The organism is Cryobacterium sp. AP23 (genome assembly GCF_054075385.1).
In genome coordinates this window covers 3395063-3624142 of sequence record NZ_CM133415.1, presented here as the reverse complement: position 1 = coordinate 3624142, position 229080 = coordinate 3395063, and the positions used below count along the sequence as shown (strand labels likewise).

The window sequence follows — 229080 nt, the reverse complement described above, 5'->3', positions numbered from 1 at the left end:
CGGCGCCGCCGCCGGCCGGCGACACCCGCACGATGCCGTAGACGAGCGGCGCGAGGAGGGTGTAGCCCATCGCCCACCACAGCGGGAAGGAGACGGCGGCGCAGGAGGTCGCGACGGTGCACAGGTACCAGAGCCAGGGCTTGCCGTCGAGCACGCTATCGGGCGAGATCAGCATCATCGGCCATGCGACCAGGGCCACCAGGTACACGCCCGCGAACAGGCCACTGGTGATACGGATGAAGGCCTTGACCACGGTGGCGAGGATCGCCACCGCCAGCACGGAGAAGATCAGGGCGGTGAGCGCGATGCCGAGCCCCGGCCGGAGCCGGTCCAGCTGGTCGAGCATCGCCGGGTAGGTCTGCAGGGCGAAGATCAGTCCGACGCCGCCGACGGCGCGGGACACCACGCGTTCGATCTGCGCCTGGCTGATCGGCTTGCGCGGCTGCTTGGACTCGTTGAGCAGGTCGGCCCCGAGCTGCTCCGGCCCCACCGTTTCCGGTGCGAGCCGGAACGAGCGGACCGACTCCGCGGGCCTAGCCGCGGCCATCTCCGCCGTCCGGGTCGAGCCCGGGCAGGATGCCGTCTTCGACGGCCCGACGCAGCAGGTCCACCTTGGTGGGGGCCGGGCGGCCGACCTCGACGTACTTCACGCGGATGCGGTCGAGGTATTCCCTGGCGGTGGAGTGCGCGATGCCGAGCTGCATGGCGACCATCTTCAACGGCAGGCCGGAGGCGTAGAGGTGCAGCACGTCACGTTCCCGCCGGCCCAGCTGGGCCTTGGCGAAGTCCCGGTCGGCATCGATGGCGGTGGCCCACTCCAGGTTGTTGAGCACGTCGCCGCGGGCGACGGAGGCGACGGCGGCCATCACGGTCGTGGTCGGCGACGACTTGGGGATGACGCCGGCCGCGCCGGCGGCGAGGGCCTCGCGCACCAGGGCGACCCGGTCGGCGATGCTGTGCACGAGCACCGAGGCGCCGGTGCTCCGGGCGAGGTGCACGTTGTCGGTGACGAGGGACCCGTCGCCGAGCGACAGGTCGAGCACGATGACGTCGACGGGACGGGCGGCGATGCCCTCCACGAGTTCCCGCACGGTGGCGGCGGCGAAGATCACGTCGAAGCCGGCGTTCTCGCAGGCGGCCTTGATGCCCAGGCGCACCGACTCATGGTCGTCGGCGATTCCCACCCGGACAGGGTGGTCGAGCGCTGTCGGTGCTGGAACTTGCTCAGTCACGGTTGTGCTCTTTCATTAGGGTCGGCTAACTAAACAATAGCTACCTGGTGAGGAGCGCGACGGCCTCAACGTGGTGGGTGTTGGGGAAAAGGTCGAACGCACGCAGGCTGGCCAGCCGGTATCCGTGCCCGGCGAACAGGGCCACATCGCGGGCGAGGGCGACCGGGTCGCAGGCGACGTAGACGACCTGGGCGGGTGAGAGCACGGCCAGCTTGTCGACGACGTCGGCGCCAGCGCCGGCGCGCGGCGGGTCGAGGACCACTGTCGCGGCCTGCTGCCGGGTGCGCTCCATTGCGGTGGCGTCGCGGGTGATGCCGGCGAGGAACCGGTCGACCCGGTCGGTGTGGGCGCTGGCGCCGACCCACTCGGCCAGGTTCTCGGTGGCGTTGCCGGTGGCCTGGGCGTCGCTCTCCACCGACGTGATGCGCACCCCGGGGCCGAACTTGGCGCCGACGGCGGCGGCGAGCAGGCCCACCCCGCCGTAGAGGTCGAGGTTGGCGGCCTTGGGGTCGAACAGGTCGGGGTCGATGGCGTCCTGCACGGCCGCGAACAGGGTCTCGGCGGCGCGGGCGTGCACCTGCCAGAACCCGGCGGCGTCGAGCCGGAACTCCCGGTCGCCGACCAGCTCGGTGATCGGCTTCGGCGCGGTGCGGCGCCGGCGGCCCTTGTCATCCTGCTCGGCGACGAGGATCTGCACCGGGCCGACGCTGGGCGCGATGACATCGACGGATGCCGCGCCGGCGAACAGCCGGTCCAGTGGGGCCGCCATCTCCAGGGCGTGTACCGCCAGGGGCAGGTCGTCGACCGGGATCACCCGGTGCGAGCGGGCCGCGTACGGGCCGACGATGCCGCTCTCGGTGACGTGCAGGCGCACCCGGGTGCGCCAGCCGGTGCCGTCCATGGCGTCGCCGGGGGACGCATCCGCCGCTACCGGGACCGGCTCGACGGTGACGTCGGTGTCGACGCCGGCCATGCGGTGCAGGGCGTCGGCGAGCACCTGGCGCTTGAGTTCACGCTGGTGGCCCAGTTCGATGTGGCCGAACTCGGCGCCGCCGGCGCGGTCGGCCGGGTCGCGTTCGATGGCCGCGGCAGCCCAGATGTGCGGCTGGCGCTCCGGCGCGGCCTCGAGCACCTCGACGGTCTCGGCACGCCAGAAGCTCTTCTTGTTCGCGTCGGTGAGCCGGACACGCACCCGCTCACCCGGGAGAGTGTCGCTGACGAAGACCACACGGCCCTCGTGCCGGGCCACGAAGATGCCGCCGTGGGCTACGTTGGTGACGTCGAGCTCGAGCTCAGTGCCGATCTCGCCTTCGGGAATGCTCGAACTCGCCTGACGATTAGTGTTGGTGCCCATCCATTGAGCATCCCACATCTGCCTGCCGCCTGAAGGGTTCCATGCGCCTCCACCTCGCCTCCACCTCCCCCGCGCGGCTGTCGTTGCTGCGCGCGGCGGGCATCGAACCGGTCACGATCTCCCCCGACGTCGACGAGGATGCCGTCGCCGCGGCCGAGGCCGCGCGCCTCGGCGCCCCGCTCACGCCGCACCACGTTGTGGAACTGCTGGCCCGGGCGAAGGCCGAGGCCGTGGCCGTGAACGGCGCCGCCCTCGGCATCGACGGCCTGATCCTCGGCGGCGACTCGGTGTTCGTGCTCGACGGCGTGATCTACGGCAAGCCGCACACCCCGGAGCGCGCCCGCGAACGCTGGCAGCAGCAGCGCGGACGCACCGGGACGCTGTACTCCGGCCACTGGCTGATCGACCACACGATCGGCGGCACCGGCCGGGCCGTCGGCGCCGTGGCCGAAGCCTCGGTCAGCTTCGCCGACGACATCCCCGATGCCGAGCTGGACGCGTACATCCAGACCGGTGAACCGTTGTTCGTCGCCGGCGCCTTCACCATCGACAGCCTCGGCGCGCCGTACATCACCCGCATCGAGGGGGACCCGTCCACCGTCGTGGGCCTGTCGCTGCCCACCCTGCGCCGATTGGTCTCCCGGCTGGGCTATGACTGGCCGAGCCTGTGGAATCGGGGTATTTCGGCCCTACCGGAGTGACCGTCGTTGCGGGGCCTTTGTAGCCCGTCGCAGCATTCCAACAAAGGTTTTTGTGGGAAAGAACCAAAAATGCGGCGGTCCTGACCAATAGGCTCAGTACCTATGTCGCGTATAACGAAGGTCCTCATCGCCAACCGGGGCGAGATCGCCGTCAGAGTGATCAGAGCAGCGAAGGACAGCGGCATCCTCTCGGTCGCGGTGTACGCCGACCAGGACCGCGACGCCCTGCACGCCCGCCTCGCCGACGAGGCCTACGGGCTGGACGGCACCACGAGTGCCGAGACCTACCTCGTGATCGAGAAGATCCTCTCCATCGCCCGCCGCTCCGGCGCCGACGCCGTGCACCCCGGCTACGGCTTCCTGGCCGAGAACGCCGCGTTCGCGCAGGCCGTGATCGACGCCGGGCTGATCTGGATCGGCCCGTCGCCCACCGCAATCGAGCAGCTCGGCGACAAGGTGTCGGCCAGGCACATCGCCGAGAAGGTGCACGCGCCCATGGCGCCCGGCACGCTCAACCCGGTCGACAACGCCGACGAGGTGCTCGCGTTCGTCGACGAGCACGGCCTGCCCGTGGCCATCAAGGCGGCGTTCGGCGGCGGCGGGCGCGGCCTCAAGGTGGCCCGCACCCGCGAAGAGGTCCCCGAACTGTTCGATTCCGCTGTGCGCGAGGCCGTCACGGCGTTCGGCCGCGGCGAGTGCTTCGTGGAGAAGTACCTGGACAAGCCCCGGCATGTCGAAACCCAGTGCCTGGCGGATGCGCACGGCAACGTCGTCGTGGTCTCCACCCGGGACTGCTCCCTGCAGCGCCGCCACCAGAAGCTGGTCGAGGAGGCGCCCGCGCCGTTCCTCACCGAGGCGCAGACCACCGAGCTGTACCGGGCGTCCAAGGCCATCCTCAAGGAGGTCGGCTACGTCGGCGCCGGCACCTGCGAGTTCCTGATCGGCCAGGACGGCACCGTCTCCTTCCTCGAGGTGAACACCCGCCTGCAGGTGGAGCACCCGGTCTCCGAAGAGGTCACCGGCATCGACCTGGTGCGCGAGCAGTTCCGGCTCGCCGAGGGCGGCATCCTCGACTACGACGACCCCATCGCCGTCGGCCACTCCTTCGAGTTCCGCATCAACGGTGAAGACGCCGGCCGCGGCTTCATGCCCGCGCCCGGCCCGGTGCACGTGTTCCGGCCCGCCGGCGGTGTCGGCGTGCGCGTGGACAGCGGCGTGCAGTCCGGCGACGTGATCTCCGGCTCGTTCGACTCCCTCCTGGCCAAGCTCATCGTCACGGGCGCCACCCGCGAGCAGGCGCTAGAGCGTGCCCGCCGGGCCCTGGACGAGTTCGAGGTCGCCGGCCTGCCCACCGTGCTGCCGTTCCACCGCGCGATCGTGCGCGACCCGGCCTTCGCGCCCGCGGCCGGCGAACCGTTCTCGATCTACACCCGCTGGATCGAAACCGAGTTCGACAACACAATCGCCGCCTGGAGCGGCACCGTCGAGGACCGCCCCCGCACGGACGAGCGCCACAGCGTCGTCGTCGAGGTGGACGGCCGCCGCATCGAGGTCAGCCTGCCGACCAAGCTGCTCCCGGGCGCCGCATCCGAGAAGACCGGCGGGCCGGCCCCGCGCCGCCGCACGTCGACGCACGCCGTGAGCAGCGCCACCGGTGACGCCGTCAAGGCGCCCATGCAGGCCACCATCGTGAAGATCCTCGTCGCCGAGGGCGACACCGTCGTCAAGGGCGATCTGCTGCTCGTGCTCGAAGCCATGAAGATGGAGCAGCCGCTCACCGCGCACAAGGATGGCGTGATCGGCTCGATCGGCGCCGACGTCGGGGCCACGGTCTCCTCCGGCCACCTCCTGATGACGGTCGGCTAGCGGCTCCGGCCCATCCGCCCGCACCCGCACGCAGCACCCCGCACGCAACTGTTCCCCGTGCGGACAATTGGTCCCGGTACGCCGGGTGCAATTGTCCGCACGGGGAACAGTTAGTTGCGGGTGCGGATGCGGCGCTGGGTCAGTAGTGCACCTTGTGCATGGCGCGGGCGGCATCCGTGATGGAACCGGTCAGCGACGGGTACACCGTGAACGCCTCGGCGACCTCGTCGACACTGAGGCCGTGCTCCACCGCGAGGGTGAGCGGGAAGATCAGCTCGCTGGCCTTGGGACCCACGATGACGGCGCCGATGACGGTGCCGGTGCCGCGGGAGGCGATGAGCTTGACGAAGCCGTCCTTGATGCCCATCATCTTGGCGCGCGGGTTGGCCTCGAGCGGCATCTTGTAGACCTCGCCGCGGCGCACGCCCTCTTCGATCTCCTTCTGGGTCCAGCCGACGGTGGCGATCTCCGGCTGGGTGAAGATGTTCGCGGCCACGTTGCGGATCTCGATCGGGTTCACGGCGTCGCCCATGGCGTGGTAGACCGCGGTGCGGCCCATCATGGATGCGACGGAGGCCAGCGGCATTTCCGTGGTGCAGTCGCCCGCGGCGTAGATGTTGGGGATGGAGGTGCGCGCCACCCGGTTCACCCGGATGTGGCCGGACGGGTCCAGCTGCACGCCCGCCTCGGCAAGGCCCACGCCGACGGTGTTCGGCACGGCGCCCACGGCGATCAGGCAGTGGCTGCCCTCGACGGTGCGGCCGTCGGTGAGGGTGACGAGCACGCCGGTGTCGGTGCGCTCGGCGGAGGCGGCGCGGGACTTGTTCAGCACCACCATGCCGTTGCGCTTGAAGACGTTCTCGATCACCGCGGCGGCGTCGACGTCCTCGCCGGGCAGCACCTGGTCGCGGCTGGACACCAGCGTGACCTCGGCGCCGAGCGCCCGGTAGGCGGAGGCGAACTCGGCGCCGGTGACGCCGGAACCGACGACGATGAGGTGCTTGGGCACCGACTTGAGGTTGTACAGCTGCGTCCAGGTGAGGATCCGCTCGCCGTCGGGCATCATCGTGGGCATGGTGCGGGGGCTCGCGCCCACCGACAGCACGATGGTGTCGGCCTCGATCCGGTCGAAGTCGGTGCCGGAGCCGTCGTCGCCGGTGGAGACGATCACGGCGTCCCGGCCGTCGAGCCGGCCGTGGCCGCTCTGCAGCTTGACGCCGGCCTTCACCAGGGTCTCGCGCATGTCCCGGGACTGTTCCCTGGCCAGGGCGAGCAGGCGCTTGTTCACGGCGGCGAGGTTGATCGCCACCTCGGGGTGCAGCGGCTTGCCCTTGGCGTCGCGCACGAAGAACTGCACACCCAGGTCGGTGGCCTCACGGATCGAGTTCGACGCCTCAGCGGTCGCGATCAGGGACTTCGACGGCACGACGTCGGTCAGCACCGCGGCGCCGCCCACCCCGACACGTTCGATCAGGGTCACCTCGGCGCCCTGCTGGGCGCCGGCGAGAGCCGCTTCGTATCCGCCGGGGCCGCCGCCGATGATGGCGATGCGTTGTTTTCGTTCGAACTCGTAAGGCATTCACTTATTCTGTCGCTCCGCCCCCGCACCGCCAAACCGCCCTCGTTCGGGGCTGTCGGCGGGATGCGCGGTCCCGGCATCCGCCGACGCCCCGGGAAATAGCCCGGGCAATTAGAGTAGGAGGATGCTCACGACCGAGATCAATCCTCTTGACGCGCCGGAAACCAACCCTTTCGACGTGGCCAGGACCGCCGCCCAGGACATCGCCGACGCCACCGGCGTCGCCCACCACGACATCGCCCTGACCCTGGGGAGCGGGTGGGGCAAGGCCGCCGACCTGATCGGCGAGACCACCCACACGATCCCCGCGCAGGAGATCACCGGGTTCAGCAAGCCGGCCCTCGCCGGCCACGGCGGCATGCTGCGTTCGGTGCTGCTGCCCAGCGGCAAGCGCGCCCTTGTCATCGGCGCCCGCACCCACTACTACGAGGGCCACGGCGTGCGCCGGGTCGTGCACAGCGTGCGCACCGCCGCCGCCACCGGGGCGACGACCATGATCCTCACCAACGGTGCCGGCGGCATCCGAGAGACCTGGACGCCCGGCACCCCGGTGCTGATCAGCGACCACATCAACCTCACCGCCGACTCGCCGCTCGAGGGCGCGACCTTCATCGACCTCACCGACCTGTACTCCCAGCGCCTGCGCGACCTGGCCCGCGGCATCGACGGCAGCCTGGACGAAGGCGTCTACTGCCAGTTCCGCGGCCCGCACTACGAGACGCCGGCCGAGGTGCAGATGGCCAAGGCCATCGGCGGCCACATCGTGGGCATGTCCACGGCGCTGGAGGCCATCGCGGCCCGCCAGGCCGGCATGGAGGTGCTCGGCATGTCGCTGATCACCAACCTCGCCGCCGGCATCCAGAAGACCCCGCTCAGCCACGGTGAGGTGCTCGAGGCCGGCCAGCAGGCCGAAGCCACCATCAGCGCCCTCCTCGCCAAGATTGTGGCCGCACTGTGAGCCTGGGCGACGGAACCCCGGTCGACCCCGGCACCCCGGCGGATGCGCCGCGTGCGCGCGGCGCGCACGCCGCGGAACCGGACAGCGCACCTGGCACGGAGGCCGCTGCCACCTCCCCCGGTGACGAGCGGGAGCCGAAGACGGCCGTGTTCGACACCATCGACACCGCAGACGACGAGATTCCCGCCGCCACCGCGGTGATTGACACCATCGACACCGACGACGACGAGTTTTCCGCGGCCACGGCGGTGCTGGACACCACCGCGACCGACCCGGTGAATGCGCTGCTCGTGACCGCCACCGCCTGGCTCGCCCAGGACCCGGACCCGGAGACCCGCGCAGAACTGCGCCTGCTGATCCAGCAGGCCCAGGACCGCGACCCGGCCGCCGTTGCCGACCTGCACTCCCGCTTCGACGAGCGCCTCGCCTTCGGCACCGCCGGCCTTCGCGGCGCCATCGCCGCCGGCTCGAACCGGATGAACCGGGTCCTCGTCGGCCAGGCCGCCGCCGGGCTGGCCGCGTTCCTGCTCTCAGACGCCGCAGCCAGCCGACCCGGCAGCATCCCCTCGGTCGTGATCGGTTACGACGGCCGCCGCAACTCGCACGTGTTCGCCACCGACACCGCGTCGATCATGGCCGGCGCCGGCGTGCGCGCCGTGCTCCTCCCCCGCCTGCTGCCCACCCCGGTGCTGGCCTTCGCGGTACGCCACCTGGGCGTCAGCGCCGGTGTGATGGTCACCGCGTCGCACAACCCGCCCAACGACAACGGGTACAAGGTGTACCTCGGTGACGACGACGAAGGTTCGCAGATCGTCTCCCCCGACGACGTCGCCATCGCCGCCGAGATCCAGCGGGTCGCCGACACCCTCCTGGTCACCGAGCTGCCGCGCGCCGCCTATGAGACCGCCCCGGAGTCCGTCGTGCAGGCCTACGTGGATGCGACCGCCGCCGTCGGTGGCGCGCCGCGCGCCCAGGTCAACACGGTCTACACGGCGCTGCACGGTGTGGGCTGGGACACCACCCGCCGCGTGCTCGACGCCGCCGGGTTCGCCCTGCCGACCCTCGTCGACGCACAGATCGCCCCCGATTCGGCTTTCCCCACCGTCGCGTTCCCGAACCCCGAGGAACCCGGCGCGATGGACCTCGCCTACGAGACCGCGCGCGAGGTGGACGCCGAGCTGATCATCGCGAACGACCCGGATGCCGACCGGCTCGCCATCGCCATCCCCGACGCCACCGAGGCATCCGGCTACCGTCGCCTCAGCGGCAACGAGGTCGGCGCCATCCTCGGCTGGCGCGCCGCGGAACTGGCGGCCAATGCGCCCGGCGACGGCGGCCCGGACGGTACTCTCGCCTGCTCCATCGTGTCCACGCCGGCACTCAAGGCCGTCGCCGACGCGTACGGGTTGAACTTCGCCGACACCCTGACCGGGTTCAAGTGGGTCTCCCGCGCCCCCGGCCTGATCTTCGGTTTCGAGGAGGCCCTGGGCTACCTCGTCAACCCGGGCACCGTGCGCGACAAGGACGGCATCTCCGCCGCCGTCGCGCTACTGTCCCTGGCGAGCGAGCTCAAGGCCGACGGGTCCACGATCGCCGCGCACCTGGACGCGTTCGCGGAGAAGTTCGGCTTCTTCGCATCCAGCCAGATCTCGGTGCGGGTCACCGACCTCACCGAGATCGACCGGGTGATGAGCCGCCTGCGGGAGAGCCCGCCGGCGATGATCGGCAGCATCCGCGTCGACCACATCGACGACCTCTCCGCCGGCTTCAACGGCCTGCCGCCGAGCGACGTGCTGCGGATCGTGCTCGCCGACGACTCCCGGGTGATGGTGCGGCCCAGCGGCACCGAACCCAAGCTCAAGGTGTACCTGGACACGCACAGCACCGTGGGCACCCTCGCCGACCGAAGGGAGGCCGCGACCGCTGCCCTCGCCGACCTCGACCGGGGCATGCGCGCGCTGATCGGCTGATCGATGGTGCGGCGGATGCCCGGGCCGGGCATCCGCTGACGTCGTCTAGCCGAGCGCGATCTCGAGCTTGGCGGTGAGTTCGTCGAGGTCGAAGAAGTTGTCGATCACAATGACGTCGGCGTTGGTCTTACCGATCGACGGCACCAGCTCCGACGAGGTCAGGATGACCTGTGCGTCGGCGGCGGCCAGTTTCACGCTCGCGATGTCGGCCGCGGTGACATCGGCTTCGATGTCCAGGCGTTCGAGGGCGCGTTCGGCGTTGACCTTGAGGATCGCGGACGTTCCGATGCCCACTCCACACAGTGCGACGATCTTCATTTTGTTTCCTCCGTGCTGGCGTCTTCGCCGGTTGGTGCCGCAATGCCCAGGAGTGAGCGGACGGTTGCTGCGTCCGGTGCCGCTGCCAGCGCCGGAATGATGCTCGAATCATTGAACACGTTGGCGAGCTCGGCCACGAAGTGCACGTGCTCGTCACCGGTCGTGACCGCCAGGCCAAGGACCACGTTGACTGGGTCGTTGTGCGGGTGCCCGAATGGCACCGGTTCGGCCAGGGTGACCACGCTCAGGCCCTCGGTGAGCACGTCGGGGCCGGGCCGGGCGTGCGCAAGGGCCAGCCCGGGCGCGATCACGACGTAGGCGCCGAATTCCTCGATCACGGCGACCATGCGCTCGGTGTAGCCGGGAGCGGTGGAGCCCGACCTCTCCAACGCCGCACCCGCGGCGCCGATGGCGGCCCGCCAGTCCGGGACGTGTACGCCGACATCGATGGCGGCGAGGGGAAGCGGGGGAAGCGACATGGCTGCTTTCGGGTTGGGGTGGGTGGCCTAGGCGTCGGCGAAACCGGCGACGATGGCGTCGGCGAGTTCTTCGCGCTCTTCCAGCGGCAGGAAGGCACTGGACGCCGCGTTCAGCTGCAGCGCCTCGAGGTCGTCGAGGTCGTAGCCGAACGCATCCGTCAACAGGGCCAGCTCGCGGCTGAGCGAGGTGCCGCTCATCAGCCGGTTGTCGGTGTTGACGGTGACGCGGAAGCCGAGCTGGTAGAGCAGGTCGAACGGGTGGTCGAGGATGTCGTCGCCCCAGGCGGCGATGGCGCCGGTCTGCAGGTTCGACGACGGGCTGAGCTCGAGCGGGATCTCCCGGTCGCGCACCCACTGGGCGAGCGGGCCGAGGGTGACGTAGGTGTTGTCCTGGTCTTCGCGGCCGATTTCGATGTCCTCGGCCAGGCGCACGCCGTGTCCGAGGCGCAGCGCGCGGCCGTCTTTCAGGGCCCCGCGGATGCTGTCCAGGCCGTCGGCCTCGCCGGCGTGCACGGTGACGGGGAAGAGGTTCTCGGCCAGGTAGTCGAAGGCCACGCGGTGCTTGCCCGCGGGGAAGCCCTCCTCCGGGCCGGCGATGTCGAAGCCGACGACGCCGAGGTCGCGGTGCCGTACGGCGAGTTCGGCGATCTCGAGGGACCGGTCGGCGTGCCGCATCGCAGTGATCAGCTGGCCGACCTTGATGCTGATGCCGGCCTGGGCGACCCGGTCGATGCCCGCCTCGATACCCTCCTGCACGGCGTCGACGGCCTGGTCGAGGCTGAGGCCGGCGCTGGTGTGCTGCTCGGGGGCCCAGCGCACCTCGGCGTAGATGACGCCGTCGAGGGCGAGGTCCTCGACGAATTCGCGGGCGACGCGCACGAGGGCGTCGTGGGTCTGCATGACGGCGACGGTGATCTCGAAGGTCTTGATGTAATCGACGAGCGAACCGGAGGTGGCCTGGCTGACGAACCAGTCGGCCAGGTCGGGCTCGGTCGACACGGGCAGGTCCAGCCCGATCGCCTCGGCCAGCTCGATGATCGTGGCCGGCCGCAGGCCGCCGTCGAGGTGGTCGTGCAGGGACACCTTGGGCAGGGTGTTGATGCTGACGCCGCTGCCGGGCATCAGGTATTCCTCAGAGCTCGTATTCACTCACCCAATCTATCGCGCCCACGCTGCGCGCACCCGATGCCCCCGCATCCGCCCTCGCTCCCATGCCGACCGCATCCATCTGAGTTGCCACTTTGCGCCCCCTCAGCGCCACCCAATGGGCGCCAACTGGCAACTCGTCGCTGCACCTCCCGGTGAGTTGCCACTTCGCGCCCCCTCAGAGTCCCGGTATGGGCGTCAACTGGCAACTCACTGCGGGCGTGCGCGGTGGATAACTGTGACGCGCCGAAGCGAAAGCTGGCACGGTACCGGTATGCGCAAGCGATCAGAGCTTCCCCGAAGCCTCGACCTTGACGGTTTCACCGTGGCCGATGCCCGGGCCGCGGGCGTCAGTCCGAAGCGCACGCGTGCCCAGGATCTCGAGATACCGTTTCGCGGCGTGCGGGCGTCAGGCGGCACCGATCGCGAGATCAGCGCGCTAGCGCGGGCCTACGCCGCCCGGATGCCAGCCGGCCAGTTCTTCAGCCACACTACGGCCGCGCAACTGCTTGGGATTCCTCTGCCGCAACGTGCAACGCGGGACACTGCTCTGCATATCAGCGCCGTGGCACCTGACCGAGCGCCACGGATGAACGGCGTCATCGGCCATACCGCGACCGTGCGACCCGAGCTGTGGATCAGCGACGGGCTCGCCATATCCTCACCCGTCACAACCTGGTGCGACCTCGCGATCACCCTTGGCCTGGACGACCTCATCGCCGCTGGTGACTATCTGCTCGGCTCGCTTCGTCCGCCCGCGACGCTGATGGACCTCACGAGTGCCGTCACCGAGCGGTTCGGGAATCGCGGAACACAACGGCTGAGGCAGGCCTTGCTGTGGGTGCGCCCCCGGGTGGAGTCACGGCAGGAAACTCGGCTGCGGCTACTGATCATTCGTGCGGGTTTCCCCGAGCCCGAGACCAACGTGTACCTCCCCCTGCGGCCGGGGCGCAAGAGAGTGCGCGGCGACCTGGTCTACGAAAAGTATCGCGTGCTGCTCGAGTACGACGGCGAGCAGCATCGAACCGACGACGCCCAGTACGCGCGCGACCTGGAACGCCTGGACGACGTGATGGCAGACGGTTGGCGAGTCATCCGCGTGCTGAAGGACACCCCGACGTCGGAAATACTTGCCCGTTTGGACGATGCGCTGCGCTCTCGCGGCTGGCAACCCGATTACATCGTGAACCGACTTGCCACTTGACGCCCTCTCGAGACGCACGGAGGGGCACGAACTGGCAACTCACCGCGGGTCGGTCAGATGAGATGCCAGTTGAGGCCCCCTCGCGGTGGGCGAAGGGGCCTCAAGTGGCAAGTCAGCGGCGCTGCTCCGGGAGCGGGCGGGCTGCCGGGCTGGAGCGGGCGGGCGGGCTAGTTGGTGATGCGCTCGGCGATCAGTGGGCCGCCGTCGAGGATGGGGTCGCCGGGGTCGCCGATGCGCCAGGCGCCCTCGACGGCCTCGAGAGCCCGCGCGAAGCGCTCGGGCTCGTCGGCGCTCAGGGTGAACAGGGGCTCGCCGCGGCGGACGGTGTCGCCGGGCTTGGCGTGCAGGTCGATGCCCGCGGCGTGCTGCACCGGGTCCTGCTTGCGGGCGCGGCCCGCGCCCAGGCGCCAGGCACCGATGCCGAACGGCAGCGCCTGCTGCTCGACGAGCACACCGTCGCGGTCGGCGAGCACGGTGTGGGTCTCCTTCGCCACGGGCATCGCTGCAGTCGCGTCGCCGCCCTGCGCGCGAATGACGGCATTCCACTTGTCCATGGCGCGGCCGTCCTTCAGGGCCGCCTCCACGTCCACGTCGGGCTGGCCGGCCAGGGCGAGCATCTCCCGGGCGAGGGCAACGGTGAGCTCCACCACGTCGGCGGGGCCGCCGCCGGCGAGCACCTCGAGCGACTCGCGCACCTCGTTGGCATTGCCGATGGCCAGGCCGAGCGGCACGTTCATGTTGGTGAGCAGGGCGGATGTGGCCACCCCGGCGTCCTCACCGAGCGCGACCATGGTGCGGGCCAGTTCACGGGAGCGTTCGATGTCCTTCAGGAACGCGCCGGAGCCGAACTTGACGTCGAGCACGAGCGCGCTGGTGCCCTCGGCGATCTTCTTCGACATGATCGACGACGCGATCAGCGGGATCGCCTCGACGGTGCCGGTGATGTCGCGGAGGGCGTAGAGCTTGCCGTCGGCCGGGGCCAGGCCGCTGCCGGCGGCGCAGATGACGCCGCCGACATCCTGCAGCTGGGCGAACATCTCCTCGTTGCTGAGGTTCGCACGCCAGCCCGGGATGGACTCGAGCTTGTCCAAGGTGCCGCCGGTGTGGCCGAGGCCACGGCCGGAGAGCTGCGGCACGGCGGCGCCGAAGACCGCGACGAGGGGCATCAGCGGCAGGGTGATCTTGTCGCCGACACCGCCGGTGGAGTGCTTATCGGTGGTGCGCTTGCCGAGCCCGTCAAAGCTCATCCGCTCGCCCGAGTTGATCATCGCCATGGTCAGGTCGCGGATCTCCCGGCGGGTCATGCCGTTGAGGAAGATCGCCATGGTCATGGCGGCCATCTGCTCGTCGCCGACGTAACCGCGGGTGTACGCGTCGATCAGCCAGTCGATCTGCGGCGTGGACAGCTCGCTCTTGTCCCGCTTGGCGTGGATCAGGTCGACGGCGTCGAATGCTTCAATGGTGCGGCCGGTGGTGCTCATTTAGGAATCTTCCCGATAGGCGGCGAGCTGCCGGGGCCCGAAGGCGTCCGGCAGGACCTCGTCGATGGTGCGCACGCCGGAGACGGTCTCCAACAGCATGCCTGGTGCTGAGTGTTCGTAGAGCAGTTGGCGACAGCGGCCGCACGGCATCAGCGTGTTGCCGTTGCCGTCGACGCAGGAGAACGCCACGAGCTGGCCGCCACCGGTGAGGTGCAGCACCGACACCAGCGCGCACTCGGCGCAGAGGGTGAGCCCGTAGGAGGCGTTCTCCACGTTGCAGCCGCTGATCACCCGGCCGTCGGTGACCAGGGCGGCCGCCCCGACGGGGAACTTCGAGTACGGCACGTAGGCGTGCGTCATCGCTTCGGCCGCCGCGGTGCGCAGCTGGCCCCAGTCGATGTCGCCGGAAGTGGGGGTCACGGTCGAGTCGGTCACTGTGTTCTCCGTCACGATTTTATGTAGGGCTTGCCGGATGCCGCCGGGCCCCGCGACTGGCCCACCAGGCCTGCCACGGCGAAGATGGTGACCAGGTAGGGCAGCATCAGCATGAACTCGCTGGGCACCGGCGAACCGATGATGCTCAGCACGTTCTGCAGGTTGCTGGCGAAGCCGAACAGCAACGCCGCCAGCGTCGCCCGGATCGGGTCCCACCGGCCGAAGATCACCGCGGCGAGGGCGATGAACCCGGCGCCTGCGGTCATCTCCTTACCGAACGCTCCCACCGACCCGAGGGTGAAGTACGCCCCGCCGAGGCCGGCGACGGCGCCGGCGAGCGACACGTTCCAGAACCGGGTGCCGGTGACGTTGATGCCCACGGTGTCCGCGGCCTGCGGGTGCTCCCCCACGGCGCGGAGGCGCAGCCCCCACTTGGTGTGGAAGATGCCGAAGTACACGGCGGCCACGGCGATGTACATGATGTACACGATCAGGGTCTGGCGGAAGAACACCGCCCCGATGATCGGGATCTCGCTGAGCAGCGGGATGTTGATGCGCTCGAACTTGGGCGGCTGGTTGAGCAGCGCCGCGTTCGGCGCGAGCACCTGCGAGAACAGGAACCCGGTGAGGCCGGTGACGAGCACGTTGAGCACCACACCGACGATGACCTGGTCGACGAAGTACTTGATCGAGAACGCCGCGAGCACGAACGAGACCAGCACGCCGGCCACCATTGCGGCGACCAGGCCCAGCAGCGGCTGCTGGGTGACCGACGCGACGATCGCGGAGGTGAACGCGCCGGCCAGCAGCTGGCCCTCGATGGCGACGTTGACCACGCCGACCCGTTCGGAGATGACCCCGCCGAGCGCACCGAAGATCAACGGCACGGCCAGGCTCAGCGAGCCGAACAGCAGGCCGGGCACCGGGATGCGTTCGCCGGCGGATGCCCAGGCCAGGAACCCGACCAGGAGCAGGAACGCGAACACCGCGATCAGCCAGAGCGGAACCTTGCGGTAGGTCTGCACCATCCAGGCGCTCACCGCGGTGATGGCGGCCAGCAGCACGCTGATCACGACGCCGGTGGCGCGGGTGGGCAGCAGCACGTCGGGCAGCTGCAGCAGGTCGCTGGAGGTGGACAGGGCCATGGTGCTGGTGCCGGAGCGGCCGAACACCACCAGCAGCAGGAAGCCGAGCACGGTGAAGACGCCGAGCACGATCGGCACCTTCCAGCTCTTGATCACGGTCGTCGCCGGGCCCTCGTTGGGCTCGTGCGGCTGCGTGGGCTGGTTCACGGGAGCGATGGTGCTCATTTCGCCGCCACCTCCTGGGTCACGTTCGGTACCGGTTTGCGGCGGGGGGCCCCGGGGGCCGGGAGCCGGAAGATCGCGCGCACCAGCGGCGGCGCGGCGATGAAGAGCACGATCAGGGACTGCACGACGAGGACGATGTCGATGGGCACACCCTCCGCGGCCTGCATCGAGAAGCTGCCGGCCTTGAACGCGCCGAACAGGATCCCGGCGGCGAACACGCCCCACGGCTTGGACCGGCCTAGCAGCGCGACGGTGATGGCGTCGAAGCCGATGCCGGAGTCGATGCCGGCGCCGAAGCCGCTGGTGGTGGTGCCGAGCACCTGGTTGATGCCGGCCAGGCCGACGAGCCCGCCGGAGAAGAGCATCGCGTAGACGTACATCCGCTGCACGCTGATGCCGGCGACCCTGGCGGCGTTCGGGTTCTCGCCGACGGCGCGGAACTTGAAGCCCAGGTTGGAGCGGCCGAGCAGCCACCAGGTGAAGATCGTGGCCGCGATGACGAGCAGGAACCCGAAGTGCAGGTTGTAGTTCGGGCCGAGCAGGTCGAAGAAGACCGCGGTGTCCTTCGTGGCGGGGCTCTTCGGGTTGTTCGACCCGGGGGTCTTCAGGAACCCGTCGCGCAGCAGGAAGCTGACCAGGTAGAACGCGACGTAGTTGAGCATGATCGTGGTGATCACCTCGTGCGCGCCGGTACGGGCCTTGAGCAGGCCGACCAGGCCGCCCCAGAGGGCGCCGCCGATCACGCCGGCGACGAGCGCGGCGACCATGTGGATGCCGGCCGGCAGCTCGACCGCGAAGGCGACCCAGCCGCCGAGGGTGGCGGCGATGAGCATCTGCCCGCGGCCGCCGATGTTGAACAGGCCCACCCGGAAGCCGAGCGCGACACCGAGGCCGGCCGCGATCAGCGGGGTGGCGTAGGTGAGGGTCTCGGTGAGCGGCCTGATGCCGTCGGCGAAGCTGGGCCGGCGGAAGTTGTACACCGACCCCTGGAACAGGGCGGAGTAGGCGCCGGCGACGGCATCCCAGACGGCGGCGAGCATGTCTCCGGGCCGGGAGAAGAAGTACCCGGCGGTCTCCTGCACGGTTTCGTTGGTGAAGGCGATCATCACCGCGCCGACGAGCAGGGCGAGGACCACCGCGAGCACGGAGATGATCGCGTTGCCGGTGGTGATCTCGCGGAAGATCCCATGCCACCGGGACGGCTCGGTCGGCGGTGTCGGCGACGTGGGCGTGGTGGGCTGAGCGGCGCTCATGCTGCGGCTCCTTCTGCGGGGGTTTCGCCCGCCATCATCAGACCCAGAACGGATCGGGGGGTGTCGCCGGGCACGATGCCCACGATGCGTCCGCGGTACATCACCATGATCCGGTCGGCGAGGGCGGCGACCTCGTCGAGTTCGGTGGAGATCACGATCACCGGGGTGCCGGCATCCCGGGTGGCGACGATTTGTTCGTGCACGAACTCGATCGAGCCGACGTCCAGGCCGCGGGTGGGCTGCGCCGCGACGAACAACCGCAGGTCACGGCTGAGTTCGCGGGCGAGCACGACCTTCTGCTGGTTGCCGCCGGAGAGCCGGCCGACGGGGGTTTCGATCCCCTGCGAGCGCACGTCGAATTCCTTCACCTTGGTGCGGGCGAAGTCGGCGAGGTAGCTCAGCTGCAGGTTGAACCGTTTGACGAACGGGAGCTTGTTGGAGCGGTCGAGCATGAGGTTCTCGGCGATGGTGAACCCGGCGACGAGGCCGTCCCGGTTGCGATCCTCGGGGATGAACCCGACACCGGCGTCGAGCACCTGCCGCACGGAGTGGCCGCGGAGGGACTGCCCGTCCAGGGTGATCTCGCCGAGCACCCGGGGCTGCAGGCCCATCAGCGCCTCGGTGAGTTCGGTCTGGCCGTTGCCCTGCACGCCGGCGATGGCGAGGATCTCGCCCGCCTTGACGTCGAAGCTGACGTCGTTGACGAGGACCTGGCCGCGGGGGTCGACGACGGTGAGGTTCGTCACGACGAGCGCAGCGGCGCCGGGCGTGGCCGGGGCCTTGTCCACGGTGAGGTCGACGGCGCGACCAACCATCAGGGTCGCCAGCTCGGCGTTGTTCGCGGTCGGCGACGCCTCGCCGACGACCTTGCCGAGCCGGATGACAGTGATGCGGTCGGCGACCTCGCGCACTTCGCGGAGTTTGTGGGTGATGAAGACGATGGAGGTGCCGCTGGCCTTGAGCTGACGCATGATGGCCATCAGCTCGTCGGTTTCCTGCGGGGTGAGCACGGCGGTCGGTTCATCGAAGACGAGCACCTTCGCGTCGCGGGAGAGCGCCTTGATGATCTCCACCCGCTGCTGCACACCCACGGGCAGGTTCTCGACCAGGGCGTCGGGGTCGACGTCGAACCCGAACCGCTCGGAGATCTCCTTCACCCGCACGCGGGCGGCGGCGAGGTCGAGGCGACCGCCGGCCTTGGTTTCCTCGTGGCCGAGCATCACGTTCTCGGCGACGGTGAACACCGGGATGAGCATGAAGTGCTGGTGCACCATGCCGATGCCGGCGGCCATCGCGTCACCGGGGCCGGCGAAGTGCTGCGGCACACCGTCGAGCAGGATGTCGCCCTCCTCGGCCCGGTAGAGGCCGTAGAGCACGTTCATCAACGTTGATTTCCCGGCTCCGTTCTCGCCGAGCAGGGCGTGGATCTCGCCCGGCTCCACGGTGAGGTTGATGTCGTCATTGGCAACAAGGGCACCGAATCTCTTCGTAATGCCGCGAAGTTCGAGCTTCATAGTCTTCGATTCTATTGAGGTGCGCTCCGGCGGGGGCCGGGGACGGGCATCCGGCGGAACAGACCACGCAACGAAACGGGGAGGCCAGCGTGATGCTGACCTCCCCGGTGCCCTGACGGGCGGTCGTTCTAAACGGTAATGCCGGTTGAACTGGGTGTTACTTCGGCGTCGCTTCGCTCGTCACGACGATGTCGCCGCTGATGATCTGCTCCTTGAGCGCGTCGAGCTCGGTGACCAGGGCCGGGTCGACCTTGGACTCCCAGTCGTGCAGCGGCGCCAGGCCGACACCCTCGTTCTCCAGGGTGCCCACGTACGGGTCGGAGGAGAAGTCGTCAGCAGCAGCGTCGGTGATGATCTGGTCGGTGGCGTCGGTCATCGACTTCATGACCGAGGTGAGGTACAGCGCGCTGAACTCGGGCGTGGTCTCGAACAGGTCGCTGTCGACACCGACGATGGCGACGTCCTTGCCGGACTCGTTGATGGCCTGCGCGGTGCCCTGGAAGAGCGGTCCGGCAACCGGGAGGATGATGTCGGCGCCGGCGTCGATCAGGCCCTGGCTGAGGGTCTTGCCCTGGTTGATGTCGTCGAAGCCACCGGCGAACAGGCCCTCCTGGGATTCCTTGTTCCAGCCGCTGAGCTGGACGTCGGCGCCCTTTTCGGTGTTGTAGTACGCGATGCCGTCGGCGAAACCGTCCATGAAGATGGTGACGGACGGGTACTGCATGCCACCGAAGGTGCCGACGGTGCCGGTCTTGGTGGTGCCTGCGGCGAGGTAGCCGGCCAGGAAGGCGGCCTGCGCGGTGTCGTAGAGGACCGGCTTGACGTTGTCGAGCGTCAGCGGGCTGAAGTCATCGTTGGAGAGCGCGGAGTCGATGATCGCGAACTTGGTGTCGGGGTTGGCCTGCGCGGCGTCGCGGGTGGCGTTGGCCAGGGCGAAACCGACGGTCAGGATGAAGTCGCAGCCCTGGTCGACCATGCTGGTCACGTTGCCGGCGTACTGGTCCTCGGAGGTGGACTCGGCCTGCTTGAATTCGACACCGAGCTCGTCGGAGGCGTTGGAGATGCCCTCGAAGCTGGACTGGTTGAAGGACTTGTCGTCGAAGCCACCGAAGTCGGAGACGATGCAGGGCAGGAAGTCCGCAGCCGCGGCATCGCCGGCGCCATCTTCGGTGGGGGCCGGCGCACACGCCGCGAGCAGAGCGAGAACGCCGAGAGAGGCAAGGCCGCCGAGCGTTGCCTTGCGGGTCGTGATTGTCAAGATTGACCTCCAGATGAGGCCCGGCGTGGGATCGCGCGGGCTGCTATATGGCTTACACGTTACCCAGAAGACCCCTGCTCAGATGAGCAAAGCGACACTGTAGCCAAATGGTTATCAAGCCGCGACATTTCGGAAATCCGGCCGACACAAATGGTCATCTAACCGGGTCATTCCTGAGGAAGTCTCGCGCCGGGACCCCGGCAGGGGTTACAGGACGTCGGAGCTGCCGGACAGCCGCAGCGCGTCGACGACGGCCTTGACCTTCTGGGCGTTCGCGCTGGTGGTCACCAGCAGCGCATCCGGGGTGTCGACCACGACGATGTCCTCGACGCCGATCAGCGCGATCATGCGCTTGGTGTGGCTGACGACGATGCCGCTGGACGAGTCGGCGAGCACCCGGGCGCCCTCGCCGAGGATCGCCAGGTCGCGCTTCCGCCCGTTGGCGTGGATCTTGGCGATGGACGCGAAGTCTCCGACGTCATCCCAGTCGAACTGGCCGGGGATGACGGCGAGCTTGCCCTTGGCCGCGGCAGGCTCGGCCACCGAGTAGTCGATGGCGATCTTCTTGAGCTTGGGCCAGACCTGGTCGACGACGGCTCCCCGGTTCGGGGTGTCCCAGGCCTCGGCGAGTTCGAGGAGACCTGCGAGCAGTTCGGGCTCCGAGGCACCGATCTCCTCGAGCAGCCGGTCGGCGCGGGCGATGAACATGCCGGCGTTCCAGAGGTACTGGCCGCTGGAGAGGTACCGCTTGGCGGTGGCGATGCTGGGCTTCTCCACGAAGGAGTTGACCGACTGGGCGCTCGGGGCGCCGTCGATGTTGAGGTCCCCGCCGGTCTTGATGTAGCCGAACCCGATCGCCGGTTCGGTGGGCTGGATGCCGATGGTGACGATGAGTCCGGTGTCGGCGGCCGCGACGGCCTCGACGACGGCCTGGCGGAAGGCGGCGGGCCCCTTGATCACGTGGTCGGCGGCGAAGGAGCCGATGATCACACCGGGCTCGCGGCGCTCGAGGATCGCGGCGGCGAGGCCGATCGCGGCCGAGGAGTCGCGCGGTTCGCTCTCGAGCACCACGTTCAGGTCGGCCAGCTCGGGCAGCTGCTCCTCCACGGCGGCGCGGTGCGCGCGGCCGGTGACGACCATGATGCGCTGGTCGCCGCAGAGCGGTGCGAGGCGGTCCCAGGTGGCGCGCAGCAGGGTCTGGCCGCTGCCGGTGAGGTCGTGCAGGAACTTGGGCGCGTCCGCGCGGGACAGCGGCCAGAGCCTAGAGCCGATCCCGCCGGCGGGGATCACACTGTAGAAGCGGGAGAGGGCATCACTGGAGTGGGACATTGCGCCAGACTACCGGTCCGGGGGCCCTGTTCATGAAGGGTTCACCGGGCTGTTTCCCGCGCTGCCTACTCTGGCGCCATGAGGGTTGCCGTCGTCAGCGAAAGCTTCCTCCCCACCATCAGTGGGGTCACCACGAGTGTCTGCAAGGTGCTCGACGAGCTGCGCCGCCAGGGGCACGACGCCCTGGTGATCGCCCCGTCCGGCGCCCCGGCCCGGTACGCCGGGTTTCCGGTGCACACCGTACCGGCGCTGTCCTACCGGCAATTCCCGGTGGGGCTGCCCAATCCGCGGGTGCTCGGGCTGCTCGCCGAGTTCCAGCCGGACGTGCTGCACGCGGCGTCGCCGTTCCTCCTCGGCGCCCAGGGCATCGCGGCCGCCCGGCGCCTCGGCGTGCCGAGCGTGGCGGTGTTCCAGACGGATGTGGCCGGCTACGCCCAGCGCAACCGCCTCGGCCAGGCCAGCCGGCTGGCCTGGCGGTTCGTGAAGTGGGTGCACGACGGCGCCGACCTCACCCTGGTGCCCTCCACAAGCTCGATGAGCGACCTCCGCCGCATCGGCGTGCAGCGGCTGGACCGCTGGACCCGGGGTGTGGACCTGGACGGCTACCACCCGAACAACCGGCGCGATCCGCGGGCCGTGGCGCTCCACGACCGGCTCGCCCCGAACGGCGAGGTGGTGATCGGCTACGTGGGCCGGATCGCCCCCGAGAAGCAGGTGGAGCGGTTCCGGGCGCTGCGCGGCGTCGCCGGCATCAGCATCGCCCTGGTCGGCGACGGACCGTCCACTCCCCTGGTCGCCCGGGCGTTGGCCGGCCTGCCGGTCACCTGGCTCGGCCGGCTGGCCGGCGCCGACCTCGCGGCGGCGTACGCCAGCTTCGACGTGTTCCTGCACGCCGGCACGGAGGAGACCTTCGGGCAGACCCTGCAGGAGGCGCACGCCGCCGGGTTGCCCGTGGTGGCGCCGCGCGCCGGCGGCCCGATCGACCTGGTCGAGCACGGCGTCACCGGGTTCCTCTTCACCCCCGACGACGACCGCGACCTGCGCCGGCACGTGGCCGCGCTCGTGGCCGATGCGCCACTCCGGCACCGGATGGGTGAGGCCGGCCGGCGCGCGGTGCTCGGCCGCAGCTGGGAGAACGTGTGCGCCACCCTCTTCGACTACTACCAACTGGTCATCGACGAGGGGCTCTCCCGCCGGGCCGAGACCCTCGTCCCGTTCGCGCAGCGACGGTGACGGCATCCGCTTACCGGGCATCCGGGCCTTAAGCCTCTGGCTTCCCACCCGTCATCAGGTGGTAAGGCAGCCCTAACCGGCTTATGTCGTCGTCGAGACATACAATAGACGAACGTGTTTGTTCAACGATGACGCCTCGTTCAGCAGGGGTCGCGACTCAGCCAGGGAGGGTTGGTCATGCCAAAATCGGCAGGGACCCTGACAGCTCAGCGGAGGACGACGTCACGTCGCCCGGCCGGAACGCTCTACCGTGGCCGCGAGGGCATGTGGTCCTGGGTGCTGCACCGCATCACCGGGGTCGCGATCTTCTTCTTCCTCCTGGTGCACATCCTCGACACCGCGCTCGTGCGGGTGAGCCCCGAGGCGTACAACGCGGTGATCAGCCAGTACCAGACGCCCATCATGGGCCTCGGTGAGGTTGCACTGGTCGGCGCCATCGTGTTCCACGCCTTCAACGGCCTGCGCATCATCGCGATCGACTTCTGGAACGCCAAGCACCAGCGAGTGCTGTTCTATGTCGTCATCGGCCTCTGGGTCGTCACGATGCTCGGATTCGTGCCCCGGCACCTGATCAACGTCTTCAGCCACTAGGAGGGCCGGATCATGACCTCGACACTCGCCGCCCCCCGCAGCCCCTACTCCCGCGCCCCGCGTAAGAACGGTGTGAACTGGGAGAAGTGGGGCTGGATCTACATGCGCGTCTCCGGCATCGTGCTGGTGGTGCTCATCTTCGGCCACCTGTTCGTGAACCTGATGGTGGGCGAGGGCGTCTCCGCCCTCAACTTCGCGTTCGTCTCCGGCAAGCTGGCCAACCCGTTCTGGCAGTGGTGGGATGTGGCGATGCTCTGGCTCGCCCTGATCCACGGCGGCAACGGCATGCGCACCCTCGTGAACGACTACGCCACGACGCGCGTCGCCCGCGGCATCCTCAAATCGGCGATCCTCGCCGCGGTGGTCATCCTGATCGTGCTCGGCACGCTCGTGGTGTTCACCTTCGACGCCTGCCCGGCCGGCCAGCCCGCCGACCTTCTGCCCACTTTCTGCCAGGCCCTTTAGGCCCTTCGAGGAGCTGCAAAAACTTTCATGACGGATGCACCAGTGACCAATCCCGCTTCCACCATCGTCGACGGGGTGCACTACCACCAGTTCGACATCGTGATCATCGGAGCGGGAGGGGCGGGCATGCGCGCCGCCATCGAGGCCGGCCCGAACGCATCCACCGCCGTGATCTCCAAGCTCTACCCCACCCGCTCGCACACCGGTGCGGCGCAGGGCGGCATGGCCGCCGCCCTCGCGAACGTGGAGGAAGACAACTGGGAGTGGCACACCTTCGACACCGTCAAGGGCGGCGACTACCTCGTCGACCAGGACGCGGCCGAAATCCTCGCCAAGGAAGCCATCGACGCGGTCATCGACCTCGAGAACATGGGCCTGCCGTTCAACCGCACCCCCGAGGGCAAGATCGACCAGCGCCGCTTCGGCGGCCACACCCGCGACCACGGCAAGAGCCCGGTGCGCCGGGCCTGCTACGCCGCCGACCGCACCGGCCACATGATCCTGCAGACGCTGTACCAGAACTGCGTCAAGCGCGGCATCAACTTCTTCAACGAGTTCTACGTGCTCGACCTGATCATGACGAACGTCGACGGCGTCGACCAGCCCTCCGGCGTGGTCGCCTACGACCTCGCCTCGGGTGAGCTGCACGTCTTCTCCGGCAAGGCGTTCATCTTCGCCACCGGCGGGTTCGGCAAGATCTACAAGACGACCTCCAACGCGCACACCCTCACCGGTGACGGCGTCGGCATCATCTGGCGGAAGGGCCTGCCGCTGGAGGACATGGAGTTCTTCCAGTTCCACCCGACCGGCCTCGCCGGCCTCGGCATCCTCCTCACCGAGGGCGCCCGCGGTGAGGGCGCGATCCTCCGGAACGCCTCCGGCGAACGCTTCATGGAGCGTTACGCGCCCACCATCAAGGACCTCGCCCCGCGTGACATCGTGGCCCGCTGCATGGTCAAGGAGGTCGCGGAAGGCCGTGGCGCCGGCCCCAACAAGGACTACGTCTACCTGGACTGCACCCACCTGGGCGCCGAGGTACTCGAGACCAAGCTGCCCGACATCACCGAGTTCGCCCGCACCTACCTCGGCGTCGACCCGGTCACCGAACCGGTGCCCGTGATGCCGACCGCGCACTACGCGATGGGCGGCATCCCCACCAACGTCAAGGCGGAGGTGCTGCGCGACAACACCACCGTCGTGCCCGGCCTCTACGCCGCCGGCGAATGCGCCTGCGTCTCGGTGCACGGCTCCAACCGGCTCGGCACCAACTCGCTGCTGGACATCAACGTGTTCGGCAAGCGCGCCGGCAACAACGCCGTCGAGTACGTCAAGACCGCCGAGTTCGTACCGCTGCCGGAGGACCCGGCCAAGTTCGTGCGCGAACTGCTCGCCACCATCCGCACCTCCACCGGCACCGAGCGCATCGCCGTGCTCCGCCGTGAGCTGCAGGAGGTCATGGACGCCAAGGCCCAGGTGTTCCGCACCGACGAGTCGCTGCGCGAGGTGACGGAGACCATCCACACCCTGCGCGAGCGCTACAAGAACATCGGCGTGCAGGACAAGGGCCGCCGGTTCAACACCGACCTGCTCGAGGCCGTTGAGCTGGGCTTCCTGCTCGACCTGGCCGAGGTGGTCGTGTACTCCGCCCGCAACCGCAAGGAAAGCCGCGGCGGTCACATGCGCGACGACTTCCCGCTCCGCGACGACGTGAACTACCTGCAGCACACCATGGCCTACCTGTCGGGCGACGCCCTGTCGGCGGATGCCGCCGACCACATTTCGCTCGACTGGAAGCCCGTGACCATTACGCGCTACCAGCCGATGGAGAGGAAGTACTAGTGAGCACCCCCACCCTCGAGAGCCCCCCGGCCGTTCCCGAAGAGATCCAGTCGTTCACGGTCACCCTCTCGGTGCGCCGGTTCAACCCGGAGACCGACGAAGACCCGCACTGGGAGAACTACGACGTTCAGATGTACGCGACGGACCGCATCCTGGACGCCCTGCACAAGATCAAGTGGGAGCAGGACGGCAGCTTGAGCTTCCGCCGCTCCTGCGCGCACGGCATCTGCGGGTCGGATGCGATGCGCATCAACGGCCGGAACCGGCTGGCCTGCAAGACCCTGATCAAGGACCTCGACATCACCAAGCCGGTGACGGTGGAGGCCATCAAGGGCCTGCCGCTGGAGAAGGACCTGATCGTGGACATGGAGCCGTTCTTCGCGTCCTTCCGCGAGGTGCAGCCGTTCCTGATGGCGCAGAACACGCCCAAGGACGGCAAGGAGCGCATCCAGACCGTCGCCCAGCGTGAGCGCTTCGATGACACCACCAAGTGCATCCTCTGCGCCGCGTGCACGTCGAGCTGCCCGGTCTTCTGGACCGACGGGCAGTACTTCGGCCCGGCCGCGATCGTGAACGCGCACCGGTTCATCTTCGACTCCCGCGACGAGAACGCCGCCGTGCGCCTCGACATCCTCAACGACAAGGAAGGCGTGTGGCGCTGCCGCACGACCTTCAACTGCACCGAGGCGTGCCCCCGTGGCATCCAGGTGACCCAGGCCATCGCCGAGGTCAAGCAGGCCATCATGCGTGGCAAGCCGTAACCCTTACGGACTCCTAACGAACGGCGGCCTCCGGGCCGCCGTTCGTCGTTAACCGCCCTGGGCGGCCGTGCGCGCTGGCTAGGCTGGGCGGATGAAGATCGGCGAGCTCGTCAAGCGTGTCATGGAGTCCCGGCCGGTGCGGGTGTACACCCATTTCGGCCAGAGCCGCGGGCCGGTGCTCGCCGCGGGCATGGCCTACCAGGCGATCTTCGCGATCTTCGCCGCACTTTGGCTGGTGTTCTCGGTCGCCGGGATCTGGCTGGCGAGCAATCCTGCCCTGATGGACCAGCTGTTCGTGATCATCAACCAGTCCGTTCCCGGGCTGATTGAAAAGGGTGGGGTGGTCGACCCGGCCACCCTCGGCAACACCGGCGCCCTCACCTGGGCCAGCGCGATCGCGCTGGTGGGCTTGCTCGCCACCACGCTCGGCTGGTTGAACACCACCTCCCAGGCGGTGCGCGGCATCTTCGGGATGGGTCAGGAGACCACCTTCTTCGTGCTGGTGAAACTGCGCGAGCTCGGCCTCGGCCTGCTCTTCGGGCTGGCCCTGGTGCTCTCCGCGGTCATCTCCATCGTGAGCACCGAACTGTTGCGCGGGTTCCTCGGCCTGTTCGGGCAGGGCGCCGACTCGTTCTGGTTCATCGCGTCGAGCCAGGCCGTCGGACTGCTCATCGTGCTGCTCATCGACACCATCACCCTGGCCGCCCTGTTCCGGGTGCTCTCTCACGTGCGGATTCCGTTCCGCCGCCTGCTCGTCGGCTCGCTGCTGGGAGCGGTGGCCCTCGGCGTGCTCAAGGTTCTCGGCGCCGCCCTGCTCGGCGGCGCGGCGAAGAACCCGCTGCTGGCCGGCTTCGCGGTGATCATCGGTCTGCTGATCTGGTTCAACCTCACCTCCACGGTCACCCTGATCTCGGCATCCTGGATCGCTGTCGGCATGCTGGATGCCGGCATCCCGCCGTCCAGCCTGAGCGCGGACGACGCGAAGAAGCTGGAAGAGGAGAAGGAGGCCGAGGCGCTGCGCCTGGCCGCCACGGTGGAACTGCGGCAGGCCCGGCTGGCGCGGGACGGCGCAACCTGGTTGCAACGCCCCGGCAGCAACCGGCGACTGCGGAAGGCCCAGCAGCGGGCCGAGAAGTACGGCGTCAAAGACCCCGCCGACCGCTGACGCCCCGGCCGGCGTCGGCGGCACTCGGTAGAATCGGCCCATGCCGTCTTCTCCCGCATCAGAGACCACCCAGCCGCTTCGCATCGCCAGCATCAACACCAACGGCATCCGGGCGGCGTTCCGCAAGGGCATGGGCGACTGGCTCGCCACCCGCGACGTCGACATCCTCGCGGTCCAGGAGGTGCGCGCGTCGACCGAGGACATCGAGGGACTGCTCGGCCCGGACTGGAACATCCTGCACGACGCCGCCTCCGCCAAGGGCCGCGCCGGAGTGGCCATCGCCAGCCGGAAGAGCGCCTCGATCCACCGGGTCGAGCTGGGCCACCCCGACTTTGACAGCGCCGGCCGCTGGCTCGAAGCCGACTACGAGGTCAACGGCACCATCGTCACCGTGGTGAGCACCTACGTGCACTCCGGCGAGGTGGACACCCCCAAGCAGGTCGAGAAGTTCACCTTCCTCGACTCCATGCTCACCCGCCTTCCCGAGCTCGCCGCGCACAGCGACCGGGTCGTCGTGCTCGGCGACCTCAACGTGGGGCACCGCAAGTTCGACATCAAGAACTGGAAGGGCAACGTGAAGCGGGCCGGCTTCCTGCCCGAGGAACGCGCCTACTTCGACCGGATCGTCGGCGCCGAGGGCGACGCCGACTACAACAACGGCGCGGGCCTGGGCTGGGTCGACATCGGCCGCAAGGCCGCCGGCGAAGTGGACGGACCGTTCACCTGGTGGTCCTGGCGCGGCCAGGCGTTCGACAACGACACCGGGTGGCGCATCGACTACCAGCTCGCGACGCCCGCACTGGCGGCATCCGTCGTCAACTACACAGTCGACCGGGCGGATGCCTACGACCAGCGCTGGAGCGATCACGCTCCCGTGGTCGTCGACTACGCCATCTGACCCTCCCTCCCGCCTTGCGCGGCTTTGCTTTCGACGAAAAGACTTCTCTGATGACCAAGACCCGCCTCTACTCCGGCATGCAGCCCTCCGCCGACTCCCTGCAGATCGGCAACTACATCGGTGCGCTGCTGAACTGGAAGAAACTGCAGCAGACCCACGACGCGTTCTTCTCGATCGTGGACCTGCACGCCATCACCGTGGCGCAGGACCCGGCGAAGCTGCGCGAGAACACCCGCGCCACCGCCGCGCAGTACATCGCCGCGGGCATCGACCCGGCCGAGTCGACCCTGTACGTGCAGTCGCACGTGGCCGCGCACGCGCAGCTGGCCTGGGCGCTGAACACCCTCACCGGTTTCGGTGAGGCCAGCCGGATGACCCAGTTCAAGGACAAGTCGCAGAAGCAGGGCGCGGACGCCACCACGGTGGGCCTGTTCGCCTACCCGGTGCTGATGGCGGCGGACATCCTGCTGTTCCAGACCGAGATCGTGCCGGTCGGCGAGGACCAGCGCCAGCACGTCGAGCTCACCCGCGACCTGGCCGCCCGGTTCAACTCGCGCTTCGGCGACACCTTCACGGTGCCGGAGGCGTCGATCATCCGCGACACCGCGAAGATCTACGACCTGCAGAACCCCACCTCGAAGATGTCGAAGTCGGCCGAGTCGCACGCCGGGGTGATCTGGATGCTCGACGAGCCGAAGGTGACCGCGAAGAAGATCATGCGCGCCGTCACCGACGCCGAGGGCGGCGTTGTCTTCGACAGGGAGAACAAGCCCGGCGTGGCCAACCTGCTCACCATTTACTCGGTGATGGCGGAGCGGTCGATCCAGTCGCTCGAGGACGAGTACGCCGGCAAGGGGTACGGCGACTTCAAGAAGGGCCTGGCCGAGGTGGTCACCGAGACCTTCGGCGCGATCCGGGGGCGAACGCTCGAACTGCTCGACGACCCGGCCGAGCTGGACCGGATCCTCGCCGGCAACGCCGACCGGGCCGCCGCGGTGGCCGACGTCACCCTGGCCAGCGCGTTCGAGCGCATGGGCTTCCTGGCGCGCCGCTAGCTGACCGATACACCGGTGGAGGGCACTGATGCGACCCGTTGAGTTGTCGTCGCCACGGCTGCGCCTCGACCAGCCGAGCCCGGAGGACGCCGGCCTGGTCTTCGAGTACTGCCAGGATCCGGTCTTCGAGGGGTACCTGGCCGCGCTGCCCTGGCCGTACCGGATGGACGATGCGACCGGTTTCATCTCCGGTCACGTGCCGGCCGGCTGGGCGGCCGACACCGAGTACACCTGGGCGGTGCGGGCGGCGTCCGCGCCGGAGCTCCTCGGGGTGATCAGCCTCAGCCCGCCGCCCCGCCGCGCGACGGGCACCGGCCCCCGCACCGGCTCGATCGGCTTCTGGCTCGGCGCCCCGCACCGTGGGCAGGGCCTGATGGTGGAGGCGCAACGACTGGTACTGGACTGGGCGTTCACGACCGACCTGCTGGACGCCGTGCACTGGGAGTGCGTGGCCGGCAACCTCGGCTCGGCCCGCGCCGCCCGCAAGGCCGGATTCAGCTTCACCGCCCAGGCGCCCTCCCGACCGGCCTACCGGGACGGGTCGCATCCGCTGTCGTGGCACGGCATCCTGCACGCCACCGACGACCGCTCACCGCGCCCGGGCTGGCCGGCCGAGGTGATGGCCGCGTGAGGGCCGCCGACGACGCCTGCGCGCTCCTGTGGCCGCTGGGGCTGCTGTGACGGATGAGGCGGGTGTGACGCCGCCGGCCCTGGTGCTGTTCGACCTCGACGACACCCTGTTCGCGCACCGGGAGGCCGTGGCCGCCGGCATCCTCGGCCACGTCGCCGCGCAGGGCGGCCGGGGCGCGGCCGCCGACCCGCACTCCGTGGTGCGGCTGTGGAACGCGCTCGAGGAGCAGCACTACCACGCCTACCTCGCCGGGGACCTCGACTTCGCCGGCCAGCGCAGCGCCCGGGCCCGGGACTTCGCCGCCGCGCACGGGGTGGACCTCACCGAGGCGGAGGCGACCGCCTGGTTCAACGACTACTTCGTGCACTACCGGGCGCACTGGCAGTTGCACGACGACGCCCTGCCGTGCCTGGACGAGTTGGCGCGGCGCATCCCCGGCGTCCGATTCGGCCTGATCACCAACGGCGAGCTGGCCTACCAGAGCGTGAAGCTGGCCGACACGGGCCTGGACGCCCGGATGGAGCATGTGGTGACCTCGGCCGAATTCGGCCTGAGCAAGCCCCGGCCGGAGATCTTCCGGCACGCCTGCGCCCTGTTCGGCGCCGACCCGCACCGGTCGGTCTACGTGGGCGACCGGCTGCGCACGGACGCGATCGGCGCCGCCGCCGCGGGACTGACCGGGGTCTGGCTGGACCGCGTCGGCACCGCAGGCCCCACTCCCCCGGAGGCCGACCGGGCCGAGGCCCGCGCCCTGGGCGTCATCCGCCTCACCGCCCTCACCGCCCTGCCCGCCGCCCTCACCCCGGGTGGGGCGGCATAACTCCTGCAATTTTCGGCGGGCACCGCCGGCAGCCCCGGAATTCCGGGGCACCCGGCATCCGTCGCCGGATTCTGCAGGAGTTATGCAGCGTGGCCACGACTGGACGGTGGTGGGGGTGAGCTGTCAGCGGTGAGCGGTGAGGTCAGCTGAGCGGGCGGCCGGCGCGACTGATGTCGACCAGGCGGCGGATGGCCGCGATCACGGTGTCCGGCTCGAACATGATGTGCTGGTAGAGCACGCGCAGCGATAGGTAGCCGCGCTCCGCCAGTCGGAGGTCGCGGGTGCGGTCCCGGACGTGCTGGTCCCATTCCTTGTGGAAGCCCTGGCTGTCGGCTTCGACCACAACGCAGTCCTCGACGAGCAGGTCGACCCGGCCGACACCGTCGATCGACACCTGAATCTCACAGCGCAGCCCGGCGTCGAGGATCAGCTGCCGGATCACGGTCTCCTGGCCGGCCTCGGACCTGGCGTTGATTTGCGGGCGGAGGAACTGGTGAGCGACGGGCACGCTGGCAAAGATTGCGTCGAGATCCCGAGGCCGGATCCGCCTCTCGTGCAACGCGAGGTCCAGGGCGGCGAGGGCGAAACGTGGTTCCTGGCAGCGGATGATCTGCACCAAGGCGTCTTTGACGCCCACGCAGAACTCGTTGCCGTCGGCTGCATCGATGAGCGGCCACCAGTGCAACTGCACACCGTCACGCGGGAGTTCGGCGAGCGGCCGGAACCGAGTGTGCGGGCTGCGGAGGCGTGAGGCTTCCCGGTCCAGGTGCAGGTGGGTGTGGCTGTGGTCGAACGCGAACAGCCCCAGCTCGGCGGCCGCCGACACGCACGCCAACCGGCCGCCCACCCGGACCGCTTCCAGGGTGTGCTGGTCGAGGCTGGGCCGGGCGTAGTGATCGCGTCGCACCCGGATGATGTCCTGTCGCCGAACCGCCTCCGTGATCTCGGTGCCACTGAGACCGCCGCGGCGCAGATCGACGCGGTGGATGATGCGGCGGGAGCCGAACAGGAACGCGAGGTACACGGGGGTGGCCATAGCGGAACGGTGCCGCACCCGGGCATCCGCTGCCGAGGTCACCGCCCAACTGTGCACAACCCCCGAGCCGCATCCGCTGTGCACAACTCCCCAAAAGGTGCCGCCCCGGGCATAACTCCTGCAAAACACCGCAGGCCGGATGCACAGCCCCGGAATTCCGGGGCCGGCATCCGGCCGGCAGAAAAATAGCAGGAGTTATGCTCCCACACCCCTAGTCGGGGCTAGAGGACGTCTTCGTCGACCCAGTCGAGGGTCTTGGTGACGGCCTTCTTCCAGTTGCGGAGCAGGCGGGCCCGCTCGGCTTCCTCCATGTCGGGCTCCCAGCGGGCGTCTTCCTGCCAGTTGGCACGCAGCTCGCCCAGGCCGCTCCAGAAGCCCACGGCCAGGCCGGCCGCGTAGGCGGCGCCGAGCGCGGTGGTCTCGGCGACGACCGGGCGCACCACGGGCACGCCGAGGATGTCGGCCTGGAACTGCAGCAGCAGGTTGTTGCCGATGGCGCCGCCGTCGACCTTGAGCTCGGTCAGCGGAACACCGGAATCGGCGTTGACCGCGTCGATGACCTCACGGGTCTGGAACGCAATGGCTTCCAGTGCCGCCCGGGCGATGTGGCCCTTGTTCACGAACCGGGTGAGCCCGACGAGCGCGCCACGGGCATCCGAGCGCCAGTACGGGGCGAACAGGCCGCTGAACGCCGGCACGAAGTAGGCGCCGCCGTTGTCGTCGACCGTTGCGGCGAGGGTCTCGATCTCGCTGGCCGAGTTGATCAGGCCGAGGTTGTCGCGCAGCCACTGGATGAGCGACCCGGTGACAGCGATGGACCCCTCGAGGGCGTAGTGCGGTTCGGCGTCGCCGAGCTTGTAGCCCAGCGTGGTGAGCAGGCCGTTCTTGGAGTGGATGATCTCGGTGCCGGTGTTGAAGATCAGGAAGTTACCGGTGCCGTACGTGTTCTTGGCCTCGCCCTGGTCGAACGCGGCCTGGCCGAACGTGGCGGCCTGCTGGTCACCGAGGATGCCGGCGATCGGCACCTCGCGCAGCAGGCTGTGCTCGTTGACGGTGCCGTAGACCTCGCTGGAGGAGCGGATCTCGGGCATCATCGACCGCGGCACCCCGAAGATGCCGAGGATCTCGTCGTCCCACTCGAGGGTCTCGAGGTTCATGAACAGGGTGCGGCTGGCGTTGGTGACGTCGGTGGCGTGAACGCCGCCCTCGAGGCCGCCGGTGAGGTTCCACAGCACCCAGGTGTCGGTGGTGCCGAACATCAGGTCGCCGGCCTCGGCCTTTTCGCGGGCTCCGTCGACGTTCTCCAGGATCCAGGCGATCTTGGTGCCGGAGAAGTACGTGGCCAGGGGCAGGCCGACGACGGGCTTGAACCGGTCGCCGCCGCCATCCGCCGCGAGCCGGTCGACGATCGACTGGGTGCGGGTGTCCTGCCAGACGATGGCGTTGTACACCGGCAGGCCGGTGGTGCGGTCCCAGACCACAGCGGTCTCACGCTGGTTGGTGATGCCGACGGCCTCGATGTCGTGCCGGGTGAGGTTGGCCTTGGACAGGGCCTGGCCGATGACCTGGCGGGTGTTGCCCCAGATCTCCATCGGGTCGTGCTCGACCCAGCCGGCACGGGGGAAGATCTGCTCGTGCTCGAGCTGGCCGGTCGAGACGATCGACCCTGAGTGGTCGAAGATGATGGCCCTGGTGCTGGTGGTGCCCTGGTCGATGGCGAAGATGTACTTGTCACTCATGTCGGAACTCCTGTGTTGGGACGTGGTTGTTGAGGATGAGGGATGGAACGGGTGGAACGGGGGGATCAGGTGAGGATGGGCAGCAGCACCAGCGAGGCCCAGCCGGCGAGCACTCCGCCGATGACCGGACCGGCGACGGGAACCCAGGAGTACGACCAGTCCGACCCGCGCTTGCCCTTGATCGGCAGCAGGGCGTGGGCGATGCGCGGACCGAGGTCACGGGCCGGGTTGATGGCGTACCCGGTTGGCCCGCCGAGCGAGGTGCCGATCACGATCACCAGCAGCGCCACCGGCAGGGCGCCGAGGGCGGCGAGGCCGCCGTTCTCACCCTGGCGGCCGCCGCCGAACGCGATCACCACGAACACCAGCACGAAGGTGCCGATGATCTCGGTGACCAGGTTCCAGCCGTACGAGCGGATGGCCGGACCGGTGGAGAACACGCCGAGCTTGTTGGCCGGCTCCGGCTCCTGGTCGAAGTGCTGCTTGTACGCCAGCCAGACCACGACGGCGCCGATGATGGCACCGATCATCTGGGCGAGGATGTACACGAGCACCGAGACCACGTTCACCGGCACGCCCGAGCCGAACTCGGTGGCTCCGGAGGCCACGAGGCCCAGCGTCACCGCCGGGTTCAGGTGCGCGCCGGAGTTGTAGGAGACGATCACACCGGCGAAGACCGCGAGGCCCCAACCGATCGTGACCATGAGGAACCCGGCGCCGAAGCCCTTGTTCTTCGTGAGGGCGACGTTGGCGACGACGCCACAGCCGAGGAGCACCAGGAGGGCAGTGCCCACCAGCTCCGAGAGGAATACAACACCGAGATTGTCCACATTGACCTTTCGAGTTTTTCGGCGCGCGCGGGAGATTCCGCGCGCACCGTCGTGCGTCGTGCAGCAGTGGGGAGCGGAGAAACCTCCGCCCCCTCACGAAAAAGGAGAAACCCTAGAGCGACGGGACCGTGGTCGTGACGTCCAGGTCGACGCCGTGCACCTCACGCAGCTCCGCGGTGGCCTGCGCCACCTCGTCGGCGCTGCGGGCGGCATCCCAGCCGAGCACGGGTGCGAGCACACCGGCCAGCTCTTCGAGCAGGGCCAGGCTGAGCCCGCCGACGAAGGCGAGGCTGGTGCGGCGCAGCAGCAGGTCGATCAGGTGGGTGACCGACTCCTCGCGGGCGAGGTACTCGATCTCCCGGCGGGTGTAGAGCGCGTTGTGCGAAAGCTGCGCATCCGGGGCCTCGGTGAGGAAATCGATGATCGCTCCGGCGCGGGTGCCGTACCGGCTGAGCAGCGCCTGGGCGCGTGGGCGGCCGACCTCGTCGCCGTGCGCGGCGAGCCAGACCGTGTGCTGGGCGGGCGTGGCCGGGAAGCCCTTGCCGCCACCGATGGCGAGCCCGACGGTGGACACCGTGCGCGGTAGGCCGAGCAGGGTGAGGATGTCGCCGCTGAGGTGTTCGGCGAGGGCGCGGAAGGTGGTCCACTTGCCGCCGACCAGGCTGAGCAGGGTGCCGGGCCGCTCTCCCAGCGGGCTGGACTCGATGCGGTAGTCGCGGGAGACGAAACCGGGCGCCTCGTCGTCGTGGCGGGGCAGCGGGCGCACACCGGCGAACCGGAAGACGATGTGCGAGCGGTCCACCGTGATGTCGGGGAAGACGTGCTTGACCAGGTCGAAGAAGTAGTCGATCTCGTCTTCGGTGGTGCGGATCGGCTGGGTCATGTCGTGCTCGAGGTCGGTGGTGCCGATGAGCACCCGGCCGGCCAGCGGGTAGATCAGCACGATGCGGCCGTCGTTGTTCTCGAAGAAGATCTCGCCGCCGCCGGTGGCCGCGAGCAGCTCCGGGTGGTCCAGCACGATGTGCGAGCCCTTGGTGCCGCCCATGTAGGTGCTGGCCTGGCCGAGCGCCGAGTTGGTCAGGTCGGTCCACGGGCCGGAGGTGTTCACGACCACGTCGGCGGTGAAGCTGAATTCCTCGCCGGTGATGGTGTTGCGCAGGCGCACGCCGTCGGCATCCATGCCCACCGCTTCGACGTAGTTGGCGGCGCGGGCGTGCGGGCCGGTGTCGAGGCCGTCACGCAGCACGTCAAGGGCGAGGCGCTCCGGGTCGTGCATGGACGCGTCGTAGTAGGTGGCGGTGTACTTGAGGCCGGGGTTCAGCCGCGGCAGGCGCTCGAGCGACTTCTTGCGGCCGTGGAACTCGTGCTTGGGCACCGAACCGCCGTCGCGGGAGAAGGAGTCGTAGAGCACCAGCCCGACCTTGATCAGCAGCGCGCCGCGCTCCTGCGCCTTGCCCTGCTTGTGGGTGAGGAAGCGCAACGGGGCGGCGAGCACGCCGGACAGGGCGGAGAACATCGGCACGGTGGTCGGCAGCGGCTTGACGTAGTGCGGCGCAATCTTCAGCAGGCCGTTCCGCTCGGTGACGGACTCCTTGACGAGCCGGAACTCGCCGTTCTCCAGGTAGCGGATGCCGCCGTGGATCATATGCGACGACGCCGACGAGGCGCCGGAGACGTAGTCGCCCCGGTCGACGATGGTGACGTCGACGCCCTGCAGCGCCAGGTCGCGGAAGGTGGCGATGCCGTTGATGCCGGCGCCGATGATGAGGACCTTGGCGTTCGGGCGCTCGGCGAGGGCGGCGCGGGCGGTGTCTGCGGGCGAGGAGAGGGGTATGGACTGCACTGTTCACTGCCTTTGTTCGTCATTCGGCCGCTCTGGCGACCGGGTGGTGCTCGGCCGAATTCGTCTGGCTGACCCCGCCGGGTTTGCGCGGCGGCCCTCCGTATGGATTAATCAAGCTTGAGTAGATCAAACACATACGGTCAAGCCGAGTGAACAAACGTGCAAGGAGGGGCTGTGAGCCTCGTCGACGAGTCAGCGCAGTCCGACCGGGTGCGGGACGCCCTCACCGCAGCGCACCTGTATTACATGCAGGACCTGACGATGGATGCCATCGCCCACGAGCTGCACACCTCCCGCTCTTCCGTGTCCCGCCTGCTCAGTCACGCCCGGGCGACCGGTCTCGTCGACATCCAGATCCGCTCTCCCCTGGACGCGCCCAGCCGGCTGGAACTGCTGATTCAGGAGCGGTTCCAGATCACCGCGCACGTCGTTCCGGTGCCCGATCACGCCACGGATGTCGACAGATTGGAGCGGGTGGCCCTCTCGGTTGCACGAATTCTCGGACAGTTCTTCGACTCGAACATGGTGATGGGCATCGCCTGGGGGTCCACGATGAACGCGATCAGCCGCCACGTCACACCGAAGCAGACCCACGGGTCGCAGATCATCCAGCTCAACGGCGCCGGCAACATGCGCACCACCGGCCTCAGCTACGCCAGCGAGATCCTCGGCCGGTTCGGATACGCGTTCGGCGCCCACGTGCACCAGTTCCCGGTGCCGGCGTTCTTCGACAGCCCCGCCACCAAGCAGGCGCTCTGGCGGGAGCGCAGCGTGAGCCGGCTGCTCGAGATGCAGGCCCGGATGGATGTGGCCCTGTTCGGCCTGGGTTCGCCGTTCTCCGAGGTGCCCAGCCATGTCTACGCGGGCGGCTACCTCGAGGAAGCCGAGTACGCCTCGCTCAGCCGCTCCGGCGTGGTGGGCGACGTGGCCACGATCTTCTTCCGGGCGGACGGTTCCACCGACGGGATCCCGCTGAACGCCCGCGGAACCGGCCCGGATTTCGACGTGCTCCGCAAGACTCCGCGCCGACTCTGCGTGGTCTCGGGCACGGCCAAACTGCCGAGCCTCCGTGGGGCGCTTAAGGCCAACCTGATCACGGATTTGTTCGTCGACGAGAGCACCGCCCGGGCGCTGGTCGCCTCCGCCTGACGCATGGGCGGCGGCCGGGCGGCATCCGTTCGGCGTCGCCGGGTTACGCCGGGAATACGCCGCGCGGGCATGCGTTGAGCTATAACTGAAGATAAGAAACGTGCTCCGGGGTCGGTGAGAATCCGAACCGGCGGTGAAAGTCCGCGAGCTGCGACCCGAAGTCTGGGTTGCGGTTGAGCTGGTGAAATTCCAGCACCGACGGTTAAAGTCCGGATGGGAGGCGCACGATTCGACGGTCACTTGTGGACCGTCGACGGCTTTCGCGCACGCGAAAACCCCCTCCCGGAGAGCGTCACAACGACGGGACAGGGAATGCACCAGCAGCACCGGCTTGAGGACGCAATGCGCCGAGCCCTGCAGCTGGCCGGCAACGGACCGGCCGAGGGCGTCAACCCGCGGGTCGGGTGCGTGATCCTGAGCCCGGCCGGCGAGGTCATCGCCGAGGGCTGGCACCGCGGCGCCGGCACCTGCCACGCCGAAGTGGATGCCCTGGCCCACCTCGACCCGGACGCCGCCCGCGGCGCCACCGCCGTCGTCACCCTCGAACCCTGCAACCACACCGGCCGCACCGGCCCGTGCGCGCTCGCCCTCATCGACGCCGGCATCGGCCGGGTGGTCTATGCCGTCACCGACCCGGGACCGGGCTCCTCCGGCGGCGCCGACCGTCTCCGGGCGGCCGGCATCGACGTCACCGGCGGCCTGCTCGCCGACGAGGTCGAGGCCTTCCTGGCCGACTGGCTGGTCGCCGCCCGGCTGGGCCGCCCGTTCGTGACCGTGAAGTGGGCGTCCAGCCTGGACGGCCGCGCCGCCGCCGCGGACGGCTCGAGCCGCTGGATCACCGGCCCGGCCGCCCGCCAGGACGTGCACGAGCGCCGCGCCCGCGCCGACGCGATCCTGGTGGGCACCGGCACCGTCCTGGCCGACGACCCCGCGCTCACCGCGCGCGCCGCCGACGGCACCCTGCTGCCGCATCAGCCGCAACCCGTCGTGGTCGGGCACCGCCCGGTGCCGGCCGACGCTGCCGTGCACCGGCATCCGTTGCCCCCCTGGCTGATCGCCGAGCACGACGTCGCCGCACTGCTGGGCACCCTGCACACGCGGGGTGTGCGGCGGGTGTTCGTGGAGGGCGGCCCCACCCTGGCCAGCGCGTTCGTGCGCGCCGGCCTGGTCGACGAGTACCTCGTCTACCTGGCCCCCACCCTCCTCGGCGGCGACCGGCTCGCCCTGGGCGACATCGGCGTCGACGGCATCGACGCGCAGCGCCGGCTGCAGATTGCAGAGCTCGTGCGGCTCGGCGACGACCTCCTGCTCGTCGCCCGGCCGGCCGAAACCGGCGAGACCGGCCGGCCGCACCAGACCACCCTGACCGACACCACCACCGGGCCGTCCCGGCCGACGAGAACTGAGAAGGACCCGCATGTTCACCGGAATCATTGAGGAGCTCGGCACCGTCGAGCGCATCGAACGCACGGCGGATGCCGCCCGTCTCACCATCCGCGGCCCGCTCGTGGTCGACGGCGCCGGGCACGGCGACTCGATCTCGGTCAACGGGGTCTGCCTGACCGTGGTCGAGCAGACGCCCGAGACCTTCACCGCCGACGTCATGGCGCAGACCCTGAACATGTCCACGCTGGAGGGCGCCACCGCGGGCTCGCCGGTGAACCTGGAACGGGCCGCCCTGGTGGGCGGCCGGCTCGGCGGCCACATCGTGCAGGGCCACATCGACGGCACCGGCACCGTGCTCGACGTGCGGCCCGGCGAGGCCTGGCGGGTGGTGCGGTTCAGCCTCAGCGAGGCCCTCGCCCCGCTCGTTGTCGACAAAGGCTCCATCGCCATCGACGGGGTCTCCCTCACGGTGAGCAGCATCTCCCCCGCCGACCTGGCCGAGCAGTGGTTCGAGGTGTCGCTGATCCCCGAGACCCTCGCCGCCACCACTCTGGGCGCGCTTGCCGTGGGCGACCGGGTGAACCTGGAGACCGACATCCTCGCCCGTCACGTCGAACGGATGCTCGCTCTCGCGGCGAGCGCCGCGTCCCGCGCGGCCGGCACCGGCGCATCCGCCGACCCGAACATCACCCCCGAACCAACCGAACCATCCGCAGTTCTAAGGAGCACCCCATGAGCCTCGCCGACATTCCCACCGCACTGGCGGCACTCCGGCTCGGCAAGCCCGTCATCGTCGCCGACGATGAGGGCCGCGAGAACGAGGGCGACGTGATCATCTCCGCCCAGCTGGCCACCCAGGAGTGGATCGCGTGGACGGTGCGCAACTCCTCCGGGTTCATCTGCGCGCCGATGACCAACGACATCGCCGACACCCTGGACCTGCCGGTGATGGTGCTCAACAACGAGGACCCGCGCGGCACCGCGTACACGGTCACCGTGGACGCCGCCGACCGGCTCAGCACCGGCATCTCCGCCGCCGACCGGGCGCACACCCTGCGGGTGCTCGCCGAACCCAGCTCCACCCCGGCCAGCCTCAACCGGCCCGGCCACGTGCTGCCCTTGCGCGCCGTGGACGGCGGCGTGCGCGAACGCGACGGCCACACCGAGGCCGCGGTCGACCTGATGAAACTGGCCGGGCTCATCCCCGTGGCCGGCATCGCCGAGATCGTCGCCGACGACGGCGAGATGATGCGCCTGCCCGGCCTGCTCGTGCTCGGCGAGCGCGAAGGCGTGCCGGTGATCACCATCGCCGACCTGATCGAATACCTGCAGGAGTTCCACGGCGGGGAGGTGCTCGCCTCGGTCAGCCCGATCCGGGAGACCCCCCGGGTGGACTTCGAGGTGGAGACCACCGTACCCACCGAGCACGGCTCCTTCCAGATCCGCGCCTACCGCGACCGGATGACCGGCGCCGACCACGTCGCGATCGTCTCCGGCACCCCCGCCGCCGGCGCCCTCGTGCGGGTGCACTCCGAGTGCCTCACCGGCGAGGCGTTCGGCTCGCTCAAGTGCGAGTGCGGCCCCCAGCTGCAGGCGGCCCTGGACACCATCGAACGCGAGGGCGGCGTGGTGGTGTACCTCCGCGGCCAGGAGGGCCGCGGCATCGGCCTGATCAACAAGCTGCGCGCCTACAAGCTGCAGGAGGACGGCCTGGACACCCTGGACGCGAACCTCGCGCTGGGTTTGCCCGCCGACTCCCGCGACTACGGTGCGGCCACCGCCATCCTCGACGAACTCGGCCTCACCTCGGTGCGGCTGCTCACCAACAACCCGGAGAAGGTTCGCCAGCTCGAGGCGTACGGCGTGACGGTCACCGAACGGGTGCCGCTGGTCGTGGGCGTGGGCAGCCACAACGAGGACTACCTGGCGGCCAAGCGCGACCGCATGGGCCATGAAATCTCAGCACACCAGATCGTGAAAGGACTCGCACTATGAGTGGAGCAGGCTCGCCCGCAATCGACGTCGACGGCACCGGACTGGAGGTGGTGATCATCGCCGGCCAGTGGCACGACGTGATCACCGACGGGCTCATCGCCGGGGCCACCCGGGTGCTCGAGGCCTCGGGGGCGACGTTCTCGCTGGTGCGCGTTCCCGGCAGCTTCGAGCTGCCGGTGGCGAGCAAGGTGGCACTGGAGAGCGGCGCGGACGCGGTGGTGGCGCTCGGCGTGATCATCCGTGGCGGCACACCGCACTTCGAGTACGTGTCCGCGGCGGCGACGGATGGCCTCACCCGGGTGGCGCTGGACACGGGCAAGCCCGTCGGTTTCGGCGTGCTCACCCTCGACGACGAGCAGCAGGGCCTGGACCGGTCCGGCCTGCCCGGCTCGAAGGAGGACAAGGGCGAGGAGGCCGCGACGGCGGCCCTGGCCACGGCCATCGTGCTGCGGAAGCTGCGCGACCGCTAGCCGCCGTCCCGCGCCCTCGGGGGGAGGGGGGCATAACTCCTGCAATTCGTCCGGCTGACCTCAAACGGATGCCGGAATCACGCGGAAGTGGCCGCGCACCGACGAATTCTGCAGGAGTTATGCCGTGGCTCGAGCGGTGGGACTAGGCGAGGAGGGCGGTCACCCGTTCGAGCAGGTCGTTCGCCCGGAACGGCTTGATCAGGTAACCGTCCGCGCCGGTCTTCATGGCCAGGGCGATGTCGCTGTCCTGCGACTTCGCGGTGAGCAGCAGGATGCGCGGCTGCGTCATGTCGGTGTCGGCGCGGATCTGCGCACACACCTCGATGCCGGTGAGCTTGGGCATCATCCAGTCCAGCACCATCAGCTCGGGCAGCGTGGCGCGGGCGGCGGCGAGGCCCTCTTCGCCGTCCGCGGCTTCGGACACCTCGTGCCCGGCCCGGCGCAGCTTGTGCGCGATCAACGCTCTAACGTCTTCGTCGTCCTCGACGATCAATATCCGTGGCATCCGTCTGGTCCCCTGGTTCCCCATGCGCTTTTCGTGCCTGTCACCTGAATTAGGCACACGACACGCTAGGTTGACACTATCCAACCGCGCCGCGGCCGGAACGCACGGGGGAGAAACCACGCCGGTGAACAGCATCGTCGCGTTCCTCTGGACCGCTCCCCTCCGCTGGCGCCTCACGGCGATCGCCGTGCTGCTGGTGCTCGTGTATGCCCTGGGGCTGGCCGCACTCATGGCCCCGGCCACCGGTGCCGGCGTGGCAGCCTGGTGGCCCGCCGCCGCCGCCGCCGTGCTCGCGCTGTGCGTGGCTAAAGGCAGGGAACGCCTGCTGGTCACCGTGCTGGTGGGGCTGGTCTGCGTAGCGGCGAATGTCAGCGGCGGGCGCACCCTGCCCGTCGCGCTCGGCTTCGGCCTGGCCAACGCGCTCGAGGCGTGGGTGGTCACCCGCATCTTCGCACCCCGCGACGCGCCCGCGCGGTTCGACACCGTGCGTGACGTCCTGCGCTTCACCATCGCGGTGCTCTGCGGCGCCCTTGTGCTCGGAGTGCTCGCCAGCCTCACGGTGGTCGTCTTCAGCGGCGGGCACTTCGGTGAGGTGCTGCTCAGGGTGATCCCCTCCCACGCCTTCGCCATCTTTGTGCTTGCGCCGCTGGCCCTGGTGCGGCGCGGTCGGGTTAATCCCGAGCGGCGAATCGAGATGTTCATCCAGATGGGCGTCATGATGCTGGTGCTCGGGGTGGCCTACGCCCCCGGACAAACGCTGCCGCTGTCCTTTCTGATCCTGCCGTTGCTCACCTGGGCGGCGTTCCGCTTCGGCATCCGCGTCGTCAGCTGGGAGTTGTGCGGCACGGCCCTGGTCGCGTCGGCCTTCACCTCGCTCGGCGTCGGCTACTTCACCGGAGGCCAGGACCCCACCACCAACAGCGGGCCCCTGGTGCAGATCTTCCTGCTCACCTACGCCGCGTCGGTGCTGCTGCTCGCCGCGGAGCTCGCCCAGCGCGACGACCTGCTCGAGCGGGAGCGGCAGGTGGTGCATGCGCTGCGTGACCTGAACCGGCAGAAGGACGACTTCGTCTCCTCGGTCAGCCACGAACTGCGCACCCCCATCACCAGCATCCTCGGCTACGCGGAGGAGTTGGAGGACACAAAGCTGGACGCCGACCAGGTGCGGTTCACCCGGGTGATCGTGCGCAACTCGCACCGACTGGCGCAGTTGGTGGAGAACCTGCTCGACCTGTCCCGGATGAGCACCCAGACCGACACCCAGACCGGCGCGCTCGTCGACCTGCGCGCACTGGTGACCGAGTGTGTCGAGGAGCTGGAACCGCTCGCGCACACCGCCGGCGTGGCCCTCACAGCCGAGTTCGGCGACGGCTCTCTCGAGGTGCACAGCTCCGCCGACGACCTGCGCCGGATGCTGACCAACCTGGTCTCCAACGCCGTCAAGTTCACCCCTGCCGACGGGCAGGTGTGGGTGGGCTGCTCCGGCGACGCCGACGGCGGCGGGGTGCTGCTCACGGTCAGCGACAACGGAATCGGCATCCCGCCGGGCGAGATCGAGCGGGTCTTCGACCGGTTCTACCGCTCCGCCAGCGCCGAATCCCTCCCCGGCACCGGCCTCGGCCTCCCCCTCACCAAGGGCCTGGTCCACCGGCTCGGCGGCAGCATCGACCTGCAGTCCGACGGACACAGCGGCACCCACGCCACCGTCACCCTGCCCCGGCTGATGCCCCTACCCGGGGAACCGGCGCTTCCGGCCGATTCGCCGGGCAGCAGAGCGCGAATGTAGGCTAAATCAGGCTGTCACAAGCGGCCGACCTCTTCTGTTGAGCGTTTCCCGCCCGCCCCGGACGACTGACCGCCGTCTGCGCGCCGCGACTCACCCCGCCATTCACCTCTATTCGAGAGCGCCTTTCCCCATGTCAGCATCCACCGCGGCGGCCACATCCGCTGCCCCCGCGCCCACGAACCCGCGCAGTCGCGTCATCCTGGCCAGCCTCATCGGCACCACGATCGAGTTCTACGACTTCTACGTCTACGCCACCGCGGCCGTCCTGGTCTTCCCGCACCTGTTCTTCCCGACCGGCAACGAGACCGCCGCACTGCTCGCCTCCTTCGCGGTGTTCGGCGCCGCCATGGTCGCCCGCCCGCTCGGCGCCCTGTTCTTCGGTCACTTCGGCGACAAGAAGGGCCGCAAGGCCACCCTCGTCGGCGCGCTGCTGACCATGGGCATCGCCACGTTCCTGATCGGGCTGCTGCCCACCTACGCGATGGTCGGCTGGCTCGCCCCGATCATGCTGGTCATCCTGCGCCTCGCCCAGGGCTTCGCGCTCGGCGGCGAGTGGAGCGGCGCGGCCCTGGTCGCCACCGAGAACGCCCCCAAGGGCAAGCGCGCCTGGTACGGCACCTTCCCGCAGGTGGGCGCCCCGCTCGGCTTCATCATCGCCAACGGCCTGTTCCTGCTCATCGCGGTGCTGCTGCCCTCCGACGACCCGACCCGGCCGTCCGACGCGTTCCTCGAGTGGGCCTGGCGGGTGCCGTTCCTGTTCAGCGCCGTCATGGTCATCGTCGGCCTCTGGGTGCGCCTGCGTCTGGTGGAGAGCGACGCGTTCACCAAGATCGTCACCACCAAGAAGGTCGCCAAGCTGCCGCTCGCCGCGGTGTTCAAGACCAACTGGCGTGAACTCATCCTGGGCACGTTCATCATGCTCGCCACCTACGTGCTGTTCTACCTGATGACCACCTTCAGCCTCAGTTACGGCCGCGCCGCGACGGATGCGCCGGTCGCGGGCCTCGGTTACAGCTACACGACGTTCGTGCTGATGATGATCGGCGGGGTGGTGTTCTTCGGAATCTTCACCCTCGCATCCGGCCCCTGGGCCGACAAGTTCGGCCGCCGCCGCACCCTGCTCTGGGTGACCGCGGGCATCGTCGTGTTCGGCTTCCTCTTCGTGCCGCTGCTCGGCGCCGGGTTCCTCGGCGTGATGATCTTCCTCATCCTCGGTTTCACCCTGATGGGCATGACCTTCGGCCCGATGGGCGCGCTGCTGCCCGAGCTGTTCCCCACCCAGGTGCGCTACACCGGCTCCGCGTTCGCGTACAACATGAGCTCGATCCTCGGCGCGGCCGTGGCCCCGTTCATCGCCGTGTGGCTGTGGACCCTCGGCGAGGGCAGCCCGTTCTGGGTGGGCATCTACCTCTCGGTGATGGGCCTGATCACCCTGGTCGCGCTGTACCTGAGCCGCGAGACCCGCGACCTCGACCTCGAGCGCTGACCCCGCACCATCCGCCTCGATGCGCCACGAACGTGCGCCGCGACCCCGGTCGCGGCGCACGTTTTTGCGTCGCGGATCGGGTGTCAATTTGGGTTGACATGCGCGGGGCGTGTCAATTACGGTTGACACATGTTGGATGACACTGGACGCACCGCGATCGGCGACGCCGGTTCGCGCGACCCGATCGACGCGCTGCGGGCGATCAAGGCCCAGCGGCACGAACTCGACCGCGCCGAAGCCATCGCCGTGCGGCGGGCCCGCAACGCGAACGCTTCCTGGCAGCTGATCGCGCTCGCACTGGAGGTCTCCCGCCAGGCCGTGCACAAGAAATACGGCGGCAGCCGGCACAAGGACTGACTCACCTGCCCGCCCGGCGCACGCGGTACACGCGGATGCCCGTGAGCGGCGGTTAAACTCGGGTGGTGAGTACGACTACCTCCGGGTCAAAAACCTCCTCTTCCGCCACCGGCTCCCCCGCGCCCAAGCCCCGTTCCCGGATGGGCCGCCGCGGTGCACCCGTCGAGGGCCCGCGGGCGTCGTTCAAGCAACTGCTGCCCTACCTGTCCGAGCACAAGGCCGTGCTCAGCGTGGTCATCGTGCTCAGCGTGCTCGGCGCCGCGGCCAGCCTGGCCCAGCCGTTGCTGGTCAGCCAGGTGATCACCCTCGTCGAGGCCGGCGACCCGCTCGACAACATCGTCACCGCCCTCGTGGCCCTCGTGGTGATCTCCGCCCTGATCAGCGGTTATCAGCACTACCTACTGCAGCGCACCGGTGAGGGCGTGGTGCTCTCCAGCCGCAAGCGCCTGATCGGGCGGATGCTGAACCTGCCGATCAGCCAGTTCGACGCCCGCCGCACGGGCGACCTGGTCTCCCGGGTGAGCTCGGACACCACCCTGCTGCGCGCCGTACTCACCCAGGGCGCCGTGGAGGCCATCGGCGGGTCGCTGACCTTCATCGGCGCGATCATCGCGATGCTCATCATCGACCCGGTGCTGCTCGGCCTGACCGTGCTCGTGATCGCCGTGTCGGTGGTCACCGTGGTGCTGTTGTCCCAGCGCATCCGCACGGCCAGCCTGGCTGCGCAGACCAAGGTCGGCGACCTGGCCGCGAGCGTGGAACGGGCCATCAGCGCCGTGCGCACGGTGCGCGCCGCGAACGCCACCGCCCGCGAGATCGCCGTCGTGGAGAAGGACGCCGAGGGCGCCTGGCAGATGGGCATCAAGGTCGCCAAGGTCTCCGCCCTCGTCGTGCCCATCGCCGGCATCGCCCTGCAGGTGTCACTGCTCGTGGTGCTCGGCGTCGGCGGCTTCCGCGTGGCCGCCGGCAGCATCACCGTCGCCGACCTGGTCGCGTTCATCCTGTTCCTGTTCATGATGATCATGCCGCTGGGCCAGTTCTTCGGCGCTATCACCTCGATCAACTCCGCGCTCGGCGCGCTCGGCCGCATCCAGGAGATCATCGACCTGCCCAGCGAGGACCAGTTCGACCGCGAGATCGCCCCTCTGGCGATGGTGGTGGGTGCCGCGAACGCCAAGGTCAACCCGCAGGCGCCCGCGATCTCGTTCGAGGACGTGCGTTTCCACTACGCGCCCACCGCGCTGGCGACGACGGATGCCGCGACCGGCGAGCAGCTGGACGCCCCGGCCGCCGCCGCCCCGGCCGCCCCCACCCCCGTGCTGCGCGGGGTGTCGTTCGGCGCCCCGCGGGGCCTGCGCACCGCACTGGTCGGCCCGTCCGGGGCCGGCAAGAGCACCATCCTCGCCCTGATCGAGCGCTTCTACGACGCCGACTCCGGCGTGGTGCGGCTCGGCGGCCTCGACATCCGCAGCCTGGACCGCGAAGAACTCCGCGGCCAGATCGGCTACGTGGAGCAGGACGCTCCCGTGCTGGCCGGCTCGCTGCGCGACAACCTCACCCTGGCCAGCCCCGATGCCACCGACGAGGAGTGCGTGGCCGTGTTGCACGCGGTGAACCTCGGTGAGGTGCTCCACCGCGACCCGGCCGGCCTGGGCGCGGCGGTCGGCGAGGACGGCGTCAAGCTCTCCGGCGGCGAACGCCAGCGCCTCGCGATCGCCCGGGCGCTGCTCGCGGCGCCGCCGATCCTGCTGCTGGACGAGTCCACCTCGAGCCTGGACGGCATGAACGAGCAGCTGATGCGCGAGGCGATCGACGCGGTCGCGGTGGACCGCACCCTGATCGTGATCGCGCACCGCCTGTCGACAGTGGTCGACTCCGACCAGATCGTGGTGCTCGACCACGGTGAGGTCGTCGGCACCGGCACGCACTCCGAACTCGTCGTCTCGACGCCGCTGTACCGCGACCTGGCCAAGCACCAGCTGCTGGTCTAACCCGCACGAGGTGCCGCAAAATGCCCCTTCCCGGCTCGGGAAGGGCATTTTTCGGCAAGTCGGCGAGGTCGCGTCGTTCGACTTGCCGCAATGTGCCCCATCAAGCGTGGCGAAGGGGCATTTTTCGGCAAGTCGGCGAGCGGTCAGGCCGCGTCAGGGGCGGACGAAGCGCAGGGTGACGATCTCGAAGGGGCGCAGGGTCAGGGTGAGGGCGTGCGACTCCACCGGCAGGGGCGCCCCGGCGGCGAGCTCGACGCGGGGATCGGCCAGGGGGCGCTCGAGCAGGTCGGTTTCGACCACATCCGTCGCCTCGAAGTGACGGATGAGCCGGGCCGTGGACCGGTTGCCGTGCGCCTCGTAGAGCCGCACGATCAGGTCGCCGCTCCGGTCTTCGGCCAGTTTCACCGCCTCCACCACCACGGCCGGGTTGTCCACCCGCAGCAGCGGCTCGATCACCGCATCGGCCACCCCGGTCACGGCGCGCACCGGCAGGTTGAGTCGGTAGCCCTCGGCCACGGCCTCCGGGATGCCCGCCGCCACCCGCACGGACACCCGCAGTTCGTGCCGGCCCTGGTCGGCGGCGGGGTCGGGGAACACGGCCGCGCGCAGCAGCGACAGCCGCACCGTCGTCGCGGACCGGCCGGCGCCGTCCGGGGACCGGCCGATGTCGTGCCCGTAGGTGGAGTCGTTGCCCACCGCGACCCCGTAGCCGGGTTCGCCCACGTGCACCCAGCGGTGCGCCACGGTCTCGAACCGGGCCGCATCCCAGGAGGTGTTGGTGTGCGTGGCCCGGAAGACGTGGCCGAACTGGATCTCGGACGCGGCCCGGTCGGCGTTCACATCGAGCGGGAACGCCAGCTTGAGCAGCTTCTGCCGTTCGTGCCAGTCCAGGTCGAAGGCCAGGTCCACCGCCGGCGACCCCGCCGACAGGGTGATGACCTCGACCACCCGGGACGCCCCGAAGGACCGGGTGACCCGCACGTCGACCCGCTCCGGCGTCTCGAGGACCACCTCGACCGACTCGGCCGCGACCAGGTCGACGGTGTTGCGTTTGTAGTGCTCGTCGATGTCCCAGGCGTCCCACTGGGTGGGGGTGTCGCGGTGCAGTTGCAGCAGGTTGCCGCGGGAGCCCACCGGCACCAGTTCGCGGTGCCGGACCACGTCCCGGACCGAGCTGAACAGCCCGTCATCATCGATGGTGACGGCCACGAGTCCGTTGTCGAGCACCAGGCCCGCCGCGGTGCGGGTCACCGTGACGCTCGCCGCGGGCGCGGCCGGGTCGGGGTGGGCGGCGTCGGCGCCGGCCAGTGCGGTCACGCCGTCGAGGGCGTACGGGCCGGCATTGAGCAGCACGGTGGCGTCGCCGGGTCGGCAGAGTCGCCGCACCGTGGACTCGATCAGCGAGGTCAAGGTGCCGGCCACGGCGGCGTAGTTACGTTCGGCCTCCTGGTGCACCCAGGCGATGGAGGAGCCGGGCAGGATGTCGTGGAATTGCTGCAGCAGCACCGTATGCCAGGTGCGCTCCAGCAGGGCGTACGGGTACTCGGCGCCGGTGCGCACCGTGGCCGTGGTCGCCCACAGTTCCGCCTCCCGCAGCAACTGCTCGCTGCGGCGGTTGCCCCGTTTGGTGCGCGCCTGCGAGGTGTAGGTGCCGCGGTGGAACTCGAGGTACAGCTCGCCGGACCACACCGGCGGGTCGGGGTACTCGGCCTCCGCCGCCTCGAAGAACCGGCGGGGGGTGGACAGCTCGACGGTCGGCGAGCCCTCCAGCGACGCGGTGCGGCGGGCGGCGGCGATCATCTCCTCGGTCGGACCGCCGCCGCCGTCGCCGAAGCCGAACGGCACCAGCGAGGTGTTCGCAGCGCCCTTCTCGGCATACTGCCGCTCGGCCCGTGCCAGCTCCTCCCCCGACAGCTCGGCGTTGTACGTGTCCACCGGCGGGAAGTGGGTGAAGATCCTGGTGCCGTCGATGCCCTCCCAGCGAAAGGTGTGGTGCGGCATCAGGTTGGTCTCGTTCCAGGAGGTCTTCTGGGTGAGGAACCACTTGGACCCGGCCATGGCGACGATCTGCGGCAGCGCCGCGGAGTAGCCGAACGAGTCCGGCAGCCACACCTCCAACGGTTCGATACCGAACTCGGTCATGAAGAACCGCTTGCCGGCGACGAACTGCCGCACCAGCGCCTCACCGCCGGGCATATTGGTGTCCGACTCCACCCACATCCCGCCGACCGGCACGAACGCGCCGGCCGCGACCTGCGCCTTCACTCGGGCGAACAGTTCGGGGTAGAACTCCTTCAGCCAGGCGTACTGCTGGGCGGATGATGCGGCGAAGGCGAAGTCCGGGTTCGCCTCGATCAGGGCCAGCACGTTCGAGAAGGTGCGGGCGACCTTGCGCACGGTTTCCCGCACCGGCCAGAGCCAGGCGCTGTCGATGTGCGCGTGCCCCACCGCGTGCAGCCGGTGCGCGCTCGCGTTCGCGGGTTGCGCGAGCACCGCGGCGACCGCCGCCCGGCCGGCCGCGGCGGTGCCCGCCACATCATCGGGGTCCACGGTGTCGATGCACCGCTCCAGCGCCCGCAGGATGTCCGCCCGCCGGGCCGTTCCCGCCGGAAGCTCCCGCATCAGGCCGGTCAGCGTCCAGAAGTCCTGAACCAGCTGCCAGACCGTTTCGTCCCGGAGGGCGAGGTCGACCTGCCGGAGCGTGTACAGCGGTTTCTGGCCCGCGGTGGCCGGGTCGCCCTTGTCGGTGGCGACGAAGGTGAACCCGGATGTGACATCCGGGTTGGCGGCCGCCTCGAGGTAGAGGTCGACCGGCCGGCCGGGCGCGGTCGGCAGTGGCACCGAACGGTTGTGGGGCGAGATGGCCTTGAGGATCACCCCGTCGGGGGCGTAGACCAGACCCTCGGCCTGGAATCCCGGGGTCGCCCTGCTGAAGCCGAGATCGACCAGCAACTCGAGGCGCACCGTGTCGTCGATCACCCAGTCCGCCGGCACCGTTCCGGTGACGTGCAACCAGGTCGTGCCCCACGGGCGGCCCCACCTGCGACCAGTGCCGAAGGGAGTGAAGTCTTGGCCGACCGCGTCGGCGAACGGCACCGGCTCCCCCGGCGCATCCCAGGATTCGATGGTGAGCGGCGCGGTCGCCCGGTTGATCGCTGGCCGGAGCCGTTCACGGACGAACCGGCTGATCCGCAGCTCGACGAGTGCGCTGTCATCATGCATTGCTTACCGGCTCTCTCACCCTTGATCGCGCCTGGACGACAGCATCCTATTCCGACCGTGCGAGGGCCTCCCCGCCGGACGCCATCGCTGCAAAAAAGGAGACCGTAAGGTTTCTAGGACCCTTGCGGCCATCGGGTCCTAGAAAACTCACTATCTCCTAATTTGCGGATGCCGCCCCGGCCGGCGGCGCCGGGGCGCGGGAGCTAGTCGGCGAGGTGGTAGCGCAGGCTCGCAAGCTCGGACTGGAGCGCCGGCGGCACCCGGGAGCCGAACTTGGCGAAGAACTCCTCGGTGAGGTCGCACTCGGCCAGCCAGGAGGCCGGGTCGATGCTGAACAGCTGCTCGAGGGCCTCGTCGCTCACGTCGAGACCGGCCACGTTGAGCGCGCCGGCCACCGGCATCCGCCCGATCGGGGTGTCGACGGCGGCGACCGAGCCCTCGACCCGGCGGATGATCCACTCGAGCACGCGGGCGTTCTCACCGAAGCCGGGCCAGAGGAAGCTGCCGTCCTCGCCCTTGCGGAACCAGTTGACCTGGAAGATCGCGGGCGCCTTGGTGCCCAGGCCCTTGCCGACGCGGAGCCAGTGCGCCCAGTAGTCGGCCATGTTGTAGCCGCAGAACGGCAGCATCGCGAACGGGTCGCGGCGCAGCTCCCCGACGGTGCCCTCGGCGGCGGCGGTCTTTTCCGAGGAGATGGTGGCGCCCATGAACACGCCGTGCTTCCAGCTGCGGGCCTCGGCGACCAGCGGCACGTTGGTGGCGCGGCGGCCGCCGAACATGATTGCGTCGATCGGCACCCCGCCGACGTCTTCCCAGCTGTCGGCGATGGACGGGCACTGCGCTGCCGGCACGGTGAACCGGGAGTTCGGGTGCGCGGCGGGCCGGCCACTGTCGGGGGTCCAGGAGTTGCCCTCCCAGTCGGTGAGGTGGGCGGGCGGCGTCTCGGTGAGCCCCTCCCACCACACGTCGCCGTCGTCGCGCAGGGCGACGTTGGTGAAGATGGTGTTACCCCACACCGTCTGCACCGCGGTGGGGTTGGTGGTCTCGCCGGTGCCGGGGGCCACGCCGAAGAACCCAGCCTCGGGGTTGATCGCCCAGAGCCGGCCGTCGTCGCCGGGCCGCAGCCAGGCGATGTCGTCGCCGATGGTCTCCACCTTCCAGCCGGGGATGGTGGGCTGCAGCATCGACAGGTTGGTCTTGCCGCAGGCGGAGGGGAACGCGGCGGCCACGTGGTGGGTGCCGCCCTCGGGCGAGGTGACTTTGATCAGCAGCATGTGCTCGGCGAGCCAGCCCTCGTCGCGGGCCATCACCGAGGCGATCCGCAGCGCGAACGACTTCTTCGACAGCAGCGCGTTGCCGCCGTAACCGGAGCCGAACGACCACACCTCACGGTCCTCGGGGAACTGCACGATGTACTTGGTGTCGTTGCTGGGCCAGGTGATGTCGGCGCGGCGCGAGCCGTGCGCATCCACAAGCGGGAACCCCACGCTGTGCACGGTGCGCACCCACGGGGTACCCGCCTCGATCAGGCGCTGAACGGCCGCACCCATCCGGGTCATGATGCCCAGGTGCAGCACCACGTACGCCGAATCGGTGAGCTCGACGCCGAGCTGTGAAATCGGGCCGCCGAGGGGTCCCATCGAGAACGGCACGACGTACATCGTGCGGCCGCGCATGCTGCCGGCGAAGACACCGTTCAGCTCGGCGCGCATCGCTGTCGGCTCGGCCCAGTTGTTGGTGGGGCCGGCGTCGTCGCGGTGGGTGGAGCAGATGAACGTGCGGTCCTCGACCCGGGCGACGTCGGTGGGGCTGGTGCGCGCCAGGAAGCTGTTCGGGCGCCATTCCGGATTGAGCCGGATCAGCTTGCCCTCGGCAACCAGCTGCTTGGAGAGCACGTCAGCCTCCTGCGCGCTGCCGGTGCACCACACGATGGCGTCGGGCTCGGTGAGGCGGGCAGTCTCCTCGACCCAGGCCTGCAGGGCGGGGTCGGTGCTGCCGGTCGGGGCGCCGAACCCGGCGGGGACCGTCGTCTCGATCGAGCGTGCGGCATGGGTGCGGATGTGGCTGCGAACGGGGTGCGTGACGGTCATTGTCTGCCTTCCTCGGGATGCTAATTTCGTCCTGTGCATTAAGAATGCGCCGCAATAGCCGCTCTAAACGGGAAAACCATCGTTAAGAAACGCGGTTCTTTACGTATGCTTAAGGAATGCCAACGCCGGCCTCAGACCTGGTCACCCTCGGTCACCGCATCCGTCACTTTCGCAGCGAGCGCGCGCTCACGCTCGACCAGCTCGGCGAGCAGGTGGGCCTGGCTGCCAGCCAGCTCTCGCTGATTGAGAACGGGCGGCGGGAACCCAAGCTCTCCACCCTGCAGCAGCTGGCGCAGGCGCTGGGTGTGCCGCTGGCCGACCTGCTCAGCGGCGAAGCCCCCAACACCCGGGCCGCCCTGGAGATCGAGCTGGCCCGGGCGCAGAAGAATCCGTTGTACGGCGCGCTCGGCCTGCCCCAGGTGAAGGTGACCAAGGGCATGCCGCTGCCGGCGATCGAGTCGCTCGTGGGCCTGCACCGGGAGCTGGCCCGCCGCGCCAGCGAGGCCATCGCCACCCCGGAGGAGGCCCGCCGGGCCAACACCGAGCTGCGTGAGCGGATGCGGGAGCGCGGCAACTACATGCCCGACATCGAGAAACTTGCCGAGGAACGCGTCCGGGCGTCCGGGCACGTCTCCGGCGCGCTCACCCACCGGGAGGTGAGCGTGATGGCCGAACAGCTCGGCTTCACCCTGATCTATGTGAACGACCTGCCGAACTCAACCCGGTCGGTGACCGACCTGGTCAACCACCGCATCTACCTGCCGCCGGCGTCGATCCCTGGCGGGCACGGGCTGCGGTCGATGGCGCTGCAGGCGATGGGCCACCGGCTGCTCGGCCACGAGCGTCCCGCCAGCTACGCCGAATTCCTCTGGCAGCGGCTGGAGATCAACTACTTCGCCGCCTGCTGCCTGATGCCGCTGGATGCGACGCGCACCTTCCTGCAGACCGCCAAGCGGGAACGGGTGCTCTCGGTGGAAGACCTGCGCGACGCGTTCGGGGTCACCCACGAGGCGGCGGCGCTGCGACTGACGAACCTGGCCACCGAGCACCTCGACATGACCGTGCACTTCCTGCGGGTCTCCGGCGACGGCGCCCTGCAGAAGGGCTACGAGAACGACGGCCTGCCGTTGCCGGCCGACGTCACCGGGTCAATCGAGGGCCAGCTGGTCTGCAAGCAGTGGAGCGCCCGCAGCGCGTTCACGCACACCAACCGCACCACCGAGTTCTACCAGTACACCGACACCCCGGCCGGCACGTTCTGGTGCGCCACCCAGACCGGCACCACAACGGATGAGGAGTTCTCGATCAGCGTCGGCGCCCCGTTCGCGCAGGCGAAGTGGTTCCGCGGCCGGGAGACCACGCAACGCGCGGTTTCCCGCTGCCCGGACGAGTCCTGCTGCCGCCGGCCCTCCGGCGCGGTCGCCGCCCGGTGGAACGGCCAGGCCTGGCCGAGCGCCCGGCTGCACGCGCACGTGCTCTCCCCGTTGCCCTCCGGCACGTTCCCGGGCGTGGACGACACCGAGGTCTACGAATTCCTCGAGGCGCACGCCGACCAGTGACGGCACGCATGCTTGCCGTCGATTGAGGTTGTACTCAAACACTGCCTCAAAAATGAACCCGCTAGTCGCCAGGCCATCCAGCGGCCGGACAACCTTTTCGCACTCCGATGTCAAGCCCTATATCCGCGTCCGGGTGACGCGTATTGTGACGAAAAACGAGACGAGGTGGAGCGATGACGGCGAATTCATTTCAAGCAGCGTCCGATGCCCTGTCCGAGGGAGGTGGGCGGATCGATGATTTGGCCCATCCGTTCGTGAGCTTTCTCCCGATCTCCGGAGCCTCCATTTCAACCTTCGGCTCCCTTCTCGGTGCCGAGACCGTCTCCGCCACCGATTCCCGGGCCGAACGGGTCGACGAGACCCAATTCGACCTCGGTGAGGGGCCATGCTGGGATGCCCTGACGACGAGGGCGCCCGTGATCGAACCCGATTTCGCCAACACCGCGTCTTGGCCGGCCTTCACTGCGGCGATGCGCAACGAAGAGATTGGGGCGATCTTCGCCTTCCCGCTCATGTTCGGACCCCTCGAAATCGGTGCCATCGACCTGTACTCCACCACTCCGGGCTCCCTCACCGTCACGCAGCAGAGGCAGTCCCTGGTCCTGTCCGCAATCGTCAGCCGGATCCTGCTTCGGAACGCCGTCGGCACCGACGCTCCCCGTGAGACGACGACGTTCTCGCGCCGCCTGATCCATCAGGCGACGGGCATGGTCCTTGCTCAGGCGGGCACGACCGCGGATGACGCGTACCTGATCATTCAGGCCAGGGCCTTTGCCGACAACCGTCCGATGCGGGAAATCGCCGAGGACATCATCGAACGCCGGATCCGTTTCGGCAACCTCCCGGAAACCGACGAGGAGTCACCGTGATCGAGACGACCCGTACCGAACAGCTCTTCGACGCGTTCACGACACTCGCCGATACCCTCGTCGCCGGCTACGACGTCCTCGAGCTCCTGCAGTCGCTGGTGGAGTACTGCCATGACCTCCTCGACGTCGACTCCGCGGGCATCCTGCTCGCGAGTGGCACCAGCGAGCTCGAAGTCGTTGCGTCCACGAGCGAGGCGAACACCCTGGTGGAGATCATGCAACTCGACGCCGACGCTGGGCCGTGCCTGGAGTCGTTCCGGACTCGCGCGGTGGTGTCCGTGCCCGACATCGATGTCGGCTCGGAGCGTTGGCCGGATTTCTGCGAGACGGCCAGGGCCCAGGGCATCCACTCCGTGTACGCCATCCCGTTGCGCCTGCGGGAAACGACCATCGGAACGCTGAATCTGATGCGCAACGAACGCGGCGAGCTCGAGCACCACGACATCCGCGCCGCGCAGGCACTTGCTGATGTCGCGACGATCGGGATCCTGCAGGAACGCGTCATCCACGACTCGTCGACCATCCGCGATCAGCTGCAACAAGCTCTCTCCAGCCGGATCGTCATCGAGCAGGCCAAGGGAGTCATCTCTGAGACGCAGAAGTTGTCGATGGACGCAGCCTTCGAGCGCATCCGCGGGCACGCCAGGGCCCAGCAGATGTCGTTGACCGTGGTAGCCAGACAGGTTGTGGCCGGGGAGATCCGCCTGTAGCAGGCGGCCTCTCCCCGACGCGACGGGTCAGGGGACGATGTGCCCCGCGGCGCGGAACAGCTCGTACCATTCGGCCCGGCTGAGCACCACGTCTGACCCGAGCGCGGCGGCGGCGACCCGGTCGGGACTGGTGGTGCCGAGCACGACCTGCATCTGGGCGGGGTGCCGGGTGATCCAGGCCGTGGCGATGGCGATGGCGGGCACGCTGTACTGCGTGGCGAGCCGGTCGATGACGGCGTTGAGTTCGGGGTACTCGGCCGAGCCGAGGAACACGCCAGTGAAGAAGCCGGCCTGGAAGGGCGACCAGGCCTGGATGGTGATGTCGTGCAGGCGGCAGTAGTCCACGATCCCGCCCCCGTCGAGGGTGATCGACTGCTGCTCGGCGAGCATGTTCGCCGACACCCCCTGGGCGATGATTGGCGAGTGCGTGATCGAGAGCTGCAACTGGTTGGCAACGATCGGCTGGCGCACGTACTTCTGCAGCAGGTCGATCTGTCGGGGAGTGTGGTTCGAGACTCCGAAGGCGCGCACCTTGCCGCTGGCCTCCAGCTCGTCGAAGGCGCGCGCGACCTCTTCGGGCTCGACCAGCGCATCCGGGCGGTGCAACAGCAGGATGTCGATGCGGTCGGTCTCAAGCGCGGCGAGGGAGCCCTCGACCGATTCCAGGATGTGCTCGTAGGAGAAGTCGAAATAGCCGTCCCGGATGCCGGTCTTGGTCTGGATGGTGATCTCGTCCCGCTGGGACGGGGTCAGCTGCATCGCTTCGGCGAACCGGCGCTCACAGCCGTGCCGGTCGTTGCCGTAGATGTCGGCGTGATCGATGAAGTCGATGCCGGAGTCGCGGGCGGTGCGCACGAGTTCGCGGACCTCGTCATCGGTCTTGTCGGCGATCCGCATCAGCCCGAGCAGGACGTTCGGGGCGACGATCTCGGTTCCGGGCATGGTGAAGGTCTTCACGGAGGTCCTTTCAGCGGGACGTTCGGGGGCCCGCGAGCGGGCCGGTCGCAAGTTCGCGACGACGCGACTACTCTGCCGCGCTCATTTCACCGTACGGATGCGCGCTGCAGAAGTACAACTCCGATCGATGATGCGATTCAGAAGCGCCGGCGCTCAATCCCCCCCCCGACCCGAACCGTCCTCCCGAAGCACAACTCCTGCAATTCTCGGCCCCGTCGGAACCCGCCCCCGGGATTCCGGGCATCTGACCGGGTCGGGGCGAATTCTGCAGGAGTTATGCAGCCGTCCTGGGGTTATTTGCGGGAGCCGGGATCGTCGTCGCCGATGTGCCCGGGCGCGTTCGCGGCCAGGACCCGCTGCACGAAGGCGGAGTACTCCTCCATGTAGTGCCGCAGGAACTCGCGAGTGCCATCGTTCGTGACCTCGCCGTCGGGCGTGAACACGTCGGCGCTGAACTGGATGTACGCCTCCGGCGAGTTCAGCTGCGGCGCGTCGAGGAAGCTCAGCACGCTGCGCATGGAGGACTGCATCACGGCCGTGCCGATGCCGCCCGGCGAGGCGCCGATGATGCCGGTGGGCTTCCGGGCGAACGAGTTCGTGCCCCACGGCCGCGACCCCCAGTCGATGGCGTTCTTCAGTGCACCGGGAATCGACCGGTTGTATTCCGGCGAGATGAACAGCAGGCCGTCGGATGACTCGATCAGCGACTTCAGCATCCGCCCGGTCGGCGGGAATTCGGCGTCGTAGTCCGAGCTGTACAGGGGCAGATCCTTGATCGGGATTTCCTTGAATTCGAGCTCCGGCGGGGCGAGTTTGATGAGCGCCGTGGACAGGGTGCGGTTGATGGAGTCCCTGGCGAGGCTTCCGACCAGGTAGCCGATCTTGTATGCGGCCATGGGTTTCTTCCTTTCCGGCTTGCAACGAAACGATCAGTGCGAGGCGCTCCCCCAGATCGCGTGAACAGGGTCCGCCCATATCGGTCTAGCACCGCATGCCTGTGCTCGCCTGAACGTTCCACATGCCAGACCCACTACTCCGCGTCGCCTCGGAACCCGGCCACGGCGGCTGCATAGACGGCGGCGCTGGGCTTGGGCGTGCGCTCGAAGGTCTCACGGTCCACCGAGAGCAGTCCGAGTTTGGGGCCGTAACCGAAGATCCACTCGAAGTTGTCCATCAGCGTCCAGTGCGTGTAGCCGAGCACCGGCGTGCCCGCGGCGATCTCCTCGGCCAGCAGGTCGAGGGCGGCGGGAATGAACGCGGCTCGGTTCGTGTCGTCGTCGGTCTGCATGCCGTGTTCGGTGACGAACACCGGCACGCCGGAGACTTCGTGCGCGTAGCGAACCGCGCCCGCGAGCGACCCGGGCGCAATCACCGACCCCATGTCGTTTCGCGGCCCCTCCGGCAGGAACTCTCCGTCGGGTCCGTGCAGGGTGCGCTCGTAGTTCTGCACCCCGATGAAGTCGTCGTCCCGAGCCACCCGGAGCCAGTGGTCATAGACCGCGGCCCGCCGGGCGTCCCGGCTCTCCTCGCCACCGGCGACGGCCACTTCGTCACTGATCGCAATCGACACCCCCACCGGCACATCGGCGCGGCGCGCCTTGATCGCTGCCTTCGCCGCGCGGTGCGCGACCGTGAAGGCCTCCTGGAACTCCTGCTGGGCGTCGGCGGGCAGCACGTTCGACGCGAAATAGCGCTCGGTGCCGGCCGCGCGGGCTGCGGCGGCCAGCATCTCGATCTTCAGCTGTTCGGCCTGCGGAGGCAGCTTGCCGCCGGCCTGCAGCAGCTGTTCGAGGTTGGGTTCGTTGAGCGTCACGACGGCCGCGATGCGATCGCCGAAACGCTCCATCACCCGATCGCTCTGTTCGGCGAAAAGCGTGGCCGCGTCATCCGCGAGCCAGGAGCCCGCTGCGGAGAACCAGCTCGGCGCGGCGAAGTGATTCAGCGTGACGATGGGCGCGAGCCCGCGTTGGAGGCATCCGTCGACCACCCGTTCGTAGTGGTCGAGGGCATCGACCGCCACCTGACCGCGCACTGGCTCGATGCGCGCCCACTCGACCGAGAAACGCAGGGCGTTAAGGCCCATGCCCGCGACGATGTCGAGATCGTCCGGCCACTTCTCGTAGCCCTGGCAGCCGGGCCCGCTGCGTTCCTGGAACAAGGTGGGCACCGTGTTCTCCAGAAACCAGATGTCGCTGTGGATGTTGGCACCTTCGTTCTGGTGCCCGGCCTGCGCCACGCCCCAGAGGAAGTCTGCGGGAAACTGAGATGTCATGTGGAAACTCTCTTTCTGTCGTCGGACCGTTGTCCGCTGAAGGTGCCGGGCGTAGGCCGTCATTCGGACGGCCCGCACCCCTACCGTGCGCCGCGCACGAAGAGGATCGAGAGGCCGCCGACGATCGCGGCGACCGCGCCGGTGATGAAGAGGGCCGCGAAGTTCTGCCCGCCCGAGGTGCCCACGCCGATGGCCAGTAGGAATGGGGCCGCCGCCGAGACAAAGGACACCGGCAGGTTGTCGGCGATCTTGAAGATCGCGAGGTCCTTCGCCGGGTTGTCCGGGTCGGGCACCACGCTCGTGGCCAGCGCCAGCTCCACGGCGAAGTAGACGCCCTGACCGAGGGCCACCACACCGGCGGCGGCCAGGTACCAGCCGAAACTCGGCGCCATCGAGGCCAAGACGAGGCCGACACCGAGGATGACCGCGGCCGCGACAATGAAGGGCTTCCGCACGTCGAGGCGATCGCTGAGCCGGCCGATGGCGGGGGCGACAGCGAGGGAGATTCCGGTATTCACCACGACGGTGAGCAGGATCGCGCCGCCCAGCTCGGCCGGCGCCAGGCCGACGCTCTGCAGCAGGTAGATCGCCTGGAAGCCGTTGAGTGCGGCGACGCCGGAGAACACGAGCATCCGGCTGGTGAAGACCCAGGCGAAGCTGGGGAACTTGAGCGGGTTGACCCAGAAGACACTGAGTAGTTCGCCGAGGCTGCGGCGGGCACGACGCTGTTCGAACTGGGGATCACGCAGCACGACGGCCAGCAGGAGAACCGCGATCACCGCGATGGCGGTGGGGATCCCGATCAGCGGCACCAGGTCCGCGCCGAACGGCAGGGCGATCACCGTACCCAGCAGGGCGCCCATCGGCGTGCCGAGACTCACGAACGCCGAGGCCGGCCCGCGCTTGTTGGCGGGGATCTGATCGGCGAGGAGGGCCGTCGCCGTCACGACCGTGGCGATGAACCCGAGGTTGATCACGGCGTGCGCGAGAACGAAGAGCGGCACCGAGGTCGCTGTCACGAGCAGGAATCCGCCGACGATGAAGAAGACGGCGGCGGCAACCAGGAACGGTCGGCGGCGACCGAATCGTGACCGCGAGCGGTCACTCATCGAGCCCAAGACCGGCAGCGCCACGAGCGTGATCAGCCCGACGATGCCGCTCGAGATCGAAATTATCGTGGCGGCACCGTCGGCGTTGAGCTCGGTCGCCTTCAGGGTGAGGGTCAGTAACACGGCCGACATCTGCGCCGCACCGGCACCGATCGTTGCGAACACCAAAAAGAAGACGAATCCGCGGCTTTGATGCATCTGCGCTCGCAGCAACGCTGTCGGGGTGAGCTCGGTCAGGGTTGCGGTCGAACCGGCCGTGCTCGAGATGCTGGTATCCCGCAGATTCGCGGATTGGGGTGGGAGGGTCATAGGGGCTTCCTTGCCTAATGGTCCGCTCTGATGCGGCTGCTCTACGTCGAACTGCTGTCGTCGTGTATCCGAGGACGAGGAGAAGCTAACACAAAAATATGAAGGGTGCCATATTTTCATAGGAAGCTGATAACGTGTGCAGCATGGCCGGTCCGCGAGGGGAGTACAGCAAGAGCGTCGAGCGGCGGGCGGAGATTCTCGAAGCCGCGTTCGTCACCTTTGCTAAGAGCGGCTACACGGCGAGCTCCGTCAACGAGATCGCCCGATCCGTAGGGATGACGCAGACCGGTGTCGTGCACCACTTCGCCGGGAAACTGGCACTGCTGCAGGCCGTTCTCGAGCAACGCGACACCCGGGCTGAGCTTTCACTGGACGGGCGGACCGGCCGGGATTTCCTCGCGAGCCTGGTCGAGATTTCCCGCGCCCAGGAATCGCTGCGCGGTGTCGTCCAGCTCTACACGATCCTGTCCGCCGAGGCGACCGACCCCGGCCATCCGGCGCACGGCTACTTCGTCGACCGTTTTGAGCGCATTGCAGCCGCCGTCACCTTGGCCTTCGAGGAGGTGGGCGCAGCCAACGGGTTGCGGGACGGAGTCAACCCGCGCACGGCGGCTCTGCTCACCCTCGCCACGACCGAGGGACTCGAACTTCTCTGGCTCAACGGACTTGACGTCGATATGGCCGAGGACATCCGCCGCCACATCAACAGCCTGCTCATCGACCCGATCTAATCTGCGCGGCCCGAGTCTCGGATCTCAGGCGCCGACGAGCACGGGCTTCTCCCGCTCGATGGTCGGTTCCGCATCGAGCGCGCGGCCCTCGGTGTCGATGTTCGGGATGATGTGGTCCAGCCACTTCGGCAGCCACCACGCCGACTCACCGAGCAGGCTGAGCATCGCGGGCATGAGCACGAGTCGCACAATGAACGCATCCGCCATCACCCCGACCATCAGCCCGAACGCGATGGAGGCGCCGATCGCGAAGGTGCCGGTGGCGAACCCACCGAAGACGACGGTCATGATGGTCGCCGCGGCGACGAGCACCGGGCCAGACCGGGCGAAACCCTCCCGGATTGCCTGCTTGGGCGCCATGCCCTTGTCGTGCATCTCCTTGATGCGGGAGACCAGGAACACCTGGTAGTCCATGGCGAGCCCGAACAGCACGCCCACCAGCAGCAGCGGGAGCAGGCTGAGCATCGGGTCGCCCTGCGGGGCCGCGATGAAGGGATCGAGCCAGCCCCATTGGAAGACCGCGGTGCTCGCACCGAACGACGCGGCGACCGACAGAAGGTAGCCGAGGGTGGCGATGAGCGGGATGAGCAGCGAGCGGAACATCACGATCAGCAGCAGCATGGAGATCACGACGATGACGATGATGTACTTGATCAGGGCGCTCATCAGTGCGGCGTCCTGATCGATGCCGATGGCCGTCTCACCGGTCACCTCGAGGTGCACCCCGGTCACGGCGTCGGCGTCGTCCCGGATCGAGTGCACGAGATCCTTCGTCGTCTCGTCGATGGGGCTCTCCGCGGGGATCAGGATGATCCGGGCCATGGTGCCGTCGGCAGAGATCTCGGCCGGCACGACCTGCTGTGCTCCGTCGAGTGCGGCGAGGTCGGCTTCGAGTCCGGCCGTTTTCGTGGCGATGTCCTCGCCCTCGGCCAGGACGATGAGGGGGCTCTGGATGCCACCGAACTGATCGACGATGAGGGTATAGGCGGCGCGTTCGGTCGAGCTCGGGTCGGCGCCACCGGGCACATTGAATGCGGTCTTCATGCTGAAGAACGGCAGCGCGACAATGATGAGGACGACGACTCCGGCGATGACGGAGATGACTGGACGGTTGACGACGAAGCTGCCCCAGCCGCGCATGAGCCCGCGTTTCTGCACGGCGCCTTCCTGCCACAGGATTCCGTTGGCGAGGTCCGTCCGCTGCTTCTTCGACAGCGCCCTGGCGCCCAGGGTGCGCATGATGGCGGGTAACAGGGTCAGGGCCAGGAGCACCGACACGGCGACCGCGGCGGCGGCGGCCATCCCCATCTCGGTGACGAAGCTCAGGTTGGCGACCAGCAGGGCCACCAGGGCCACGATCACGGTGAGACCGGCGAAGACGACGGCCGTGCCGGCGGTGCCGGTGGCCCGGGCGACGGCGTCCTCGACGCTTTTTCCGCCGCGCAGTTCGATCCGGAAGCGGGACAGGATGAACAGGGTGTAGTCGATGCCCACGGCCAGGCCAAGCATCGCCGCCAGGATGATGGCGTTCTCGCCGATCGGGAAGAACGCCCCGTAGGCGAGGACCCCGACCAGGCTGACTCCGACGCCGAAGACGGCGATGAGCAGGTTGACCCCCGCCGCGAGCATCGAACCGAAGGTGAGGATCAGCACGAGAAAGGCGATGACCACACCGACGCCCTCGCCGAGGCCGGGCGCCGGGGCGCCCAGCGGAACGAGGTTGCCGCCCAGCTCGACGCCGAGGTCAGTCGCCGCGTCGGACTGCAGGTCGAGGGCGGCGGCGTGGAACGTCACCTGGTCATCGGCCGAGAGGTCGCCGTAGGTCAGGGTCGCCACGGCGATGCTCTGGTCCGCTGACACGTAGGGCCGGGCGGGGTCGAAGGGATCGGTCACCGATTCGACACCGGGAAGCGCCGCGGCGTCGCTCAGGACATCCGCGATCTCCTCCGCGACGGCGGGGTCGGAGACGGCGCCGGCGCTGGGCTGGAAGACCAGCTGGAGGGCGCTGCCCGCTGACTCGGCGGTGGGGAACTTGTCATTCATCCGCTCGAGGGCCTGGGAAGCCGGCGAGTCCGGGATGGAGACGGTCGCCTCTTCCGTCGACCCGTTGTTGGAGCCAACCACCAGTGCGCCGATGAGCGCGGCGAAGATCAGGAGCCAGGCCCCGATCACGACCAGTCGGTGCCGGGCACTGAACCGACCGACCTGTGCAAGAAACGCGGACATGTACTACTCCTCAGATGTGCGGCAGAAAACCTACTTTGTGAGTGTGGCTGCCGCGCCATGAGCGAGAATCGTTCAGCTGGATCGGCTGTTCTACGTCATTTGCAGTAGACGGCGGGGGGCCTCTGCGCGCCTCGCACCGACCTTCACCGCCGCGCCCGGTAAATTTGTCGCCATGATTCAGATTGAACGCGACGACCCCACCCGGGCGGATGTGCGGCTGCTGCTGGACGAGCACCTCGCCGACATGTTCGCCACCTCACCCGCCGAGAGCGTGCACGCCCTGGACCATTCGGCGTTGTCCGCGCCCGAGATCACGTTCTGGACAGCCCGCGAGGACGGCACTCTGCTGGGCTGTGGCGCGCTGAAGCAGTTGACCACAACCCAGGGCGAGATCAAGTCGATGCGCACCACTCCGGCCGCCCGGGGCCGGGGTATCGCCGCGCTCGTCCTCGCCCGGATCCTGAAGGAGGCCAGGCAGCGGCGCTTTGAGGACCTCTACCTGGAAACGGGAGCCGAGGAATTCTTCGCGCCGGCCCGGCGGCTCTACGCGCGGCACGGCTTCGTCGACTGCCCGCCCTTCGCCGACTACAGGCTGGATCCGCACAGCGTCTTCATGACGCTCGCTCTCAACGCGGACGCACGGGCATAACTCCTGCAATTTTCGCTCAGGCTGGGCTGCGCCCGCGAGATTCAGCCATCCGACATCATGACAACGAGAAATTGCAGGAGTTATGCCACGGAGGGCCACTTTAAGGTGGGGACTGAAGCGCTTCAAAGCCCAGCATAGGATGGCTGTAGGCCACGGCCGGTTCACGGCGTAAGCAATTCGTAAGGGGCAGCCCATGAGTCCTCGGCAGCACACTGACCCGCGGGTCGACAAGACCGGCGCACCGAGCATGAGCGACGTGGCCGCGCTGGCCGGTGTGGCCCTCGGCACGGTGTCGAACGCGCTCAACCACCCGCAGAAGGTGGCCGAGGCCACGCTGGTGCGCATCCAGGCCGCCATCGACGACCTGGGCTTCGTGCGCAACGACCAGGCCCGTTCCCTGGCTCGGGGCCGCAGTTCCACCATGGGCCTCATCGTCACCGACATCGGCAACTCCTTCTTCGTCGACATCGCCCGCGGTGCCGAGGTCGGCGCCCAGGCCGACGGCATGTCCTTGCTCCTCGCCAACAGCGACAACGACGCGGCGAAGGAGCAGACCTACCTGGACCTGTTCGAGCAGTCGCGATTCGCGGGCATCCTGCTTGCCCCGTTCGAGGCGTCGACCGACGGCCTCGAACGCATCAAGGAGCGCGGGCAGCCGGTGCTGTTGCTCAACGTGGCGACCCCGGCCGAGAAGGGCTGCTCGGTCATCGTCGACAATGAGTACGGCGGCTATATCGCGGCCCGCCACCTGATCGACCTGGGCCGGACCCGGCTCGCGTTCGTGGGCGGGCCGGACCGGCTCGCGCCGCTGCTCGCCCGCCGGCTCGGGGTGGAACGGGCGATCTCCGAGTCCAACGGCGCGGTGGCACTGGAAGAGATCATCGTCGGCGCCGTCAACGCGCCGGAAGGCCGCACTGTCGCTGAGGCGCTCATCCAGCGCGACCCGGCCGACCGGCCCGACGGCATCGTCGCGGCATCGGACCTGCTCGCCCTGGGCATGATCCAGACCTTTCAGAACATCGTCCGGGTGCCGGAAGAGATCGCCATCATCGGCTACGACAACAACAACGCGGTGTGGGACAGCCTGATCCCCATCTCCACCATCGGGCAGCCCGGTTTCGACATGGGTGCCCGTGGAGCAGAACTCCTCGCCGACGCCATCAAGAATCCGGCCACGCATCAGCACCAGGTGGTGACCCTGCTCCCGCACCTGCTGGCGCGGGCGAGTTCGGTGGGCCACCTCGACGTGGCCGCCCCCTCACCCGCCCGCTGACCGCACGTTCCTCAGCCGACGGCCGGCACGGCGTCCCGCTCCTCGGGGTTGTGATGGTTGATCCGCGCGGTGCGTGCCGGATCGTCCTGTGGGGGCCGCACCACGGCGGTGAATCGGTGCCGCCCGGCCCCGACCGAGTGCGGGCTCGACTCGCCCGGCACCAGCACGCGGGCAGTGACCCCGGCCGGCACAACGACGTCGAGGGTGAAGTCGGTGCCCGCCCGGGTCCAGGAGCTGGACGCCACACCGAACGGAGTCAGCAATTCGGCGGCGGCGTGGGTGAGTCCCCCACCCGGCCGCGGCGCGATCGTCAGCTCGCGGTAGCCCGGTGCCGCCGGCGCGAGTCCGGCGACCACCCGGTGCAGGTAGTCGGCCACGGCGCCCAATGAGTAGTGGTTGAACGACGTCATCTCGCCGGGGTTGATGCTGCCGTCGGGCAGCATGCTGTCCCAGCGTTCCCAAATAGTGGTCGCCCCCATCGTCACCGGGTACAGCCAGGACGGGAATGCGGTCTGCAAGACGAGGTGATACGCGGTGTCGAACGCGTCGACCCTGGCCAGGGCGTCGCAGATGATTGGCGTGCCAACGAAGCCGGTGCGGATGGTGTAGCCGCCCTGTTCGACCAGGTGCACCAATCGTGCGCCGGCGGCCTGAACCTGCTCCCCGGTCTCGAGCAGGTCGAACACTATCGCCAGCGACAACGCCGTTTCGGTGTCGCTCACCACCCGCCCGGATGGCGTCACAAACTCCCGGCGGAAGGCCTCCACCGCGCGCTGGGCGACGACGAGGTAGCGCGCTTCGTCGTCGACACGGCCGAGCACTCCGGCCGTGTTCGCGAGGAGCCGGGCGGAGTGGGCGTGATAGGCCGTGGCGACCAGGTACTGGTCGGTGTGCGATTCGTCCGGGCGGTCCGGCGGCGCGGCCGGGTCCAGCCAGTCGCCCAGCTGGAAACCGGTGTTCCACAGTCCGGTGTGTCCGGTGAGGGCGTCGACCTGGTCGACCCACGAGCACATGCTCTCGTACTGGTCGGCGAGGATCTGGGCATCTCCGGTGCGCTGGTAGAGCACCCACGGCAGCACCACGGCAACGTCGCCCCACGCTGCGGCCGGGTCCGGCGGGAAGCCGCACTCGATCCAGGGCACGAAGTTCGGCACCGAGCCGCGGTCCTTCTGCTCGGCGGCCACGTCGCGCAGCCACGAGATCAGAGTTCCGGTGGACTGGTAGAGGAACGCGGCGGTCGGCCCGAACACCTGGATGTCGCCGGTCCAGCCCAGCCGTTCGTCGCGCTGGGGGCAGTCGGTGGGCAGGTCGACGAAGTTGTCGCGCATGCTCCAGACGACGTTCTCGTGCAGCCGGTTGAGCATCGGATCCGAACTCTCAAATCGGCCGGTGCGCACCATGTCGCTGTGCACAACGAGGGCCACGACGTCGGCCGGGTCGAACTCCCCCGGCCAGTCCTCCAGCTCGGCGTAGCGGAACCCGTGCAGGGTGAAGCGCGGCGTCCACACCTCGGGTTGCCCGGTGCCGGCCAGCACGAACCTGTCCACGGAAGGGGCGCCCCGCAACGGGCGGATCGACAGTTCGTCGTTCTCGAGCACCTCGGCGTGGTGCAGCAGCACGGTGTGTCCGGCCGGGCCGGTCGGCGCGATGCGCAGCTTGCCGGAGATGTTCTGGCCGAAGTCCAGGCGGATACGCCGGCCGCGGCGTTCAACCGCCACCGGGGTGAGCGTCTCGGTCACCCGAATCGGCGGGCCGGTCGGGGCGACGAGGTCGGCGGAGAACCGCTGCCGGGGCAGGGTGGCCGGCGCATGCCACGTGTCGGCGTCGAAGCCGGCGGTGGCCCAGCCGGGCTGCTCGAGTCCGGCATCGTGCGTTTCTCCCTCATACAGTCCGGCGCTGGTGATCGCGCTGGACGCCCACCGCCAGGCATCGTCGAGGTCGACGTGCCGCACGCTGCCGTCCCTGAGGGTCAGTTCCAGCTGCAGCAACAGCGACACGTCATCGCCGTAGTTGTTCCAGATGCCGCCGTTGAAACCGAGCTTGCCACGCCACCAGCCGTCGCCGAGCCACGCGCCGATCACGTTCGATCCGGCCGTGAGCAGGTTCGTCACGTCCAGGGTCTGGTACCGCAGGCGATGCTGGTAGCTCGTCCAGCCGGGCGCGAGCAGTTGGTCGCCGGCCGCTGTGCCGTTCACGAGCAGGTCGTGCACGCCGTGCGCGGTGGAGTACACCCGGGCCCGCAGCACATTCTCTCGGTCGGGTAGCTCGAACTGCGCCCGGAGCAGGAATGCCGCCCGCGGCCCCGTCGCATCCGCCCCGGTCGACGGGGACACGAAGGGCACCCGCCAGTCGTCGGCGTGCAGCAGGCCGGCCTCGATGGCTAGGGGTGCCGACCAGTCGCCGGGGCCGGCGGCTCCGGTCCAGATCCGCACGCGCACCCGCACGCGTTCCCGTGAGCGGAGGGGGGCCGTGGGCCAGGGCACCAGTGTGCTGGCGCTGCTGGCGATCCGACCGGTCAGGACGGTTGTGTCGGTTCCGCCTGGCTCCCGAACGATCTCGATTTCGTAGGCATCCTGCTCGGCGACGAAGTCGGTGGAGGGGTCGGTGGCACGGCGCCAGGAGAGGCGGGGGGCCGCTTCGCCGATGCCGAGCGCGATGGTGTGGTGTTCGGCCCAGGGGGCGGTGAGCTGCGTCATCTCAGCCCTTGACCGCGCCGGCCGTGAGGCCCTTCATGACGCGCTGGTTGAGGAAGACATAGAGCACCAGGATGCCGACGACGTTGATGCAGATCGCGGCGAAGGTGGGCCCGAACTCGACCACACCGAACTGGCCGGTGAAGCTGAGCAGCCCCACCTGGATGGTTTGCACGCTGCTGCCACTGGTGAAGGTCAGCGCGATCAGCAGGTCGTTCCAAATGAAGAAGAACTGCACGAGCGCGACGGTGAAGATGGCGTTCCGCACCATCGGGAAGCCGATGGAGAGGAACGAGCGGTAGATGCTCGCCCCGTCGATCGCGGCGGCCTCGAAGATCTCCTTGGGTACGGCACGGAAGTAGGTGGCCATCATGAACACCGTCAGCGGTAGCCCGGTGGCCGTGTAGGTGATGATCAGCGGCCACAGGGTGCCGGTGAGGCCGGCCTGGAAGTAGGCGGAGAACAGCGGAAGCAGGATCATCTGCCCTGGCACCATGATGCCGGCAAGGAACAGGAGCAGTACGGTGCCGCGGCCCTTCCACACCATCACCTCGAGGGCGAAGCCGGCGGCCACACCGAAGACGATGATCATGGCCAGGGCGGGGAAGGTGGCCAGGGCGCTGTTCAGGATGAAAGAGCCGACGTTGCCGCCGACCCAGGCCTGCACGTAGTTGTCGAAGTTGAGGAAATTCTCCGGCAACGCCCAACTCGGGTTGTTGAGGAATTCGCTTTGGGTCTTCAGCGACCCGAGCAACAGCCAGATCAGTGGGTAGACGGTGACAACCAAAAGCAGCCCGATGACGAGGACCGCCGGGACCTTCCTCAGGCGGCGGCGCAGGCGGCGGCGCGACGAGGAGTGCTCTGGCTCGATGATCGGGGGACGGGGTGCCGCGGTGGCGGTGGACAGGGACATGGGATTCCTAGCCTTTGGTGAGGTCGCGACGAGAGGACCGGAAGATGAAGACCGTGACGAGCAGGCAGATCATCGTGAGGAGCAGGGCGATCGTGCTCCCGTAGCCGTAATCCCCATAGCTGAACGCCGTGCGGAACATGTAGAGGGTGAGCGGTGTCGTGGTACTGCCGGGACCGCCGTTGGTGAGGGCGAGCACCGAATCGAACACCTTGAGGGTGCCGTTGATGCTGAAGATCACCGAGGAGAGCAGAACGGGTAGCGACAGCGGCAGGATGATGCCCTTGATCAGGGTCCAGCCGCTGGCTCCGTCGAGGCGGGCGGATTCGAGGATGTCCTCGGGGATGTCGAGGAGGCCCGCATAGAGCAGGATCGCGTAGAAGCCCATCGAGCGCCAGATGTCCATGATCACGATCACGAGGAACGCGGTGCCGGCGCTGCCGAACCAGTCCACGGACGGGGCGCCGAAGAAGTTGAGCACCTCGTTGACCAGTCCGTTCTGGGGTGCGACCTCGAACATCTTCTGGAAGAGCAGCGACACCGCAACGGTGGGGAGGACAACGGGGAAGAAAACCAACGTGCGGATGAGGGAGGAAGCCTTCTTGAGCCAGAAGACGTAGATCAGCGCCAGGCCGTAGCCCACCAGAATCTGCCCGACGGTGAGGATGACCGCGTATTTCAGGGTGAAGACCAGCGCCTCGGCCACCTTGGGGTCGCTGAACAGCCGGGTGAAGTTGTCAAGACCGCTAAACGTGAAGCCGGTGATCACGCTGCCGGAGAACAGGGTGTACCCCATGGACCAGAGGACGGGCACGAGCATGATGGCCGAGTAGATCAGCAGGGCCGGGCCGATAAAGACCAGCACCGCCCGCCTGTCGCCGAGAACGCTTTTCATCTGAAGATCTGCTTTCTGTTCGGGCGGCATCGCCCGCACCGTGGATGGAGCGGCCCGGGCGGGAGACAGACTGGTTGTCTGCCTCCCGCCGCGGGCGGAACTGACTCGCTAGCCGAGGTCTGCTTGCACGAGCTTCATGAAGTCGGCCCCGGAGATCGCACCGGTGACGAGCTGGCCGGCGTTGGTCTGACTCGTGGTCGTGGCCTGGGCGTTGAGCAGCGCCTCGAACCAGAGCACGCTGGTGTCAGTGGCCGCGATGGTGTCCTGCACCTGAGCGGTGAGATCCGGGACGTCCACGGTCCCGTTCACGGTGAGGCCCGTCAGCACGCCCTGCGCGCTGAGGGATTCCTGACCGAAGTTCTCGGCGATGCACTTGAGCCAGGCCGCGCTCTTGTCGTCATAGGTGGCCTGGGACATCGCCAGGGGGACCCCGACGTTGGCGCCGACCTGGTCGCTGGATCCGGCGCCGCCGGCAACATCCGGGAACGGGATGAAGCCGATGTTCTCGGTGCCGATGGTGGCCTTCTCCGCGTCGTTGAAGTCGCTGAGCGCCCAGCTGCCCATGTAGAAGAAGGCAGCAGAGCCGGACAGGAAGGCATTCTCGGCAGTGGCGTAGTCGATCGAGCCGACACCCTCACCGAAGTAGCCTTGGGCGCCGAGCTCGGCCACGGCATCCGCTGCGGCCACGTACTCGGGATCGGTGAGCTTGGCGTCGCCGTCGGCGACAGCCTGCAGGGCGTCCGGGCCGACGGTGCGGTAGATGTAGCTGCCGACCAGGCGCGTCAGCGGCCAGCCGTCCTTGCCCGCCGCGGCGAACGGGGTGACTCCGGCGGCGTCCACGGTCGCAGCATCGGCAACCAGTTCGTCCCAAGTCGTCGGCGGAGTGATGCCGTTGTCAGCGAGGATGGTCTTGTTGTACCAGATGCCCTCGATGTTCAGCTCGGTGGGGATTCCGATGTCGCTGCCGTAGAGGCTGTTGATGGCCGTGCCGGCGGCGGGAAGGATCGCGTCGGGCACATCGAGGTCGGCGAGGGCAGCGCCGATGTCGACCAGCTGGCCGCTCTTGGCGAGGTCCTTAGCGACCTGGGGCGTGTTGCCCGCGGCGAACAGCGACGGCAGGGCCTTCTGCCCGGCGAGCAGCTGGAGCTGCTGGTCGTAGCTGGCCTGCGGCTGGTTGGTGACCTTGAGCGGCAACGCCGCGTTTTCCGCTTTGCACGCACCCGTACTCAGGCTGGTGAGGGTTTCGGCGATGGCGGTGTTCTCGGTGAACGAGAGGTAAGTGAACTCCTTGGCCTCCGCAGTGCTACCTCCGCCCGCGGAACACCCGGTGAGAAGCAACGCGCTCGCCCCCAGCCCGGCGACGATGGGCATCCACGCGCCGCGACGGCGCGACGTGACTGCTGTGATCACAATTCCTCCTTGAAATGCGAGACTTCAGAATTGAAGCGCTTCAATAGACGACGATAGGGTTGGTGGTAGCCGATGTCAAGCAGGAAGGCAGACCATGTCAGTACCCGAATTGTCCCTCAACGACGGCCACACCATTCCCCGGTTGGGACTGGGCACCTGGCCGATGACCGACACCGAGGTCGCTCCGGTGATCACCACCGCGGTGGAGCTCGGCTATCGCCACATCGACACCGCCGTCAAGTACGGCAACGAGACCGGGGTGGGCCAGGGCATCCGGGAGTGCGGGCTTCCCCGGGAAGAGCTATTCATCACCACCAAGCTCGACGGCACCTACCAGGGCGACGACCGGGCGATCGCGGGACTCGATGCATCCCTGACCCGGCTCGGCCTGGACTACGTCGACCTGCTCCTGATCCACTGGCCGGTGCCGTCCCGTGACCTGTACGTGTCGACCTGGCGCACCTTCGAGAAGCTCCTCGCCGACGGGAAGGCACGATCGATCGGTGTCTCCAACTTCAAGCCGGCGCACCTGGAACGCCTGCGCGCCGAGACCGACATCGTGCCGGCCGTGAACCAGATCCAGATCAGCCCGTACATTCCCCGCGCCGAGCAGCGCGCCTACGATGCCGAACACGGCATCGTCACCACGTCGTGGAGCCCGCTCGGCCAGGGCAACGCGCTGCTCGCCGAGCCGGTCATCACCGGACTGGCCGAGAAGCACGGCAAGACCGCCGGCCAGGTCGTGCTGCGCTGGCATCTGGACCTGGGCCTGGTGGCGATCCCGAAATCGTCGAGTGCGACCCGGCTGCGGGAGAACCTGGACATCTTCGACTTCACCCTCGACGCCGATGATCTGGCCGCGATCGCCACCCTGGACCAGGGCGCGGGCGCGGGCGTGGACTCCGATGTCGACGGGCACTGACCGTCGTTAGGCCTCGTGGCGGAGGATGTGTCTCGTGGCGCAGGGTATAGCCTGCGCCACGATGTACAGGGTGCGCCACGAGAATAGGGCCCGGCACTAGAAAACAAATACCGAATGCCTATATGGTTTTAGAGTCCCGGCGGGCGACTCCGCGCCCGGGTCCGCCCGCTCCTGCTCTGCCCCTGCGTCACCGTCTCAATGGAGAGATTCATGCCCCAGCCCGTCTCGCATCCCGTCACCGTCTCGGCACTCTGGGCGGAGGGGCGCGGCCGGCCCGAGTTCCTCGCGACGGGCTTGCCGGCACTGTCCTGGCAGGTTCAGACGGATGCGCCGGGCTGGCTGCAGCACTCCTACGAGGTCGAGACCCGGGTCGGGTCGGTCACTCGCGGCGAGCGCCGCCAGACCGTGCGCTCGCAGTACGAGCCCTGGCCGGCCGACCCGCTCGGCCCCTACGCGTCGGCCGCGGTGCGGGTACGGGTGACCGGCAGCGACGGGTCGGTCTCGGAGTTCAGCCCCTGGCTGGAGCTGCGCACCGGCCCGCTCTCCCCCGCCGACTGGGTCGCTCCGTTCATCGCCGTCGACCCCGGTGCGGCGCCATCTGGCTCCGATCCCGACGATCGCGGCACCACGAGGTTCCGCACCGAGCTCACCGCCGGACCGGGGCTCGTCTCCGCCGTGCTGTCGGCCACCGGGCACGGCATCTACCAGGCGGTCATCAACGGCCAGGTCGTCGGCGACGAGGTGCTCACCCCCGGTTGGACCAGCTACGACGACCGGCTCACCTTCCAGTCCTACGACGTCACGGCGCTGCTGCGCGAGGGCGAGAATGTGCTCGGCGCCACGGTCGCGGACGGCTGGTACCGCGAACGTTTCGGTTTCGACGGCAACTTCGAGCAGGGCTACCCGGGCCCCCGGGCGCTGTCAGTGCAGCTGCGCCTGCAGTACGCCGACGGTCGCGTGGACACACACGTCACCGACAACGGTTGGGCGGCCAGCGACGTCGGCCCGGTGACCCGCGCGGGCATCTACCCCGGCGAGAGCTTCGACGCGCGCCTGGACGACGCCGCGCTCGTCGACCCCGGCACGGCGTTCCCGCATCCGCTGCCGGTCACCGTGCTCGGCGCCGACCTCGCGAACCCGGCCCGGCTCACCCCGTCGTTCGCTCCCCCGGTACGCCGCATCGAACACGTGGCCGTGCAGACGGTCAGCACCAGCCCGAGCGGGGCCACCCTGCTGGACTTCGGCCAGAACCTGGTCGGCTGGCTCGAGCTCGACATCGACGCCCCGGCCGGGCACACCGTGACCCTGCGGCACGCTGAGGTTCTCGAGAACGGCGAGCTCGGCGTGCGCCCGCTGCGCTTCGCGAAGGCCACCGACCACTTCACCGGCGACGGTCAGGGCCTGCGCAGCTGGAGCCCGGCGTTCACCTTCCACGGCTTCCGTTATGCCGAAGTCAGCAACTGGCCCGGCACGTTCGACGCCGGTAGCATCCGTGCGGTGGTCGTGCACAACGACATGGTGCGCACCGGCCACCTGACCACCAGCAACCCCAAGCTCAACCAGCTGCACCAGAACGTGGTCTGGGGTATGCGCGGCAACTTCCTCAGCCTGCCCACCGACTGCCCGCAACGCGACGAACGGCTCGGCTGGACCGGCGACATCCAGGTGTTCACCCCCACCGCCAGCTACCTCTACGACGTGTCCGGGTTCCTCGGCTCCTGGCTGCGCGACGTGGACGCCGACCAGCGCCGCGCGAACGGGGTGGTGCCGTTCGTGGTGCCCAACCCGCTGCCGATGACCCCGATGGCCGCGGCCGCGTGGGGCGACGCCGGCACCCTGGTTCCGGATGCGCTCTTCGCACGTTACGGCGACCGGGCCGCGCTGGCCACCCAGTACGAGAGCATGCGCGCCTGGGTCGACGTGGTCGACGGGCTCGCCGGGCCCGACCACCTGTGGACCGGCGGGTTCCAGTTCGGCGACTGGCTCGACCCGAGCGCCCCGCCGGAGAACCCGGCCGCAGCGAAGACCGACCCCGACATCGTGGCCACGGCTTACTTCTTCCGCTCCACCAGCCGGCTCGCCGCTGCTGCTGAGGTGCTCGGCCACGCTGCCGACGCCGAGCGGTATGCCGCGCTGGCGGCGGGCATCCGGGTGGCATTCGTGAACGAGTACGTCACCCCGGCCGGGCGGATGCTCTCGGACGCGCACACCGCGTACGCCCTGGCTCTCGGGTTCGGCCTGCTCACCGACCCGGCACTGGTGGAGAAGGCCGGCACCCGGCTGGCCGAGCTGGTGCGATCGCACGGCTACCGGATCGGCACCGGCTTCGTGGGCACCCCGCTGATCTGCGACGCCCTGTGCCTGGGCGGGCAGAGCGCGGTGGCGTACCGGCTGCTGCTCGAGGAGGGCTGCCCGTCGTGGCTGTACCCGGTGGCGATGGGCGCCACCACGATTTGGGAGCGGTGGGACAGCATGCTGCCGGACGGCAGCATCAACCCCGGTGAGATGACGTCGTTCAATCACTACGCCCTCGGCGCCGTCGCCGACTGGATGCACCGCGCCATCGGCGGGATCGCACCGGCCGAGCCCGGCTCCCGGGTCACGCTCGTCGAACCGATCCTCGGTGGCGGGCTGACCAGCGCGTCCGCGTCGCTCGACGCCGGATACGGCCCGGTCACCGTGGACTGGACCCTCACCGGCGGCAGCTTCGCCCTGACCGTGGCGGTTCCGCCCAACACGACGGCGATCGTGCGGCTGCCGGGCGCGGCCGACACCGTGACGGTCGGCTCGGGCACGCATGGCTGGGTCCACGATGTGGCGGCGCTCGTGGACACCGTGCCGCGCGAACCGCTGAGCATGCAAACCTCGCTGTCGGAGATCATCGACGACGCCGGCGCGGCATCCGCCCTGGAGGCCCTGTTCGCGGAGTTGGGCTACTTCATCGGCCTGGGCTGGACCAAGGGCGGCCGCTGGAAGAGCAACTCGCCACTGGAAACCTCCCTCATCATGATGCCGCCGGCCGGTGTCGCCCGGGTGGAGCAGCTCCTCGACGACCTGGCCGCCCGCCCCTAACCATCCGCACCCGCTCTCGGTCTTAACTGTTCCCCAAGCGGACAATTGCACCCGGTGTGCCGGGTGCAATTGTCCGCAGGGGGAACAGTTGGGCGGGGAGGGGCTACTCGGTGCCGGTGTAGCGGAAGGACCGGAAGGAGACCTTGCCGGTGACCGCGTAGAGGGAGAGGACGCGGCCGGTGAAGGAGGCCGCGTTCTCCTGGGAGAGGTAGCGGCCGTCGACCCGGGCCAGCTCCACCCGGGCGTCGCCGGTACCCACACTGAGCACGACGATGTCGCCGGTCAGGCCGGACAGCATGGACGAGGAGTCCGGCGGCACGGTGTCCAGGCCCAGCGTGACCGCACCGTCCACGACGTGCTCGGCCGCCAGCGGCAGCGTCCACTCCTGGCGGATGCCCGCAACGCAGGCCCGGGCCGTCACGATGCCATCGCCGACCTCGATCTCGTAGTGGTAGTGCTCGTCGTAGCGCACGCCCAGGCCGCCGAGCGCGCCGCCGCCGGCCACTCCCGCGACCTGTACCGAGGTGCTCGACCAGGGGTTCCGCTGCCGCACGCCCACCAGCACGGGCTGCTCGGCGTCGAGGGTGCTGCCCTCACCGACCAGCGTCACCCGGTTGTCGCCGACCGTGGCCACCTCGGCCGGGTAGCGGCGCACCGCGATCCACTCCAGTCCGAGCTCCGAGCCGGCGAAGTCATCCGCGAACACGGTCTCGCCGGCACGCGGGTTGAGGATCACCGGATCGGCGGCCAACCAGCCGTTCTCCCAGCGGGCGCTGGTGATGAACGTCTCCCGGCCGAGCGCGGAGAACGCCTGGGTCATGCCCGTGGGCCGTACGCCGAGCAGCACGATCGCCCAGCCGCCGTCCGGGGTTTCGACGAGGTCGCCGTGTCCGGTGTTCTGGATCGGCCGGTTGGTGCTGCGGGCCGACAGGATCGGGTTCGCCGGGCCGCCCGCCGCGGCTCCCTCGGTGAACGGGCCGTAGGGGTGGTCGCCGCGGGCGACGCTGATGCCGTGGCCGCGTTCGGTGCCGCCCTCGGCGATGAGCAGGTACCAGTGCTCGCCGTGCTGGTACAGGTGCGGCGCCTCGGGGAACTTCAGCCCGGTACCGGACCACACCGAGACCGGCTGGGACAGCGGGATGCCGGTCTCGAGGTCGACGGTGAACTGCAGGATGCCCTTGTGCCCAGTGGGCAGCTCGCCGCTGGTCACGTCCAGCCCCGAGTAGGTGATGTACGCGAGGCCGTCCTCGTCCCAGGCCAGATCGGTGTCGATGCCGTGGATGCCCTGGATGATCGTGCCGTCGCTCCACGGGCCGGCCGGGTCGGTGGCGCTGAAGATCAGCATGCCGCGGCCCATCGCATCCGTCACCACGACGTAGAACACGCCGTCGCGGTGCCGGATTGTGGGTGCCCAGGCTCCGCCGAGGGTCGGCACGTGCGCCGACGCCAGCTGGCCGGGCCGCTCCACCACATGGCCGATCTGGGTCCAGTCGACGAGGTCGGTGCTGTGGAAGATCGGGATGCCGGGCAGGTACTCGAAGGTGGAGTTGGCCAGGTAGTAGTCGGTGCCCACCTTGACCACACTGGGGTCGGGGTAGAACCCGGCGATCAGCGGGTTCGGCCAGGCGTCGGCGACCGGTGCGGGCGGAGCGAAATCGGTCTGGGTGGTGTCGGTCATGACGGCTCCGCTCAGTTCAGGGTGACGGTGGCGGACAGGGGCAGATCGGTCACGCTGGTGCCGGCCTCGAGCAGGTACTGGCCGGTCTCGAAGTGCCAGCCGTCCTGCCAGTCGGCGAACGCCCGCTCCGGCACCGGGATGTCGACGCTGACGGTCTCCCCCGCCGCCGCGGTCACCGGCGCGAAGCCGACGAGCCAACGCAACGGCCGGTCGATGGTGGAGTCGGCGCGGGAGGCGTACACCTGCACGACCTGCTTGCCGGTGCGGTCGCCGGTGTTGGTGAGGGTCACCGTGGCGGTGGCGGCGCCGGTCTTCGCGAGCGCGGTGTCGTCGACGGTCAGGCCGTCCAGCGACCAGCTGGTGTAGCCCAGCCCGTGGCCGAACGGGTAGGCCGGTGCGGTGCCGGCCTTCAGCCAGGCGCGGTAGCCGATGTGGATGCCCTCGTCGTAGCGCACCACCCCGTCGTCGGGTGTGACGTTGAACACCGGCACGTCCTCGAGGGTCTTGGGCCAGGTGGTGGGCAGGCGCCCGCCGGGCTCGGCCTCGCCGAGCAGGATGGCGGCGACGGCGTCGCCGTACTCCTGGCCGCCGAACCAGCTGAGCAGGATCGCGGCGACGTCCTCCCGCCACGGCATCAGCACCGGGGAGCCGGAGTTGACGACCACGACGGTGCGCGGGTTGACCGCGGCCACGGCGCGCACGAGGTCGTCCTGCCGGCCGGGCAGGTCGAGGTCGCTGCGGTCGTAGCCCTCGGACTCGACCTTGGAGTTGGTGCCCACGACGAGCACCACCACGTCGGCGGCCTCCGCGGCGGCGACGGCCTCCGCGATGAGCGCATCCGGGTTGGAGAGGTCGGGTTCGATGCCGATGGTGATCGACAGCGCACCCATCAGCGCGCCCTCCGGGGCGATGTCGTACTCGACGACGAGCTCGATCGGTACGCCCTCGGTCACCTGCACTGCCACGGATGCCGAGGGCGGGGACAGGAACGCGGCGCCCAGGTCGGTGCCCTCAGGGATGACGTTCTCCTCGTGCAGCAGTTCGCCGTTCACGAGGATGCGGCCGTTGCCGGCGGTGGCGAAGCCGAGCAGGATCTCACCGGTGACCTCTGGCGTGTACCGGGTGCTGAACTCCAGCACCTTGGAGGCCGCGATCGGAGCGTCGCCGCCGAACCAGACCAGCGCGGTGGCGCGGCGGTCCTCGACGAACAGCTCACCGCCATCCGCGTCGAGGAAACGCACCCGGGCGCCGGGCTCGCCGGTGTGCGGGTTGACGATGCTGGTCAGCGGCAGTTCGGCGATGCCCTCCTGCACAACGGCGCCCACCGAGTAGGTCACCGAAGCGTTCGGCAGCGCGGCGATGACGCCGTCGATCGGAGTGATCACGCGTTCGGGCAGCACGGTGGCGCTGCCGCCGCCCTGGGTGCGGGCGAACCGGGCGTTATGCCCGATCACGGCCACCTTCGTGAGGGTGTCGGCGGCCCAGGGCAGCTCGCCGCTGTTCTGCACCAGCACGCTGCCGGCGATCTCGGCCTCCTTGGCAAAGCGGATGCCGTCTTCGACGACGACGGGTTCGGCGACGGCCGGCTCAAAGCCCTCCAGCGCGCCCACCCGGGCGGCCAGGGTGAGCAGCCGCAGCACCTTCCGGTCGATCGCGGCCTCTTCCACCTCGCCGGCGTTGACGGCGGTGACGAGGGCATCGCCCCACGGTCCGGCCGGTCCCGGCATGACCAGGTCCTGCGAGAACCGGGCGCTGTTGACGCTGCGCACGGCGGTCCAGTCGCTGATGACGACACCGTCGAAGCCCCATTCGGAGTTCAGCGGGGTCTCGAGCAGGTCGTTCTCGGTGACGGTGGCGCCGTTGACAGAGTTGTAGGAGCTCATCACGAGCCAGGCGTGCGCCTCGGTGATGGCCTCTTCGAAGGCGAGCAGGTAGAGCTCGCGCAGCGCCCGGTCGTCGACGATGACGTCGGCGGTGAACCGGTCGGTTTCGAAGTCGTTGGCGATGTAGTGCTTGGGGGTGGCGCCCACCCCGTTCTCCTGCACGCCGACCACATAGGCGGCGGCGAGCTTGGCGGTGAGGACCGGGTCTTCGCTGAACGCCTCGAAGTGCCGGCCGCCGAGCGGGGAACGGTGCAGGTTGATGGTCGGGCCGAGCACAACATCCACGCCCTTGCGGCGGGCCTCGACGGCGGCGACGTTGCCGTAGCGGCGGGCGATCGCCGGGTCCCAGGCGGCGCCGAGCGCGGTCGACGACGGCAGGTTCAGTGACGGCGAGCGCTCGTCCCAGACCTCGCCACGCACACCGCTGGGTCCGTCGGAGACGAGGATGCGGCGCAGGCCGATCTTCTCGATCGGGGCGGTGGTCCAGAAGTCGCGGCCGGTGAGCAGCAGCACCTTCTCCTCGAGGGTGAGCCGGTCGAGCAGGGCAGTGAGGCGGGGGTCGGGCGTGCTGACCGCGGCTGTGCGGTCGGTGGAGATCGTCATGGTACGAATCGCTTTCGTGGGAATCGGGGTCGAAGAGAAGGGGTCCCCGTGCGGACAATTGGTCCCGGCACACCGGGTGCAATTGTCCGCACGGGGAACAGTTGCGGGTCGGGTGGCGGTCGGGTCAGGCGGCGCCGGCCTGCGCGCTGGCCTGTTCGTCCAGGTGACGCTGACGCTCCGCGCGGCGTTGTTGCTGCCGGTCTGGGTCGGGCACCGGCGCGGCGAGGAAAAGCTTCTGGGTGTACGGGTGCGCTGGAGCGCTGGTGACCTGGTCGCCGGCACCCCACTCCACGATCTCACCGTGGTACATCACGGCGACCCGGTGGCTGAGGTGCCGCACCACGGCGAGGTCGTGGGAGACAAACAGGTAGGCCACGCCGGTGCGCTCCTGGATCTCTTTGAACAGGTCGAGCACCCGGGCCTGGGTGGAGAGGTCCAGCGCCGAGACGGGCTCGTCGCAAACGATCAGTCGAGGGTCCAACGCCAGTGCGCGCGCGATGGCGATGCGCTGCCGCTGGCCGCCCGAGAACTCCCGCGGCAGGCGGTCGGCGACGGTGTTGGGCAAGCCCACCTGGTCCAGCAGGCTGAGCACCCGGCGTGACGCATCCTTGCGGCTGACCTTGCGCACGGTAAGCGGCTCGACCAGGATCTGCTCGATCGTGAGGCTTGGATTCAGCGACGTGTACGGGTCCTGGAACACCACCTGGATTTCGCTGGACAGGGCCTTGCGCTCGCTACGTCCGAGGTGCGCGATGTCCTTGCCGCGATAAAGGATCTCCCCGCCGGTGACCGGCGCCAGTCCGAGCACGGCCCGCCCAAGGGTGGTCTTGCCCGAACCGGACTCGCCGACCAGGCCCACGGTCTCACCGGGACGGATGTCCAGCGAGACACCCTTGAGCGCCTTGAACGGCTCCTTGCGGAACCCCTTGATCGGGTATTCGACGACGACATCCTTGACGTCGAGGAGTGGCTCGGTCATGACTGTGCTCCAATGTTTGCAGCGTGCTGGGCGGCGACGGCGTCGTGCTGGGCGGCGGCGGCCGCACTGGTGCTTTCGTCAAGGTCGCCGCGCGCAGCGCCGTCTTCGAGGATCGCCGCGAGCAGCGACTGGGTGTACGGATGCTTCGCCTGCGTGAAGATGGATCGCACCGGTCCGGTCTCGATCACCCGGCCGTCGCGCATCACCGACACCCGGTCGCACAGGTCGGCGACGACGCCGAAGTTGTGCGTCACGAGCACCACGCCCATGTTCAGCTCACGCTGCAGTTCCCGCAGCAGGTCGAGAACTTCGGCCTGCACCGTCACGTCCAGGGCCGTGGTCGGCTCATCCGCGATGAGCAGGTCAGGGTCGCAGGAGATGGCGCCGGCGATGAGGACCCGCTGCGCCATGCCGCCGGACACCTCGTGCGGGTAGGCCGCGAAGGTGCGCTCGGGGTTGGGGATTCCGACTCGCTTGAGCAGCTTCAGCGCCTTCGCGGTGGCCTCTTTCTTGGACAGGCCGAGGCACACCCGCATCGGCTCGATGAGTTGACTGCCGATCGTGAACGAGGAGTCGAGGTTCGACATGGGTTCCTGCGGAATATAGGCGATCTTCTTCCCGCGGATCTTCGTCATCTCCTTCTCCGGCTCGAGCGCGAGGTCCGCTCCTTCGAAGAAGATGGAACCTCCGGTGATCCGGCCACCTTCGGGCAGCAGGCGCAGCACGGACCAGGCCGTCTGGGTCTTGCCGGAGCCGGATTCACCGATCAAGCCGTGCACTTCACCGCGTCGCACCACGAGGGAGACGTCGTGCACGACGGTTTTGACCGTGCCGTTGGGCTGGTCGTACCCCACCGAGAGCTCACGGACGTCGAGCAGTACTTCGCCGGTGCGGCCGGAAGAGGCCAGGTCTTCGGCGTGCACGTGCGCGGCCTTCTTGTCGACATCGACCGGTCGCAGGGGCGGCCGGCGGCGACGCTTGGCCTTGGTGCTGCGTTCGAGTTCGTCACGGATGGTGTTGGCCAGCAGGGTCAGCGCCACACAGGTGAGCGCGATCACGATGCTCGGCCACAGGATGAGGGTCGGCTCCTTGTAGAGCTGGCGGAACCCGTCGTTGAGCATGGTGCCCCAGGTGGGGATCGACTGGTCTCCGAGGCCCAGGAAGTCCAGACCGGCCTGGATGGCGATGGCGATGCCGAGCACCATTGCCGACTGGATGATGACGGGCGCCCGCACCACCGTGAGGATGTGCTTGCCGATGATGCGGGTGTCGCTGAGCCCGGCGACCCGGGCGGCATCCACGTACAGTTCGTTGCGCACCGCGGTGACGGAGGCGTAGACCAGCCGGAAGAACGCCGGCGAGAGCAGCACACCGAAGATCATCATCGACAGCCACATCGACGGGCCGAGCACCGAACGGGCGGCCAGCAGCACGACGATGCCGGGGAGCGCCATCAGCAGGCCGGTGAGCCAGGACGACACCGAGTCGAACCATTTGCCGTAGTAGCCGGCGATCAGGCCGCCGATGACACCGATCACCAGGGCGATGACCAGGGCCAGGGCCGCGCCGGCGAGACTGAACCGCCCGGCGAAGATCAGTCGGGACAGCACGTCACGGCCGGAGCTGTCGAAACCGAGGGGATGCCCCTCAGCGGGCGGCCCGAGCACGTCCTGGATCGACGCGTCGTTGGGGTCATGCGGGGCGATGAGCCCCGCAAACACTGCGCTGAGGACCAGTAGCAGCAAGAAGCCGATGGTGGCCAGGCCGACGGGGTTGCGGAGCAATCGGGAGAGCAGCGACCGACGGGCCGCCGGCGGCAGTGCCGGCGAGAGCGTGGTGGGAGTGAGATCGATCATGAGAGGCGCACCTTCGGGTTCAGCCAGCCCTGGAGCAGGTCGATGAGGAGGTTGACGACGACGACGATGATGGCGGTAGCCACGACCAGTCCCATCACCATGGGGATGTCGCCCTGGGAGGTCGCCTGAACGCCCACCTGCCCGAGGCCCGGGATCGCGAAGATCTGTTCAACGATGACCGCACCGCCGAAGAGGCCGACGAAACCGACGGCCAGTACGGCCAGCGCGGGACCACCGGCATTTCGCAGCACGTGCTTGAAGACCACCCGGTTGAACGAGAGGCCGCGGCTGCGCAGGGTTCGCACGTAGTCCTGACGAAGCGCGTCGACGACCGACCCTCGCACCTGCTGTGCGACACCGGCAATGGCGCCGATAGCCAGCGCGATGATCGGCAGCGTCACGGTGGAGAGCCATCCGATCGGCGAATCGGTGAAGTTCGTGTAACCGGTGGGCTTGAACCAGCCGAGGTTGAGGGCAAAAAGCGTTACCAGGCCGAGTGCGATGAGGAAGCCCGGGATGGCGAAGCCGAGGATGGAGACACCCTGCACGAGCTTGTCTGCCCAGCCGCCGCGGATCGCGGCCCAGACGCCAAGGGTCACCGACACGACCGCAGTGAGCAGGGTCGCCCCGATCACGAGGGACAGGGTGACGGCAAGCCGGGAGGTGATGCCTTCGGTGACCTCTTGCCCGGTGAACCAGGATGTGCCGAGGTCACCCTGAAGGGCATTGGCGATCCAGTCGAAGTATTGCTCCCAGAGCGGACGGTCGAGGCCGAGTTCGTTGGCCTTCTGCGTAACGGTCTCGGCGGTCGCCGACTGGCCGAGAATGCGGCGAGCGATGTCGCCGCCGCCCACATACAGCAGGGCGTAGGCGATCGTGGATATGACGAAGAGCAGGACTATGCCCGAGAGCAACCGTCGAAGAATGAATCTGAACACCGTTGTTCCTTACTGTTGAGCAACCCGGAGGGGAACGTAAGGCCGGGCGGCGCACGAGGCGCCGCCCGGCGGGCTACCTAGGAAGCGGGGGTGAAGTTCCAGAGGTAGGGGTAGGCGTTGCCGACCTGGGTCTCAACGTTCGTCTGGGCATCCGTCGCGTAGTTGGACTCCACGCGGTACCAGGGGGCGAACCAGGCCTGCTCGACGATGTAGGCGTTGAGCTCCTTCAGAGCCGCGTCAGATTCGTCGCCGGTCGAGGTTCCGATCGTGGCGACGAGGGCGTCAACAGTCGGGTCCTGGTAGTGGGTGGGGTTGAACGAGGCGTTCGGTGTGATCTCGAAGTTGATCAGCGCCCAGTCGGTGTCCTGCTGCAGCTGCATCCAGGTGACCCCGTACTTGGGGGCGAGGATGTCGGCGATGAAGTTGTTGCCGGTGTCGGTGTAGTTGACCGTAACGCCGACATCCTTCAGCTGCTGCTGGATGAGGGTGAAGACCGCGGGGTTGCCGAGCGACGTGCTGGGCATCTCGAGGGTGAGGCCGTCCTCGTAACCGGCCTCGGCGAGCAGCTTCTTCGCTTCGTCCGGGTCGTAGGCGTAGCGGTCGTCGAGGTCTTCGTCGTACGCCGCGGAGGAGGCCGGGAAGATCTGGGTGGTGGGGGTGCCGAGGCCGTCGCCGACCGCGGTGAGCATGGCCTCGGTGTCAATGGCGTAGTTCAGGGCCTGGCGCACCTTCACGTCAGCGAGGGCGGGGTTCATCGAACCGTCGCGGTCGAAGATGATCAGTCCGGTCCAGTCGAGCTCGAACGGGTTGAGCGTGTAACCAGCCGCTTCGACCTCGGCGTTGTTGGTGTTGTCCAACAGCTTGGCGCCGTTGACCTGGCCGCCCTTGACCGCGTTCAGCATCGACGTGGAGTCGGCGTAGACCTTGAGCGACAGGTTGTCGTAGTGCACGTTTTCCGGGTCCCAGTAGTCGGGGTTCTTGGTGTACTCGTACGAGGTGCCGATCACGGTCTTGTCGGTGTCCAGGATGTACGGGCCCGAGCCGATCGGGTTGGTCTTGGCGTCAGCGGCGCCGAATGATGCCGGGCTGGCCTGCATGCCGGCGTTCTGGCTCAGGTAGTGCAGCAGTGCGGGGTCCGGCGCGGTGAGGGTGAGCTCGACCGTGGTCTCGTCGATGGCCTTGGCATCGCCGAGCGCACCGAGGAACGACTTGTTGGGCGAGGTGCCGTCGCGGAAACGGATCAGGTTCTGGGCGGCGGCGTCCGCATTGAACGGTGTGCCATCAGTGAATTTCACGTCATCGCGCAGGGTGAGGGTGAGCACCGTGTTGTCGTCGTTGTACGCCCACTCGGTGGCCAGGCTCGGAATCAGCTCGCCGGACGGATCTTCCTTCAGGAGGGTGTCATAGACAGCCTGCCCGTAAGGCGACTCGTTGGCGAAGTTCATATTGGCGGCCTCGAGCGTGGTGGCCTGCACAATGACGCCAAGGGTGAGAGTGCTGGACTCTGAATCACCCGAGTCTGAACCCCCACCGGAGCAGCCCGTGAGGGCGAGAGCTGAAACGGCAACGACCGCTGCCAAGCTTTTCCATCGGAACATCGGTGTTCCCTTTCGCTACGTGCAGTCCGTCGTTGGGCCGCCTCGAAAACCGAAGCTAACACGAAAAGCGAATAGTTGGTAGGTTTTCGCCAAATTGTTACCGAGCGCGATAGAGTCGGCCCATGATCCCCACCGGCACCACCCGAAAGCCGCGCGGTGCCTACGCCAAAACGGCAGGGCGGCGCCGTGAGATCCTCGAGGCCGGCATGGATGTTTTCGCCACCAACGGGTTCCGCAGCGGATCCATCCGGGAGATCGCCGAGGTCGTCGGCATGAGCCAGGCCGGCCTGCTGCACCACTTCTCGAACAAGAACGAGCTCCTGGCCGGCGTGCTCGAGCTGCGCGACGACCGCGCCACGGAGTACGTCGACACGGCGGCGCCGGCCAGCATCGAAACCATCCGCGGCTTCGTGCGGCTGATCGACTACAACGCCCGGCAGGTGCCCGGCCTGGTGGAACTGCACTGCGTACTCTCCGCCGAGGCGACCTCGCCGGAGCATCCGGCGCACGAGTACTTCGTCCGCCGGTACGACTGGGTGCTCTCGTTCCTCACCGCCGCGTTCCAGACCATGCAGGACGACGGGCAACTCGCCGCCGGCATCGCCCCGGTGAGCGCGGCCCGCGGCATGATCGCCATGAGCGACGGCCTGCAGGTGCAGTGGCTGCTCGACCGTGAGGCCCTGGACATGGCCCAGGAGATGCGCAACTACCTGCGCCCCCTCCTCACCGTCGACCTTTAGGCCAGAACCGGCCGCCGGATCGCGTCGCCGCCGCCCGGGCCGCCGGATCGCGTTTCGCGGGTCGGGCGCGGGTTAGCCGGCGGCGTGCGCGGCGAGCTTGGCGGTGAAGTCGGCGAAAAGCAGCCGCAGGTCGAGCCGGGTGTAAACCCGCATCGGTCGGGGGCCCTGCCGCGGGATTATGTCGTACGACCCGTCCGCGCAGATCCGCGGCACCGTGCGGGTGACGTACTCGCTCGACGAGGGGTCGGCCTCGAACGACGACTGCAGTGCGGTCAGGAGCACGAGCGGACTGTCGCCGAGGATGTAGGTCTCGCCGATGTGCAGGCCGTGGGCACCGGCCATCACGGCGACCTGCGCGAGCGCATCGTAGAGGTGCGCTCCGATCGCGCCGTGCGGGCGCACATCCGTGAGCAGTTCGGCCCAGGAGAACAGCGTCTGCCGGTAGGCGTCGCGCGGCACCTGCCAGATCGGCATGAAGGAGTCGAAGATCACCCGGCCGGCGGGGATGTCGATGGCGAGGTTGTACTCCGGGCCGTGCGAACCCGGCGGTGGCACGGCGAGGCCCTGGTGTTCGGGGCCGCCGATCCAGACCAGGGTGAGCCGGGTCGCGATGCGCGGCTCGAGCAGGTACGCGCTGGCAATCTCGGTGAGCCCCGCCCCGCAGGCCACGAACAGCGGCAGGTCGGTATCGGTGCGCATGGCCTCGGCGATGATGGCATCCGTCGCGGCGGACCGGATCGGCGAGCCCGGGTCGGCCATGCCCACGTTCGACCCGGCCAGCACGGGAATCGTGTCGGCGCGACCGAGCAGCTCGAGCACGGTGCGGGCGGCCGCGGCGGCGTTGTCGGCGGTCTGTTCCGAGGGGTCGAACGGGTCGCCGGGCTTGAGGTGCGAGCCGATGATTGCGCGGATCTCCACGGAGGGCGACAGCACGTGGTGGGCGAGCTGCACGAGGCCGTCGGGATCGCCGGAAAAGTCGTTGTCGATGATGACCCGGGCGCGCGGCTGCACGACCCGGCGCAGTTCGGTTTCGAATGATGTCAACGCCGGCACCTTCCCTGGAGGGGTTTTTCTGAAGAGTGTACTGGTCACGTCAAGGGTCTTCGATGCGGATGTCGCGCGGCACGCGTTGGTGCTCGTGCACGCGGCCGGCGCCACGCTCGTGGCAGGCGATAGTGCTCGGGGCACGTGTCGGTGCTCGCGGCACGTATACGAACACGTGCCCCCGGGATTAACACGTGCCGCGAGCACACCGCCGACCCTCGCGGCGTGGGAACGTGCTCGCAGTACGCGAAAGTGCTCGCGGCGTGCGAAATGTAGCTGGATTTCGCACGCCACGAGCATTAAGACACGCCACGAGCGTCATCGCGCTGCGGGACGGGCGAGCATCTGCCCGATATCGGCCCAGCGCACCTCTCCCGCGACCCGCGGAACGATCGCGGCGCAGGTTTGTGCTCGCGGCGCAGGTTAGTTCTCGCGGCGCAGGTTAGTTCTCGCGGCGCAGGTTGCGCTCACGGTGCAGGTTAATGCTGGCGGCGCAGGTTTGCGCTCGCGGCGCAGGTTTGTGCTCGCGGCGCGGGTTAGAACATGCGCCACCGTGAATAACCTGTGCCGCGAGGAATAGGGTGCGCCGCGAGCGGGCAGACCGCCGGGTCGGGGGCGACGCCAACCGGGGCGGGGCCGCGGGACTCTACTGGGGGGCCATTCGGATGGCGCCGTCGAGGCGGATGGTCTCGCCGTTGAGCATGGAGTTTTCTACGATGTGGCGCACGAGGGCGGCGTACTCCGCCGGGTCGCCCAACCGGGCGGGATGCGGCACCTGCTCCCCGAGCGACGCGCGGGCCTCGGCGGGCAGGCCCTGCAGCAGCGGGGTGTCGAACAGGCCCGGCGCGATGGTCATGACACGGATCAGTGAGCGCGCGAACTCCCTGGCCAGCGGGAGGGTCATCGCCGCGACCCCACCCTTCGACGCGGCATACGCGGCTTGGCCGATCTGGCCGTCGAAGGCCGCCACGGATGCGGTGTTCACGATGACGCCGCGCTCGGGGGTGCCGCCGATTCGGCCAGCGGGCGGTACCGTGCCGGCGGGGGTGGCGGCGCCGGGGGTAGCGCTGCCGGAGGGATTGGCGCCGAGGGGGACAGCACCGACGGGGTCGGTGGCCTGCATTGCGGCGGCGGCCAGGCGCACCACGTTGAAGGTGCCGAGCAGGTTGATCCGGAGCACGCGCTCGAAGTCGGCCAGGGGCATCGGGCCCTGTCGGCCGACGGTGCGGGCGGCCGGCGCGATGCCCGCGCAGTTCACCACGATCCGGAGCGGTGCCAAGGCGGTGGCGGCATCCACCGCGGCCTGCACATCGGCCTCCACGGTTACATCCCCCGCGAGGAATATAGCCGCGGCGGGCTCGCGGGGAGCAGCGCGGCGCCCGGCGGCGAGCTCATTCGGGGCCTCAGCGCCGCTCGTGGAATCAGCCTCTGACCGCGCCAGCGCGTTCAGTTCCGCGGCCCGTTCCGCCCCGGCCGAACTGGACAGGTCGAATAGCACGACGTGCGCGCCGGCCTCATGCAGCGCCCGGGCGGTGGCCAGGCCGAGGCCGGAGGCGGCGCCGGTGACGAGGGCGGAGCATCCGTCGATGCGCATCAGAGCCGTTCGATGATGGTGGCGTTGGCCATGCCGCCGCCCTCGCACATGGTCTGCAGGCCGTAGCGGCCGCCGCCGGCTTCGAGGCTGCCGAGCAGGGTGCCGAGCAGCCGGGTGCCGGAGGAGCCCAGCGCGTGGCCGAGGGCGATCGCGCCGCCGTTCGCGTTGAGCTTGTCGAGGTCGGCGTGCAGTTCGCGCTGCCAGACCAGGGGCACGCAGGCGAACGCCTCGTTCACCTCATAGGCGTCGAGGTCGTCGATGCCGAGGCCGGTGCGGGCCAGGATGCGCCGGGTGGCGGGGATCACACCGGTGAGCATCAGCAGCGGGTCGCTGCCGGTGACCGCGAAGCTGTGGAACCGGGCCCGCGGGGTGAGGCCGAGTGCGGCGGCGCGGTCGGCGCTCATGATCAGCGCGGCGGATGCACCGTCGGTGAGCGGGGAGGAGTTTCCAGCGGTGATCTGCCAGTTCACCTCGGGGAATCGGACGGCGAGCTCGTCGGTGCGGAACGCGAGTGGCAGGTCGGCGAGTGTCTCGACGGTGCTGCGGCGCCGGATGGTCTCGTCACCGATCACCTGCCGGCCGTCGGGGAGGGTCACGGGCAGCAGGTCGGCGGCGAAGGCGCCGCGGTCTGCTGCGGCGGCGGCGAGCCGGTGCGATCGGGCGGAGTACTCGTCGAGCTCAGCGCGGGTGAGGCCCCATTTGGCGCTGATCAGCTCGGCGGCGACCCCCTGGCCCACCAGGCCCTGCGGGTACCGTTCATGCATGAAGCGGCCGTGCGGGTCCTGGCTGGCGATCGCCGACCAGGCGGTGGGCGAGCCCCAACCCTCGGTGCGGCCGGCCGCGTCGGAACCGCCGGCCGGGACCGGTCCCCCGGCGGAGCCGAGCGGCACCCGGCTCATCGACTCGACGCCGCACGCGATGACGATGTCGTAGCTGCCGGCGAGCACGCCCTGCGCGGCGAAGGTGGCGGCCTGCTGGCTGGAGCCGCACTGCCGGTCGATGGTGGTGCCGGGCACCGAGTCGGGGAACCCGGCGCTGAGCAGCGCGGTGCGGGTGATGTTGGTGCTCTGTTCGCCGACCTGGGTGAGGCATCCGCCGATCACGTCGTCGACCAGCGCCGGGTCGAGGTCATTGCGGCTGACCAGGTCTTTCAGCACCCCCGCGAGCAGGTCGACGGGGTGCACCTCGGTGAGCGCCCCGCCGGGCTTTCCGCGTCCGGAGGGCGTGCGTACAACATCGACGATGACAGCATCATTGCTCATGCCCATAGCCTAGGCTCGCGCGCCCAGGCCCGCGGCCCACATCCGGGTGCGCGCGTCGGCGGCCGGTGTCAGACCGGGTCGGGTGCGCCGGACGTCTCGTCGTCGAACCCGGGCCGGTGCACGGTGAGCAGGTGAGCGGTCGAGGCGCTCGGGCGGTAGCGCAGCGCCGGGTCCAGCAGGAGCGCCGAGCCCTGGTCCGCCTCGGCGCCGTCCAGCTTCACCGTGCCGCGCAGGGCGATCAGCACCTGCGCTTCGGCGGGCAGTTCAGCGTCGGCATCGACCGTGCGGATGACGAAGCCGGGCGGGTCGTCGGCGCCGACGTAGGTGAGCACGAGGAGAGAACTCGCCCCGGGCGGACGCAGTTTGGGTCGTTCGAAGAGCAGGGTGGACGACAGCACGGGCAGGACGTGGTCGCGGCGGAGCACCCGGCTCGCCTCCGCGGTGCGCACGGCCACCTGCGGCCCGGCGAGACCGACCACGAAGTGGTGGGTGCCGGCGGGTCCGACGAGCAACCCGGTGGAGTCCTTGATCTCGACCACGCGGAGTAACCAGCGCAGGTTCAGCTCGTTGTCCAGGTCGGCCCAGACCTCCCGGGCACTGCCCCGGCCCTGGTCCAGCGGCTGGCGGGGAAGGTCGGAGAACTGGATGCTGCGCGGCGCCGTCCGTTGCTCGTCGACGCCGTCGTCCTCGTCCGCGGCGAGGCTCATGCTGTGCCGCCGCGGGTGGGCGCAGACACAGAAATGTGCTGGATGGTAAGCACTTCCACCATCCAGCACATCTCGGTGTTACTCGGAATTCGGTCTGACTCAGGCCTTGGCGTCGGTGAGGACGTAGCCCTCTTCGCCGTGCATGACGGAGTCGATGCCGGCGATCTCGTCCTCGTTCTTCACGCGGAAGCCGATGGTCTTCTCGATGGCGAAGGCGATGATGAAGGCGAGTACGAAGGAGTAGATCAGCACGGAGAAGGCTGCGATCGCCTGGACGAGCAGCTGAGTGCCGTCGCCGCCCAGGAAGAGGCCGGTGCCGTTGGCGAAGAAGCCCAGGTAGAGGGTACCGATGAGGCCACCGACGAGGTGGATGCCCACGACGTCGAGCGAGTCATCGAAGCCCAGCTTGAACTTGAGGTCGACAGCGATGGCGCAGACCGCACCGGCGATGACGCCGAGCAGGATCGCCCAGATCGGCTGCAGCGAGCCACAGGCCGGGGTGATCGCAACTAGGCCGGCGACGGCTCCGGATGCGGCGCCGACCGAGGTCGGCTTGCCGTCGCGAACCTTCTCGACCACGAGCCAGGCCAGCAGGGCTGCGGACGGGGCCGCAATCGTGTTGACGAAGGCGAGGGCCGCGGTGCCGTCAGCGGCAAGCTCGGAGCCGGCGTTGAAGCCGAACCAGCCGAACCAGAGGAGACCGGCGCCGAGGAGGACGAACGGCGGGTTGTGCGGGACGTGAACGCCCTTGGAGAAGCCGACGCGCTTGCCGAGAACCAGGGCGAGGGCGAGAGCTGCGGCACCGGCGTTGATGTGCACCGCGGTTCCACCGGCGAAGTCGATCGCGCCGAGGCCGAAGACGTCCTGCAGGCCGTGGGTGATCCAGCCGCCGTAGGCGAAGCTGCCGTCTTCGGCGAGGCCGAAGTTGAAGACCCAGCTGGCAACGGGGAAGTAGACGACGGTCGCCCAGATCGCGGCGAAGATCATCCAGGAGCCGAACTTGGCGCGGTCGGCGATGGCGCCGGAGATCAGCGCGACGGTGATGATGGCGAAGGTGGCCTGGAAGGCGACGAAGGCCAGCGGCGGGTAAGCCGCGCCCTCCGGGATTTCCAGGGCGGCGGTCAGGCCGATGTTCGACCAGTCGATCGCCCACGGCGCCACGGTTCCTTCGGAGCCGGGGAACGCAATCGCGTAGCCGTAGATGACCCAGAGCACTCCGATGAGCCCGAGGGCTCCGAAGCTCATCATCATCATGCTGATGACGCTCTTGGCCTTGACCAGTCCACCGTAGAAGAACGCGAGTCCTGGAGTCATGAGCAGCACAAACGCTGCGGACAGCAGAATGAAAGTCGTATTACCTTGATCCACTTGAAACACCTCTCTGCACGGACGCAGGGGCTCGCGTCGGGTAAATCACAGATTGCCAGCGGTGTGTTTCCCCCTCAGCAACACTTTGTTTCCGGCATGTTCCAGAGTGCGCCGTTGTGTAAACAACAGATGACGGCGAGCTCCCGGTTCGCTGGAATTCAGCCGAGATCGAGGTGGCGGTCGCGCCGCTCAGCCGGAGAGGGCCCACATCGCGACGGCGCTGGCCGCGGCCACGTTGAGGGAATCAATGCCGTGCTTCATCGGGATCTGCACCACGGAGTCCGACGCCGCGAGCGCCTCCTGGGTGAGCCCCTCCCCCTCGGCGCCGAGCAGCAACGCCAGCCGCTCGTGCTGCTCGCCGTGGAAGTCGCGCAGGCTCACTGCATCCGCCGTGAGCGCCAGCGCGGCGACGTGGAAGCCGTGCTCGTCGAGCAGCCGCCGGGTGCTGGCCCAGTCGCCGACCCGAGTCCACGGCACCTGCAGCACGGTGCCCATCGACACCCGGATGGCGCGGCGGTAGAACGGGTCGGAGCAGCGCGGGGTGACCAGGATCGCGTCGGCCCCGATGGCGCCGGCAGAGCGGAAGATGGCGCCCACGTTGGTGGGGTCGGTGACGTTCTCGAGAATCAGGATGCGCCGGGCGCCCGCCAGCAGCGCCGCCGGCTCGGGCAGGGCGGGGCGGTGCATCGCGGCGATCAGGCCGCGGTGCAGCACGTAGCCGGTGAGCTCGGTGAGCAGCTCGCCCGTGCCCACGAACACCGGCACGTCGTCACCGACCAGCGCGACCGCCTCGTCGAGGGTGTTGGGCAGGGTGAGCACCGACCGGGGGCGGTGCCCGGCGCGCAGTGCCCGCTCGAGCACGAGGGCCGACTCGGCGATGTACAGCCCGTGCTCGGTGTCGCGCGCCTTCTTGAGCGCCACATCCGTCGCCTGGTTGTAGTCGCTCAACCGGGCATCGCTCAAATCGGAGATCTCAAAAACGGGCACCCTTGAGCTTAACGACGCCGCCACGGCTCGCGAGCCGTGAGCGTGACCCCGGAATTCGCGTGTTTTCGGGGTTTAGCTCACGGCTCGCGGATGCATGGTGGGGTCAGTCGTAGTCGAGGAAGGGGTCGGGGGTGAGGGTGTATTTGGTGGAGAGATACTCGTGGATGCCCTCGGCGCCGCCCTCCCGGCCCAGGCCGGACTGCTTCACCCCGCCGAACGGGGCGGCGGCGTTGGAGACCACACCCATGTTCAGGCCCATCATGCCGGTCTGCAGGCGTTCGATCATCCGCTGCCCGCGTGCGAGGTCCCGGGTGAACACGTAGCTGACCAGCCCGTATTCGGTGTCGTTGGCGATGCGCACTGCGTCGTCCTCGTCGTCGAACGGGATGATCGACAGCACCGGGCCGAAGATCTCTTCGCGCAGGATGTCGCTGCCCGGCTTCACGCCGGTGATCACGGTGGGCTCGTAGAACGTGCCCACACCCTCCACGGCGTGTCCGCCGGTGAGCAGGGTCGCGCCGCGGCCGAGCGCATCCTGCACCAGGGTGTCGGCCTTGGTGACGGCGTCGGCGTTGATGAGCGGGCCGATCTTGACGCCGCTGACGGTGCCGCGACCCACGGTGAACTCGGTGACGGCGTGGGTGACCCGGCGGGCGAACTCGTCGGCGACGGAGGCCTGCACGATGAACCGGTTCGCGGCGGTGCAGGCCTGGCCCACGTTGCGGAACTTCGCGGCCAGGGCGCCCTCGACGGCGCGGTCCATGTCGGCGTCCTCGAAGACCAGGAACGGGGCGTTGCCGCCGAGCTCCATCGAGGTGCGCAGCACGTTCTGCGCGGACTGGGCGATGAGCTTCTGGCCGACCCCGGTGGAGCCCGTGAAGCTGAGCTTGCGGAGCCGCGGGTCGGCGATGATCGGGCCGGACACATCCGCCGAGGTGGAGGTGGTGAGCACGTTGACGACGCCGGCGGGCAGGCCGACCTCCTCGAACAGCTTCACCAGGTAGAGGGTGGTGAGCGGGGTGAGCTCGGCAGGCTTGATCACCACGGTGCAGCCGGCGGCGAGCGCCGGGGCGATCTTGCGGGTCGCCATCGCGAGCGGGAAGTTCCACGGAGTGATCAGGAAACTGGGACCGACCGGGTGCTGCGACACGATCATCCGCCCCGTGCCCTCGGGGTTGGTGCCGTACCGGCCGGAGATGCGCACGGCCTCCTCGCTGAACCAGCGCAGGAATTCGCCGCCGTAGGTGACCTCACCGTAGGACTCGGCGAGCGGCTTGCCCATCTCCAGGGTCATCAGCAGCGCGAACTCGTGCCGGCGCTCGTGCAGCAGGTCGAAGCTGCGGCGCAGGATCTCGCCGCGCACCCGGGGCGGCGTCGCGGCCCAGGCATCCTGTGCGTCGGCGGCGGCGGCCAGGGCGGCCAGGCCATCGGCAACTCCGGCGTCGGCGATGGTCTTGATCACCTTGCCCGTGGCCGGATCGTGCACGGTGAGGGTGCTCCCGTCGGCGGCGGGCACCCACTGCCCGTTGATGTATAGCTCGTTGGGTACGTGCTGGAGCAACTCTGCTTCGGTTACGTGCGCCACAAATGCCTCCTGTGAAGTCGTCGACTCCAAATGTACCCGCGTACCGGGATCCTCCTCCGAGATCGCTCCCGCGTGGCCGGTCGACCCTGCGCAACGCACCCCATCGCCGGTCGAGCTCGTCGAGACCCCGTGACCACCTCTGCCGCCGTGAGCGAGGCCGGCTCGCGCGGTCTCGACAGGCTCGACCAACGAGAGAAGGCGTTTTCGAGGCCGGCTCGCGTCGCGGATGGGCTACAGATTCTGCAGGGTGCCGCGCACGATCGAATCGCCGGAGTGGGCCGGGTTGCCGTCGGCCGGTTCCTCGGAGACGTCCACCACGGGGTATTCGGCCAGGTCGACCCCGGCCGGGATGCTGAACCGGCCGGACGCCCCGTCGAGCAGCCCGAGGCTCACCAGGCCGGATGCATCGGCCGTGAGCAACCACACCTCGCGCAGGCCGCCGGCGCTCTGCTCGGCGGTGAGGTCGACCACGACGTCTCGACGCCCGTCCGCGGTCTCCTCCACGGATGCGCTGCCGCTCGCGGTCCAGCCCGGCAGGGCATCGAGCTGGGCCTCGGCGATCACCGGCTCCGGCGCCGGGGCGCGCGTCGACTGCCACCAGGCCCCGCCCGCGATCCCGCCGACGAGGCCCACGGCGCAGGCCGCGGCCGCCACCGGCAGCCAAGCCCGCCGGCGCCGGGCGGGCAGGTCGACGACGGGTGCCAGCGGGCGCGCCGCCGCGGTCGGCGCAACCCCCGCTGCGTCACGGGCTCGAGTGTCCTCACCGTGCGGTATCGCCGGCGGGCCCGGCACCTCGCCCGCGGGCAGCTCGGTTGGCATCATCGGGCCGGGGGTCGAGCCGGCGGCACGGCTCGGCGCGGGAGCCGCGTCGCTGCCCCGGGCATCCTCATCGGCGGCGTTTTGCGCCCAGGCATCAGCATCCGCCATCTCGCTGCCGGCGAGGCCGGCAGGGTCGGCGAGGTCGCCCAGTCGCGGGGGTGCGGCCACGGTGTCGGAGAGGCCGAGGGCGGCGTGAATGCGCCCCCACACCGCATCCGCCGGCTCGACCAGGTCGACGCTGCCGGCGGTGCGGCCGATCAGCACGGTGCGGCGCAGCGCATCGAGGTCACCGGCGCACCCGGGGCAGGCGGCCAGGTGCTCGGTCTCGGCGGCGCTGAGTTCAAGCTCGGCGAGCGCGACGAGGGCGAGCGTGTCACGGTCAAGATGCGTCATCGTTCGCCTCCAATCGGGTGCGCAACCGGGTGAGGCTGCGGCGGATGTGACTCTTCACGGTGCCGAGCGGCAATCCGAGGGTATCGGCGATCTGCACGTGGGTGAGGTCGTCGTAGAACGCCAGCCGCATCACCTTCTGCGGCACCGGTTCCAGCCGGTTGAGCTCCTCGCCGAGCAGCAGCCGTTCGGCCACATCGGCGGACTCATCGACCGTGTAACCCTCGGCGTCGTCGACGAGGGTCTGTTCCAGGCGGCGCCGGCGGGCCCGGGCTTCGTGCGCGTCGGCGATGTTGTGCCGGGCGATCCCGACGATCCAGGCCGGCAACGCGGCCCGGTCAGGGTCGAAGCCGCCTCTCCCCCGCCACGCGGCGATGAACACTTTCTGGGTGACGTCCTCGGCCTCGCCGGTGTCGCCCAGCGACCGCACCGCCAGGGTGTAGACCAGCGCCGACCAGCGCGCGTAGGCCTCGGCGAGCGCCCGCTCGTCGCCCGCGCGGAAGCCGGCGACCAGGCTGGCCAGGTCGGGGTCTCTGTCGGTGCTGTTCGCGTAGGGTGCGCTCACGTGGACGTGCTGCCTCCGGGATCGGTCACGCGTCGTGCCGGTGTCCATCTCAGTGCTCGCGGTCCGGCCGGGCCGGCCCGCAGGTGCGACCAGCATAACCATGCCCGGCCGATCCGGGCATGCCCCGTTCGGGCACTCCGTTCTCGGGCTCCCGCGTCATGGTGCCGGCACCGCCGTCACGATCACGTTGGAGAGGTAGCGCCGGGCGTCGTAGTCGAATTCGCCGCCGCAGGTCACCAGCGTCAGGCGCGGCTCCCCCGTCCGGTCGAAGACGCCGGCCCAGTCCACCGCCGGTTTTTCCACCGTGTTGATGGATGCGATCGTGTAGCGGTGCGTGGCGCCATCGGCCGTGGTCAGGGTGATTTCGGTGCCCGCCGGGGCGTTGGCGAGTTCGGCGAACGGTCCGAGATCGTAGATCAGGGAGTCGACATGCGCGGCGACGACGGTGGCACCGGCGGGGCTGCTCGGCGCCGGGCCGTACCGGTACCAGGCGGCCACCGCCGGGTTCGCCGGCAGAGCCATGGCGTCGCCGTCCAGACCCACGGCCTCGATCGGCATGTCGATGCCCAGAGCGCCGACCTGCACCCGTACCGGTGCGCTGGCCGGAGCGGGCTGCCCGGCCAGGTCGGTGGACTGTCGGGGCACCTCCGGCACCGCGGACGGTGATGGAGTCGGCGACGCTGGGGTGGCGGATGCGGAGCCGCCCGGTTCCGGGGCGCTGCCACTGTCGGTGGCGGATGCGGAGCCGCCCGGGCCGGAGCCGGAGGCAGGATCAGTGCCGGCCGGTCCGCCCGCGGCGGCGCCGCATCCGCTGAGCAGGAGGCCCACCAACAGGCCGCCCGCCACGGCCGGGCCGAGGGGGAGCACACGATCTCCCCATCGGCCCGGCCTGCGGTGCCGCGCCTCGCGCGCGGCGCGGGACACGGTGCTCCACCCGAACAGGTTCACCGTGACCCGCCGTCTCAATCCCGGCCGCCGGTCAGTGCCGCGTCTCAACGCGTCGGGTGCCGTAGACCGCCGCCGCGCTGATGCCCAGCACCAGCGCGAGGGCCGCGCCGCCGAACCACCAGCCGGTGGTGTCCGCGGGCTGGTTCGTCGCCACCAGGCCGGCATTGCCGGCGGGGATGCTGCCCGGGTTGGAGTGCAGCCCGCCGACCGTCTGCACGGCGAGCGCCAGGTTGCTGTCTTCGAGGCTGCCCCAGGCGTACACGATGGTGTTCGTGCCCTCGGCCACGTTCACGTCAGCCGGGCCGATCACCGGGTCGGTGGTGCCCGTCGCCGCGACCGACGCCGACACCGTTCCGGCCGGCAGGGTCAGCAGTGACTCGTTCGGGTTGGCCAGGTTCGTGATCACGGCCGCGCCGCCGGCGAGGACGTCCACGGCGGGGGCCGCGGCGACGTGCCGCACGGTCAGCCGGCCCTCGCCGGCCCCCACCGTGCTGATGTCGTTGGTGAACAGGGTCGCGGTCGGCTCCCCCTGCGCGTCCAGGTGGGCGGCCGCGGTGTAGTTCTTCCCGGCCTCCAACGGCAGGTCGACCGGGCCGATGGCGGGAGCGCTGGCGTCGGCGGCATCCGAGGCGGTGATCGCCACGGTATAGGTGCCCGGCGGCAGCTCGAGCGGGCCGGCGAGATCGCCGGGGGCGAAGTTGTCCAGGGTGAGCTCGTTGTTGACGTACACATCAACGGTGAGGTCAGGCACCCCGTGCAGCACGGACAGTTGGGCGGTGTCGTCGGCGGCGTGCGCCGGTGCGATCCCCGCCAGGGCGACAAGGGCGCCGGCTGCGACGCCGACGGCAATGGTCTTGCGCATGGTTTCCTCCAGTCAGTCGAACGAGAGTGGGAACCTGTCGGTTTCCCGTTACCCGTTACTTCCGGAGGACACCCCGATTCGGATGCACCCGCATCGAAAAAAGTTCGCCGGGATGCCGCATCCGCCCGCGGGCGCGGTGAGCGCGGTGGGCGCCGTGAGCGCGGTGGCCTGGTGCATAACTCCTGCTGGATTTCGGCGCGGGGGTGCACTCCCGCGTCTTTCCGGCATCCGCTAACGGTCGAACTGGAAATTGCAGGAGTTATGCAACGGGGCCCGGTCTACCGGGCGCGGATGCGCAGGGCCGGGCGGGACTAGTGGGTGACGGCGTCGGTGGTGGTGAGCACCGCGCCGGCGTGGGCCAGCTCGGCCAGCGCCTGCTCACTGGATTCGGCCGCGACCCCGGCGACGAGGTCGGTGAACACCCGCACGTGCTGGCCGTGCTCGAGGGCGTCGAGGCCGGAGGCGCGCACGCAGTAGTCGGTGGCGAGGCCGACCAGGTCGACATCCGTCACCCCGGCGGCGATGAGCAGCTCGCCGAATTTCTCGCCGTTCGCGTCGATGCCGTCGAAGATCGAGTACCCGGGCTGGCCCTGGCCCTTGAGGATGTGCACGGTCGTCCCCGGCAGTTCCAACGCCGGGTGGTACTGGGCGCCGAGGGTGTCGGCGACGCAGTGCACGGGCCAGGTGTCGATGAAGTCAGGTTCGGTGTCCACGGCGAAGTGGCCGTTATTGCCGCCCTCGGCGTCGTGCCAGTCGCGGGACGCGTAGATGTGCTCGTAACTTTGCGCCTGCGCCATGAGCAGTGCGCTGATCGCCCCGGCCACGGCGGCGCCGCCGGTCACCGGCAGGGCGCCGCCCTCGGTGAAGTCGTTCTGAACGTCGATGATGATCAGTGCGCGGGTCACGGAAGCACTCCTGTCGGTTGTGAATTTCAGTTGTTCGAGAGGTTGTTCCCGCAGCGGAAGAACCCCGTCGTGATGGTATCGATCGCCTGCTTCGCATTATCGCCCACATCCCCCAGCGCGTATACGGCGAAGGTGAGCGTGCTGCCGTCCTGCGCGCGGATGACGCCGGCGAGGGTGTAGCCGGTGTCGATCCAGCCGGTCTTGGCGAAGACCGCACCATCGGCATCCGCGTTGGCGCCGGAGAACCGGTCGCTGTAGGACAGCGAGCCAGAGGGGCCGCCGGCGATGGGCAGGCCGTCGAAGATCTCGCCGAGGCTGCCCTCCCTGGCGTTGATCTGCCGGAACAGTTTGGTGAGGTAGGCCGGCGGCACGGCGTTGTTGTCGGAGAGGCCGGAGCCGTCGGTGATGAGGATGCCGGTGGTGTCGATGCCGTACTCGGCCAGGCCCGCGAGCACGGCGGGCTGGATGGCGGCGAAGGTGTTGCCGGTGCCGGACTCCACCGCCACGAGCCGGGCCAGCATCTCGGCGAGGGCGTTGTCGGACACGATCAGGGACTGCTTGATCAGCACGCCGACCGGCTGGGACTGCACGGCGGCGAGCTGCTCGGCGCCGTCCGGGGCGGTGCCGACGCTCACGTCGACGTCGCCGCCGAGCTCGTCGGCGAACGCGGCGCCGGCCTGGGCGACCGGGTCATCGCTGCGTGGGGAGGTGCTGCTGTACGGGTCGTCCCTGGCGCCGTCGACCTGCAGCGCGGTGATCGGCGGCATGTAACCCTGGGTCTGTTCCTTGCGGTCCCAGCTGGGTTCCCAGGCCGGGTCGCCGAAGTAGCTGGAGTCCAGCACCACCGAGGTGATCGGGGTGTCGCCCATCGCGGCGCGGGCCTGTTCGGCGAGGTCGTCGAGGTGCGCGGCGCCCTCGTAGAACGGTTCGTCGCCGGTGGGGGTGCCCGACAGGGTGAGGTCGCCGCCGCCGACGAGCACCACCTGGCCGGGTTCGGTTCCGGCCACGACGGTGGTGGTGGCCCGGTAGTCGGCGCCGAGCACGCTCAGCGCGGCCGCGGAGGTGAGCACCTTGAGCACGCTGGCGGCGCGGGAAGCGGTGTCGCCGCCCCGGTCGAAGAGCACCTCGCCGGTGTCGGCGTTCACGACCTGCGCCTGGAACTCGCCCAGCCGGGAGTCCTCGGCCAGGCCCGCCACCGAGCAGGTGCGGAGCGGGCTGGCGGCGGTGTCCGCCGTCGGGCCGGGCCGGGCTGCGGGGGTCGTGGGTTCCGGGGTGGGGGTTGCGGCGGGCGTGGCCGTGGCGGTCGGTGCGGCCGCAACGGATGCGGGGGCGCTGCCTCCGGTGGACGCGCCGGCCCAGACGGCGCCGCCGCCCAGCAGCACGAAGGCCACGGCTGCGGCCACGAGCGCGCGCCAGCGGCCGCCGGCGCCGGGCCCGGCCGGGGTGGACGCGGGTGTGGCGCCCGCAGCCAGCGCTGCACCCGCGCTGGGTACGGCATCCGTCGCGGCCGAGTGCGCACCGAGGAGCTCGGTCGGCTGGTCGGACGATGCCGCGGAGGGGGCGCCCGGGTCGGGCACCGACGGGTCTGGTGTATCCACCCCGATACTTTAGCGACCAAGGGTGTGAGCCCGGCCAGAGCCCCGATGCGCCTCCACGTGCCACGGGTGCTGGCCCGGCTTTGGAGTGCTGACCGCACTCGGTAGCGCTCACGGCACGAGGTGGTGCCCGCGGCACTAGTTGATCCTCGCGGCACGTGTACGAACACCTGCCGCTGGGCGCAACACGTGCCGCGGGCACCGCGCGCGCCATCCGCGCAGCACGTCCGCGCTACGTGGCGCGGGTCAGGCGGTGGGTCGGTGCCCGCGGCACTAGTTGATCCTCGCGGCACGTGTACGAACACCTGCCGCTGGGCGCAACACGTGCCCCGAGCACCGCGCACGCCGCGGCATCCGTGCGCCGGCACCTCGCGGCGTGGGAAAGTGCTCGCGGCGTGCGATAGGGCTCGCGGCGTGCGATAGGGCTCGCGGCGTGCGATGTTGCGCGCTTTTTCGCGTGCGGCGAGTGTTTTTACACGCTGCGAGCATTTTGGGCCGCCGCGAGGGGTCGCGCACGCCGCGAGCGACGCGCACGCGACCCGCGGGGCTACTCGCCGGGGTAGACCAGGCCGATCTGGGCGCGGATCTCGTCGAGGGTCTCCATGATCTGCACCGACTCCGTCACAGTGAGCAGCTCGCTGGTGATCAGGCCCGCCGCCACCAGGCGTTCGGCTTCGAGGGCCTGGAAGTGCATGCCCCGGCCGGTGAACTCGGGTGTCGTGTAGGTCTCGACGAGCTCGTTGGCGCTGGTGTACACGCGGAAGGTGGTGGGCGAGTACCAGACCGCGTCGATGTCGATCCGGCCCTCGGTGCCGAGGATGCTGGCCGTGTTCGGTCCCTTGGCGTCACTCGCCGAGATGAGGGAGGCGATCTGGCCGCCTGCGTAGCGGAAGATCGTGGCGATCTGCGCATCCGCCCCGGTGTCCTTGAACGTGGCCGAGGCGAGCACCGTCTCCGGCTGGCCGAACAGGGCCGACGCGAAGGAGACCGGGTAGATGCCCAGGTCGAGCAGCGCGCCGCCGCCCAGCGCCAGGTCGTTGATGCGGTGGCTGGGGTCGTCGGGCAGGTCCTGCGTGTGGTCGGCGATCAGGCTGCGCACGTCACCGAGGGAGCCGGCGGCGAGGATCTCGCGGATGCGGGCCATGTGCGGCAGGAACCGCGTCCACATGGCCTCGAGCAGCAGCAGGTTCTTGCTCTCGGCGAGCGCCACCAGCAGTCGCGCCTCCCCCGCGTTGACGGTGAGCGGCTTCTCCACCAGCACGTGCTTGCCGGCCTCGAGGGCGAGCGTGGCGTGGGCCACGTGGAACGGGTGCGGGGTGGCCACGTAGATGATGTCCACGTCCGGGTCGGCGGCGAGGGCCTCGTAGCTCGGGTGCGCGGTGGGGATGCCGAACTCGGCGGCGAACGCATCCGCACCGGCCTGGCTGCGGGAGCCGACGGCCTGCACGGTGAACCCGTTCTTCACGAGATCGCCGGCGAATTGGTGGGCGATTCCGCCCGTGGCCAGGATTCCCCAGCGGAGTGCATCAGTCATGCTGCGAGCCTAGCGAACCGTTACGGCGGCGCTCAAGAATCACATGATATTGTGCCGGTCATGACTGAAAAAGACCCGGCCGACAAGTCGTTCGACGAGAAGCGCCACGATCAGCTGACGACCGCGCCCAAGGCCGATGAGGGGGATGCCGCCCCGCGCGTGACCGTGGAAGAAACCGACGACGGGGTGACCCGCATCGACATCGCCGACACCGCGGCCGTGCGACCCGGCAAGCCCGACGGCAAGACCGCACCGTAGCTCCGGGCTAGGCGCGGGAGAACCGTCACCCGGCGTTTGCCGGCCGGTCACCCGGCCTGCCTACGCTGGTGGCCGTGAGCGAGAATCTGCTTCTCCACCGCCGCGCGGCACCGCACCAGCGGGCCGTGCCGAGTCCCGTCGCCCCACCGCACCCCGCGGCCCCGGCCCCGGCCCAACCGGCCTTCCCCGCCCGCAACTCCCCGGTCGACCTGTTGTTCCGGGGGCTGTGGCAGCTGGTGGGCGTGTACGTGTTCGTGGTGCTCGTGGTCAAGGACCACAAGCTGCCGCGCTAGCTCCGCGGGTCAGTCCATGGTGTCGAGCACCCGGTTGGCGATCGCCTGGTGGCCGGCGTCGTTGACGTGCACATGGTCTGAGGCGATCATGTCCGGGTCGATCAGCGTCGGGTCGATCAGGCTCACGTAGTCGGCGTCCACGGTCTTCGCGACCGCCCGCACCCACTCATCGATCTTCGCGATCCGCGAGTCGTCCGGCTGCGGCAACGACGGGCCCACCGCGATGATCCGCGCCTCCGGCAGGCCCTCGCGGATCCGCTGATAGGTCTCGGTGATGGCGGCGTGCACAGCGTCCGGGTCGGCGTCGAACGCGGTCAGGTCGTTCTGCCCGCCGGAAATCACGACGATGTCGGGCTGCGCGGCCAGCACTTTGGGCACCCGCTCGAGGTACGGCGGGCAGTACTCCAGGCCGCAACCGCCCTCCCCGGCGTCGGTAACGAAACCGGTGCCACCTTGACCCTGGTTGACCTCGATCCAACCGGCGCTGCCCGCCACGAGCGTCGACCACCGGAGCGACTGCTTCGAGGCACCCCAGCCCTTTGTGTAGGAGTCGCCGAGGAACACGGCCGTCGTGCCTGCGGCGTCGGCCGACGGCGCGGGCGACTCGGAGGCACTCCGCTCGCCGCTGCCCAGCGCGATCGCCGCCACCGTTCCGCCCACGGCGACCGCGAGCACCACCCCGGCCAGCAGCCACATAATCACCCGACGCCGGGTCGACCAGGCGCGGGAAAGGGGTTGCGCGCGCTCGGTATCCATCGCTCCAGCTTAGGAGCCCGGAGCTACCCGACATTTCCCGTTACGTCGGCATCACTATGCTGCCCACACCATCCCGCACCCGCTGATGCCCAGATCCTGCAACGGAGCACCCCATGGCCGACCTCCACCCCCTCCTGCCGCGGCTTGGCGACGGTACTGTTCTCGTGCGCGTTCGGGCGGCACTGCCGTTGCTGGGCCCGAGCGAGCGCCGGGTCGCCCAGGTGATCCTCGACCGGCCCGGGGCCGTCACCGAGTGGTCCACTGCCGAGCTCGCCGCCGAGGCCGGCACGTCCACGGCCACGGTGGTGCGCGCCTGCCAGAGCCTCGGCTTCCGCGGATTCCAACATCTGCGCCTCGAGGTGGCCAGGGCCGCACCAACCGCCCAAAGCGCTGCGCCCGACACGCATCCGCTCGCCCGGATCTTCGCCGACGCGACTGACGCCATCAGCCTGGGCCGGGACAGCGTGGACCTGGCCGCCCTCGACGCGGCCGTCGAGGTACTCGCCACCGCCCGCCGCCTCGTGCTCGTGGGCACCGGCTTCTCCGCACCGCCACTGCAGGATGCGGCCATGCGGTTCGCTACGCTCGGCCGGGCCGTCGAGGCTCCCAGTGACGTTCTCGGGCAGCAGTTCGCGGCGCGATCGCTCACCGGTGAAGACGCCTGCCTCACCGTGAGCTACTCCGGGGCGAACGCCCACACCCTGCGGGCCTGCCGGGCCGCGAAGGAGGGCGGGGCCAGGTTGATCGCCGTGACCAGCTTTGCCCGGTCCCCGCTCACCCAGCTCGCCGACATCAGCCTGGTCACCGGACCGGTCACCCGCACTCACGATGTCGACCCTTTCCTCAGCCGGCTGAGCCATCTGCTCGTGCTGCATGCCCTGCACAGTGCGCTGCACTCCCGCAGCACCGCCGGCGCCACGGCACCCATGCGCGCGGTCGTCGCCGAGGCGCTCATCGCCGACGAGTAGGCCGCTCATCGGGCATCGCCCGATGTTGTGGCGCCGGTCGCCTGTCGTCCACCGACCGTTTACCCGGCCCCCGCAACCTTGCTCTGTAACGACGTTTCATCGCCGATGAAACGCAGGAATCAGACGGGGCGGCATGTCAGGCATCACCATCGCAGGCAGCTACAACGCCCGCTGGAGCGACCACGCCAGAGACGGAGCACACCGTCTGGCGCGCTCCGCGGCGCTCGATGCCGTCGGCGCTGCAGGTGCGGCCCAGCTCGCAGCCCTCGGGGTGACCCTGGTGGTCGACCTGCGCGAAGACGGCGAGCGCGGCGCTATGCAGCACGGCATCCCGGTCGTGAGCGTGCCGCTGTACCGCCTCCCCGACGGGCCGCCGCTCACCGGCTCCCTCGAGCGGGTCTATGACTTCCTGCTCCGCGAACGCGGCGCCGAGCTCGCCACCGCCGTGGCCGCCATCGCGACCGCACCCGGCGCGGTGCTGGTGCATTGCACCGCCGGCAAGGACCGCACCGGCCTGGTCGTGGCGCTGGCCCTCCTCGCCGCCGGTCACAGTGAGGCGGATGTTGTGGCCGACTACGCCCTGTCGACCGGGGTCGTGCGCGCCCACCGGGCCGAGCACGCGCACACCGTGCTCGCCGGGCTCGGCCTCACCGACGAGGACCACCGCGACTCCCTGCGGCTGCACCTGGACAGCCCGCCCGCGGCCATGGAACATGCCCTGCGCACCCTCTGCGCTGAGGGCGGTGCGGAGGCATACCTGCGGCACCACGGCCTCACCGACGATCAGCTGCACGCGCTGCGTCACAGCCTGGCGGCGACCGCCCATGCGTGAGCCGTCGAAGTTCACCATCCTGCACCTCAGCGATGTGCACGCCACCGTCGGGGAGCTGCTCTACGGGCAGGTCGACGGTCTCGCCCGTCTGCGCCAGGTCGGCGACTACGTCGTGGCCGCGGGCGTCACCCCCGAAGCCGTGGTGGTCACCGGTGATCTCGTGCAGCGCGGACACTGGGCCGCCTACGACGAGGTCGACCAGGCGCTCACCGAACTGGGCGAGCGGGTGGGAGCACCGGTGTTCACGATCCTCGGCAACCACGACGCGCCGGCAGAGGCCCGCCGTCTGAGCGGCCATGCCGCCGGACACTACCGGGTGGTCACCGTCGGGGCGCTGCGCTTGGTGCTGCTGGATTCCAGCTCCGGCGCCCTCGATCCCGACCAGCGGGACTGGCTCGCCCGGACGCTCGCCGTCCCGTTCGGGATGGGGACCGTCGTGGCCGTGCACCACGCGCCGGTGCCGTCCCCACTGCCGACCCTGTCGAAGATCGGCCTGCGCGACCCGGCTCTGCTCGCCGAAGCCCTGCGCGGTTCCGATACCCGGCTCATCCTCGCCGGCCATTACCACCACCCGATGAATGCCCTTTTCCACGGCATCCCGGTCGCGGTGGGCCCGTCCCTCGCCTACCACCAGGTCATGAACGCCGGCCCGGCCACGGTGAGCGGGCACGATCTGGCGATGTTCTCGCTGGTGCAGCTCACCGCCGACCAGGTCAGCGCCGCACCGGTGAGCCTGCAGGCGGCGCATCCGCTCTTCACCACTCCCGTTTCCCCCTCCACCCACGCAGCACAACGATAAGGAACCCCATGTCACGCACAACTCAGGTCGTCGGCGCCGCCACCCTCGTGGTCCTCGGTCTGGCCCTGGCCGGTTGCTCCGCCTCCACCGCGGAGGCCGACGGCACGGCCACGCCGGACGCCGCCGCCGTCGAGGCTCTTGCCCCGGCGACCATCACCGTCTACACCTCCGAACCGCAGGAGAAGATCGACGCGATCGTCGCCGCGTTCAACGAGACCCAGCCCGACGTCACCGTCGAGGTGTTCCGCGCCGGCACCGGCGACCTCACCGCCCGCATCGAGGCCGAGCGCACCACCGGCGATGTGCAGGCCGACATCCTGCTGGCCGCCGACTCCGCCACCTTCGAGACCTACAAGTCCGACGACCTGCTGCTGGCCTACACGCCCGCCGACGTCGAGGCGCTCAACCAGGACGTCGTCGACCCCGACGGCTTCTACGTGGGCACCCGCATCATCCCCACCGTCATCGCGTACAACACCGGCATCATCGACACCCCGCCCACCTCCTGGGCCGACCTCACCGACCCCGAGTACGCCGGCCAGATCACCATGCCCAACCCGGATGTCTCGGGTGCGGCCGCGTACAACGCCGCCGTCTGGCTCGACAACGCCGACCTCGGCGACGAGTGGCTCGTCGACCTGGCCGCGAACAAGCCGGTCATCGCCGACAGCAACGGCCCGGTCTCGCAGGCCGTCGCCGCCGGCACCCAGCCGGTCGGTGTGGTCGTGGACTACCTGGTTCGCGAGCTCAAGGCCGCCGGCTCTCCCATCGACGTGGCCTACCCCACCGAGGGTGTCCCGTACGTCTCCCAGCCGGTGGGCATCTTCGCCAGCACCGATGAGGCGGCCGCCTCCGAGGCGTTCGTCGACTACCTCGTCAGCGCCGCGGGCCAGGAACTGGCCGTCGAGCAGTCCTACCTGCCGGTGCGCAACGACGTCGGCACCCCCGAGGGCGCCCCGGCGATGGACGACATCGAGATCCTCACCCCGGACCTCGACGTGATCAACGACACCAAGGCCGCTGCTGTCGCGCGGTTCAATGAGCTCTTCCAGTAGAGCCACTGGAGCGGGCCCGGTCGTTCTCGACCGGGCCCGTTCCCGGCTTCCCTCTCCTGTGCCGCCGCGAGCGGATGCCCGGCGCACCGTCGCCGGCATCGACCTGCTCCGGTTGGCCCTCTGGCTGGTATGTGCCGCCGTCATCCTCCTGCCGCTGGGCGCGATCGTGGCGCTCGCCTTCTCGGCCAACCACCTGCCGGTGCTGCTCAGCGGCGATATCCTGCAGGCCGGACTGAACAGCCTGGTCTCCGCGACGGTCTCCGGCCTGCTCGCGGTCGCCGCCGGCACCGCGCTGGCCCTGCTGCTGGACCGCACCGACCTGCGCGGCCGCAAGGTGCTGCGGTTGTTCGCACTCACCCCACTGCTGGTGCCACCGTTTGTGGGCGCGATCGCCTGGATCGGCATCGCCGGGCCCACCGGCCCGCTCAATGTGGCGTGGACCCGCTGGTTCGGTGGGCCGCTCTGGAACATCTATGGCGGCGACGGCGTCATCGTGCTGCTGGCCATCCACTCCTACCCGGTCGCATACATGATCGTGTCCGCCGCGCTCCGCCGCATCCCCACCGACCTCGAGCAGGCCGCCCGCATCTCGGGTGCCTCCGCGGTGCGCGCCGTGCGCACCATCACGCTGCCCCTGCTCAAGCCGGCGATGCTGTCGGCTTTCACCCTGGTGGCCGTCGGCAACCTGGCCGACTTCGGCATCCCCTCGATCATCGGCCTGCCCGAACGCTACGTGACCCTGTCGACCCTGATCTACCGGTACATCCAGTCGGGCACGGTGGAGTCTCCGCTCGAGGTGATCTCCACGATCGGGGTGGTGCTGCTGATAGTGGCCGCGCTGGCCATGGTGGTGGACCTGCTCGTCTCCCGGTCGCGCTGGGAACTGGACGACTCGGCGTCGGCCGTGCAGTTGCTGCCGCTCGGCGTGGCCCGGCTTCCGCTCACCGTGGTGAGCTGGCTCGTGGTACTCGCGATCACGCTGCTGCCGCTGCTCGCGCTGCTCAGCCAGGCGCTTCTACCCGCGCCCGGCGTGCCGCTGACCTGGGAGAACCTGACCCTGGACAACATCGTGCGGGCCACCAGCGCGCCGTCCACGCTCACCGGCGCGGTGAACTCGGTGATGCTGTCGGTGCTCGCCGGGGTGATCTGTGCGGTGCTCGGCCTGGCCATCGGCACCGTCGTCACCCGCACCACGGCGCGGTCGAACACGGCACTGAAGACCGTAGCCATGCTTCCGCAGGCGATTCCCGGCCTGGTGATCGCGGTGGGCTGGCTGATTATCGCCCCGCGGATCGGCCTGTTCAACACCCCGTGGCTGATCCTCTGCGCCTACGTGATGGCGTTCGTGGCCATCGTGGTGCAGTCGGTGAGCGCGCCGTTGAAGGCCACCCCGATGACCGCCGAAGAAGCCGCCCGCATCTCGGGCGCCAGCCGGTTGCGCGCCTTGTTCGACATCTCCTGGCGGATGGCGGTGCCCGCCGCGATCGCCGGCGGCGTGCTGGTAATGCTCACCGCGGTACGGGAGCTGACCATTTCGGTGCTGCTGCTCGCCCCCGGCGCGCAGACCCTCGGCGTGAACATCTTCAGCCTCCAGCAGGCCGGCGCGTACAACGCGGCGTCGGCACTCTCCCTCATCATCACCCTCGTCGGTTTGGCCGGCCTGGGGCTGGCCGCCCGTCGGGCGAGCTAACGAAAGGACATCACATGTCGTCAGTCACCCTCACCGATGTGGGCCTCGTCTACCCGAACGGCACCACCGGCCTGGCCGGCATCGACCTTGCCATCGCCGATGGCGAATTCGTGGCGCTGGTCGGGCCATCCGGGTCGGGAAAGACGACACTGCTCCGCGCCATCGCCGGTTTTCTCTCCCCCACCTCCGGGTCGATCCACCTGGACGACACCCTCGTCGCCTCCCGGGCAGTTCTGGTCGCGCCGGAGAAGCGCGGGCTGGGCATGGTATTCCAGCAGCACGCGGTCTGGCCGCACTGGAGTGTGGAACGCAACATCGCCTACCCGCTGGTGCTGGCGCGCGTACCCCGGGTCGAACGCGCCCAACGGGTCGCCGAGGTGATGGAGCTGGTGGGCCTGACCGGGTTCGGCAAGCGCAACCCGGCCACCCTCTCCGGCGGGCAACGCCAGCGGGTGGCCCTGGCCCGGGCGATCGTCGGCCGCCCCCGGGTGTTGCTGCTCGACGAGGCCCTCTCGGCCTTGGACGAGCCGTTGCGCGACAGCCTGCGCCTCGAACTGCAGTCGCTGACCCGGTCGATCGGGCTCACCGTGGTGCACGTCACCCATGACCGGGAGGAGGCCCTCGCCCTGGCCGACCGCATCGTCGTGCTCGACGGCGGACGCATCCAGCAGGTCGGCAGCCCGGTCGAGCTGGTCACCCGGCCGGTGACGGCCCAGGTGGCCCGGTTCCTCTCCGATGCGACCCTGTTCACGGGAACCCGCAGCGCGGGCGGGTTCACCGCGGACGGGCATCCGTGTGTGGTGCCCGGTGCCGTGCTCGAATCGGGCGGCGGGGCGGTCGGTACGGGCACGATCGCAGTGTTGCCAGAGGACATCACACTCGAGCCGGGCACCGGGGCGGCGCACGAAGCCGTAGTGACGTCGTCACTGTACGGCCGGGCGAGCAACGATGTGGTTGCGGAGTGGCACGGCATCAGGGTGCGCTGCCGGGTACCCGGCCGGCGCTATCTGGTGGGCGAGCGGGTGGTCGTGGGGATCCGCCGTGCCATGTTCTACAAGGCGGATGCCGCGGCGGCGCGCGGGGTTTCTCCCTCTGCTTCGGCCGTCACCGCCGGCTGACCTCGTCGGCGGCACGCGTTTCGTCCGGCGGCACGCGATACGCCCGGCGGCACGTGTTTCGTCCGGCGGCACGCGATACGCCCGGCGGCACGTGTTTCGTCCGGCGGCACGCGATTCGTCCGGCGGCTCGCGTTTCGTCCGGCGGCACGCGATTCGTCCGGCGGCACGCGATCTAATGCGTGCCGCCGCATCCAACTAGTGCCGCGAGTGTGCGGTCGACGCGGTCCACTAGGTCACGCGCGGACGAGCCACGTACAGGCGACGGGGTTAGGCGCGGGGCTTGAGCTCGTCGGTGATGTCGGCGACCGTGGCGCCGTAGGCGTTGAGGAGCGCATCCGCGTCGACGAACGCTGAGTAGCCGTGCTCCCCCGCGCCCATCGCCACCCGGGTGCCGCGCATCCGCTCGTCGGCGAATACCGGCCAGTCGGTGGTGCTGCCCAGCGGCGTGATGGTGCCGCGCGAGTACCCGGTCGCAGCGAGGGCGAGGTCCTCGTGCGGCAGGGAGAGCTTGTTCACGCCCACAAGTGCCCGGAGCTTGGCCCAGCTGATCTGCCGGTCGCCGGGAACGAGCACGAAGATGTAGTCGCCGTCGTGCCGCTTCACCACGAGCGACTTCACGATGCCGCTGGGTTCGAGGCCGAGCAGACGTGCCGCACTCTCGAGGCTGTCGGCTGCGGGCCGCTCGACGATGTCGATCTCGAGTCCGCGCGTCCGCGCATCCGTTTGAACCCGTTCGCGCCCAGTGTCAGCCATACCTGAGTCAACCATGAGCGCCGGCCCCGTATTTCGCGATCCAACGGATGCTCGCGGCGCCCGATAGGTCTCGTGGCACGCGAAAATGCTCGCGGCGTGGGCTAATCCGCCAATTATCGCGCGCCGCGAGCATTAGTGCCCGCCCCGAGCACGTTCACCCGCTGCGAGCGCGCCGGTGCGAATGAGCCCGGAACGGGGGGAGCCACAACCATAGCCGCCGCGATGCCCCTGTGCTTCACTCGTGCTAATTCGCGGCAATGGAGCTGCGTGGTCGGAGGAAAAGATGTCTCAGCCTGCAGAAGTTTTTCCATTCAGTGCTGCGGTACTCAGAGCCCCATTGTTGGGCTTCGTCGATCTTGGAGACGACGACAGGCCCCACCAGGGAGTGTCCTACACCGTCGTCCCGGCCGATTCGGATGCTGTCGGAGCGAGGCCGGTGGTGGACGGAGAGCACTACTTCGAAATGGACATTCAGGGTTTCTACTCCGGCGACATGCCCGACATAACAGAGACCAACGAGGGGCTACTGCGCCTCGAGGTTGACGTCCGCGATCCCCAGTCGACCAGCACGAGTAAACGTGCCGCACAGCTCGTGAACTTCACCGTGAGGGACTACGACAATGCCGGAGGGTTCCTCGCCCGAGGAGCTTTTCGACGCGTGGTTTTTGGCAGGCACGTGAATCTGCACGTCACCTTGGTCGAGCTCGACGCTGACCTGTCCGAGTACTTCAACAAGGTGGAGACTGTTGTACGGGATAGCGGGCTGGCTGAGGTGGATGTCATCAGCAGCATTCCCTACCTGGATGTTGCTGCGAAGCTCGTCGGAAGCATTGTGAAGAACTTCGGCCGCAACCCGGACGACCCCATTTGGGAAGAAAGAATGCTGCTCGAAACTGAGCCCCTGCCGGGATCACCATTCCTCCGGACCGGCATGTACATCATGGTCGACAGACATGCGCTTGTGGAGCAGTTCGGTAGCGACCCAGTTCCTCAATTGGTGCTACGTGACGGCGTGCTTTATGCCGGGAAGGAGCCCGACAGTAGATCGGTTACTGCGGCTCACTTCCGCTTCAGCGTCCGCGTCCGATCCGCGGATGAAACGCTCAATTCAGCTCTCATAGCCGCGCCGGACGCATAAAAAAGGACCGGGGCCAGTTGGCCGCCGATCCGGGAGAAAACAGTGGGGCCGCCTATCAGAATCGAACTGATGACCTATTCATTACGAGTGAATCGCTCTACCAACTGAGCTAAGGCGGCGTGAGACCGGATAGTTCCTTGCGAAACGTGCCCGGTGACACAGCATCCAAGCTTAGTCGGTCGGGGAGGTCACCGAGTACAGCTCGCGGAAGGATTTGGCGACCCACGCCGACAACGGGCTGCGATCATCCGCCTCGGCCCAGCACCGCCAGGCGTGCCGGGTCGCGGCCATTGCCACGAGGGTGAACAGCAGCGCCCGCTGGGCGAGGGCGCGGGGATCCTCGGCGAGGCGGGGGTCATCGGCGGCGAACCGGCGCTCGACAATGCTCTGCAGGCCCGCTTCAAAGTTGCGCAGAGTGGCCATCCGCATAGTGAAAAGGTAGCTGTTGTCCTTCATCACCGCGCGGCGCAGTTCGTGGATCTCGCGGTCCCCGTCGGTATTCTGCAGGCTCAGGCCGATGAGGGTGGCCAGGTCCGCGAGAACGTCACCGTCCGGGCCGCCGGCGACGAACCGTTCGATGTCGGACTCGCAGGCCAGCTCCAGCTCGTCGCCGACCAGGGCGGAATCCTTGGACGCGAAGTAGTTGAAAAAGGTGCGCGGAGAGATCTCGGCGAACCGGCTGATCTCCTCGACGGTGACCTTGTCGATGCCGCGCTGGGAGCACAGCGTCAGCACGGCGCGCTGGATCTCCCGGCGCGTCGCCAGGCGCTTGCGTTCGCGCAGGCCCAGTTCGTCAGAGTTCTCGGCCATGCATCAGCACATCGGGTCGGCCGCGGGCACGGTGCCGTCGATCAGGTAGTTGTCGACGGCGTCGTTCACGCAGGAGTTGGACTTGTTGTAGGCGGTGTGGCCCTCGCCCTCGTAGGTGACGAGCTGGCCGCTGTCGAGCTGGCCGGCCAGGTTCTGCGCCCATACATACGGGGTGGCGGGGTCGTTGGTGGTGCCCACGACCAGGATCGGGGCGGCGCCGGCGGCGTGGATCTCCTCACGCTCCCCGGTGAAGGCGTACGGCCAGTTGGCGCAGGAGATGTCGCCGTAGGCCATGTAGGTGCCGATGGTGGGCGCCATCTCCTCGATCTGGGCGGCCTGGGCGCGCATGGTGGCCGGGTCGTCGTCGTAGGCGTAGTCGACGCAATTGATGGCCATGAACGCCTCGGTGGAGTTGTCCGCGTAGGTGCCGTCGGCGTTGCGGCCGTTGTAGGCGTCGGCGAACTGCAGCGCGCCATCCGCACTGCCCTGGAGCACGGTGTCGAACATGTCGCTGAGGTACTGCCACGCGGTGGCCTGGTAGAGCGGGTAGATGATGGCGGTGAGCAGGGCGTTCGCACCCATCTGTCGGCCGTCGGTGGCGGTGATCGGGTTCGCGTCCACCGAGTCGAGCAGCGCCCGGATGGTGGCCATCGCATCGTCGACGGAGCCGTCGAACGGGCAGTCCGATCCGGCCAGGCAGTCGGTGAGGTAGGCGCGGAGGGCGCTTTCGAAGCCCTGCGCCTGGGTAGCGGTGACGTCGAAGTTGCTGGTGGACGGGTCGAGCGCGCCGTCCAGCACGAGCCGGCCGACCTTGTCGGGGTACAGCTCCGCGTAGGTGGCGCCGAGGAAGGTGCCGTAGGAGAAGCCGAGGTAGTTGAGCTGCGCGTCGCCGAGCACGGCGCGGAGCAGGTCGAGGTCGCGGGCGGCGCTCTCGGTGTCGACCTGGCCCAGCAAGGGGCCGGTCTGCTCCGCGCAGGCGTCGGCGAAGCCGGATGCGCTGGCCTCCTGCTCCTGGATCCAGGCGTCAGTGCCCCGGTCGGCGTCGGTGAGGCCGTAGAGGTACTGGTCCATCTCGGCGGGCTCGTAGCAGGAGACCGCGCTGGAGCGGCCGACCCCGCGCGGGTCGAAGCCGACGATGTCGAAGCGTTCCTGCAGCGCGGCATCCGTGGCGTAGTCGACGGAGTCCTTGACGAAGTCGTACCCGGACCCGCCCGGGCCGCCCGGGTTCACCAGCAGCGAGCCGATCCGCTCACCCTTGGCGGGCTGGCGCACCAGGGCGAGCTCCGCGTCGCCGGCGGATGGGTCGTCCCAGTCCAGCGGAACCGTCGCGGTGCTGCACTGCATGCCGTCGTCGCAGTCGGTCCAGTCCAGCACCTGGCTGTAGAACGGGTCGAGGCCGGATTCCACCTTCTCGCCGGTGGGCGTGGAGGTGGATGGGGCCGGCTGGGGCAGGAACCACGGCACGCAGCCGGTGAGCCCGAGCGTCACTGCCACCGCGGCCGCAATGGTCGTGAATACGCGAGTGCGCTTGGTCACAGAGTTCCTCTTTCGTTGTTGCAGGTTCGCCGCATGGTGGGCGCCGTCACCGTCGGATCATGGAGACCAGCATGGCTTCCAGCGCCAGTGCCGGTGCTACGTTCGCTTCGATACGCTGCCGGGCCAGGGCGATCGCATCCATCGTCGCCACGGTCGCCGCCGGGTCGCACGCGGCGGCGGCCTTGTGCAGTTCGGGCAGCAGCTCGCGGTTGATGATGGTGCTCTCCCGGCCCAGCTGCATCATCATCACGTCGCGGTACAGCGACGTGAGGTCGACGAGGATCCGGTCGATGCCGTCGCGGAGGCTCCGGGTGGCGCGGCGTTTCTGGTCGTCTTCCAGGTTCTTGATCTGGCTGCGCAGCGCCGGCGGCACCGACTGGCCGGGCTCGACGCCGAGCGACCGCAGCACGCCCTCCCGCTCGGTGGCGTCGCGCTCCAGGGTGATGGCCTTGGCGTCGTCGCCGGCGATGGCCAGCAGCCGGGCGGCGGCGTTGACGGCGCTGGAGATGCCGGTGAGGCCGAGCGCCGCGCGCAGGGTCTCCTCCCGGCGGGAGCGGGCCTCGGCGTTGGTGGCGAGACGCAGCGCCATGCCGATGTGGCTCTGCGCTTCGCGGGCGGCGCGTTCGGCGACGGCCGGGTCCACGCCGGTGCGGCGGATGAGCAGGGCCGCGACGTCCTCGATGCTCGGCACCCGCAGGCGCACGGTGCGCACCCGGGAGCGGATGGTGGGCAGCAGGTCGGCCTCGCTGGGGGCACAGAGGATCCACACGGTGCGCTCCGGCGGTTCTTCAAGGGCCTTGAGCAGCACGTTCGAGGTGCGCTCCACCATCCGGTCGGCGTCTTCGACGACGATCACCCGGTAGCGGCCCACCGACGGGGAGTACTGCGACCGGGCCACAGCCTCCTTGACGGACTCCATCTTGATGATGACGCCCTCGGTGCTGAGCACGGTGAGGTCAGGGTGGGTGCGGGCGTCGACGAGCTTCTGGGTAGACGCGTCGCCCTGCGCGGTGCCGGGGCTGAGCAGCGCCGTCGCGAACGCGAACGCGAGGTTGGACCGACCGGAGCCGGGCGGGCCGGTGATGAGCCAGGCGTGGGTCATGGAGGTGGAGGTGGAGGGCGCGGCATCCGTGCTGGCGGTGGCGGATGCGCCGGTGTTGGTGCTGGGCGCCGCATCCGTGCCGGTGCTGGCGGATGCGCCGGTGCCGGGACGCGAGTCGGGGCCGGCGTCGGGGCGCTCCAGCGTGGCGACCGCTCCGGGCCGCTCGGCGGCGGCGCGGAAGATGGCGATCGCGTCTGCTTGACCCGTCAGGTCGTCCCACACTGCCATTCATCAAGGCTACCCGGCGCCGGTGACAGCCGGGTGCGAATGCGCACCCTGCCGACTTGCCGCAAAGTGCCCCTTCAGCGCCCCCAAGGGGGCATTCGGCCGAAGTCGGCGGAGGGCGCTTCGTCGAGTTGCCGCGAAGTGCCCCTTCAGCGCCCGCGAAGGGGAATTTCGCCGCAACTCACGAGCGCGCCCTCCAGCGCGTGGCGGTGAGATGACAGTTGAGGCCCATTGGATGCTTGCCAAAGGGCCTCAAGTGGCAACTCGCACAGGCGCGTGGGGATGAGATGACAGTTGAGGCCCATTCGATGCTTACCAAAGGGCGTCAAGTGGCAACTCGCGCAGGCGCGTGGGGATGAGATGACAGTTGAGGCCCATTGGGTGCTTACCAAAGGGCGTCAAGTGGCAACTCGCGCAGGTGCGTGGGGGTGAGATGACAGTTGAGGCCCATTGGGTGCTCGCGAGGGGGCCTCAAGTGGCAACTCGCGGGAGCTGGGCGCTAGAGGAGGGCGGCTACCCGGGTGCGGATTTGGGCGGCGAGTTCGTCGACAGGGAGGGACGCATCCAGCACCAGGAAGCGGTCGGGCTCGGCGGCGGCGAGCTCGAGGAAGGCGGCGCGCACGCGGGCGTGGAACTCGCCCTTCTCGGCTTCGAGCCGGTCGAAGACCTTGTTCGCGGCGTCGAGGCGGCCGCGGGCGGCGGTCTCGTCGAGGTCGAGCAGCAGGGTGAGGTGCGGCAGCAGCCCTTCGGCCGCCCAGAGCGAGAGGTCGCGCACCTCGGGACCGCCGAGCACCCGGCCGGCACCCTGGTAGGCGACGGATGAGTCGAGGTAGCGGTCCTGGAGCACGATCTCGCCGCGGGCCAGCGCCGGGCGCACCTTCGTGGCGATGTGCTGGGCGCGGTCGGCGGCGTACAGCAGGGCCTCGGCGCGCGGGGAGACCTCGCCGCGGTGGTGCAGCACGATCTCGCGAATCTCCACGCCGACCTCGGTGCCGCCGGGCTCCCGGGTGCGCACCACGGTGTGTCCCTGCTCCTGCAGCCACTCCCCCAGCAACCGCGCCTGGGTGCTCTTGCCCGACCCGTCGCCACCCTCGAGGGTGATGAACAGGCCGGGCGTAACGGCGTCCGTCACGACTGCGCGGCTGCCTTCGCTGCTGCCGTCGCCGCACGGGTCGCCGCTGCCTTCGCGGCGGTGGCGGCCTTCTGCTCCGGGGTGCGCTCGGCGCGCACACCCGGGGTGGCGGTGGAGGTGCCGGTCTTCTTGGCCGGAGCCCGCTTGGCGGCGGCCTTCGTGACCGCGCCAGCCTTTTTGGCCGGGGCCTTCTTGGCGGCCGGCTTCTTGGCGGCCGGCTTCTTGGCCGGAGCCTTCTTCGCGGCGCCGCGCTTGACGACCGGGCCCTTGGCCCGCTTGTCGGCGAGCAGCTGCACGGCACGCTCGTAGTCGACCTCTTCGACGCTCTCGGCCTTGGGGATGGTGGCGTTGGTGATGCCATCCGTCACGTAGGCGCCGAACCGGCCGTCCTTGATCTTGATGGCCTTGCCGCTCTCCGGGTCGGGCTCTTCGAAGTCCTTGAGCGCGCTGGAGGCACGGCGGGCGCCGTACTTCGGCTGCGCGTACAGGTCCACGGCGCCGGCCAGGTCGATCTCGAAGATCTGGTCCTCGCTGGTGAGCGAGCGGGTGTCGACGCCCTTCTTGAGGTACGGGCCGAACTTGCCGTTCTGGGCGAGGATCTCGGTCTGCGTCTCGGGGTCCAGGCCCACCACGCGCGGCAGGTTGAGCAGCGCCAGCGCGGTGTCGAGGTCGACCGTGGCCAGGTCCATCGACTTGAACAGCGACGCCGTGCGCGGCTTCACCGCGGCGGCGGCCTTCTTGGCCGGGGCCTTGCGCTTGGGCTTCGCGCCGGCAGCGGATGCGGCGGCCGGAGCGGTGGCATCGGCCAGGGAGGTGACCTCGCCGGTGAGCGGGTCGACCGTCTCGCCGGGTCCGTCGGTGTCGGCCGGCGGCTCGAGCTCGGTCACGTACGGTCCGAACCGGCCGTCCTTGGCGACGATCTCCTTGCCGTTGTCCGGGTTCACGCCGATGACACGGTCGGTCACGACCGGGGCGTCGACCAGTTCACGGGCCTTGGCGGGGGTGAGCTCGTCCGGTGCCAGGTCCGGCGGGATGTTCACCCGGCGGGGCGTGACATCCGGCCCGGCCTCGGGGTCGACGACCTCGAGGTAGGGGCCGTACTTGCCGATGCGCAGGGTGATGTCGTCGACGATGTGGATCGAGTTGATCGACTTCGCGTCGATCTCGCCGAGGTTGTCGACCACCTGGCGGAGGCCGCGGTGCTTGTCGGAGCCGAAGTAGAAGCTGGTCAGCCAGTCCACCCGGTCGGCGGTGCCGCCGGCGATGCGGTCGAGGTCGTCTTCCATTTCCGCGGTGAAGTCGTACTCCACCAGGTCGGAGAAGAATTCCTCGAGCAGCCGCACCACCGAGAAGGCGATCCAGTTGGGGATCAACGCCTGGCCGCGCGGGGTGACGTAGCCACGGTCGGTGATGGTGGAGATGATCGACGCGTACGTGGACGGACGGCCGATGCCGAGCTCTTCGAGCTTCTTCACCAGGCTGGCCTCGGTGTACCGCGCGGCGGGCGTGGTTTCGTGGCCCTTGGCCTCCACCTCGACGAGGTTCAGCTTCTGGCCCTCTTCCAGCGGCGGCAGCTTGGACTCGGTGGCGTCGGTGGGAGCGTTGCGCTCCTCATCCTTCGACTCCTCGTAGGCGAGCATGAAGCCGCGGAAGGTGATGACAGTGCCGCTGGCGGCGAACTCTGCGAGCGCCTCGGAGGCGGCGGGGTGCGCCGCCTGCCCGGTGGGGCCCGCGGCGATGGTGACCGACGCCGTCGAACCGGTGGCATCCGCCATCTGGCTGGCGACGGTGCGCTTCCAGATCAGGTCGTACAGCTTGAAGTCGTTGCCGCGCAGGGTGCTGGACAGCGACGACGGGGTGCGGAAGGTGTCGCCGGACGGGCGGATGGCCTCGTGGGCCTCCTGCGCGTTCTTGCTCTTGCCCTTGTACAGGCGCGGGCTGCTCGGCACGGTCTCGGCGCCGTACAGCGACGCGGCCTGCTTGCGGGCGGCGCTGATGGCCTGCTGCGACAGCGACGGCGAGTCGGTTCGCATATAGGTGATGTAGCCGTTTTCGTACAGCGACTGCGCCACGCTCATGGTCTGCCGGGCGGTGAAGCGCAGCTTGCGGGCGGCTTCCTGCTGCAGGGTCGAGGTGGTGAACGGCGCGGCGGGGCTGCGGCGGTAGGGCTTGGAGGCGACCTTGGTGACGGTGATCGGCACGCCGGGCGCCTTGAGGGCGTCGGCCAGGGCGAGGGCGGATGCCTCGTCGAGCGTCGCGGCGACGACCTTGGGCTTGAGCTTGCCGGAGTCGTCGAAGTCGCCACCGGTGGCGATGCGTTCGCCGCCGAGGCGCACGAGCTTGGCCTGGAAGCCGTTGTCGGCGGTTGCGCCGGGGGCGAGCTGGGCGATCAGGTCCCAGTAGCCGGCGGAGACGAACGCGAGGCGTTCGCGTTCGCGGTCGACGACGAGGCGGGTGGCGGCGGACTGCACCCGGCCGGCGGAGAGGCCGGGGCCCACCTTGCGCCAGAGCACGGGCGAGATCTCGTAGCCGTAGATGCGGTCGAGGATGCGGCGGGTTTCCTGCGCATCCACCAGGGCGGTGTCGAGGTCGCGGGTGTTGTTGGTGGCCGCGATGATCGCGTCCTTGGTGATCTCGTGGAAGACCATCCGCTTGACCGGTACCTTGGGCTGGAGGACCTGCAGCAGGTGCCAGGCAATGGCCTCGCCTTCGCGGTCCTCATCAGTTGCGAGCAGGAGTTCGTCGGCGTTCTTCAGAGCTCGCTTGAGGTCGCTGACGGTCTTCTTCTTGGCGTCAGAAACGACGTAGTACGGTTCAAAACCGTTGTCGACGTCAACCGAGAACTTGCCCAGCGGGCCCTTCTTCAGCTCCGGCGGCAGATTCTTGGGCTCGATCAGGTCTCGAATGTGACCGACCGACGACAAAACCTCGTATCCGTCGCCCAAATAGGCGGCGATCGACTTCATCTTCGTCGGCGACTCGACAATGACCAGCTTCTTAGTGCCTGGCACCAGACTCCTCTTTATAGGTAACGGTCTGTGTAACGACCAAGCCACACCATACACACAGGAATCGAGTGTGCGCCTATCGAGTCCGAGTGTGAGTGCCCCCGATCACTTCCACGGTAGCCCCCGTTCGGGGTGCCGCAAGGCGTGACCGCGGCGTGAAGTTCCCGTGTCGGCGAGTTTTGCGGATGCGGTGCACGGTTGGTCAGGTTTGGCCGGCGGTTCGGTTTTGGGGGTTGCCTCCTTCGCGCACAGTCGGACAATGGAGGTATGGGTACACCAGAGCAGGGCACGTACACCGCGAAACTCACGGACGGCCCTTTAGAAGGCAAAACCGTCACCACCGAGTTCCTGGAGTCGGGTGATCCCAGGCCCCGGCTCGAGATTCCCGCCGACCACGGCAAGCGCTACCTCTATGCACGCGGCGCCGGGTTGGAATTCGACTCCACCGAGCATCCCGACCAACCGTCCGCCGTGGACTACCGCTACCTCGAGGCACTGTTCGACACTCCCGCGGCGGCCGGCTAGGCCGTTTCGCGGGCACCGCGCCGGTTCGCGGGTGGCGCGCCAGCCGCGAAGCGGCGCCCGACCCGCGTTTCGGCTTGCGAGCCCGTGTGATCGCGCGCGGCTAGGGCGCCGGACCGGCTCGCGCCCGGGAACCCAACGTCACCACACCCATCGGACGAGACACCGACACGGTGGCGATGAGGCCGTCGACCGTGCAGGCGACGAGGTTGGCGCCATTCAGCTGGGCTGCCCGCGCCGCCGTTTCGCAGGGCACTCCCGGCAGCAGACCGGAGGCGGTATCGGCCGCGGCGAGCGCCGCCGCATCCGCTGCGCCCTGCACTGCCTGATTGACCGGCAGCAGCGCCAACACCGGGATCAGCACGGCGGTGATCGTGAAGAGCGCACCGAGGAGCGCGACCACAAGAATCGACCCGGAACCGCCGTCGCCGCTGGGCCTCCGGGGCGCCCGGCCGGAAGCGCCGGGCCCGGTCGGCGGGTCGGCGCGCCGCGGGCGGGTCACGGAGCGGCTCCCGCAATGTCGCTGGTCAGGGCGCAGGACCGGGCGGCGAGGGTGAGGCCCGCGGCCGCGAACGGGGCGAAGGCGCTCGGGGCGCTGAGCCGGGCGCAGACGAAGTCGCCCTGGCGTTCCTCGGCGAGGGCGGCGCCCGGCCCCACCGACGCGAGCAGCCCGGCCGCAGGGGCCGCGCTGTCGCCGCGGGCCAAGAGCCGGGCCACGTCGGCGGCCGCATCCGACAGGCGCACCTGCTGGCCGACCACCTGGACGGCGCCCAGGCAGCAGGCCAGCACGACGAGCACGGCGGGGAGGGCTGCGGCGAACTCCGCGGTGACGCTGCCCCGGTCGCGGTCAGCCGACGGTGAGGGCACTGCGCACCAGCTCGGTGAGGATGCCGCGCACCTCGTCACCGCGCAGGATCACGATTACCAGTGCAAGAGCGACGAGTGTCCCCACCGGGAATCGAAGCTGGCCGAGTCCGTGTCGATGTCCAGCTGCACGCGCCGCAGGACGGTGCCGAGCAGCTCCTGCCGGCCACCCACGTCGAAGAGGTCCCAGTCGCGCACCATGTCTCGGACCAGGTCTCGAGAAACATCCGGCACGCCTTCGAGGACCGTTCTTACCTCGATGATCTGCCCGCGGAGTTCGGCCTGTCTCGCTTCGACTTCGGATCGCGCGGACGCGTAGGAGGCGTCGGAAACTTTGTCGTCGATGTACAGGGATGTCAGCTTGTCGATGCGGCGCTGCTGCGCGTTCTGTTCGGCCAGGAGCCGCTCGAGGGTGGATTCGTTTTCGACCTTCGGTGCAAGGTCGACCGCGGCGTCGAGTTCCTCCGCCAGGGATTGAAGCCACGTCTGGACGAGCGGTTCCAACTTCTTCGCGGACACGTAGTTGCGGCCGTGGTTGGGGTCCATTGAGGTGCAGATGTATCCGCCGTACCAGATGCCGCCCGTCACCGCGCCTTTGCCGTTCATTCGCAATCCGCACGAGCAGCGCACGAGGCCGGAGAGTAGGTAGGTGGACTGGCGGGGCTTGACTCCTGTCCCCCTTCGATCTTTCCGCATGGCTTGGTACTGGTCCCACGTCGCCTGGTCGATGATCCCTTCGTGCTGGCCCTCGTAGACCTCGCCACGGTAAGGGACCTTGCCCGCGTGGATGGGTGAGTCCATCACTGTAAACGGCCGCACACGGTTCCACGTCCCGCCGTTGGGCGACGGTATCGCCTGGGCGTTCATCCAGCGGGAGATGGCGGCTGAGCCGTTGCCAGCCAGGTACTTGCGGTACATCTCGACGACCACTGGGGCTTGTTCTGGGTCGGGTTCGATTCCGGCGTCGGTGCGGCGCCACCCCCATGGGAGCCGTCCGGACGTCGGGAGTCCCAAGCGGAGCCGTCGCTGGCGCACTTCTTCCCACTGCTCGCCGATCTGCTCGGATTGAAATGCCGCATACTCCGTCATCACGCCACGGGCGAACCGCCCCGATGCGGTTGCGGTGTCGATCGGCTCGGTGGCCGACTCGATGCGACCGCCGGCGACGTCGACCCGGTCGGCGGCGAGGACCCAGTCACGCCGGCTGCGCGAAAGGCGCGACCATTTCCACAGGATTACGACGTCGGCTTCGGCGGCCTCGATCATGTCGATGACGCGTTTCACAGCGGGTCGGTTGTCCCACTTGCGCCCGGACAAACCTTGATCCGCCTCGACCATGACAATGTCGTAGCCCATGCGATCGCAGTAGTCGCGGCCGGCGGACTCCTGCATCTCGATGCTGATTGAGTCGTCGCGGTACACGGATTGGCGCAAGTACAGGACCGCGCGGGGCGGGGTGTCTGGAACGGCGTGGAGCTTCATGATGCTCGGCTGTCCTTCATATAGCGGCTGAGGATCTTGGCGGAGACGTTGAGTTCGTGGCACCAGATGCCAGGGTCGTCGGTGACCGCTGCCGCGCGTTCAAGCTCAGCGTGGTCGATGAGTTTGCGTGCTGCCCATCGGTCGGCCTGAATTTCCTGCCGAGGCGTTGCGTTGGTGTGACCGAGCAGGACGTGTCCGATCTCGTGGGTGAGCACCGACCGTTCGTGGATGGTCCTCATGCGGGACTGCAGGCAGATGGTTTTCAGTTCGGGAATCCATAGTCCGTTGGCCGTGCGGAGCTTCCGGTAGACCACGTTGATGCCTAGCTGCGATGCGTGCTCGTGTGGGTCATAGGCCCGCCCGGTCGTCTGCATCGTCGCCTCCTGGTGTTTCGTCTTCATGATCATCTGCTGCGACGGCGTAGTCCGACTGCCGACCCTTCTCCCGAGCATCTTCCACCTCGCGTAGGACATCGTTGATCAGCTCTTCGGCGGCTGGCTCTGTGATGGCGGAGGTCGCGGAGCCTGCGGCGACTCTGCGAAGTAGCTCCTTAGAGAGGTCCAGGTCGCTCACGCTCGCGAGGTGGAGCGTGCCCCCAAAGCTGCGGATCTCCTGCTGCGTCGTCCACCCGGCGGCGATGGCCGCTTCGGCGAACGGAATGCTGTACGCGCGGCAGAGCATGGAGACCGTCTCGCCAGGCGTCTTGTCGCTTGCGAGCTGAGCCTTGAGCGTGGTGTGGGTCATGCCGATTCGTTCGGCCATTGCACGGTTACTTGCCCCCGAAGTCGCGGCGTGCAGGAAGTCAACAAGTGTCTGCGTCATGCAATCAATGTAGCACTTATGCAACAGAGTGGAAGCTTTTACCCCCACAACTCGGGTGCCCCTTGCGCGTTTATGCAACACGCCGTAGCGTCAACGCTCCACTGTGGTTTTCTCTGGTGTACATTCACTACATACCGAATCAAAATCACAACAGGAGGTGGACGTGTCGGTCGCCATCAAAATCAAGCCAGGGCTCATCGATCGTCTCCGCGAAACCCGCGGGATCAACAGCTACGAAGCGTTCGCGCGGCTCGTGCAAACAGACCGATCCACTCTGGACCGCATCGCCAAGGGCGGGCAGCCGTCTGGCTCTTTCATGGCCGGCCTTTGCGATGCGTTCGGACTCGGACTCGGTGAGGCTTTCGACATCGTCACCGCCGGGGCAATCGACATCGGCGCTGCCGAACCGGTTGCGCAGGCTGCGTAATGCCCACCCGTGAGGAGTGCATCATGGCGGCCGCGGTCGTCCTGTCGGACTGCTACCGGGTGCTCTACACGTACCCCCTCGAAGAAGCAGCACGGCGCGCAGTTCGCCCGGGCGGCCCGACGTACGACGATCTGCTCGTGCGTATCGCCGCCAGGCGGGATGAGTACTTGATCCCCGCCGCGGCCGCCTAGTAGCGGTCGCCCCTCGGGGCCGATCTGGCCCCACATTCTTGCCTCTCGCCTTGAGGGGTATCCGCCGGCGTGCGCCGATGCGGAATCGAACCAATCGAAAGGGCACTTCTCATGGTTCAGAAAACAGTCAAATTCGCTCGTCACTCTCGGTCGGCCCGAGGCGGCTCGACTCCCAAACTCGTGGTTCGGATGGGCTCGCCGGCGTTTCCCGGGTTCGTCGTCAATCCGGACAGCGCGATGATGGCCGCTCTTTCGTCTGGGGATATGGCCACCCGCAACATGGCCCGGGCGAACTTCACGGTCGAGGCGGCCCGACCGTGAGCATGGCTCTGGACGGCGCATCGCCGCGCGCCCAGTCCTCTCACCCGGTTACGTCCGTCGACGCCGGCCGGGCCGTAGCCCTGCCCGAGTCGCAGACGGCGGTCCTGATGCTGCTGACCGCGGAGGGCAGCCTGGCCGATCACGAGCTGACGGCCCTCGCCGCGAAACACGGTGTGCGCTTCTCCCCGCAGCGCCTCCGCACCGCGAGGTCAGAGCTGGCCGAGGCCGGCCGCGTCGTCCTCGTCGACGGCCTGTTCCGGCGCACGAAGTCGAACTACCGCGCCCAGGTCTGGGATCTCGCCGGACGGAACGCAGCGTGATCGGCGTCCTCATCCACCTCGGGCTGGCTGCGCTACTCCTCGGCACCGTCCTCTACTGCGTCAAAGCCACCTCCCCGCGCTGAGCGGGCCCACCTACCAAACGAAAGGACCCCTCATGGGAGTCAAACTCTCGGGCAGCTTGCCCGACGCAGATCGCCAGGGGCCGGACAAGCTGCAGGGCCAGCTGGTCAAGCACCCCGACGACCGGCACCTGGTGATCATGGTCATCAACTCGCCGAGCGTGAAGGTCGACCACGGCCAGGAAGGCGACACGTACACGCCCACCGCCGGCGTCCTGTTCGCCGAACCGGTCCTCGACCGCGACGACATCAACGAGGTGCTCGAGATCATGGGCCGCTGCCGCGCGATCCGCCTCGATGACGCCACCCTCGACTTCGACTTCGGGATCGGCGACCCGCTCGCTGACGCCGCGAAGAAGTTCCGCGACTCGGGCGTCACGGTCGAGTTCGGCCCGAGCGGAGGCCGCGAATGATCCACCCGAAGCGCCGTCGCGCAACCTACCCGGCGGTCTACTCGGTCGCCCCGTTTTGGTTCGGGCTCGCCTGCTCGAGCGTCCTCTTCCTCTTCATCCTCGGCATGCTCATCCAGAAGGGACTCTCTCTGTGAGCGTCATCACCCAGACCCGTCACACCGCGATCGCGCTGGCCTCTCAGGCCGACAGCGAGGAAATCTGGCACGGCTTCCGCGCCGAGGGCGTCACCGCATCCGAGATCCACGACATCGCCACCGGCGGCCGGAAGACCTGGCGCCGCATCCTGACCGACAAGCTGAACGGCTCGACGTTCCGGGGCAATCGCCACACGAAGCGTGGCCACGAGCGCGAGCCCGTGCTGCTCGAGTGGGCGGACGGACAGTACGGCGTCATCCCCAATTCGACCCTGTTCGCGCACCCCGAGTTCCCCCTGCACCGCGGCACCCCGGACGGCATCGGCGCGGACGGCGCCCCGTTCGGTGTCGAGGTCAAGTCGCACGCCTTCGGCTGGACCCGCATGGACGCGCCGCCGGACCACTACGACCAGTGCCAGTGGAACATCTACGTGCGCGGCGCTGAGCGCTGGCTGTACGTGTGGGAGGTCCTCGGCGAGGACGGCTACGCCACTCTCGACTACCCGTCCGAGGTATGGATCGAGCGCGACGACGCCCGCATTGCGTTCCTCGTCGCCCAGGCTGACGCGTTCATCGCGTGGCGAGAGGCCGGCGCCCCCGAGCTGGACGACATCCCCGACGACCTCGACGATTCGCTCACCGCGTGGGCCGACGCGAAGGAGCGTAAGTCGCTCGCGACGAAAGACGAGAAGGTCGCGGAGAAGGTCATCCGGGCTTACATCGCCGCGACGCCCGACGCCGACGTGCACGGGCTCAAGCGGTCCGGTTCGCGTGGTGGCTTCGGGTACACGGTCAAGTCGGAGCCGGTGCTGGACGAGGACGCGTGGAAGGCCGCGGAGCCCGAGTCGCACGAGGCGTGGCTGGCGCTGCGGAAGCGCGCCGACGACGCGGCCGCGGTCGCCCTGACGCTCTACAGCAAGAAGAAGATCTCGAACACCCTGGCGTTCAAGGCGCCCGACACGAAGGCGGCAGCAGCATGAGCGACACCGACATCCAGGAGATTGCCCAGACGATCGCGGAGTACCGCGTGCTGGCGGCGCAGACCGGCGAGTGGCGCGGGTTCGAGCAGTCGTTCTCAAACGACGGCGCCAGCTGGGCGGAGTACCTGCTGCCTACCGAGGAGCACCCGCACCCGCTGCTCGCGTCAGCCACCGTGCACCGCGCCGGTTTCGTGGTCCCGATCCGCGTCGTCATCGGCTGGGACGAGAGCCTGCCCGCCGTCGACGAATGGCGTGAGGCATGGGACCGGTCGCCGCACGCACTGTTCGGTGCCGCTGCCGCCCGCATGGCGTACCTCCGGGCGTTCCCCGAGTTCATCGCGGCGAAGCCCTCAGGTGCCGAGCGGATGATCGCACCGCCCGTCGTCGAGAAGGCAGCACCGGCCGACCGCAACTGGGATGTCGAACTGGATAGCGCCGCGACGGTCGATGAGGTCGCCTCACTGTGGGCGGCCGCGAGGAAGGCGCGAGCCGTGACGGTCCCGCTCGAGCGGGCGTTCAAGGTTCGGCGCACCGAGATCCTGGCCGCTGCCACCGTGCCCGAGCCCGCAGCGCCGGCCCCGGTCGTCGCCGCAGTGCGCCCTGCCCCGTCACCCGCTCAGGTCGCCGCGGCCGCGCGCCGCTCGCGTGAACGGTCGGCGGCATGAGCCTCGACGTCGCGGTCAACCCCGCGACCGGTGAAGTGGACGAGGACCCGTCTACGCAGCTGGTGCCGCTGAACCTCGCCGACCTCAACGAGGACGAGCTGCTGGCCATGTTCCCGACGCCCGTCCAGGCCGCCGGCGCGCTGCTGCTGGCCCGTCGGATCCTTGCCGACGCCCCCGCCATCCTCAACACCCGGTCGAAGGCGCTCAAGGACGCGAAGCGCACCCTGCTCGTCGCCCGCGGGTACGCCCGGATGAAAGCCGCGGGCAAGACGGCCGACGACCGACGCGTCGAGCAGGAGGCCGACGCGTCGGTGATCACGGCCGGCGAGTGGGTCGACACGTGCGAGCTGGCCCTCGAGTACGCCCGCGAAGTGCGCAAGTCGCTGTCTGAGGACATCGACATCCTCCGTTCGTTGAACACCAACTTCCGGGCGGAGCACAAGTCATGACCGCGCCGATGTTCGCGCCGTGCGAGAGCCACCAGGCGCTGCTGCGCATGGAGTTCGAGCGCGCGATCGCCATCGCTCGTGACTGCAGTCAGTGCTATATCGAGGAGGCCTGCTCGTGACCATCCCCTCATCCACAATCGCTCTCGTCGTCCCTAAGTTCTGGCTCCTGATCAGCCCCTGCGGATGCGTCGACGGATCGCTCGTTTCCGTGCGCATCGACGGCACCATCTGCGCTGCGTCAGCGGAGGACGCTTGGAAGAAATTCACGCCGAACAAAAGGGCTCGCGACACTGAAGCTCGCCAGGGCGTGACCTGCCGAGGCATCACCGACGAGGAGATGCCCCGGTTCAAGGAGATGCTCACGGCGAAGTGCACGCATGAGGTACCGGCGTGATCGCCGGGCTGTGCAGCCTCGATGGCTGTGGCCGCAAGGTGACCGCGCGTCTCATGTGCCGGATGCACTACCTGAGCGCGTGGCGTGCCGGCACGGTGACGGATGCGCCGACTCGCGACCGCGAGACCGTCGTGTGCCCCGCTGATCACGCCCACGACCTTGAGGGGTGCTGGGGCGAGCACGGTTGCCGCTGCGAGGGATGCAAGCACCTCCGCAAGATGGAGCGCCAGCGTCGGCGGTCCCGACTGCGCGCCTATGGCCGCGGCGAGACCATCGCACCGACTCGCGTGCCGGCCGCGCCTGTTCGCGAGCACATGATGGCGCTGCGCGACGCGGGGTACGGGCTTGAGCGCATCGCCGATGCGGCGCAGGTCTCACGCTCCGCGATGCTCGACGTTTACTACGGACCGCGCGGCGCCAGCAAAGGCAGCCGCGACCTCGAACAGCGGACAGTGCTCGAGAGCGTCGCGCTGCGGATCCTCGCCCTGACTCCTGAGGCAATCGAGGCGGCGCTGCTCCCGGCGATCGGGACCATGCGTCGCCTGCAGGCCCTGGTCGCGATCGGCTACACGGAATCGATGCTCGCTGACCGTCTCGGCGTCATGGTGTCGAACCTCTCCCGGCTCATCCTGGGGCACCGGTCGCGCGTCAAGGCTGCGACATACGAGGCGACCCGCGAGCTATTCGACGAGCTTTGGTCCACACCCCGGACGGGGAATCGCGCGGACCGATCGCGTGCCATCGCCTGGGCGCACGGCTGGGTCGGCCCTCTCGCGTGGGACGACATCGACGACCCCCGCGAGCAGCCGAACCTCACGGGCGCGGCCGAGCCGGCGGATGGCGTCGACGGGACCGCAGTGGAACTGGCCGTGGCCGGCGACCACGTGCGCCTCACCCCGCTCGAGCGCCGCGCCGCTGTGACCCGGCTGCACGCGCAGCGCTACTCGGACCAGCTCATCGCCGATCGCCTGCAGATCGCAGACCGCACGGTGCTGCGCATCCGCCAGGAGCTGGGCTTGGTCGCTTTCGACCAGGACGAACTGATCTTCCGGGACGCCGCATGAGCGGGACCGGCACCACCAACAAACAGAGGGAAATCATGACGCAGACAATCGAGCACGTCGCACCGGGTGACTTGGTCATCGACGCCAATGTGCGGGCAGACACGAAGGTGACGGCCGAGTGGGTCGCGCACCTGAAAGAGGTCGGCGTACTCGTGCCGCTCCTGGTCGAGCGCAACCATGCCGGCGGGCTGAACGTCGTCGACGGGCAGCGCCGCACTCTCGGCGCGGTCGAGGCAGGCCTGGCCACGGTGCCGGTGTTCGTCCGCGACGGCAACTCCAACGACACCGCCCGCATCATGGACCAGATCGCGGTCAACGAGCAGCGCGCCGGGCTGACCGAGGCCGAGCACGTCGCCGCGTTCCAGCAGCTGTCGCTGTTCGGCGTCCCGGCAAGCGAGATCGCGAAGAAGACCGGTGCCAAGAAGGAGACGGTGAAGAAGGCGCTGGCCGTCGCCGGCAACGCGGCCGCAGCCGCCGCACTCAACGGCCACCAGGTCACGCTCGATCAGGCCGCGACGATGGTCGAGTTCGATGATGACCCCGACGCGGTGAAGCAGCTGAGGAAGATGGCCGAGTCGGACCCGTCACGATTTGACCACCTCGTGGCCACTCTCACCAAGAACCGAGAGCTGAGGGCCCACCGTGCGCTTCTCACCGAAGAGGCAGAGGCTGCAGGGGCACGCGTGCTCAAGCCGGCGGGTGGACATTGGGCAGACTTGGCCGAGGGCGAGCCTGAGGTGAAGAGGCTTGGAGGGCTTGCCCTGCCGGGGACGCCGACCGTGCCCGCTGCTCCCGCTGATGTTGCGGACCCGGTACATCTCGCCGCTCGAGTCATTTCGGACTACGCCATCGTCGGTGGTAGCTATCGCGACTGGGCGAAGCTGCAGTGGTTCGTCCTCTCCGAGCATGTCGGTGACCTGGTGGAGCTGCAATACGCCAAACAGGAGATAACGCCTGAGGCTGCCGCGCAGGCCGCGAAGCGCGAAGCCGACGACTACCTGAGGCGCGCGCGTCTGGATGCGCTGGCTACGGCGGCACAGGTCCGCGCCGAATGGCTGGCGGGTTTCTTCCAGAGAGCGAAACGCCCGAGCGGTCTCGAGTTCGTGGCCACATCGGCTGCCCTCGGCGGCATGGAGGCGCTCCCGTCGAAGGTCACCGAGAGCGGGGCCGCGATGCTTGGCATGAAGTTCTCCCGCTTCAGCAGCGCCCCGGACCAGATCGCCGAGCACCTCGCCACCAACCCGGCGAAGGCCGAACGGATCCTCACCGCGCTGGCAGTCCTCGACAACGAGAACAACCTGACGGCCAGCCCCTGGCAGAGGGTCGACGGCCAGATCGGCGTGTACTTCGCCCAGCTGGCCGCGTGGGGTTATGGCGTGTCCGAGGTCGAAGAGAGTCTCATCCCCGTGCCGGACCCGGCGCCCGCCGCCGACGACGCCGCCGACGACGAGGGCGGTGACGAGTGAGCGCCCACCACAAGCCGGCCCGGCCTCTCCGCCTGACGGGGCTGGCCCTGACCGCTCGGAACGAAAAGATCGACACCCGCGAGAGGCAGCGGTGCGCACGCTGCGGCGTGGTCATCTGGTCCGGCGGCTCGCGCCACCATCGCAAGCTCCGGTCCCGCCGCGGCGGCGACGAGGTCTCGAACGCCGTGCTGTTGTGCGGCTCGGGGACGACGGGCTGCCACGGCTGGTGCCACGCGAACCCGGTCTCGGCTCGCATGGTCGGCCTGGTGCTCAAGGAGTCCGACAACCCGCGACTCGTCCCTATCACCGCCCATGCCGTGTACGGCTGCGACGTGTGGCTGGACGACGCCGGCAATGCGTCGGCCACTCCCCCGAGGCTCGCAGCGTGAGCGCCCCGGCGATGCCGCGGCTGGCGATGACGTACGCCGTGTACTGGCCCGAGCACCAGGTGCTGAAGATCGGGCGGGCGTGGAAGATGTCGCGCCTGCGCGGGTTCGGTGCGACCGGCGGCGTGGTGATCGTGCTGCTGCGTGACACCCCGTCGATCTGGGAGCGCGGCGCCTTGGCCGAGCTCGACGGCTGGTTCGAGCGGGCGTTCACGCGGGAGAACGACAGCCTGCACCTGCTCAAGGGCGGGCGCGGGTTCACGGAGTGTTTCAAGGTCACGGCCGCGAGTTTGGGCCGGGCAATCAAGACGATGATGCAGGGAATCAGGCGCTATGGGTATGAAAAGGAAGAGGGACATCCTGCCGGAGATGTTCCGGGACGAGGATCTGGGGGCGCTGTCGAAGGCCACGAGGCTGACGGCGATCGGGTTGCGGCTGTACGCCGACGATCACGGCCGGGAGTCGGCGACGCCGGCGCTGATCAAGGCAGCGCTGTGGGCGCTGGACGAGGACGTGACGGACTCGGTTATCACGACGCACCTACTCGAGCTGGCGTACGCCGGCTACCTGGTGCTGTATCAGGTGGGCCCGCGTACGTACTTCCAGATCACCGAGTGGCCGCGTGTGGACCATCCAGCGGAGTCGCGGATCCAGCCGGCACCCGTCCGGAATCCATCCGGAAACGTTCCGGATCAATTCGCGGCTGGGGAGGGAGAGAGAAGAGAGAGCGAGAGAGGGTCGGAGGGAGAGGGTGCGTGGAGGGATGCCGAGTGGGCTCGGGAGAGTGCCGAGGGGGAGAACTCGCGAACCGATCCGGATACACCACCTTCACCGTTCTGTCGCTCGCATCCTCAAGGGACCAACTCCCCCTGCAGGAACTGCGGCACCGCTCGGCTACGTCACAGGTCATGGTCGGATCAGCAGCTCGTCAGCAGTCGTCCCACGTTTCGAGAGGCGGATGACTGATGGACACCAGCTACACGTACTCGAGCCGGAACCTGATCCGCGTCACCGTCTACGCACCGGCCGACCTCACTCCCCCGGCATCGATGCCCATGACCCGCGACGACGGCACGACCGTCAACGTGCTGCGGATCTCGGACCTGTCGCTGGAGTGCGACCAGTGCAAGAGCCGCGACTGCCACCGCCGGGAGCTGCACAAGTGCCAGTGCGGCCGGCACGCGGCGCCACGGTTCGAGAAGGCCAAGTCATGAGCCGGGTATCCATCGTCCTCGACCTCGCGGCCCACGAGTACAGGGCACTGGCGGCGATCGCGGACAACCGGGGCATTCAGTCACACGTCCTGGTCGAGCAGCTCGTACGGCACGCTCTCGCAACTCCGCCGAAGCCGAGGATGCAGCCGGCACCCATTCCGGAGCCAGTGACCTCACCGAAGCCCAAGCCGAAGTACGTACCGAAGCCGATGCCGAAGCGATCGAGGGCGATGATCCGCCGCGATCGTGACGAGCAGTTCGTCTCGGTGGCAAAGCTCCACGGGCAGGGCCTGACGGACGGTCGGATCGCGGCTCAGCTCGGCGTGAGCGCGGGCACGGTCTTTCAACGTCGAAACCAGCTACACCTGCCGCCCGTGACGAAACGTGGCAGGCCCCGAAACGCAATCACCAAACCAGAAAGCGAGGCCATCTGATGGCTGGAGAAACTGTAATCACGGTCGTGGGAAACCTCACGTCCGACCCGGAGCTGCGGTACACGCAGAACGGCCTGGCGGTGGCGAACTTCACGATCGCGTCGACACCGAGGAACTTCGACCGGGCGACGAGCGAGTGGAAGGACGGCGAGGCGCTGTTCCTGCGGGCGTCGGTGTGGCGGGAGTTCGCGGAGCACGTGGCCGGCTCTCTCACGAAGGGCAGCAGGGTGATCGCGTCGGGTCGCCTCAAGCAACGCTCGTACGAGACGAAGGAGGGCGAGAAGCGCACCAGCATGGAGTTAGAGATTGACGAGATCGGCCCGTCGCTGCGGTACACCACGGCGTCGCTCACCCGGGCACAGTCTGCTGCAGCTCGGGGTGCGGCCCCGTCCTCGCCGCAGGGGAACGACGAGCCGTGGGCACCGACTGCCCCCGTGGCCGGCACCGCTGGTGCCGACGTCCGGGAGACCCCGGGTAACTTCTCCGACGAGACCCCGTTCTGATGATCGAGCGTGTGTGCGTCCGTGGTTGCACGGTCCGCGGTGTCCACTTCGCGGCGTGCCCCAACTTCGGGGATGTCGACGAGGACGGCTGCCGGGGCTGTGTGCCCACGGTGGCGCGGGATGGTGCTCTCATCTGCGATCGGTGCCACAAGCGGCTCCTGACCACGCTCGAGGCGGCGCCAGACGTGATTGCGCTTATCCGCTCGCAGGCTGATCCGCTCAAAGCTGCCGTGTACGACCAGGAGATGGTGAGCGGATCGGCGTCGGATGCTGCGCCGGCCCCGGTGAAGGCGGATCTCATCGACGCCTCGGACGACATGATCCGGATTCTCCGGCGCTGGGCGGGGCTGCGCATCGTGGGCCTCGAGCCTGGCGAGGAGTCGGACGCCGCCCACGGCCACGCGCTCGACGCTGTGGAAGCCATCGTCGGGATGCTCGACGTACTGGCCAACGACAGGGACATGATCCGGGGACTGTGCGCTGACGTGATCGACATGCCGCCGGAGGAGCACAAGGACGCGTGGACGATCCTCCGGGCGGTGCGGCGGTGGCCGACCGAGGACCAGGCGTTCTGGGCTGCGCAGCCGTGCCCCGAGGTGGCGTGCGGGATGCGTGCGGTGAAGGTCATTCCGCCTCGTCGCGAGGGCGGGCCCACCCGCTACCTCTGCGCAAAGTGCGGGTGGGAGAAGCACGACGACGACGACGACGGCCTGTGGGCTGTCGCATTCAGCAAGAAGGAGGGCAAGGCCGCATGAAGTTCCTCACGAGGAAGGCCGCCGCGGTGCGGGTCGGCAAGTCCCTATCCACGATCTACCGGTGGGAGGAGCGCGAGCTGTTGACGTTCACGCTCGACCTGTGTCGGGAGGATCGGCTGCTCGAGGCAGCGAAGAAGTCGGGTGCCCGGGTAGGGCGTCCCAGAGCAGCGAGGAGGACCGCATGATGCAGGACGAAGAGCACACCGACCGGGTGACCAGGTTGGACATCGAGGCCGCCGAGGCAGCGGACCGGGAGCAGCGACAGCCGGCGCCATCGGCAGCGGGGACGAAGTACACGGATCTGATCGCCGAGGTACGTGACCTGTTCGCCGAGGGGTGGTGCATCTGCCGGTCCGCCACGCTGGGCGACCGGGTGCTGGAGGCCCTCGAATTCGCCGACAGGTACAACGCCCAGCTCCTGGGCATGGTCGAGGCCGCCAACGTGAAGTACGTCCAGGACACCGACATCCTGTTCGTGGCGCGCAAGGCTGCGGAGCGGGCGCTCGAAGCCGCCACCAAGCCACGCACGGTCACCGACGCGCACGAGATCGACGCATTACCGGACCGCACGGTCGTCATCGATAAGTACGGCGACGTGATGCAGTACCGCGGCGGCCTGTGGTGCGGCTATGAGTCGGCGGCGTTCGGCTCGGAGTGGGTTGCCCGCAAGTTCGCTCCGCTGACCATCCTTTCCTCCACCAGCGCCGGCACCGAAGGAGCAACCGATGCGTGACCAAGACGTGCGGAACGCCGTCGCGTTCATTCCTGTGACCAGTACTCAGATGGAGTTCTCTGACGATGAAGCGGTGAAGTTCGACCGCTGGCTTGCCAAGCACGACGCCGAGGTGGCCGCACAGGCGGCAGTCATCGCGGCGACCGTTCCTCCATCGCCGACCGGATCACTGTTCAAGTTCCGTCGCATCTACTCGGACCCGACCGGCTACTACTACGACGATTGGGGCCGCGCAGTTCCCGTGGAGGTAATTGCAAGCACTGAGGCCGAGGCGCGGGCCAAGGGATTCGCTCTGTGCGGGAATGCGCCGTCCGGCAAGGTCTGGAAACTGCGTCTCGACAAGATCGAGGCGTGCCCGGTCCACACGTGCACGCAAGACACGACTTGACATTCATGCGAAACCCGCGAAAGAAACTGCTACGATTCACGTAGTGCAGAAGTGGGCCCACCGGAAACGGCGGGCCTTCTGCATTTAACCGATGCTTCCGGCTGGGTGCCCCCGGCCGGATACGCCCGCCGCCCCAGTCCACACTGCTGCAGCCCTCCAGTTCCCCGGCCCTCGGGACGACGCGACGTTGACTACGCGCGCGCGTACATACCGGGCGCCGGGTGAGCATTCGCATTCCGGGACTGATGTGGTCGGCGGGCACCAGGCGGGGCAGGGCGCGGCGCGGACATTGTCCCGGCCTGCCTGCCCCGCCCGTGTCGCCATCCGCCCGAGTTCGGTCTCGTCGCTCGGCGGTCAACTAGTAGTTTGTCCTCATGGCCAGAGCCCACGGTTTCCGCGTATTCGTTGTCCAGGCGTATCCCAATCAAAAAAAGGACAAAGATCCTCTAAACGTCTCCAAATCCTCAGCAGTTCGGAACGAAGTCATCGAGCTACTCGAACGATTGCAGGAACGTGGAACCCAAAGCTTCGAAGGGCGTGTGCCTGCCGACGGCAGCCCGTCCAAGCCCACGGTGACGCTTACGGTGCACGAGCCGTACGTCGTGCGCGCGGATCTGGTCCATGTCTCAGTGGCCATGGGAGAGACCGGAAGCCATCGCATGGCCACGAGAGCAAGTAAAAAGCCGAAAAACCTCGAGGGGTGGTCACCCGAAGCGGATCACAAGGTAACCCTCCTGTTTCCGAAAGGAACTGACACGAGGTTTCTCCTCATCGTCGAAGTGATTCACCGCCGCGACCCCCACCGTCGACTCCTGAGTATGCTGTCGCGCGAGAGCCTACGCCGCCGTCAAGAGGCCGAGGAGCAGGAAAGAAACGAGCGTGCGACGATTCGAGCTAGCGGAGTGACGCCCCCACCTCGACAAGCGCATGCGCGTTTGCTTTTCGACGCGAAGCAAGCCGCTGACAACGAATACCTCGACTCGATTCTTAGCTCAGCTGACTCGGCCACTGCAACCTTCAAGAGCACCGTGGCGTCAAATCGCGGTTCTAACCGCCCGACAGTAGATCGAATTCTAAAGATCACCCTGCGAGACGCCGACGTCAAGAAGGTAGGTCGCGGGATCGGTCGTAAGTGGGCCGGCCGCCTTCGCAAGGGTGAGTCCACGTCCCAGACTGAGGGAGTGTCGGAGCTTGCTGCTTTGCTGTACGAACGAGACCTGTTGGAAGAGGACGAGGGTGACCGCTATGAGAGTGCTGCGATCAGCGTTCGGAGCGACGCCCATGAAACGACGACTATCGCCGTTGATACTCTTCGGGACGTTTTCACGTATCCGGTCGCGGACTCAAGTCCCGACACTTACTACTATTACGATCGTGTCGCACCAAGAGTCGCGACTATCGCTCGACAAGAGCGACTCGAGGTCCAGAAAATTGATGCCCGTGAGGTGGATTCTTGCCTGAGAGACTCGATCCCCGACCGCTAATAGGAGCGTTAGTCGAAGGCCTACGTAAGCGAAGGCTTTCGGGAACAGAGCCCGCCGACGTACCCACGCGAGTAGTTCTCTTCGGCCTGCCCCTGATCGTCGGTGGACTTGTCTTTGGATTCGGCCTGACCTTCACTCAGGCCGATCAGCTACTAGCAGCCTGTGCGCTGCTGGCGGGCGCTTTGCTTACGGGATTCGCACAGGTCGCCAGCTGGCGCGAGCGCATCCTGACCCGGTACAGGCGAGTGGATGAGATTGACGTTCGGTCCCTGAACGAGGCAGCGGCTCACATCCTCGTCAGTCTTCTCGTCTCCGTGCTCGCGGCCATCGCAGTCTTCATCCTCGCTAACCTGAATCTCCAGTGCCCAACAGTTGCCGTGGACTTGTGGGCTCGTGCTCTAAGCGGGCTGAGCGCAACCTGCCTGTCCTATGTCGCCATCTCACTCCTCATCGTCGTCAATCTCCTTTGGGACGCGCTTCAGAACGAGCAACGTGAGACCCAGCGCGAAGCGGCCAGCGATCAGTAACGGCAGCTCTCATTCGGGAAGAGCAGCCACGCGCTATTACTGATTGAACTGGGAGGGTGTCCGTACGCCGATTGCACCGCCGCCGCGCTGCTCTGACCCTCAGTACATAGCGGTAGCCGCTATGTGCCGGCGTTTGCTGCCACCAGCAGGCGCGAATGCAGCGGCGGCCTCATGTAGCGTTTCCCCCGCTCGTCCCGCATCCACTTCATCCGCTTGGCATTTCGGCGCTGCTGCAGGAGGAAGGCGACGGAAACGACCACAATCCCCACGGCGTAGAGCGACCAACTGAAGAGGTTGTCTTCGCTGGATGCCGAGATGATCATCCACGCCAGAAGGATTACCCCGGCCAAAGCGTAAATGGCGACCGTAGCGCCACGTAGGCCGTTGTGCTGTGGCGCCATTTGCTTCAGCGCCCACGTGGTTGCATAGTCATCCCGTAGATCCTCGATGAGGCTGCGCTCCGACGAGTCCGTCATCTTGCCCGCAATGTCGCTGAGCCGTTCCGACTTCCGCAAGGATCCTGCATGTGCATTGAAGACCGCTACCGCAGGCCCAAAGAGAAGCGCGAAGGCCGGCACCGCAGTTCGTAAAACCTCTACCCACGCGTCTCTTACCTCGGCGTCTTGTGCCAATGCCAGCATCGCGTCCCCCTATGTCAAGTCCGCATCACAGCGTACTGCCAGCTCGCGTACGGGGCCCCACGACGGCCGACCGCTGCGCTCCCGCTAACGCCCAGGAGGCCACCATCCCCAGCACGCCAGCCCCCCGCTGCTCTGATCCACTGTGTGGTGCGGTGTCCACGTTCAAGGGCAAGTGCCCAGCTCATCAGCGCAAGGCGTGGGAGAACCCGTCACAGCACACGCTGCAGATGGATCGTTCCCTCGAGTACCAGTGGCGCAAGAAGGTGATGACCGATCCGACAGGCGGCACGAAGCTGTGCGAGAACTGCGGTCAGTCACCTGCCAAGCGTTCAGACCACAAGGTGCCAGTCGGTGAAGGCGGCGCTCTCTACGACCCGTCGAACGGTTGGGCCCTCTGCATCCCATGTGATGACACGAAGACCACCGAAGACCTCGCACGCATGGCCCGCTCTCGCCGAAGCAAGTCCCACCCCGCCTAACCCCACACAGGGGGTAGGGGAGTTGAGATTTGCCAGGCGATTCATCAGAAGCGCGTCGCTGGTAGCTCTGCTCGTGTGCGTGTGAGTTTTACCCCTTTTTATCTGTGATTCGGAGGTGTGCTATGGGCACTCGAGGCCCTGTTTCACAGCTGAAACTGCCCCCGAAACTGCGCCTGGTGACGGACAAAAAGCTCGATGTGAAGTCGATGCACTCTCGTATCAGCCCGACGCAGCCGACGAAACCGGCGGATCTGCCCGAGGCCGTGTCCGCAATGTGGGACACGCTGGCGCAGCAGCTCGATGACGCCGGCCTCATCGCCGCCGTCGACGGCGCCACGCTCGAGCTGGCCATCCGTCACTACCTCGCCGCGGTGAAGGCGTCCGACGACCTGTTCGAGAACGGGCCCACGACGTACGACGCGAAGAACGACCGCGAGATGAAGAACCCCGCGTCGCAAGTCTTCCGCGATCACTCGACTGCGTTCCTCCAGTTCGCAAAGGAGCTGGGCCTTTCGTTCGTGGCGCGTGCTCGCGTTTCGATGTCGAAGGAGGACGCGGATGGTGCAGGCAACCCGTTCGCGGTCAGCGGCTAAGACCTATTCGGCGGACCTGTCGCCCGAGGTCGAGTGGTATCTGGCCGACCGGGGCTACAAGATCACCCCGCTGCAGCGTCCGCTGTGGCGAACGAAGGAGCCGCGCACCGTTCGCGGTGCGTACTTCGACCCCGCCCGGGTAGACAAGGTCATCGACGCGCTCAAGCGCATGCGTCACACCCAGGGGAAGTGGGCCGGTCACCCCCTGACGCCCGACCCGTGGCAGGTCGCGTACATCATCGCCCCGATCTTCGGGTGGGTGAAGCGCGACACCTTCGGTCGTGTGCTCCGGATTATCCGCTCCGTGTGGGTGGAGGTCCCCCGCAAGAACGGCAAGACGACGATCGCCGCCGGCATCGGCCTGTACCTCGCATTCGGCGACGGTGAGTCCGGCGCCCAGGTCATCGCCGCGGCCGCTTCCAAGAACCAGGCAATGAACGCGTACCGGCCGGCCAAGCTGATCGCGAAGAACTCGCCCGACTTCCAGGCCGCCGGCATCAAGGCCATGCAGAAGGAGATCGTCCGCGAGGTCGACCAGTCGTTCATGATGGCGGTCGGCTCGATCGGTGACCTGCTGCAGGGCACCAACCCGAACGGATACATCGCCGACGAAATGCACGTGCACAAGGACATGAGCGTGATCGATGCGCTCGAGTCCGGCACCGGTGCGCGTGACCAGCCGCTGGGGTTCATCATCACGACCGCCGACGACGGCGGTCAGCTCACGCCCTACGCGCAGAAGCGTGCGACGGTCGAGCAGCTCTGCCGCGGTGCGATCAAGTCTCCGTCTGAGTACGCCGTGATCTTCGCGGCGCCCGAGGGGTCCGACCCGCACGCCGAAGAGACGCACCGGATGGCCAACCCCGGCTACGGGATCTCGCCGACGAAGGCGTTTATGGACGCCGAGTCGCAGAAAGCGAAGGCCTCCCCCGCCAATCTCGCCCGTTTCTCCCGTCTGAACCTCAATGTGCGGACGAAACAGGAGACGAAATACATCGATCTGCACGCCTGGGATCGCAATCAGGGCCTCATATCGGAGCTTTCGCTGAAGGGTGAGGAGTGCTACGGCGGCCTCGACCTCGCGTCAGTGTCTGACCTGTCCTCTCTGTGCCTCCTTTTCCCCCAATCTGACGGCTCCTACAAGGCCATCTGGCGCTACTGGACACCCGAGGACAACGTCCGAGCGCTCGATAAGCGCACGAATGGGGCCGCTTCGCAGTGGGTGAAGGACGGATGGCTGACCGTCACGCCCGGCAACGTCCAGGATTACGACTACATCCGCACGCAGATCGGTCTCGACTCGGAGAAGTTCCGGATCCTGTCCATCGGCTTCGACCCGTTCAACGCTTCGCAGCTGACGAACGATTTGGCCGCTGACGGCATGAACTTGGTGAAGGTGCGACAGGGTTTCCTGACGCTTTCCCCGCCGACGAAGATGCTGCAGCGCTTGGTCCTCATGGGCAAGCCATCGAAGCCGATGATGATGCACGGCGGCAACCCCGTGACGCGCTGGTGTGTGGACAACCTCGGCGTGGAGATCGACGCGGCCGAGAACGTCAAGCCGTCCAAGAAGAAATCGGGCGACAAGATCGACGGCGTGGCCGCCCTGGTCGACGCGCTTTCCGAAGCCATGAATGAAGAGATCCTCCAGTCGGCGTACGACGAGGAACACAGCTTGATTATCGCGTGAGGAGCCCGCATGTTTTTTTGGCCAGGTAAGCACCTGCTCGTGTCGCTGTCGGATGGGTCGGCCCTGTCGGGTACTGCTCTCTGGTCGTGGTCGCGCAAGTCGCTGCGGCTGCGTGACGCGGAGTTCCTGCAGTCGCAGGGGCCGACGCCCGCCGATGGCGTGGTCGTCGTCCCCGTAACGAAGATCATGATTGTGCAGGTGACGTGATGGTGGCTGTCTCTTCAGGTGGCGTGGTCACTATCGGGTCGGGCATCCCGACGAAGACGACGTGGGGCATCCCGGTCTCCGACCCGGGCGTCCCGCTGTCGTCGCTGAGCATGGGCCCGATCGACCCGCTGCAGATCTGGCGCACTCAGCCGTCCGTGCGCAAGGTCGTCGGGTTCATCGCCCGCAACCACGCGTCGGTCCCCTGGCATGCGTACCAGCGGGTCACGGATACCGACCGCCGCCGCATGGCCGGCTCCCCCGTGGAGTCGAACCTGAACAACCCGCGCCGGTTCGTGTCCGGCTACAAGCTCTGGCACGACGTGGTCATTGACTCCTGCCTGTATGACGTCTGGTGTGTCGCCCTGATCGGCGACAAGCTGCAGCGCATCTCGCCGCGAATCCTCGACATCGAAGCCGACATCCTCGGCAACATCGAGCGGGTCGGCGTCAAGCACTCCCGCGGCGTCCTCGACATCACGGACATGCCGATAGCGCTGGGCTCTGGCTGGTCGCCCAGCGGATCGCTCGGCGTCTCCCCTCTGGTCACCCTGCACGCGCTGCTCGAGGAGCAGAAGAACGCCGTGGAGTGGCGGCGTGCGCAGTGGAAGAACAGCCCGAAGTTCAACGGCTACATCAAGCGGCCCGCCGGGTCACAGTGGAAGAACGACGCGACCCGAGACCGGTTCGTGGAGGAGTTCCGCAAGTGGCGCGACACGAACGCCGGCGGCTCGCCGGTCTTCGATGACGGCATGGAGTACGAGGTGCTCGAGACGATCAAGCCCATCGACGCGAAGGATATCGAGGGGCGCCAGCTCACCGACTCCGAGGTTGCGTCGGCGTTCCACATCCCGCCCGAACTGGTCGGCGCCCGGCAAGGCACGTTCTCGAACATCGCCGCTTTCCGGCAAATGCTGTTCGGGCCGGCGCTGGGCCCGCGGCTGGAAGAGTTCCAGCAGGTGGTCAACCAGGAACTGGTGCCGAGCCTGGCCGAGAAGCCCGGCGTGTACGCCGAGCTCGACCGCGAGTCCGCGCTGAATGGCAGCTTCCTCGAGCAGGCACAGATCCTGTCCACTTCGGTGGGCGGGCCGTGGATGCTCAGGTCTGAGGCTCGCGCCCGGATGAACCTGTCCTACGTCGACGGCACTGAGGAACTGATCGTGCCGATGAACGTCACCGAGGGGGGTCTGGCCTCACCGCAGGACACGGCCCCAACGCCTGCTCTCGCGCCAGTGAAATCCGGCGGCAAGCGGGCGCTCGTTTCGAAGGCTGCGACGCCGGAGACGGAGCGTGAGCGGCTGACGAAGGCCATCGAGCGTGTCTACCGGCAGCAAGAGCAGGAGCTGGCCGGCAGCGATGTCGACCCGGAGGCGTTCCACCAGGCGTGGGATGACGTGATGGCCGATGCCGTGAGCGGATCCGCGTGGCGCTCTGCTGCGGCGGGCGCCGCGGCCGTCCTCGCCGAGTTCAACCCGTCCGGCGATGGGTTCGCGGAGGACGTCATGCGCCCGTACGTGGCGAAGATGGCCGAGCGTGCCGCGGTCGGAATCAACGAGGGTGTCATCGCGGCTGTCGCTGAGGTGGACCCCGACGATTCAGACGGCATCTCTGGCGCATTCGAAGTCCTGGCTAGCGTGGCCGCGGTGGCCTGGGCGGGATCCGTAGTCGCGGACTCACTCGGCTTCGGCAGCCGCGACGCAGCCAAGGCCTCGGGCCTCAATGAGAAGGTCTGGATCGTCAACTCCGGAAACCCTCGCCCCTCTCATGCGGCGATGGACGGCGAGACGGCGAAGGTCGATCAGCCGTTCAGTAACGGGCTCATGTGGCCCGGTGATGGCGGCGACGTCGACGAAGTAGCGGGCTGCACATGCGGCCTCGAATACCGATTTTAGGAGTGGAGATATGGCAGCAAGAATAAAGCGGGCCGCGTTTGACGCGACCGCGACCGTCACAGAGAACTCCGACGAGGGCACGTTCGAGGCGCTCGTGGCCGTGTTCGGCAACGTCGACAGCCAGGGCGACATCATCGACGCCGGCGCGTTCACCAACACGCTCGAGGCGTGGGCGGAGAAGGGGCAACCGATCCCGATCGTCTGGTCCCATATGTGGGAAGACCCGTTCGCGCACCTCGGCGGCGTGGTCAAGGCAGAGGAGACCGAAGCGGGCCTGAAGATCGTGGGCCAGCTCGACCTCTCCAATCCCACCGCGGCCCAGGTCTACAAGCTGATGAAGGCGGGCCGGGTCACGCAGTTCTCTTTCGTCGCGTCCTCGCCCGAGGACGGCTACTCGATGGAGACGCTCGCAGACGGATCGACCGTCTGGCACCTCAAAGAGCTTGACCTCATCGAGGTCGGGCCCACTCTCCGGGGCGCGAACACCGAGACGGCGCTGATCTCGATCAAGGCCGACTTCGACGCCCGCGTGGCCAAGGACGGCGGGCTGCTCACGCTCTCGCTGACCCACATCAAAGACCAACTGACCGAGATCCTCGGTGCAGTGAACAAGGCTTCACCGCCCGGCAACGGGAACGAAGACACCAGCAAGGCCTCGGAGACTCCGGGGCCTTTCGTTTTGCCAGCCGCAAGGGCCAAGGCAATTGCACTACTTATCGGAAAGGACTCCTGAAAATGGACCCCAAGCTCGAACTCGCCGCCCTTGTTGCTGAGGCCGCGAAACTGTCCACCAAGAGCGACTTCACCGAGGCGGACATTGCCCGCATCGATGAGATCGTGCTGCGCAAGAGCGTGCTGGAGGACACCATCGCCAAGCGCGCCGGCGTCTCCGCCTCCCTCGCCGACATCGCGAAGACCGCCCCGATCGCCAAGCCCGACGCCGACCTGCAGCTGGGCGGATCGCTCGGTGAACGGTTCGTGAAGTCGGACGCCTACAAGGGCTTCCGCACCGCGCACCCGTCCGGTGTCGGCAAGGACACCCCGATCTCCATCAAGGCCGACAAGATCGGCGGCATCATCCGCAAGGCCGACCCGCTCGGCACCGCTGGTGCTGGCAACTCCCGCGCCGTGCGCACCAACGAGATCGACGATCTGGTCTACCGCCCCGAGCGGCGCCTGCTCGACCTGATCACCCGCGGCAACACGAACCTCCCCTGGTTCCAGTACCGCCAGATCGTCAGCAAGACCAACAACGCGTCTATCGTGGCCGAGGCCACCACGACCACGGGCACCACCGCGGCGACCGGCCTCAAGCCTCTGTCCACGCTGACCACCACCACGGCCGACGCGAAGGCCTACACCTACGCGGACGGCATGGAGGTCACCAACCAGGAGCTGTCCGACGACGGGGTGATCACCTCGCTCATCGACTCGACCCTGCGGGAGAACCTCGAGATCGAGATCGAGAACATCCTGCTCAACGGTGCCGGCACCGCTGACGAGCCGGCCGGTGTGCTCAACACCTCGGGCGTGCTGCAGCAGGCGTTCGCCGTCGACGTGCCCACCACGGTGCGCAAGGCGATCACCAAGCTGCGTGTCACCTCCGGCTCGACCATCCGTGGCGTGCTCCTCAACCCCGAGGACGACGAAGCGTGGGACCTGCTCAAGGACCTGAACGAGCGCTACCTCGGCAACGGCCCGTTCTCCGGCGGACCGTCCACCGCGTGGGGCTACGAGCGAATCAGCTCGCAGGCCGTCGAGGTCGGACAGGCGATCATCGGCGACTTCGCCACGATCCACCTGCTCTCCCTCGAGGAGCTGAACGTGCTCGCGTTCAACCAGCACAAGGACTACGCGCAGCGCAACCTGACGTACATCCGTGCGGAGGAGCGGGCTGTGCAGCTGATCCGCAACGCTGCCCGTCTGTGCGTGATCGACCTCATCGCCGGCTGATGATCATCATCGGCAACGTCCGGTACCGACCCGAGGACGCGCAGCGGCGCGGGCTCGTTGTGAAAGAGGAGGCGGTGACTGATGCCGGAGACAACCCTGCCAGCGCTGGCAAGCGTGGCCGACCTCGCAACCCTGACCGGAAAGCCGGCAACGGACGCGAAGCTGCTGCTGGCGCTGAAGAGAGCGTCGGCCCGGTTTAGGGGCGCAGTCGGTCACCCCGTCTCGCGGGTCTCCGACGACGTGGTGCTGCTGGACGGAGACGGGTCACGAGCCCTCCTCCTTCCGGCGGCGCCCGTCATCGGCACCACGGCAGTGGAGATCGACGGGGTTCCCATCACGGACTACCGCACGTCGGCGGCGCGGGGCATCCTGCGCCGCCCCGCGGGGTGGCCAGACGACCTCGGAAACGTGCAGGTCACGTACTCGCACGGGTACGACCAGGTTCCCGGCGACATCGAGGACGCTGTGCTCGAGCAGGCCGAGCTGCAGTACAAGGTGCTCGCCGGTGTCCAGCAGGCGTCGCTCGGTGCGCAGTCGGTCACGTTCGGCGTGCAGGCCTCCGTTGGGGTGACTCAGCGGTGGGCGGAGTGCGTGGCCAGATACCAGCTCAAGGACGGCCGCTCGTGATCGCGGAGGTGTTCGCCATGTCCTCGATCACGCGCGTCCGCTATCCCCTGGTGGATGACGGGCACGGCAACCTCGCACCGGATCGGAACAACCCGGACCGGCTGCCTATCGACGGGTGCGCGGGCCAGCCCGGTGCAACCGACGAGGTGCTCGTGGGCCGCGACGCGACGCTGATTCAGCACACCATCTTCGCCCCTCCTGGGGTCGACGTGCTCGCCACTGACGACGTCGAGTACCGAGGCACCACCTACTCGGTGGACGGTGAGCCGGCAGCGAACGACAACGGCCTGGGTTTCCTCGACCACACCCTCATTTTGCTAAAGACATGGGAGGGATAGCCGTGTCCAAGTTCCGTCTAGAGATCAACATCCCCGGGTTCAACGAGGTGCGGCGCAGCCCGGACGTTCAGGGCGACCTGATGAAGCGAGCGAACGCCATCTCGGCCGCGGCCGGCGGTGCCGAGGACTTCCTGGTGATCAATGCCACGGGTCAGACCCGAGCGCGCGTCGTCGTGGTCACGGCCACGATGGACGCGATGAAGGCTGAGGCCGAAGACCAGGCGCTCACTCGCGCCTTCGACGCTGGACGCAGCTGATGGCCGAGCTTCTCGGGCCTCCCGATGTGGAGGCGCTCGTCGTTGCCGCGCTCAAGGGCGGACTGGTCGGGCTGCTGCCTGGCGTGCCGATCTCTACGAAGGTCGCGAACCCGCGGCCGCCGGAGTTTATCCGCATCGAGCTGTTCGGCGGCACTGAGGAAACGATCATCTCGGACAACTGCTCGATCTACCTCGAGGGGTGGGCGGCAACCGCTCCGCGTGCGGCGCTGCTCGTACGGCTGGCCCGCGCGGTGCTGAAAGACCAGCACGGCGTCCTGTTCGGCGTGACCACCATCGGTGCCCCTTCCCATCTACCCGACCCGACGACGGCGCAGGAGCGCTACCGGGCGCTGATGGGCGTCCGGGTGAGGTACTCGGCGCTGACCTAGCTCCCAGCCCTCACAGCGCCCGCCTGGGCGCCTCCCCCAGTACCCCCTTCCCCTTTCGTGGGAGGGGTTTTCCTATCTCCCACGAAAGGGGAATCATGTCCAACAACGCAAGCAACGCGATTGTCGGTAAGCCGGCGGTATCGGGCGGCATCCTTGTCGCGCCGGTCGGCACCGAGCTACCCACCGACGAGTCGACCCCGCCCGACGCACTGTTCGTCTCGGTCGGCTACCTCGGAGACTCCGGGTTCAGCCGCCAGGAGAAGCCCGACGCCGAAACCAAGCGGGCATGGGGTGGCGACCCTCTCATCACCATCGTCAAGTCCACCGAGTTCACGGCGAAGTTCACCCTGGCCGAGTACCTGAACGCGCTCACGCAGGCGCTCATCTACGGCGACGAGAACGTGACGTTTACCGCCGCCACCGCCGAGGCCGGCAACAAGCTCGCGATCATCGGCAAGTCGGCTCCTTCGCCGCACAAGGCCTGGATCATCGAGGTGTTCTCGGGCGACGCGAAAGGCCGCATCGAGTTCCCCGACGCGCAGATCGGTGAGCGCGACGACGTGGAGTACAAGGACGACGACATTGCCGCGCGCGGCGTGACGATCACCCTGTTCCCCGACGCCGAGGGCAACTACTTCTACGAGTACTGGGACGACGGCCGCAAGGTCCTCGCCGAGGCGTAGAGCACATCCATGCGGCCGGGGTTTTTGCTGACCCTTCGCCCCGGTCGCATGTTTCATTTCGCAAGGGTCAGCAAGAGAAGGAGTCAGCATCATGGCAGCACCCCGCAAGCCCCAGGACCACCTCCCCAAGGCGACGAAGGCCGCCCACGGCGGATTCACATTCCGACAGGGAGGTGAGGAGTTCCAGCTGGCCGACGCCGCAGACGTGCTCCAGGTTGGTTTCGCGCGTAAGAACCGGCACAAGTCGGAGTCTGACCAGTTCTTCACGATGATCGAGATCCTCGCGGACGAGGAGTCTCTCGACGCGATCGACAGCATGAACAAGGCCGAATTCAAGCAGTTCCAGCTCGACTTCTACGCGCACAACGGCGTGAAGTTGGGGGAATCCGAGGCCTCCTCCGAGTCCTAGACGAGTTCGAGGAGGCCATCGAGTACGACCTACTCGACCGCGGCCTGCGCCTGCGGGATTTGGGCTCCCCGGCTCTGACCTGGCACGACCTGTTCGTGATCCTGAAGCACTCGCCGATGGACTCGGCGTTCCGGCGGGCCCAGCGTGGGCCGGCCGCGGAGTACGAGGCGGCGGACTACCTGCTCGTTGGAGTGCTCAACACGCTCCGGGGGATGTCGTGGCAGCTCGGCCAGGACCGCAAGGCGCCCAAGCCCGAGCCGATCAGCATCCCCGGCATGTCCGTGAAGGGCGCGCCGAAGCAGCTGGGCGACTCAATGTCCATCGAAGAGATGGACCGCCGACTGGCGAAATACAAACCCAGATAGAAGGTGGTGACCGGTGGCCGGTGAAGGCGCAAAACTCGCGACAGGCTGGCTTGAACTCACGGTCTCCACAGACGGTGCGCAGAAGTCCATCACGGACGGCGTGCTGCCCGGCGCCACGGCTGCCGGCACCCAGGCCGGAGGGCTCTTCGGAGCATCCTTCGGCAAGGTGCTGGCGGCCGGCGCGGTCGTGGGCGCGGTCATTGGCGGGTTCAAGAAGCTCTACGAAATCGGCTCGGTATTCGATGAGGTGACAGACACGATCCGTGTCGGCACCGGAGCGACCGGCGAGGCGCTCGAGGGGCTGTCGGAATCGGCGCGCAATGTCGGCAAGACCGTGCCGGCCAGCTTCGAGGCCGCGGGCTCCGTCGTCGCCGACCTCAACACCCGACTCGGCCTGACCGGCGGCACCCTGGAAACGGTGTCCTCCCAGTACCTCGAGGCGGGCCGGATCCTCGGCCAAGAGGTCGACATCCAGGGCACCACTGCCGCGTTCTCCGCCTTCGGCATCGAGGGTGACGCGGTGTCTGGCTCGATGGACAACCTGTTCCGGGTGTCTCAGGCCACCGGCGTGGGCATGAACGAACTCGCGGCCGCCGCCCAGGCGCAGGCCCCCGCGCTGCAGATCCTCGGCTTCTCGTTCGAGGACACCATCTCCCTAGTCGGTGGCCTCGACAAGGCGGGCCTGAACTCGACGGCCGTCATGGCGTCGATGTCGAAGGGCCTCGTCACCCTGGCCAAAGACGGCGAAGAGCCGCAGGCCGCATTCCAGCGTGTCACCGGCGAGATCGAAGGTCTCCTGCAGTCCGGCGACAAGGCCGCCGCGATCGACCTCGCGTCGGGGATCTTCGGCACCCGAGGTGCGACGCAGTTCATCGGCGCTGTCGAGTCCGGCACGATCGCGTTCGATGACCTGATGGCGGCCACGGGCGCCAGCGGTGACACCATCCTCGGAGTCGCCGCCGACACCCGCGACTTCGCGGAGTCGTGGGTGCTCGTCAAGAACCGCGGCTTGGACCTGATCGCACCGGCCGCTGAAGGGGTCTTCTCGATCCTCAGCCTCGGCATGAGCAGGCTCGCGGACTTCATGCTCGTCGTGCCGGGTCTCGCCGCCGGCTTCGGCCCAGTGGTCTCCACCATCGGCGGCGTGTTCGGCCAGGTGTTCACCGCCCTGGGGCCAGTATTCGCGGCACTCGTGCCGCAGGTGCTGACTCTCATCCAGTCGTTCTCGCCACTGTCCCTGATCTTCCAGGCCATCGGCCCTCTGCTGCCCACTCTCGTGGCGGCGTTCGTCGGCCTGGCCACGTCCCTCGGCGGCACTCTGGCCAGCGCGCTGACATCACTGATGCCTGTGCTCACCACCCTCTCGGGGACGCTGGTCGGCGTGATCGGTGGGCTCCTCGGCGCGCTGCTGCCCGTGATCGTGCAGCTGGCCGGCATCATGGGCCCGCTGCTTGGAACCGTAATCGCCGCCATCCTCCCGCTGTTCGTCTCGCTCATCGGCATTGTCTCGGACCTGCTCGCGGCCGTCCTGCCGCTGCTGGTCCCGATCATCGGCCTGATCGCCCCCCTGGTGCAGTTGGCCGGCGCGATCCTCGGCCCGCTGATCCAGTTGTTCGTGCTGCTGATCACGCCAATCGTCGCCCTCGCGCAGGTCCTCACGGACCTCCTCGTGCCGGTGCTCGGTTTCGTAATCACGGTCGTCGGTGCGGTTATCGGTTGGATCGCGAACCTGCTGACGTGGGTCGTGCAGCTCGTCACCGGATCCGGCGCGGCCGGCGCCCAGCTCGCCGTCGTGTGGAACCAGACGATGGGCATGTTCCGCGATTTCTTCGCGAACACAGTGGGCATGTTCGTGGACTTCATCACCAACACGGTGGGGATGATCCTGGATTTCACGTCACGTACCTTCGGGATGTTCGTGGACTTCGGGACCAACACCATCGGCATGTTCGTGGACTTCTTCGCGAACACGGTGGGCATGTTCATGGACTTCGCCAGCAACGTCGGCGCCACGGTCGTGGCCATGTGGACCGCAGTGACCGGCTTCTTCTCCGGGTTCATCTCCGGAGCCGTCGCGCTGGTGGTCGACTTCATAACCCGCATGGTCGGCTTCTACGTCGGCCTCGCGATGTCGATCGGCACCACCATCTCGGGCATGTGGACGGCCGTGACGAGCTTCTTCGCAGGATTCATATCCGGAGCAGTTGCTCTCGTGGTCGACTTCATCAGCCGCCTGGTCGGCTTCTACGTCGGCCTGGCGGTGTCGATCGGCACCACCATCTCGGGGATGTGGAACACCGTGACGGAGTTCTTCTCCGGATTCATCTCCGGAGCGGTCACCCTGGTCAGCGACTTCATCAACAGCCTGGTCGCCTTCTATGTCGGCCTCGCGGGCTCGATCACCTCAACAGTGTCTGGCATGTGGGATCAGGTGACCGGCTTCTTCTCCGGATTCGTATCCGGAGCGGCCGGCATCATCGGCGGGTTCGTCTCCAACGCGGTGTCAATGGTCTCCGGTTTCGCCTCGAGCGTTGTGTCGTTCTTCTCGGGCATGTGGAACGACGCGTCAAATGCGGTGTCGAACGGCCTCAACACGGCCGTGGGATACATCGGTGACCTGCCGGGCAGGGCGATGTCGGCCCTCGGCAACATGGGGTCGCTGCTGGCGAGTTCAGGCCGAGACCTCATCCAGGGGTTCATCGACGGAATCTGGGGCATGTTCGACAACGTGGGCGACGCTGTCGGCGGGGTCCTCGACTTCGCGGCCGGGTTCTTCCCGAACAGCCCGGCCAAGCGCGGCCCGTTCTCCGGCTCCGGCTGGCGAGCGGTAAAGAATGCCGGCCTCGCCATCGGCGAGGAATTCGGTGCCGGTCTGACCGAGTCGGAGAGGGCGCTCGACGCCCAGTTCGACTCGATGATGACCGTTCCCAGCTCTACCGCCGCGCGGCTGAGTTCGCGCACGTATGGCGCTGCGGGAGCCCCCGCCGCGCAGGAGCGTTCATTGACGCTGCAGTACACGGCCACGGGCGACCCCGGCCTGTCCAGTGAAGAGAAGCTATTCAAGGCTGGCCGTCGTTTGGCCGCGAGAGTGGGGTAACCGTGCGGCTCTTCCTGGAATCTGCAACTGACCGGATCGAACTCGGCGAGACGCAACACTCGGACTACATGGGCGGCCCGCGCACGTCGGGCCTGGGCGTGCCGAGGAAGGTACCTCGCTTCACGCGGGGCGCTGCCGCCGGCGCCTCCTACCGGGGAATGCGGACCGACAGCCGCGTGGCCGACCTGAACGTGATCGTGTGCGGCTCCTCGCGGGCACACACGGAGGTGGCCTTCCGCCGGCTGGTTCAGGTGATGCTGCCTCGCGAGGGGCAGCCGCTGCCGAAGCTGGTGGCGGAGTACCCCACGGGCGAGATCCTCGAGCTGCCGTTCGTTTACAACTCCGGGCTCGAGGTCGACCGAGCGTCGTCTCTACCGCTGGCAGCAGACTTCCTCGTGTCGATCGAGTGCCCGGGCCCGTTCTGGACCGCCCGCGACGCACTGCAATTCGCTGTGGCGAACGCGGCCATCATCGACGGACTGCTGCCGCACCTGGCTGAACTGAACGTGATGTCCTCCACGGCCGCCGACTCGATCACGGTCGAGAACCCCGGCGACGTCGAGGCGAACCTTGCGTGGACACTCACCGGTCCTGGCGGGCCGGTCGTGGTGTCGGTCAACGGGGTCGGGTTCGAGTTCAAGACGCCCCTGGTGCTGGGCGAGGTCGTCACCATCGAGCGCACTGCGCTCGGCGTGGAGGTCCTGGACCAGTCCGGCACCAACCGGTACGCGGCCCTCGGGCGCGCCCCGAAGTTCCCGCGGCTGCCCCCCGGCTCGTCTCTGGTGAACGTCACCATGGCGAACGCAAGCGCGGGCACACTGGTGGCAACGACAGATGTCGTGGCCACGAACCGTGTCACCTCGCCAGCTCTCCGCACCAACGGCACAGGATGGTCGACCTACGCGACTGACGCGGTGGAGGTGCGCGTGTCGAACGGGTTCGACGGATCTGCCGCCGGCTACCTGCAACTGTCGTGGGCGTCCGAGTCGGTCGCCGACGCCGCCGTGCAGGTCGAGGTCGCCGTGACCCCCGGGGAACAGCTCTCCGGGGGCCTGAGTATCCTCTCGTCCACGGCGCAGGTGTTCTATCCCACCTGCGTGTTCGTGGGCGCTGACGGCGAGCCTGTCGGCCCGCTGTTCGTCGGTGACGCTGTTGAGGTCCCCGCGGACACTCCGGTGCAGCTCGTCCTCACCGAGCAGGACATCGGCGTGGCACCGGAAGGCGCGGCCGCCCTGCGGATCATGGCCTCCGTTGACTCCGTCACGGGCCAGCCCTGGCCGGCGGGCGCGTACCTGCGGGCATCCAGGGCGATTGTCTCGGATGCGCCGCTCGAGTACTTCGATGGCGCGTCTGAGTTCGCCGGCTGGGCGGGCACCGCCAACGACTCGCAGTCGCTGCTATACCGGACGATCATCGTCGGCCAGTCCAGTGTGACCGGGTACTACAAGCCGCGCTGGGAGGCCGTTTACTGATGGATGTCGAATCAATCACGGTCGAGGTGCGCGGCGCGGATCTCGTGCGCGTCGGGCAGTTCGACGCCAAGGACCTCTCCGACTTCATCTGCGTGCCCCGGATGAATACGGTCGGCTCGTGGTCGATCAAACTCCCCGACCAGGTCCTGGACGAGGACGGCCGGGCGGTTCTGCACCCGCTGTGTTGGGCAGTCCGGCAGCCTTCGGCCGGCATCGTCGTCACGGGCATGAATGGTGTGATTCTCTCCGGGCCCATGACCTACGCGGCTCAGGAGCAGAAGCCCGAAGACCCGGAGGGCACGTGGACCATCGAGGGCGTCTCCGACGCCGTGATCCTGGCCCGCGCGGTTGCCTACCCTGACCCGTCCCTGGCCGACGCTCAGGCGTCGTCGCAGTCGCGTGCGAACGACGTGCGCACCGGAACGGGCGAATCGCTCCTACGGCAGTTCACGGCGTTCAACATCTGCAACGGCGCTCTGCGCTCCCCCGCGCTGAACTGGGCGCCAGCTGGGCGGCTATCTGACAACCGGCTGCGGTTCCAGCTCGAGGGCGAAACGCAGAACCGCGGGTCCAGCCTCACCAAGCGTCCGCGGTTCCAGAACCTTCTCGAGCTGCTGCAGGAGATCGCGTTGGGCTCGGGCCTCATCTTCGACGTCGTGCAGATCCTCGACGGCCTGCAGTTCCGAATCACCGAGCCCGTCGACGTGTCGCAGACGCAACGGTGGGATGTCGACAACAACCAGCTATCACGCGCCAAGTACGGATTCACCGCGCCGGGCTGCACCCACGTCATCGCCGCCGGCCAGGGCGAGGGAACCGCGCGACTGATCGTAGAAGTGTCCACGACCGCGAGCCGGCTGGCGGCCGCAGTATGGGGCCGCAGCGAGCGATTCACCGACCAGCGCAACGCTGAGACCGTCGCCGAGCTGCAGCAGGCCGGCCTCGACATCCTCGCTGAGGAGGGCAAGGCGATCACGTCGCTCGAGGTCGTGCCCTCGGCCGACCTCGCGGACGGCCTCGGCGTCGCGTGGATGCTGGGCTCCATGATCACTGTCGTCGTCGGCGACCAGGAAATCCAAGCGCCGATCACTGAGACGCCGATCTCAATCAGCAGCGAGGGCGTCATCGTCGGGGCGACGGTAGGAGATCCGACCGGCTTCGACTGGGAGGCGCTGCTCTCCTCACGGCAGTCGAAGCTCAGCTCTCGCGTGTCCGCGCTCGAGCGCAACGCCAAATAGCCGCACCCCGTTCGCCCGCGTCCGCCGTCTTGGTGGGCGCTTTCTCATTGAAGGAGCCTCATGACTGAGCGCAGTTATCCATTCGTCTACGCGCCGGGGTCGACCACCTCACAGGGAGCGACAACCGACGCCGAGTTCAGCGCGATGTTCCGCCACGCTTTCGAGACTGGCGTGGTGGGCGTGGCCTCCGGCTCGGATCTCCGCGCCTATGGCAACAGCACCGGCCTGAAGGTCATGGTCCCGGGTGGCGCCGCGTTCGTGCGTGGCCACTACTACAGCAGCTCCGCGGTCGAGACTCTTGTCATCCTGGGCGGCGGCTCGCAGCCTCGAATCGACTCGGTCATCCTGAAGCTCGAGTACGGCAGCGTGAACCGCATCACGCTGCAGATCAAGCAGGGCACGCCGAGCAGCAACCCGAAGCCGGCCACCCTTGCGCAGACGGCAACAGGAGTGTTCGAGCTGCTCCTGGCCACGGTTGCCGTGGCCGCCAACGCCGCAACGATCACCGCCGCGAACGTGACCCCCAAGCGGACGTTCTCCGGCAGCGGGCTCCTGGGCGTAACCGCTATCTGCTCGACCGTGGCCGAGGTCAAGGCCCTGCCGAACCCGTTCGACGGCAAGACGGCCTACTGCACGGACGACCTGACTGAGTACATGTACCGGTCTGGGGGCTGGGTGGTCTGGAACCGCCCGCCGACCGCCTACACGCCCCGGTACACCGACTTCACCCTCGGCAACGGGACGTGCACCGGCCGGTACTCCAGCTCCAACGGCAGGAATGTCAGCTTGGACCTCTCGCTCAGAGTCGGGAGCACTACCGGCTTCGGGAGCGCCCCTCTTTTCAGAGGGCCTGTGGACTTCTGGCAAGCTCCGGGGCCACACCCGGTCGGTTCGGCGACGATGGTCGACAGCAGCACCGGCCGCCGGCTCTCAGCATTTGTCGAGCAGTACGCCAGCTACATGCGGGTCTGCTCATTCAAGGCGGACGGTAGCTTCCTGGGGTCCGATCCGATCAGCCGAACTAGCCCGTTCACATGGGCAAACGGCGACTCCATGCAGCTCCAGGCCGCCGGCGTCCTCGGCGACTACATGAACGCGTAGCCATGGCGCCCGTTGGCACCTACTACCGAAATGTAACCACCGGCACTGTGGCGGTCTTCATCGTCGGTGGCCGCGTCGAATTCGCGACGGATGCCGCCTACCAGGCGCACCGAGCCGAGCTGGTCGCCCTCGGGGGCGAGCGGTACATCCCGCCGGCCAACGCCGGCGACATCACCGGCCTCTCCGACGACGGTTGGGCCACAGTCTGCGACCTCTACCAGGCCGCACCGATAATCGAAGGAGAAGCATGAGCGCGAACGGACGATTGACCGACGCGGAGCTGACCGCTGTGCGGGGTGGCCGGCTGAGCAACACCGCGGCCGCCGCATGGAACGCCATGGTCGCAGCTGCTGCGAAGGACGGAGTTTCCCTCGTCATCGCCAGCGCCGGAACTGGCAACGGAGCCTACCGGGACTTCTTCACCCAGGTCGACATGAAGGTGCGCCCGTGGCTGTACGGGCTCAGCGTCTACTCGACGGTGAACGTCGCTGCAGCGGGGCACTCCACCCACGGCATGGGCAACGCCGTCGACATTGGTAGCTTTCCCCCGGCCAGCAACACGCGCCTCTACGGCGACGCCGGCGCGACCCGGCGCGACTGGGTGCTCAAGAACGCCCACCGCTTCGGCTTCACCCGAACGTTCGGCGAGGCCGACCCCAACCACTTCGGGCACGACGGCTCACGCACCACCGTGACGTCGTTCGAAGCCACCCCCATCCAGCTCACCCCGACCGATTGGAACGAAGACATGCAGACCGTACTCCGCGATCAGACCAAGGATCTTTTCAACATATGGCCCGCGGGGATCAAGCACCTCAGCAAGGAGAACCAGGCAAGCATCTCCGCCAAGGTCCAGTACGACGACGACGAGTGGCTCGTGGTCACCGACGCAGATTTCGGCGACCTGCTCGACGCCTACGCCATCCCCCGCGACCAGGTATACGGCATCGGCAAGGTGCCCGCCGGTCACGTCTGGTCGGCGGCGGGCAATGCGCTCGCATCCGCCAACGAAGCCGTCCGCATCGGGAACGAGAACCACAAGCGGCTGAACGCCATTCTGGCGAAGCTCAAGTAGGGCGACATGAAGCAGATCATCGCGCACCCACTGCGCCTGCTCAATGGCGCCTTCATGCTCATCGCTGAACCCCGGGTGATCCGCCTGCTGCAGTTCGCCGTCTATGTGTCGATGGCAGGCGCCGGCTCTTTCGTGCTGCTGGCCCCGCCGACGTCGTTCCAGGGCGTTCTCGGCCAGTCCCTGGTGATCATGTTCGGTTCGTTCGTCCTGGTCGGGTCACTGCTCGGTATGGTCGCCGTCCTCCCCGGCGTCTGGTGGCTCGAGCGTGTCGGGCTACTCGCCCTCACCACTGGCCTCCTGATCTACTGCGTCGTCGCGATCGCACTCGGTTCATCCCTCGTTGGCACTCTCGTCACCCTCGCGTTCAGCTTCACCTTCGCGCAGCGTTGGATGGAGATCAGGCGCTTCCAGCTCGCACCGAAACGGAGGTAGCCGTGGATACCCCCCAGCTGCTCGCCGTGATCCTTGGCGCCGGCGGTGGCGCGAGCGTACTCCTGGCGCTCATCACCGGCCTCGGCAAGTGGATCTCGGGCGCGTCTGGCCGTGAGCGTGCCAAGAACACCGACCTGGAAAGCCAGCGCATCACCGCCGTCGAGGGCCGCAAGCAGGCAGATCTGCTCGCAGCCGGCGTGGCGACCAAGCTCCGCAAGACCGAAGAATACGCCTCCCGGCTTCGGCGCCAACTGTTCGAAGCCGGCCTCACCCCCGAGGACTGGCCAGACATCGATAGCACCCTCCCTGCACCACAGCTCCAAGCGCTGCGCAACCGAACCGAAGGAGTTACCCCTTGATTACATTCGCATTCGACCTCCCCCTGCTGCTCTGGCTTCTCCTCGCCGTCATCCTGCCGATCTTGGTCGGCCTGGTCACAACGAAGGAGACCAGCCCAGCGCGGAAGGCGATCTACCTGGCGGCGCTCGCGCTGGTCACTGGACTGTTGTCCCAGCTGCTCGCGGCCATCGAGGCCGGCGTCGCCTACGACCTGTTCGCCGGCCTCATCCAGGGCATCGGCACGTTCCTCGTCGCCGTGGCACTGTACTTCGGCCTGTGGAAGCCCACCGGCGTCACCGCGGCCGCGCAGTCCGTTGGTAGCACAGCAGGCACCGAGTGAGCGGCGGGTCACTCTCGATCTCGGGCCTCATCCCCATGAGCGCCCCCGGCGAGAAGCACTACATCACCGTCGAGGATCGGGAACTCGCCGTCCTAGCCGCGGAGGCTGCCGCCGTCGCTGAGGGCGGCGCCACGGCGTCGGCGGCTGCGGCGGCCGCGTCGGAGACAGGCGCGGCCACGTCCCTGGCGGGCGCTGTCGCGGCCCGGGACGGCGCGGAGGTGGCACTGGCCACCGTGGCGACTGACGCGGCCACAGCTGCCGCTGCGGGCGTCGAGGCGACCGGGCAGGCCGAGTCCGCCTTGACCGCTGCGGCCACGGCCGAGCAGGCATCCACCACCGCTACCGCCAGGGCGGCAGAAGCGGCCGCATCGGCCACCGCAGCCACGGCCTCGGCGGTGGGTGCCGCATCCAGTGCCGACACCGCGGCGGCCGCGGCCGCGACCGCCACGGCAGGCGCCGCGACGGCAACCGCCGCACGGATCGACGCCGAGGCTGCGGCGGCCGCTGCGCTCGCTGTCGGCGCATCGACGGACGAGCAGCTCGAGGCCATCCTGGCCGACCCAGAGTCGGCCGCACGGGGTGAGCTAACCGCCACGATTGCAACGTCTCGCACCGCCGCGTACATGGACCTGGCGAACAAGGCCGCAGGTGCGCTGAACGCTGCGCACGTCACCGACTCCGGGCACCCGTACACGCTCACCGTGGGCACGACCGGCCAGCCCGGATATATCGTCGCGGACGGTGCGCTCGACGCGGTTTCGGGGCTTGCGTACCTGAACACCGGCCCCCTGCCCGGCCCGGTGCGGGACTTCCGGATGCAGGTCAAATGGGAGAACACCGGCTTCGCCAACGACCGCCCCGCCGTGATGATCGTTGCTCAGACCTTATTCCACCCGGTGTCGGGAAGCGGCGTCTACGCGAACGCGGCGGCGCACGTCCTGATCTATCGCAACCGGTGGATTTTCCAGAAGCGCGCAGCAGATGGAACGTCCACCAACCTCGCCTCGTACACCTACCCCACAGGCGCTCTGCCGTTCGGCGCGTGGCAGGACGTGCGCATGACTTGGGATGGACAGCAGGCGGCGTTCACCGGAGGCGACGGCATCACCTACACGCTCCCGTATGACGCCGAGGTTGCCGCATGGTGGGGTCCGAACGCCACCGTCGAGACTGTTTCATCGAGCACCGAGAATCGCGTGCTGATCCGCAAATGGTCCGCAGACACGAAGGTTGATGTCCGCATTCCCGCCGTAGCCAGCGCGTCGGCACCGCTCGGCGCGGGCAAGTTCGTCAAGGCACCGGCCACGAGTAGCACGGCACTCTCGCTGACCGCTGTCGTCGTGGAGTCGTTCACCATCGTTGTCCCCGCGAGTCAGACGATTACCGTGTGGGCGATGCCGAACATCTCGTGCGCGGGAGACGGAATCGTGTACGGCACTATCGATGTTGGCGGACACCCAACATCAGTGTTCTCCACGGCGCTCATCGAGAACCGCGCATGGGACGGGGCCTTCACGTTCATGGGTATCTGCGACCTGTCACCGTTCGCGGTCGGCGCGACCGCAACCGTCAACGTGAAGCTCACCGCGACCGGGACCGCCACCGTCCGCAAGGGCAACTCGGGGCCGCCCCGCCGCACCCCGGTCCACGTTCAGGCGGCCGCGGCGACGTTCGTCTAGCTGCATCAGCCTGAACCATCGCGCCGATGGCGATCCTGGCCCTCGGCGCGATGGTACCTCGGGCGACCTCTCGGCCTTCCCGGTTCAGCCCAGGACTAGTTCCTTGTGCCTCGTCAAGTCGTCACTTTTTCTGACGACGAGCAATGCGACAAAGCGGAGCAGGATCACGCCGATAAGGATGTACCACACCAGCCGGCTTGAATTGCGGAGGTTGTACTGAAGGATACTGACCGAGTAGAGCGCTGTTACGGCCATCACCAACATGATCCCGATAGTCCCGGGGACGCCGGGGACGGACGCCGCAATCCGTTCGGACAGGGCGAGCAACATGCCCGTGGCCAAAGCGGTGATGATCAAGAGCAGCCAGCCGTGCGATGCGAGCTCGCCGATCGCGTTGTACGGGGTGCTCGGGATAATTCTGAGGTACGGCGAAATCTCCGCCCACCCAGAGGAGCTGCCGAAGGCAGGACTGACGCTTACCCAGAAGGCGTTCATGGGGATGGTCCGCTCAGAGACGACGGCGGCGAGGGGCGCGCTGAAGAGGACGTTCCCAATGATCGCGCCGGGGTTGAAGTTTGCGAACACCTCACCAGGGTTTGAGAGAAGGCGTTCGCCCAGCGTGAGGATACCGACGCCGCCCGAGTTCACGCGGAGCGCCAGGGGGAGCTGCAGCAGGACAATCGTTGCAACGCTGGCGGTCACGATGTGGAACCAGCGGGGAGGCTTGCTGTTGGCCAAGACCTGACCTACGACGAGAAATGCAGGCAACGCGGCGAGAGTTCGGCTGGACCGACCGAAAAGGACGAGTGTCCAAACGACAACCCCGACAACCGCCAGAAAGCGCGCCGGACCCGGGCGATAAGCAGCCAGGCACACGGCCAACAAGGCGACGGGCGTTAGAGCGTTGCTCATCGTTACCGCCCACTCGGGGCCGGTCCCGCCCAAGTAGCCACCCCTGATCAGCGACTCGCCGTAGCCAACAACGGTGACGGCCAGAATCGCATACGCAGCAAAGACCAGAGCGCCCTGCGGCAACTTGATGTCGAACCGTTGGGGTCCGCCATGCCTCAAGTTCCTGCCGCGGCCGATTAGAAGGGCTCCGGCCGTGAATGCTGCAGTGAACACCATTCCGATTATTGCGACGCGGGTCAGATCTTCCGTCGTGACCGTAAACCGGTAGGAGACGATCGCGTCAACCGCGACCACTGGCCATAGAAAGACAGAAGAGAGCAGGATCGCATTCACGGCCACCACGGGGATGACCATCGCAGTAAAGCCGCCCGCACGGCGCATCAGGACTGCCACCTCGACGCACGCGAGGAAGATCCCGATCGCCACGGTAGCTGGCGCTTGGTCTCCGGTGATTATGGTCCACGCCGCACCGACAAGGAAGGCCGCGACCCCAGGCCAAATTATTCTCACACCCGGAACTCTATCGGTGACACGGACCGAACGACTTGCCCCCATGTGCTGCTGGGTCAAATGGCTTCGCGGTCCCACCATGACGACTCACAGGAGGGCGTGCAGAAGGTGTGGTCGCGGCTTTCGAGTCGGCTCCGGCACCCCTTGCACTGCATCCCGCGGTCGACAGAGAACCAGCGTGCGAATCGGGCGATGGGAGTCATGCCGCTGAGCCTAGTGGCACCGATTAGAACCCGCGCTAATTGACCCAGATTGCATCAAGTCGTGTAGCCTCATCGGACCGCTAAGCACGTGGAATTACAGAAGCCCCGCACTCTCCTCGGAGGGTGCGGGGCTTCTGCCAGTTAAGGTGTCAGTGGACGAGTACGGCCACCCGGCACGACGGGCAGATCCAGAACGGCCGCGCGGTACTACCGGCAGGGACGCACGGCGCCAGGCACGCCGGGCAGTGCGGCGCGTCGATCGATGCCAGATCATCCATGCGGTGAGCGTACGCCGTCATCGCCCGTTCGGGGGTCCAGACGGACCGCCTTGCGGGTTGTCAAATAGGACCATCTCGTTGGCCTTGTCCAGAGATTCGTACACGCCCATTAGCGCACGCTTCGCGGGGTCGAGGTCCCACTTCGCCAGCAGGTACTTCTCGACGCCGCTACGGTCGCGCAGGCGCTGGATAGCCGCCTTCGGCAGGACCGGGTCCGTGCGCATTACGAGCCAGTTGTCAGCTTCGTAGCGAATCGGTTTCGGGAATGTCATGGGGCTCCTGGTGATCGGATGTCGAGGAGCACGCCGGCCCGCGCGTGACGATCCTACGTCGATGCCACCGACACCACGATTCCTACTCGATGCGGAACGCCGTCTCTGGAGCGATGGGTAGCTTCGTCAGGATCAGGGCCATCATCAGTATCGATAGCGGCTGGGAGTAGTCGAACCCGAGGTGCTCGGTGAGAGCCTCAAGGTCGGTCACCCCGACGCGTGCTGCTGCTGCGTCGATTGCTGCTGCGTTTGGAACGATGATGGACATTGACTCCCCGATCCCCGTGGCTTGGGGTTAGCGATTCTCGCCTCCGATGAGGGAGTCTGCTGTAACCCCAAGAGCTGCTGCGATCGCATCTAGCGTGTCAAGGTCAATCGCCGTCGTTCCCGAGAGCACGCCTTCGAGCGCATCCGCGGGCATGGCCAGATGTTCGGCCAGACGCTGGAGCGACCAGTCTTGACGAGCGAGTTCAGCACGTACCGATTTCGCCACTAGAAGGCGACGTTGCCGCTTCTCCATAAGCTGAGGGTAGTTCATATGAACTGGTCGCGCGAAAGCAACAGATGTTGCGGTGCGGCGCGGTAGTTTCGAGCGGTGCCGTCGGGAGGAACAACCAAGCCTGGACCGCTGACGGTTGCCGTAGCGGCGATACTCAATCGGGCATTCCTCCAAGCCGGCGTCTCGCAGAAGAAGCTCGGCGAAGCAGTCGGCATCTCACAGTCTCAGATGTCGAAGCACCTCCGCGGCGAGCGCGTACTCGATGTCGACCAGCTCGACGCGATCTGCCTCGCCCTGGGGCTGAGCATCACGGCCGTTGTCTCTGAGGCGGTCGACGTCGCGCACCCGCGCTGACTCTCGACTCTGCTCTTATGCACGCAAGATGACGATGAGCAGGCCGGCGAAGCCCACCGCGGCCATGGTGGCGACGATGTACTCCGCGGTGGCGGCGCCGCGGTCGTCCTTCATACGCAGGAGGGCGCGCAGGCTGTTGGACCGCACCGTGCGGGTGCGCAGGAGGCCGTTGCGCACCCCGGTTCCGGCGCTGGGGCGGTACCGGGATGGAGCGTCGGCGCGGGCGGCAGCTGCGGCGGCATCGGCGCGGGAGACGGCGTCGGCATCGGCGCGGGACCCGAATGCGGCGTCGGCGCTGGCGGCGGCGCCATCGGTGCGCGCCTCGGCTGATGGATCGTGCTCGGTCGAAGGTGCGGGCGGGGTGGCGAGGGTGGTCATGGTGGATCTCCTTTCGCGTGCAAGACGCGGTGCATGCGGCTCGAATGCTGCCAGCCTGACCCGGCGCGGCTGGACGCATAGACGTGGACGGCCGGACGGTGCACAGTCGGTCGAACGGCAGACTGTGGAGGAGAGCATCAGCGTGCAGCGAGGAGACCCCGGATGAGCGCCACCACCCGAGCGTGGTCGACCGGCGAGCTCGGTCTCGTCGATCGGGAGCCCGAGCTGCAGATAGCCTCCCGGCGGCCGGACGGCAGCATCCGCTCGTTCGTCACCGTGTGGATGGTGCGGGTCGGCGCCGACGTGTACGTGCGGTCAGGCGCGGGGTACGGCGGCGTCAGCACGTGGTTCCCGCGGGCGCGCGACGCCGGGTCCGGGATCGTCCGCATCGGCGACCAGGAGTGGCCCGTCGTCTTCCTCCACCTCGACCCGAACGACCCCGTGCACGCGGAGATCGACGGCGCATACATGCACAAGTACGGGGGCAGCTTCGGCATGACCGATCCGGCCACCCACCGGCACACCCTGCGCATCATGCCGACCCCGGCGCACCCTTCGCTGCTGTAGCCGCCAGTAGATCGCTACGCTGGGCAGCACATGAACTCGTATGGGCAGGCCGATTGGGACACCAGCGCCGCGCACCCGTCCACGGTCGCCGCGCCCTACCTGATGGGCACCGGGGTGGTCACCGGAGACGACGGCCATTCCCGGCCGATCTCCCCGCCGCACCGCCACCCCGATGCCATGCTCGCCTGGTGCTACCGCGGCACGGTGTGGGTCTACCTCCAGGACGCCATGTGGCAGCTCGCTCCCGGCCAGGGCGTTTGGATTCCCGCGCACACCCCGCACACCGCCCGCCACGAGCGGGATTCGACGGGGTGTTACACCTACATCCCCGACACCGCACTCATCGCCCCGGTCGCAACGGTCACCCGCGCGCTCGTGCCGCGCGCGGTGCAGGAGATGCTGTTGCACCTGGGCATCAACGACATGGACGATGACCTCCGGGTGCGCATCCAGGCCGTGCTGATCGAGATGCTGCAGCAGCCCGCGCCGGAGGCGTCGGACGGGTGGAGTGAAGTGCCCCTGCCCGCGGACGACAGGGTGCGCGCGCTGGTGCATGCCGTGCTCGCCGACCCCGGCGACCCGCGCACCGCCCGCGAACTCATCCTCGCCCACGGCCTGCACGAACGCACCGTGCTGCGCGTCTTCAGTACCGACATCGGGATCAGCTTCGGCCAGTGGCGCACCGGGGTGCGGATGACCCAGGCCGCCCGGCAGATCGTGGACGGCACCCCCATCGGCGCCGCCGCGCACAAGTGCGGCTACGCCACCACCAGCGCCTTCTCGGCCGCGTTCAAGCAGCGCTTCGGGGTGACTCCCCGGCAGCATGTGGCCCGTGTGCAGGCCGACTCCGCCCACCAGCTGTACTGGCGCTGACCGGGCCCACTGTCGCTTTAGCGATACAACTCGTCTCATCCGCGACACATGTGTCGTCGTTACGCCCCTAGCATCGTTATGTTAGGTGAGGCTCACCTAACCATCTCGCCGCGTTGGTGCGGCACACCCCTTCCTCACTTCTCATAAGGAGAAATATGCAGCACGTCTTTGCGCGCCCGAAGGCCCGCCGGGTTCCAGCGCTGGTAGCAGTGGCCGTCGCCGCCGTTCTCGCGATGACCGGATGCGCCACATCCGCGGCGGACACCGCGCCCACGCAGGCCGCAACCGACGGCGTGGTCATCGAACACGCTCATGGCTCCACCACGATCACCGAGAAGCCTCAGCGCATCGTCGCCCTCGGCTGGATGACCCCGGACATCGTCGCCGCGCTGGGCGTGAACCCCGTCGGCATCGAGGAGGTCTGGGGCGCCGGCGAGAGCGGCTACCAGCCCTGGTTCGAGGACTTCGTCACCGCCGAATACGGCGACACCCCGGAGATCATCCCCTACCCGGAGGAGGGACCGAACTACGAGGCGATCAAGGCCCTCAAGCCCGACCTCATCCTCAGCCTGTACTCGGGCGTCACCGACATCGAATACGAGCGGCTGAGCGAAATCGCGCCGACCGTTCCGTACATCGAGGGGCCGTGGAACCCGGGCACCTGGGAAGAGATGACCCGCACGGTCGGCACGGCCATGTGGGAGGACGACAAGGCCGAGGAACTGATCGGCGAAACCGAAGAGCTCATCACCTCGCTCGCCGATGCGCACCCCGAGTTCGACGGCAAGACCTTCGTCTGGGGCCTGACCCTGAACGAGGGCGGAACCGACCTCGGCGTCTACCTCGAATACGACCCGCGCGTACGCATCACCGAGGCGCTCGGCTTCACCTCCACCTCGGCAATGGACGACTTCCTCAGCACGGCCGAGGGTGACAACTGGTATACCGGCGTCAGCCTGGAGAAGCTCTACGACGTGCAGGCCGACCTGTTCGTCGCGTGGGGCGGCAGCGCCGCCGAGGGCACCTACACCGTGGAGAACGCCGTGGTCTCGCGCTGGGAGCCGATCGCGGCAAACTCCTACGCGATCTACGCCGACGCCGCGGCGGCATCCGCCATCAGCGCACCGACCGTGCTGTCGCTCAAGTACATCCTGCCGACCTACGTCGACGACCTCGCAGCAGCGCTGCAGGGCACGCCGACCATCTCCGGCGAGTGACGCCCGAGGTGTCCCGGCCGACTGCGCTGCCGGCCGCGCCGGTGACGGATGCCGGCAGCGACCCCTCGACCACCGTCACTGCACACACCGAAGCGTGCACCACCGACGCCTCGTCCACCGGTGCGGGGAGTCACCCTGACCGGGGCGACTCGCCGCACCGCACCGGCCTGCGGGTGGCCGGGCTGTTCGTCGTCACGGCACTGCTGGTGGGAGTCACCATCGCGTCGCTGGCGATCGGCAACCGGGCGATCGACCCGGTGACCGTGCTGACCGCGCTCACCGCCTACGACGACGCCAACCCGCTGCACCTCATGGTTCTGGAACTGCGGGTTCCCCGCACCCTCCTCGGTCTCCTGGTGGGAGCGGCGTTGGCGGTCTGCGGTGCGCTCATCCAGGCCTTCACCCGCAACCCGCTGGCCGACCCGGGCATCCTCGGGGTGAACGCCGGCGCCTCCCTCGCCGTCACGTTCGCCGTGGGGGTGCTCGGGCTCACCGCCCCTGGCGCCTACGTGCCATTTGCCCTGGCCGGGGCGCTCGCCCTGACCCTGCTCGTGTACACGCTCGGTTCCGTGGGCTCCTCCGGCGCGACCCCGATGAAGCTCACCCTGGCCGGCATCGCCCTCGGTGCCGCGTGCACCGGGTTCACCACCGCGATCGTGCTGCAGGACCTCGGCACCCTGCAGGTCATGCGGTTCTGGGGGGTGGGCTCCATCGGCGGTCGCACCGTCGACCAGCTCGCCTGGGCGCTGCCCCTGATCGTCGCGGGCCTCCTCATCGGCCTGCTCTCTGCCCGGTCGCTGAACGCCCTGGCTCTCGGCGACGATCTGGCCCAGGCGCTCGGCGCGCGGGTGCGGGTCACCCGGCTCTGGGTGATCCTCGCAGTCACCCTGCTGGCGGGCACGAGTGTGGCCGCCGCCGGTCCCATCGCCTTCGTCGGCATCATGATCCCGCACGTGGTGCGCTGGTTCACCGGCCCCGACCAGCGCTGGGTGCTCGCCTACTCGACGCTCGTCGGCCCGATCTTCCTGCTGCTCGCCGACATCCTCGGCCGTGTCGTGCTGCCCAACGGCGAACTGCGGGTGGGCATCGTCACCGGCATCCTCGGCGCCCCGGTGCTCATCGCCCTCGTGCGTCGCAAGCAGGTGAGCGGACTGTGAGCCTCGAACAGCCATCCGTCGACTTCGGCCGGCGTTATCTCCGCATCGACACCGCCCGCGTCACCGGGCTCATTCCCGTGCGCGCGATCACCGTGAGCGCAGTGCTGGTGGTCGTGATCCTCGCGGCGGGGGTGGCGTCGATGACCATCGGCGCCTACGAGGTGGGCCTGGATGCCGTGCTCCGGGCCATCGTCGACCCCGGCTCCGACCCCGACATCCGGCAGGTCGTCGTGGAGTGGCGTCTGCCACGGGTGCTGTTCGCCGTGCTCTGCGGCGCCGCGCTGGCCCTCTCGGGCGGCATCTTCCAATCCCTGACCCGCAACCCGCTCGGCTCGCCCGACATCATCGGCTTCGGCATCGGCGCGCAGTTCGGCGTCACGCTCATGATGATCGTCCTCGGGCTGAACACCTACATGTTCAAGGCGGCCGGGGCCCTCCTCGGCGGCCTGTTCACGGCCCTGCTCGTGTACGTGTTGGCCAGCAAGAACACCATGTCGTCGTTCCGGCTGATCATCGTAGGCATCGGCGTCTCGGCGGGGCTCGGCTCGCTCACCTCCTGGATCCTCATCTCGGTGAGTGTGGAGAAGGCCATGATGGCCGCCACCTGGGGTGCCGGCTCCCTCTCCTCGCTCGGTTTCGACCAGCTCCTCCCCGCAACGATCGTCTTCGCGGTCGTGATGGTCGCGGCGCTGCCGTTGAACCGCACCCTGCCGGTGCTGGAGATGGGCGATGATGCGGCCACCGCTCTGGGTATCCGCCCGGGACGCACCCGGCTGTCGGCGATGGTGCTCGGGGTGGCGTTGATCGCGCTGGTCACCGCGGCAGCCGGCCCGATCTCGTTCATCGCCCTGGCCGCCCCGCAGATCGCCCAGCGCCTCACCCGGTCGAACACCCCGATGGGCACCGTGCCGGTGATGCTCACCGGGGCCGCCCTCGTCGTCGTCTCCGACCTGGCCGCCCAACTGCTGTTGGTGCCCGTCGGTGTGGTGACGGTTTCCGTCGGCGGCCTCTACCTCGCCTGGCTGTTGGCCGCCCAATTCGCCCGCCGCGCCTGAAAGGAACATTGTGACCGCTTCGCTGCTCGCCCGGGACATCACCCTCGGCTACGGGGACACCCGCATCATCTCGGACCTCTCCCTGGAGGTGCCCGACAGGTCCTTCACCATCATCATCGGCCCCAACGCCTGCGGGAAGTCCACCCTGTTGCGCGGATTCGCCCGGCTGCTGCGCCCCAGCACGGGCTCCGTGCTGCTGGATGGCGCCGAGCTTCGCACGTTCAAGCCGAAGGTGGCCGCCCGCCGGCTGGGCCTGCTGCCGCAGTCCTCCATCGCGCCCGACGGCATCACTGTGGCCGACCTGGTCGGGCGCGGCCGGTTCCCGCACCAGAACGCGATGCGCACCTGGAGCCGAGAGGACGAGCGTGCCGTCGTGGACGCCATGGCCGCGACCAACACCACCGCGCTGTCCCGCCGCCTGGTGGACGAGCTCTCCGGCGGCCAACGCCAGCGGGTCTGGGTGGCGATGGCCTTGGCCCAGCAGACCGGGCACCTCCTGTTGGATGAGCCGACCACCTTTCTGGACATCGCCCATCAGATCGATTTGATGGAACTGTTCGCCGACCTGCACCGGAACGGCACGACCCTGGTGGCGGTGCTGCACGACCTGAACCACGCCGCCCGGTACGCGACCCATCTCGTGGCGATGCGCGACGGGGCCATCGTGGCGCAGGGCGACCCGCGGGAGATCATCACGGCGCAGCTCGTCGAGGCCGTGTTCGACCTGCCCTGCACGGTGATCACCGATCCGGTGGCCGGCACCCCGCTGGTGATCCCGCTCGGTCGGCGCCAACCGTGAGTGTCACCCCGCGCCTCGTCACCCCGCGCCGGCTGTTCGCGATCGCCCTCACCACGCAGGGCCGCGGCATCGCCCTGGTCGCGGCGACCGGCCTGCTCGTGGTGCATGCGCTCGCCGAGGCCGCGATTCCGGTGCTGATCGGCGTCACGATCGACCGGGCCGTGCTGCCGGCGGATGCGGCGGCGCTCGCGGTGTGGCTCGGCGGGCTGATCGGGGTGTTCCTGGTCTTGACCATCAGCTACCAGTCGGCGTCCCGCCTGATGGTGTCGATCTACGGCTACGGCGAGCAGGCGCTGCGCCAGCTCACCCTCGCCCGGATCCTGCGACCCCGGCTCTCCGCCCAGACCCTCACCCCGGGCGAGGCGCTCACCTACGTCACCTCGGACACCTACCGGGTAGCCGGGGTCGCCTGGTCGGTGGCGCAGCAGTGCGCCACGCTCGCGGCGATCGCCGGTTCGGCGCTGGCCATGTCGGTGATCTCCCCCATCGCCACCCTGGTGGTCTTCGCATCCACGGCCGCGATGATGCTCGTGATGCGCGTCGTCTCGCGGCCGCTGGAACGCCGGGGTCTCGCCGAGCAGCACGCGGCGACGGAGGCGGGCGCCGTCGCGGCCGATTTCATGAGCGGGTTCCGGGTGCTCGTGGGCATGCGTGCCCGCGGCGAGGCGGAGCGACGGTACGTCGCCGCCAGCGACACGTCCCGGCTCGCCGCGACGGCCGCCGGGCGATCCCTCGCCGGTTACGAGGCCGTGAGCGCCACCCTGGCCACGGTCACCACGACCGCGCTCGCGGGCCTGTCGGCCTGGTTCGCCCTGGATGGCCGGATCAGCATCGGTGAGCTCGTCACCGTGCTCGGCCTGGCGCAGTTCATCAGCGGCGCGCTCGCCTACGCGGGCTCGTTCCCGTCGAACTGGATCCACAAGCTCGCCTCGGCCCGGCGCCTCGCCGACGTGATCAACGCCGTCGACCTGCTCGACGGGCCGGGCTGCGGTGGCGCGGTCGATCGGGCGACCGATGTGGTGTTGACGTTCCACGCGGGCCCGGCGGGATCGGTTGGGGCGGCAGACTCGGCGAGCGCGGCAGGCGGCGCACCCTCGGCCCGGGTGGAGGTGCGCCGCGGTGAGCTGCTGGGCATCCGCTCGCCGGACAGCGAGGCGGCGAGCGCCCTGTCGCGGCTGCTGGGCATGCGCGCGCCAGCCGATCGCGGGCAGGTGTCGGTGCTCATCGACGGCGCCCACCGCGACCTGCGTGACCTGGACCCGGTGGAGTACCGACGCCGCGTGGTGTCGCTGCCGCACCGGCAGACCATCACCGGTGGCACGCTGCGCGACGCGGTCTGCGGGCCCGGCTCACGGCAGGCGCCGAACCCCGCGCTCGTCGACATCGCCGCGCTACACGACACCGTCGGGCTGGTCGGCGGCTGGGACGCCCAGGTCGGCGAGGCCGGCCGGCGGCTCTCCGGCGGACAACGGCAGCGGATCGGTCTGGCCCGCGGCCTGCACGCCGGCGCCGAGGTGCTGGTTCTGCATGAGCCGACCTCCGCGGTCGACGCCATCACCGAGGCGCACATCGCCGCCGCGCTCGCGCGTCACCCCGGCACGACGATCGTGATCACCACCTCACCGGCACTCCTCGCCGCCTGCGACCGCATCGTCGAGCTGGGCCACGCACCGAGCAGGGCGGATGCCCGTGGCTGAGGCGTCGGCGTCCACCTTGCCGATCGCATCCAGCGCTCAGGTGCGTGCGGCGGTCCGTGAGCTGGTGGGCCGTCATCGGGGTCGCTCGGCGGCCGTCGCGGTGCTGTTCCTCACCGCATCCGCTCTGGGCCTGGTGCTGCCGGCGTGCCTCGGCCGCCTCGTTGACGCCGTCTCCTCCGGGGCGGGACTGCCGACCCTCGTGGGCTGGGTGGCGGGCGTCGCCGCCGGTGGGATCGGCGCCGCCGGCATGGCCCTGTGGGGAACCCGGGTGCTGACCGCGCTGGTGCAAGACGCCCTGGCAAGCCTGCGGGAAGACGTCTTCGCGTCGGCGATGCGGCTGCCCGTGAGCACGGTCGACGACGGCGAAAGCGCCGATCTGCTCTCCCGGGTCACCGGCGATGTGGATGCCGTGGCCGAGGCCGGCGGAAACGTCGTGCCGACCCTGCTCTCGGCGACGTTCGCCGTTGCGGTGTCACTGGTGGCGTTGACCGCGCTCGACCCGAGGTTGGCGCTGGCCGGAATCGCCTCGGTGCCGTTCTACCTGCTCGGCACCCGTGCATTCCTGCGCCGCTCCCGCGTGGTGTTCCGGGAGGTGCGCGTGCGGGAGGCCGCCCGCAGCCAGGCCGTCATCGACGCGGTGGAGGGTGCGGAGACGCTGACCGCCCTGAACGAACAGGGCCTCGCGCTCGAGCGGGTTCGGCGTCGCGCGGAGGACTCGATCCAGATGCAGATCGAGGGCGTGCGGCTGCGCAACCGGCTGTTCCGCTGGATCAACGGCGGAGAAGCCGTGGGGCTGGCGGCCATCCTGGCGACCGGCTTTGTGCTGCACGCGGGCGCCACGATCAGCGTGGGGACGGTCACCACGGCCGCCCTGGTATTCCATCGACTGTTCGGCCCGATCGGTCAAGTGATCTTCGGGCTCGACGACATCCAACGGGCGATGGTGGGCCTCGCGCGCCTGGTCGGCGTCACCACCCTCGCCCGCACCGCGCCGGAGGCTTTGTCTGCGGCTGGTCTGCCGGTGTCGGACGTGTCGGATCTCGGGCGAACCGGGATCGACCTGCGCGGCGTCAGCTTTCACTACCCGACCACCGGCCGCGGTGTGCGCGGGGTGACCCTGCGGGTGCTGCCGGGCACCACGGCGGCACTGATCGGCACATCGGGGTCGGGCAAGAGCACGCTCGCCCGCGTGATCGCGGGCCACCATCCACCGACGTCCGGCAGCCTGAGCATCGGTCCCGCGGCGGAACCGCCCTATTACATCTCCCAGGAACTGCACCAGTTTCGGGGAACCATCGCCGACAACATGCGCCTGGCCGCACCTGAGGCCACTCCAGACCAGATCGTGGCGGCGCTGCGCGCGGTCGGGGCCGATTGGGCCGTGCCATCCGTGACCGGCGTGCCGCCCTCGCCGCCGGACCGCGGGCACAGCGGCGGCACCGAGCCGGCCCTCGACGCGGGGCGTATCCAACAGCTGGCCGTGGCTCGGGCGTTCCTGGCCGACCCCGCTGTCGTGATCCTCGACGAGGCGAGCGCAGACGTCGGGTTGCGCTATCGCCGGGTCGTGGAGGCCGCCATCGTGCGGCTGCGGCGGAACCGCACCACGGTGCTGATCGCCCATCGCCTGGAACACGCGGCGACGGCCGATCAGATCGTCGTCTTCGCCGACGGCGAGGCGACGCAACACGGCACCCATGACGACCTCGTCACAACGGAGGGGCCGTACCGGAGCTTCTGGCTCGCCCAGACCGCTGCCGCCGACACCTTCACCCACCTCGACACTCGCACCCAACAGACGGAGACCCCATGACCATCCACCGCGGCATCGTCAGCCGAACCGCCACGCTCACCCCGACTCTCCGCCGGGTGACCCTCGATGGTCCCGGCGTCGCCGACTTCCTCAGCACCGGCATCGGTGACGAATACGTGCGCGTGTTCTTCCCGCACGGGGACGACCCCACCGATGTCTCCCTGCCGGTGCCCGAGGGCGACTGGTGGGCCACGCCCGAGGGGGCGCCGGAAGCGCCGATGCGCACGTACACGATCAGCGGGGTGCGCCCGCAGGTTGGCGAAGTCGACATCGACTTTGTGATCCACCAGAAGGGTGTCGCCGGTCCGTGGGCGGCGAACGCGCAACCCGGCCACGTTATCGGCCTGAACTCCCCCACCGGCCTGTACGCACCCCTGCCGGCGACAACCTGGCAGGTGCTCGTGTGCGACCTGACCGGCCTGCCTGCCGTGATCCGCATCGCTGCCGGCGTTCCGGCGGGCATCCGCACCCGGATCGTGGTGGAGGTGCTCGACGAGACCGACAAGGTCGCCTTCGCTGCCGGTGCCAATGTGGAGGTCACCTGGGTGATCGGCGGCAATGGCCACGGACCGAGCACGCTCGGGCAGGTCGTGCGCAGCATCGTCGACGACCGGCTGCCGCTGGCCGAGGGCTACGTCTGGGCAGCCGGCGAGACCGTGGCGTTGCGGGACGTGCGCAAGTACCTGCGCCGGGAGTTGGGGATGAGCGCCGCCCAGTTCAAGGTGCTCGGCTACTGGACGCCCATCGAGGATTGGAACTCGAAGTTCGCGGCCCTGCCCGAGCCCGTGCAGCGTGAGCTCGACGCGATCTGGGTCGAAACGCCGGACGACGAGCCCGAGGACGTGCAGGTACGGTTCGAGACCCGACTGAACCAGCTGGGCCTCTGACGCGAGCCCTCCGGTTCGGTTCGCGAGCGTGGCCCGGCAGGCGGCGGCCGCACCCCCAGTGGCGCGGCGCGCCCGCTACAGCGGGGGCGACGGGCCACACGGGGTGCGGCGACGGTTCAGCGCTCGAGCCGGCGGATGCCTACCGGCCGGTCTGCTTGCGCAGGGCGCGGCCGAGGCGGGCGGCGGCCTCGTCGAGCTGGGGTTCGGGCACGTGCCCGTAGGCGAGGCGCAGGTGCCGGGCCGCGTCGGTGCCCGGCCCGGAGGGGAAGAACGAGCCGCGCTGGTACTCGATGCCCTCGGCGCTGGCGTCGGCGGCGAGCCGGTCGGCGTCGATCGTGTCGTCGGTGAGGCGGGGCCAGAGGAACAGGCCGCCGTCGGGCACGGTGGCTTCGAATGCCCCGGGCGCTTCACGTTCGAGCGCGGCCACGAGGGTCTGGGCCCGGCTGCGGTATACCCCTCGGGCGGCTCCCAGCGTCGTGTCGAACAGCCCGGCATCATGGGTGAGCAGCTCGCCCACGATCGCCTGAACGAGGGTGGAGCTGTGCGAGTCCTGCCGGCTGCGCAGGGCCACGACGTCCGGAGCGAGCGAGGCGGGCACCACCACCCAGCCCAGGCGCAACCCGGGGCCGAGGGTCTTGGTGAAGGTGTTGATGTGGATGACCCGGTCCGAGTGGTTGAAGACCTCCGTGTTCTCGGGCCCGCCCTCGTACCAGAGCTCGCGGTACGGGTTGTCGGCGAAGACGGTGAACCCGTAGTGCTCGGCGAGTCGCACCAGCTCGGCCCGGGCATCCGCCGGGAGGGTGCCCTGGGTGGGGTTGTGGAAGTCGGGCACCGTGTACAGCGCTGCGGGCCGGGCGCCGCCCCGGAGGTGTTCGGCGAGCTGCTCGACGTCGAGGCCGGCGGCGCCGACCCGGATGGGCAGGATGCGCGCGGCGGCCAGCTCGAGGCCGCGGAGGAACAGCGGGAAGACGGGGTTGTCGACCGCGACGAGGTCGCCGCGCTCGAGGACCGTCTGGATCGCCAGCGACAGCCCGTGGAAGCCTCCGTTGGTGATGAGGATTCGCTCCACCGGCACCCCCTCGCGCTCGGCGATCCACTCCCGCAGCGGCGAGATGCCCTCGGTGCGGGAGTACTGCAGGGCGGGCAGGCCCGGCCGGGCGAGCACCCGCGCCGTCGCCTCCGCGAGCTCGCGCGCGGGCAGCAGGTGCGGGTCGGGAATGCCGCCGAGCAGCTCGATGGCATCGACACGACGGTCGCGCAGGGTGGCGTCGCCGAAGCCCTTGGGGGCGGTCAGCCCGGTGATGAGGGCGGGCCGGCGGGCGGGGCTGGTGGTCGTGAGGGTCATGGGGTTCGGTTCCTTCAGTGGGAGAGCTCGGCGCGGGGGCGGGCGGGCGGTTGCGGGATGGCGTCGGCCAAAGTGCCTGCGCGCGCGGACGGTTGCGGAATGAGGTCGGCCGCGGTTCGGGGGCGCGCGGTCGGTTGCGGGATGGCGTCGAGCAGGGCCCGGGTGTACGGATGTTGCGGGCGGGCGAAGATCTGCTCGACCGCGCCGTCCTCCACCACCCGGCCGCGCTGCAGCACCGACACGGTGTCGGCGATCTGCCGCACGAGCGCGAGGTCGTGCGAGACCACGAGGTAGGTGAGGCCCAGCTCGCGTTGCAGCCGGGCGAGCAGCTCGAGGATCTCGGCCTGCACGGTCACGTCGAGGGCGCTGGTGGGTTCGTCGAGCACCAGCACGTCGGGCCGGGAGACCAGCGCCCGGGCGATCGCGACGCGTTGCCGTTGGCCGCCGGAGAGGTTTGCCGGGCGGCGGGACAGCGCGGATTCGGGCAGCCCGACCGCGGCGATCGCCTCCCGCACCCGCTGCGCGCGGTCCGTGCGCGCGCCGATGCGGAACCGGTCCAGCGGTTCCTGCACGATGCGGCGCACCCGCCAGGTGGGATCGAGGGAAGTGAACGGGTTCTGGTAGACCAGCTGCAGGTGCCGCCGCACGGTGCGCAGCTCGGCGCGGGAGGTGCCGTGCACGGTGTCGCCGGAGACCGTGATCTCGCCGGAGTCCGGGTGCTCGAGGCCGAGCAGCAACCGCACCGCGGTGGTCTTGCCCGAGCCGGACTCGCCGACCAGCGCGTGGGTGCGGCCGCGGCCGACGGAGAAGGACACCCCGTCGACGGCGGTGACCTCGGTGCCGCCGGCCCGGTAAACCTTGGTGACGTTGCGGACCTCGATCTGGGGGCGGGCGCCGCCCGCCGCCGGCTCGGCATCCGGTCGCTCGGCGGCGCGCTGGCTGCGGTAACGATCCGGGTTCAGCGCCGGCACATCCGCCTGCAGGGTGCGAGCGTACTCGGACCGCGGGTTCGCGAACACCTGCGCGGACGGCCCGCTCTCGTGTACAACGCCGTCCTTCAGCACCACCAGCGAATCCGCGCGCTCGGCCGCGATCGCGAGGTCATGGGTGATGAGGAGCAGGCTGATGCCGTGCTGCTGGCGGAGGTCGGAGAGCAGGTCGAGGATCAGCTTCTGGATGGTGACATCGAGAGCGGATGTGGGCTCATCCGCCACGATCAGCGCCGGCCGCGGCAGCACGGTGAGCCCGATCAGCACGCGCTGCAGCATCCCGCCGGAGAGCTGGTGCGGGTAGGAGTTGTACACCCGCACCGGGTCGGGCAGCCCGACCTGCTCGAACACCGCGAGGATCAGCGCCCGGCGGGTGTCGGCGTCGCGTTCGCCGAGCAGGGCGGCGGCCTCGTGCGCCTGCGACCCGATGGTGCGCACCGGGTTCAGCGCCGAGGACGGGTCCTGCGGGATGTAGCCGAGGGTGCGGCCGCGCAACGGCCGGAACTGCTTCTCGGGCAGGGCGAGCAGGTCGCGCCCGTCCAGACGGATGCTGCCGCTCGCCGCGGTCTGATCGCGTGGCAGCAGCCGCAGCACCGTCTTGGCGATGGTGGACTTGCCCGAGCCGGACTCGCCGATCAGGGCGAGGCTCTCCCCGCGGCCCAGCGAGAAGCTCACGTCGTGCACGACGGCGGTGTCGCCGTACGCCACCGAGATGCCCTCCACGCTGAGCAAGGTGGAGTTCGGGATCGAACGCGGTTTGTGCCGGGCGGGCAGGGTGGCGGTCATTTGGCTTTCCTCATCCAGTTGCTGATGCGGTTCACGGACAGAACGGTGCCGACGATCACGAGCGCCGGCGCGTAGACCAGCCACGGCGCGGTGGCGTAGCCCTTGCCGGACGCCACCAGGAGGCCCCAGTCGGATGCCGGGGGCGGGTCGCCGTAGCCGAGGAAGGCGAGCGAGGCGATCACCAGGATCGAGGTGCCGAACTGCAGCACGGCGAGCGCGACGACGGACTTGTAGGCGTTGGGCAGCACGTGCCGCACCAGCGCATGCAGGCGATTGCCGCCCTGGAGGTAGGACGCCTCGACGAACACGGAGCCGCGGGCGCGAAGGGTTTCCGCGCGCATCAGCCGGGCGAACACGGCGATCGCGGACACCCCGGTGGCGATGGCGGCGTTGATGGTCTGGAAGCCGAGCGAGCTGACGATCACCACCGCGAGCAGGAAGCCGGGGATCGCCAGGAGCACGTCGACGACGCGCCCCAGCACCGTGTCGACCCAGCCGCTGAGGAAGCCGCTGGCCAGGCCGATCGCACTGCCGACGACGAGCCCGATCAGCACGGCGACGAGCGCGCTCGTCACCGACGACGCGGTGCCGTGCACGACCCGGGCGAAGACATCCCGGCCCAGGTAGTCGGTGCCTAACCAGTGCGCGGCGCTGGGGGCGAGCAGTTTCTCGGCGGTGTCGCCGGTGATCGGGTCGTACGACGTGAAGACGCCCGGGACCAGCGACCAGAGCAGCACGCCGACGAGCACGACGGCGGCCAGCACCACGGTGGGTGGCACGCCGGTCGCGGCGCGGCGCACGGCCAGCGGGATGCCGGTGGCGCGCAGCAGGGGCAGATTCGTGGTCATGCTGCCGCCACCTCCTTCAGTTGGGGTTTGGCCTGCCCGGTCGCGGGTTGCAACCGGGGGTCGATCAGCGGCGACACCAGGTCGGCGAGCAGGTTCACCGCGACGAACACCACGGCGGCGAGGGACACCACCGCCTGCAAGACGGGCACGTCCTGGCTGGTGACGGCCTTTTGCACCAGGGTGCCGACGCCGTCGCGGCCGAAGATCGTCTCGGTGATGACTGCGCCGCCGAGCAGCTCGCCGACGATCAGCGCGATCATCGCCACGGCGGGCAGGCTCGACGGTTTCACCAGGTGCCGGGCGAAGAGCCGCGCCGTCGTCAGGCCGCGGGACCGGGCGACGAGCACGTACTCCTGCCGGGACTCATGGTCGAGGTTGGCGATCAGGATCTCCGCCAGCGGGGCGGACACCGGGATGGCCAGGGTGAGGGCGGCGAAGAACGTCGCCACCGCGCTGTCCGGTTCGATGGTGGTGAAGGCGTGCAACCGGAACGCGAACAGTTCGATCAGAACCAGGCCGATCACGAAGTTGGGCACCGAGAGGAACAGCGACGGGACCGAGCGGAGCGCTCCGGGCAGCACCTTCCCGGGCAGGTACTGCGCGCCGTAGGCGATCCCGACCGCGAACAGCACGGCGAGCAGCAGGGCGGTGCCGGCCAGGGCGATCGTGGACGGCAGGGCGTCGCCGAGCAGCTGCGCCACCGGCAGGTTCGACTGCAGGGAGAAGCCGAGGTCGCCGGTGAGGAAACGGCCCAGCGAGAGGAACAGCTGGATGATCGCCGGCTTGTCGAGCCCGTAGTGGGCCACGATCTGCTGGATCTCGTCTTCGCTGAGCCCGTTCTGCGGGTCCCGCAGGGTATTGGTGATCGGGTCCCCCGGCAGCACGCTGATGACGAGGAACGTCAGCACGTACGCCAGCAGGATCACGACGACCGCCTGGGCGGCACGCAGGAGTGCGTACCGCCCGTAGGTCCTGGTCATTCGGAGAGCCACGCCGTGTAGAAGTTCGCGTAGGCCAGACCGTTGTAGCTCACGTCCTGCAGTTTCGGGTTGGTGAGGTAGAGGCGCTGCACGAGCTGCACGGTGGGGATGGAGTAGCCCTGCTCCAGCACGTACTGCTGCAGGTCGCCGGCGAGCGCCGCGCGGGACTCCCGGTCGGAGGCGGTGGCGATGCCGGTGGAGAGGTCGTTGAGCTTCTCGTCGCTGGTGCCGAGCTTCCACCAGTCCTCACCGTTGTTCTGGCTGGTCAGCACGCCCGCCACGGTGCCGACGTCGACGAAGCTGCGCGAGGTCTGGAACAGCGGCGGCTTCTCGGCCTGGATGGCCGCGTACCCCGACACATCCACCACCTTGAGGTTGACCTTGATGCCGATGGTCTTCAGCTGCTGGGCGACCAGCTCGTCCTCGGCCTGGGTGGACGGCACGTACGGGTTGGGCGACAGGGTGAACTCGAGCGTCTGGCCGTCCTTGACCCGGTAGCCGTCGGTGCCGACTTCCCAGCCGGCGTCGTCGAGCAGCTTCTCGGATGCCTCCGGGTCGTAGGCGAGCAGGTCGGAGTAGTCACCGGTTTCGGGCACGTTGCCCTGCAGGAACGACGTCGCGGCGGACCAGTCATCCGTGTAGACGGTGTCGAGGATCTCCTGCCGGTCGATGCCGCTCTGGATGGCCTGCCGCACGGCGATGTCGTTGGTGGGGAAGATGCTGGTGTTCACCTGGAACCCGTCGGTGAAGCCGAGGTAGCGCGGGGTGGCGACGCCGAAGCCCTGGTCCTTGAGGGACTCGATCTCCTGCGGCTCGATGTTGAACGCCACGTCCGCCTGGCCGGAGACGACGGTGGAGGTGCGCACCGCGGTGTCCTTGATCACCTTGTAGGTGATGGTGTCGAGGTAGGCCGGGCCGGTGTGGCCGAGCGCCTCCGGGCCCCACTCGTAGTCGGCGCGCTTCTCGAGCACGTAGCTGTCGCCCTGCTCCCACGACTGGACCGTGAACGGGCCGCTGCCGATCTGGTTGGTGAGGTCGGCCTGCTCGTCCAGCGGCAGCGCGAGGGTCTCCGGGGAGAGCAAGATCGTGCCGTGGTAGCCCAGGGTGGGGATGAAGCCCAGCGCCGGGGAGGTGAAGTACACGTGCACGGTGCTGTCGTCGGTGGCCTCGGCGCGGTCGAAGTTGCTGCCCGGGAAGAGGCCGACCTTGGGGATGCCCCGGTCGGGGTCGCCCTTGGCCCACAGGTCGATGTTGGCGACGACGGCCGCCGCGTCCAGCGGGGTGCCGTCGGAGAAGGTCACACCCTCCTTGAGATGGAGCACGAACTCGGTCGAGCCGTTCAGCTCCTCCCAGCTCTCGGCGATCCACGGGCTCAGCTCGCCGGCCTCGTCCACGTAGACGAGCTTGTCGGTGATCTCGCCCCAGAGGTTGCCCTCGTAGCTGGAGATCGAACTCTTACTGGAGACCCAGCCGGCGTCGTAGCCCTGGATGAGGAAGGTGAGGTTGCCGCCCTCGACGGGGTCGCCGGTGCCGGTACCGGATGCGGCGGGTGCGGCCGATCCGGCGCAGGCGGCGAGGAGGGCGGTGCTGACGACGGCGACCGCGAGGCCGCGGAGCACCCGCCTGAGCGGGGTGGGGGTGGTGGTCATGGGCGGTGTCCTTCGGTCGAGAATGTGGGTGCTGGGGAGGGGGTGCTGTGGAGCTGGTGCGTGGGGGTGGCTGTGTGGGGCGTGCGGTGGCTGCTAGAAGGCCTTGCCCGGGTTGAGGGTCAGGTTCGGGTCGAGGGCGGCCTTGATCGAGCGTTGGATGTCGAGGTTCCGCTCGGTGAGTTCAAGGGCGGCCCAGTCGCGTTTGAGGGTGCCGATGCCGTGCTCGCCGCTCACGGTGCCGCCGAGGGCGAGGGCGATGCGCACGAGTTCGGTGGCCGCTTCGTGGAGTTCGTCCGGCAGCCCGGCGGGGTCCTCGCCGGGTCCGACCGCCTTGGCGAGCAGCGGGTGCAGGTTGCCGTCGCCGGCATGCGCGACGGCGGAGATGTTCACGCCGAAGCGGGCCTCGAGCGCGGCGAAGGCCTCGTACACCCTGGGCAGCTGTGACTTTGGCACGGCGATGTCCTCGCCGATGAACCAGTGCCCGGCGGGGAAGCCGCGGCCGTGCCGGCGGAGTTCCCAGAGCGCGGCGGCCGCGGACTCCTCCTCGACGGTGACCCGGGCGCCGGCCTGCGTGAGCGCGGCCGCGACATCCGCTGCCTGCTCGTTGATGCCGTAGCCGTCGATCTCGATCAGGATCAGGGCGGCGCCGCGGTCGCGCAGGCGGGTGGCGGAGTGCGTGTCGATGCCGGCGAGGGTGGCGGTGTCGAAGAATTCGATCACGGATGGCCGCACCGGCGAGAGCGTGATGGCGCCGAGGCCGGCGGCGCCGGCGGGGGTGCTGTCGAAGAAGGCGGTGACGGTCCGGCGGGCCACCGGGATCGGGCGGAGGCGCAGGGTGGCTTTGACGACGATGCCGAGCACGCCTTCGGAGCCGACGAACAGGCTGGTCAGGTCGAGCCCGGTGACGCCCTTGATCGATCGGTGGCCGACGCTGACGAGGCTGCCGTCGGCGAGCACCACGTCCAGGGCGAGCACCGACTCCCGGGTGACGCCGTACTTCGCGCAGCGCAGCCCGCCGGCGTTGGTGGCGATGTTGCCGCCGATCGAGGAAATCTCGAAGCTGGCCGGGTCGGGGGCGTAGAACAGGCCGCTCGGCTTGAGGTGGTCGTTGAGGGCCGCGTTGATCACGCCGGGTTCGACGACGGCGACCTCGTCAAGCGGGGAGACCTCGAGGATGCGGTTGAGCCGCTCGGTCGTGATGACGAGCTGGTTCTCGGTGGCGCTCGCTCCCCCGGCCAGGCCGGACCCGGCGCCGCGGGGCACCACGGTGACACCGTGCGCGACGGCGGCACGCACGATCGCCTGCACCTCCTCGGCGCTGGTGGGGAAAGCCACGAGCGGCCCGACACGGTCGGGGTGCGCGGTGGCGGTGCGGGGAGCGGTCGCGGCGTCGTCCCGGTACGGTGCGGTGGCCGCCGATGCCGACCGGAGCTCGAGCTGCGGGTACTGCTCCGACAGCGTGCGCTCCAGAATGTCTACGGCGCGGGTCGCGTTTTGTGCCTCGGTCTGCGTCATCTCGGATCTCTTTCGTCGGGCCCGGTGGGTGAGACACAGCGTGGTTCAGCCAGAGAAATGGCGCCGAAAATGTTTCCGTCTGCGTACCTGTGAGTCGCGAAAAGTCAGGCCCCTTGCGCTGCCCCGGCCGGCGACCCGACACTGTGAGGTTGCTTTTGGCGCGCTGGTGGGCGGCGGCACGGGCATCCGGGGGCCGGGTGGGGATTCACTGCGCCCCCTATGGGCGACCGCGCCCGCTATAGCGGGCGCGGTCGCCCGCCAGAGGTGCAGCCGCCAGTTCGATGAGCATCTTGTTAAGCCGGTGTCGACGGAGCGTTGCAATCTGGGTTCAATTGACGGGTTCTTCACGACAGGCCTCGTCGCGGCACGCCTTCGGCACGGCGGCACCTTTAGGTACGCGTGCCGCGAGTTCACCGCACGTGCCGCGACCTAACGCGGGCGGCTTGCGTGCGTGAGCGATGAGCTCGGGCGATCCCGATGCTGCAATCGTGGCTGACTGTCCGCCGCCGCCGGCCATGCCGATCGCGGCGAGGTCGAGTTCCCGGTCGCCGCGGGCCGAGGGTGACGGCGGCACGGCGGCGACTTGGGCAGCGGTACGAGGCGGCGGCGGTACGGCATCCGGGGGCCGGGTGGGGATTCACTGCGCCCCCCAATGGGCGACCGCGACCGCTATAGCGGGCGCGGTCGCCCACCAGAGGTGCAGTGAATGTGGCCGACGGGGCGGGAGCGACCGGGCGCGGTCAGGTGAAGGTGCCGAGGGTGGCGGAGAGCACGCTGAGCAACAACGGGGCCACCCCGACGAGCATGAACGCGGGCAGCACGCAGACGCCGAGTGGGAGCATCAGTGTCACGGCGAGGGTTTCGGCGCGCTGCCGGCCATCGGTGCGGGCGTCCCGGCGCATCTGCTCGGCCTCGCTGCGCAGCAGTTCGGCGGCGGGCACCCCGGCCCGGGCGGAGAGGGCGAGGACCCGGTCGATGTGGCGTCGGTGGCGGTGTCGCTGGCGTCGGCGGCACGCAGGCCGAAGCGTTCGGCGCTGTGCCGGGCGGTGCGGCGGGCGCCGTCGAGGGAGCCGCCGCCGGTCATGCCAATGGCGGTGAGGTCAAGCTCCAGACCCGGGGCCGGGCCGCCGGCCTGGGCGCGGCGAACGAGCCGGCGGTTCCAGCGGGCGGCGGCGAACATCAGCGCGGAGCCGACGGCCAGGCAGGCCAGGCCGGGGCCGGTGAGGAACAGTGTGCGCAGGGTGTCGAAGCCCATCAGGCTGCCGAACAGCAACGCCACCAGGGGTAGCACCATCACCAGCCGGGCGGTGGCCCGGGGGCCGGTGAGCGCCACGGTGAGGTCGCGGTGCAGCTGGCCGAGCTCCCGGAACGCGGCGGCGAGGTCGCGCAGGCATCCGGACAGGGGCGCGCCGGCCCGGGTGGCGACATCCCAGGCGGCGGCAAGGGCCCGCCAAGCGTCGCCGAGCTGGTCGGGCAGCCCGGCGGATGCGTCGGCGATGGCGTCGGCGACGTTGCCACCATTGCGGGCGGCCCGGCTCGCCGCGGTGAGGATGCTGCGCTGCGCCCGCTCGGCGTCGGCCAGTGTTCGCGCCCGGCGGGACAGCGGCGGCCGGGGCACTAGGGCGGGCTCGGGCTCAGCCTGTGCCCGGGCCCGGTGAGACAACGGCGCCCGGGGAGCGTTGGCGGACTCGGCTTCGGCGAGCGAGCGGGCCCGGCGGGACGGCGGCTGTGACTCCGGTTGCTGCTGCGCCCGCTCGGCCTCGGCCTGTGTTCGTGCCCGGCGGGACAGCGGCGGCTGGGTTGGCTCGAGCGCTGGCGACGATGGCTCGGGCGGGCCGGTGGGCAGCAGGTAGTCCCAGGCCGATACCGGCGACACCCCGGCGGCGAGGAGCACGGCGAGCCGTTCGGCGACGCGGGCCACCTCCTCGATCGGCGGGATCTGCGGCGGGCGGCTCATGCGGGCACCGTGTTGAGCCGGTCGGCCGGGTCAAGCACGAACCGGCCCACCTGGGCGAGGCGACGCTGGCCGTCCCGGCGTTCGAGGTGCAGCACGAGGTGGATGGCGCTCACCGTCTGCCGGGCCACGGCCGCGGCGCTCATCCCGGCGAGCGCACCGAGCGCCTCGAGCCGGGCGGGCACGTCGGCCAGAGAGTTGGCGTGCAGGGTGCCGGCGCCTCCGTCGTGGCCGGTGTTCAGCGCCGCGAGCAGTTCGCGGATTTCCACGCCGCGGCACTCGCCGAGCACCAGCCGGTCGGGGCGCATCCGCAAGGCCTCGCGCAGCAGGCTGTCCAGGCCGATCCGGCCGGCGCCCTCAAGGTTCGCCTGCCGGGACTCCAACCCGACCACGTGCGGGTGGTCGATGCGCAGCTCGGCGACGTCCTCGATGACCACGATGCGTTCGGCCGGCGGCGCCTCGCCGAGCAGGGCGGCCAGCAGGGTGGTCTTGCCGCTGCCGGCGGCGCCGGTTACGAGCAGGTTCTCCCGGCCGTGCACCGCGGCGCGCAGTCGGGCGACCTGATCGGCCGCGGCGGCGCCTTCACCGAACAGCCCGCCGCCGCGGAGATCGTCGAGGCTCAGCCGGTGCACCCGCGGCAGCCGAATGGAGAGCAGCGTGCCGGTGCTCGACACCGGCGGCAGCACCGCGTGCACCCGGATACCGTCGGCCAGCCGCACGTCGACGCAGGGGCTGGCCTCGTCGATGTGCCGGCCGCCGAGCGCGATCAGGCGCACGGCCAGGTCACGGATGCCCGACTCGTCGTCGTGCCAGTGGGTCGCCCGCACGAGCCCCGCACCGGCATCCAGCCAGAGGCCCGCCTCACCGTTCACGAAGAGGTCGGTGACGGCGGCGTCGTGCGCGAACCGGGCGAGCGGGCCGAGGGCGGAAAGGTCGGTGCGCGGCGGCGGGGGCGGCGCGGCCTGGGCGTGCCGAGGGGTGCCGGCGGGCGAGGCCTCTCCCGGCCCCGCCTGTTCGGGGTTGGGCAAGCCCGCCGTTTCGGGGTGCGGCAGGTACGAGGGGACGGCGACGAAGGGCTCGGGCATGCGGGCAGGCTAGCCGCGCGGTGGGGGACGCTGCCGGGCGGCATCCGCAGGCGTGCAGTGCGCGCGCAAGAAGACGGTGTGGAGGAGCGGCGGGATCCGAAGATGTGCCATGACCGCGCGGCCAGTAGAACCTGCCGAGGGGGTTGGGTCACGGGGTCTCGACAGGCTCGACCAGCGGGAGGGGCGCGACACACAGGTTGGGTCACGGGGTCTCGAGCAGCGCGAGGGCGGATACAACTGTTGCCCGGTCGGACATCTGCGCCCGGCATGCGGGCGTAATTGTCTGGCCGGGCAACGGTCTTGCCTGGAGGGGGCTAATACAGCGATGATGCGGTACAGCTGGTCACGCAGGTTGCCCGGCTCACGCGGGGGGACGCGCGAGCCGGACGGGGAAAGCACGCCGGCCGTTGAGAGGCACAAAACGTGCTGTTAAAAGAGGGGGGCGGCACCTATTGGGGGGAACAGGTGCCGCCTCGGCAGTGCGTTGATTGGGGGGAACCAAACGCACTACAGGTCAAAACTTTCGTTCAGACATTGATAAGCATACTTGGGAAAATCAGATGCGCAAGTCCCCTGGGTCCCCCTAAATGAGGACATGGAAAAAAGTGGCCGTCGGACCCCATTTCGCGAATATGACGCGGGCAGAAATTCGGCATTTCTTCCGCTCCGAAACATCCTCGAACCAGCCTGTTTCGCCGTGTAGGGTTCAGTGATGAGGCCGCCTCGGCACCTCGACACCGCCTGTAATCGCAAAGGAGCGACAGAACATGAGCGTGCAAATCGACCATCTGCTTCACGAAACCCGCCGATTCCCGCCCACCCCGGAGTTCGCCGCCGAGTCCGTGGCCACCGAGGCGCTCTATGAGGCCGCCGCAGCAGATCGGCTCGGTTTCTGGGCCGACCAGTCCCGCGAACTGCTGCACTGGCACAAGCCGTTCACCCGCACACTCGACTGGTCGAACCCGCCGTTCGCGAAATGGTTCGACGACGGCGAGCTCAACGTGGCGTACAACTGCCTCGACCGGCACGTGCTCGCCGGCAACGGCGACCGCATCGCCCTGCACTGGGAAGGCGAACCGGGCGATTCCCGCTCGATCAGCTACGCCCAGCTCACCGACGAGGTCAAGCGGGCCGCGAACGTGCTCCTCGGCCTGGGCGTGCAGGCCGGCGACCGGGTGGCCATCTACCTGCCGATGATCCCCGAGGCCGTGGTGGCGATGCTCGCCGTGGCCCGCATCGGCGCCGTGCACTCGGTGATCTTCGGCGGCTTCAGCGCCGAGAGCCTGCGCTCCCGCATCGACGACGCCGAGGCCGTCGTCGTGATCACGGCGGATGGCGGCTACCGCAAGGGCCGCGCCACCCCGCTCAAGCCCGCCGTGGATGCGGCGCTGGCCAGCGGCGACTCCTCGGTGCGCACCGTGCTCGTGGTGGAACGCACCGGCGGCGAGGTGGAGTGGAACGAGCGTGACAAGTGGTGGCACGAGGAACTCGGCGCGGTCTCCGCCGAGCACGAGGCCGAGCCGTTCCCGGCCGAGAACCCGCTGTTCATCCTCTACACCTCCGGCACCACCGGCAAGCCCAAGGGCATCCTGCACACCAGCGGCGGATACCTCACCCAGGTGGCGTTCACCCACAAGAACGTCTTCGACCTCAAGCCGGAGAAGGACGTCTTCTGGTGCACGGCGGATGTCGGCTGGGTCACCGGGCACAGCTACGTGGTCTATGGGCCGCTCGCCAACGGTGCCACCCAGGTGCTCTACGAGGGCACCCCCGACACCCCGCACCCCGGCCGGTGGTGGGAGATCATCGAGAAGTACAAGGTGAGCATCCTGTACACGGCGCCCACCGCCATCCGCACGTTCATGAAGATCGGCCGGCAGGAGCCGCAGAAGTTCGACCTGACCAGCCTGCGCCTGCTCGGCTCGGTGGGTGAGCCGATCAACCCGGAAGCGTGGATGTGGTACCGCGAGGTGATCGGCAACCAGCTCACCCCGGTGGTGGACACCTGGTGGCAGACCGAGACCGGCGCGATCATGATCAGCGCGCTGCCCGGCCTCACCGAGATCAAGCCCGGCTCGGCGCAGGTGCCGATCCCCGGCATCTCCATCGACGTGATCGGCGAAGACGGCGAGCACGTCGGGCACGGCAACGGCGGCCTGCTCGTGGTGACCGAACCGTGGCCGTCGATGCTGCGCGGCATCTGGGGCGACCCGGACCGGTTCGTGGAGACGTACTGGGAGAAGTTCGCGGATGTGCCGAACGGCCCGCTGTACTTCGCCGGCGACGGCGCCCGCCTCGACCACGACGGCGACATCTGGCTGCTCGGCCGGGTGGACGACGTGATGAACGTGTCCGGGCACCGGCTGTCCACGGCGGAGATCGAGTCGTCGCTGGTGGCGCACCCGATGGTGGCGGAGTCCGCCGTTGTCGGTGCGCACGACGAGACCACCGGGCAGGCCGTCGTGGCGTTTGTGATCATCAAGTACAGCCAGACGGATGCGGCGAGCCACGCCGACATCAGCGCCGTGCTGCGCGCGCATGTGACGTTGCAGATCGGGGCGATCGCCCGGCCGCGGGAGATCTTCATCGTGGCCGAGCTGCCCAAGACCCGCTCGGGCAAGATCATGCGGCGGCTGCTGCGCGACGTGGCGGAGGGCCGCGAGATCGGTGACACCACCACCCTCGCCGACACGTCGATCATGCAGATCATCACCGACGGGATGCGCTAAACCCGTCGCCGAAGCGTGAGCTGGGCCCCGAAAACTTCCGGTTTTCGGGGCCCTTCTCAGGCTCGCGGGCTGTATGCCGCAAATGAGGAGATAGTGACTTTATGAGGACGCCCCAGGGGATCGCGTCCTTGTTGACTCACCTTTGCCTTTTTTAGGGCCCTAAGCGGATGCGCTCGGCCGGCGGATGCGCCCGGGGCGGCGAAACTGGGGCGGCGCGTTGAGGAAACGTTCACGTAGGGCATTTACGGTGGGCCGAATGTCCCGCGATGCGCCCAGCACCCGTCTCGTCGCCCTCGACGCGTTGCGCGGGGTCGCGGCCGTGATCGTGCTCGTGCACCATGTCTCGATGACCGCGCCGTCGGTCTCGGCCGCGTACTCGTCGAGCGCCGATGTGGCGGTGTTCTCGACAGGCTGGTGGGTCACCCTGTCGCCGTTGAAGATCCTCTTCGCCGGGCCGGAGTTCGTGCTGGTGTTCTTCGTGCTCAGCGGGTTCGTGCTCGTGCTCAGCCGGCTGCGGCGCTGGCCGTGGAGCCGCCGACCCGAGCCGGGGCCCGCAGACCGGGACTCTGGCGCCGGCTCCCCCGCCACCCCGGCCGCGAATGCCGTGCCCGCCCCGGCGACGACGGAGGAAAGCGCCCCGGCCGGGGACACCGTGCCCGCACCGGCGACGACGGTGGAGAGCGCGCCGGCGGCGGCGCATCCGGCCGGGTACGACTGGTTGGCCTACTACCCGCGCCGCATCGTGCGGCTGGCGATCCCGGTGGTCGTGTCGGTGGGCCTGGCCGCCGTGTGGATCCTGCTCGTGCCGCGCACCGGCGACGGCGGCGCCTGGATGGCGAAGCAGGGCAGCCCCGACCTCGGCCTCGGCAACCTGCTGCGGGAGGCCAGCATCGTGGGCTACACCGGTCGCCCCGACGTCAATCCCCCGCTCTGGTCGCTGGCCTGGGAGATGTGGTTCTCCCTGCTGCTGCCGGTGGGCGTGATCTTCGCCGTGGCCACCCGCCGGTGGACGCTCGTCTGGGTGGCTCTGCTGCTGGGCACCTCCACCGCCGGCTACCTGCTCGGTGTCGAACCGCTGATGTACCTGCCCGCGTTCGGGTTGGGCGCCCTGCTCGCCGCCAACTTCGAGGTGTTGCAGGCCCGGGCGGCCCGGTTGACCCGCAGCCGCGGCGGCACCCTGGTGTGGGTCGGCATCGCGGTGCTCGGGCCGGTGCTGCTGATCGCGCACTGGCTGCTGCGTCCGGTGCTCACCGCCCCGTGGACGGACCTCACCCTGGCGCTGCGGGTGCCGGGCGCGGCGCTGATCGTGGCGACGGTGGCGCTGTGGCCGCCGGTGCAGCGGATGCTCGGCGGGCGCATCCTGGCCTGGCTCGGTGCGATCAGCTTCAGCCTCTATCTCGTGCATTTCCCGATCGTGGTGACGTTCGGGCAACTGTTCGGGCCGGAGCACTGGTGGTGGGGCGCGCTGGTGTCGGTGCCGCTGAGCGTGCTGCTGGCGCAACTGATGTATCGCTGGGTGGAGCTGCCGGCGCAGGCCCTGGCCAACCGGGTGGGGTCCGCGTTCTCGGCGGCGCATCCGCACCCGTGAAACCCCGGCGCGAAACGCGGGCACGTCGCGGGGTCTCGACAAGCTCGACCAACGAGATGGCGCACGCGGGCACGTCGCGGGGTCTCGACAAGCTCGACCAGCGAGATGGGGGGCGACCGCGGGCACGTCGCCAACGAGGTGGTGGCGACCGCGAGCACGTTGGCGGCGGTTAAAGAACGCGAGCCGTGAGCTGGGCACGCCCCCGGGCTTCCGGGGCGGGCTCAGCTCACGGCTCGCGTGTCTGAGAGAACTACTAGGCGAATGCCACCGTCAGTTCGACCTCGACGGGAGAGTCGAGCGGCAGGACCGCCACGCCCACGGCGGAGCGGGCGTGCACGCCGATGGTGCCGAAGATGTCGCCGAGCACGTTCGAGGCCCCGTTGATCACGCCGGGCTGGCCGGTGAAGTCGGGGGCGGATGCGACGAAGCCGGTGACCTTGACCACCTGGGTGATCCGGTCGAGCGACCCGATCACGCTCTGGATGGCAGCGAGCGCGTTCAACGCGCTCTGCCGGGCGTAACCCTGGGCGTCGCCGGCCGACACCAGACCCTCACCCTCCCCCACCTTGCCGGTGGCGGGCAGCTTGCCGCCGACCATGGGCAGCTGGCCGGAGGTGAACACCATCGACCCGCTCACCACCGCGGGAACGTACGACGCCACCGGCGGAACGACCGAGGGAAGCTCGATGCCCAGCTCGGCCAGGCGGGCCTCAATGACCGACACGATCAGGCGTCCTGCGCGCCGGCGACCGGGCGCTTGAGGTAGGCGACGAGGCCACCCTCGGGCCCGGTGACCACCTGCACGAGTTCCCACCCTTCGGATCCCCAGTTGTTCAGGATCGCTGCGGTGTTGTGGATCATCAGCGGTGTGGTGAGGTATTCCCAGGCAGTCATGCGGCTCCGATTCAGGCTGTTTTTCAGAATTGTCCCTTACGCTCAATTGTATGTCTGCCAAAAAACGTACGGTTAGTGGAGCGCTTGGCGGCCTCCTCGCTTTTATCGGAATGAGCGCCGTTGCCGGCGTTTTGGTCACGGTCGCCGTCACCCCCGCTCTCGCCGTCACCGGCATGACTGCCACGAACACGATCAACGTGTTCGAGAACCTGCCCGACTACCTCAAGGTCGACCAGCTCTCCCAGGTGAGCACCATTTACGCCGTGCAGAACGACGGCAACCCGTACCCGCTGGCCTCCTTCTACGACCAGAACCGCATCGAGGTTCCGCTCGAGAGCATGAGCCAGTTCGTGCAGGATGCGGCGGTGTCCGGTGAGGACCCCCGCTTCCTCGAACACGGCGGCGTCGACATCCAGGGCACCGTGCGCGGCGCCCTCTCCACCCTCACCGGCGGCGGCACCCAGGGTGGATCCTCGATCACCCAGCAGTACGTCAAGAACGTTCTCGTGCAGAAGTGCGAGGTGCTCACCAATCAGGATGAGCTCGACGCCTGTTACCTCGACGCCACCGAGACCTCACCCGACCGCAAGCTGCGCGAAATGCGTTACGCGATCGGCGTGGAGAAGACCTACGACAAGGCCGAGATCCTGCAGGGCTACCTCAACATCACCCTGTTCGGCGGCAGCACCTACGGCATCGAAAGCGCCTCCAACTACTACTTCAACACCACCGCGGCCAACCTCACCCTGTCCCAGGCGGCCAGCCTGATCGCGATCGTGAACAACCCGGAGAAGTTCCGCCTGGACCGCCCGGACAGCGAGACCAACGGCGCCGCCAACGGGTACGAGGCGAACAAGCAGCGCCGCGACTACATCCTCGGCGAGATGCTCAAGTACAAGAAGGTCACCCAGGAGCAGTACGACGAGGCCATCGCCACCGCGATCGAGCCCACCATCACCGAGCCGAGCACCGGATGCCAGACCGCCGGCGGCAGCGCCTACTTCTGTGACTACGTCACCCACATCCTCAAGAGCGACCCGACCTTCGGCGATGACGAAGAGACCCGGATGCTCAACTTCCGTCGCGGCGGCTACGACATCTACACCACCCTCGACCTCGAGCTGCAGTTCGAGACCGAGAAGACCATGTCCGACAACGTGCCGGAGACCTTCGTGAGGGCCGACGGCACGACCTGGGACGTGGGCTCCGTGGCCACGAGTGTGCAGGTCGGCACCGGTCGGGTGCTCACCATGGCGCAGAACAAGATCTACAGCCAGGACCCGGATGTGCAGGCGACAGGCGCCCAGTACACCGGCATCAACTACAACACCAACTTCGACCAGGGCGGTTCGCGGGGCTTCCAACCCGGCTCGACCTACAAGGTCTTCACCCTGGCCGAGTGGCTGAAGGAGGGGCACTCCCTCAACGAGCGCGTCGACTCGGCGCGTAAGGCCAACTGGGGAACGTTCAAGAACACCTGCACCGACAGCGGCGTCTCCTCGTACCCGGGGTACAACCCCAAGAACGACGCCAACGAGGCCGGCACCAACTACAGCGCCCTGCAGTCCACCATCAACTCCATCAACACCGGCTTCCTCGGCATGGCCAAGAAGCTCGACCTGTGCGAGATCAAGAAGACCGCCGAGTCGTTCGGGGTGACCCGCGCCGACGGTGACGATCTGCAGGAGGGCGCCAGCGCCGTGCTTGGCACCAACGAGATCGCACCGCTGTCGATGGCCGTGGCCTTCGCCGGCATCGCCAACGGCGGCCTCACCTGCTCCGCCATCGTGATCGACAAGATCGTCGGCGCCGACGGCACCGAGATTCCGCCGCCCGCCTCCACCTGCACCCAGTCGGTGGAACCGTCGGTCGCCGCCGGCATGGCGTACGCGATGGGCAAGGTCCTCACCGAAGGCTCCGCGGTACAGTCCAACAGCAACACCTTCCCCAAGGTGCCCATGATCGGTAAGACCGGTACCACCGACCACGCCAAGGACACCTGGATGAGCGGCGCGAGCACCAAGGTCGCCACCGTCGTGGGAGTCGTGACCGTCACCGGTGACCAGAACCAGCGCCAGACCTTCTTCGACAGCGGCCAGGCCGCCACCGCCCGACACCGCATGTGGCCGGAGATCATGAGCCTCGCCAACGCCAAATACGGCGGAGACGAGTTCACAGAGGCCTCCACCAACGTCATCCGTGGCGCCCAGGTGACCGTCCCCGATGTGCGCGGCCAGGCCGTGGACGACGCCAGGGACGACCTTGAGGGTGCCGGCTTCGAGGTGCTCGACGGCGGCGCCGTCGACTCCGAGCTGCCCGAGGGCACCGTCGCGTACACCGACCCGGCCAGCGGCGGCACCGCCAGCGTGGGCGCCACCGTCACGATGTTCACCAGCAACGGCAACCAGACCCTGCTGCCGGATGTGGTGGGCGACTCCGTCGAGGACGCCCAGGGCGAGCTGTCCGACTTCACCGTCGTGACGACCGACCAGGCCGTCACCGATGAGGACCAGGACGGGGAGGTCATCTCGATGACCCCCACCGCCGGCACCCCGCTCGCCGAGGGCGGCACCGTCACCCTCGTCGTCGGCAGGGTCGACGGCGCCGGGAACAACGGGAACGGCAACTCGAACAACGACAATAACGGGAACAACGGATGAGCGCCGCCCGCGTCGGCCGCGCCCTCCTCGCCTCGGCCGCCGCGGTGACGGCGGCCGGGCTGGGCGCCTTCGCCTGGGGGTCGCTCGTGGAGCGCCGCCGGTTCACCCTGCGGGAGGTGACCGTGCCGGTGCTCGCGCCCGGCGCCGAACCGATCCGGGTGCTGCACCTCTCCGACCTGCACATGGCCCCGTGGCAGCGCGACAAGCAGGACTGGGTGCGTGACCTGGTGCGGCTGCAGCCGCACCTGGTGGTCAACACCGGCGACAACCTCGGCCACGAAGACGGCATCGCCGGCGTCGAGTACGCCCTCGAACCGTTCAAGGGCATCCCCGGCATGTTCGTGAACGGGTCGAACGACTTCTTCGGCCCGCAGCCGAAGAACCCGATGAAGTACTTCGGCGGCCCGTCGATGCTGACGGTGCGCAACGTGGAACTGGACACCGAGGACCTGCACCGGGTATTCGCCGACCTCGGCTGGACCGACCTGAACAACGCCGCCGAGTCCCTGGACATCAACGGCACCCACCTGGAGGTCTTCGGGGTCGACGACCCGCACATCCGCCGCGACCGCCTCGACCTCATCGCCGGCGCGATTGACGAGATGCGCGGCAACGACCCGCTCTCCGAAGAGACCTGGCCCGACCCCGGCCAGCCGGCCGCGGCCCGGTCCACCCTCACGGTGGGAGTGGTGCACGCGCCCTACCAGCGGGTGCTGAACTCGTTCGTGAACCACGGCGCCCAGCTGATCCTCGCCGGGCACACCCACGGCGGCCAGGTCTGCATCCCCAAATTCGGCGCATTGGTGACGAATTGTGATATTCCCCGCCGCCAGGTGAAGGGCCTCAGCCTGTGGAACGTGGGGCTGCGCACCTCCTTCCTCAACGTTTCCGCGGGTCTGGGCACCTCCATCTACGCCCCGGTGCGGTTCGCCTGCCCGCCGGAAGCGACCCTGCTGACCCTCACCGCGGCCTGATCTGCGCTGCCCGCCCCGGTTTGGGGTGCGGGCAAACTGGGTCTCCGTGTGATCATCGAATATGCTCACGACCATGGGGGAATACAAAAGATCATTCTTCGGCGTCGTCGGAGGCCTGATCGGGATCGTTGCGATGAGCGCTATCGCCGGTTTGTTGATCACCGTGGCGATCACTCCCGCCCTGGCGATCTCGGGTGTAGCCACGCGCAGCACCATCAACACCTTCGAGAACCTGCCGAACTATCTGGCCATCGACGAGCTGTCCCAGGTGAGCACGATCTACGCCGTGCAGAACGACGGCAACCCCTACCCGCTGGCCTCGTTCTACGACCAGAACCGCATCGAAGTGCCGCTGCAGGCCACCAGTCAGTTCGTGCGCGATGCTGTCGTCGCCGGTGAAGACCCCCGCTTCTACGAGCACGGCGGCATCGACCTGCAGGGCACCATCCGTGGCGCCCTCTCCACCCTCAGCGAGAGCGGCGACGTCTCCGGCGGCTCCTCGGTCACCCAGCAGTACGTGAAGAACGTGCTGGTGCAGAAGTGCGAGGTGATGAGCGTCAAGGAAGAACTGGATGCCTGCTTCCTCGCCGCCACCAAGACCACCCCCGACCGCAAGCTCAAGGAAATGCGCCTGGCCATCGGGGTGGAGAAGCAGTACTCCAAGGACGAGATCCTGCAGGGCTACCTCAACATCACCGGTTTCGGCGGCACCGTGTACGGCATCGAAGCCGCCGCACGCTATTACTACGCCGCCAGCGCCGGCACCCTCACCCTGCCGCAGGCCGCGAGCCTGATCGCGATCGTGAACAACCCGGAGAAATTCCGCCTGGATTACCCCAACAGCGAGACCAACGGCGCCGCCAACGGCTACGCCGACAACAAGTCGCGCCGGGACTACATCCTCTTCGAAATGCTCAAGTACGAGAAGATCGACCAGGCGTCGTATGACGCCGCCGTCGCCGCTCCGATCGAACCGACCATCACCGAGCCGTCCACCGGCTGCCAGACCGCCGGCGGCGCCGCGTACTTCTGCGACTACGTCACCCACGTGCTGCGCAATGACCCCACTTTCGGTGAAGACGCCGACACCCGGATGCTCAACTTCCGTCGCGGCGGCTACGAGATCTACACCACCCTCGACCTCGACCTGCAGGCGGCGTCGGAGCGAGCCATCGCCGAGAACGTGCCTATGGTGGACTTCTGGGACGTGGGCGCGGTGGCCACTAGCGTGCAGGTTGGCACCGGCCGGGTGATCGCCATGGCGCAGAACAAGCTGTACACCCAGGAAGAGGTTGCGCCAGGCCCGGAGTACACCGGCGTGAACTACAACACCAACTTCGACGAGGGTGGATCGACAGGATTCCAGCCCGGTTCTACGTACAAGGTCTTCACCCTGGCGGAGTGGCTCTCGGAGGGCCACGCGCTCGGCGAACGGGTGGACTCGGCGCGGAAGGCCAACTGGGGCGCGTTCCAGGACTACTGCGACGGCACCCAGTACTCGTCCGGATACAACCCGAAGAACGACGCCGGCGAACCCAACCCCAACTACTCGGCTCTGGAATCGACCATCGACTCCATCAACACCGGGTTCCTCGGGATGGCGAAGCGGCTCGACCTCTGCAAGATCCGCGACCGCGCCGCCGCCTTCGGCGTGGAGCGCGCCGACGGCACCGAACTGCTGAAGTTCCCCGCCACGGTGCTCGGCACCAACGAGATCGCTCCGCTGAATATGGCTGTGGCCTTCGCGGGCATCGCCAACAAGGGCTCCACGTGCACCCCCATCGTGATCGACCGGATCGTGGGCGCCGACGACGTCGAGATTCCCGCACCCACGTCGACCTGCACCCCGTCGGTCGAACCTGAGGTGGCCGCCGGTATGGCATATGCCATGGAGCGGGTGCTGACCGAAGGATCGGCCGGCGAGTCCTACCGGAAGACCTATCCCCGGGTGCCGATGATCGGCAAGACCGGAACCACCGACAGCTCCTACGCCACCTGGATGAGCGGCGCCAGCTCCAAGGTCGCCACCGTGGTCGGCGTGGTGAACGTGAACGGTTTCCAGAGCCAGCGAGGCACCAACTTCCGCATCAGCGGCCCCGTGGCAACCGCCCGACACCGGATGTGGCCCATCATCATGAGCGCTGCGAACGCCAAGTACGGCGGCGACGAGTTCGACCAGGCCTCCAGCGCCATCGTGCAGGGCCGCTTTGTCAGCGTCCCCGACGTGCGCGGCATGAGCATGAACGAGGCCCGAGCCGAAATCGAGGGTGACGGCTTCGCGTTCCGCGACGGCGGCATCGTCGACTCCGAGCTGCCCGCCGGCACCGTCGCCCGCACCGACCCGGGCAGCGGCAACTCCGCACCCACCGGCGCGCTCATCACCGCGTACACCAGCAACGGCTCCCAGGTGCTGCTGCCGGATGTGGTGGGCCAGAGCGTCAACGACGCCAAGCAGATCCTTTCCGGCTTCGGTCTGGTGACGCTGGAGGAGACGGTGACCGACCCCGCCCAGGTGGGCAAGATCACGGTGATGAACCCGGTCGCCGGCAGCCCGGCCGTCCCCGGGGGCACGGTCTACGTGGTCGTCGGCAAGGCCGCCCCCGCCGGCTAGGCAGACTTCTCACCGGGTCTCTCTCGCTGGTCGAGCTTGCCGAGACCGACCCAGCGATCGGTCGCGACCATCTCGCTGGTCGAGCTTGTCGAAACCGACCCAGCGATCGGTCGCGACCATCTCGCTGGTCGAGCTTGTCGAAACCGACCCAGCGATCGGTCGCGACCATCTCGCTGGTCGAGCTTGTCGAAACCGACCCAGCGATCGGTCGCGACCATCTCGCTGGTCGAGCTTGTCGAGACCCCGCGACCACCTTGTCCAAAGGGGGCGGACCGATGGGGTTATACTTGTCGAGGTCCACAGGACCATCGGGGTATGGCGCAGCTTGGTAGCGCGCGTCGTTCGGGACGACGAGGTCGCAGGTTCAAATCCTGTTACCCCGACAGCTAGAACCCCCACTCAGTCGAGTGGGGGTTTTTCTGCGCTTACGAAAGGTTCCCTCCATGGCTGACTCCGCCACTGCCGCTCCGGTTGTGTCCCGCCGCGCCTGGCAGGCCCTCATCGTGCTCCTCGCCGGCATGTTCATGGCGCTGCTCGACACCACCATCGTGAACGTGGCGCTGCCCAGCATCCAGACCAGCCTGGACGCCTCCGAAGCCACCCTCTCCTGGATCATCTCCGGCTACGCCCTCGCGTTCGGCCTCGCGCTCATCCCCGCCGGCCGCATCGGCGACCGCATCGGCCACAAATGGGTGTTCTTCACCGGCCTCGCCCTCTTCACCGCCGCCAGCCTCGCCTGCGGCCTGGCGCAGAACGACCTGCAGCTCATCATCGCCCGCGTCGTGCAGGGCCTGGCCGGCGGCATCTTCGTGCCCGCCGTCACCGCCGTCATCCAGCTGATGTTCCCGCCCCGCTTCCGCGGCAAGGCGTTCGCGATCATGGGCTCGGTCATCGGAGTCTCCACCGCGCTCGGCCCGATCGTGGGCGGCCTGATCATCGAGGCGTTCGGCGCCGAAGAGGGCTGGCGGCTGGTGTTCTGGGTGAACCTGCCCATCGGCATCGTCGCGCTCATCGCCGCCGCGGTCCTGCTGCCCTCCGGCACCGGCGCCGCCGCCGCACCCGACGCATCCGCCTCGTCGCGCATCGACTGGGTGGGCCTGCTGCTCGTCTCCGCCGGCCTGGTGGCCTTGCTCGTGCCGCTGATCGAGGGCCAGGATCAGGGCTGGCCGCTCTGGACCTACCTGGTGCTCGCCGCCGGTGCGCTGCTGATCGTGGCGTTCGGCGCCTGGGAGATCCGGGTGAGCAAGCGCGGCCAGAGCCCGCTCGTGCCGCCGCACCTGTTTTCGCACCCCGCCTTCACCGGCGGTGTCATTCTGGCTCTGGTCTACTTTGCGGCCTTCACGAGCATCTTCTTCACCATCTCGATCCTCTGGCAGGCGGGCCTCGGCCACACCGCCCTCGAATCGGGCCTGGTGTCCATCCCGTTCGCGATCGGCTCGATCGTGGCGTCGTCGCAGAGCAACCGGCTCACCCAGCGCCTCGGCCGCACCGTGCTCGTCGCCGGCGTGGCCCTGGTCACCGTGGGCCTGGTCTGGGTGTGGCTGGTGCTGCTGCTCACCAACCCGGCCGACCTCACCCACTGGCTGCTGCTGCCGCCGTTGTTCATCGCGGGCCTCGGCAGCGGATGCTTCATCGCCCCGAACGTCGCCTTCATCGTCGCCACCGTCGACCCGACCGAGGCCGGCGCGGCCAGCGGCGTCGTCGGTGTGATGCAGCGGGTCGGCAGCGCGGCGGGCATCGCCGTGGTCGGCAGCGTGTTCTTCGGCACCCTCGTCGTGGCCGGTCCCGGCCCGGAGGCGCTGGCCACCGGCTTCACCGACGCCGCCACCGTGGCCATGGCGGTCAGCGCCGCGCTCAGCGTCGTCGCCCTGCTCCTGGTGTTCCTGCTGCCCAAGCGCGTCGAGGCACACGCCGGCCACTGAGCAGGTTCCCCTCCCCCACCGGGGTCACTAGTCTGGGGATCTGGTCCGTTGACGGTGATGTCGTCCCGCAATGAACCGTGCAGGATGGCTGACCTGAGTGTGTGAGGGAGGTCGCGTGAACGCAGTGACGCAACGGCGGCACGCCGCCCTACGCCGCGTGGCCCGTTGGCTCTCCGCCGCCTACCTGGTGGCGCTTGCGTTGATCGCGTTCTGGCCCACCCCGGTGGACCGGGGCGCGGCCGGCACCATCACCAGTGTTCTCGCCCGACTACACGCCCACGGCGTGCCGGACTGGGTGAACTACCAGCTGGTCGAGTACAGCGCGAACATCGCCCTGTTCCTGCCTGTGGGGCTGCTGGGCGTGGTTCTGGTCGGTGCCAGCCGGTGGTGGTTGGCTGTGGCAGCCGGTTTCACAGTTAGTTGCCTGATCGAGTCCAGCCAACGGGTGTTCCTGCCGAGCCGGTTCGCGACCATTCTCGACGTAATGGCCAACACCACCGGCGCCGTCTTCGGCGCCCTGCTGGCGGTGCTCCTCCTAGACGCCGTCACCGCCCGCGACCGCGCCCAGCGCGCCCCCGTCACGTAGGACACCAGGTCTCGACAAGCTCGACCAACGAGCGGTCGCGCCCGTCCGCCGGTCGAGCTTGTCGAGACCCCGCAAGCCAACGAGCGGTCGCGCCCCATCCGCTGGTCGAGCTTGTCGAGACCCCGCGAGCCAACCTCCAAACAGCGGCAGCGCGGGTCACCCAGCCGCCTGGAACTGCGGCACCACCCCACTGAGCGTGTCGTTCCGGAACGCCTCCTGCAGCGCCGGCAGCGCCGCCCGGTCAATGTTCACTACCGCATGTCCGTCAACGCCGGTCCGACCACTCAACCCCGCCGTCGGGATCGTAAAAAACGCCACGTCATCCGCGCGCACGTCCCGCATCGCCACGCCCAACGCCGCCAGATCACCCGAGGTGAGCTCCTGGTCGATCGCGAGGTGCGGCACGACGGCCCCGATCACCGCTCCCACCTTGCCCGGGTCGGTCAACGTCTCCTGCTGCAGCAGGCCGCCGAGCAGCGCGCCGATGAGAAGCTGCTGGTTGCGCACCCGCTGCATGTCCCCCTCGGGGAACGCGGCGCGTTCCCGCACAAACGCGAGCGCCTCCGTGCCGTCGAGGTGCTGCGTGCCCGACGGGAAGTAGTGCCCCTCGAGGTAAAAGGAGTCGAAGGCGGTCGGGTTGTTGACGTCCACCCCGCCGAGCGCATCCGTCACCGCCTTGAACCCGGCGAAGTCCATCAGCGCCACGTGGTCGACGCGCACGCCGATCAGGCTCTCCACCGTTTGCACGGCCAGCGGTACCCCGCCGACGGAGAGCGCGGCGCTGATGCTCGTCTCGCCTTGCCCGGCCACATCCACCCCGCTGTCCCGGGGAATCGACATCACGCTCAGGCCGCTGCGGTCGGCGGGCACGTGCACGACCACGATGGTGTCAGAGTGCTGCCCGGCGAGGTCGGTCATCGAGCCGCTGGCGCCGCGGTTGTCGGAGCCCAGCAGCAGGAAGTTCAGCGCCTCGGTCGCCTCCCCGGTGGTCACCGGCGGGCGGCCCGCGTCAGGCGGGAAGGCGAAGGGGATTTTCTCCACCGACTGGAAGGTGCTGGTGACCGACCAGAGCACCGCGGTGATCAGTCCCGCCACCACGAGGGCGATCACGATGTTCACCGCGATCACTATCCGCCACGTCTGGCTCCGTGGCGCGGGGGCGGCGGCGCCCTGACGCGGCGGAGCGGACGGGACTGCGGTCATTGGGGGCCTCTCGCAAACCGATCGGGTAGACGGTGACGCCACCATAGACCGGGCCCCCGGAGGCGGCTAGGCCAGCGCCCCTGGCCGCGCCCACAATTGGGGTCATCGAGGGCTTTCGAAAGCATGCAGGTTTTCGGTAGCCTCCTGCCATGGGATTTCGCCGGCGAACTCGTCGGCTCAGGCGTTGGTACCGGCGAAACGAGCACAGCAACGCAATGCTCGCCGCGCGCGTGATCGTCATCGCGGCCGCCGCGGTCGTCGTGGCCGTCATCGTCGTGCAGGCCATCGCCCTGCAACAGGCGAACTCGCTCTGAGCCCCCGCCCGCTGGTGCCAGCCCTCGCCCGGTTCGCTCCTCCCAGCCGGGATAGGTATGCTCACCCAATGCGCACCATAGCTTCGGCCACCGTCCTCCTCGGCCTCATCCTGTTGTCCGGATGCTCCGCCGCCAGCACGCCCACGGCCGCGCCCACGACGCGCACCGCCACGCCCACGCCGTCGGCGACTCCGCTCACCGAACCGGAGGAGGTCGTCAAGCAGACCACCACTGCCGTGAACCTGTACAGCCAGATGGTCTGCACCAACCTGGAGGAGCGCCCCGACGTCGATCTGAACGCCGCAGTTGACAAGGTGCTGGCCACATACGCAACCGAGAACCTCTCCGAAGAAGCCCGCGTGCAGCTGGCCCACAACGTGCTGGAGCAGTCCGCCGCCAAGGACTGCCCCGAGCAGAGCGAGCGAATCGCCGCGCAGCTCGCCGAAGGCTAACCTGCCGCCTGTTGTACCTCGGGCGTGATCGCCTCCATGGTGTCGGCCCGGAACGCCTCCTGCACTCCAGGCAGCGCCGCCCAGTCCAGGTTCACGATCGACTGCCCGTCCGGAGACGTGCCCGTACCGGCGGTCGGCACGGTAAAGAAGCTCACATCCTCGGAGCGCACCCCGTTCAGCTCCGCGCCAAGGGCGGCCAGCGCCCCGGAGGTGAGCCCGTCGTCGACGGCCACGTGCGGTTGTATGGCCTGAATCACGGATCCCATGGTCACCGGGTTGGCCAGCACCGACTTGTGCATCAGCCCGCTCAGCAGGGCCCTGATCAGCAGCTGCTGGTTGCGTACTCGCTGGAAGTCGCCGTCCTCGAACGCGTACCGTTCGCGCACAAACGCGAGGGCCTGGGTGCCATCCATGTGCTGAACCCCCTGCGGGAACGTCTGCCCCTTCAGATGGTACGAATCGAACGCGATCGGGTTGTCGATATCGACCCCGCCGAGCGCGTCGGTCACCGCTTTGAATCCGGCGAAGTCCACGACCGCAACATGGTCGATGCGGGAGCCGATCACGCTCTCAACGGTCTGCACGGCCAACGGCACCCCGCCGTAGGCCAGGGCCGCGTTGATCTTCGCGTCACCGTGGCCGGGGATCGCCAGCCAGCTGTCGCGGGGGATGGACATGACGGTGAGGTGCTTCCGGTCCGCTGGGACGTGCACGATCACGATGGTGTCGGAGCGCTGCCCAGCGATGTTCGCGATGGACGAGGACGTGGCGCCGCGGGTGTCGGAGCCAAGCAGCAGGAAGTTCATCGCCGTGGCGGCCTCCCCCGTTGCTGCTGGCGGCCGGGCTGCCTCGTCGGTGGGGAACGCCTCGGGGATCTTTTCGACGGCATCGAAGCTGCTGGTGAGGTTCATCACTGTCACCGCGGCGACCCCCATCACAACCACGGCGAACAGCCCAAACACCACAAACACGATGCGCCAGGCCCGGCGGCCGGTCGGTGGCGGTGCTTGATGGCGCGGTTGAGCGTGCTGCGCTGTGGGCATCGGGTTGCCTCCTGAGCAGGTGGGGGTGGGTGCGCACACCATAGACCGACGCCAGTTGGCCGCCTAGGGCGGGTCCCTGCGCGCACCCCTGAACTGGGGGCACGCGTCCGGGGTGCTCCTGCGCCTAATGGCAGCACCGAATGCGGCGACCGGTGGCGCCCTACCCGGCTGGCAGTGGGGTGGGGGCGTCGAGCGCTTCCCGCACCCTTAGAGCCAGTTCATCGGCGGGATCCAGGCCGAGCGCCCGGTCCACCTGCGCCCGGCTCTGCGCGAGATCACCCTGCAGATACAGCGCCACGGCATACTGCGCCGCGACACCGGAGTCGCGTGGGGCGAGCACCGCCAGGTTCGCGAGCGTGCCCGCGGCGGCGTTAAGGTCGTCGGATGCCAGCTGGCCGACGACTAACGCCTTCTCGGTGGCCACCGTGCCCGGCAACGTCATCCGCGACCGCTCCGCCCACACCACGGCGGGCGCAGCGGCCTCGGCCACTCCCCCGTCGGCCAGGGCTGCGAACGACTGCGCCGCGATGCTGGCCAGATCTGCGTCCCACGGCCGCAACGCCTGCGCCCGCCCGAACGCCGCTTCGGCCGCCGGTACGTCCCCGCGCCTGGCGGCCGCCACGCCCTCCGCCAACGGGACCTCGGCGCCGGTCAGTACGATCAGCCACACGACCCAGAGCGCAAGCAGGCCCGTTCGGAGGCTGGCGCCCACCCGCCACGCGCCGGCTCTGCGTGGGTTCGCCCGCCATCCGCCCTCGGCGGGCACGGCCAAAAGGACACCGAGCAGCAGCGCCGCCGGAATTGCGGTGGCTGGGGCGGTGAAATGGGTGAGAAGGCCGACGCCGTAACCGGCCAGTCCGGCCAGCGCGGCGGCGAGCAGATCGGCGTGCGACGCATGCGCGGGCTGCCCGGCAAGTCGCCACCAGCGGCGCGCTCCCTTCCACACCGCCCATGCGGCGATGCCCAGCACCACGAGCAGCAGCGGGATGCCGCCGGCCAAGGCCACCTGCAGCAGCCAGTTGTGCGGTGAGTCCAGGGTGCTGTCGCTCACCGCCGACCCCGCGTTGGCGTTGAGGAACCCACTCGCCCCGACACCGAAGGGATGCGCGCCGACCAGGTCGACCGCCTGCCGCCAGTAGTCGAGCCGGGCCGCGGCCGACTGGCCCGCGAGCGGGCTACTGCCCAACACCCGGTCCCGGGTGAACGGCACCAGCAGTGCCCCGCCGGCCAACAGCAGCAGCGCACCAATGCCGAGCACGGATACTCGGCGCATCTGCTCGCGCGGTGCCCGCAGCACGGCCAGCACTCCGAGCACCACCACGACCACCGCGGCGGCCAGCAGGCCGGACCGCGAGGCGGACACCACAACGGTCACGAGGGCCATTACGAGCCCGCCGGTGAGCCAGGCCCGTTCCGCCTCCACCCGGGCAGCCCCGCGACGGACACCCGCAACGTTGTCTGTGCCGGTCCAGGCGCGGAGCACCGGCAACACCAACAGCGCCAGGAACAGCGCACCGAGCAGCCCCTGATCGGTGGCGTTACCGGTGAGCGCCCCCGGCCGTTCCTGGTCAGACGTAAACGGCCGTTCCCCGAACGACTCGAGCAACGACACCGCACCGAGCGCGATCGCGGCGGTCGCCACCGCCCGCGGCAGGCTGCGCAGCCGGAAGCCACTCACATCCGGCCCGAACAGTCGCGCCCCCGCCCACACTGCACCGAAGTACACCGGCAGCGCCACCAGTCCCTCGTACCGCGGCCACCGGCCCCACAGCTGCGCGTCCGGCGCCGCCGACAGCAGCACCCCCACCAAGGCGAGCGCCGCGGCCACCGCAGCGGCGACGACAAACCAGCGCGGCAGCCGCCCTCGTGCCACCGCCAGCGAGGCCAGCAGCACTGCGACCGCCGCGACTGCATCCTTAGGCAGGAACCAGCGGTCGAACGCGGCCGGCAGCAACGTCACAGAGGCGAGCACGAGCAGCCAGATCGCTGCCGTGCCCGCCCGTGTTCTGGTTGCGGTGCTTATGGTCGGTCCTCGACGGTTAGGGAACGCGCACGGTCGACGTGGAGACCCGCGTCGCCGAGTTGTAGCCGGCCAACGTCGCCTTGGTGCGCACGCTGATCGTTGCGCCCTTGTCTTGCGCGACGAGCCTGTACGTCGATGCCGTCGCCCCGGTGATCGGAGTGCCGGACCGCTGCCACACGTAGGTCACCTTCGACGGTTTGGGGGTCGTCAGCCCGACGGTCGCCGTCAGAGTGGAGCCCACCTTCGCGGTGCCGCTGATCTTCGGCTGGTTCGCGACCAGCTCGCCGGGAGCGATGACGTTCCAGGCGGACCCGGTGGACGAGGCCGCGGTGTAGCCGGTCTTCGAGGCCTTGACCGTGATCGACACCGTCTTGCCCAGGTCCGCTGCCACGGTGGTGTAGTCGAGCTTCGTGGCGCCGGTGATGGCGATCCCGTTGCGGTACCACTGGTACGTCGCCGTCGCATCCGACGGCACGGTGTACACGTAGCCGGTCAGCGGCTGGCCGACGACCATGTTGCCGTACACCCCCGTGGAGACATAGATGTCGGGTTTGCCGGCCAGCTCGGCGTTGATGCCGGTGATGGACTTGGCGAATCCGACCGTGATGGCCTTCGACGCCGCCAGGGTTGTGGCGTTGTTGTAGAACTCGCCGCGCAGCCCGGCCTTCGCCCCGACATCGCCGAAGCTCACCTTGTAACTGCCCGCGGTGAGCCCGGTGATGCTGTACTTACCCTTGGCGTCCACGTTGATGTACCGGTCGACCCCGATCTTGCTGCCGTCGAGGTAGGTGGTGACCTTGCGCACGGTCGTTGCCGGGGTGGACTTTGTACCGATCTTCATGGTGAGGAGCCCCGAGATGGTCGCGCCCTGCTGCAGGGTCACGTTGTACCCGTTGAGGCTGGTCTTGCCCACCGTAATCGGGGTCGCCTGCGCTTCGGTGGCCTTGTTCTGCCAGTACTGGTTAGCGTAGGCAAAGCCCGCGCTGGTGTCATAAGAGTTGTAAGAGACCTTGTAGCTGCCCGAGCTCAGTCCCGTGAGCGTGTACTTGCCGGTTGCGTCGGTGACGGCGCCCACCGATGTGGTGGCTGTGAACGCCCGTACATACACGCCCGCCAGCGGCTTCGTACCGCTGGTTAGGGTGCGCCCGCTCACCGTTCCCGAAAGCGAGGTTTTCGCTGGCAGGGGTACGGGGACGGGAATGATGGCAGTGGGAGCGACCGCGGCTGCTACTGCCGTGGCGACGCTCCCCGTTGTGACGGAGCTGGCGGGCGCGGCCGTCGCGGGCGCCACAGCGCCCAGCGTGCCGAGCACAAGTGCCGCGGTAATCGTGATGGCCACAATGATGCCGTGATCCCTGATGCGTCGTCGCCTGTTCCCCATGACTGCCCCAGATCCGTTCAGTGCGGCTTGCATCGTCAGATCGAAGCATGTCCCCACGGAGGAAGTCCCCCGCAGAAATGCTATTGGCCGGAACAGTCCGCCTGGACCTCTGATCGGCCGGACGGACGCCCCAGTTCGGGGCGAACCAAGCGTTCAGACCGCCGCGCCATCCTTAACACGACCCCTGGCAGTCGCCGTAGAGACCGCATCGGGGTATCTTGACCTCGTTCGCAGCTCTTACCCAGTCGCGAACACGCGTCGGACCCGCCGACGTGGCAAGAACATGCTCCCCGAAGAGGATGTAACCATGCCGTCAACCCGTTTCAATCTTCGCCGATGGTACAAGCGCGAGATCGAGCAGCCCCTCACCGCAATGTACGAAAAGATCGATGAGCATGCGATGTCATCAAGCCAGGGTGAAGCCGAGGCATCGGCGCGACCTAGGCCTACTTCGAAACGGAATTCAGCGTCGGGATGAGTTCCTCGAGAAACACGGCGGTGTCTACCCAGTTCTCGACGGCGACGCAGTCCACGCCCATGGCCTTCACCGGGTAGTCGTTGCCGTTCTCGTCGAGCCGGTCGCCTACAAAGAGCATGTCGTCCAGCGGGATGCCGGTCAGCTCGGCCAGCCGGTTCATGCCGTAGGCCTTGTCGATGCCGCGGCGGGTGATATCCACCGACGTGGAGCCGCCGGAACGGACCTCTAGGTCAGGCAAGAGCGCCTGCACGGCTTCCCGCAGAGCTGTCTTCTTAGCACCGTCGGTGTCCCACTGAGTCTTCGCCGCGACCGGCGCAGCTTGGCCCAGCGCCGAGAAAGTGATCTGCGAGCCGCGGTCTTCGAGGATCGGCCCCCAGGTCTCACTTTCCCAGTAGCCGAGGGCACGGGCCGTCTCCTCGACGGCCGTGAGGGCGCGCTGCTTTTGGTCGTCGGTGAGGTTCTCAGCGTAGATCTGCTCCCAGCCACCGGGCTGGTGGCGGTAGTACTGGGTACCACACGTGGGCATCAGGTGCAGGCGCTTCAATGCTGCGTCGTCGACCGCGGTGAGGTTGTCGATGACCTGCATCGTGAACTGTGCGAACTGTCCACCGGAGATGATGCACACTTCCACCACGTCGAGCAGGCGCACCAGGAGATCTGCCATGCGCGGGTCAATAGGTGACTTGGACGCCGCGAGGGTGTCGTCGAGGTCGAAAGCGACAAGTCGGGGGTTTTGCATTGCCATTAAGGTCGGCCCAATCCGTAATAAGTCCACCCGGCCGCGCGCCATTTGGCTGCGTCGAGTGTGTTGCGTCCGTCGATGATCGTGGGAGTTTCCACGAGAGTTGCTGCCCAGACCGGGTCAATGTCTTTGAACTCGGGCCACTCGGTGACGAGGACCACGGCAGCCGCGCCGCGCAATGTGTCTTCAATGTCTATGGAATAGCTGAGCTGGGGGTGCCGGCCACGGGAGTTCTCAATCGCCTGCGGATCGGTGGCGACCACGGCCGCGCCAAGCCCGCGCAGCTGAACGGCCACGTCGAGCGCTGGCGAATCGCGCACGTCGTCAGAGTGCGGCTTGAAGCTGAGGCCGAGCACGGCCACCTTGGCGTTGAAGATGGGGCGGTCCAGTGCGGACACTGTAAGGTCGACGACTCGCTGACGGCGTCGGAGGTTGATCGAGTCGACCTCTTTGAGGAAGGCGACGGATTCGCCGCGTCCAAGCTCCTCGGCCCGTGCGGTGAAAGCGCGGATGTCCTTGGGCAGGCAGCCACCGCCGAAGCCGACGCCGGCGTTGAGGAACCGGCGGCCGATGCGGGCGTCGTATCCGATCGCGTCGGCCAGTTGGGTGACGTCCGCGCCGGAGACCTCGGCGATTTCGGACATGGCGTTGATAAAGCTGATCTTCGTGGCCAGGAATGCGTTCGCAGCAACCTTGACTAGCTCGGCGGTGGCGTAGTCGGTGACCACAAGGGGCGTGTCTGCGGCCATTGCCGATGCGTAGATCTCGTTGAGCTGCGCGACGGCTCGTTCGCCTGCGGCGCCGGCGGGGACGCCGTAGACCAGACGGTCCGGGTTGATGGTGTCCTGAACGGCGAATCCTTCGCGCAGAAACTCGGGGTTCCAAGCCAACGCGGCGCCCGATTCAGAGCTTTCAAGCAGGTCGGCCAGCCGGGCAGCGGTGCCCACCGGCACCGTGCTCTTGCCCACCACCAGGTCACCGGCGTTCAGGTGAGGCAGGAGCGCCTCAACGGCAGCGTTCACGTATGTTAGATCGGCAGCGTTGCTGCCCTTCTTCTGGGGTGTGCCCACGGCCACGAAGTGCACTTCGGCGCCGGCGGCCTCTGCGATGTCAGTGCTGAAGCGGAGACGACCAGACGCCAGCGCGGAGGTGAGCACCTCGGGCAAACCGGGTTCGAAAAATGGCGTGCGCCCTTCGCCAAGAGCGGATATCTTGTTCTCGTCAACGTCAATGCCCACGACATCATGGCCTAGCTCGGCCATGGCCGACGCGTGCACGGCACCAAGGTAGCCGCAGCCGATTACAGAAATCCTCATACCTTTTTCCCCATGCTCCGAGCCTACCGGCTCGGGCTTTGCCACCCGGGCGGAAGAGAGTCGCGAAGAGAACGTACAGGTGAACCCTAAAAGGAGAAGGCCCCGAACTGAGTTCGGGGCCTTCTTGGTGCTAGCTAGTCACCTCACGCAGTGTCGGGCAGGTGGTGCCTCTAGCCGTGTGTTTAGTGAGCTATGCGTTTGCGCGCTGGCGGCGCACGACGGTCAGCGCAACCATCAGGGCAATGCCGAGCAGAAGTGCGCCGGCGGCGGCCCAGATGGCGAGCATCGGAGCGTCGTAGCCGGTGGAGGCAAGGCCTCCGGTGGAAGTGCCGGTGCCTGAGGAGGAGCCAGCCGCAGCGTCAGCCGACGCAACTGTCAGCGAAGCGGTGCCGACGGTGCCGGAGGTGAGGCCGGTCGCCGTGGTCGTGTAGGTACCCGAAGCGTTAGTGGGAAGCGTAACGTCAAGCGCAACGGCGCCTTCTCCAGTGGCCGTCTTCACGAGGCTCTGCGAGTTGACCACTGCTTTGAACGTCGCGAGCGTCGCGCCGGCGGCGTTTTCGCCGGTGAGCGTGAAGGAAACGGATTCGCCAGCGATGAAGGTGTTGTTGGCGAAGTTGATGACAACGATTCCCCCGGGCGCAACATCGCCGGTGACGGTGATATTCGCGGCCGGAGCGTATCCGTTGGCGTTGGCTGCGGTCGGAACCGCGATTACTGCGAGAACCGCGAGCGCGATTGCCGCGAGTGACTTTTTGAACATGGTGCTACCCCCTGCTGTAGTGCAATGAATTTGCCGACACTGGCGATGCTTCGAATGAAGCGTCCCCGAAAGGGGATACAGCTAACAATAGGGGTAACTAACAGACCGTTTCCAGCTTTATTGTTTCATTTCTGTGAATTACGGGTGTCATTTGCAGTTCAGTGGCCTTTTCTTGCGGGACATCGCCCAACCAGTTGTACCTCAAGACCGTGCTTTGACCAGGCTTCAACTCCACGCTTAAGGAACTCACCTGATAGGTGTCGTCGCTCGCGGGGTGGTACGGCACTACCTGTCCGTCCTGGATCAGCCCAAGATTTTGGAGCTCACTTGTGCCATAAAGCGAAAGAATGGTCCGAATGTTTCCAGGCGTTACGCCGTGTAAACCTCCCCCCGTGACGTAAACGGGCAGGGTAGCTCCAGCGTCTAACGGTGCCACGTTCGTGAGAGTGACCTCGACGGCATAATTGGGCCGGCCATCGTTGCGACAGGTTTCCTGCCCAACGCTCGTGGCTACATCGAGGTAGGTGTCCATCTTGGCACCGGTCGCATCGTTTAGGTAGAGGCCGAAACTTTGGGTTTCAGCATCGCTCGTGGGTAGTGCACCAGCCAGGGTCGTGTCGGCGAGAATAGCCTGGTCCTCGACGTCTGCGCTCCACACAAGCGCGCGATGTTCAGCGCCAGCCCTTCCGAGGGCTGTGATGAGAGTGAGCGGGTCGACGTCACCAGCTGCGACAGCTGAGAAGACCGAAGCGGCGGCTGCTGCGAAGAAGGCATCCTGTTGCGCCGGATCCTCATACCGCTCGTAGACATCCGTCAAGAGCAGGCTCACCGCGTTTTCTGAACTGAGAACGTCGCCAGTTGGGAGAGTTATGGGCCCAGTTGCACCAAGAATGTATCCGAGAGCTATGGGGTCGAGCGAGAGGACTCCGTCAACCTCGACCCCGAACTCTAGTCGCCACATCTCACGCGCTAGCGCCGCCGAAGTCGTGAAGTTTGGAGTCAGACCAACATTAAGCATGTACTGACCGGTGATGTCGCCATACAACCCTCGAGTCTCGGTAGAGAGGTCGAGCACTGGTTCGGGGTAGCGGGGAAAGCCGGCGCCCGATGCCTGTTGGGTGAGCTGAATCGCCCCCTCTTCGGTGTGAATCATCGCGACCGCGCCCACAATTCCGCCGGTCGAGCGCAACTCGGCGGGATTCTGGACAAGCACAAGGTAATTTCGGGGTCCCTCCGAACCTAGCATCGCAGGCAGAACTCGGACGGCCCTGTCCACAGCAGTGATGGACAACGCGGCAGCGTTAACAGCCGAGCGGAGCCGACCCGCGGCAGAGACCACTTCGTCAACAGTCCCGGCGGTGTCGACCTCGCCGACTTGGCTCTGCGCGACGAGTATCGCTTTAGCCGCCTTCGCAATCGCCGGCTGGATCTCAATAAGAGGAGCAAGGTCGACTGTACCGTCTACTGGACGGAAGGCATCGACCGAAAGTCCTCCAGCAACATCGGACAACGGAACGATTGCGTCCTGCGCAAGGTGGTCGACGACCTCCGCTAGCTGCCGGGCCACTGACAGATTCGCGCCCAAGGCGGGAATCCCCTCAAAAACACGCCAGATAGGATCGCTGGTTAACGATGCCGCAGAAGCTGCCCTGTCGCTTAATTCAATCCCAGTGAGACGCGCGGCGTTTCCGTCTCCTGCCACCACTTGCTCCTGCATGGTGGACGCCAAGGGGATGGCCCCTTCAAGCTCCCCGCGTGCCAGCAAGGCCCGGACTCCGACCCACGCCACCAGAGCCAGCACCAATACAATCACTCCCGCGCCTACAAGCAGCGCGAGCTGCTTCCTGCTACGTCGGGCACGCCTGCGGGATCTAGGGCGCATAGGAGCGGTCAAACTCACTTCTACTCGCGAAGGCTGTGAGTGTGGTCCCGGTACCACTGCACCGTGGTGCGCAGTCCGTCCTCGAGACCGATCTTCGCCGTCCAGCCGGCTTGCTCGAGCTTACTTACATCGAGCAGTTTCTGCGGAGTGCCGTCGGGCTTGTCGGTGTCCCATTCCGTGGCGCCAGTGAAGCCCACAACGCGGGCAATGGTCTCGGCGATCTGACGGATAGTGACGTCACTGCCTGTGCCCACGTTCACCTGCTCGGGGCCGTCGTAGTGCTCCATCAGATGCAAGCAAGCTTCGGCCATATCGTCAACGTGTAGGAACTCACGGCGCGGAGTGCCGGTGCCCCAGTTGGTAACACTCGCTGCACCAGACTGGGCAGCGTCGTCATAACGGCGTATGAGCGCCGGCAAAACATGGGAACCCTTTGGGGAGAAGTTGTCACCGGGCCCGTACAAATTTGTGGGCATGGCGGATATCCAGGGCAGGCCGTACTGGCGCCGAACCGCCTGAATCTGAAGGATGCCTGCAATCTTTGCGATTGCGTACGCGTCATTAGTGGGTTCGAGGTGCCCCGTGAGCAGGGTGTCCTCGTGAATCGGCTGCGGGGCCATGCGGGGGTAGATGCACGATGAGCCCAAGAACAGGAGCCGTTCCACGCCGTACTTCAGGGCAGCGTCGAGGACGTTCACCTGGATGCGCAGGTTGTCGCTTAGGAAGTCCACAGGGTACGTGCTGTTGGCAAGAATTCCACCGACCTTAGCGGCCGCGAGGACCACGTATCGTGGCGTTGTCTCCGCAAAGAACGCAAAGACTGAGTCGCGGTCTTTTAGGTCGAGTTCGGTCGAGCTGCGCCCGACGAGGTCTGTGAACCCCTCCGATTCCAAGCGCCTCCAGATGGCGGACCCGACAAGTCCGCGGTGTCCGGCCACGTAGAACCGACCATTCCGGTCAAGGGGTGCCGGGGTGAAGTCGACCTGGTCACGATCGTCAGTAATCGAGGGGGCCACTGTTACTTAGTTCCCCAGCTAGTGAGCTTGACCTCGTCGATCCAAGGCCGTCCGGAGTGCTCCAGCGCCGCGATATCCGCGTCAACCATAATGCGTGCGAGTTCTGCGGTGTCGACTTCGGCCTTCCAGCCCAGCTTGTCGTGTGCCTTGGACGCGTCGCCAACGAGAGCGTCGACCTCGGTCGGGCGGAGGTAGCGTTCGTCGAACTTGACGTGGTCTTCCCAGTTCAAGCCAGCGTGGTTGAACGAGGTTTCGACGAAGTCGCGCACGGTGAAATTACCGCCGGTCGCAAGCACGAAGTCGTCCGGCTCGTCAGCCTGAAGCATCCGCCACATGCCTTCCACGTACTCGGCCGCGTAGCCCCAGTCTCGGATCGAGTCCAAGTTGCCCAGGTACACGTGGTCCTGGGTGCCGGCCTTGATCGCGGCGACGGCGCGCGTGATCTTGCGGGTCACGAAAGTCTCGCCGCGGCGGGGGGACTCGTGGTTGAACAGGATGCCGTTCACGGCGAACATATCGTAGGCCTCGCGGTAGTTCTTGGTGACCCAATAGGAGTACACCTTGGCAGCACCGTACGGTGAGCGCGGGTAAAAGGGAGTCTCCTCGTTCTGCGGCGGGGGCGTCGCGCCGAACATTTCTGAGCTCGATGCCTGGTAGAAGCGCGGGTGAATGCCCGCCATTCTCACAGCCTCAAGCAGTCGAATAGTACCCATTCCAGTGGTGTCGCCAGTGTGCTCGGGCTCGTCGAATGACACTCGCACGTGCGACTGCGCGGCCAAGTTGTAGACCTCGTCGGGCTGGATTTCAGCCAGCAGAGTCACCAGACGAGAACCGTCGCTCAGGTCGCCGTAGTGCAGAAACAGCTTCGCCGAAGGGTCGTGCGGGTCCACGTACAGGTGGTCGATCCTTGACGTGTTGAAAGTGGATGCTCGACGAATCAGGCCATGAACCTCGTAGCCTTTTGCGAGCAACAGCTCCGCCAGGTAAGAGCCGTCCTGCCCCGTGATCCCCGTAATAAACGCACGTTTACTCACTTTGACTCCCCATGTGTCTAAGGCAGTAGCGATCGGACATGACGTCCGTCGTCTATGCCCGGCTGATTCGCTTAACGCTGAGCATATGGATTCGGCAGCGGTGGCGCAAAACGAGGCAGGCCGGAAGCGTCATCGGCGGCCAGCTGACCGGGCGACCAATGTGCGCAGCCAGCCTGCGAACTGATCAATAGCGGCCGTCTCACTGAGCATCTCGGTGCGGTACCGAAACCCGTTGGCACCGAGAGCCGCGGCAAGTGCTGGATCGGATCGCATCTCGAGAGCGGCATTGAGAAGCGCCTGCGGATCGCCTGCGCGCACAACCTGACCACCTTGAGCAGCGTTGATTTCGCTGGCCGTTAGCCCATCCGGGTCGGTCGCGCCAATCACCGGACGAGAAGCATTAAAATACGAAGTCAGCTTGCTAGGAACCGCCATTTCCGAGACCCCGGGTTTCTCGTTGACGAGCAGCACATCTGCAGCGGCTAAAGCATTCTGGAACCCTGCATCGTCCAACGATCCGATGAATTGGAGCCGCTCTACGCCCTTGGCGAGTGCCTGGAGCTCATCCCGTTGACTGCCGTTACCTAACAGCACGAACCTAACGCCTTGTTCCTGTTGGTCGGCAAGCACGGCGGCATGGACGACGTTTTCAAGGCCCTGTTTGACACCCATGTTTCCTGCATGAAGCACGACCGTCTCGCCGTCTTTCCAGCCGAAGCGCGCACGAGTGGCCGCGACATCAGTCGGCGCAACGGCGTCCAGGTGTGTCCAGTTGCGGACGACACGAATCATCTCAGGGCGTACGCCAAGCCTCGTCTTGAGGTGCTCTCCGAATCGTTCGTGAATGACAACGACCCCCTGAGCGGCGCCAAGCGTGACTTTCTCCACCCAGGTGATTAGACGGGCCACCGGGCCGTTGCCCATCCCAGTTTCAGTGATACCCAGGCTGTATATGTCTTGAACCCAAACGTTGACGAGCGGCCGTCGGGGGGTCAATCGTGCACGTAGCATTGCTATTGCGGTGGAGAACAACGCCGGTGACACCATAACCACCACGTCGGGGCTTTCCCACCGCGCGAACAGCAGGCGCAGGCCGAATGAGACCTCCGATACGAGTCTGTTTAGACCGCCCGGGTTTGCCGGAACGTAGTGCCGCAGCCGAACCACAGGGACTGAATCGATAACTTCGGCGCTCGTCCAGCGACCGTACCCCTCGTGCACTTTCCACTCTGGGTAGTGCGGATGAGCAGTTAATGCAGATACTTCCATGCCACGTAGCGCAAGGCCTCTTGCAAAAGCACTCGTGTATGGAGAAATGCCAGTTGTCTCGGGCGCGTAATTCAAACCGATCACGAGTACGCGGAGTGGCTGGTTCTCAGCAGTCGCAGACAGCGAGGTTTGCGCATCAAGACGGGTCACAGTGGGAGACTTCCTTCATCGCGAATTGTCGGGCAGAGATTGGACAAGGCCGAGGTTCGGGCTCAACGCAGGTTTGCAGCCCTAGCCTAGCTTTTGCGGGTGGCCACCTCCGGCTCATGGCCCCAGAAGGTTCAAGCTCGTTTGGCGTCCAAACACACCGGGATTGTTGTTGATGTCTAGCCAAGCAAGCGCGACCCTACCTCCGAGCACTAACAGTCCCCTGCGGCAGGTCACAACCGCCGAGTCTCTCAACACCGTGTGGTCTGTCCCGCTAATGCGGTGGCGAGTTAGAGGAGGCTCACTGTCTCGATGACCTCGAGGGGGTTGTCGATGGTGGTTAGCTCGACCATCGATGACTCAGAGAAGTACTGGCGCTTGCCGGCTCCCTACCTCCGGAGGCACTCCTGATTCTCCCGTCAATCGCTCTCAGTGCCACAAAGTTCTCCTTAATGCAGACCCCCTATCCAGACCTTCGACACCCTCATGGAGATCCGACAGCAGGGCCACAAGAAGGCCTACTTATCACTTATTCGGCGCGGTCCGCTTAAGACCTCTGGGGTGCTGTAAATGCCGCAGGTCTCCATTACCTCTTCACGACAACTCGTCCATCCTGCAGGCCGGAAGCTGCAGGGCGGCGATGTAGCGGGAGACTGAGAGCCTGTAACATTCATTCGAAGAATGGCATGGGACGAACCCCATGGCGTCCAACAAGGGGAGACCAAATGGATTCTGTGCGCGTGTCAGTCGGAAATAGTGTTCATGTCTCGAATGATTTGCCGTTCACACTCTTTGGCGGCATAAATGTGCTCGAGGACCGGGACTCAACACTTCGCGCCGTCGAGAGATTTGTACAGGTGACATCGGAGCTGGGAATTCCCTACGTTTTCAAAGCATCGTTCGACAAGGCAAACAGGTCCTCGATCACCTCATACCGTGGAGTCGGCCTAGAGGCCGGGCTGGAAATTTTCCGGGAAGTTAAAGAGACATTCGGCGTCCCGATCATCACTGACGTACATGAACCCGATCAAGCCGCTCCGGTCGCCGAAGTCGTTGACGTCTTGCAGATTCCCGCATTTCTGGCGCGACAAACAGACCTCGTTGCTGCGATCGCGAGAGCCGGACGTGCCGTGAACGTCAAGAAGCCGCAGTTCATGAGTCCGACACAGATGGAAAATATCGCGGCAAAGATCCGCGAGGCGGGCAACGAAAATATCATTCTCTGCGAGCGGGGCAGCCAGTTTGGATACGACAACTTGGTCGTCGATATGCTCGGATTCCGTGACATGATCGAGGCGACTGGTGGGCTCCCCGCAATTTTCGACGTCACGCACAGCCTGCAGCGTCGGGAACCTGGTAGTGCAGCATCAGGTGGGCGACGCCGCCAGGTACTCGAACTCGCCCGTGCGGGAATGTCGCTGGGTATTGCTGGGCTGTTCCTGGAAGCTCACCCGGACCCGGACAATGCCCGATGCGACGGGCCTAGCGCACTCCCGCTTCATCTCCTCAAGCCCTTCTTGGAGCAGGTCCTGGCCGTCGACACCCTTGTCAAGTCCTTTCCCGCACTCGAGATCGCATGACGCACAGCAGTGAGTATGGGGGGGTGATCAAGCTGCTTCTCCTTGATGTTGATGGTGTGCTGACTGATGGCACGCTGTTCATCGGAAGTGCCGGAGAAGCGTACAAAGGGTTTAGCGTGCGAGACGGGCTCGCGGTTGCGCTACTGCGTGCACACGGTATAAGAACGGGCATTCTGTCGGGAAAGTCGAGCCCATCCTTGGACTTTCGCATCACGCAACTGGGAATTGATCTGGCCATCACCGGCCGCATAGACAAGCAAGAAGCCCTCGCAGAAATCCTCCAACGAGCAGGGCTTACAGCAGATGAGGTCGCGTACGTTGGCGATGACGTCGTCGATCTTCCGCTCGCCGGCCTCGTTGGGCAATTTTATGCACCGGCGGACGCGCATCCTCTCGTGAAGCAGAGCGCAGATTACGTACTCTCAACAGCAGGGGGACGCGGCGCAGCACGGGAGGCTGCAGAGTACATATTGGACTCAGCGGGCTTGAGCATTGAGCAAGCTTACGCGCCGCTCATCGGCCAGTGGGGCGTGCATCGTGCAATCCAGTGAGCACGGGTTGCATGTCGTTATCCCGGCACGATTCGGATCGCACCGGCTGCCCGGGAAGCCCCTGGTCGATCTAGGCGGCAAACCGATGATTGTCCGGGTGCTGGAGGCGGTGCAGCACTCGCTGGGAGAAGTCGATGTCGTTGTGGCGGTCGATGATGAACGGGTGGCGATGGTGCTGGAGAAGCATGGTGCCAGCGTCGCCATGACAAGCCCACTTTGCGAGTCCGGCACCGACCGCGTGGCCGAGGTTGCGCGGGAGCGTGGTTGGGCGATGGACGATCTCGTCATCAACGTGCAAGGGGACGAGCCGCTGATTCCCGGTGACCTTCTTCTCGCCTTTGCAGAATTCTGCCGAACGCGCGAAGGGTTCTCGATGGGTACCGTTTCGGTGCCGATTGCCGACCGCGCAGAGATTCTGGACCCCAACGTGGTTAAGGTCATGGTGCGAGAAGACGAGAGCGCTATTACCTTCTCCCGTGCTGTCATTCCATTTGATCGGGATCGCCAGTTCGAGGCAATGGACCCGACAACCCATAGGCGCCATCTGGGGATTTATGCCTACCGCAACGATGTACTTCAGACCCTGACAAGTGCACCGCCGTGCCAATACGAACGGATCGAACGGCTCGAACAGTTGCGTGCACTGTGGCTCGGCATTCCGATTCACGTCATGGCCTGGCATTCAGCTCCGCCTGGCGGGATTGACACTGACGAGGATGTCGAGCGCGTGCGTGCATATCTAGAGCGTTCTCTGCGATGAGCGTGGCTGATGACAAGGCCATCGAATCGGCGCGACGAGTGTTGAAGATCGAGGCCCAAGCGGTGGGCGATCTGGCGGATCGGCTGGACTCTCAGTTCGCCGACGCCGTCGCGCACTTGCTCACCGCCAAAGGGCGCGTAATCGTGTGCGGGATGGGCAAATCGGGGATCATAGCTCACAAAATCGCGGCCACGCTGATGAGCACTGGGACCCCCAGTTTCTACATGCATCCTGGGGAGGCATATCATGGCGACCTCGGGATGGTCACTCCCGAAGACACGTTCATCGCCATCTCGAACTCGGGCGAAACAGAGGAGCTCATCAAGCTACTTCCGTATCTCTCAGCCAGCGGCAACTTCCTGATCGCGATGACCGGCAACTCAGCATCGACACTCGCGACGAAGGCGCATTGCCGCCTAGATGTTTCGGTTCGAGAAGAGGCGTGCCCATTGCATCTTGCACCCACATCCTCAACCACGGCGACACTGGCTATGGGCGACGCGCTTGCTATTGCTCTTATGGAAGCGCGAGGCTTCGGGGCAGCAGATTTCGCACGGTTCCATCCTGGAGGCACTCTCGGTCGCCTGTTGAGCCGGGTCGAAGACGAGATGATTACGGCGCAGCTCCCGATCATTGTTGCAAATGCGGGGTTCATCGAGGTCGTCCAGGCGATCACCGGCTCGAACCTGGGCCTCACGCTCGTTCGAGAGGGGGACATGTGGGCCATCATCACCGACGGCGACCTTCGGAGAGCCGTGGAACGGTACGGACCCGCAGTCTTTGATCGCATCGCCGGTGATCTAATGACCTACAACCCGGCCGGAGTTCCGGTGGGCACCCGAATGGAGGATGCCTTGGCAAAGATGGACAGAACCCAGGTGAACGCACTTGTCGTGTTTGATCGTGAGGAACTCGTGGGCATTCTCAAGAAATAGGACGATACAGATGGGGCAGCCTTCTGCGTCTAGCCGAGTGGGTCGGTTCTCGATCTGTTGGAGGCGAGGAAATGTCCATCGTCTCCGACCGCACAACGCCTCACGGCGAGGCAGCTGAACCAGGCTATCCAGCAGCCTCCTAGGACTTTTCACCTAGAGAAGGGAGGGGATAACGCATTGCTGCGGTGGGTGTCCCTTCCACGTCGCAGCCCGGCACTTGCAGCCGTCCGAGGCAAAGTCCCGGATAAGGTCTCCGACGTTGTCACTGCTTACCGTTCGCAGACCTTCTCGGAGACCTTTCGCCAGGCAAAGTCACAAACTCCAGCTGTATCGTTCTCCCTGACGAATCACTGGGCCGAACAGTACATCCGTATGCGCATCTGATCCCCGCGTCCTCGCCCAACAGCTTGCGCACCTCATGCGCCGCAAAGCCGACCATGCCGGGACTGAACCTTTCGGTCCGCGAACTTGCCCCAATACGTCGTGATCGATTCCTCACTAGGAGGGCCCAAGAATGTTGGGTCAGAAACAAACCACACACGAACGACAAACGTAGGTCGTGGCTTGAGAGCCACGCTGCGTCTGTATACGGCTCAACGGTTCCGTTCGGCGTTACTGGAGCTAGTCCGAGGCTGAAGGGAAGCGGCGCCCCAGGGGACCAGGTTCCGCAGGCCCCCAAATTACGCCGGCGGGAACGACGCCCGCCACCACAGTGTGCGGTGAGACCAGGGCAGATCGGCCTACGTCTGCGCCGCCAAGGAGGATGCAGCGGGATGTCACCCATGCGCCGTCGCCTATGTACACCGGACGCGTGACTAGAGCCATGTCCCGCCGGTGCGCGTGGCTACCGGTTGTCACAAAGGTTTCCTGAGAGACGACGGCATCGTGTCCTATGTAGACGTGATTTTGGTTGTGAAACCAGACCCCCTCGCCGATCCATGAACGATCGCCTACGTGAAGCTTCCATGGAAACTTCACGCGAGTTCGAGGGCGGAATACGACGCCATTTCCAATGTCCGCGCCGAAAGCTCGGAGAACGCGAACTCGAATACTCGAGCTGATCTGCCAAGAGTTTGTCACGAACAGAAGCTCGCAGACAGCCCAAAGATAGACGACAAAGCGCGGACGATCCCATGCCTCACGTTCACCAGGAGCATCAGCGAGATTAATTACCGGGACTTCATCGTTGGCTCGCCCATACAGATCGACCATGTTCCGTCCCCTCGATCAACCGCGTTTCGTACTCGAATAGTCTCGATGCCTGAGTTCAATCAGTCGCACTCTAATACTAGGGTTCACATTGTCAACAAAAGTGACGGCCCATGATCACTGACATGGGATGAGTGTCGATGCCTCGGCAAGCCGTTTAGCCCGTCCGTTGCTGCCGCTGGGCAGGGCACAAGGAGGCTCGCGAATCAAAGCCGTTGGGCAGCGATAGCGAGTCGGCAGAGGCCGGCCCTAGCCTCCATCTCTCACAGGCGATCGTCGGATATAGCGGCGGCGAAGTCGCCTCCACTGCCAGTCGGTATTGGGCTGGGGCGGTACCTGCGCGGGCTCGCGCATGTGACTGGTCTCGTTCATAGTCGACCGGGGAGAGCGGGCGTCACCCTCGCTACCTGTAAGCGATGATGTCGTGAGAGATGATGCAACTCATGACGTGAGTGAGACTGAAAACGATGTCCTGAGTGAAGACACAACAACGTGGACTACCCGTTCCGACTCGGACTACTCATCAGCTGCGACAAGCCCGCCCTGACCCGATCGCGGTGGTGGAGGCCGTACGCCATCGTCACCTGGGTTTTGACATCGGGAGACCCGGCCTACATCTAGGACCGGAGCTACTAGGAAACTCTCGCTAGGCTACAGTCATGCTTGAGCCGCCCACCGAATCCAATCAAGCATGCCCTCTCTGCAGGGCGTCTGGCGGTCAGATCGTCTGGTCGGACGACAAATGGCTGGTTGTTTCTGTTGAGGACAGAGACTTCCCGGCCTACTACCGCGTGATCGCACGCTCCCACGTCGCCGAATTCAGTGAGATACAGGCCAGTGAGCGTGGCCGGTGCATGGAACTAGTGGCTGCGGTGGAATCAGTATTGATCCAGCGACTTAAGCCATCGAAGGTGAACATCGCGTCATTGGGGAATCTAGTTCCCCACCTTCACTGGCACGTGATTGCGCGGTTCGACTGGGACAGCCATTTCCCCGAGTCAATCTGGGGTACGAAGCAGCGATTAGTCGATCCGGCTGCCCTTCGCTGCATTGAAGCAGAACTCGACGAGCTCAACAGCGCAATTTTCGACGCACTCACCGAGCGCTGACGGGAACCTTTATGTCACGCCGAGGCCAAGTCGGGAAAGCCCTGAATATACTGGTTCTGCGCGGTCTTGGCTCCGGGATTTCCGTGTTGCTAGCGCTCGTCGTAGCTCGCTTTCTGGATACGGAAGCCGCAGCGAAGTTCTTTCTTCTCTTCAACATCACGACTATCGCAGCGGTGTGTTTTCGTTGGGGCATGGACGAGATCATTGTCAGGCGCATTGCGACCGCCCACATCGACAGGCAGGTGCAAGTCGCATCACAACTCCTCGTGCTGTCGCACAGGCGAGTCACGGTTTGGGTAGTAGTCGCAGGGTTAATCGTCGCAGCCGCGGCCCTCACGCCGCTGCCCTCTGCCATCGGTACAACCTGGGTAGAGCTGGTTGCAGCGCTCGTAGTTTCGGCTGCCATTGCACTCTCAGCATGCGGTGGACGCGTCTACCAAGGTGTCGGGCGGGTGACCTTCGCGACATTGGTTCTCAGCATTCTGATCCCCGGGATCGCTTTCATCGGGCTGGTCACGCTTGTTGCATTCAACGTACCGACATCAGCGTTAGGGCTCTTCGCAATATATGGGACAGGCGCAATCTTGTCGTACGTGACAGTCGTGTGGGTGTTCCCCGTCGCTCGTCCACAGTTCCGGTCCAAGGACCTAGGCCGCAGCCTTGACCAGCAGGGGCGATCTGATCGAGCGTCAGCTAACCACCTTGGGGGCGTTGTCCTATCGCAGCAGGTTCTCAACTGGGGGGCTCTGCTGATAGTTCCGACGGCATACGGAGGGGCCATCTACACGAGCTTCAACGTGAGCTTCAAAATGGCTTCCCTTGTGAGCCTGGTAATGCTGGCGGTCAATTTCACCTTCGCATCCCGGCTGGCTTCCCTATACTCACGAGGGGAATTTTCTGAGCTTCGACGGTTGACGCGTCAAATGATCCTCGCCGTTGCTGCGGCAAGCCTGCTGTTCGGCGGCCTCCTACTGCTCCTTCGCGGCCCGATCTACGGGTTCGCACAGCTCGAGATGGAACACGATCTTGTACTCGTCTTGCTCATTCTCGGACAGGTCTTCTTCGCTCTGTCCGCGGTGTTCTCTCTCGTTTTGACAATGAGTCATCAAGAAAGATTCCTTCTTGTCACACAGGGCACTGTCTCAGTACTAGGCCTCGCGGCCTTCGCGGTGCTGAGTGTCGTGGGACCAATCGAATGGGCAACGGGCGCGTTTATATTGACCTACGGCGTGCTGACTCCGATGCTTGGACGCCGGGTCTGGCACGTCCTAAATGGATAGTCGCACACGATATGCTGCCCGATATGACACTTGAGCCTCTAGCGACGTCCCAAGCCTGGCTCCGGTATGCGAGGATTCAGCAGTTCAAACAGCGTCCTGAGGCGGAGATCGACGGCGTCAACTACGCACGGGTCGTCGCGACCTACCTGTATAACGGATCAAAATTGGGTCTTCTAAAAAAGGTCGCGCTGGCATTGTGGTTTTCGCCCCGGCTCACATTATCCGGGAGTAAGAGACCCTTGCTCCTCTTTTACTCTCACCGCTATAAGAAACGCCCAGACTACGACTACGTGATAACACAGTTGCAGGCGCTGGCAGGCGACCATGGGCAACTCGTGGAGTCGAATGAGGAGTTTTCGCTGTTCCAGTTCTGGCACACACTTTCGCGCCTCTCGACGGCGACTCGTGCGGCTCAAGCATACGAAGGCGGCATACTCGAACGATTCGGTGTAGCCCTTCTAATCGCCAAGTTTCATTCCATTGCCGAGCGCTCGTCTACCACGATCATCGAAGGTCGCGGGCGAGTATTCACCTTCTCCGATGCTCTCCCGCACGATAACCTCATGGCTCAACTCGCCGCGCGCCAGGGGATCGAAACCATCACTGCCCAGCACGGCCAATATCGGGTGCTCGATTCAACGAACATCTCTTCCGATGCAGAGGCGTACGCCAATTTTGTGAGCGACCGCATGCTTGCTTGGGGGGAGGCGACTATTACAGAGTTTGAACGATTTGGTGTATCACCCGAAAGAATGCTCGTGAGCGGATGGATCAGAGCCCGGCCAGAGAGTGTATTGGAGCGTGAGCCGCGCGGCGTGTTCGGTGTCATCCTAAACGGAGCAAACGGCGCAGCTTCAAATCCTGCGCTCATGAACGCTGCGAATCACTTGTCACAAGCACTAGATCTGAAATATGTCGTGCGTGCTCATCCTAGCTACGGCGCTGCAGGCTGCGAGAAGATGGCCAACGAACGCTGCATATCGATCGGACCGATGGCGCCGTCACATTACTTGGACTCGGTCGACTTCAGCATCAGCCACTCCTCAAGCGCGACGATCGAAATGCTCCTCGCGGATTCGCCCGTGTACGTACTCGACGACGGCAACATCGCACAGATATTTCGCACAGACGGATTAAGCTACGGCAACAACGAAATGTTGCTAGAGGCCATGAGAGCCGATCTGATTGCAGAGGATCGCGGACGAACCCGTGTCGAGAGACTGAAGATGTGGTTCAACGAAGATGCTAACCAGGCCGAGCGGCTCCGCGAGGCCCTGTTCACCGATGGGACACTCGATGCATAATTTCAGGAAAGCATGGTGGGCATTTCGCGCACTTGTGCTGAGCCCCACCTTCGGCCGCCTCAAGATGCCGTCTTACTTGGGTCCAACTACATTCCTACTTGGATCTCGGAAGATCTTCATAGACCGGCGGGTACGCATCTTCCCAGGACTCCGCGCGGAGACTCACCTGAAAGGGCGACTCTTTATCCATGAGGACGTTACTATCGGACAGGATTTTCACGTCGCGTGCATGGGTGATCTGCACATCGGATCCGGAACGACGATCTTGGGAGGAGCCATGGTTACGGACATCGACCATGAATATCGGGAGGTGAACCTCCCAGTCCACAAGCAACCGATGATCTACTCCCGTACTGAGCTGGGGAGGAATTGTTTCATTGGAATGGGCGCTCGCCTCCAAGCTGGCACCGTTCTCGGCGACGGGTGCGTTGTCGGAGCGAACGCCGTTGTGCGAGGAGAATTCCCACCGCACAGCGTGATAGCTGGCGTCCCCGCTCGCATAGTGAAGCAATACAACCCCGAGACGGATGATTGGGATCGCGTTCAACGGTAGATACGTGCGATCTCACACTGAGTGGACTCACTTCGTCCATTTCGTGCCGCTTTCATCGGGCCGATGGTTGATATCGACTAGTCAAAGTGGTTCGGGCCTTGCTGGTTACGCTTTGTTGAGTTTGGGCGCTTTAATCTGAACGAGCACAGGCTGATATCGCGCATGCGGTGTGGGCCTCACGCCAACAGTCGTTGTGAATTCCGTTATGTGAGAACTGCGCGATGCTAATCATCGCGCGAATGATCGCCACGAAGCCTGGACCCCCGCACTGGGTTGCGGAGCTGCCCGACCGGGCCGCGGTGGACTTGATCTGAACCGCCTCGCCGACAACGCCCGAGTCATCAGCCTTGGTCAGATCGACATGCGTCGGCATCGCAACGATTGTGCCCGTGCACAGGGCGGCCAGGGGGACTGCCATAAAGCGGCCCGGACACTCGGGCTGGAATCTTCCTAGCACCCCGCAATCTTGTTGCCACTTACTGTGGAATACCGGCACCTCTAAGCGCTACGCGCCAGTAAAATCGTCGCCCTCGACGTACCCAAGGACGCGTTTGTTACGATGTTCGACGAGTTTTCAGCAGCGGTCTCATCGCGGTCATCCCGAGTTTAGGTCGGCTGGGTCGTACCCCAAATCCAAACGGGCCTGACTGGCGGTGTCGGAGGGTGCCATGTTCGGCCGTGTTGTTTTCCAGCGAGCGGGCTCGCCACGAGCCGTTAATGCCGCCGTCGAAGAATTCTGTAGGTCGCCCGCTCGAAGACCAACGTCGCATCTTGCAGGGCACTATTTGTTGGCTTCGGGCGAATATTCCGTCACGAAATCTGACAGGACGCTTCGGCTCGTGGCAGAGCGTCCGGACGCCGCCCGGCGTACGAACGGCGCCGGGCGAGGTGTTGCAGATGAGGGGTCTAGGTGCAGATCACGCGGTGAGCGAGGCGGCCGGCGATAACCTCTTCGAATGCCCACGAATGAGCCGCATTGTCGGCACCTCGAAGAATCGGTACGAAAGCCATGCGAGCCCAGCGGACGCCAGGGTCGCGGCGAGGAAGCTGAGCACGTTAACCCCAAGGAAATGCGCTGCAAGCTCCAGAATAGGGAAGTGCAGTAGGTAAAGCCCGTAGGAGATATCTCCGAGAACTGTGAACGGTTTCGAGTCAAGGAACCGCAGTGAGGGCAACACCAATAAGCAACTCAGAAACAGCCCGTATACGATCAGCCAAGTGATCGGGTCGAGCCAGGTGGACATGTACCCCGCTCCCGGCGAGATCGATAGTCCGAGCTGTTCTCGGAAGCCCGGAGTATTTACAAACAACAGCGCGAGGAACACGATCCCTCCCACCGCCGGCACCCGGCCGGTGAGCGCCCGCTTTATCCTTGGGAGGTGCACGGCTGTGAGAGCGCCGATGAAGAATGCGAATCCGTATGTCGGCAGGATGGACGGCTTGGTGTCGAGTAACCCGAGGTAGATGACCGCTGGAATCGACACGGCCACCGCAATGAGGACGACCGACCAGGCACCCAGCTTCCGAAAAAGCACCCAAGTTAGGACGAACACCAGATAGAACTGGACCTCCACGGGAATTGTCCATAGCTCCCACGGCGCTTCGATGAACAGCAGTGATCGCATGATCAGTGCAGGGTCGCTCAAGGGCAGCGCGTAACGGAAGTCATCCCATACAAAATTGGAAATCACGACGGAGATGATCACAAGGACAAGGTACAGGGGCACAACGCGTCCGATGCGAGCTCGCGCGTACGCGGCGAGGTTCTCCGCGCTCGGCTCTCTCCGGATATAGAGGTGCGCCATGAGGAAGCCGCTCAAGACGAAAAAGATCATCACCCCGACCTGCCCGAACCCGTGCCCGAACACCGGAGGGAGAAACCCAACGATGGCCGCGTGCGAGACGAAAACGATAGCGGCAGCGAGCCCGCGCAGACCCGTCAATTGAGGCAGCTGGGACTGAAGTTTGTTGCTGTGCGCGCCCATGGCGTATCGTCCTTTCTAGGAAGGAGCGCGCCCGCCTTTGCCCGCAGCTCCTTGCGCAAGTGAGCTTAGTGGACGGGGCGCGAGCGACGTTGATATGGAGTCATCGGTTACACGGTCGAAACGTTGCAATGGGAAGATGGTCGTCATGACCAGTGAGCCGAGCCGGACCCGCGCGACAAATGCCATCACTGCCTTCACCCTCGGCGTGGTCGCGAACGCTGACCCGCCGCTCGACCAGAAGTACTTCGATCTCCTGTTCGGGGCGACTGCCCTCGCCTTGGGGAGGATCCGTGTAAACCGGGCACAACTCATTCGGCGCAATGACAACGGCGGGTGGGGGGCGTGATCATTTGCGTCTGTGACCTGATCTTCTGCTTCGGCTGGGTCGATTGATGCCGGTTCGCACGAACGCGCGAGCTGAGGCATCCACCTCACGGCTTGAACTTGAGGTGGCAGATGTTTCCCGGTTCCATCGGGGACTGATCCGGCTCGCCCTCGCGACGGCATTCCTCTCCGGTCTCGACGTTGTCGTAGATCTGGGTGGTGTGCAGGTCACGCACATCGTGCTCGCGCTCGCATTAATACTGACGATGCTGGCGAGCAGGCACCTGGTTCCGGCGGGAGTACTCGGGCTGTTCTTCCTGCTGATGACTGCGTCGTGCGTGTCAATCTTGGCGACGGAGCCAACGTTCGCTGCGGTCGTCGACCGCGTACTCGATTCATCGGCACGCGTCGCCCTCGCCGTCTTCATGATCGCCGCGTTTTACGCGGCCTTCGTCCTCGCCGGCCGCAGCGTACAGGCGTTCTTCGGCGAGTATCTTAAGGTTGCGACGTTCTTCGCGACTGTCGGCATCGCGCAAGAGGTGATCTTCCTCGTCGCACATGTCGACGTCTTCGGCTTCCTGCCCACTGGAGCGAAGGAGTACGGAGCGTACCTCGGCATCTCCGGTCTAAGCATCGAGCCAGCGTTCTACGCATGCGCACTCTTACCGGCCGGCGCCTACTACGTAGTGCGGTTCGTTACGATGTTCCGGGTGTCCTGGCCCGCTATTGGCACCGTGGCCGCGATTATCCTTTCGACCTCATCGAATGGTTACCTCGGCCTCGTCGCCGCAGCAGTGATCGCCATCGTCGCGGGGATGCGGCTGCGCCGCATTGGCCTGCTGATCCTCATCATCCCCGCGCTCGCTCTCGCTGTTTACTGGATGTTGCAGCAGGAGTTTGTGCAGCTCAGACTGCAGGACACGCTCACGCTCCTCGAGCTCGGCGTGACCACCAGCACCGGAGCGAACCTGAGCAGCTACGCTCTCGCTGTAAACTCGGCGATCACGATCCAGTCGCTGACCGAGAACCAGTGGTTCGGAGCCGGATTCGGCTTGTACAACGTGGTCTTCGAGCACTATATCGGCGGCTACCAGGTCCCCGTGTACCGCGAGACCCTCCCGGGTAGCGGCTCGGCGACGTCGTTCCTCCTTCGGATGGTCGCCGAGTTGGGAATCTTCGGAGTAGCGATCATCGCGGCGACCGTCATGGCATTCATTCGAGCGATCCGCGCCGGGATCAATCGACCGATCGCGATCGCGTGCCTCGCAGCGTTCGCAGTCATCCTGCTGCGGATGGGCGAGTACTTCGAGAACGGCGTGATGTTCGTCCTTGTTATGGCGTTCGTCCTGCACCGTGAAGCCCTCGTCTCACGACAAAATGATAAAGGTGCCAGCCCCGCTGTTATGAACTATGTCGCCACATCTGTCTAGACCCAGCCCAGCTCGGCGACCTCCAGCATAAAACGGCGGGGCCGAGCCAGCGTCGCACAAGTTTGAAGGCCGCACCCCCTCAGGCAGGTCAACTTGGTTTGACTGATACCAACGTGCTGCCCGACACCAGGCGGCTGATCCGGCTAGTCATTGTGAGAAACCTCCAGCATCGTGTCCATCACGCGAATATCCACCTGAGCGCCGATGTGGCTGAGGGAAACTGACCAGAAGCTCCGTTCCCAGACCCGGGCAGGTTTTGCTCGTCAGGACCAGCGACGCCTGGTCGTAACGGAACGAGGCGAGTGGAAAAACCGGTTCGCGGCGTCGTGGGCCGGACCCCACGGGACCCGGAAAGCAGGTTGTTCGCGATCGGCAGCCAGACGTCGAATTGTTCGTTGGAGTCGTGGCGTTAGGTGAACGTACGGTGAGACTTGGAGTCAGGGTCGCGGGCCTTGAGGTGCCTGATTTGGGCGCTTCGCGTGCAGCCGAACGCGACGGCGGGCTGTGTCAGCTTGCCCCGGCCTATGTCCGATTAGTTATCGGCACCGCGCTGGCTTCCTCGACCTTCGACCAAATTCCGCCGAGCAGATCCGAAATCGTCCGGGTCGGCAGCGTGCGTTCTTGGATGAATTCGGAGACGGTCGACGTCATCGCCATCACTGGTTGTGTATCGACCTGGTCGTAACCATGCGTCAGGGCCTCGTGCGAGAACCAGAAGTCCCACTGCACCTGGAACCAGGCCGGGTGCACGAGCCGATCCGCGGGGTCTGGCACCCGGTTCTGGGGCCGGAGTTCGGCGCCCTTGACCCGAACAGCGACGGCGACCTGGACAAGGGGGTATCGCCCGCCTGGCTGTGAATAACACCCTCACCCACCGCGAATGCGTCGACAACTAGCCCCGTCGGCGCCCGATGAGACGTCGGCGCACGGCCCCACGGCCATCGTTCGATCGACCGCTCGATCCGCGGTACCTGGCGCTCGTCGACCCAGACCGAACTGGCCAGCACCTAATGGGTCGCGGCAGTGGAACGGTGAGTTTCCGTAGCCCGGCCGGGCCAGGCTGAATATCCGCCATGCCTTCCGGAAGCGACACGTTTCCGCAGAGGGATCGGGTGGGGCCCGGCAGAAAGACCGGAAAGCGATGACCTACTCACCACACCGGCGATGTGTCAACCAAGACTAATCAGCCGAAGGCAGTTCTATCGGGTTGGTGCCGGCTAATAGGCACCTTCTCGGGCAACTACTGCCCTTGCCGTGCGCCACAAGATCGCTATATCCCCAGTGATGGACCAGTTCTCGACGTAATAGAGGTCCAGGCGAACCGTGTCCTCCCACGAAAGGTTGGAGCGTCCGCTCACTTGCCACAATCCAGTGATGCCAGGCTTCACGAGGAATCGACGATGCACGTGTGTCTCGTACTCGCTGACTTCGCTTTCTAATGAGGGACGAGGTCCAACCAATGACATGGACCCACCAAAGACATTGAACAACTGAGGTAATTCGTCCAAGCTAAAACGTCGCAGGAACCCACCAATTGGAGTGATTCGCGGATCATTCTTCATCTTGAACATCACCGCATTGCCTTCTGCCCTTGCCTCCCCCCTCAAACTGACCAGCTGGCTTTCAGCGTCTACAACCATTGACCGAAACTTGAGCATCTCAAAGTGAGCTCCATTGATGCCGACCCGCTCCTGTCGGAAGAATACCGTACCGGGCGTGCTGAGTCGGATGGCAATGGCGATGAGCGCCAAGAACGGTGACAACAGCAAGATCAACATAGCAGCCGCTATCAAATCAAAGGCTCGCTTGGCGAACAGTCGCTTACCCTCGTACCTTGGCGTCTCCACGTGAATAAGTGGGAGGCCCGCCACAGGACGAGTGTGAATTCGCGGACCCCCGATATCCGTGAGGCTCGGCGCCACAACGAGGTGCTGATGCCCGGGTTCCAAACTCCAACTCAGCTCTCGCATCCGCTGCGGCGGCAGCTCATCGCTACTAGTGACGACCACGGTGTCGGCATCGACCGTTGCCATGGCCTCTTGGAGCTTGTCGATGTCTTGGAAGACGGGAATCATCGAACCGGGGAGGCGCGGTAGTGAATGCCCCCCGGGGATGCACGCGCCAACCACCAGATAACCCGCCGCAGATTGTCTCGCAAGCTCGCGAGCGAGGTGCACGACCGAGTCCAACGAACCGACCAAGAGGACGCGAGACGAGTACTTGCCATCTAGCCGCTGGGCGCCGAGCCATATTCGCCAGATCCACCTGGACAGAATGAGTACAACTAGTCCCAAGGGAAAAGCGATCAGGATGTACCCTCGCGCGAATTCAATTTGGAACAGAAAGGACACGATTGCAACGAGTCCGAAAAGCCGAACAGTCCCGTCAGCAACTTGGCGATACTCCTGCGGACCGGTGCCGAGAACTCGGTATCCGCGACTGCCATAAATGCCGAGCATGAGCATCCAGGTGGCAATAATGGTTATTGAAATCGCGGTGTAGCTCACGGCAATTTCGGTCAGATTTCCACCAAATCGCACGTCGGCAGATGAGACTCCGAACCAAGCGATTTGAACTCCGAAAACGACCCATATGAGCACGAGTAGGTCGGTGATCACAAGCCGCCCCGCATACACGTCGCGCCAGTTGCGACCAGCGTTGACGCTTACGGGAGTCCCCGCTGGTGCAAGCTTGCTCATGTGTCCCCCACGCGGCACGAAACTACTGCCACGATGTCCCCTGATCGATGGATCGCATCACGGAATCACCGGCCCAGACCCAGAGGGTGCCGGCGGCTTCCGAGACGGCGACATTGCCCTGCATGGTCTCCGCTGGTGCATCGACTGGGAGACAGCCTGTCGGGGTGGCCGTCGTGGGGTTAACCGAAAGGGCGATCAGCTGCACCCCCGCACATTCCGGGAGACCGACCGTAGCTATAAGGTATCCCATCTCAGTTACGGCCAGATTAACAATCCCGTCCCCTCTTAAAGGGACACTCCACGTCTCGCCGAAGTCGGCGGTGGTGAACACGTTTGTATCCGCACAGGTGATGGCGGCGGCTCCGCCACTATCAGGCCTGCCCACCAGATTTACCACTGAGGCACAGGGTGCCTCAACCTCACGGGAAGGAGTGTGTACAGTGGCGCGATCGGCCGGGTCGACGTACCACTGGTCGTCTAAGAGGTTGGCGTTCGTGGAGTAGTCCTCGCCTGCGACGAACGACCGCACGAATTGCGGGGAGCAGTCGTCGGCGGCTAGACCCACGATTTCCACCTGTGAGTCGGATACCACGTTGATGCTTTGAGGGGCGGTGAGCTGCACCTCCTCGGTGGCATCAGTGGGCTGCCAGGTCTGACCGGCATCGGTCGTAAATTCTGGAACTGCTACGACGGCTGGGCACTCCCCCGTAGTGGCCCGCCATGCGGTGGCGCCATCCAAGGCGGACAAAATGCGTGTGGGTGGAATCGCGACGGTGGCCGCAGCCGCGGTTGGGGTAGGCGTGGCGTTTGATTCTGGCGCGAAGGTGGGGATAGGCCCGGGTGTGGTCGCCGGAGCGCCGGGCGCCCGGGAGCCGAGGGCCCAGGAAATCAACAGGACATCTATTAGCAGGAACGCAATGACGGCCAGGTAAATCCACAGGCGTCGGCGCGAAGAATCGCGGGGTTTGTAGCGAGGAGGGCGGGGCATGGGTCAGCGTGCGCTCGTTACGGCGGCAAAACTTTCAGTGATTTGAGTGACCGTGGAGTTGAGGATTGCGCCGACACGAGCGTAGACCGCGGTGGACTGGCGGTAGGGGTCTTCGATGTCGTCGTCGTCGGGGTGGGGCGGGGGCGGGGAGAAGCCTCGGGTGGCTGCTACCTCGGCGACCAGGGCGCGGAGTTGCGTGGCGAGGTCGGGTCGCGGGGTCTCGACAAGCTCGACCAACGGATCGGTCAACGATTCGACGGCCGCGGGCAGGAGCCTGACGAACTGGTTGAGGGTGTACGTGTAGCGGGCCGCGCGGGGGTGCAGCGAAACTACCTTGCTGCGGTGCTCTCGGGTCGCCGTGAGGATCAGATCGGCGTCGGTGATCAGCTGCTCGGTTAGCTGTTGCGACGCATGGCCAGCGGGGTCGGCGCCATAGTGGGCGGCGAGGTGGGCCGCCTCGGGGGTCATGTCGTGGCCGACCATGGACTGCGTGCCGGCGCTGTGCACAACCACGGGTAGGCCCCGGGCGGCGGTCTGGGCGCGGAGTAGTCGCTCGGCCACGGGCGACCGGCAGATGTTACCGGTGCACACTATAAGTACCGTGAACGCGTCGCTTGCCATGGCCCCCACGTCGGTCATTTCTTTATCCTGGCCCGCTTCGCCTGCTGGGCACGCTCGCGGCGGGTCGGTTCCTCGGTGGTGACCTCGTCGCCGTACCCGTAACCGTAGCCATATCCGTAGCGGTTGTAGCCATATGCATCCGGACCCTTGGTCGGCAGCATCGTGAGTACGAGACCGGAGACTGGTGCGCCCACATTTTCGAGCGCAGAAATCGCTCCCTTGAGCTGGTTCTTTTGGGTGCGGCCCGCGGCGACCACGATGATGGCACCGCCAACGTTCTTTGCCAGGATTGCCGCGTCGGTGACTGGCAGCAGCGGTGGCGTGTCGTAGATGACGACGTCGAACATCCGGTTGAACTCGCCGATGAAGTGACTCATCCGCGCTGAACCGAGCAGCTCGCTCGGGTTGGGGGGCACATGGCCGGCGGGTAGCACGAACAGCTGTGCGCGGCCCCAGGGCTGGATGACATCGTCGAGCTCAGCTCGGCCGATGAGCACGTCGGTGAGGCCGACTGCGCCTTCGACACCCATGTAGTCAGCGACCTTGGGGCGGCGGAGGTCTGCGTCGATGAGGAGAACTCGCGAGCCCG

The 229080-nt window shown here is 67.7% G+C and carries 215 protein-coding genes, 2 tRNA genes and 1 riboswitch (2 of these 218 only partly in view); of the genes, 119 read left to right on the top strand and 98 right to left on the bottom strand.

The window, feature by feature from the left end; all coding sequences use genetic code 11:
* The 3 genes in view from ACU5E9_RS17115 to ACU5E9_RS17105 are tightly spaced (at most 40 nt apart) and all read right to left on the bottom strand, a layout consistent with a single transcriptional unit that may run on beyond the window.
* A protein-coding gene (locus ACU5E9_RS17115; RefSeq protein WP_456811094.1) for a sensor histidine kinase crosses the window boundary here: on the bottom strand, window positions 1-547 show its 5' end (the start). It extends 755 nt beyond the left edge of the window; only the first 547 of its 1302 coding nucleotides appear in the window; the start codon lies at window positions 545-547; the stop codon falls past the left edge of the window.
* Window positions 534-1232 carry a response regulator transcription factor gene (locus tag ACU5E9_RS17110; RefSeq protein WP_456811093.1) on the bottom strand — a complete coding sequence of 233 codons (699 nt, stop codon included), beginning with the start codon at window positions 1230-1232 and terminating at the stop codon, window positions 534-536. The genes ACU5E9_RS17115 and ACU5E9_RS17110 overlap by 14 nt, the downstream gene beginning before the upstream one ends.
* A gap of 40 nt (window positions 1233-1272) precedes the next feature.
* Entirely contained in the window at window positions 1273-2586 is a 1314-nt protein-coding gene (locus ACU5E9_RS17105) for a class I SAM-dependent RNA methyltransferase (protein ID WP_456811092.1), read from the bottom strand.
* Between the two features lie 41 nt (window positions 2587-2627).
* On the opposite strand from ACU5E9_RS17105, the gene ACU5E9_RS17100 reads away from it, so the two are divergent.
* Together ACU5E9_RS17100 and ACU5E9_RS17095 are read left to right on the top strand one after the other, a co-directional pair.
* Window positions 2628-3287 carry a Maf family protein gene (locus ACU5E9_RS17100; protein WP_456811091.1) on the top strand — a complete coding sequence of 220 codons (660 nt, stop codon included), beginning with the start codon at window positions 2628-2630 and terminating at the stop codon, window positions 3285-3287.
* A 102-nt stretch (window positions 3288-3389) separates the two neighbouring features.
* Entirely contained in the window at window positions 3390-5153 is a 1764-nt protein-coding gene (locus ACU5E9_RS17095) for an acetyl/propionyl/methylcrotonyl-CoA carboxylase subunit alpha (protein ID WP_456811090.1), read from the top strand.
* Between the two features lie 139 nt (window positions 5154-5292).
* On the opposite strand, the gene ACU5E9_RS17090 is transcribed toward ACU5E9_RS17095, so the two are convergent.
* A complete protein-coding gene (locus ACU5E9_RS17090) occupies window positions 5293-6732 on the bottom strand; it encodes an NAD(P)H-quinone dehydrogenase (protein WP_456811089.1) in 1440 nt (479 codons plus the stop codon).
* Between the two features lie 124 nt (window positions 6733-6856).
* Here ACU5E9_RS17090 and ACU5E9_RS17085 point away from each other — a divergent pair, with 124 nt between their 5' ends.
* Both ACU5E9_RS17085 and ACU5E9_RS17080 read left to right on the top strand, forming a co-directional pair.
* Window positions 6857-7690, top strand: a complete 834-nt coding sequence (locus ACU5E9_RS17085; RefSeq protein WP_456811088.1) for a purine-nucleoside phosphorylase — start codon at window positions 6857-6859, stop codon at window positions 7688-7690.
* Between the two features lie 275 nt (window positions 7691-7965).
* The gene (locus ACU5E9_RS17080; protein WP_456813565.1) at window positions 7966-9660 is read left to right on the top strand and encodes a phospho-sugar mutase; all 1695 of its coding nucleotides are present in this window, start codon (window positions 7966-7968) and stop codon (window positions 9658-9660) included.
* A gap of 45 nt (window positions 9661-9705) precedes the next feature.
* Here ACU5E9_RS17080 and ACU5E9_RS17075 read toward each other — a convergent pair whose 3' ends face one another.
* From ACU5E9_RS17075 to ACU5E9_RS17065, 3 genes are read right to left on the bottom strand one after another with little or no spacing between them, the layout of a single operon-like run.
* A complete protein-coding gene (locus ACU5E9_RS17075) occupies window positions 9706-9978 on the bottom strand; it encodes a PTS sugar transporter subunit IIB (protein WP_134452394.1) in 273 nt (90 codons plus the stop codon).
* Window positions 9975-10457: a PTS sugar transporter subunit IIA gene (locus ACU5E9_RS17070; RefSeq protein ID WP_456811087.1), complete on the bottom strand. Its 483-nt coding sequence runs from the start codon at window positions 10455-10457 to the stop codon at window positions 9975-9977. The genes ACU5E9_RS17075 and ACU5E9_RS17070 overlap by 4 nt, the downstream gene beginning before the upstream one ends.
* 27 nt (window positions 10458-10484) lie before the next feature.
* Window positions 10485-11579, bottom strand: a complete 1095-nt coding sequence (locus tag ACU5E9_RS17065; RefSeq protein ID WP_456813564.1) for an adenosine deaminase — start codon at window positions 11577-11579, stop codon at window positions 10485-10487.
* 298 nt (window positions 11580-11877) lie between these two features.
* Between ACU5E9_RS17065 and ACU5E9_RS17060 the strand changes: the two genes are divergently transcribed.
* Window positions 11878-12807 (top strand): hypothetical protein, encoded by a 930-nt coding sequence (locus tag ACU5E9_RS17060; RefSeq protein ID WP_456811086.1) that lies wholly within the window; start codon window positions 11878-11880, stop codon window positions 12805-12807.
* Between the two features lie 167 nt (window positions 12808-12974).
* On the opposite strand, the gene ACU5E9_RS17055 is transcribed toward ACU5E9_RS17060, so the two are convergent.
* From ACU5E9_RS17055 to ACU5E9_RS17025, 7 genes are all read right to left on the bottom strand, one after another.
* Window positions 12975-14288: a thymidine phosphorylase gene (locus tag ACU5E9_RS17055; RefSeq protein ID WP_456811085.1), complete on the bottom strand. Its 1314-nt coding sequence runs from the start codon at window positions 14286-14288 to the stop codon at window positions 12975-12977.
* Complete coding sequence (locus tag ACU5E9_RS17050) at window positions 14289-14723, bottom strand: cytidine deaminase (RefSeq protein ID WP_456811084.1); 435 nt, start codon at window positions 14721-14723, stop codon at window positions 14289-14291.
* Between the two features lie 11 nt (window positions 14724-14734).
* Window positions 14735-16033, bottom strand: coding sequence for an ABC transporter permease (locus ACU5E9_RS17045; protein WP_456811083.1), 1299 nt, complete (start codon window positions 16031-16033; stop codon window positions 14735-14737).
* Complete coding sequence (locus ACU5E9_RS17040; RefSeq protein WP_456811082.1) at window positions 16030-17286, bottom strand: ABC transporter permease; 1257 nt, start codon at window positions 17284-17286, stop codon at window positions 16030-16032. The genes ACU5E9_RS17045 and ACU5E9_RS17040 overlap by 4 nt, the downstream gene beginning before the upstream one ends.
* Complete coding sequence (locus ACU5E9_RS17035) at window positions 17283-18800, bottom strand: ABC transporter ATP-binding protein (protein ID WP_456811081.1); 1518 nt, start codon at window positions 18798-18800, stop codon at window positions 17283-17285. The genes ACU5E9_RS17040 and ACU5E9_RS17035 overlap by 4 nt, the downstream gene beginning before the upstream one ends.
* A gap of 157 nt (window positions 18801-18957) precedes the next feature.
* On the bottom strand, window positions 18958-20058 hold the full coding sequence (locus ACU5E9_RS17030; RefSeq protein ID WP_456811080.1) for a BMP family lipoprotein: 1101 nt from the start codon (window positions 20056-20058) through the stop codon (window positions 18958-18960).
* A 207-nt stretch (window positions 20059-20265) separates the two neighbouring features.
* Entirely contained in the window at window positions 20266-21387 is a 1122-nt protein-coding gene (locus ACU5E9_RS17025; protein ID WP_456811079.1) for a mannose-1-phosphate guanylyltransferase, read from the bottom strand.
* 78 nt (window positions 21388-21465) lie between these two features.
* On the opposite strand from ACU5E9_RS17025, the gene ACU5E9_RS17020 reads away from it, so the two are divergent.
* The 10 genes from ACU5E9_RS17020 to ACU5E9_RS16975 all read left to right on the top strand — a co-directional run bounded on the left by ACU5E9_RS17020 (window position 21466) and on the right by ACU5E9_RS16975 (window position 30845).
* Window positions 21466-22620: a glycosyltransferase family 4 protein gene (locus ACU5E9_RS17020; RefSeq protein ID WP_456811078.1), complete on the top strand. Its 1155-nt coding sequence runs from the start codon at window positions 21466-21468 to the stop codon at window positions 22618-22620.
* A 177-nt stretch (window positions 22621-22797) separates the two neighbouring features.
* Window positions 22798-23211 carry a succinate dehydrogenase, cytochrome b556 subunit gene (gene sdhC, locus ACU5E9_RS17015; protein WP_456811077.1) on the top strand — a complete coding sequence of 138 codons (414 nt, stop codon included), beginning with the start codon at window positions 22798-22800 and terminating at the stop codon, window positions 23209-23211.
* A gap of 12 nt (window positions 23212-23223) precedes the next feature.
* Entirely contained in the window at window positions 23224-23676 is a 453-nt protein-coding gene (locus ACU5E9_RS17010; protein ID WP_456811076.1) for a succinate dehydrogenase hydrophobic membrane anchor subunit, read from the top strand.
* A gap of 42 nt (window positions 23677-23718) precedes the next feature.
* Window positions 23719-25515, top strand: a complete 1797-nt coding sequence (gene sdhA / locus ACU5E9_RS17005; RefSeq protein WP_456811075.1) for a succinate dehydrogenase flavoprotein subunit — start codon at window positions 23719-23721, stop codon at window positions 25513-25515.
* Window positions 25515-26276, top strand: a complete 762-nt coding sequence (locus ACU5E9_RS17000; RefSeq protein ID WP_456811074.1) for a succinate dehydrogenase iron-sulfur subunit — start codon at window positions 25515-25517, stop codon at window positions 26274-26276. The genes sdhA and ACU5E9_RS17000 overlap by 1 nt, the downstream gene beginning before the upstream one ends.
* 91 nt (window positions 26277-26367) lie before the next feature.
* The gene (locus ACU5E9_RS16995) at window positions 26368-27441 is read left to right on the top strand and encodes a YihY/virulence factor BrkB family protein (protein ID WP_456811073.1); all 1074 of its coding nucleotides are present in this window, start codon (window positions 26368-26370) and stop codon (window positions 27439-27441) included.
* A 40-nt stretch (window positions 27442-27481) separates the two neighbouring features.
* Entirely contained in the window at window positions 27482-28339 is an 858-nt protein-coding gene (locus ACU5E9_RS16990) for an exodeoxyribonuclease III (RefSeq protein WP_456811072.1), read from the top strand.
* 50 nt (window positions 28340-28389) lie between these two features.
* Window positions 28390-29394 carry a tryptophan--tRNA ligase gene (gene trpS / locus ACU5E9_RS16985; protein ID WP_456811071.1) on the top strand — a complete coding sequence of 335 codons (1005 nt, stop codon included), beginning with the start codon at window positions 28390-28392 and terminating at the stop codon, window positions 29392-29394.
* Window positions 29395-29422: 28 nt separating this feature from the next.
* Window positions 29423-30025: a GNAT family N-acetyltransferase gene (locus ACU5E9_RS16980; RefSeq protein WP_456811070.1), complete on the top strand. Its 603-nt coding sequence runs from the start codon at window positions 29423-29425 to the stop codon at window positions 30023-30025.
* Window positions 30026-30089: 64 nt separating this feature from the next.
* On the top strand, window positions 30090-30845 hold the full coding sequence (locus tag ACU5E9_RS16975) for an HAD family hydrolase (protein ID WP_456811069.1): 756 nt from the start codon (window positions 30090-30092) through the stop codon (window positions 30843-30845).
* Between the two features lie 142 nt (window positions 30846-30987).
* Here ACU5E9_RS16975 and ACU5E9_RS16970 read toward each other — a convergent pair whose 3' ends face one another.
* The 4 genes from ACU5E9_RS16970 to ACU5E9_RS16955 form a co-directional block, all read right to left on the bottom strand.
* The gene (locus ACU5E9_RS16970; protein WP_456811068.1) at window positions 30988-31881 is read right to left on the bottom strand and encodes a DUF559 domain-containing protein; all 894 of its coding nucleotides are present in this window, start codon (window positions 31879-31881) and stop codon (window positions 30988-30990) included.
* Between the two features lie 221 nt (window positions 31882-32102).
* On the bottom strand, window positions 32103-33620 hold the full coding sequence (gene glpK / locus ACU5E9_RS16965) for a glycerol kinase GlpK (protein ID WP_456811067.1): 1518 nt from the start codon (window positions 33618-33620) through the stop codon (window positions 32103-32105).
* 65 nt (window positions 33621-33685) lie between these two features.
* Complete coding sequence (locus tag ACU5E9_RS16960) at window positions 33686-34450, bottom strand: MIP/aquaporin family protein (RefSeq protein ID WP_456811066.1); 765 nt, start codon at window positions 34448-34450, stop codon at window positions 33686-33688.
* Window positions 34451-34562: 112 nt separating this feature from the next.
* On the bottom strand, window positions 34563-36284 hold the full coding sequence (locus ACU5E9_RS16955) for an FAD-dependent oxidoreductase (RefSeq protein ID WP_456813563.1): 1722 nt from the start codon (window positions 36282-36284) through the stop codon (window positions 34563-34565).
* Between the two features lie 255 nt (window positions 36285-36539).
* Here ACU5E9_RS16955 and ACU5E9_RS16950 point away from each other — a divergent pair, with 255 nt between their 5' ends.
* The 5 genes from ACU5E9_RS16950 (at window position 36540) to ribH (ending at window position 41293) form a co-directional block, all read left to right on the top strand.
* Window positions 36540-37442, top strand: coding sequence for a sugar-binding transcriptional regulator (locus tag ACU5E9_RS16950; protein WP_456813562.1), 903 nt, complete (start codon window positions 36540-36542; stop codon window positions 37440-37442).
* A 97-nt stretch (window positions 37443-37539) separates the two neighbouring features.
* A riboswitch (FMN riboswitch) is annotated at window positions 37540-37671 on the top strand.
* Window positions 37672-37784: 113 nt separating this feature from the next.
* Entirely contained in the window at window positions 37785-38879 is a 1095-nt protein-coding gene (ribD, locus tag ACU5E9_RS16945; RefSeq protein WP_456811065.1) for a bifunctional diaminohydroxyphosphoribosylaminopyrimidine deaminase/5-amino-6-(5-phosphoribosylamino)uracil reductase RibD, read from the top strand.
* Window positions 38860-39564 carry a riboflavin synthase gene (locus ACU5E9_RS16940; protein WP_456811064.1) on the top strand — a complete coding sequence of 235 codons (705 nt, stop codon included), beginning with the start codon at window positions 38860-38862 and terminating at the stop codon, window positions 39562-39564. The genes ribD and ACU5E9_RS16940 overlap by 20 nt, the downstream gene beginning before the upstream one ends.
* Window positions 39561-40823: a GTP cyclohydrolase II gene (gene ribA / locus ACU5E9_RS16935; protein WP_456811063.1), complete on the top strand. Its 1263-nt coding sequence runs from the start codon at window positions 39561-39563 to the stop codon at window positions 40821-40823. The genes ACU5E9_RS16940 and ribA overlap by 4 nt, the downstream gene beginning before the upstream one ends.
* Window positions 40820-41293, top strand: coding sequence for a 6,7-dimethyl-8-ribityllumazine synthase (ribH, locus tag ACU5E9_RS16930; protein ID WP_456811062.1), 474 nt, complete (start codon window positions 40820-40822; stop codon window positions 41291-41293). The genes ribA and ribH overlap by 4 nt, the downstream gene beginning before the upstream one ends.
* Before the next feature lie 142 nt (window positions 41294-41435).
* On the opposite strand, the gene ACU5E9_RS16925 is transcribed toward ribH, so the two are convergent.
* Complete coding sequence (locus tag ACU5E9_RS16925; protein ID WP_456811061.1) at window positions 41436-41798, bottom strand: response regulator transcription factor; 363 nt, start codon at window positions 41796-41798, stop codon at window positions 41436-41438.
* A gap of 124 nt (window positions 41799-41922) precedes the next feature.
* On the opposite strand from ACU5E9_RS16925, the gene ACU5E9_RS16920 reads away from it, so the two are divergent.
* From ACU5E9_RS16920 to ACU5E9_RS16905, 4 genes are all read left to right on the top strand, one after another.
* Complete coding sequence (locus ACU5E9_RS16920; protein WP_456811060.1) at window positions 41923-43584, top strand: ATP-binding protein; 1662 nt, start codon at window positions 41923-41925, stop codon at window positions 43582-43584.
* A 130-nt stretch (window positions 43585-43714) separates the two neighbouring features.
* Window positions 43715-45070, top strand: coding sequence for an MFS transporter (locus ACU5E9_RS16915; protein WP_456811059.1), 1356 nt, complete (start codon window positions 43715-43717; stop codon window positions 45068-45070).
* 129 nt (window positions 45071-45199) lie between these two features.
* The gene (locus ACU5E9_RS16910; RefSeq protein ID WP_456811058.1) at window positions 45200-45427 is read left to right on the top strand and encodes a hypothetical protein; all 228 of its coding nucleotides are present in this window, start codon (window positions 45200-45202) and stop codon (window positions 45425-45427) included.
* A gap of 140 nt (window positions 45428-45567) precedes the next feature.
* Window positions 45568-47418 carry an ABC transporter ATP-binding protein gene (locus ACU5E9_RS16905; protein WP_456813561.1) on the top strand — a complete coding sequence of 617 codons (1851 nt, stop codon included), beginning with the start codon at window positions 45568-45570 and terminating at the stop codon, window positions 47416-47418.
* A 153-nt stretch (window positions 47419-47571) separates the two neighbouring features.
* Here the strand turns inward: ACU5E9_RS16905 and ACU5E9_RS16900 are convergent, their stop codons facing one another.
* Both ACU5E9_RS16900 and ACU5E9_RS16895 read right to left on the bottom strand, forming a co-directional pair.
* The gene (locus tag ACU5E9_RS16900; protein ID WP_456811057.1) at window positions 47572-50640 is read right to left on the bottom strand and encodes an alpha-mannosidase; all 3069 of its coding nucleotides are present in this window, start codon (window positions 50638-50640) and stop codon (window positions 47572-47574) included.
* 203 nt (window positions 50641-50843) lie between these two features.
* A complete protein-coding gene (locus tag ACU5E9_RS16895; protein WP_456811056.1) occupies window positions 50844-52730 on the bottom strand; it encodes a phosphoenolpyruvate carboxykinase (GTP) in 1887 nt (628 codons plus the stop codon).
* 116 nt (window positions 52731-52846) lie between these two features.
* On the opposite strand from ACU5E9_RS16895, the gene ACU5E9_RS16890 reads away from it, so the two are divergent.
* The 3 genes from ACU5E9_RS16890 (at window position 52847) to ACU5E9_RS16880 (ending at window position 55868) form a co-directional block, all read left to right on the top strand.
* Window positions 52847-54289 carry a helix-turn-helix domain-containing protein gene (locus ACU5E9_RS16890; RefSeq protein ID WP_456811055.1) on the top strand — a complete coding sequence of 481 codons (1443 nt, stop codon included), beginning with the start codon at window positions 52847-52849 and terminating at the stop codon, window positions 54287-54289.
* A gap of 254 nt (window positions 54290-54543) precedes the next feature.
* Entirely contained in the window at window positions 54544-55158 is a 615-nt protein-coding gene (locus tag ACU5E9_RS16885; protein WP_456811054.1) for a GAF and ANTAR domain-containing protein, read from the top strand.
* On the top strand, window positions 55155-55868 hold the full coding sequence (locus tag ACU5E9_RS16880; protein WP_456811053.1) for a GAF and ANTAR domain-containing protein: 714 nt from the start codon (window positions 55155-55157) through the stop codon (window positions 55866-55868). Before ACU5E9_RS16885 ends, ACU5E9_RS16880 begins: the two co-directional genes overlap by 4 nt.
* Window positions 55869-55895: 27 nt before the next feature.
* Here ACU5E9_RS16880 and ACU5E9_RS16875 read toward each other — a convergent pair whose 3' ends face one another.
* The 4 genes from ACU5E9_RS16875 to ACU5E9_RS16860 form a co-directional block, all read right to left on the bottom strand.
* A complete protein-coding gene (locus ACU5E9_RS16875) occupies window positions 55896-56825 on the bottom strand; it encodes an aldo/keto reductase (RefSeq protein ID WP_456811052.1) in 930 nt (309 codons plus the stop codon).
* A gap of 293 nt (window positions 56826-57118) precedes the next feature.
* Window positions 57119-57721 carry an NADPH-dependent FMN reductase gene (locus tag ACU5E9_RS16870; RefSeq protein ID WP_456811051.1) on the bottom strand — a complete coding sequence of 201 codons (603 nt, stop codon included), beginning with the start codon at window positions 57719-57721 and terminating at the stop codon, window positions 57119-57121.
* A 134-nt stretch (window positions 57722-57855) separates the two neighbouring features.
* Window positions 57856-59097, bottom strand: coding sequence for a family 1 glycosylhydrolase (locus tag ACU5E9_RS16865; RefSeq protein WP_456811050.1), 1242 nt, complete (start codon window positions 59095-59097; stop codon window positions 57856-57858).
* Between the two features lie 80 nt (window positions 59098-59177).
* Window positions 59178-60515 carry an MFS transporter gene (locus ACU5E9_RS16860; RefSeq protein ID WP_456811049.1) on the bottom strand — a complete coding sequence of 446 codons (1338 nt, stop codon included), beginning with the start codon at window positions 60513-60515 and terminating at the stop codon, window positions 59178-59180.
* Window positions 60516-60658: 143 nt separating this feature from the next.
* Between ACU5E9_RS16860 and ACU5E9_RS16855 the strand changes: the two genes are divergently transcribed.
* Entirely contained in the window at window positions 60659-61246 is a 588-nt protein-coding gene (locus ACU5E9_RS16855) for a TetR family transcriptional regulator (RefSeq protein WP_456811048.1), read from the top strand.
* Between the two features lie 24 nt (window positions 61247-61270).
* Here ACU5E9_RS16855 and ACU5E9_RS16850 read toward each other — a convergent pair whose 3' ends face one another.
* Window positions 61271-63472 (bottom strand): MMPL family transporter, encoded by a 2202-nt coding sequence (locus ACU5E9_RS16850; RefSeq protein WP_456811047.1) that lies wholly within the window; start codon window positions 63470-63472, stop codon window positions 61271-61273.
* 172 nt (window positions 63473-63644) lie between these two features.
* Between ACU5E9_RS16850 and ACU5E9_RS16845 the strand changes: the two genes are divergently transcribed.
* Together ACU5E9_RS16845 and ACU5E9_RS16840 are read left to right on the top strand one after the other, a co-directional pair.
* Complete coding sequence (locus ACU5E9_RS16845) at window positions 63645-64121, top strand: GNAT family N-acetyltransferase (RefSeq protein WP_456811046.1); 477 nt, start codon at window positions 63645-63647, stop codon at window positions 64119-64121.
* Window positions 64122-64314: 193 nt separating this feature from the next.
* Window positions 64315-65394, top strand: a complete 1080-nt coding sequence (locus tag ACU5E9_RS16840; RefSeq protein ID WP_456811045.1) for a LacI family DNA-binding transcriptional regulator — start codon at window positions 64315-64317, stop codon at window positions 65392-65394.
* Window positions 65395-65405: 11 nt separating this feature from the next.
* Here the strand turns inward: ACU5E9_RS16840 and ACU5E9_RS16835 are convergent, their stop codons facing one another.
* The 4 genes from ACU5E9_RS16835 to ACU5E9_RS16820 all read right to left on the bottom strand — a co-directional run bounded on the left by ACU5E9_RS16835 (window position 65406) and on the right by ACU5E9_RS16820 (window position 71302).
* Entirely contained in the window at window positions 65406-68090 is a 2685-nt protein-coding gene (locus ACU5E9_RS16835; RefSeq protein WP_456811044.1) for a family 78 glycoside hydrolase catalytic domain, read from the bottom strand.
* A 1-nt stretch (window position 68091) separates the two neighbouring features.
* Window positions 68092-69000: a carbohydrate ABC transporter permease gene (locus ACU5E9_RS16830; RefSeq protein ID WP_456811043.1), complete on the bottom strand. Its 909-nt coding sequence runs from the start codon at window positions 68998-69000 to the stop codon at window positions 68092-68094.
* A 7-nt stretch (window positions 69001-69007) separates the two neighbouring features.
* Window positions 69008-69892 carry a carbohydrate ABC transporter permease gene (locus ACU5E9_RS16825; RefSeq protein WP_456811042.1) on the bottom strand — a complete coding sequence of 295 codons (885 nt, stop codon included), beginning with the start codon at window positions 69890-69892 and terminating at the stop codon, window positions 69008-69010.
* A 108-nt stretch (window positions 69893-70000) separates the two neighbouring features.
* A complete protein-coding gene (locus tag ACU5E9_RS16820; protein WP_456811041.1) occupies window positions 70001-71302 on the bottom strand; it encodes an ABC transporter substrate-binding protein in 1302 nt (433 codons plus the stop codon).
* 94 nt (window positions 71303-71396) lie between these two features.
* On the opposite strand from ACU5E9_RS16820, the gene ACU5E9_RS16815 reads away from it, so the two are divergent.
* Both ACU5E9_RS16815 and ACU5E9_RS16810 read left to right on the top strand, forming a co-directional pair.
* Window positions 71397-72224, top strand: coding sequence for an aldo/keto reductase (locus tag ACU5E9_RS16815; RefSeq protein WP_456811040.1), 828 nt, complete (start codon window positions 71397-71399; stop codon window positions 72222-72224).
* A 210-nt stretch (window positions 72225-72434) separates the two neighbouring features.
* On the top strand, window positions 72435-75296 hold the full coding sequence (locus ACU5E9_RS16810) for a family 78 glycoside hydrolase catalytic domain (protein ID WP_456811039.1): 2862 nt from the start codon (window positions 72435-72437) through the stop codon (window positions 75294-75296).
* A 103-nt stretch (window positions 75297-75399) separates the two neighbouring features.
* Here the strand turns inward: ACU5E9_RS16810 and ACU5E9_RS16805 are convergent, their stop codons facing one another.
* The 6 genes from ACU5E9_RS16805 to ACU5E9_RS16780 all read right to left on the bottom strand — a co-directional run bounded on the left by ACU5E9_RS16805 (window position 75400) and on the right by ACU5E9_RS16780 (window position 84708).
* Window positions 75400-76974: a family 43 glycosylhydrolase gene (locus tag ACU5E9_RS16805; RefSeq protein ID WP_456811038.1), complete on the bottom strand. Its 1575-nt coding sequence runs from the start codon at window positions 76972-76974 to the stop codon at window positions 75400-75402.
* Between the two features lie 11 nt (window positions 76975-76985).
* Window positions 76986-79460, bottom strand: a complete 2475-nt coding sequence (locus ACU5E9_RS16800; protein WP_456811037.1) for a beta-glucosidase — start codon at window positions 79458-79460, stop codon at window positions 76986-76988.
* 124 nt (window positions 79461-79584) lie between these two features.
* Entirely contained in the window at window positions 79585-80439 is an 855-nt protein-coding gene (locus ACU5E9_RS16795) for an ATP-binding cassette domain-containing protein (protein WP_456811036.1), read from the bottom strand.
* The gene (locus ACU5E9_RS16790) at window positions 80436-82295 is read right to left on the bottom strand and encodes a dipeptide/oligopeptide/nickel ABC transporter permease/ATP-binding protein (RefSeq protein ID WP_456811035.1); all 1860 of its coding nucleotides are present in this window, start codon (window positions 82293-82295) and stop codon (window positions 80436-80438) included. Before ACU5E9_RS16790 ends, ACU5E9_RS16795 begins: the two co-directional genes overlap by 4 nt.
* A complete protein-coding gene (locus tag ACU5E9_RS16785; RefSeq protein ID WP_456811034.1) occupies window positions 82292-83233 on the bottom strand; it encodes an ABC transporter permease in 942 nt (313 codons plus the stop codon). The genes ACU5E9_RS16790 and ACU5E9_RS16785 overlap by 4 nt, the downstream gene beginning before the upstream one ends.
* 77 nt (window positions 83234-83310) lie before the next feature.
* Window positions 83311-84708 carry an ABC transporter substrate-binding protein gene (locus ACU5E9_RS16780; RefSeq protein ID WP_456811033.1) on the bottom strand — a complete coding sequence of 466 codons (1398 nt, stop codon included), beginning with the start codon at window positions 84706-84708 and terminating at the stop codon, window positions 83311-83313.
* Window positions 84709-84953: 245 nt separating this feature from the next.
* Between ACU5E9_RS16780 and ACU5E9_RS16775 the strand changes: the two genes are divergently transcribed.
* Window positions 84954-85571: a TetR/AcrR family transcriptional regulator gene (locus ACU5E9_RS16775; protein WP_456811032.1), complete on the top strand. Its 618-nt coding sequence runs from the start codon at window positions 84954-84956 to the stop codon at window positions 85569-85571.
* A gap of 72 nt (window positions 85572-85643) precedes the next feature.
* Here ACU5E9_RS16775 and ACU5E9_RS16770 read toward each other — a convergent pair whose 3' ends face one another.
* From ACU5E9_RS16770 to ACU5E9_RS16705, 14 genes are all read right to left on the bottom strand, one after another.
* On the bottom strand, window positions 85644-86615 hold the full coding sequence (locus tag ACU5E9_RS16770; protein WP_456811031.1) for a nucleoside hydrolase: 972 nt from the start codon (window positions 86613-86615) through the stop codon (window positions 85644-85646).
* Between the two features lie 646 nt (window positions 86616-87261).
* Window positions 87262-88209, bottom strand: a complete 948-nt coding sequence (locus ACU5E9_RS16765) for an SDR family NAD(P)-dependent oxidoreductase (protein WP_456811030.1) — start codon at window positions 88207-88209, stop codon at window positions 87262-87264.
* A complete protein-coding gene (locus tag ACU5E9_RS16760; protein ID WP_456811029.1) occupies window positions 88209-89471 on the bottom strand; it encodes a thiolase family protein in 1263 nt (420 codons plus the stop codon). The genes ACU5E9_RS16765 and ACU5E9_RS16760 overlap by 1 nt, the downstream gene beginning before the upstream one ends.
* A 68-nt stretch (window positions 89472-89539) precedes the next feature.
* On the bottom strand, window positions 89540-90178 hold the full coding sequence (locus ACU5E9_RS16755) for a hypothetical protein (RefSeq protein ID WP_456811028.1): 639 nt from the start codon (window positions 90176-90178) through the stop codon (window positions 89540-89542).
* A gap of 99 nt (window positions 90179-90277) precedes the next feature.
* Window positions 90278-91546, bottom strand: a complete 1269-nt coding sequence (locus ACU5E9_RS16750) for an ammonium transporter (protein WP_456811027.1) — start codon at window positions 91544-91546, stop codon at window positions 90278-90280.
* A 189-nt stretch (window positions 91547-91735) separates the two neighbouring features.
* On the bottom strand, window positions 91736-92533 hold the full coding sequence (locus tag ACU5E9_RS16745) for a TrmH family RNA methyltransferase (protein ID WP_456811026.1): 798 nt from the start codon (window positions 92531-92533) through the stop codon (window positions 91736-91738).
* A gap of 103 nt (window positions 92534-92636) precedes the next feature.
* Window positions 92637-94118, bottom strand: coding sequence for an NAD-dependent succinate-semialdehyde dehydrogenase (locus ACU5E9_RS16740; protein ID WP_456811025.1), 1482 nt, complete (start codon window positions 94116-94118; stop codon window positions 92637-92639).
* A gap of 231 nt (window positions 94119-94349) precedes the next feature.
* Window positions 94350-95330 (bottom strand): anti-sigma factor domain-containing protein, encoded by a 981-nt coding sequence (locus ACU5E9_RS16735; RefSeq protein ID WP_456811024.1) that lies wholly within the window; start codon window positions 95328-95330, stop codon window positions 94350-94352.
* Window positions 95317-95892 (bottom strand): RNA polymerase sigma factor, encoded by a 576-nt coding sequence (locus tag ACU5E9_RS16730; protein WP_456811023.1) that lies wholly within the window; start codon window positions 95890-95892, stop codon window positions 95317-95319. The genes ACU5E9_RS16735 and ACU5E9_RS16730 overlap by 14 nt, the downstream gene beginning before the upstream one ends.
* Before the next feature lie 156 nt (window positions 95893-96048).
* Window positions 96049-96759 carry a class F sortase gene (locus ACU5E9_RS16725; RefSeq protein WP_456811022.1) on the bottom strand — a complete coding sequence of 237 codons (711 nt, stop codon included), beginning with the start codon at window positions 96757-96759 and terminating at the stop codon, window positions 96049-96051.
* A 112-nt stretch (window positions 96760-96871) separates the two neighbouring features.
* Entirely contained in the window at window positions 96872-97702 is an 831-nt protein-coding gene (locus tag ACU5E9_RS16720) for a DUF4397 domain-containing protein (protein WP_456811021.1), read from the bottom strand.
* 311 nt (window positions 97703-98013) lie between these two features.
* A complete protein-coding gene (locus ACU5E9_RS16715; RefSeq protein WP_456811020.1) occupies window positions 98014-98607 on the bottom strand; it encodes an isochorismatase family protein in 594 nt (197 codons plus the stop codon).
* A gap of 26 nt (window positions 98608-98633) precedes the next feature.
* Window positions 98634-100205, bottom strand: a complete 1572-nt coding sequence (locus ACU5E9_RS16710; protein ID WP_456811019.1) for a D-alanyl-D-alanine carboxypeptidase/D-alanyl-D-alanine-endopeptidase — start codon at window positions 100203-100205, stop codon at window positions 98634-98636.
* Window positions 100206-100749: 544 nt separating this feature from the next.
* The gene (locus ACU5E9_RS16705) at window positions 100750-101736 is read right to left on the bottom strand and encodes a Gfo/Idh/MocA family protein (protein WP_456811018.1); all 987 of its coding nucleotides are present in this window, start codon (window positions 101734-101736) and stop codon (window positions 100750-100752) included.
* A gap of 60 nt (window positions 101737-101796) precedes the next feature.
* On the opposite strand from ACU5E9_RS16705, the gene ACU5E9_RS16700 reads away from it, so the two are divergent.
* On the top strand, window positions 101797-101994 hold the full coding sequence (locus ACU5E9_RS16700) for a multidrug transporter (RefSeq protein ID WP_456811017.1): 198 nt from the start codon (window positions 101797-101799) through the stop codon (window positions 101992-101994).
* Between the two features lie 74 nt (window positions 101995-102068).
* The gene (locus tag ACU5E9_RS16695) at window positions 102069-102287 is read left to right on the top strand and encodes a hypothetical protein (protein WP_456811016.1); all 219 of its coding nucleotides are present in this window, start codon (window positions 102069-102071) and stop codon (window positions 102285-102287) included.
* A gap of 9 nt (window positions 102288-102296) precedes the next feature.
* Here ACU5E9_RS16695 and ACU5E9_RS16690 read toward each other — a convergent pair whose 3' ends face one another.
* Window positions 102297-103043 carry an SGNH/GDSL hydrolase family protein gene (locus ACU5E9_RS16690; RefSeq protein WP_456811015.1) on the bottom strand — a complete coding sequence of 249 codons (747 nt, stop codon included), beginning with the start codon at window positions 103041-103043 and terminating at the stop codon, window positions 102297-102299.
* Between the two features lie 113 nt (window positions 103044-103156).
* Between ACU5E9_RS16690 and ACU5E9_RS16685 the strand changes: the two genes are divergently transcribed.
* The 6 genes from ACU5E9_RS16685 (at window position 103157) to ACU5E9_RS16660 (ending at window position 109505) form a co-directional block, all read left to right on the top strand.
* Window positions 103157-104011, top strand: a complete 855-nt coding sequence (locus ACU5E9_RS16685) for a MurR/RpiR family transcriptional regulator (RefSeq protein ID WP_456811014.1) — start codon at window positions 103157-103159, stop codon at window positions 104009-104011.
* A gap of 133 nt (window positions 104012-104144) precedes the next feature.
* Complete coding sequence (locus ACU5E9_RS16680) at window positions 104145-104843, top strand: tyrosine-protein phosphatase (RefSeq protein WP_456811013.1); 699 nt, start codon at window positions 104145-104147, stop codon at window positions 104841-104843.
* Entirely contained in the window at window positions 104836-105642 is an 807-nt protein-coding gene (locus ACU5E9_RS16675; protein ID WP_456811012.1) for a metallophosphoesterase, read from the top strand. The genes ACU5E9_RS16680 and ACU5E9_RS16675 overlap by 8 nt, the downstream gene beginning before the upstream one ends.
* A gap of 8 nt (window positions 105643-105650) precedes the next feature.
* On the top strand, window positions 105651-106697 hold the full coding sequence (locus tag ACU5E9_RS16670; protein ID WP_456811011.1) for an ABC transporter substrate-binding protein: 1047 nt from the start codon (window positions 105651-105653) through the stop codon (window positions 106695-106697).
* Window positions 106681-108387 (top strand): ABC transporter permease, encoded by a 1707-nt coding sequence (locus tag ACU5E9_RS16665; RefSeq protein ID WP_456811010.1) that lies wholly within the window; start codon window positions 106681-106683, stop codon window positions 108385-108387. Before ACU5E9_RS16670 ends, ACU5E9_RS16665 begins: the two co-directional genes overlap by 17 nt.
* Before the next feature lie 14 nt (window positions 108388-108401).
* Window positions 108402-109505 carry an ABC transporter ATP-binding protein gene (locus ACU5E9_RS16660; RefSeq protein WP_456811009.1) on the top strand — a complete coding sequence of 368 codons (1104 nt, stop codon included), beginning with the start codon at window positions 108402-108404 and terminating at the stop codon, window positions 109503-109505.
* 267 nt (window positions 109506-109772) lie between these two features.
* Here the strand turns inward: ACU5E9_RS16660 and ACU5E9_RS16655 are convergent, their stop codons facing one another.
* Window positions 109773-110258 (bottom strand): aminoacyl-tRNA deacylase, encoded by a 486-nt coding sequence (locus ACU5E9_RS16655; protein WP_456811008.1) that lies wholly within the window; start codon window positions 110256-110258, stop codon window positions 109773-109775.
* Between the two features lie 283 nt (window positions 110259-110541).
* Between ACU5E9_RS16655 and ACU5E9_RS16650 the strand changes: the two genes are divergently transcribed.
* Window positions 110542-111396, top strand: a complete 855-nt coding sequence (locus tag ACU5E9_RS16650) for a hypothetical protein (RefSeq protein ID WP_456811007.1) — start codon at window positions 110542-110544, stop codon at window positions 111394-111396.
* Window positions 111397-111439: 43 nt separating this feature from the next.
* On the opposite strand, the gene ACU5E9_RS16645 is transcribed toward ACU5E9_RS16650, so the two are convergent.
* The 6 genes from ACU5E9_RS16645 to topA form a co-directional block, all read right to left on the bottom strand.
* A tRNA-Thr gene (locus tag ACU5E9_RS16645) sits at window positions 111440-111515 on the bottom strand.
* A 52-nt stretch (window positions 111516-111567) separates the two neighbouring features.
* Entirely contained in the window at window positions 111568-112206 is a 639-nt protein-coding gene (locus ACU5E9_RS16640) for a TetR/AcrR family transcriptional regulator (RefSeq protein WP_456811006.1), read from the bottom strand.
* A gap of 3 nt (window positions 112207-112209) precedes the next feature.
* Window positions 112210-113742, bottom strand: coding sequence for an alpha/beta hydrolase (locus tag ACU5E9_RS16635; RefSeq protein WP_456811005.1), 1533 nt, complete (start codon window positions 113740-113742; stop codon window positions 112210-112212).
* Window positions 113743-113788: 46 nt separating this feature from the next.
* On the bottom strand, window positions 113789-115072 hold the full coding sequence (locus tag ACU5E9_RS16630; protein WP_456811004.1) for a DNA polymerase III subunit delta': 1284 nt from the start codon (window positions 115070-115072) through the stop codon (window positions 113789-113791).
* 496 nt (window positions 115073-115568) lie between these two features.
* Entirely contained in the window at window positions 115569-116201 is a 633-nt protein-coding gene (gene tmk, locus ACU5E9_RS16625) for a dTMP kinase (RefSeq protein ID WP_456811003.1), read from the bottom strand.
* Window positions 116198-119212 carry a type I DNA topoisomerase gene (gene topA / locus ACU5E9_RS16620; RefSeq protein WP_456811002.1) on the bottom strand — a complete coding sequence of 1005 codons (3015 nt, stop codon included), beginning with the start codon at window positions 119210-119212 and terminating at the stop codon, window positions 116198-116200. The genes tmk and topA overlap by 4 nt, the downstream gene beginning before the upstream one ends.
* A gap of 264 nt (window positions 119213-119476) precedes the next feature.
* Between topA and ACU5E9_RS16615 the strand changes: the two genes are divergently transcribed.
* Entirely contained in the window at window positions 119477-119734 is a 258-nt protein-coding gene (locus tag ACU5E9_RS16615; RefSeq protein ID WP_456811001.1) for a hypothetical protein, read from the top strand.
* 100 nt (window positions 119735-119834) lie between these two features.
* Here ACU5E9_RS16615 and ACU5E9_RS16610 read toward each other — a convergent pair whose 3' ends face one another.
* From ACU5E9_RS16610 to ACU5E9_RS16585, 6 genes are read right to left on the bottom strand one after another with little or no spacing between them, the layout of a single operon-like run.
* Window positions 119835-120233, bottom strand: coding sequence for an Rv3654c family TadE-like protein (locus ACU5E9_RS16610; protein WP_456811000.1), 399 nt, complete (start codon window positions 120231-120233; stop codon window positions 119835-119837).
* Window positions 120230-120598, bottom strand: coding sequence for a TadE family type IV pilus minor pilin (locus ACU5E9_RS16605; RefSeq protein WP_456810999.1), 369 nt, complete (start codon window positions 120596-120598; stop codon window positions 120230-120232). Before ACU5E9_RS16605 ends, ACU5E9_RS16610 begins: the two co-directional genes overlap by 4 nt.
* Complete coding sequence (locus ACU5E9_RS16600; protein ID WP_456810998.1) at window positions 120579-120683, bottom strand: DUF4244 domain-containing protein; 105 nt, start codon at window positions 120681-120683, stop codon at window positions 120579-120581. The genes ACU5E9_RS16605 and ACU5E9_RS16600 overlap by 20 nt, the downstream gene beginning before the upstream one ends.
* Window positions 120653-122077, bottom strand: a complete 1425-nt coding sequence (locus tag ACU5E9_RS16595; RefSeq protein WP_456810997.1) for a recombinase family protein — start codon at window positions 122075-122077, stop codon at window positions 120653-120655. The genes ACU5E9_RS16600 and ACU5E9_RS16595 overlap by 31 nt, the downstream gene beginning before the upstream one ends.
* Complete coding sequence (locus ACU5E9_RS16590) at window positions 122074-122451, bottom strand: ImmA/IrrE family metallo-endopeptidase (RefSeq protein ID WP_456810996.1); 378 nt, start codon at window positions 122449-122451, stop codon at window positions 122074-122076. Before ACU5E9_RS16590 ends, ACU5E9_RS16595 begins: the two co-directional genes overlap by 4 nt.
* On the bottom strand, window positions 122426-122899 hold the full coding sequence (locus ACU5E9_RS16585) for a hypothetical protein (RefSeq protein ID WP_456810995.1): 474 nt from the start codon (window positions 122897-122899) through the stop codon (window positions 122426-122428). Before ACU5E9_RS16585 ends, ACU5E9_RS16590 begins: the two co-directional genes overlap by 26 nt.
* A 163-nt stretch (window positions 122900-123062) precedes the next feature.
* Here ACU5E9_RS16585 and ACU5E9_RS16580 point away from each other — a divergent pair, with 163 nt between their 5' ends.
* The 23 genes from ACU5E9_RS16580 to ACU5E9_RS16470 all read left to right on the top strand — a co-directional run bounded on the left by ACU5E9_RS16580 (window position 123063) and on the right by ACU5E9_RS16470 (window position 136227).
* Entirely contained in the window at window positions 123063-123326 is a 264-nt protein-coding gene (locus ACU5E9_RS16580) for a helix-turn-helix domain-containing protein (protein WP_456810994.1), read from the top strand.
* Window positions 123327-123349: 23 nt separating this feature from the next.
* Entirely contained in the window at window positions 123350-123517 is a 168-nt protein-coding gene (locus ACU5E9_RS16575; RefSeq protein ID WP_456810993.1) for a hypothetical protein, read from the top strand.
* Window positions 123518-123834: 317 nt separating this feature from the next.
* A complete protein-coding gene (locus ACU5E9_RS16570) occupies window positions 123835-124158 on the top strand; it encodes a hypothetical protein (protein WP_456810992.1) in 324 nt (107 codons plus the stop codon).
* A gap of 115 nt (window positions 124159-124273) precedes the next feature.
* Window positions 124274-124651: a hypothetical protein gene (locus ACU5E9_RS16565; RefSeq protein ID WP_456810991.1), complete on the top strand. Its 378-nt coding sequence runs from the start codon at window positions 124274-124276 to the stop codon at window positions 124649-124651.
* Entirely contained in the window at window positions 124648-124785 is a 138-nt protein-coding gene (locus ACU5E9_RS16560) for a hypothetical protein (protein ID WP_456810990.1), read from the top strand. The genes ACU5E9_RS16565 and ACU5E9_RS16560 overlap by 4 nt, the downstream gene beginning before the upstream one ends.
* Window positions 124782-125765: a YqaJ viral recombinase family protein gene (locus ACU5E9_RS16555; RefSeq protein WP_456810989.1), complete on the top strand. Its 984-nt coding sequence runs from the start codon at window positions 124782-124784 to the stop codon at window positions 125763-125765. Before ACU5E9_RS16560 ends, ACU5E9_RS16555 begins: the two co-directional genes overlap by 4 nt.
* Entirely contained in the window at window positions 125762-126430 is a 669-nt protein-coding gene (locus ACU5E9_RS16550; RefSeq protein ID WP_456810988.1) for a hypothetical protein, read from the top strand. Before ACU5E9_RS16555 ends, ACU5E9_RS16550 begins: the two co-directional genes overlap by 4 nt.
* Window positions 126427-126879, top strand: a complete 453-nt coding sequence (locus ACU5E9_RS16545; RefSeq protein WP_456810987.1) for a hypothetical protein — start codon at window positions 126427-126429, stop codon at window positions 126877-126879. The genes ACU5E9_RS16550 and ACU5E9_RS16545 overlap by 4 nt, the downstream gene beginning before the upstream one ends.
* The gene (locus ACU5E9_RS16540) at window positions 126876-126998 is read left to right on the top strand and encodes a hypothetical protein (RefSeq protein WP_456810986.1); all 123 of its coding nucleotides are present in this window, start codon (window positions 126876-126878) and stop codon (window positions 126996-126998) included. The genes ACU5E9_RS16545 and ACU5E9_RS16540 overlap by 4 nt, the downstream gene beginning before the upstream one ends.
* The gene (locus ACU5E9_RS16535; RefSeq protein ID WP_456810985.1) at window positions 126995-127273 is read left to right on the top strand and encodes a hypothetical protein; all 279 of its coding nucleotides are present in this window, start codon (window positions 126995-126997) and stop codon (window positions 127271-127273) included. The genes ACU5E9_RS16540 and ACU5E9_RS16535 overlap by 4 nt, the downstream gene beginning before the upstream one ends.
* Window positions 127270-128337 (top strand): hypothetical protein, encoded by a 1068-nt coding sequence (locus ACU5E9_RS16530; RefSeq protein ID WP_456810984.1) that lies wholly within the window; start codon window positions 127270-127272, stop codon window positions 128335-128337. Before ACU5E9_RS16535 ends, ACU5E9_RS16530 begins: the two co-directional genes overlap by 4 nt.
* A gap of 35 nt (window positions 128338-128372) precedes the next feature.
* Window positions 128373-129803, top strand: a complete 1431-nt coding sequence (locus tag ACU5E9_RS16525) for a ParB/RepB/Spo0J family partition protein (RefSeq protein WP_456810983.1) — start codon at window positions 128373-128375, stop codon at window positions 129801-129803.
* Window positions 129800-130192, top strand: a complete 393-nt coding sequence (locus ACU5E9_RS16520) for a hypothetical protein (RefSeq protein WP_456810982.1) — start codon at window positions 129800-129802, stop codon at window positions 130190-130192. Before ACU5E9_RS16525 ends, ACU5E9_RS16520 begins: the two co-directional genes overlap by 4 nt.
* Window positions 130193-130528: 336 nt before the next feature.
* Complete coding sequence (locus ACU5E9_RS16515) at window positions 130529-131155, top strand: hypothetical protein (RefSeq protein ID WP_456810981.1); 627 nt, start codon at window positions 130529-130531, stop codon at window positions 131153-131155.
* Window positions 131155-131403 carry a hypothetical protein gene (locus ACU5E9_RS16510; protein WP_456810980.1) on the top strand — a complete coding sequence of 83 codons (249 nt, stop codon included), beginning with the start codon at window positions 131155-131157 and terminating at the stop codon, window positions 131401-131403. Before ACU5E9_RS16515 ends, ACU5E9_RS16510 begins: the two co-directional genes overlap by 1 nt.
* Window positions 131400-131837, top strand: a complete 438-nt coding sequence (locus tag ACU5E9_RS16505) for a hypothetical protein (RefSeq protein WP_456810979.1) — start codon at window positions 131400-131402, stop codon at window positions 131835-131837. The genes ACU5E9_RS16510 and ACU5E9_RS16505 overlap by 4 nt, the downstream gene beginning before the upstream one ends.
* Entirely contained in the window at window positions 131837-132340 is a 504-nt protein-coding gene (locus tag ACU5E9_RS16500; RefSeq protein WP_456810978.1) for a single-stranded DNA-binding protein, read from the top strand. Before ACU5E9_RS16505 ends, ACU5E9_RS16500 begins: the two co-directional genes overlap by 1 nt.
* A complete protein-coding gene (locus ACU5E9_RS16495) occupies window positions 132340-133095 on the top strand; it encodes a hypothetical protein (RefSeq protein WP_456810977.1) in 756 nt (251 codons plus the stop codon). Before ACU5E9_RS16500 ends, ACU5E9_RS16495 begins: the two co-directional genes overlap by 1 nt.
* Window positions 133092-133280 carry a hypothetical protein gene (locus ACU5E9_RS16490; protein ID WP_456810976.1) on the top strand — a complete coding sequence of 63 codons (189 nt, stop codon included), beginning with the start codon at window positions 133092-133094 and terminating at the stop codon, window positions 133278-133280. The genes ACU5E9_RS16495 and ACU5E9_RS16490 overlap by 4 nt, the downstream gene beginning before the upstream one ends.
* Window positions 133277-133828, top strand: coding sequence for a hypothetical protein (locus ACU5E9_RS16485; RefSeq protein WP_456810975.1), 552 nt, complete (start codon window positions 133277-133279; stop codon window positions 133826-133828). The genes ACU5E9_RS16490 and ACU5E9_RS16485 overlap by 4 nt, the downstream gene beginning before the upstream one ends.
* A complete protein-coding gene (locus ACU5E9_RS16480; RefSeq protein ID WP_456810974.1) occupies window positions 133821-134216 on the top strand; it encodes a hypothetical protein in 396 nt (131 codons plus the stop codon). Before ACU5E9_RS16485 ends, ACU5E9_RS16480 begins: the two co-directional genes overlap by 8 nt.
* Before the next feature lie 374 nt (window positions 134217-134590).
* Window positions 134591-135700 (top strand): hypothetical protein, encoded by a 1110-nt coding sequence (locus tag ACU5E9_RS16475; protein ID WP_456810973.1) that lies wholly within the window; start codon window positions 134591-134593, stop codon window positions 135698-135700.
* A complete protein-coding gene (locus tag ACU5E9_RS16470; RefSeq protein WP_456810972.1) occupies window positions 135670-136227 on the top strand; it encodes a hypothetical protein in 558 nt (185 codons plus the stop codon). The genes ACU5E9_RS16475 and ACU5E9_RS16470 overlap by 31 nt, the downstream gene beginning before the upstream one ends.
* A 119-nt stretch (window positions 136228-136346) precedes the next feature.
* On the opposite strand, the gene ACU5E9_RS16465 is transcribed toward ACU5E9_RS16470, so the two are convergent.
* The gene (locus tag ACU5E9_RS16465) at window positions 136347-136868 is read right to left on the bottom strand and encodes a hypothetical protein (protein WP_456810971.1); all 522 of its coding nucleotides are present in this window, start codon (window positions 136866-136868) and stop codon (window positions 136347-136349) included.
* Window positions 136869-137020: 152 nt separating this feature from the next.
* Between ACU5E9_RS16465 and ACU5E9_RS16460 the strand changes: the two genes are divergently transcribed.
* The 24 genes from ACU5E9_RS16460 to ACU5E9_RS16345 all read left to right on the top strand — a co-directional run bounded on the left by ACU5E9_RS16460 (window position 137021) and on the right by ACU5E9_RS16345 (window position 157520).
* On the top strand, window positions 137021-137347 hold the full coding sequence (locus tag ACU5E9_RS16460) for a hypothetical protein (RefSeq protein ID WP_456810970.1): 327 nt from the start codon (window positions 137021-137023) through the stop codon (window positions 137345-137347).
* Window positions 137348-137523: 176 nt separating this feature from the next.
* A complete protein-coding gene (locus ACU5E9_RS16455) occupies window positions 137524-137940 on the top strand; it encodes a phage terminase small subunit P27 family (RefSeq protein ID WP_456810969.1) in 417 nt (138 codons plus the stop codon).
* Window positions 137906-139630: a terminase large subunit gene (locus tag ACU5E9_RS16450; RefSeq protein WP_456810968.1), complete on the top strand. Its 1725-nt coding sequence runs from the start codon at window positions 137906-137908 to the stop codon at window positions 139628-139630. Before ACU5E9_RS16455 ends, ACU5E9_RS16450 begins: the two co-directional genes overlap by 35 nt.
* Window positions 139631-139639: 9 nt before the next feature.
* On the top strand, window positions 139640-139837 hold the full coding sequence (locus ACU5E9_RS16445) for a hypothetical protein (protein WP_456810967.1): 198 nt from the start codon (window positions 139640-139642) through the stop codon (window positions 139835-139837).
* A gap of 23 nt (window positions 139838-139860) precedes the next feature.
* Window positions 139861-141726 (top strand): phage portal protein, encoded by a 1866-nt coding sequence (locus ACU5E9_RS16440; RefSeq protein WP_456810966.1) that lies wholly within the window; start codon window positions 139861-139863, stop codon window positions 141724-141726.
* 10 nt (window positions 141727-141736) lie between these two features.
* Complete coding sequence (locus tag ACU5E9_RS16435; protein WP_456810965.1) at window positions 141737-142459, top strand: HK97 family phage prohead protease; 723 nt, start codon at window positions 141737-141739, stop codon at window positions 142457-142459.
* A gap of 2 nt (window positions 142460-142461) precedes the next feature.
* Window positions 142462-143679 carry a phage major capsid family protein gene (locus ACU5E9_RS16430; protein ID WP_456810964.1) on the top strand — a complete coding sequence of 406 codons (1218 nt, stop codon included), beginning with the start codon at window positions 142462-142464 and terminating at the stop codon, window positions 143677-143679.
* Window positions 143680-143760: 81 nt separating this feature from the next.
* The gene (locus tag ACU5E9_RS16425) at window positions 143761-144306 is read left to right on the top strand and encodes a hypothetical protein (RefSeq protein ID WP_456810963.1); all 546 of its coding nucleotides are present in this window, start codon (window positions 143761-143763) and stop codon (window positions 144304-144306) included.
* The gene (locus ACU5E9_RS16420) at window positions 144303-144644 is read left to right on the top strand and encodes a hypothetical protein (protein ID WP_456810962.1); all 342 of its coding nucleotides are present in this window, start codon (window positions 144303-144305) and stop codon (window positions 144642-144644) included. The genes ACU5E9_RS16425 and ACU5E9_RS16420 overlap by 4 nt, the downstream gene beginning before the upstream one ends.
* A 2-nt stretch (window positions 144645-144646) precedes the next feature.
* Window positions 144647-144901: a hypothetical protein gene (locus ACU5E9_RS16415; RefSeq protein ID WP_456810961.1), complete on the top strand. Its 255-nt coding sequence runs from the start codon at window positions 144647-144649 to the stop codon at window positions 144899-144901.
* Window positions 144901-145290, top strand: a complete 390-nt coding sequence (locus ACU5E9_RS16410) for a hypothetical protein (RefSeq protein ID WP_456810960.1) — start codon at window positions 144901-144903, stop codon at window positions 145288-145290. The genes ACU5E9_RS16415 and ACU5E9_RS16410 overlap by 1 nt, the downstream gene beginning before the upstream one ends.
* 95 nt (window positions 145291-145385) lie before the next feature.
* Window positions 145386-145973 carry a phage tail tube protein gene (locus ACU5E9_RS16405; RefSeq protein ID WP_456810959.1) on the top strand — a complete coding sequence of 196 codons (588 nt, stop codon included), beginning with the start codon at window positions 145386-145388 and terminating at the stop codon, window positions 145971-145973.
* 91 nt (window positions 145974-146064) lie between these two features.
* On the top strand, window positions 146065-146382 hold the full coding sequence (locus tag ACU5E9_RS16400; protein WP_456810958.1) for a hypothetical protein: 318 nt from the start codon (window positions 146065-146067) through the stop codon (window positions 146380-146382).
* Between the two features lie 95 nt (window positions 146383-146477).
* Window positions 146478-146747: a hypothetical protein gene (locus tag ACU5E9_RS16395; RefSeq protein WP_456810957.1), complete on the top strand. Its 270-nt coding sequence runs from the start codon at window positions 146478-146480 to the stop codon at window positions 146745-146747.
* 13 nt (window positions 146748-146760) lie between these two features.
* Window positions 146761-149844 carry a phage tail tape measure protein gene (locus ACU5E9_RS16390; protein WP_456810956.1) on the top strand — a complete coding sequence of 1028 codons (3084 nt, stop codon included), beginning with the start codon at window positions 146761-146763 and terminating at the stop codon, window positions 149842-149844.
* A 158-nt stretch (window positions 149845-150002) separates the two neighbouring features.
* Entirely contained in the window at window positions 150003-151316 is a 1314-nt protein-coding gene (locus ACU5E9_RS16385) for a hypothetical protein (RefSeq protein WP_456810955.1), read from the top strand.
* The gene (locus tag ACU5E9_RS16380) at window positions 151316-152554 is read left to right on the top strand and encodes a Gp37-like protein (protein WP_456810954.1); all 1239 of its coding nucleotides are present in this window, start codon (window positions 151316-151318) and stop codon (window positions 152552-152554) included. Before ACU5E9_RS16385 ends, ACU5E9_RS16380 begins: the two co-directional genes overlap by 1 nt.
* A 60-nt stretch (window positions 152555-152614) precedes the next feature.
* Window positions 152615-153655: a hypothetical protein gene (locus ACU5E9_RS16375; protein WP_456810953.1), complete on the top strand. Its 1041-nt coding sequence runs from the start codon at window positions 152615-152617 to the stop codon at window positions 153653-153655.
* A gap of 2 nt (window positions 153656-153657) precedes the next feature.
* The gene (locus tag ACU5E9_RS16370) at window positions 153658-153906 is read left to right on the top strand and encodes a hypothetical protein (protein ID WP_456810952.1); all 249 of its coding nucleotides are present in this window, start codon (window positions 153658-153660) and stop codon (window positions 153904-153906) included.
* Window positions 153903-154730: a D-alanyl-D-alanine carboxypeptidase family protein gene (locus ACU5E9_RS16365; RefSeq protein WP_456810951.1), complete on the top strand. Its 828-nt coding sequence runs from the start codon at window positions 153903-153905 to the stop codon at window positions 154728-154730. The genes ACU5E9_RS16370 and ACU5E9_RS16365 overlap by 4 nt, the downstream gene beginning before the upstream one ends.
* 6 nt (window positions 154731-154736) lie before the next feature.
* Window positions 154737-155162, top strand: a complete 426-nt coding sequence (locus ACU5E9_RS16360) for a hypothetical protein (RefSeq protein ID WP_456810950.1) — start codon at window positions 154737-154739, stop codon at window positions 155160-155162.
* A 2-nt stretch (window positions 155163-155164) separates the two neighbouring features.
* On the top strand, window positions 155165-155521 hold the full coding sequence (locus ACU5E9_RS16355; RefSeq protein ID WP_456810949.1) for a hypothetical protein: 357 nt from the start codon (window positions 155165-155167) through the stop codon (window positions 155519-155521).
* Complete coding sequence (locus tag ACU5E9_RS16350; protein WP_456810948.1) at window positions 155518-155841, top strand: hypothetical protein; 324 nt, start codon at window positions 155518-155520, stop codon at window positions 155839-155841. Before ACU5E9_RS16355 ends, ACU5E9_RS16350 begins: the two co-directional genes overlap by 4 nt.
* On the top strand, window positions 155838-157520 hold the full coding sequence (locus ACU5E9_RS16345) for a hypothetical protein (RefSeq protein ID WP_456810947.1): 1683 nt from the start codon (window positions 155838-155840) through the stop codon (window positions 157518-157520). The genes ACU5E9_RS16350 and ACU5E9_RS16345 overlap by 4 nt, the downstream gene beginning before the upstream one ends.
* An 84-nt stretch (window positions 157521-157604) precedes the next feature.
* On the opposite strand, the gene ACU5E9_RS16340 is transcribed toward ACU5E9_RS16345, so the two are convergent.
* The 4 genes from ACU5E9_RS16340 to ACU5E9_RS16325 form a co-directional block, all read right to left on the bottom strand.
* On the bottom strand, window positions 157605-158942 hold the full coding sequence (locus ACU5E9_RS16340; protein ID WP_456810946.1) for a hypothetical protein: 1338 nt from the start codon (window positions 158940-158942) through the stop codon (window positions 157605-157607).
* 498 nt (window positions 158943-159440) lie between these two features.
* Window positions 159441-159695: a hypothetical protein gene (locus ACU5E9_RS16335; protein ID WP_456810945.1), complete on the bottom strand. Its 255-nt coding sequence runs from the start codon at window positions 159693-159695 to the stop codon at window positions 159441-159443.
* 82 nt (window positions 159696-159777) lie between these two features.
* Entirely contained in the window at window positions 159778-159963 is a 186-nt protein-coding gene (locus ACU5E9_RS16330) for a hypothetical protein (protein ID WP_456810944.1), read from the bottom strand.
* 27 nt (window positions 159964-159990) lie between these two features.
* Window positions 159991-160215, bottom strand: coding sequence for a helix-turn-helix domain-containing protein (locus ACU5E9_RS16325; RefSeq protein WP_456810943.1), 225 nt, complete (start codon window positions 160213-160215; stop codon window positions 159991-159993).
* A 75-nt stretch (window positions 160216-160290) separates the two neighbouring features.
* Between ACU5E9_RS16325 and ACU5E9_RS16320 the strand changes: the two genes are divergently transcribed.
* Complete coding sequence (locus ACU5E9_RS16320) at window positions 160291-160548, top strand: helix-turn-helix domain-containing protein (RefSeq protein WP_456810942.1); 258 nt, start codon at window positions 160291-160293, stop codon at window positions 160546-160548.
* Between the two features lie 15 nt (window positions 160549-160563).
* Here ACU5E9_RS16320 and ACU5E9_RS16315 read toward each other — a convergent pair whose 3' ends face one another.
* A complete protein-coding gene (locus ACU5E9_RS16315) occupies window positions 160564-160926 on the bottom strand; it encodes a DUF4244 domain-containing protein (RefSeq protein ID WP_456810941.1) in 363 nt (120 codons plus the stop codon).
* A gap of 162 nt (window positions 160927-161088) precedes the next feature.
* Here ACU5E9_RS16315 and ACU5E9_RS16310 point away from each other — a divergent pair, with 162 nt between their 5' ends.
* The 9 genes from ACU5E9_RS16310 (at window position 161089) to ACU5E9_RS16270 (ending at window position 170988) form a co-directional block, all read left to right on the top strand.
* Window positions 161089-161493, top strand: coding sequence for a DUF2255 family protein (locus ACU5E9_RS16310; protein ID WP_456810940.1), 405 nt, complete (start codon window positions 161089-161091; stop codon window positions 161491-161493).
* 30 nt (window positions 161494-161523) lie between these two features.
* Window positions 161524-162366, top strand: coding sequence for an AraC family transcriptional regulator (locus ACU5E9_RS16305; protein ID WP_456810939.1), 843 nt, complete (start codon window positions 161524-161526; stop codon window positions 162364-162366).
* A gap of 155 nt (window positions 162367-162521) precedes the next feature.
* Window positions 162522-163583: an ABC transporter substrate-binding protein gene (locus tag ACU5E9_RS16300; protein WP_456810938.1), complete on the top strand. Its 1062-nt coding sequence runs from the start codon at window positions 162522-162524 to the stop codon at window positions 163581-163583.
* A gap of 8 nt (window positions 163584-163591) precedes the next feature.
* On the top strand, window positions 163592-164740 hold the full coding sequence (locus ACU5E9_RS16295; RefSeq protein WP_456810937.1) for a FecCD family ABC transporter permease: 1149 nt from the start codon (window positions 163592-163594) through the stop codon (window positions 164738-164740).
* A complete protein-coding gene (locus tag ACU5E9_RS16290; RefSeq protein ID WP_456810936.1) occupies window positions 164737-165795 on the top strand; it encodes a FecCD family ABC transporter permease in 1059 nt (352 codons plus the stop codon). The genes ACU5E9_RS16295 and ACU5E9_RS16290 overlap by 4 nt, the downstream gene beginning before the upstream one ends.
* A 10-nt stretch (window positions 165796-165805) precedes the next feature.
* Window positions 165806-166594 (top strand): ABC transporter ATP-binding protein, encoded by a 789-nt coding sequence (locus tag ACU5E9_RS16285; protein ID WP_456810935.1) that lies wholly within the window; start codon window positions 165806-165808, stop codon window positions 166592-166594.
* The gene (locus ACU5E9_RS16280) at window positions 166591-168291 is read left to right on the top strand and encodes an ABC transporter transmembrane domain-containing protein (RefSeq protein ID WP_456810934.1); all 1701 of its coding nucleotides are present in this window, start codon (window positions 166591-166593) and stop codon (window positions 168289-168291) included. Before ACU5E9_RS16285 ends, ACU5E9_RS16280 begins: the two co-directional genes overlap by 4 nt.
* Window positions 168278-170101: an ABC transporter ATP-binding protein gene (locus tag ACU5E9_RS16275; RefSeq protein ID WP_456810933.1), complete on the top strand. Its 1824-nt coding sequence runs from the start codon at window positions 168278-168280 to the stop codon at window positions 170099-170101. Before ACU5E9_RS16280 ends, ACU5E9_RS16275 begins: the two co-directional genes overlap by 14 nt.
* On the top strand, window positions 170098-170988 hold the full coding sequence (locus ACU5E9_RS16270; RefSeq protein ID WP_456810932.1) for a siderophore-interacting protein: 891 nt from the start codon (window positions 170098-170100) through the stop codon (window positions 170986-170988). The genes ACU5E9_RS16275 and ACU5E9_RS16270 overlap by 4 nt, the downstream gene beginning before the upstream one ends.
* A gap of 139 nt (window positions 170989-171127) precedes the next feature.
* Here ACU5E9_RS16270 and ACU5E9_RS16265 read toward each other — a convergent pair whose 3' ends face one another.
* The 9 genes from ACU5E9_RS16265 to ACU5E9_RS16225 form a co-directional block, all read right to left on the bottom strand.
* Window positions 171128-172333 (bottom strand): aminotransferase-like domain-containing protein, encoded by a 1206-nt coding sequence (locus ACU5E9_RS16265; protein WP_456810931.1) that lies wholly within the window; start codon window positions 172331-172333, stop codon window positions 171128-171130.
* A 14-nt stretch (window positions 172334-172347) separates the two neighbouring features.
* Complete coding sequence (locus ACU5E9_RS16260; protein WP_456810930.1) at window positions 172348-174108, bottom strand: dipeptide ABC transporter ATP-binding protein; 1761 nt, start codon at window positions 174106-174108, stop codon at window positions 172348-172350.
* The gene (locus tag ACU5E9_RS16255) at window positions 174105-174956 is read right to left on the bottom strand and encodes an ABC transporter permease (RefSeq protein ID WP_456810929.1); all 852 of its coding nucleotides are present in this window, start codon (window positions 174954-174956) and stop codon (window positions 174105-174107) included. The genes ACU5E9_RS16260 and ACU5E9_RS16255 overlap by 4 nt, the downstream gene beginning before the upstream one ends.
* The gene (locus tag ACU5E9_RS16250; protein WP_456810928.1) at window positions 174953-175936 is read right to left on the bottom strand and encodes an ABC transporter permease; all 984 of its coding nucleotides are present in this window, start codon (window positions 175934-175936) and stop codon (window positions 174953-174955) included. The genes ACU5E9_RS16255 and ACU5E9_RS16250 overlap by 4 nt, the downstream gene beginning before the upstream one ends.
* On the bottom strand, window positions 175933-177585 hold the full coding sequence (locus tag ACU5E9_RS16245) for an ABC transporter substrate-binding protein (protein ID WP_456810927.1): 1653 nt from the start codon (window positions 177583-177585) through the stop codon (window positions 175933-175935). The genes ACU5E9_RS16250 and ACU5E9_RS16245 overlap by 4 nt, the downstream gene beginning before the upstream one ends.
* A 93-nt stretch (window positions 177586-177678) precedes the next feature.
* The gene (locus ACU5E9_RS16240; RefSeq protein ID WP_456810926.1) at window positions 177679-179100 is read right to left on the bottom strand and encodes an FAD-binding oxidoreductase; all 1422 of its coding nucleotides are present in this window, start codon (window positions 179098-179100) and stop codon (window positions 177679-177681) included.
* Between the two features lie 740 nt (window positions 179101-179840).
* A complete protein-coding gene (locus ACU5E9_RS16235) occupies window positions 179841-180041 on the bottom strand; it encodes a type II secretion system F family protein (RefSeq protein ID WP_456810925.1) in 201 nt (66 codons plus the stop codon).
* A complete protein-coding gene (locus ACU5E9_RS16230) occupies window positions 179948-181057 on the bottom strand; it encodes a type II secretion system F family protein (protein ID WP_456810924.1) in 1110 nt (369 codons plus the stop codon). The genes ACU5E9_RS16235 and ACU5E9_RS16230 overlap by 94 nt, the downstream gene beginning before the upstream one ends.
* Entirely contained in the window at window positions 181054-182139 is a 1086-nt protein-coding gene (locus ACU5E9_RS16225; protein WP_456810923.1) for a TadA family conjugal transfer-associated ATPase, read from the bottom strand. The genes ACU5E9_RS16230 and ACU5E9_RS16225 overlap by 4 nt, the downstream gene beginning before the upstream one ends.
* A gap of 767 nt (window positions 182140-182906) precedes the next feature.
* Between ACU5E9_RS16225 and acs the strand changes: the two genes are divergently transcribed.
* A complete protein-coding gene (acs, locus tag ACU5E9_RS16220) occupies window positions 182907-184868 on the top strand; it encodes an acetate--CoA ligase (protein ID WP_456810922.1) in 1962 nt (653 codons plus the stop codon).
* Between the two features lie 256 nt (window positions 184869-185124).
* Window positions 185125-186456, top strand: a complete 1332-nt coding sequence (locus ACU5E9_RS16215; RefSeq protein WP_456810921.1) for an acyltransferase family protein — start codon at window positions 185125-185127, stop codon at window positions 186454-186456.
* 253 nt (window positions 186457-186709) lie between these two features.
* Here ACU5E9_RS16215 and ACU5E9_RS16210 read toward each other — a convergent pair whose 3' ends face one another.
* Both ACU5E9_RS16210 and ACU5E9_RS16205 read right to left on the bottom strand, forming a co-directional pair.
* Complete coding sequence (locus ACU5E9_RS16210) at window positions 186710-187180, bottom strand: RidA family protein (protein ID WP_456810920.1); 471 nt, start codon at window positions 187178-187180, stop codon at window positions 186710-186712.
* A 2-nt stretch (window positions 187181-187182) separates the two neighbouring features.
* A complete protein-coding gene (locus ACU5E9_RS16205) occupies window positions 187183-187350 on the bottom strand; it encodes a hypothetical protein (protein ID WP_456810919.1) in 168 nt (55 codons plus the stop codon).
* A 110-nt stretch (window positions 187351-187460) separates the two neighbouring features.
* On the opposite strand from ACU5E9_RS16205, the gene ACU5E9_RS16200 reads away from it, so the two are divergent.
* From ACU5E9_RS16200 to ACU5E9_RS16175, 6 genes are all read left to right on the top strand, one after another.
* Window positions 187461-190010, top strand: a complete 2550-nt coding sequence (locus ACU5E9_RS16200; protein WP_456810918.1) for a transglycosylase domain-containing protein — start codon at window positions 187461-187463, stop codon at window positions 190008-190010.
* Window positions 190007-190984, top strand: a complete 978-nt coding sequence (locus ACU5E9_RS16195) for a metallophosphoesterase (protein WP_456810917.1) — start codon at window positions 190007-190009, stop codon at window positions 190982-190984. The genes ACU5E9_RS16200 and ACU5E9_RS16195 overlap by 4 nt, the downstream gene beginning before the upstream one ends.
* Before the next feature lie 73 nt (window positions 190985-191057).
* On the top strand, window positions 191058-193595 hold the full coding sequence (locus tag ACU5E9_RS16190; protein WP_456810916.1) for a transglycosylase domain-containing protein: 2538 nt from the start codon (window positions 191058-191060) through the stop codon (window positions 193593-193595).
* 309 nt (window positions 193596-193904) lie between these two features.
* Window positions 193905-193978 (top strand) — tRNA-Pro (locus ACU5E9_RS16185).
* A 60-nt stretch (window positions 193979-194038) separates the two neighbouring features.
* Window positions 194039-195517: a DHA2 family efflux MFS transporter permease subunit gene (locus ACU5E9_RS16180; RefSeq protein ID WP_456810915.1), complete on the top strand. Its 1479-nt coding sequence runs from the start codon at window positions 194039-194041 to the stop codon at window positions 195515-195517.
* Between the two features lie 115 nt (window positions 195518-195632).
* Window positions 195633-196103: a VanZ family protein gene (locus tag ACU5E9_RS16175; protein WP_456810914.1), complete on the top strand. Its 471-nt coding sequence runs from the start codon at window positions 195633-195635 to the stop codon at window positions 196101-196103.
* A gap of 156 nt (window positions 196104-196259) precedes the next feature.
* On the opposite strand, the gene ACU5E9_RS16170 is transcribed toward ACU5E9_RS16175, so the two are convergent.
* A complete protein-coding gene (locus tag ACU5E9_RS16170; RefSeq protein ID WP_456810913.1) occupies window positions 196260-197306 on the bottom strand; it encodes an LCP family protein in 1047 nt (348 codons plus the stop codon).
* Window positions 197307-197688: 382 nt separating this feature from the next.
* Between ACU5E9_RS16170 and ACU5E9_RS16165 the strand changes: the two genes are divergently transcribed.
* On the top strand, window positions 197689-198072 hold the full coding sequence (locus ACU5E9_RS16165) for a hypothetical protein (protein WP_456810912.1): 384 nt from the start codon (window positions 197689-197691) through the stop codon (window positions 198070-198072).
* Here ACU5E9_RS16165 and ACU5E9_RS16160 read toward each other — a convergent pair.
* From ACU5E9_RS16160 to ACU5E9_RS16115, 10 genes are all read right to left on the bottom strand, one after another.
* Window positions 198069-199115, bottom strand: coding sequence for an LCP family protein (locus tag ACU5E9_RS16160; RefSeq protein WP_456810911.1), 1047 nt, complete (start codon window positions 199113-199115; stop codon window positions 198069-198071). The genes ACU5E9_RS16165 and ACU5E9_RS16160 overlap by 4 nt on opposite strands.
* 160 nt (window positions 199116-199275) lie before the next feature.
* A complete protein-coding gene (locus tag ACU5E9_RS16155) occupies window positions 199276-201087 on the bottom strand; it encodes an O-antigen ligase family protein (RefSeq protein WP_456810910.1) in 1812 nt (603 codons plus the stop codon).
* A 67-nt stretch (window positions 201088-201154) separates the two neighbouring features.
* Complete coding sequence (locus ACU5E9_RS16150) at window positions 201155-202519, bottom strand: hypothetical protein (RefSeq protein WP_456810909.1); 1365 nt, start codon at window positions 202517-202519, stop codon at window positions 201155-201157.
* Window positions 202520-202965: 446 nt separating this feature from the next.
* Window positions 202966-203736, bottom strand: a complete 771-nt coding sequence (locus ACU5E9_RS16145) for an HAD-IIB family hydrolase (protein ID WP_456810908.1) — start codon at window positions 203734-203736, stop codon at window positions 202966-202968.
* Between the two features lie 5 nt (window positions 203737-203741).
* A complete protein-coding gene (locus ACU5E9_RS16140; protein WP_456810907.1) occupies window positions 203742-205055 on the bottom strand; it encodes a UDP-glucose dehydrogenase family protein in 1314 nt (437 codons plus the stop codon).
* 190 nt (window positions 205056-205245) lie between these two features.
* A complete protein-coding gene (locus tag ACU5E9_RS16135) occupies window positions 205246-205815 on the bottom strand; it encodes a sortase (protein ID WP_456810906.1) in 570 nt (189 codons plus the stop codon).
* 97 nt (window positions 205816-205912) lie between these two features.
* Window positions 205913-207628: a DUF4012 domain-containing protein gene (locus ACU5E9_RS16130; RefSeq protein ID WP_456810905.1), complete on the bottom strand. Its 1716-nt coding sequence runs from the start codon at window positions 207626-207628 to the stop codon at window positions 205913-205915.
* A gap of 89 nt (window positions 207629-207717) precedes the next feature.
* A complete protein-coding gene (locus tag ACU5E9_RS16125) occupies window positions 207718-208713 on the bottom strand; it encodes a GDP-L-fucose synthase family protein (RefSeq protein ID WP_456810904.1) in 996 nt (331 codons plus the stop codon).
* A 2-nt stretch (window positions 208714-208715) separates the two neighbouring features.
* Window positions 208716-209747, bottom strand: coding sequence for a GDP-mannose 4,6-dehydratase (gene gmd, locus ACU5E9_RS16120; protein WP_456810903.1), 1032 nt, complete (start codon window positions 209745-209747; stop codon window positions 208716-208718).
* Window positions 209748-209876: 129 nt separating this feature from the next.
* Window positions 209877-211166: a glycosyltransferase family 4 protein gene (locus ACU5E9_RS16115; protein WP_456810902.1), complete on the bottom strand. Its 1290-nt coding sequence runs from the start codon at window positions 211164-211166 to the stop codon at window positions 209877-209879.
* A gap of 722 nt (window positions 211167-211888) precedes the next feature.
* Here ACU5E9_RS16115 and kdsA point away from each other — a divergent pair.
* The 8 genes from kdsA to ACU5E9_RS16075 all read left to right on the top strand — a co-directional run bounded on the left by kdsA (window position 211889) and on the right by ACU5E9_RS16075 (window position 220444).
* Window positions 211889-212743 carry a 3-deoxy-8-phosphooctulonate synthase gene (kdsA, locus tag ACU5E9_RS16110; protein WP_456810901.1) on the top strand — a complete coding sequence of 285 codons (855 nt, stop codon included), beginning with the start codon at window positions 211889-211891 and terminating at the stop codon, window positions 212741-212743.
* A 23-nt stretch (window positions 212744-212766) separates the two neighbouring features.
* The gene (locus ACU5E9_RS16105; RefSeq protein ID WP_456810900.1) at window positions 212767-213294 is read left to right on the top strand and encodes a KdsC family phosphatase; all 528 of its coding nucleotides are present in this window, start codon (window positions 212767-212769) and stop codon (window positions 213292-213294) included.
* Complete coding sequence (gene kdsB / locus ACU5E9_RS16100; RefSeq protein ID WP_456810899.1) at window positions 213281-214054, top strand: 3-deoxy-manno-octulosonate cytidylyltransferase; 774 nt, start codon at window positions 213281-213283, stop codon at window positions 214052-214054. The genes ACU5E9_RS16105 and kdsB overlap by 14 nt, the downstream gene beginning before the upstream one ends.
* Window positions 214055-214056: 2 nt before the next feature.
* Entirely contained in the window at window positions 214057-214989 is a 933-nt protein-coding gene (locus ACU5E9_RS16095) for a KpsF/GutQ family sugar-phosphate isomerase (protein WP_456810898.1), read from the top strand.
* A 1868-nt stretch (window positions 214990-216857) separates the two neighbouring features.
* Window positions 216858-217307 carry an HIT family protein gene (locus ACU5E9_RS16090; protein WP_456810897.1) on the top strand — a complete coding sequence of 150 codons (450 nt, stop codon included), beginning with the start codon at window positions 216858-216860 and terminating at the stop codon, window positions 217305-217307.
* A gap of 191 nt (window positions 217308-217498) precedes the next feature.
* A complete protein-coding gene (locus tag ACU5E9_RS16085) occupies window positions 217499-218587 on the top strand; it encodes a hypothetical protein (protein ID WP_456810896.1) in 1089 nt (362 codons plus the stop codon).
* A 23-nt stretch (window positions 218588-218610) separates the two neighbouring features.
* The gene (locus tag ACU5E9_RS16080; RefSeq protein ID WP_456810895.1) at window positions 218611-219891 is read left to right on the top strand and encodes a hypothetical protein; all 1281 of its coding nucleotides are present in this window, start codon (window positions 218611-218613) and stop codon (window positions 219889-219891) included.
* Window positions 219830-220444 carry an acyltransferase gene (locus ACU5E9_RS16075; RefSeq protein WP_456810894.1) on the top strand — a complete coding sequence of 205 codons (615 nt, stop codon included), beginning with the start codon at window positions 219830-219832 and terminating at the stop codon, window positions 220442-220444. The genes ACU5E9_RS16080 and ACU5E9_RS16075 overlap by 62 nt, the downstream gene beginning before the upstream one ends.
* Window positions 220445-221361: 917 nt before the next feature.
* On the opposite strand, the gene ACU5E9_RS16070 is transcribed toward ACU5E9_RS16075, so the two are convergent.
* Entirely contained in the window at window positions 221362-222429 is a 1068-nt protein-coding gene (locus ACU5E9_RS16070) for an acyltransferase family protein (RefSeq protein WP_456810893.1), read from the bottom strand.
* A gap of 145 nt (window positions 222430-222574) precedes the next feature.
* Here ACU5E9_RS16070 and ACU5E9_RS16065 point away from each other — a divergent pair, with 145 nt between their 5' ends.
* Together ACU5E9_RS16065 and ACU5E9_RS16060 are read left to right on the top strand one after the other, a co-directional pair.
* Window positions 222575-222775 (top strand): hypothetical protein, encoded by a 201-nt coding sequence (locus ACU5E9_RS16065; protein WP_456810892.1) that lies wholly within the window; start codon window positions 222575-222577, stop codon window positions 222773-222775.
* 103 nt (window positions 222776-222878) lie between these two features.
* On the top strand, window positions 222879-224183 hold the full coding sequence (locus tag ACU5E9_RS16060) for a hypothetical protein (RefSeq protein WP_456810891.1): 1305 nt from the start codon (window positions 222879-222881) through the stop codon (window positions 224181-224183).
* A gap of 522 nt (window positions 224184-224705) precedes the next feature.
* On the opposite strand, the gene ACU5E9_RS16055 is transcribed toward ACU5E9_RS16060, so the two are convergent.
* From ACU5E9_RS16055 to ACU5E9_RS16035, 5 genes are all read right to left on the bottom strand, one after another.
* Window positions 224706-224933 (bottom strand): hypothetical protein, encoded by a 228-nt coding sequence (locus tag ACU5E9_RS16055; protein WP_456810890.1) that lies wholly within the window; start codon window positions 224931-224933, stop codon window positions 224706-224708.
* 467 nt (window positions 224934-225400) lie between these two features.
* Window positions 225401-226882, bottom strand: coding sequence for a sugar transferase (locus ACU5E9_RS16050; protein ID WP_456810889.1), 1482 nt, complete (start codon window positions 226880-226882; stop codon window positions 225401-225403).
* Between the two features lie 22 nt (window positions 226883-226904).
* Entirely contained in the window at window positions 226905-227504 is a 600-nt protein-coding gene (locus tag ACU5E9_RS16045; RefSeq protein ID WP_456810888.1) for a hypothetical protein, read from the bottom strand.
* Between the two features lie 369 nt (window positions 227505-227873).
* A complete protein-coding gene (locus tag ACU5E9_RS16040) occupies window positions 227874-228509 on the bottom strand; it encodes an arsenate reductase/protein-tyrosine-phosphatase family protein (RefSeq protein WP_456810887.1) in 636 nt (211 codons plus the stop codon).
* Window positions 228506-229080: the final stretch of a polysaccharide biosynthesis tyrosine autokinase gene (locus ACU5E9_RS16035; RefSeq protein ID WP_456810886.1), read on the bottom strand. The gene runs 868 nt beyond the window's last position; the window shows 575 of its 1443 coding nt (coding positions 869-1443); its start codon lies off the right edge, out of view; it ends in the stop codon at window positions 228506-228508. The genes ACU5E9_RS16040 and ACU5E9_RS16035 overlap by 4 nt, the downstream gene beginning before the upstream one ends.

Coding starts and splice junctions, on each gene's coding strand:
- ACU5E9_RS17105 (WP_456811092.1), bottom strand. CDS start 2,586: ATGGGCACCAACACTAATCGTCAGGCGAGTTCGAGCATTCCCGAAGGC.
- ACU5E9_RS17100 (WP_456811091.1), top strand. CDS start 2,628: ATGCGCCTCCACCTCGCCTCCACCTCCCCCGCGCGGCTGTCGTTGCTG.
- ACU5E9_RS17095 (WP_456811090.1), top strand. CDS start 3,390: ATGTCGCGTATAACGAAGGTCCTCATCGCCAACCGGGGCGAGATCGCC.
- ACU5E9_RS17090 (WP_456811089.1), bottom strand. CDS start 6,732: ATGCCTTACGAGTTCGAACGAAAACAACGCATCGCCATCATCGGCGGC.
- ACU5E9_RS17085 (WP_456811088.1), top strand. CDS start 6,857: ATGCTCACGACCGAGATCAATCCTCTTGACGCGCCGGAAACCAACCCT.
- ACU5E9_RS17075 (WP_134452394.1), bottom strand. CDS start 9,978: ATGAAGATCGTCGCACTGTGTGGAGTGGGCATCGGAACGTCCGCGATC.
- ACU5E9_RS17070 (WP_456811087.1), bottom strand. CDS start 10,457: ATGTCGCTTCCCCCGCTTCCCCTCGCCGCCATCGATGTCGGCGTACAC.
- ACU5E9_RS17065 (WP_456813564.1), bottom strand. CDS start 11,579: ATGCCCGGCAGCGGCGTCAGCATCAACACCCTGCCCAAGGTGTCCCTG.
- ACU5E9_RS17060 (WP_456811086.1), top strand. CDS start 11,878: ATGCGCAAGCGATCAGAGCTTCCCCGAAGCCTCGACCTTGACGGTTTC.
- ACU5E9_RS17055 (WP_456811085.1), bottom strand. CDS start 14,288: ATGAGCACCACCGGCCGCACCATTGAAGCATTCGACGCCGTCGACCTG.
- ACU5E9_RS17045 (WP_456811083.1), bottom strand. CDS start 16,033: ATGAGCACCATCGCTCCCGTGAACCAGCCCACGCAGCCGCACGAGCCC.
- ACU5E9_RS17040 (WP_456811082.1), bottom strand. CDS start 17,286: ATGAGCGCCGCTCAGCCCACCACGCCCACGTCGCCGACACCGCCGACC.
- ACU5E9_RS17035 (WP_456811081.1), bottom strand. CDS start 18,800: ATGAAGCTCGAACTTCGCGGCATTACGAAGAGATTCGGTGCCCTTGTT.
- ACU5E9_RS17025 (WP_456811079.1), bottom strand. CDS start 21,387: ATGTCCCACTCCAGTGATGCCCTCTCCCGCTTCTACAGTGTGATCCCC.
- ACU5E9_RS17020 (WP_456811078.1), top strand. CDS start 21,466: ATGAGGGTTGCCGTCGTCAGCGAAAGCTTCCTCCCCACCATCAGTGGG.
- sdhC (WP_456811077.1), top strand. CDS start 22,798: ATGCCAAAATCGGCAGGGACCCTGACAGCTCAGCGGAGGACGACGTCA.
- ACU5E9_RS17010 (WP_456811076.1), top strand. CDS start 23,224: ATGACCTCGACACTCGCCGCCCCCCGCAGCCCCTACTCCCGCGCCCCG.
- ACU5E9_RS16995 (WP_456811073.1), top strand. CDS start 26,368: ATGAAGATCGGCGAGCTCGTCAAGCGTGTCATGGAGTCCCGGCCGGTG.
- ACU5E9_RS16990 (WP_456811072.1), top strand. CDS start 27,482: ATGCCGTCTTCTCCCGCATCAGAGACCACCCAGCCGCTTCGCATCGCC.
- trpS (WP_456811071.1), top strand. CDS start 28,390: ATGACCAAGACCCGCCTCTACTCCGGCATGCAGCCCTCCGCCGACTCC.
- ACU5E9_RS16980 (WP_456811070.1), top strand. CDS start 29,423: ATGCGACCCGTTGAGTTGTCGTCGCCACGGCTGCGCCTCGACCAGCCG.
- ACU5E9_RS16970 (WP_456811068.1), bottom strand. CDS start 31,881: ATGGCCACCCCCGTGTACCTCGCGTTCCTGTTCGGCTCCCGCCGCATC.
- glpK (WP_456811067.1), bottom strand. CDS start 33,620: ATGAGTGACAAGTACATCTTCGCCATCGACCAGGGCACCACCAGCACC.
- ACU5E9_RS16950 (WP_456813562.1), top strand. CDS start 36,540: ATGCAGGACCTGACGATGGATGCCATCGCCCACGAGCTGCACACCTCC.
- ribD (WP_456811065.1), top strand. CDS start 37,785: ATGCGCCGAGCCCTGCAGCTGGCCGGCAACGGACCGGCCGAGGGCGTC.
- ACU5E9_RS16940 (WP_456811064.1), top strand. CDS start 38,860: ATGTTCACCGGAATCATTGAGGAGCTCGGCACCGTCGAGCGCATCGAA.
- ribA (WP_456811063.1), top strand. CDS start 39,561: ATGAGCCTCGCCGACATTCCCACCGCACTGGCGGCACTCCGGCTCGGC.
- ribH (WP_456811062.1), top strand. CDS start 40,820: ATGAGTGGAGCAGGCTCGCCCGCAATCGACGTCGACGGCACCGGACTG.
- ACU5E9_RS16925 (WP_456811061.1), bottom strand. CDS start 41,798: ATGCCACGGATATTGATCGTCGAGGACGACGAAGACGTTAGAGCGTTG.
- ACU5E9_RS16915 (WP_456811059.1), top strand. CDS start 43,715: ATGTCAGCATCCACCGCGGCGGCCACATCCGCTGCCCCCGCGCCCACG.
- ACU5E9_RS16910 (WP_456811058.1), top strand. CDS start 45,200: ATGTTGGATGACACTGGACGCACCGCGATCGGCGACGCCGGTTCGCGC.
- ACU5E9_RS16905 (WP_456813561.1), top strand. CDS start 45,568: ATGGGCCGCCGCGGTGCACCCGTCGAGGGCCCGCGGGCGTCGTTCAAG.
- ACU5E9_RS16900 (WP_456811057.1), bottom strand. CDS start 50,640: ATGCATGATGACAGCGCACTCGTCGAGCTGCGGATCAGCCGGTTCGTC.
- ACU5E9_RS16895 (WP_456811056.1), bottom strand. CDS start 52,730: ATGACCGTCACGCACCCCGTTCGCAGCCACATCCGCACCCATGCCGCA.
- ACU5E9_RS16890 (WP_456811055.1), top strand. CDS start 52,847: ATGCCAACGCCGGCCTCAGACCTGGTCACCCTCGGTCACCGCATCCGT.
- ACU5E9_RS16870 (WP_456811051.1), bottom strand. CDS start 57,721: ATGGCCGCATACAAGATCGGCTACCTGGTCGGAAGCCTCGCCAGGGAC.
- ACU5E9_RS16865 (WP_456811050.1), bottom strand. CDS start 59,097: ATGACATCTCAGTTTCCCGCAGACTTCCTCTGGGGCGTGGCGCAGGCC.
- ACU5E9_RS16860 (WP_456811049.1), bottom strand. CDS start 60,515: ATGACCCTCCCACCCCAATCCGCGAATCTGCGGGATACCAGCATCTCG.
- ACU5E9_RS16855 (WP_456811048.1), top strand. CDS start 60,659: ATGGCCGGTCCGCGAGGGGAGTACAGCAAGAGCGTCGAGCGGCGGGCG.
- ACU5E9_RS16850 (WP_456811047.1), bottom strand. CDS start 63,472: ATGTCCGCGTTTCTTGCACAGGTCGGTCGGTTCAGTGCCCGGCACCGA.
- ACU5E9_RS16845 (WP_456811046.1), top strand. CDS start 63,645: ATGATTCAGATTGAACGCGACGACCCCACCCGGGCGGATGTGCGGCTG.
- ACU5E9_RS16840 (WP_456811045.1), top strand. CDS start 64,315: ATGAGTCCTCGGCAGCACACTGACCCGCGGGTCGACAAGACCGGCGCA.
- ACU5E9_RS16835 (WP_456811044.1), bottom strand. CDS start 68,090: ATGACGCAGCTCACCGCCCCCTGGGCCGAACACCACACCATCGCGCTC.
- ACU5E9_RS16830 (WP_456811043.1), bottom strand. CDS start 69,000: ATGTCCCTGTCCACCGCCACCGCGGCACCCCGTCCCCCGATCATCGAG.
- ACU5E9_RS16825 (WP_456811042.1), bottom strand. CDS start 69,892: ATGAAAAGCGTTCTCGGCGACAGGCGGGCGGTGCTGGTCTTTATCGGC.
- ACU5E9_RS16815 (WP_456811040.1), top strand. CDS start 71,397: ATGTCAGTACCCGAATTGTCCCTCAACGACGGCCACACCATTCCCCGG.
- ACU5E9_RS16810 (WP_456811039.1), top strand. CDS start 72,435: ATGCCCCAGCCCGTCTCGCATCCCGTCACCGTCTCGGCACTCTGGGCG.
- ACU5E9_RS16805 (WP_456811038.1), bottom strand. CDS start 76,974: ATGACCGACACCACCCAGACCGATTTCGCTCCGCCCGCACCGGTCGCC.
- ACU5E9_RS16800 (WP_456811037.1), bottom strand. CDS start 79,460: ATGACGATCTCCACCGACCGCACAGCCGCGGTCAGCACGCCCGACCCC.
- ACU5E9_RS16795 (WP_456811036.1), bottom strand. CDS start 80,439: ATGACCGAGCCACTCCTCGACGTCAAGGATGTCGTCGTCGAATACCCG.
- ACU5E9_RS16790 (WP_456811035.1), bottom strand. CDS start 82,295: ATGATCGATCTCACTCCCACCACGCTCTCGCCGGCACTGCCGCCGGCG.
- ACU5E9_RS16775 (WP_456811032.1), top strand. CDS start 84,954: ATGATCCCCACCGGCACCACCCGAAAGCCGCGCGGTGCCTACGCCAAA.
- ACU5E9_RS16765 (WP_456811030.1), bottom strand. CDS start 88,209: ATGCGCATCGACGGATGCTCCGCCCTCGTCACCGGCGCCGCCTCCGGC.
- ACU5E9_RS16760 (WP_456811029.1), bottom strand. CDS start 89,471: ATGAGCAATGATGCTGTCATCGTCGATGTTGTACGCACGCCCTCCGGA.
- ACU5E9_RS16755 (WP_456811028.1), bottom strand. CDS start 90,178: ATGAGCCTCGCCGCGGACGAGGACGACGGCGTCGACGAGCAACGGACG.
- ACU5E9_RS16735 (WP_456811024.1), bottom strand. CDS start 95,330: ATGACGCATCTTGACCGTGACACGCTCGCCCTCGTCGCGCTCGCCGAG.
- ACU5E9_RS16720 (WP_456811021.1), bottom strand. CDS start 97,702: ATGCGCAAGACCATTGCCGTCGGCGTCGCAGCCGGCGCCCTTGTCGCC.
- ACU5E9_RS16705 (WP_456811018.1), bottom strand. CDS start 101,736: ATGACTGATGCACTCCGCTGGGGAATCCTGGCCACGGGCGGAATCGCC.
- ACU5E9_RS16700 (WP_456811017.1), top strand. CDS start 101,797: ATGACTGAAAAAGACCCGGCCGACAAGTCGTTCGACGAGAAGCGCCAC.
- ACU5E9_RS16690 (WP_456811015.1), bottom strand. CDS start 103,043: ATGGATACCGAGCGCGCGCAACCCCTTTCCCGCGCCTGGTCGACCCGG.
- ACU5E9_RS16685 (WP_456811014.1), top strand. CDS start 103,157: ATGGCCGACCTCCACCCCCTCCTGCCGCGGCTTGGCGACGGTACTGTT.
- ACU5E9_RS16680 (WP_456811013.1), top strand. CDS start 104,145: ATGTCAGGCATCACCATCGCAGGCAGCTACAACGCCCGCTGGAGCGAC.
- ACU5E9_RS16675 (WP_456811012.1), top strand. CDS start 104,836: ATGCGTGAGCCGTCGAAGTTCACCATCCTGCACCTCAGCGATGTGCAC.
- ACU5E9_RS16670 (WP_456811011.1), top strand. CDS start 105,651: ATGTCACGCACAACTCAGGTCGTCGGCGCCGCCACCCTCGTGGTCCTC.
- ACU5E9_RS16665 (WP_456811010.1), top strand. CDS start 106,681: ATGAGCTCTTCCAGTAGAGCCACTGGAGCGGGCCCGGTCGTTCTCGAC.
- ACU5E9_RS16660 (WP_456811009.1), top strand. CDS start 108,402: ATGTCGTCAGTCACCCTCACCGATGTGGGCCTCGTCTACCCGAACGGC.
- ACU5E9_RS16655 (WP_456811008.1), bottom strand. CDS start 110,258: ATGGCTGACACTGGGCGCGAACGGGTTCAAACGGATGCGCGGACGCGC.
- ACU5E9_RS16650 (WP_456811007.1), top strand. CDS start 110,542: ATGTCTCAGCCTGCAGAAGTTTTTCCATTCAGTGCTGCGGTACTCAGA.
- ACU5E9_RS16640 (WP_456811006.1), bottom strand. CDS start 112,206: ATGGCCGAGAACTCTGACGAACTGGGCCTGCGCGAACGCAAGCGCCTG.
- ACU5E9_RS16630 (WP_456811004.1), bottom strand. CDS start 115,072: ATGGCAGTGTGGGACGACCTGACGGGTCAAGCAGACGCGATCGCCATC.
- ACU5E9_RS16615 (WP_456811001.1), top strand. CDS start 119,477: ATGGGTACACCAGAGCAGGGCACGTACACCGCGAAACTCACGGACGGC.
- ACU5E9_RS16595 (WP_456810997.1), bottom strand. CDS start 122,077: ATGAAGCTCCACGCCGTTCCAGACACCCCGCCCCGCGCGGTCCTGTAC.
- ACU5E9_RS16590 (WP_456810996.1), bottom strand. CDS start 122,451: ATGCAGACGACCGGGCGGGCCTATGACCCACACGAGCACGCATCGCAG.
- ACU5E9_RS16585 (WP_456810995.1), bottom strand. CDS start 122,899: ATGACGCAGACACTTGTTGACTTCCTGCACGCCGCGACTTCGGGGGCA.
- ACU5E9_RS16575 (WP_456810993.1), top strand. CDS start 123,350: ATGGCGGCCGCGGTCGTCCTGTCGGACTGCTACCGGGTGCTCTACACG.
- ACU5E9_RS16565 (WP_456810991.1), top strand. CDS start 124,274: ATGGGAGTCAAACTCTCGGGCAGCTTGCCCGACGCAGATCGCCAGGGG.
- ACU5E9_RS16560 (WP_456810990.1), top strand. CDS start 124,648: ATGATCCACCCGAAGCGCCGTCGCGCAACCTACCCGGCGGTCTACTCG.
- ACU5E9_RS16550 (WP_456810988.1), top strand. CDS start 125,762: ATGAGCGACACCGACATCCAGGAGATTGCCCAGACGATCGCGGAGTAC.
- ACU5E9_RS16545 (WP_456810987.1), top strand. CDS start 126,427: ATGAGCCTCGACGTCGCGGTCAACCCCGCGACCGGTGAAGTGGACGAG.
- ACU5E9_RS16540 (WP_456810986.1), top strand. CDS start 126,876: ATGACCGCGCCGATGTTCGCGCCGTGCGAGAGCCACCAGGCGCTGCTG.
- ACU5E9_RS16525 (WP_456810983.1), top strand. CDS start 128,373: ATGACGCAGACAATCGAGCACGTCGCACCGGGTGACTTGGTCATCGAC.
- ACU5E9_RS16515 (WP_456810981.1), top strand. CDS start 130,529: ATGAAAAGGAAGAGGGACATCCTGCCGGAGATGTTCCGGGACGAGGAT.
- ACU5E9_RS16510 (WP_456810980.1), top strand. CDS start 131,155: ATGGACACCAGCTACACGTACTCGAGCCGGAACCTGATCCGCGTCACC.
- ACU5E9_RS16505 (WP_456810979.1), top strand. CDS start 131,400: ATGAGCCGGGTATCCATCGTCCTCGACCTCGCGGCCCACGAGTACAGG.
- ACU5E9_RS16500 (WP_456810978.1), top strand. CDS start 131,837: ATGGCTGGAGAAACTGTAATCACGGTCGTGGGAAACCTCACGTCCGAC.
- ACU5E9_RS16495 (WP_456810977.1), top strand. CDS start 132,340: ATGATCGAGCGTGTGTGCGTCCGTGGTTGCACGGTCCGCGGTGTCCAC.
- ACU5E9_RS16490 (WP_456810976.1), top strand. CDS start 133,092: ATGAAGTTCCTCACGAGGAAGGCCGCCGCGGTGCGGGTCGGCAAGTCC.
- ACU5E9_RS16485 (WP_456810975.1), top strand. CDS start 133,277: ATGATGCAGGACGAAGAGCACACCGACCGGGTGACCAGGTTGGACATC.
- ACU5E9_RS16480 (WP_456810974.1), top strand. CDS start 133,821: ATGCGTGACCAAGACGTGCGGAACGCCGTCGCGTTCATTCCTGTGACC.
- ACU5E9_RS16475 (WP_456810973.1), top strand. CDS start 134,591: ATGGCCAGAGCCCACGGTTTCCGCGTATTCGTTGTCCAGGCGTATCCC.
- ACU5E9_RS16465 (WP_456810971.1), bottom strand. CDS start 136,868: ATGCTGGCATTGGCACAAGACGCCGAGGTAAGAGACGCGTGGGTAGAG.
- ACU5E9_RS16450 (WP_456810968.1), top strand. CDS start 137,906: ATGGTGCAGGCAACCCGTTCGCGGTCAGCGGCTAAGACCTATTCGGCG.
- ACU5E9_RS16445 (WP_456810967.1), top strand. CDS start 139,640: ATGTTTTTTTGGCCAGGTAAGCACCTGCTCGTGTCGCTGTCGGATGGG.
- ACU5E9_RS16435 (WP_456810965.1), top strand. CDS start 141,737: ATGGCAGCAAGAATAAAGCGGGCCGCGTTTGACGCGACCGCGACCGTC.
- ACU5E9_RS16430 (WP_456810964.1), top strand. CDS start 142,462: ATGGACCCCAAGCTCGAACTCGCCGCCCTTGTTGCTGAGGCCGCGAAA.
- ACU5E9_RS16425 (WP_456810963.1), top strand. CDS start 143,761: ATGCCGGAGACAACCCTGCCAGCGCTGGCAAGCGTGGCCGACCTCGCA.
- ACU5E9_RS16410 (WP_456810960.1), top strand. CDS start 144,901: ATGGCCGAGCTTCTCGGGCCTCCCGATGTGGAGGCGCTCGTCGTTGCC.
- ACU5E9_RS16405 (WP_456810959.1), top strand. CDS start 145,386: ATGTCCAACAACGCAAGCAACGCGATTGTCGGTAAGCCGGCGGTATCG.
- ACU5E9_RS16400 (WP_456810958.1), top strand. CDS start 146,065: ATGGCAGCACCCCGCAAGCCCCAGGACCACCTCCCCAAGGCGACGAAG.
- ACU5E9_RS16385 (WP_456810955.1), top strand. CDS start 150,003: ATGCGGACCGACAGCCGCGTGGCCGACCTGAACGTGATCGTGTGCGGC.
- ACU5E9_RS16380 (WP_456810954.1), top strand. CDS start 151,316: ATGGATGTCGAATCAATCACGGTCGAGGTGCGCGGCGCGGATCTCGTG.
- ACU5E9_RS16375 (WP_456810953.1), top strand. CDS start 152,615: ATGACTGAGCGCAGTTATCCATTCGTCTACGCGCCGGGGTCGACCACC.
- ACU5E9_RS16370 (WP_456810952.1), top strand. CDS start 153,658: ATGGCGCCCGTTGGCACCTACTACCGAAATGTAACCACCGGCACTGTG.
- ACU5E9_RS16365 (WP_456810951.1), top strand. CDS start 153,903: ATGAGCGCGAACGGACGATTGACCGACGCGGAGCTGACCGCTGTGCGG.
- ACU5E9_RS16360 (WP_456810950.1), top strand. CDS start 154,737: ATGAAGCAGATCATCGCGCACCCACTGCGCCTGCTCAATGGCGCCTTC.
- ACU5E9_RS16335 (WP_456810945.1), bottom strand. CDS start 159,695: ATGACATTCCCGAAACCGATTCGCTACGAAGCTGACAACTGGCTCGTA.
- ACU5E9_RS16330 (WP_456810944.1), bottom strand. CDS start 159,963: ATGTCCATCATCGTTCCAAACGCAGCAGCAATCGACGCAGCAGCAGCA.
- ACU5E9_RS16325 (WP_456810943.1), bottom strand. CDS start 160,215: ATGGAGAAGCGGCAACGTCGCCTTCTAGTGGCGAAATCGGTACGTGCT.
- ACU5E9_RS16315 (WP_456810941.1), bottom strand. CDS start 160,926: ATGACCACCCTCGCCACCCCGCCCGCACCTTCGACCGAGCACGATCCA.
- ACU5E9_RS16310 (WP_456810940.1), top strand. CDS start 161,089: ATGAGCGCCACCACCCGAGCGTGGTCGACCGGCGAGCTCGGTCTCGTC.
- ACU5E9_RS16305 (WP_456810939.1), top strand. CDS start 161,524: ATGAACTCGTATGGGCAGGCCGATTGGGACACCAGCGCCGCGCACCCG.
- ACU5E9_RS16300 (WP_456810938.1), top strand. CDS start 162,522: ATGCAGCACGTCTTTGCGCGCCCGAAGGCCCGCCGGGTTCCAGCGCTG.
- ACU5E9_RS16275 (WP_456810933.1), top strand. CDS start 168,278: ATGCCCGTGGCTGAGGCGTCGGCGTCCACCTTGCCGATCGCATCCAGC.
- ACU5E9_RS16270 (WP_456810932.1), top strand. CDS start 170,098: ATGACCATCCACCGCGGCATCGTCAGCCGAACCGCCACGCTCACCCCG.
- ACU5E9_RS16265 (WP_456810931.1), bottom strand. CDS start 172,333: ATGACCCTCACGACCACCAGCCCCGCCCGCCGGCCCGCCCTCATCACC.
- ACU5E9_RS16260 (WP_456810930.1), bottom strand. CDS start 174,108: ATGACCGCCACCCTGCCCGCCCGGCACAAACCGCGTTCGATCCCGAAC.
- ACU5E9_RS16255 (WP_456810929.1), bottom strand. CDS start 174,956: ATGACCACGAATCTGCCCCTGCTGCGCGCCACCGGCATCCCGCTGGCC.
- ACU5E9_RS16250 (WP_456810928.1), bottom strand. CDS start 175,936: ATGACCAGGACCTACGGGCGGTACGCACTCCTGCGTGCCGCCCAGGCG.
- ACU5E9_RS16245 (WP_456810927.1), bottom strand. CDS start 177,585: ATGACCACCACCCCCACCCCGCTCAGGCGGGTGCTCCGCGGCCTCGCG.
- ACU5E9_RS16240 (WP_456810926.1), bottom strand. CDS start 179,100: ATGACGCAGACCGAGGCACAAAACGCGACCCGCGCCGTAGACATTCTG.
- ACU5E9_RS16230 (WP_456810924.1), bottom strand. CDS start 181,057: ATGAGCCGCCCGCCGCAGATCCCGCCGATCGAGGAGGTGGCCCGCGTC.
- ACU5E9_RS16225 (WP_456810923.1), bottom strand. CDS start 182,139: ATGCCCGAGCCCTTCGTCGCCGTCCCCTCGTACCTGCCGCACCCCGAA.
- acs (WP_456810922.1), top strand. CDS start 182,907: ATGAGCGTGCAAATCGACCATCTGCTTCACGAAACCCGCCGATTCCCG.
- ACU5E9_RS16215 (WP_456810921.1), top strand. CDS start 185,125: ATGTCCCGCGATGCGCCCAGCACCCGTCTCGTCGCCCTCGACGCGTTG.
- ACU5E9_RS16205 (WP_456810919.1), bottom strand. CDS start 187,350: ATGACTGCCTGGGAATACCTCACCACACCGCTGATGATCCACAACACC.
- ACU5E9_RS16200 (WP_456810918.1), top strand. CDS start 187,461: ATGAGCGCCGTTGCCGGCGTTTTGGTCACGGTCGCCGTCACCCCCGCT.
- ACU5E9_RS16195 (WP_456810917.1), top strand. CDS start 190,007: ATGAGCGCCGCCCGCGTCGGCCGCGCCCTCCTCGCCTCGGCCGCCGCG.
- ACU5E9_RS16190 (WP_456810916.1), top strand. CDS start 191,058: ATGGGGGAATACAAAAGATCATTCTTCGGCGTCGTCGGAGGCCTGATC.
- ACU5E9_RS16180 (WP_456810915.1), top strand. CDS start 194,039: ATGGCTGACTCCGCCACTGCCGCTCCGGTTGTGTCCCGCCGCGCCTGG.
- ACU5E9_RS16170 (WP_456810913.1), bottom strand. CDS start 197,306: ATGACCGCAGTCCCGTCCGCTCCGCCGCGTCAGGGCGCCGCCGCCCCC.
- ACU5E9_RS16165 (WP_456810912.1), top strand. CDS start 197,689: ATGCGCACCATAGCTTCGGCCACCGTCCTCCTCGGCCTCATCCTGTTG.
- ACU5E9_RS16160 (WP_456810911.1), bottom strand. CDS start 199,115: ATGCCCACAGCGCAGCACGCTCAACCGCGCCATCAAGCACCGCCACCG.
- ACU5E9_RS16150 (WP_456810909.1), bottom strand. CDS start 202,519: ATGGGGAACAGGCGACGACGCATCAGGGATCACGGCATCATTGTGGCC.
- ACU5E9_RS16145 (WP_456810908.1), bottom strand. CDS start 203,736: ATGCAAAACCCCCGACTTGTCGCTTTCGACCTCGACGACACCCTCGCG.
- ACU5E9_RS16140 (WP_456810907.1), bottom strand. CDS start 205,055: ATGAGGATTTCTGTAATCGGCTGCGGCTACCTTGGTGCCGTGCACGCG.
- ACU5E9_RS16135 (WP_456810906.1), bottom strand. CDS start 205,815: ATGTTCAAAAAGTCACTCGCGGCAATCGCGCTCGCGGTTCTCGCAGTA.
- kdsA (WP_456810901.1), top strand. CDS start 211,889: ATGGATTCTGTGCGCGTGTCAGTCGGAAATAGTGTTCATGTCTCGAAT.
- ACU5E9_RS16090 (WP_456810897.1), top strand. CDS start 216,858: ATGCTTGAGCCGCCCACCGAATCCAATCAAGCATGCCCTCTCTGCAGG.
- ACU5E9_RS16085 (WP_456810896.1), top strand. CDS start 217,499: ATGGACGAGATCATTGTCAGGCGCATTGCGACCGCCCACATCGACAGG.
- ACU5E9_RS16080 (WP_456810895.1), top strand. CDS start 218,611: ATGACACTTGAGCCTCTAGCGACGTCCCAAGCCTGGCTCCGGTATGCG.
- ACU5E9_RS16075 (WP_456810894.1), top strand. CDS start 219,830: ATGCTAACCAGGCCGAGCGGCTCCGCGAGGCCCTGTTCACCGATGGGA.
- ACU5E9_RS16070 (WP_456810893.1), bottom strand. CDS start 222,429: ATGGGCGCGCACAGCAACAAACTTCAGTCCCAGCTGCCTCAATTGACG.
- ACU5E9_RS16065 (WP_456810892.1), top strand. CDS start 222,575: ATGACCAGTGAGCCGAGCCGGACCCGCGCGACAAATGCCATCACTGCC.
- ACU5E9_RS16050 (WP_456810889.1), bottom strand. CDS start 226,882: ATGAGCAAGCTTGCACCAGCGGGGACTCCCGTAAGCGTCAACGCTGGT.
- ACU5E9_RS16040 (WP_456810887.1), bottom strand. CDS start 228,509: ATGACCGACGTGGGGGCCATGGCAAGCGACGCGTTCACGGTACTTATA.